This window comes from Nocardiopsis sp. iso_186, assembly GCF_056173365.1.
Window position 1 is genome coordinate 1263098 of sequence record NZ_CM149670.1, and the last position, 229837, is coordinate 1492934.

Below are 229837 nucleotides of genomic sequence, written 5' to 3' on the forward strand. Positions count from 1 at the left end.
CACCCGGCCGGAGCCGGAGGGCCGCATTGCGCAGGCAACGCACCTGTTCCTCCTGGCTCTGTAACTCGAACAGGGTTCCGCCGACGAGATAGACGAGGGCGTGGCCGCCTTCGTCGGGACCGTTGACGAAGTCGCCGAAGGAAACCGGCACGACGTCGTCGCCGGCCTTCTCCCGCAGTCGCTCCACCATCGCTTTGGACGCCTCCACCCCCCGGACGTCCACGCCCGACCGGGCCAGGGGCAGGGCCACCCGACCGGTGCCGATCCCCAGTTCGACCACGCTTCCGCCATCGGCCACCAGCGAGGCGAGCAGTCGGACACAGTCGTCGGTGGGCGCCGCCGCGCCGAACCAGCGGTCGTAGTTCATGGACAGGAGGTCCTCGTAGGAACGGCCGCTCACCCGGATCGCGTCATCAGACATGGTCACCTTCCGAACGTGGGAACAGACAGGTTCTCGGTGGAGCGGCCCCGCAGTTCAGCCCAGCGGATGCGGGGGGATTCCCGGTCCGCGAGTCCCAGTGCTGAGCCGTTCCGTCACCGGGAGACGACGAGCGCCGGGAGCGACGGTGCGCACCACCACCGCACCGGTGGAGGCCAGGTTCGCGACGGTGGTGTCCACCCCGATGACGTCGCGCTCGGTATGGTCGGCCAGCGTCTGGGCCTGAACCGGCCGGGGAACCATACGGCGATCGGGGTCGGGCCAGTGCATCCGTCCCGCGCAACTCATCAACCGTCCCAGACCGTTCTGCCGGTGGAACGCGTGCAGGGCATGGGCGACCGGTCCGCTGATCCAGGGATTGCGTTCGGTGGCCAGCCAGTCGGCGACCGCGCCCGCTGCCGGAGTCTCCATGCTCCAGCGCACCATCAACGCCTCGTGCGCCGCTGCCCGGGCAGCGGCGGCCACAGCGGGGCCGTCCGTGACGTCCCCGACCGCCCGCGCGCCGAAACTCTGCCGGCGCTGCTCGGGGGAGTGCAGGCAGCACAGGATACAGGCGCTGCCCCTGGGGCCGGGCAACAACAGGAACGTACTCGCGAGCGTCAGCGCGTCCAGGGCCTCGCGCAGCGGTTGCGACAACGGCGGGCGCCCGGTCAATTCGAACCGGGGTGCGTAGTCGTACCAGGTGCGGGCGATCAGGTCCCTTTCAAGGACCTCCAGTAAGCCGTGCACCCCCGCTGCGGCATGAGTGGCATGTGCCGCCAGTCCGGTCGAACCCGGCGACGGCAGCGCCACCGAACCCAGGGATGACCGGTGGGCCAAGTACACGGCCCAGGCCGGGACCAGGACCTGCCCGCCGCCGGTCAGGGACTCTCCCGGGACCCATAGCATCTCGGCCTCGCGCAGCCCCGGGTAGCCGGCAAGCTCCGGCCAGGCGAGAGGGTCCAGTGCCGGACGGCCGGTGCGGCGCAACCGGTCGAACCGGCCCATGAGCGCGCCGGGGACCCGCCCCCGCTCGGCCTCGCGACCGGCGACGACGTTGTGGACGCGTTCCAGGAGTTCTCCGCGGGCGCGCACCGTCACCGACTGGGCGGTCTCGCCTGCGGCAGAGCCGATCAGGACCCGTTGGCCGCCGGCAGCGTCGTTGGGCGCGAAGTCGGGTGAGCGGGCCGCGACCCGCCCCATCAGCAGTCCGCTGACCTGGGGGACGGGGGTGAACAACCGCACCGGCCAGCCGGGGGTCACCAGATTGTGTGGCCGTCCCACGGTCTCGGGGACGGGAGGAACCGTGTCAGCGGTGCTCGTCATGCGGACCGCTCCAGGAGTGCAGCTGCTTCCTCGACCATCGAGTGGCCGTGCACGGTGATGCTGTCGGCATGCGCGCGCATCGTCACTACGCCTTTCCTGCCTTGTTCGGCGAGAACCGCCCGGCGCTCGCGCACCGCGTCCCCGTTTGCTCCGGCCCGCAGCGCCCTGTCGTAGAACTCCATGCTGCGTGCCAAGACGATGACCTGTTGGAACAGTCCGGACAGCGGGCGCGGGTCGGCCCTGAGCGGAGTCTGTACCAGGGGGGAGGCCCCACTGTCGGGGAGCAGGAACGGCTCGGCGACAGCAGCGGCATTGCAACGGTTGTGGGTTCCTTCGTGGACCAGTGCCTCGGCGAAGCGCACCGAGCCGGGGAGGCCGTCCTGAGCGTCCTCCAGTCGTTCGCTGTTCACGAACACCACTCCGTGGACGGTGAAATCGGTGAACCCCTCCAGGCCGTGGCCGTCCAGGAGCGCGATCTGGCGCAGGACCACCGCCAACTCCGCGAGCATTTCCGGCCACGCCGCGCCCAGGAGCCGACACGACGCGCGCAGGGCCGCGCGCCGGTCGTCATTCCACGCACCGATGACGACCTCGTCAGCGGTGGTGGTGCGGCCGGGGACCGCGGCGACCTGCGCTGCGGCTCGGCGCACACTCGCGGTGAGGTGCCGTTCCGGGCCGGGGAGGCCCACCTGCCAGAGGTCGTGCACCTTCTCGGTGAACGCGGTTGCCACGACCCGGGTGGCAGCCGCTGCCGTTTCCGCGGTGAACCGACCGCGGACCCCGGCGTTGACGTCGCCACGTCGAGCGGCGCGCTGTGCCGCATGGGCCAGTGAATGGAAGGCGGGGTGCCGCAGCGCCGAGGCCGGGGGCACGCTGTCGGGGCCGATGAGTTCGGTGAGCCGGCCGCGCACCAGTCGGGCGAGATGCTGTTCGTCGCGTTCGGCGGATTGTGCCTCCGGTGCCACCCGCATCCGAATTCCCTTCGCAGAGATTCACCGTGTGAGTGGGGCGGGCCGGCTGACAACCCCACCCCACTGTCTGTCCTGACAGTCGGTCGGTTATCCGGGGACGTTGACCATAAGAGCGAACTCGGGCAGTTCTTCGCCGTTGACCATTTCGATGTTGACGTCGTGCGTGTCTTCCACTATTCCTCCTGGAATCGGGAATTGGGTGTCGCTCCTTCTCGATCGCCGGGCGACAGGAAAATGGTTGCACGGTCAACGGTTCGGGTCTAGATGCCAATTCGTGGGGGCGGCGATGTCCACGCCTTTTGGCAATCCGGGATTCGCGTATTCGCGCACCTCACGAAGATGCGTGAACTAAGGGTTGTGTTGGTTCGGTGACATTCGTGTCACCAGAAAACACGGTGGGAACGCCACGTGAGGAATTCTGGACTTCGAGGCAGGGGAGTCCGAGAGGAATTGTCCGCAGCGGAGTGCGTATTCCGCCGAATCGTTCAGTGGCGAGTGGATCGGGGGCGGTCTCGCTCGCGTGAGCCGGTGGCGGGCGCGCCACTGCGGTGCGGTCTGCGGCCGCTCCGGGAGTGAACCCGGTCACACGGTGCCGGCCCGCGATACGGCCCCGGCGCCCTGTTGTGCCACGTCGCGCCGCGCGACGGGAAGCCGCCGGCCACGGCACGGGCACGAAAGCCGGTCCATGGTGTTGTCGGGGCCGGTCGCCGTGCCCGTGCGGCCGTGCGCAGTCGATGCGGGGTGGTCGCCCCTCGCGGTGAAGAGGGGAAGCGTCAGGCCAGCGCCTCGCTGATACGCGGAACGAGGCGGTCGATCGCGTAGGGAATGGACAGGACCGAGTTGTAGGTGATCGCCCCGCGCTGGTCGAGCGCGGTGGACACGATCGCGTCGGCGCCCACCACGTCCAGCGTGTCGAAGACCGGGGAGTCCTCGGTCACGTCGAAGTCCTCGTCGTCGCCGAGGACGAGGAGGACGTCTCCGTCGAGCATGTCCACTTCTTCGGGGGAGATCTCGACGAAGAAGCTTTCCCCCGTGTCCTGGGCTGTGATCGCTTCGGGGATCTCGAAGCCGAGGGAGACGAGGAACTGTCCACGGGCGTCCCCGGCGAGGAAGGCACCGTACTTGCCCTCGTAGGGCAGTACGGCTGCCCCGGTCCGCCCCGCGAACTCCGGGTGGGCCGCGCGCGTCTCGGCCAGGAGTTCGTCGGTGGCCTCGTTGAGCGCGGCGCCTTCGTCGGGTTTGCCGAGCGCGGTGGCGATGAGCTCCGTCGCGTCCTCCCGGGGGACGGTGTAGGCGGCGACTCCGGCAGGCCGCGCGACCACCGGGGCGATCTGGGACAGGCTCTCGTACACGGAGGCGTCGAACCCTGCGGAGACCCCGATGATGAGGTCCGGGGCCAGAGTCGCGATCTGTTCGATGTTCGGCTCGGAGTCGGACCCGATATGCGTCAGTTCGGCCCCCTCGACGAGGTCGTCGGTCCACGGACCGAGGCCCGTCTCGAAGAACGCGAAACCCGTGTTGCCGACGGGGACCACGCCCAGCGCGAGTACCACGTCGGCGTCGGTGACCCCCAGAGTGACGATCCGCTCCGGTCGCTCCTCGATCGTGGTGGTGCCGAATTCGTGGTCGATCGCCACCAGGAACGGGTCCGCGGAGTTCGTCGGTGCTTCACTGGCGGTGCCGCACGCCGAGAGAAGAACGAGGGAGGCTAGTGCGCAGGTGAGCGTGCGTCCGGGGGACATGGAACTCCGTTCGACTAAGGTTAGGCGTACCTACATTAGCGATTCCTTTCGGAGGCGCCCCGGCGGGGTTGCGGGTCGGGGGCGGCCGCCCCCGGTGTTCTCGACACCGCAGACGTTCGTTGACGAAGGGCCCGGGGCGTGGTGGGCGCGGATGCTGCGGTCGGGGTCCGTCTCGTGGGCCCGGCCAGGGAGGTTTTCGCGTGGCCCGCGGTCCGGTCCCGTTGGGGAGTCGGTGCGGCGAGTCCCGAGGCCGTGTGCCCGTGCTGTCGGGGAAGGGTCTCCGTGTCGGGCGGCAGATGCGTTCCGCGTCTGCTTTCGGTGATTTCCCCTCCTCCGGAGAAGGCATTCCGCGTCCGGGCCTCCGGGGCGGCGGTTCTGTCGCGAGAAAAATTCCTCCAGGTCAGAAGTTGTCTACGTTTCTTCAATCGCGGGGAACGGCGGGTAGTTGCATGACCCCTTCGGCAAGGGGTGGTTATTTTTTTCACCCACTTGGCTTTGTCTGGTGGTTTCCTACAAGGAGTCCCCGCCTCCTTCCCGGCTCCGGCAGTCGTGCCGGTGGGCCGCCGGGAGATTCGTCTCGGATGACGTGGGCGGAGGGACTGCCGGTCGCGCTCCGGCTCCCTCTCTCCCCCGGCTATGGGGCGCGGGGGATCGGCGGACGGTCGGGATCAATTGCCCGGATCGGTGGACCGGCCAAGCGTTGAGCTGTGCTTATCCGGCTCGTATTGTTTGAAGATTTTGGGTTGCGTTTCTGGTCGCGTGCAATATGGTATTGCCTTTCGTGGCGATCGGAGGTGCGTGGTTTAGAGGTTCTCCCGGTTTCCGGAGGTGGTTTTTCTTATTTCTGTCGTAGTGTTCATTTCGTTCCTTGCGGCGCGATCCGCAACGGTTGTTCCCTGGCGAAGGATGCCGTTTTCGGAGACGTTTTCTCGTCTTCATTCGATTCGGTTTGGTGTGGCGTGCCGATCACCCGAATTCGATTGTTGCTTCCGGGGGCGAAACTTTTTTGGTTCACCGGGTGCCTCTGGAGGAGTAAATTTTTGTGGCGGTGTTCGGGGACTTGTCCCGCTGTGTACCAAGGAATGGGGTCGGGGACCTGCTTCCGGTGCTCAGGGGCCAGTTCCTGACACGTTCGCCGGAGCCCCTCTTTGGTCCTTCTCGGGGCGTCCGTGCGCACACCACGTCTCGGCCGTCGCCGGCCCCATGTGTGCCGGGCGGAGGAGAGGAGGAGTGCTGCGGGAACCGGCGCTTTCCGGCCCCGGAAGTTGCTCGTCGGCTGCTCGTCCTGGTGCCGGACGTTCGGGAGAACCGTGCGGTTCAGGAGGTCAACACCCGGTCGATCGCGCCCGCCGTCCGCCCGGGGTGAGCAGGTCCCGCGCCTCCGGGGGGCGTCATCGGTCGGCCCCGCCGCCGTCGGGCGCCTGGGCGGGACGGGCGTTGACCGCGGGTTTGGGCGGTGGCTCCGTAGACCCGTCGGTCGATGACGAGCCCTTCCGCCGCACAGGACTGATCGGCGTCGGAGGGCAGCGGTGGTCATGTCGGCCCGGCCACCCTGGTCCCCGGTGTTCCCGGCCGGTTCACCGCTTTCGTTCCGCTCCCGGCCCGGACCTGTGCGGTAGCGCCCGGAGCCGTCCAAGGGGGTCGTGCCGGAACCTGACCCCTTCTGGAGTGGCGACTCCACACATTCGATCCCGACAGCACCGAACACGGACCTCGAATGGAGAAGGCGGCGGGCTCGGACAGGATCGAGGCCCACGGGTTGTGTCGGGTGCGTGGTCCGGTTGCGGGCGCGGGGCCCGGGGAGTGAGTGCTGCGACCTTCGGCGTCGGTCCGCCGATGCGGGCCGACGCCGAAGACGGTCGGGTCCGGATTTGGTGCGTTCGTCTAGCCGCGGTTGACCAGGAGCTGTCCGTCGGTGGACTGCCGGCCGGCCAGGCCGCTGCCGTAGTTGGCCTGGACCCGTGAGCGCTCGGAGGCGTTGGGGGTGGAGTTGGTGCAGCTCACGCCGCCGGTGGAGCCCGACATCAGCGACGAGCACGGGCCGGGCTTGGCGTCGGGCAGGCCCAGGCTGTGGCCCAGTTCATGTGCGGCGATGCGCACCGCGTTGTAACCCTCGGCGGTTCCCTGGCGGCCCATCCAGACGGTGACCTGCCCGCCCGGGCGCACCGGCCCCAGGTTGGCGCGGGGCCAACCGTTGTCGGCGATGATGCGGATCTCGGCGCGTCGTCCGGCGGGGGCCGGCTCCAGGCGAACATTGCTGACGCTGGAGTTCCACACGCGTACGGCCGAGGACACGGCGGAGGCGTACTCCGCGGCCTGGCCGGCGTCGTAGTACAGGATGGTCTGGGCCAGCGGCCGGGGCTGCTCCGCGGGTTCCGCGGTGGCCGGTGAGACGCCTACGAGCGTCAGCGTCAGCGCGCTCAGCGCGACGAGGAGGGGAGTGAGGATCCGTCTCAGCATGGGGGCTCCCTGGGGTGAGGGTGCTGATTCTTTTGGTGACCCGGTGGGGTCGGCCTGATGCTATGTGTAGTGGCGTATTGCTACAAGATGTATAGAACGCCCAATTTCGGCGCTGTATATCGGCCTGAAGATCCTGAGGTGGGGAGAGCTGCGGCAAGCTCCCCCAGGGGCCCGCTCGCCCGTTCGGACGCGGTGTCCGAAGCTGTGCGTCTTCCACCGCGGCTGCCGGGATCGCCGACTCGAACTTCCCCGCACCAGCGGATGCAGCCCCGTCGGGTTCGACGCATCCGCCCGAACGCTCGGGGAGGGGCGCGGGAAGCACTCGGTCGTCTCGAAGCGTCGCTCGACCTTCCCGAGCGCCGTTGGCATCGATGCGGGTCTGGTCGAAGGACTCCATCGGTCGGCAAAACCGGTCGAGGCCTCGACTGGTCTTGACAGGTCTAGACCGCCCTGTTTAGGTGACGGCACCCCCCGGCGGCGCGCGACCGGACGTCGCGCCGCATTCAAGGAGTGTGATCACGTGATCCGACGTCTCCTGAGTCAACTGTTCGCGCTCGGTGTGTTCGCCGCTGCGCTCGTCGTCCTCCCGGCGGCCGCCGCGCAGGCTGCCACCTGCGCCCCGGCCTGGAACCCCTCCGCCGTCTACACCGGAGGCGGTGAGGTCTCCTACCAAGGCCGCAACTACACCGCCAAGTGGTGGACGCAGAACGAGCGTCCCGGCGCCTCGGACGTCTGGGCCGACAAGGGCGCCTGTGGCACCGGCGGAGGAGGTGAGCAGCCCAATCCCAGTGGATTCGTCGTCAGCGAGGCCCAGTTCAACCAGATGTTCCCGAACCGGAACTCCTTCTACACCTACAGCGGCCTCACCGCCGCCCTCGGCTCCTACCCGGCGTTCGCCAAGACCGGCAGCATCGAGGTGCAAAGGCGCGAGGCGGCCGCTTTCCTCGCCAACGTCAGCCATGAGACCGGCGGGCTGGTCCACATCAAGGAAACCAACCAGGCCAACTACCCGCACTACTGCGACTGGGGCATGCCCTACGGCTGCCCTGCGGGTCAGGCCGCCTACTACGGCCGCGGCCCGATCCAGCTCAGCTGGAACTTCAACTACAAGGCCGCTGGTGACGCCCTCGGCATCAACCTGTTGAACAACCCCTACCTGGTGGAGCAGAACGCCTCGGTCGCCTGGCGGACCGGCCTCTGGTACTGGAACACCCAGACCGGCCCCGGCACGATCACCCCCCACAACGCCATCGTCAACGGCCGCGGTTTCGGCGAGACGATCCGTTCGATCAACGGTTCCATCGAGTGCAACGGCGGCAACCCGGCGCAGGTCCAGAGCCGCATCAACAAGTTCACGCAGTTCACCCAGATCCTCGGCACCACCACCGGCTCCAACCTGAGCTGCTGACCTCCGGACCCGTCGAGGTCCGCGTACAGCGCACCGGGGCGGGGGCGGGTCCGGCCGTCATGGCCGGGGACGCCCCCGCCCCGGTATTTCGGGAGCGGCCTCAGGCCGGGAAGCCGGAGAAACTGCCGGGGTCCCGCTGAGGTGCTCCCTCTCCCACCGGATCACCCCACGGTCCGGACGCCTCGGTTCCGGGGGCGCGCCGACGGGGCACGTCGCCGACCGTTTGCGTGCCCATCCGTTCAGGGGCGCAGCGGGGTGAAGTCGCGCGAGGCGACGAAGCCGGGGCGGCGCTCCCGAGCGGAGAAGGGTTCCACCAGGGCGTTGTCCACGCTGTTGAAGACGACGAAGAGGTTCGAACGCGGGTAGGGCGTGATGTTGTTGCCGGATCCGTGCATGCTGTTGCAGTCGAACCACAGGGCGGACCCGCTGGGACCGGTGAACTGCTCGATACCGTGCCGACGGGCCAGTTCGGCGATGTCCTCCTCCTGGGGGACGCCGACCTTCTGGGCCTTCAGGGAGGACTGGTAGTTCTCGTCCGGTGTACGGCCCAGGCACGGAACGAAGGTGCGGTGCGCACCCGGCATGAGCATGAGTCCGCCGTTGTAGGCGTAGTTGTCGGTCAGCCCGATGGAGAGGCTGACCGCCCCCATCCGGGGCATACCGTCCTCCGCGTGCCAGGTCTCGAAGTCCGAGTGCCAGTAGAAACCGTTTCCGCTGAAGCCCGGCATGAAGTTGACCCGGCTCTGGTGGACGTAGACGTCGGAGCCCAGGAGCTGCCTCGCCCGATCCAGGATGCGCGGTTCCCTGATGAGGCGGGCGATCCGTTCGCTGATCAGGTGCGCGTCGAAGACGGAGCGGATCTCGTCGGAGGCAGGCTCGGTGACGGTTCGCTCATCGGCGCGGAGAGCGGGGTCCCCGACCATCGAACGGAGCTCGTCCAGGCAGGCGGTCACCTCCTGTTCGGAGAGCAGGTCCCGTTGCACGTGGAACCCGTCGCGGGCGTGGTTGCCGAGTTCCGTGCCGGACGCGGGCCCCTCGGGGACACCGGGCCGCACGGTCGGTTCGTCGCTCGTGATCCACGCCAGTTCGGACTCGGAGTCCACGCGTGTCGGGTACTGATCCTGGACGTGGGCTTCTAGGAGCGTCACTGTTGACCCCTTTCTCTAAACGGGTTCCGACAGGGTTTCCCGTGTCCCGGTGCGATCCTCGGGGCCTCGCGGCCGGACTCCGCCGTGTTCGGCCGTGGCCGGGGTGTGCCGGCCGATGGGCGCGTGAGGCGCGACCTACACGGGTGGGGCGGTCGAGAACGTGGAACGCCGATCACCCCTCGAAACTCACGCTGCCCTCCCGATGGAGCGGATAATCACCGGAGCGGACGCCGTTCTCCCGATGGACTCGGTCCGAGGCGGGTCCGGCGCTCCTCGCCGGGGCACCGGTCCGGACTCCATAGCGCACGCGAGGAACACGTGGAGTGCCAGTAGGGTCGGCCGTCGCAGAGGGTCAGACCACGGTCTCGCGGCAGACGTCGATGAAGGCCTGCACCCGCCGCACCGGCCTGCGTCCGGCGAGCCGCATGATCTCGATACCGAGTCCCTCGGACCGGATGTCGAGTTCCCTGGCCGCATAGGGCAGATCCTCGTAGCTGCGTTCGAGCACGGTGCGCTGTGTGAGCAGGGCGTTGCCCAGGCCGCGGGCCACCAGGGCACGCACCATCTCGAAGCTCGTGGTTCGAAAGCGCACGTTCGGGGTCAGGCCGGCCTTGTCGAACAGGCCGATGAAGTAGTCACCGCCGGGCGGCAGGTCGAAGAGGATCAGGGGCTCGGGGGCCAGGTCGGCGAGGGTCAGCTCGTTCTTCGTGCTCAGGACGCCGTCCACCGGGGTCAGCGCGTAAGGGGGGTCGGATCGCAGCCACTGGGTGGTCACCCCGGTCGCGGGGCGCACGGAAGCGAGTTCGTAGTGGTAGGTGATCGCCAGGTCGATGCGGGAGTTGAGCAGGTCGTCCAGGAGGGCACCGTGGGCCGCTTCGACGAACGAGAGCTGTACCTGCGGGTGCCGATGAGAGAACTCCGCGATGACCTTCGGCAGGAGGATCGGCGCGATGGTCGCGTAGCAGCCGATGGTGAGGTCACCCTCCACCTCCTCCCGCTCCCGGTTGGCCGACTCCCGGAGCTGTTCGAGGTTGGCCCGGACGTTGTCGGCCACAACCAGGGCACGCTGCCCCGGGGCCGTCAGACGCATCCCCCTGGGGGAGCGGACGAAGAGGGTGACCCCCAGGGCCGATTCCAGGTCGGTCAACGCCGTTGACACCGCTGACTGCGAGACGAACAGCTCCCGTGCCGCCGCCGTCACCGATCCGAGTCTGGCGACGGCTCTGAGGTACTCCAACTGCCGCAGGCTCACGTCGCTCATCGGACCGGCCCACCCTCCGACCCATCGATTTTTCCGAAGGAGATCTTCGGATCTATGTGTTTTACAGATCTTACTCTCCGCCTGGATAGTGGTGACCCATGACACAGGCAGGTCGGATGCCGACAGCACCGGTGGCTCTACCGAGTCCCCCGTAGGCGCTCGACTCCACACACCCGCGTACGAGCGACCTCCTGATCATTCACAGCAACGCCCTGCGGCGACGCAGGCCACCGCGGCCTCCGGGGTTTCCGAGGCGTATGAGAACCAGGCTCCAGGAGGAGAAATGTCGAGCGAGATCTCGGAAAAGGTGGACAGGAAGGACTTGCGGCGGAGTGTGTTCGCCGGGGCGGTGGGCGTCTTCGTCCACTGGTTCGACTGGGCCGTCTACGCGTACCTGGCCACCACCATGGCGAAGGTGTTCTTCCCCGAGCAGGACGGCACGACCGGTCTGCTCTCGGTCTTCGCGGTCTTCGCCGTCGCGTTCTTCGTACGCCCGATCGGCTCGGTGCTCTTCGGCCACCTCGGCGACCGCTTCGGACGCAAGACGACACTGTCGATCGTCATCATCGCGATGGCCGCGGGCACGCTCATGCTCGGGCTGCTGCCCAGCTACGCGTCCGTCGGCATCATCGCGCCGATCCTGCTCGTGGTCGCCCGCATCATCCAGGGGCTCGCCGCGGGCGGGGAGTTCGGCTCGGCAGCCGCCTTCCTCGCGGAGTTCTCGCCGCCCAAGCGCCGCGGATTCGGCTGCTCGTGGATCGAGTTCGGCTCGGTCGGCGGGTTCCTGTGCGCGTCGTTCGTCGTGTGGGCCCTGCACGCGGTCTTCCCGCCGGAGGTCGTCCTCGATTGGGCGTGGCGGATCCCCTTCCTGCTGACGGTGCCCATGGCCGCGGTCGGTCTCTACATCCGCCTGCGTATCGAGGACACGCCCGAGTACCGCGCCCTCGAGGACATGAACAACGTTCCGAGCCAGCCGGTCGTCGAGGTGTTTCGCTCCAACGGCAAGCAGTTCCTCCAGACGGTCGGTATCGAGACCTTCATGAACTCGACCTTCTACATCGTCCTCGTCTATCTGATCACCTACCAGGAGGAGATCGTCGGGATCCCCGCCGACCGGGCGGCCCTGCTCTCCGCGGCGGCCTCCGTCGTGGCCATGGGGATCATCCCGCTCTCGGGCATGGCGTCCGACCGCGTGGGCCGCAAGCCGGTGCTCTACACTGCCGCCGCCCTGCTGATCGTCGCCGCCGTTCCGTTGTTCCTGCTGATGCAGGCGAACGCGTCGTGGGCGGCTTTCGCCGCGACCTTCGGCCTTGCCGCCATCCTGGCGATCATCCTGGGCACGCACGCCTCCGCGGTGTCGGAGCTCTTCCCGACACGGACCCGGCAGAGCGGCCTGTCGATGGCCTACAGCGTCGCCGGCGCGTTCTTCGCGGGGACGCTGCCGTACCTCATGACCTGGCTCATCTCGGTCACCGGAAGCAGCATGGTCCCGGGATTCACCATGGTCGTGATCGGTGTCATCGGTGTGATCACACTGCGCACGATGCCCGAGACGAGCGGTTCCGACCTGCTGCACGAGAGCGACCGAGCCCTGCGCTGAACAGCGGACGGGCCGCAGACCGTTCGCGGCCGCGCCGCGCACCCACGGTTCTGCGGTCCGCCCGAGAGCAGACCCACCCGCTCGGCGGCCACGGCCGGGAGCGGCCCGGCGGACCCCGCGGACACCACCCGCACGCGGTGACGGAACCCGCCGGCAAAGCACGCAGGGCGTGAGCACCGCCGCTGCGCAACCACACGCGCTCATCGACCCCTGGAGGTTCCGGATGTCAGTTCAAGAGATCGAGGTCGTCGTCGTCGGAGGAGGGCAGGCCGGGATCGCGATGAGCGAGCACCTCGGCGACCGCAAAGTGCCGCACGTCGTCCTGGAGAGGAACCGGATCGCCGAACGCTGGCGCTCGGAACGATGGGATTCGCTGGTCACGAACGGGCCGGTCTGGCACGACCGGTTCCCCGGACTCGAATTCACGGGCCTGGACCCCGAGGACTTCGCCTCGAAGGAACAGGTGGCCGAGTACCTGGCCACCTACGCCGAGAAGATCGGCGCACCGGTTCGCTGCGGTGTCGAGGTGACCTCCGTGCGCAAGCACGCCGGCCGGAGGGGGTTTCGGGTGCGGACCTCGGAGGGGGACTTCGACGCCCGCTACGTGGTGGCCGCCACCGGCCCGTTCCAGCGGCCGGTCGTCCCCCCGATCGTCCCTGAGGACGCGGGGCTGGTCCAGCTCCACTCCAGCGCCTACCGCAACCCCGCGCAACTGCCCGAGGGGGCCGTCCTCGTGGTCGGATCGGGCTCGTCGGGGGTCCAGATCGCCGACGAACTCCGTGCCTCCGGCCGACAGGTATACCTCTCCGTGGGGCCGCACGACCGCCCGCCGCGCAGCTACCGGGGGCACGACTTCGTCTGGTGGCTGGGCGTCCTCGGCAAATGGGAGGCGTCGGCGCCTCCGCAGGGCGCCGAGCACGTCACGATCGCGGTCAGCGGTGCGCACGGCGGCCACACCGTGGACTTCCGTGCCCTGGCCGAACGCGGCATCACCCTGGTCGGCCGGACGGAGTCCTTCGACGCCGGGACCATGCGCTTCGCCTCCGACCTGCGGGACAACATCGCCTTGGGCGACGCCAACTACCTGTCGTTGCTGGACGAGGCCGACGCCTACGTCGAGCGCAACGGCCTCGACCTCCCGGAAGAGCCGCAGGCCCGGGTGCTGGGCGCGTACCCGGAGTCGGTGACCGACCCCGTCCTCGAACTCGACCTCGCCGCCGCCGGGATCACGTCCGTCCTCTGGGCGACCGGTTTCACCGCCGACTACGACTGGCTGGAGGTGGACGCCTTCGGTGATGACGGCAGACCCAGGCACCAGCGCGGGGTCTCCTCCGAGCCCGGCGTCTACTTCATGGGGCTGCCGTGGCAGTCCCGACGCGGTTCCAGCTTCATCTGGGGGGCCTGGCACGACGCCAAATACGTGGCCGACCAGATCTCGATCCAGCGCGGCTACATGGAACACAACGACTCGAACCCACGTCCGTCCCACGTCCAGGGGTAATCATGACCACGCACACGCGTATCCGCACGTTCAACACCAAGGACACCTACCCGGAGCAGAACCTCGACAACGACCTGTGCCAGGCGGTGGTGGCGGGAGGAGTCGTGTACCTGCGCGGCCAGATCGGCCAGGACCTGGACACCCGGGAGTCCGTGGGCGTCGGCGACGTCCGCGCGCAGACCGAGAAGGCCATGGCCAACATCGACCTCCTGCTCAAGGAGGCGGGGAGTGACTTGCGGGACATCGTCAAGGTGACGATCTACCTCGTCAACCCGCGCTACCGCGAGGATGTCTACCGCGAGGTGGGGCGCTGGCTGAAGGGGGTCTACCCGGTCTCCACGGGTATTGTCGTCCAGGCCCTGGCCCGGCCCGAGTGGCTCGTGGAGATCGACGCGACGGCCGTGATCTCAGGAGGCGGAAAGTGACCTTCTCCATCGCAGCCCACCACGGGGGCAGATTCGGCATCGCCGCCGCCTCGTCCTCGCCCGCCGTCGCCGCGCGGGTCGTCCACCTGCGCGACTCCGTCGGCGCGGTCGCCTCACAGAACATCACCGACCCGCGTCTGGGGGCGGTGCTGCTGGACCGGCTCGCCGCGGGCCAGAGCCCGCGGGAGGCGCTCGACTCCGTGGTCGGCAGCGAGCCGAGCGCGGAGTACCGGCAGCTCACCGTGGTGGACGCCTCCGGTGCCGCGGCCACGTTCAGCGGAGGCCGCACCCTCGGCGTCCACGCAGAGGCCAGCGGGCCGCACTGCGCTGCGGCCGGGAACATGCTCTCGGACCCCGGCGTTCCCGCCGCCATGTGCGACGCCTTCGACTCGGCCGCGGGAGAGCTGGAGGAACGCCTCCTCGCAGCTCTCGCCGCCGGCCTCGCGGCCGGGGGCGAGGCCGGGCCGGTGTACTCCGCCGGGCTGGCCACCGTGTCCGCGAACGGCTGGCGCGACACCGACCTGCGCGTCAACTGGCAGGAGAACCCGATCGAGGCGCTGGGAGGACTGCTCGAAATCTGGCTCCCGCAGCGGGACGACTACGTTCGGCGCGGCCTGGAACCGGCCGCCGCACCGGGATACGGGGTGCCGGGCGATGACCGTTGACCCCAGCGGGCTGCCGGGCGTCTCGGACCACCTGGAACGCCTGATCGCCTACTCCGAGACGCTGCACGCCCATCCGGAGACCGCCTGGGAGGAGCACCGCGCCGCGCGGTGGACGGCGGACCTGCTGGAGGAGTTCGGGTTCGCCGTCGAGACCGCCTACCTCGGCTTCCCCACCGCACTGCACGCCTCCTTCGGTTCGGGACGGCGCCGGGTCGGCCTCGTCGTCGAGTACGACGCGCTGCCCGGCCTGGGCCACGCCTGCGGGCACAACCTGATCGCCGCGATGTCGGCGGGCGCGGCGATCGCGCTCCGCCCGTGGGCGGACCAACTCGACCTGCGCGTCAACGTGATCGCCACCCCGGCCGAGGAGGGCGGCGGGGGCAAGATCGAGCTGCTCGACGCGGGGGCCTTCCGGGATCTGGACCTGGCACTGATGGCCCACCCCGGCCCCGTCAACGCCCCACGGGCCGAGCCCTACGCCGTCGCCCACGACCACGTCCGCTTCACCGGTCGGTCGGCACACGCCGCCGCCTATCCGCACGAGGGCCGCAACGCCAACGACGCCTTCGTCGTCGCCCAGGTGGCCCTCGGCCTGCTGCGCCAGCAGCTCCCGCCGGGGACCCGCGTCCACGGGATCCAGACGGTGGGGGGCCAGGCGCCCAACGCCATCCCCGGCTTCACCGAGGGCCGCTGGTACACCCGGGCCGAGAGCCTGGCCCAGTTGGAACCGTTGCGCCGACGGGTGGAGCAGTGCTTCGAGGCGGGGGCACTCGCGACGGACACCGCGATGGAGTTCACACCGGAGTCGCAGCCCTACTCCGAGTTCCGTACGGACGAGCGGGCCCTGGAGATCTACACGCGGCACGCCCTCGACCTGGGGCGGCGCTTCGACGCGCCCGTGGAGCAGCAGACGATGAACCGCGCCTCGACCGACATGGGCAACGTCTCCCAGCACGTGCCGGCCATCCACCCCTACATCGGTCTGGACTGCTTCCCCGTCAGCAACCACCAGCCCGAGTTCGCCGCGGTCTGCGTGGGGGACGCCGCCAACCGGGTCATCGCCGACGGCGCCACACTGCTCGCGCGCACGGCGCACGAGTACTTCGCCCGCGAGTCCGAAGCCGGTGCCGCCGGCCCGTGGCCGCGTTCGACGAAGGGACCGGCATGAGCGCGGACACCACCGAGGGGAGGACGAGGACGGAGACCGACTCGCTCGGTGAGGTGACCCTCCCCGCGGACGCGCTCTGGGGGATCAACACCGCGCGGGCCATGGCGAACTTCCCCGTCACCGGCCGGCCCTGCGGCGATCTGCGCGATCTCGTGTGGGCCTACGGTGCGGTCAAGCTCGCCGCGTGCCGGGCCAACGCCGCGCAGGGGCTGCTGGACCCGGCCCAGGGACAGGCGATCGCCGAGGCCTGCCGCGAGCTCATGCGGGGCGACCTCGACCAGGAGATCCTCGTCAACCGGGTCCAGGGCGGTGCCGGGACCAGCACCAACATGAACGTGAACGAGGTTCTGGCCAACCGGGCCCTGCGGCTGCTCGGCATCGCGCCGGGAACGCACGCGGTGATCGACCCGCTGGACCACGTCAACCGCAGCCAGAGCACCAACGACACCTATCCCACCGCGGTCAGGCTGGCGCTCCACCGCGGCGTCGAGCGCCTCCTGCCGGCGCTCGGCAGGCTCGCCGCCGAGTTCGACGCCCGCTCGGCGGACTTCCGCGACATCGTGAAGATCGGCCGCACGCAGTTGCAGGACGCGGTGCCGATGACCCTGGGGCAGGAGTTCGCGGCCTTCGCGGAGACGGTGCGGGAGGACGCCGCCCGGCTGGAGGAGTTCCTGCCCCACCTGCGCGAGGTCAACCTCGGCGCCACGGCCATCGGTACCGGCATCACCGCTCCCGCCGGATACCGGCGAAGCGTGGTGGCCGAGCTCAGCGAGGTCACGGGGTACCCGCTGACCCCGGCGAACGATCTGATCGAGGCGACCTCCGACACCGGTGTGTTCGTACTGGCCTCCGGGCTTCTCAAACGCTGCGCGGTCAAACTGTCGAAGATCAGCAGCGACCTCAGGCTCCTGGCCTCCGGTCCGCAGGCGGGGCTGCGGGAGATCGTGCTCCCGGCGGTGCAGGCGGGCTCGTCGATCATGCCGGGGAAGGTCAACCCCGTCATCCCGGAGACCGTGAACCAGGTGGCGTTCCTGGTCGTCGGCGCCGACGCGACCGTGACCATGGCGGCCGAGGCCGGACAGTTGCAGCTCAACGCCTTCGGACCGGTCATCGCCTCGTCCCTCCTGGACTCGGTCGCCCTGCTGACGAGCGCCGCCGACCTGCTCACCGAGCGCTGCGTGAGCGGCATCCACGCCGACGGCGCGTCCATCACCGCGCGGACCAGGGACAGCCTCGCCGTCGCGACCGGCCTCGTCCCCCTCCTCGGGTACGCGTCCACGGCAGCCCTCGTGAAGGAGGCGCTGAACGGCCACCGGACACTGGCCGAGCTGGTCCTGGAACGGGGGCTGCTCGACGAGGGGCAGCTCGACGCCGCGCTGGCGCCGGAGAAGCTGACCGGTGAGGGCGCCGCCGTTCGCTAGCGCCGCGTCGGGCGGCGTTCGCCTCGGATAGGCGGGGCGGGCGCATCCCATTGAGGCGGGGCGGCCGTCCGGTTATGTCGGTGCCGGAGCGTATCGTCCGAGCCATGAACACCCTTCGCCTCGAATCCTGGTCCGAGACAGGCCTGCAGATCCTGCGACGCCAGAACACCCCCGAGATGACCGAGCAGCTCGGGGGACCCGAGACCGAGCAGACGGTCCTCGACCGCCATCAGCGCTACCTGCGTCTTGACAGCGGCGAGATGCTGGTCGTCCGCCTCGGTGAAGTGGCGATCGGTTCGGTCGGGTACTGGGAACGGGAGTGGGACGGTGCGGACGTGTACGAGACCGGATACGCGATCTTCCCGGAGTTCGGCGGGCACGGATACGCAGCCGAGGCCCTGCGGCTGGCCGCGGGCCGGGCGGCGGCGCACGGCGCACGGCGTTACCTGCACGCATTCCCCCACGTGAGCCACGCGGCGTCGAACGCGGTGTGCCGCAAGGCCGGGTTCGAGCTGTTGGGCGAGGTCTCTTTCGAATACCCCAAGGGCACCTGGGAGCAGTCCAACGACTGGCGGCTCGACTTGAGTGTCCTGGGCGTCTGACGGCACCGGTCGGACAGGTGCACGAAGCCGCTTCGGCGGTCGGGCGACAGGCCGGCTGTCGTGTCGGGCGCCGTCGGCCCTGGTGACGACTTCGCGCAGGTGCCCGACGGCGGCGTGCTCGTCGCGCCGGACAATGCAGCGGCCGATCATGTGGCCCTGCTCCTTGTGACCGGCATGGTCAGTGGAGGGCGGGGCGATTGCCCCGCTGTTAAGCGGTGTGGCGGCTCCGGCTGAGGTGAGCAACTTGGCCCCGGTGCGGTAGCCGGTTCAGGGGAGCACGCCAGGAGCACCACAGGGCCGCCGACCTCAGGTGAGGACGAAGGTTAACCGTTCCTGGCCTGGGGTTTCCTCGCGTCCGGGGCCTGTGGGCCATCGGATCAAAGGGCCGATGGAACTGGGTCCCAGAGCAACCCGCACGAGGGGAGACTCCCTCTTGGGATACGGGTTCGGTCTGCTGAATCACGGTGTGAGGCAGGCGATACTTCCGGATTCCAGCGCGACCCAGACCATTTTATCGTCTGTGACCGTGATCCCGTGGGGTTCGCTTGCGGACGCGGGTAGGTCGAACAATTCGATGCCGCCCCCTGCCGTGATGTGTCCAACCCTGTTCGCGCCCCACTCGGTGAACCAGCACCCGTCTTCCGGATCAGGGGTGATCGCGTGGGGCCGTGAGTCGCGCTCTGGAAGGGGAAACTCTCGGATGTGGCCATCTTGGGTGAGGCGGCCGATCTGGCCCGCGTTGATTTCCACGAACCATATAGCTCCGTCCGTTCCACCGGTGATGCCGACGGGACCTGCCGCGGAGGACGGGAGAGGATGGAGCGTGGCTTTTCCATCGGTGGTCATACGACCAATGGCATTGGCCTGGTTGAGGGTGAGGTACAGGGCTCCGTCCGGACCTGATGTGATGAATGAGGGGAACCCTCCGCGTGTTGGTAGAGGAAACTCAGTGATCTCTCCATCTGTGGTGACGCGTGCGACACGGTCGGTGTTCATCTCGGTGCACCACAAAGCCCCGTCGTTCCCGAGTGTGATGCCGAAAGGCCTGCCATCAGGGGTCGGTAGCGTGAAGGAATCCGCTCTTCCGTCGGTGGTGATACGGCCAATGCTGTTGTCGTGGAGACGTGTGAACCAGAGGGCTCGGTCGGGGCCCACCGTGATGATGGAGGGACCGCACTCGGCAGAGTCCAACGAGTACAGGGTTGCTGAACCATCGCGTGTCAGGCGGGCGATCTGGCCTTGGTGGACGAAGGTGGCCCACAAGGAGCCGTCGGTCGCGGCAGTGAGGCTGTAGGGGCCGACCCCTTGAACAGCCAACGGGTACTCATGCACGGAACGTGGCTGGGCACGGTGTGTCAACGCTACTCTCCGGTCGCGAGGCGGTTCGGGGGAATGAGGTCGAGGATGACACGGGCGAGCTCGGCTGGTCGGGCCATCGGGACGTTGTGGTGGGTGTCTATTTCCACGAGTTCCCTTTTGTGGTGAGCCTCGACGACGGCTCTCACCTCGTTCCGGCGTGCGGCATAGAAGCCCTGGTCGGGGAGCACGATAGTGAGAGGACAGGTGAGGTGTTCGTAGACGTCCACGCTGGGGTAGACCACGGCATCCGGTGAGGGCGCACTGATCACGGCGATCTGTTCGGCTGTGGGACGCCGTAGCCAGGTGTGTTCCTGGCGGGAGAAGGACCTTTCGAGCACGCTTCGGAGCAGCCCTGGCCGTGAACCCTGGTTGAGCCAGTCGTCGGGTGCTTCACGCACGCCTTGTTCGATGAATTGGCGGACCTGCTGCGGGCCAGCGGACCAGCCGTAGCGGAACTGGGCGCGGACCTGCTCTATTGCTTCGGGGGTGGTCCACTTCTTCTGCTCCGCTACAGCCGCCTCCCTGTTGTTCAGGACCAGTCCGTCAACGACACACACTGCGCTGGGGTGGATTCGGCCGCTGGCGGTCACAGCGGTGACTGCGTAGCCGCCCAGGGAGTGGCCGACCAAGACGGGATTTTTCCAGCCGAGGGATTGCGCGGCGCCGGCGAGGTCGTGCCAGTACTGTTCGGCGTTGCTGGAGTCGATCCGTGTTTGGCCGTGTCCGCGCAGGTCAATAGCTACCACCCGACAGGATTCGGTCAGGTGGGCAGCCGCGTCCGCCCACGCAGCCGCGTTGTGTCCACTGCCGTGCACGAGAAGAACGGGGTGGCCCGTACCCCCGAAGTCCAGGGCGGCCAGGGACCCGTCGTTGACGCGCAAGCTGATTTCCTTCGCTTCCACACCGGCCATGGTGGTTTCAGTGAAAGGAGTCCGCAACTGTATTTACTGTGTCGTTGGGGGCGGTGCGTTGGGGGGTCAGTGCGTGCAGGGTGCCGGCGTCGCGGGCGGCCTTCCAGTCCTTGATGGGGAGTGGTAGAGGCCTTCCTTGCGTAGGAGGGCGCCGCGTTGGCCGGTGCCGGTGGCCTGGTCGTAGGCGTTGAGGATGCGGAGTTTGTAGGCGGCGGAGAAGGTGCGGCGTCGGGGCTGGTCGGCGCGAGGGCTGGGCTGGTCGTTGGTCATGGTTTCAGCATCGCTGCTGGATGGGAGGTCGGTCAGGCTCATGGTCACGGGTCGGGGCGTCCTTGCCTCGCCCTAAATGTGCTAGTGAAAACTAGTTCATCCTGTTTGTCTCACTTGAGTCTGACAGGCAGGGCCTGGGCGAGAAGGTGGGAGTGTGACCGATGACGACGACTCTGACCGGACTTGAAGCATCCGAGCGGGTCACTGACCTGATCGACCGGCTCCAGCCGACCACCCCGGTAGGGCTGTTCGACAACCGTGACACCTGGGACAACGTCGGCGGCAGTCCCTGGGACAACCGTTCGACGTGGGACAACTGGAAGAAGTAGGGAAAGCCTGTGCAGACCGTCGAGATCCGGGGCGCGAAAGTGCTCCTGCCCAGCGAGGACGAGCCTGTGGTTCGCGCCTGGCCCTACCCCAACCCACTGGAAGAGGAGAAGGTCACCAACACCCACTTCACTTCCCTCGACCTGACCTCACACCGCATGGTGGACACTACTCTGAGCCGGTGCCGGTTCACGGGCTCACGGCTGATGGGGGTGTCCCTGGCGCGCGTTTCGATGTCTGACGTGCTCTTCGAGGGCTGCCAGTTCGACTACGCCAGCTGGGAGCAGGTCAAGGTCACCGGTGACGTGGCGTTCGTCGGCTGCTCCTTCAAGGAAGCCGAGCTCATCGGAAGCGACCTGCGCGACGCGGTCTTCGACGACTGCGCCTTCGCTGTGGACATCAAGAACACCAAGATGTCCGGCGCCGACCTGCGCGGCAGCGACCTGTCGAACCTCTCCGGTCTGGCCTCGCTCCACGGCGCGAAGGTGACCGAGGTACAGCTCCGACAGCTGAGCGAGGTCATGATCCGCGACCTCGACCTCACGATCGCGGAGATCCCGCTGTAGCTGCGAACGCACCAATCAGAAAAGAGAGGCATTGCCCAAGGGCACCGGGTGAGGCCCCTCTGCATTCAAGCCCAGCGAACATTCCTCCACTGGCATTATGGGGTTTTGCCTACTTCTGTGACTTTTTCGCGGGAAGGACTAGGAGAACCTCGCTCGCCCAAGCGGACATCGACTAGCCCTATGGGAACAGCGCATTCTTTGCAACGTGCGTTGTTGTTGGGCGCGGGGCAACTCTTCGCCCGGGAGTCGGTCTGTCAGCCGTATTGTTCTGGTGCGTGCCTCACATCTGATTCCTCCCTGTTGGACCACCGGTGGCGTCGAAGCCTGAGGCTGGGAGTAAGTGGCGGTAAGCGGACTGTACGGCCAGACAGCGCAACACCCGGGTTCCGGATGTTGAGGGCGGCCGTAGTGGGGATGTCGTGACGACCCGGTGGTGCACGGCAGTGGCAGTCCTTGACCGGAGGGCCGACGCAGGGCCACGCCAGTAGTGGGGCCGTTGGGTCACGGAGTCAAAGTGATTCGAGAGGTCCTCGTCTCCTGCACCTACCTTGTGCTGGAGAGCATACGAGGACCACGCCTCGCTCCGAAGCGCCGCGAGGATCTCTTCCGACCGTCCTGGCCCTGACCGCCGAGGGTTCTGAAGCCGATGCCCCGGACGCGGTGTATGAGTACAGCCCCTATGGGGAGCAATCGTCTGACACCCTGGACGGCACCCGGGCGGGGGAGCTGAACCCGTTCGGTTACACCGGTGCTTACCAGTTCCAGGACGGGACCGTGCACCTGTCCCACCGCTTCTACGACACGTTCACGTTGGGGTTCACCCAGCCGGACCCCTCCCGGCAGGAGCTGAACAACCACACCTACGCCGAGTGCGACCCCATCAACAACACCGACCCCACAGGGCTGATGGCACAGTGTGTGGCCACGCATGCCGGTCAAACGGCTGTCACCGGGGGTGTGACGGCTGGCATTGCGGGAGCCATTGGCGGTGCTTTCCTTGGCCCTGGTGCTGGGATCTCAGGCACAGTTGGATTTATCGGCGGTTTCTATGCAGGGCTGGCCGGCGGGACTCTGCATGGCCTAATGAATTGCTAGTAAATTGATCAGAAGTTAATATTATAGTGGAAATCGAGTGCCCCGGGCGCAATGTGTGCCCGGGTATTCGGTCCTTGAAATTTTTCGGAGAAATTCATGAAATCTCGTGTGGTAAAATACTTTCTTGTTCCTGTGTTTGCGGCTCTTGTTGGAGTCCTGTTCGGGTATTTCGTGCTATGGGCGATGGGTGCGGCTGTAGAGACTCGCGCAATCGTCCTATCGTTGTTTTTTGTGGTTTGCTTTTTGTTCGTTTTCATGTTGAATTTTTCAAACCATAAAAAAGATGATTAATTTATGATCTTATAATCAGTGGCATGTTTGGCAAGAAAGTCGAGGGTCGTGCTTTTCCGTGCAAGTTCAACTTTCGGGCAGGGGTCAGCCCGGCGATCGCATCTTGCATCGGCTGTTGTGTAGCGTCTGGTGAGTGACGGGATCGCTTCCCGTCACTCAATGTGCTGGCTCATCGCGCCCATGGTGACCTGGGCGGCATGGGCCAGCAGCCTGGTGCTCTCGGCCGTCTCACGTTGTTCGGGGGTGGCGGTCGCGCTGGGGGGCGCCGAGGTCATCGAGGAATCGGCGAAGTTTGACGACGTCCTTGAGGCCGCGTTTTCCCGATTCGAGCTGGGAGACCATCGACTGGGAAAGGCCGGTCAGACGCCCGATGGCCTCCTGGGAGAGTTCGGTGTGCGAACCCAAAAGCCGCACAAGAGCCCCTGCGTCCAGCTTTCCCGCCGCTTCCTGTGCTCCAGCGCTGTCCCAGAACCCCTTTGGTGCACACCGGCACCGATTCTTCGCGCCAGCAACAGAAGTCCTTTCGATGTCGCAATTAGTGCACATCGACATTTTTGCCCCTTCTGCCTGTGGCCGTCCGAGCCCATAGAAAAACGCGAGAGCGGAGGCCGTCAGCCCTGGAGTGGAATCCATCACCACCCTAATAACGATCATCACGGCTATTCATGGGATTCACCGCCGCCCCGGCTCAACACTGAGAACTCGACAACGACCTGGAACTGGTACACGAGGCACGAAAGACCAGGCGCGATAGGACGGTGAGGGGAATGAGGGGCGCATAACTGCGTGGAGGTCGCCCAGGGCGAGCGGACACTGGTGCGCGATACCCAGAACGAAGAGCAGGGGCACCTGGGTTTCCCTGGCGCGGAATGGGCCGCCATGCTGAAGGCAGCGGCCAAGTAGTTAACCGAACAGGCCCCATCAGGTGTTGCGACGACTCCTGGAAACCCTCTAGGGGCGAGGGTTCGCTCCGTGTTCTACCTTCCCAGACTCCTCCCACTCATCCCGTAGGGCCATGAGCAAGAGTCTGGTCAGGCTGGCCGCTTAGGTCAGGGTGAGGGCTCACGGTCCGCTGTAGGCCGGTTTCGGCCCGGGTGTTGGTCGCGCACCATAGGTCTGAGGCAACGCTGGTTTGCGCCCCGAAGCTCTTGGACACCAGGCAGTTCGGTTCCGTGGTCTCCGCCAGCAGGCGTGTGCTCGGAGAGGGCCTGGTGCTCGTTGAGTAGTCGTGGGATCTTTTCGATCCGGGGGGAACACGTGGCTTGTCGTCTTCGTCCTGGGGCAACGCTGCGTCGGATTGATGGTCCGATGGATTTCGTGTGTACTCCGGACTTGCTCCGTCCCGGCACTGGCGTGAACGGCGCTCAACCGGTGGACCGGCGTTGGTGGAGGGCGCCAGGCTTCTCTTGGGTACCGCAAAGCATCTCAGAGCGTTCGATATCGAGCTGCGGTGAGCTGGAGCGGGGCTGCTTTTGGAGGTTTGGGCGGTGCGAAGGGGCCAAGGTGGGCGGGGTTGAGGCCGCCCGGAGGTGGCTCAGTCCGGTGGTGTTCGTGCGACTGAGGTTGTACTGGGGAGCACACCAGGAGCACGCCTCGCTCCGGAGCGCCGCGAGGACCTCTTCTTCCGAAATCCTCGTATACCCCGTCTGACCTGGGGTTTTGTGGCGCACCCGGCAGGATTCGAACCTGCGACCATCGGATTAGAAGTCCGGTGCTCTATCCACTGAGCTACGGGTGCTCGGATTCAATTGTCCCGTGAGCCGGGAGCCCTTGGTTACCCTTTGACCTGGGGGTTCATGGATCGGTGTACGAACCGTGGTCGCTGTGGGGCGGGGGTGGCCCCATGGGGCGCACGGGGGTGGAGGGGCCATGGGTGCTGCGGGGCCCTTGGGGCGACATTATAGAGGATTCTGTCCATGTCGCTCAGGCCCGGGCGAAATCGTATCAACTACTGCCATTCGTAGTTGCGTCTCGTTAGCACGCGCTCCCCATCAAACCGGCTGCTATGGCGTCGCCGAACACGTTACCCGTCATCAACGCCGGTAGTGGTGCGCGGAGATGGTGTTTCGCGAACTCGATCCCCCGCCCCACGGCTGTTTCCGCTGTTCCCTCACCAGGTCCAGTACTGTCCCAACCCGATGAGGATCTCGACGATCCAGGTCGTGCGCACGGTGCTCCCTCCTCTCCGGCCCGGTCGGGCGAACGGGGACGGCACGGAGGGGCCCGGTTGCCCTTGAGCATGGGCGGCAGTAAAACGCGAGGTCAATACGGTTGCCCGATTCTTGACCCCGTCCCGTCCACCGGTTGCCCCGTACGTATCGCGCACCCGGTCCGGCACGCCCCCCGCGCGTGCGGTCGAACTAGGGTTGAGGGGTGAGGACACAGCACAGACGCGCCTCGGGCCGGTCGTGGGCATTGGGACTCGTGGCCGGAGCGGTACTCGACCGGCGGATACCCGATCCCGCACACCGTCATCCGGTGGCGATGTACGGCGACGCCGCCTCAGCCCTGGAACGCCGCCTCTACGCGCCCAGCCGTGTGCGCGGTGCGGTCTTCACCGTGCTGGCGGTGGCGCCGGTCGTGGCCGCCGGCGCGCTCGTGCAGAGCCGTGCAGGCACGGCTCGTACCGTCGCCGCCACCGCGGCCGCCGCCTGGATCACCCTCGGCGGGGCGATGTTGGGCCGCGAGGCGACCCGCATGGCCGAGGCGTTGGAGGACGACGACATCGAGGCCGCGCGCCAACGGCTGCCGAACCTGTGCGGACGGGACCCGGGCGGCATGGATGCGGGGGCGCTGGCCCGTGCGACCATCGAGTCGGTCGCGGAGAACACCTCCGACGCGGTGGTCGCCCCCTTGTTGTGGGGAGCGCTCCTGGGGCCGGCAGGTCTGCTGGGCTATCGCGCGGTCAACACCCTGGACGCGATGGTGGGTCACCGCTCCGCCCATTACGAGCGGTTCGGCTGGGCCTCGGCACGCCTGGACGACGTCGTCAACTGGGCGCCGGCCCGGCTCACCGCGCTGCTGGCGGTGGTGGCCGCCCCGGTGGCGCAAGGCGATCGCCGGGCCGCCTGGCAGACCCGTGCCCGCTACGGCGACCACCATCCCAGCCCCAACTCGGGTCAGTGCGAGGCGGCCTTCGCCGGGGCGCTGGGGATTCGACTGGGCGGGCGCAACGTCTACGGCGGCCGGGTCGAGCACCGCCCCGAACTGGGGCACGGCCGTGAACCGGCGGTCGCCGACATCCGTCGCGCGGTTCGGCTGGCCGGTGCGGTCAACACGGGGGCCGCGCTCGTGGCGGCGGCCCTCGCCTGGTCGCTGGACCGTTGACCTTTCCCCGGTTCAGTTCGGCGCGAACGACGCCAACGACTCCTCGCGGATGCCCTCCTGCTCGTCCCACGCCTCGGCGGGAGTGCCCCACGCCAGCGTGACGTACTGGCCCTCGGCCACGGTGATGTTGCGCGTCATGACGCGTCGGGAGCGTTCGCCGGAGTCGTAGGTGAACTCCCATTCGGCGACCGAGACGTAGCCCACCTGCTCGGTGACGTCCTCCAGGCGGATCTGCTCGTAGCCGGGGAAGCTCCCCGCGGTGAGGGCGTGGTGTTCGTTCTCCACCAGGTTCTGATACTGGTCGTCGGACTGGTTCGGCCGCTGGTCGATCTGCAGGTAACTGCCTCCTGGAGAGTCGAAGTAGACGCTGTCGCCCTGCACCCGCCGCTCCCACCCCTCCGGCACCACGATGGTGAACCCGGCGGGGTCCTGGACCATGCCGTCGGGGAGTTCGGCCCCGCTTTCGGCAAAATCCTCGGCGCCTGTGGGCCTGGCCGGTGCTTCCCCGCCCGCGTTGACCCCTTCGGAGCTGGTGTCCCCCAAGGCGCCGTCCTCCCCGGTGCCGTCCTCCCCGGAAATGAGGAAGAGCCCGCTCGCCAGTACCGCCACGAGCGCGGCCGCGCCCAGGACCGCGCCCAGGGCTCCCAGCAGCAGCGGCAAGGAGAACCGCGACGCCTTGGGGCCTGGCTGGTGGGGCTGGGGCCCGGTGTGCCGCCCGGGGGCCGTCGTCTCGGGCGGTCGGTGGTACTGCGGCCCGGTGGGGGAGCCACCGGTGGTCCCGGTTCCGCCCTGGGGTCGGACGTCCCGCTGGGCCGTCCACGGTTCCATGGTCCCGGGCAGGGGAGTGGTGCCCCAGGCCGGTGTCCCCGGGCCGGTCGGGGAGTGCGGCGTCCACGCGTGCTGGTGCGGTGCCATCGCGGCACCGAGAAGTCCCCGTGCCTCTTCCGCCCCCATGCGCCGGTTCGGGTCCTTGTCCAGGAGCCCTCGGACCGCCGCTGCGAGGGGAGGGGGGACATCGGCCCCCAACGGAGGCGGGTCCTCCCGACGCACCGCCAGCACCGTCCCTTCCAGGGATTGGCGGTGGAACGGTGAGATGCCCGTCAACGCCCCGTGCAGGGTCGCGCCCAGCGCCCACAGGTCCGAGGCCGTCGAGGCGGGTGCGAACGACAGCCGCTCCGGAGAGAGGTAGGCGGGCGAGCCGACCAACCCGTTGGTCTGGGTCAGGCTGCTGTCGCCCTCGATCACCGCGATGCCGAAGTCGGTCAGCACCGCCCGCCCGCTGTCGGTGACCATGATGTTGGCGGGTTTGACGTCACGGTGCAGGATGCCCAGTCCGTGCGCGGTGTGCAGGGCGTCCAGCACGCTGCTTCCCCAGGCCGCGACCTGGAGCGGTTGCTGCGGCCCGTCCTGGGTCATCGCCTGTTTCAGGGACCGGCCGGTCAGGAACTCCATCACGATCCACGGGCGGTCGTCGTCGTGGATCACGTCGTGGACGGTGACGATCGAGGGGTGCGCGCCCATCGCGGCGGCCTGCGCCTCGCGGCCCATGCGCAGGGACAGGCGTTCGCGCTCGGCGCCGTCCAAGCTCTCGGGAAGCAGGAGCTCCTTGAGCGCGACGGTCCGGTTGAGGCGACGGTCGTGGGCCCGCCACACCCGCCCCATCCCGCCACGGCCGAGTTCGGCACCCAGTAGGTAGCGGTCACAGACGAGCCGTTCCTCGTCGGGGGCTGTGGTCATGGGGTCCGCCAGTCCTGTGGAGGGGGTGGGGGGCACACGTGCGGAGCGTTCGGCACCGGGGCCGGGACCCCGCACCGCACTGCGGGTGACGCCTCGGACGGTGATCCGGTTGTCCGGTTATATCGTGATGCATGTCGGGAGTGCCCTTCACGCGCCGGGGTCGCCGGTGGCCGTCGCATTCCCCCGGTGCGTTGAGGATGTGCGCAGATGACCGACCCGGAGCAGGCGGCTCCCGCGCTGCTGGTGGCCGGAACCACGTCCGACGCCGGCAAGAGCGTGCTCACCGCCGGGCTCTGCCGCTGGCTGGCCCGACAAGGGGTTCGGGTCGCGCCTTTCAAGGCCCAGAACATGTCGCTGAACTCCGTGGTGGCCCCTGACGGCGCCGAGATCGGTCGGGCCCAGGCCATGCAGGCGGCGGCCTGCGGGATCGAGCCCGGTTCCGCCATGAACCCGATCCTGCTCAAGCCGGGCAGCGACCGCAGCAGCCAGGTCATCGTGCGCGGTCGCGCGATCGGAGAGGCAGACGCCCTCACCTACCGCAGTTACACCGACCATCTGCGGAGGGTGTCGCTGGAGGCGCTCGCCGAACTGCGCGCCGACTACGACGTCGTCGTCTGCGAGGGCGCGGGCAGTCCTGCGGAGATCAACCTGCGTGCCGGCGATCTTGCGAACATGGGCCTGGCCCGGGCCGCCCGCCTTCCGGTGCTCGTCGTCGGCGACATCGACCGGGGCGGCGTGTTCGCCGCGCTGCACGGCACGCTGGCACTGCTGGAGCCCCGCGACCAGGCCCTCGTGGCGGGTTTCGTGATCAACAAGTTCCGTGGGGCCCGCGAGATCCTCGACCCGGGCCTGGACATGATCCGTGCGCTCACGGGGCGGCCCGTGTACGGGGTGCTGCCGTGGTTGGACGGGTTGTGGCTGGACGTCGAGGACTCCCTTGCGCTGGGCGCCGACCGCGGTCCGGTCCGCGCGCCGGTGGGCGCGCGCTCGTTGCGGGTGGCGGTGGTGCGTCTGCCGCGGATCAGCAACTTCACCGACATCGACGCCCTGACGGTGGAGCCGGGGGTGGATGTGCGGTTCGTAACCTCCCCGCACGAGATCGCCGACGCCGATCTCGCCATCGTGCCGGGCAGTCGCGCCACGGTCGCCGATCTGGCATGGCTGCGCGAGCGCGGGCTGGCCGCGGCCGTCATCGACCGGGCGCGCCGTGGCGCCCCGGTGCTCGGGGTGTGCGGGGGATACCAGATGCTGGCCCGCAGTATCGACGACCGGGTGGAGTCGGGTGCCGGAACCGTCGCGGGTCTGGGCCTGTTGCCCACCCGGGTGGTCTTCGCCCAGGAGAAGACCCTGGGGCGTCCGTCGGGGATCGGGTACGGCCATCCGGTGCACGCCTACGCGATCCATCACGGTGCGGTCCACGCCGACCCCGACGCCCGCACCGAACCGTTCCTGGACGGTCACCTCTTCGGTGCGGTGTACGGCACCACCTGGCACGGGGCCTTGGAGAACGACGCCTTCCGGCGGGCCTTCCTCGCCGACGTCGCGGCGCGCGCGGGCCGCGACTTCACCTGTGCCCCCGACACCGACTTCGCCGCCGAGCGGACCCGTCGCCTGGACGCCCTGGGGGACCTGGTCGAACAGCATCTGGACACCGACGCACTCTGGCGCCTCCTGGAGCAGGGGCCGCCCCACGGTCTGCCGATCGTCCCCCCGGGAGGACCGGGCGGGGCGGCCTGAGCCCTGTGCACGCCGCGGGGCCCGACCGAAACGGTCGGGCCCCGCGGCGAGCCGGTCGGTCACAGCAGGCTGTCGGCCTCCTTGATGAAGCCTTCCGCGACCAGCCAGTCCATGGCCACATAGACGGGGTCCTCGCCCTCTTCGTCGGCCTTGGCGTTGAGCTGGGTGATCGTGTCGTTGTCGAGCTTTTCCGCGATGGGGGCGAAGATCTCCTCCAACTGCGGGTACTGCTCGGCGAAGTCCTGCTTGATGGTGATCGCCGGGTTGTAGATGGGGAACGCCTGGCGGTCGTCCTCCAGCAGGGTCAGCCCCAGCGCGTCGATCCGCCCGTCGGTGCTGTACGCCGAACCCAGGGTGCAGTCGCCGTTCTTGACGGCGGGATACACCACACCCGAGGACATCGTGGTGCTCTCGGAGGGGAACTCGTCCTCGGAGAGGTCGTAGTCCTTGTACAACGACACCAGGCCGTCGTCGCGGTTGGCGAACTCCACGTCCATGCACAGCGACCGCTCGGGCTCGGGGACGTTGCCGAGGTCGGAGATACCCTCCAGGTCGTACTCTTCGGCGGTCTCCGGCGTCACCACGATCGCGTAGGTGTTGTCCATCGGTGCCGGTGGGTCCAACCACACCATCTCGTTCTCTTCGAGGTCGAGATCGCGGATGGCCTCGTACTGCTCCCGGGGGTCCTTGATGACCTCGTTCTGGCCCTCGTAGATCAGCCACGCCGTGCCGGTGTACTCCCACATCAGGTCGTTCTCACCGATCAGCATCGACCGGCGCGCGTTGTCGCTGCCCTGGATGTTGGTCTGGTCAACGACCTCGAACCCGGCCGCGTCCAGTGCCAGCACGGCGATCTTGCCGAGGATGACCTGTTCGGTGAGCTCCTTGGAGGTCACCCGGACCTGCGCGCCCTCCAGTTCCGGGTAGGGCTGGATGGAGCCCGGTTCGATCGCGGGGATGAACCCGGAGGCCGCCTGGAGACCGCAGCCGGCGGTCAGTACGGTCAGGCCCGCGCCGGCGGCGATCAGCCGCGTGTGGCGACGCATCTTCACAGTCCCTTCGGTTGCAGCGCCTTGGTGACCAGGCCCGCGATCCAGTTGACGAGCAGGGCCAGCAGGGCGATCAGGATCGAGCCGACCAGGAGGGTGACCGGCCGGCTCGTGTTGACACCGGCGACCACGATCTCGCCGAGTCCGCCGGCGCCGATGAATCCGGCCAACGCCGCTACACCGACGTTCAGTACCAGGGTCGTGCGGATGCCGGCGAGGATCACCGGCACTGCCAGAGGCAGTTCGATCTTGGCAAGTACCCGCCAGGCCGGCATGCCGATGCCCCGGGCTGCGTCGATGAGGGCGGCGTCCACCTGTTGCAGGCCGACCATCGTGTTGCGCAGCGCGGGCAGCACGCTGTAGACGACCAGCGCGATGATGGCCGGCCAGAAGCCGATACCGACGGTGGCCGCCAGCAGCACGATCGCGCCCACCGGAGGAGTGGCCTGGCCGACGTTGGCGATGCCCAGCACCGCGGGTGTGGACCACCGCATCCAGCGCCGGCTGACCAGGACCCCCAACGGCAGCGCGATGGCCAGCACCAGCACCGTGGAGATCGTGGTGAGCCCGATGTGTTCCCACAGCTTGTCCGCGAGGAAGCCGAGAGAGAGGGAGCGGGCCTCGGTGGAGTCGAGCTCGGCGAACCGGGTGTAGCCGATGGTGGCCGCACCGACCAGTAGGACGGCGAGAGGGGTCAGCAGCACGCGCCAGCGGGAGCCGATCGGGGCTTCCTGCTGTTGTTTCTCCTGTCCCCGGGGGGCCGTGACCGTCGTGCTCACACCGCCACCCCCGGCTGTGCCTCGGCGGCGCGCTGCTTGCGCTGCCGGCGCTCGCGCTCCTTGATCTCGGCGATCGCCTGCTGCACCGTGGACAGCGTCACGGCGCCGACGTAACGGCGCCGCCTGCCGACCACCGGTACGACCTCGGCCTCGGCGTTGAGCAGCGCCTCGACGGCTTCCTGGAGCGTGGCGCGGCCACTGATCACGGTGTCGAACAGGTCGTCCTCCCCCGCGGTCAGGTCGCCGATGGTGCCGGTCGCGCCCTCCAGGTCGGCCAGGCTCTCCCAGCGCAGCGGCCGGTCCTGGGCGTCCAGCACGATGACCCAGTCGCTCTCGGCCTCCTCCAGTTTGCGGCGCACGTCCGCGGCGGAGTCGGCCTCGGTGGCCCGCACCGCCTGCTCCAACGCGACGTCGGAGACGCGGGTGAGCTTCAGCAGTTTCATCGCCGACTCGCCGCCGATGAACTGTTCGACGTAGGAGTCGGCGGGGTTGGTGAGGATCTCCTCGGCGGTGGCGTACTGCACGATCTTGGAGCCGGTCCCCAGAATGGCGATGCGGTCGCCCAACTTGAGCGCCTCGTCAACGTCGTGGGTGACGAACACGATGGTCTTGGACAGCTCGTCCTGGAGGCGCAGGAGCTCGTCCTGGAGGTTTTCCCGGGTGATGGGGTCGAGCGCACCGAACGGCTCGTCCATGAGCATCACCGGCGGGTCGGCCGCCAGCGCCCTGGCCACGCCCACGCGCTGCTGCTGGCCGCCGGAGAGCTGACGCGGGTAGCGGTCGCGAAACTCGTCGGGGGCCAGTCCCACCAGCTCCAGCAGTTCGTCCACCCGGGCGCTGATGCGGTCCTTCTCCCAGCCCAGCATCTGTGGGACCTGCGCGATGTTGCTGCCCACGGTCAGGTGCGGGAACAGCCCGGCCTGCTGGATGACGTAGCCGATGTGGCGGCGCAATTCGTCGGGCTTCTGGGCGCGTGCGTCCAGTCCGCCGATCAGGATGCGTCCCGACGTCGGTTCGATCAGTCGGTTGATCATCCGCATGGTGGTGGTCTTGCCGCAGCCCGAGGGGCCGAGCAGGACGACGATCTCCCCCGCCGGGATGGTCATGGTCAGGTCGTCAACCGCGGCGCCCTTGGTGCCGCTGAAGCGTTTGACCACGTCGATGAGCTCGATCGGCACGCCGCCGGTCCGCTCGCCATCCGCGGCGAGCTCGGCCAGGGACTGCGGGGTTTCGGTGCTCTCAGGCATGGATACGGATCCCTCGTGAAGTGGTGAGTTTGCCGACCAGGACCAGCACGGCGTCGAAGATCAGCGCCAGGACGACGATGCCGATCACGCCGACGAGCGTGGCGTTGAGCGCGTTGGCGGCGCCCACCCGGGCAAGGCCGGAGAAGATCTGGTCGCCCAGGCCGGGGCCGGACACGAACGCGGCGATTGCGCCGATGCCCATGGCCAGTTGGGTGGCGGTTCGCACGCCCGACAGGATGACCGGCCAGGCCAATGGCAGCTGGACACGGGTAAGGACCCGTGTTCTGCTCATGCCGATGCCACGAGCCGCGTCCACGAGGCTGGAATCCACGCCGGTCAGCCCCACGATGGTGTTGCGCAGGATCGGCAGCAGCGCGTACAGCGTGATCGCCGTGACGCTGGGCCATACCCCCAGACCGAGCGGGACGACGAGCAGGCCCAGAAGGGCGAGCGACGGAATGGTGAAGATGAGGCTCGTCGTGCCGGTGGCCAGGGCTGTCGCGCGCTCGTTGCGGTAGACGGCGATGCCCAGGGCCACCCCGATCAGGGTGGCGATGAGTACGCACTGCGCGATCATGCTGGCGTGCTGCAGGGTCTGGAACGCGAGCATGTCCGAGCGGCTCGCGATGTACTCCCATAGGGTCACGGCGAACCCGCCCGCCGGAGTCGGGTGAGGGGGCTAGCTGCGATTTCGGTCATGAGCCCCGTTTTGACCAGCTGAAACCGAAGTACTCCCCCAAGCAGGGCAAAGTGATGGTTCTGTTATGCGTTTGCCAAGGCCAGGCCAATGGGTCGTGGTACCGCCGGCCCAACGCAAACCCTGCGGCCAGGCGGTATCACGGCCGAGGAAAGACCTCAGAACGCCAGGGTGCGCGCGTACTGGAATTGGTCGTGGATCTGGCGTGCCTGCCCGACCGAGTGCACCGGGATCTGGGTGGTGTGGAAGTTGTCGCCCTGGCGGACGCTGACCTGGATGCTGCCGCTCACGGTGGTCTCCTTCACCATCAGGAAGAAGAGACTGAAGACGCAGACGAAGAAGAAGCCGACGAGTGCGACGGCGATCGCCCAGCCGGGCATGTCGCGGCGGACGAACGTCATGTCGTTGAGCGTCCACATGCTGCCCTTGATCGGGAACACTCCGGCCGGCGTCATGACCGTGGACTGCGTCACGGTGATGTCGCCCAGTACCGCGAGCGGCTGCTCGGGGTAGGCCGGCTGCATCTGGGGCGAGTACCCCGGGGGCGCCTGGTAGCCGCCTGTCTGCGCGGAGTAGGGGGACAGGTGCGCGTTGGGGTTGGCGTCCATCGGCGGCGGGACCTGAGGGTTGGGGTGGCCGCCGGTGTTCCAGACGTTGGGGTCGCCCGCACCGTGGTGCGGGTCGGGGTAGTGGGTCATGGTGGCGATTCTCGCAAATCCGGCTGGCCGCGGTAGGCGATCCCGGGTCGGCGGCCGACCCGTTCCCGCCCTACGGGCGCCGCGGACGGGACAACCGTGATCTGCGTGGGCGCTTCTGGTGCACAGAGGGCACCTCTGCCGTCGTTCTTGTGGTCCACATCACTGGCAGTGGCCGGAAGTGGCCAGTGTCGTTGCTTTTCCCCCGATTGCGCGATTGCGGAGGGTTCTTGTCGTGTCACTCCTGGTCGTGCGGCCGAGGGGTGCGAGGTGCACGCCTCGCTCGGAAGGTGCCGTGTCGGAGGAGGCGGGGGCGGCGGCGAAGAAAAACATGAAACTCTTTCGCAAATCGTCCATGGCTACGTAACCTGCCGCCAACCCCGCGTGAACGGAGAGTGCGGATATGATCCAGCACGCTCGTGGACGTGCGGCCGCCGCGGCAAGTGTGGCGCTCGCGTGTCTGGTGACCGGCTTGGCGACGGCGCCCCCCGCCGCGGCCCAGCCCCGGCAGCCCAGCCCCTCCGAACTGATGGCGGCCGTCGAGGACTACTGCGGCGACGGGTGCCGCGACATCCTCGCCCCCGGCCAGAACGGCAACGCCACCCTCGTCGAGATCCTCGGCAACCAGGTGTTCGGCACCCGACCGGCGTTCTCCGACACCCAGCTGGAGGCGTACGACGACCTCCTGCACGACTACGACGGTCTCACCGACGGCGCGCTCGGCGACTACTACCTCGACGCCTCCTTCGGAGTGGACCCCGCCGACGTGGGGCGCACCTACCGGCCCCGCTCCGACGTCACCATCGTCCGCGACAAGCACCACGGAATCCCGCACATCTACGGCACCACCAGGGGCGGCACCATGTTCGGTGCCGGCTACGCCGCAGCCGAGAACCGGCTGTTCCTCATGGACCTGCTCCGCAACCTCGGCAAGGGCAAGCTGACCGCGTTCGCCGGCGGAGCGCAGAGCAACCGCGAGCTGGAACAGAGCCTGTGGGCCGGCGCCCCCTACACCGAGGCCGACAAACAGGCGCAGATCGACCGGGTGGCCGCATCCGGGCCGCGGGGACAGCAGGCGCTCGCGGACGTGGACGCCTATCTCGCCGGCATCAACTCCTACATCACCCGCTCCCAGCAGCCCCTGGTCTGGAACTATCCCGGCGAGTACGTGCTCGCCGGACACAAGGACTCCATCACGCAGGCCGGGACCATCCACCACTTCACCCGTACCGACGTCGTCGGGATCGCCGCGATGGTCGGCCTGCTCTTCGGCGGCGGAGGCGGCGGCGAGGTCCAGTCCGCGCTGCTCAAGTCCGCCTTCCAGGACCAGTATGGTCCGGAGGAAGGCGAACGGGTCTGGCGGACCTGGCGGACGGAGAACGACCCCGAGGCGGTCACCACCGTCTCGGGCACCTTCGACTACGCCCAGACCCCCGACGACGCAGTCGGCCAGGTCCTTCCCGACCCCGGGTCGGTCGTGGACTACGACCTCGTCCACGACGCCACCGGATCGGCTGCCGCCGGCGCCACCGCCGCCCCACTCGCCGCTGCCGCACCGGAGGAGGGGCAGAACGGTTCCGCAACCCTTGCCGACCTCCCCGAGCAGTCCAGGAAGAAGCTCGACCAACTGATCGAGGACGGGGACCTGAGCTCGGCCGAGGGCATCTTCAACAATGGGGTGCTGCCCGCCGACCTGTTCGAGGGCGAACCCAGCATGTCCAACGCCGTCGTCGTCGGCGGGGAGCACACCCGGGACAACAACCCCGTCTCGGTCTCGGGCCCCCAGACCGGCTACTACTCGCCCCAACTGCTCATGGTCCAGGAGTTGCAGGGCCCCGGGATCAGTGCCCGCGGCGCGTCCTTCCCCGGAGTCAGCTTCTACGTACAGATCGGCCGTGGCGCCGACTACGCCTGGAGCCCCACCTCCGCCAACCAGGACATCACCGACACCTTCGCCCTCGAACTGTGCGAGCCGGGCGGCGGGCAGGCCGACCTGGACACGCGCCACTACCGCGACGGCGCCGACTGCGTGGCCTTCGAAGAGCTCAGTGTCACCAACAGCTGGTCGCCCACCGTTGCCGACCAGACCCCCGCCGGCTCCTACCGCCTGACGTCACTGCGCTCCGCGTACGGGCTCGTCAACTCCTTCGGGACCGTCGGGGGAGTCCCGCACGCGTTCGTCCTGCGCCGGTCCACCTACCAACACGAGGTGGGATCCATCATCGGGTTCCAGAAGTTCAACGATCCCGAACTCATCACCTCGGCGACCGCCTTCCAGGAAGCCTCGACCGACATCGGCTACGCCTTCAACTGGCACTACAACGACGCCGACGACATCGCTTTCGTCAATTCCGGGCTCAACCCGGTGCGTCTGCCCGGAACCGATCCCAATCTGCCCATCGCCGTCAACTCGGCGGCAGGCTGGGCGGGCTGGAACCCCGCCGACAACTCCGCCGACTACACACCGCTGTCCCAGCATCCCAACGCACTCAACGACGACTACTACGTCAACTGGAACAACAAGCCCGCCCCCGGGTACACCTCCGGGTACGCCACCGGTTCGGTGCACCGCGCCGACCTGCTGGACGACCGCATCGGTGCGCTCGTGGGCTCCGGGAACCCCGTCACGGCCGCGCAGGTCGTCCAGGCCATGGAGGACGCGGCGAACGTCGATCTGCGCGGTGAACAGGTACTCCCCGAACTCCTGGCGGTCCTCGAGAGTGAACCCGTCACCGACCCCGCTCTCGCCGCCACCATCGCCGAACTCCGGGTGTGGATGGAGTCGGGGGCCAACCGGCGCGAACCCACCAAGGGAGCGGGGACCTACGCGCACTCCCGGGCGATCCGCGTCATGGACGCTTGGTGGCCGCGACTGGTGGAGGCCCAGTTCCGGCCGGGGATGGGCGACGACCTCTACACCCGGATGACCTCGGTCGCCCAGATCGACGAGTCCCCGTCCGGATTCACCGGGGGCGGGGGGACAGGCGGGATCAACCAGGGCCAGGCCCACAAGGGATCCAGTTTCCAGTACGGCTTCTGGTCCTACGTGGACAAGGACCTGCGGGCCGTCCTCGGTCAGGACGTCCAGGGGCCGTTGGGAGACGCCTACTGCGGTGGCGGCGAACTCGCCGCGTGCCGCACGGTTCTGGTGGACTCCCTGACCGCTGCCGCTGCCGTACCCGCCAATCAGGTCTATCCCGGTGACGCCGAGTGCGCTGCCGGCGACCAGGTCTGCGCGGACTCGATCGTGCACTCCAGGCTCGGTGGCATCAACCTGAACAGGGTGGCCTGGCAGAACCGTCCCACCTATCAGCTCGTCCACCAGTTCGGGGCGAGACGGAACTGAACCGCCTGTGCAGCCGTTGTAATGGGTGCCGGAACATTCCGGCACCCAGCACCCGATCCGGGTACAGACAGATTCCTCGCAGGTGTGATCCCGGGCTCATCGGGGGTAGTTCTACGGCATACCCGCCACATGACGGGAGGGCGATTCCATGCCGGTGTGGGTTCTCTGGCTGATCGCGGGCGCGGCGCTGGGCGTCGCGGAAGTATTCACCCTCACTCTGTCCCTCGGCCTACTGGCCGCAGCAGCCATCGTCGCCGGAGTCGTCGGGGCACTCGGTCTGGGAGTGGCGTTCCAAGTCGTCGCTTTCGTCGCCACCGCCTCGGCCGGCCTCCTCGTCGTCCGCCCCATCGCCCGTCGGCAACTGGGACAGCCGCCCCTGCTCCGCTCGGGGACCGACGCCCTGGTCGGTCGCTCCGCTGTCGTCATCCAGGAGATCGCCGCCGACCGGGGCCGGATCAAACTCTCCGGAGAGGAGTGGTCGGCCCGCGCGCTGGACGACACGCTGACGATTCCCGCGGGCGCCCAGGTAGATGTCATGGAGATCGAAGGCGCCACCGCGGTCGTCTATCCGCGGGAGATGCTGCCCTGACCCCTGGCATCGCGATCTAGGGCTCGCCAGAGCCACCGATCTGGAAAGGAGCGGCGTACGCAATGGAGATCCTGTTCATCGCATTGGCGTTCATCGCGGTCATCGTGGTGGTCTCCACGGTGCGAATCGTGCCGCAGGCCCGTGCCTACAACATCGAGCGTTTCGGTCGCTACATGCGAACCCTGCAGCCCGGACTCAACTTCATCATCCCGGGCGTGGACCGGGTCAACACCAAGTTCGACCTGCGCGAGCAGGTGTTCACCTCGCGGCCCCAGCCGGTCATCACCGAGGACAACCTGGTCGTCAACATCGACACCGTCCTCTACTACCAGATCACCGTGCCCAAGTCCGCGGCTTATGAAGTGGCCAACTACCTTCAGGCCATCGATCAGCTCACCGTGACCACCCTGCGCAACGTCATCGGCGGGATGGACCTGGAACGCACGCTGACCTCGCGCGAAGAGATCAACTCCCGGCTGCGCGGGGTCCTGGACGAGGCCACCGGCAAATGGGGGATCCGGGTGAACCGGGTCGAGATAAAGGCCATCGATCCTCCGCCCTCCATCAAGGAGGCCATGGAGAAGCAGATGCGTGCCGAGCGCGACAAGCGCGCCACGATCCTGCACGCCGAGGGTGAGCGCCAGTCGCGCATCCTGACCGCCGAAGGCGCGCGTCAACAGGCCATCCTGGAGGCACAGGGAGCGCAGCAGTCCGCCATTCTGCGCGCCGACGGTGAGGCCAAGGCCATCGAGCGGGTCTTCCAGGCGGTGCACGCCAACAACGCCGACTCCAAGCTGCTGGCCTACAAGTACCTGGAGACGTTGCCCAGCCTGGCCCAGGGAGAGGGCAACACCTTCTGGGTCATTCCGGGCGAGCTCACCCAGGCCATCCAAAACGTCAGCAAGGCGTTCGGGCCCGACGCCGGTGATGCCTCGGCGCAGACGCGGCACACGCCGGGCGACGACGAGGACACCCGGGAGGCGGAAGGGCCGCAACAGCTCACCTCGGGCGACCCGGCCGATTCCACGGCCCTGCAAGCGGCCACCGAGGCGGCCGAGAACGCGGAGGCCGCAGTGGCCGAGGCCAAGGCGGAGGCAGACGCGGCGTCCAACCCCACCACCCTGTCGGGCAAGCGCATCACCTAGATCCGCCGGGACGGCCCCGGTGCCGCGTTCCTCGATTCGAAAACGCGGCACCGGGGCCGTCCGCCGACACGGCTGCGATGCCGTGGGGCCCTCGACCGGGCGGGTGCTCGTGCCGTCGGCAGCCGAGCCGGATCGGGATCAGACCAGGAGAAGTTTGCCGGTGGTCGCGCGCGCGGCAAGGTCGGTGTGCGCCTTGGCCGCCTCATCCAACGGATAGCGGCCGCCCACGTGCACGTTGAGACTGCCGATCCCCACCAGGCCGAGCACATCGGTTGCACGTTCGAGCAGTTCTGCGCGTTCGGCCGTGTAGTGCACCAGGGTGGGCCTGGTCAGGTAGACCGATCCGGCGCTGTTGAGGCGCTGCGGGTCCACCGGGGGCACCGGTCCGCTGGCCTGCCCGAACAGGACGAGCACACCGCGCGGGCGCAGACTGGCCAGGCTCGCGTCGAAGGTGTCGGCCCCCACACCGTCGTAGACCGCTGCCACACCGGCGCCGTCGGTCAACCGCGCGACCTCCTCGGCGATGTCGGACTCGGAGTAGCGGATGATCTCGTCTGCCCCGGCGTCCCGGGCCTGCTTCTCCTTGGCCTCGGTGGAGACCGTGCCGATCACCCTGGCGCCGCGCAACTTGGCCAACTGGGTGATGAGGAGTCCGGTTCCGCCCGCGGCGGCGTGGACCAGTACGGTGTCGCCCGGTTGGATCGAATACGTGGAGTGGGTCAGGTAGTGGGCCGTCAACCCCTGGAGCAGTACGGCGGCCGCCTGCTCGGTGCTGACGCTGTCGGGCAGCGGCACGAGGGCGTTGACCGGGACCACCGCGCGTTCCGCGTAGGAGCCCGCCACCGCCACCGAGCCGACCCGGTCGCCCACCGCGAACTCGGTGACGCCCTCGCCGACCGCGCTCACCCGGCCCGCGCCCTCACTGCCGGGGGTGAAGGGGACGGACATCGGGTAGGCGCCGGAGCGCTGGTAGATCTCGATGAAGTTGACCCCGCGGGCCTCGATGTCCACCACGACCTGTCCCGGTCCTGCGACGGGGTCGGGCGCCTCGGCCGGGCGCAGTACCTCAGGACCGCCGGTCTCCCCAATGACAATCGCGCGCATACCCGTCAACTCCCTGCTGTTCGTCTGGACACCCATCGTGGGGTGGCCCCGGGCCCGGTCGCGGCCGTGCCGGGGCCCACCCCATGATGGGTGCAATGGTGTGGTGGCGGCTAGTTCGACGAAGGTGTCGCGATCGGGTTGTTCCCGTTGACGGCGCCCAACTGGTAGAGCGCGAAGTCGTCGAAGGCGACCTGGGTGAGTCGGCCGCCCTGCCCACCGGCCACGGCGAGTCCGGGGGAGGGGCCTTCACCGGTCGAGGGCAGTGGCTGTTCGTCCACCGCCTCCAGCACGTGCTCGCCGTTGACCCACAGGTTGAGGGTCATCGTCGCGGCGGTCTCGTCCAGCTCGCAGGAGAAGTCCAGTTTGTTACGGGGGGAGTCCGCGCCCCGATCCCCGGAACCGTTCTCCGCGGGAGCGAAACCGGGGACAGGGTCTCCGCCGACCCTGTTCAGGCTCCGTGATCCGCCTTCGCCGGCCTCGCGCCGGATCTCCGCCTCTGCTCCGTCCACCCGTACGTAGGCCCGGTAGTAGGTGGAGTCGTCGTCGTTCTCGTACTTGAAGCAGGACAGGCCGAAGGCGCCGTAGGCCGGGCCGCTCTGGACGACCGCCGTGGCGCTGACCAGGACCCGGGAGGGGACGCCCAGGATCTCGGGGTAGGCGCCGCTGGAGACCTGGCGGTCACCGTCCGCGGACACGACGAACGTGTCGTCCTGGTAGCCCACCCAGCTGCTGTTGCTCCCCGGGTCGAACTCGCGGTCGGGCCAGGCGTTGTCCTGGACGGCGAAGTCGTGACTGTAGAACTCGGTCCCGGTGGGAACCGGGGGGCCGCCCCGCAGCCAGATCCCACCGGCCACCGCCGCACCCGCCACCACGAGGGCCAGTGCTGCGGCGCCGACCCACTTCGTCGGGAAGGGGGTGCGGCCTGAGACGACGCCACCTCCGGGCGGGGTGGGGCCGCCGAAGTCCCCGTTGCGGGTGTCCCCCGGGTACCCGTAGGGCGGCTGCCCGTTGTAACCGTGACCGCCCTGCCGGCCGGGCGGTGGATAACCGCTCCCGGGGTACCCGAAGCCGGGCTGGTTCGGTCCTGAAGGCCCACTGTAAGGGGGCTGCGGGGGACGGGCCGCCGGGGCCGGAAGCGCGTTGGTGCGCTGCTGGGCGAAATCGGTGGTGGGCTCTGCGGGAGGCGAGCCGTCGGGCCGGAGACCGCCGGGCGCCGGTGGAGTCGCGCCGGTGGGCTCCGCCGGGCGCGGACCGGTGTCGGGGATCACGGATCGGTTGGTCGAGGGCGGGGTCCAGGAACGCACCACGGTTTCGTCGATCACCGCGGGGCTGGGGGACTCCTGGCCGATCAGGATGTTCAGCAACTGCTGCGCGGTGGGGCGGTTCGCCGGCGTTTTGTCCAGCGCCTGTCGGACGAGCCCCAGCAGGTGGGGGTCGAGACCGGTGAGGTCCGGCTCCATCGAGATGATCTGGTGCAGGACCGCGGGCACGGTGGGCCCGTCGAAGGGCGTCCTGCCGGTTCCGGCGAAAGCGACGAGACAGCCCCAGGAGAAGATGTCGGCGGGCGGGGCCACCGAATCCCCGGAAATGAGCTCGGGGGCCAGGTAAGCGGGGGTCCCCATCAGTTGACTCGACCGGGTGACCGAGCCGTCGGCGTCCATCGCCCGTGCGATTCCGAAGTCGATGACCTTGGGCCCGACCGAGGACAACAGCACGTTGGCGGGTTTCAGGTCGCGGTGGACCACACCCGCACCGTGGATCGCGCTGAGTGCGGCGGCCACCCCCATGGCCAGACCCTCCAGGGTGCCTCCTGCCATCGGGCCCTCGCTCTTGACGGCCTCGGCGAGGGTGGGGCCGGCCACGTACTCGGAGACGATGAAGAGGGGGTCGCCTTCGAGGCGGGCGTCGATCACCGAGGCGGTGGAGAAACGGGCGACGCTGCGCGCTGACCGGACCTCGCGGGAGAAACGGCGCCGGAACGCCTCGTCGTCGCTGAGGTCGGGGCGGATCAGTTTCACCGCCACGTTGCGGTCCGCGGAGTCCTTGGCGAGGTAGACCGTTCCCATGCCGCCCTGGCCCAGGCGTCCGACGATGCGGTACCCGCCCAACTCGGTCGGATCACTCGTGCGGAGGGGTTGGGTGCGCTCGTGCCCGTTTGGCGTCACAGTGATGGGTTCCTTTGGGGATCGCGTCATTCGCGCCTCACAGCGTATCGACCTCTGAGGGGCATCCCCGGGGCCGCTCGGGAAAGGGGCGCAGGTCTACGGGGGTGCGTCCCCAGAAGCTAACCATGGCCGGGTGTTTTGCCGCGAGCCGGGAGGAGGCGCCTGCCGGTTGTCCGGTGCAGTGGTTCTCGGGACGGGGGCGCGGGCGGATCGCTTCTCGCTGTCAGTGGCCTTCGCTATGATTAGTACATACGTTCGATAATGTTCGAGTGTGTCGCCGACCAGCCGGACGGCACGCAAACTCCTTGGGTCGGGTGAGGACGGTGGTGGTGGCTCGTGTCTACGGAGTGCCGGTGCGGGTGTGGGAACACGGCGGGCGACCTGCACGTTTCGTCTGGGAGGGGCGCGTATACGTGGTGCAGCGCATCATCGACCACTGGGTGACGCCGCGTTCGGGTGCTGCTTCCGCCAAAGGACAGGGCCCGACCGCTCGTTCGTCCTGGCGCGTGCAGGCGGGGGCGGGGGCCGCGTCGGGGCACTACGAACTCAGCCACGACTCCGTGAGCGGCGCCTGGCTGCTCGCCAGGGTCGCGGAGTAAGGAATCACCTGCGGCCGGGGCGTGTTGAGGCCACTGTCACGACCCCGGCCACGAGGAGCCAACCCCATCATGCTCAAGGCGTCTGTCCTCGACTACGTGCTGAGCCCGCCAGGCGTCAGCGCCCACGAAGCGTTGACCGAGGCGGTGCGCTCCGCAGTTCTCGTCGAGCAACTCGGTTACGAGCGGCTGTGGTTCTCCGAGCACCACAACTCGGCCGGCCTGGCGTGCAGTGCGCCCGAGTTGATCATCGCGCGGGTCGCCGCCGAGACCTCGCGTCTTCGCGTGGGGGCGGGCGGCATCATGCTGCCCAACCACGCGCCCCTGAAGGTCGCCGAACTGTTCCACACCCTCGAAGCCCTCTATCCGGGGCGCATCGACCTCGGCCTCGGGCGTGCCCCGGGGACGGACGGCGCCACCGCTATGGCTCTGCGCGGATCGCGTCGAGCCGTCGTCCAGGTCGATTTCGACTCACTCGCCGAGGAACTGTTCGGCTTCCTGGACAACAGCTTCCCGCTGGGCCACCCGCTCGCCGACATCGTGGCCTCTCCGGCGGTCCCGGCACCGCCGCAGGTCTGGATGCTGGGCTCCAGCGACTACGGCGCCACTTATGCGGCGGCGCACGGTCTGCCCTTCTCCTTCGCCCAGCAGATCAACCCCGACGCGGCAGTCGCCATGCTGCGCCGTTACCGCGACACCTTCCGCCCCTCCGAACGCGCGGCCACGCCCTACAGCAGTTTCTCGGTCGTCGCCTTCGCCTCCGATGACGACGAGGAGTCGGAGGACTTCGCAGCCTACTGGGCACTGACCATGACCAAGCTGCGCTCCAACGTACGCACCCCCACCAGTCTGGACGAGGCGCGCGCGTTCCGTACGGGGGAACGCTATGCGTCCATTCGCGCGGCCATGGCCGATCGCCTGTTCACCGGAACCCCCGACGAAGTGGGTGCGCGGGTGCGGGCGGTCGCGGAACAGGCCCGGGCCGACGAGGTCGTCCTGGCGGTCCCCATGCCCGACCCCCTGCTGCGGCACAAGGCGCTGCGCCTGCTCGCCACGGAGTTCGCCCTTCCCGCGGGTGGTTGATCTCGCTCGACCCGGGCGGTGTGGACCTTCTTGACGAAGGTCCACACCGGCTTCCGCCACCGCTTCAGGACAACGGCGGCCGTCGCTCGCCGAAGCGTGTGGCTGCCTCGAAGGCCCGGCCCACTTCCAGTACCCGGCGCTCGGCCAGGTGCGGGCCGACGATCTGCACCCCCACCGGAAGCCCCGATTCCGTGAACCCCGCCGGCACCGACAGGGCCGGGCAGCCGGTGACGGAGATCCAGTACGCCGAGCGCATCCAGTCCAGGTAGGTCTGCTGCACCTGGCCGTCGATATCGGTGGGGTACTCCTGGGCGGCATCGAAAGGGGCCACCTGGCTGACCGGCAACAGCAGCACGTCGTAGCGCTCGAAGAACACGCGCACGCGGTGGAAGAGTTCGGTGTGCAACCGTTCGGCACGGGCGAGGTCGGGGCCGGTGAGCCTGCGGCCCGCTTCGATGTTCCACACCACCGACGGCTTGAGCTTGGACCGGTCCGCGTCCAGCAGCGCACCGAAGTTGCTCTCGAACACCCAGGCGCGCAAGGTTCGAAACACCTCGTCGGCGCCGCTGAGGTCAGGCGCGTCCAGCTCTACCGTGCAGCCGAGGTCGGAGAATGTGCCCAGCTGCGCGGTCAGGGTCTCCACTACGGCCCGCTCGCAGGTCAGCGCCCCGTTCAGATCCGGTGACCACGCCACGCGCAGTCCGCTCAGCTCGCGGTCCAACGGACCGGCGGAGGGATCGAAGACGCTTCCGGGCTCGGCGACCGCGATCGGACTGCGCGAGTCGGGGCCGGCCAGTACCGACAACAGCAGGGCGGTGTCGCCGACGTCACGGGCCATGGGGCCCTGGACCGAGAGGGTTGACCAGCCCAGCGGTTCCGGGTGGGCCGGCACCCGGCCGGGGGAGGGCCGTAGTCCCACCACATTGTTGAACGAGGCCGGATTGCGGAGCGAGCCGCCCATGTCGGAGCCGTCGGCCAAGGCGTGCATGCCGCACGCCAGAGCAGCGGCCGCGCCCCCGCTGCTGCCGCCGGCCGACCGGCTCGTGTCGTAGGGGTTCACCGTGGTGCCGAACAGGGTGTTGAACGTGTGCGATCCGGCCGCGAACTCGGGCACGTTGGTCTTGCCGATGGTGATCGCGCCCGCTGCGCGCATCCGTTCCACGATCAGCTCGTCGTGGTCGGGAACGTGGTCGGCGAAGAAGGGCGAGCCGAAGGTGGTGCGGACACCGGCGGTCGCATGGGTGTCCTTGTGCGCGATCGGCAGGCCGTGCAGCGGACCCGGGGTCCCCCCGGACGCCATGAAGTCGTCCGCCGCCGCCGCCTCCTCCATCGCGCGTTCGCCGCACACGGTGACCACCGCGTTGATCCGGGGGTTCACCTCCTCGATCCGTGCGAGGTGGGCCGCGACGACCTCGCGCGCGGAGATCTCCCGCTTCCGCAGCATCCGGGCCAGTTCCCGGGCGGGACGGTAGACGATCTCCTCGTGCATCGCGCGCTCCTTCTCGGGGGTGCAGGCCACCATCCCAGCCTGCGTTTCCACCGTGAACTACGGTAGCGATTGCCGGAAAAACAAGGTTTGTTGGGCGATATTTGCGGTCGGTTCCGGCCGATGGGAGCTGTTTCGCCGTCATCGCGCGCAGCTCCGGCTGCGCGATCGACCGCCGTGCGTTCTCCCCGGGGCCGTGCCACGGTACGAGGCGGCTCAGTCCCCTCCGCCGCCACCGCTGTCGCCACCGCTGTCGCCTCCGCTGCCGCCCGAGTCCCACGACCCCCAGGCCCCGCCGCCGTCTCCGCCCCCGCCCCCGCCGCCCCCTCCCGATGGGCGTCGCCGCGCGGGTCCGGCGCTGTCGCGTGTCCGGCCTGCGCGGGAGACGAGTACGACCACGACCAGGGCCACCAGGGCGATCGCGGTCACGAGGACGGCGACGATGACCAGGGGGGTGAAAAGAAGGGTTGAGACGGGGGTCTCCACGGACGATGCTCCAATGTGCGAGTCCTGTACGGTCGCGGACAAAAGGATCTAACCAGGTGGTGCCGTGGTGTTCCACCCGTTCGGCGCAGTGATGCGGCCGGAGTCGGCCGATTCCCTGACCGTGCGGATCCGTGCCGCTACGGTGAACGCCATGACTGACCTGCTGGCCGGAGCCGTTGACGAGGCCGTTGAGGCGTTCTGGGCGCTCGGTGGAGAGACGCGCGCCCTCAACGGCGCGCACCTCGTGCGCAACCGGTCGGCCGGCCACGTGGGTTTCGCCAACTTCGTGACCCGTCTGGTGGGTGACGACCCCGTTCAGGTCGCCGACGTCCTCGGCCGGGCCTGGGAGTGGATCGGTGCACCGTCGGCCCGGGTCCAAGTGGGAGCCAGTACCCCACCCGCCACCGAGGCGGCGCTCGTGTTGAAGGGGTGGCGCCACAACGCCACCCGGATCGCGCTCGTGGGAACCGCCCCACCGCCCGCCCGGCACGCCGACACCGAGGTCCGTTCGGTGGACAGCCCCGAGGACTGGGCCCGTCTGGCCGAGCTGTTTCGCGCCGACCACGAGGAAGAGGACCGGTCCAGGGGCAGGCTGCCGCGCCCGATCGAACACACCGAGCAGGCGGTGCTCGTGCGCAGGGCCAAGACACCCGACGTCCATTACTGGCTGGCCTGCAAGGACGGGGTCGCCTGTGGTTTCTTCTCCTCCTGGCAGGGGGCAGGCGTGCTGTCGGTAGTCGAGGACCTCTTCGTCCATCCCGACCACCGCGGAGGCGGAATCGCCGACCAGCTGCTGCGCCACGCCACAGTGGATGCGGGGCTCAACGGCGCACGCCCGGTCCTCGTTCTCCCCGATGCAGGGGACCGGCCCAAGAACTTCTACCATCGCCGCGGTTTTCGCCCGGTGTCCACCATCCGTTACTACGCGCCTCCGGATCGACGGGTCTGAGGGGCGTTGTCGCCTGTTCGACCTGGCACACTATGGGCGCTGTGCCCGACCACGGGGAAGCGGCCCGTGTCGTGCCCACAGCCAACCGTTTCGACCGGAGAGAACATCCGTTGAATCCTGACCCCATCTGGCCCAGCGTCATCCTGGAGACCGACCGATTGGTCCTGCGGGCCTTCACCGCCGATGACGTGGATGACGTCTACCGAGCCGCCAACGACCCCGTCACGCAGCGCTGGGTTCCGCTGCCCGAACCAGGCCGGCGTCCCTACACCCGCTCGGACGCGGAAGAGTGGTGCACGGTCATCGCCCCGCATATGCGCGCCAGCGGTGACGGTCAGCAGTGGGCCGTGGTGATCCGCGACACGGGCGAGTTCGCCGGCGCGTTCGGTCTGGTGCGCACCCTCTGGCGCGCGCGCACCACCGAGATCGGCTATTGGACGGCTCCGTGGGTCCGCGGCAAGGGCGTTGCCACCGAAGCCGTCGCGGTGATCGCCCGCTGGGCATTGCTGGAGCAGTCCTTCGAGCGGGTGGAGATCAAAGCGGCCACCGCCAACACCGCCTCCCGCAGGGTCGCCGAGAAGACGGGCTTTCTCTACGAGGGCACCGAACGCAGTGCGATGCCCCTGCACGAAGGGCGCGTCAACCTCGCCGTCTACGGCCTCGTCCGCGCAGATCTGACCCACTCGGATTCATGACCCGCCCGCGTGTCCCGGCTCGTCTTTTGACATCCTGTGACACGTGAACGAATTGAACATCCGCCGTGCCGCGCCCCGGGACCTGCCCGCCATCGTCGCCCTTCTGGCCGACGACGAACTGGGCGCGGCCCGGGAGAACCCCGGGGAGCTGGGGCCCTACCGAGAGGCGTTCGCCGCCATTGACGCCGACTCCCACCAGATCCTCGCTGTTGCCGAGCAGGACGGTGATGTGGTGGGCACCCTCCAGCTGACCTTCCTGCCGGGGCTGTCGCACCGGGGAGCGACCCGCGCCCAGATCGAGGCGGTGCGGGTGCTCAGCGCACTACGGGGCAAAGGGCTCGGTTCCCAGCTCGTCACCTGGGCGGTGGGCGAGGCGCGGAAGCGCGGCTGCCTGATGGTCCAGCTCACCTCGAACGCCTCCCGGGCCGACGCCCACACCTTCTACGAGCGACTGGGGTTCACCCCCTCCCACATCGGGTTCAAGATGGCGTTGGGGCAGGATTGACCTTTCGGTCAACGGTCGGTGCGGGGTGAGCGCGAACAGGGCGGAGCCGTCGGGCCGCAGGGATGCGACGGGCAGCGAGGCGGCCACCGCCGTCGTCACGGAGGGACCTCCACCATGGTCGATCTGCGTCACCACGGTGATCGCGAGGTCGCCCCGGGCATGGTGGACTTCGCGGTCAATGTACGGGTTGCGACTCCGCCGCGCTGGCTGGCCGAACGCCTTGCCGCCTCCGTCACCGACCTCGCCGCCTACCCCGACCCCGGTCCCGCCCGCGCAGCTGTGGCCCGCCGTCATCGGCGCGACCCCGCAGAGGTTCTTCTGACCGCCGGTGCCGCCGAGGCGTTCGTCCTGTTGGCCAGGGCCCTGAACCCACGCCGCGCCGTCGTGGTGCACCCGCAGTTCACCGAACCCGAGGCCGCGCTGCGCGCAGCCGGACACCGGGTGGACCACGTCGTTCTCACCGGTGGCTTCACCCTCGATCCGGCCCTGGTCCCCACGGACGCCGACCTCGTCGTGATCGGCAATCCCACCAACCCCACCTCGGTCCTGCACCCCGCAAAGACCCTGGCCGGGCTGGCCCGCCCCGGGCGCGTCCTCGTCGTCAACGAGGCGTTCGCCGACTGCGTGCCGGGGGAGGCGGAGTCCCTCGCCGCGCGGACCGACCTCCCCGGTCTCGTCGTCGTGCGCAGCCTCACCAAGACGTGGGGACTTGCGGGATTGCGCGTCGGCTATCTGCTCGCCGCACCCGAAACGGTCGGGGCCCTGGCCGCAGCCCAACCGCTGTGGTCGGTCTCCACCCCGGCACTGGTGGCCGCGGACGCGTGCAGTTCTCCACGAGCCCTCGCCGAGGCCGACGCCTGGGCCGGTGCCCTCGGTCCTCTGCGCGACGACCTCGCCGTCCGCCTCCGAGAGCTGGGTCTGACGGTGACACCGAACCCCCGAGCCTCGTTCGTACTGGTGAACGCGTCGGGAGCCGATGGGCTGCGTCGGAGGCTCAGAGACGAAGGTGTCGCCGTTCGCAGGGGCGACACTTTTCCCGGACTGGGACCCGACTACGTGCGGATCGCGGTGCGAGACTTCGAGACCAACGCACGGATGACCCGAATTCTGGCAAAGTTGCTCTAGCCCGGGTGCGCCCGGCCGCCGGCGCCATCGCCCGTTTCCAGGGCCCTATCAGCGAGTGCTGTCGGAGAAGACCGCGGTGCGACGACCGCGCAGTCCATTGGGGGACGACATGCCGACGACGAGACCGCAAACCGTGACCGCGGAGGATCTCCATGACTGGTGACGACCGCGACAGCGGCGTGGCAGAACCCGAGGACGGGCGGGGGCGCCCCCAGGGGCGCTGGGACGTGGTTCCCCCGTCCGGCGACGCCCTTGCCGGCGGCCTCCTGGACGACCTGCCCGAGCAGGGGAGAGGCGCCGGCGCGTTGCGCTACCCCGCTTTGCGCACCCCGCAGGCCGCGCCCCGCCGCCCCGGCCTCAACCCCGACCGCCCGCCTGTCGATCCTCTGCCGCGGGTCGCCCAGTGGTCCCCGTTCTCCCAGCAGGGCCGCCCTTCCGTCCCGGCCCCGGAGGAGCCATCGGAGCCGCCTCCTGAGCCGGTTCGCCAACCCAACGTGATTCCGTTCCGCAGTGCGACCGTCGAGCGCACGCTGCCCCCGCGCCAGCCGGTGCAGCCGTCCCCGCCAAGCGACTCCGTGCCACCGCCCCCTGCGCCGCCCCAGGACGCCCCCGCGCCCTCCGTGCCAGCCGAACCCGAGACCGATGGTGAAACAGTGAACGCAGCAGCCGCCGCGGTCCCCTTTCCGGACCCCGTTGAGACCGAGCCCGCGACAGAGGAGCCGGTCCCCGCGCTGCTGGAGCCGGCTCCCGCCGCCGAGGCCGCCCCCGAGGCCGCCCCCGAGCCGCCGGAGCCGCCCGTGCCGCCTGTGCAGCCCGCGTCAACCCCGCGTCCCGCGCCGCTCCAGCCCGGGCCCCAGTATTTGGAGCAGAGCGCCGCGCCGGCGGCACACGCCTATTCCGAGGCCGAGCGCGCGACCGTCTACCGGGCCATTCGCGAGCGTCGCGACGTCAGGGCCGGTTTCCGTCCCGACCCTGTCCCCGACGCGGTCCTGACCCGGGTCCTCCAGGCCGCCCACCAGGCGCCGTCGGTCGGCTTCTCCCAACCCTGGGATTTCGTCGTGATCAGCGACTCCGAGGTTCGCACCCGGGTGCGCGACCTCGTCCAGCGCCAGAGCGAGGACTACGCCCGGGCTCTGCCCGGGGCCCGGGCCCGCGCGTTCTCCGGTCTCAAGGTCGAGGCCATCTTGGACACCCCGGTCAACGTCGTCGTCACCGTCAACCCCACCCGCGGTGGGCGTCCGTCGCTCGGTCGCCACGCCCAGCCGCACGCGGCCGGCTACTCCGCGGCCCTGGCGGTCGAGAACCTCTGGTTGGCGGCCCGTGCAGAAGGACTCGGCGTCGGCTGGGTCAGTTTCTCCGCTGAACGCGAGCTCGCCCGCGCGCTCGACCTTCCCCCCCATCTCCAGGTGGTCGCCTACCTCTGCGTGGGGTACGTGGAGGACTTCCCGACCGAGCCCGAACTGTCCCTGGGCGGTTGGGCGCAGCGTCGCCCCCTCTCCTGGGCGGTGCACCACGACCACTACGGCCAGCGCGGCCTGCCCGGCGAGCAGCCCACCAGCCTGCTGGAGGAGACCGTGGCCGCCATCGCGCCGCTCAACCAGCGTGCGGTGGGCGAGGCCCGCGACCGCCAGGCCCGCATGACCAAGCCGGCCGGATCGTTGGGTGTTCTGGAGGACCTGTCCGCGCAGCTGGCCGGACTGACGGGGGAGTGCCCGGCGCCGTTGCCGGAACCGGCGACCGTCGCGGTCTTCGCCGCGGACCACGGGGTCGAGGCCCAGGGGGTCACCATTTGGCCCCGGGAGGTCACCGCGCAGATGGTGCGCAACTTCCTGGCCGGGGGTGCAGTGGTCAACGCCTTCGCCGCGCAGGTGGGGGCGGAGGTCACGGTCGTCAACGTCGGTGTGGTCGAAGACCTGCCCGAGGGGCCGGGGCTGCTGCCGCGCAAGATCGCGCGCGGTACCGCCGACATGACGCTGGGGCCGGCCATGACCCGGACCCAGGCAGGGTATGCGCTCGAAGCCGGGATCGAGGTCGCCCGCGACCTCGTGGCGGCCGGCAACCGCTGCTTGGTCACCGGTGACATGGGGATCGCCAACACCACGGCTTCGGCCGCGCTCGTCGCGGCGTTCACCGGACAGGACCCGGCCGTCGTCACCGGCCGTGGAACCGGGGTGGACGACGCCATGCACGAGCACAAGATCGAGATCGTGCGTGCGGCACTGCGGGTCAACTCCATCGATCCCCACGACCCGGTCGGAGTGCTCGCAGCAGTCGGGGGTCTGGAGCATGCCGCGCTCACCGGGTTCATCCTCGGTGCGGCAGCTCTTCGGGTCCCCGTGGTGATCGACGGCGTGATCGCGGCCTCGGCCGCACTGGCGGCCGTGGCGCTGGCCCCCGACGCCGTGCACGCCTGCATCGCCGGCCACCGCTCGACCGAGCCCGGCCACACCGTCGCCCTCGACCACTTGGCCCTGCGGCCTTTGGTGGACCTGGAGATGCGGCTCGGCGAGGGGTCGGGCGCGCTACTCGCGGTTCCCCTCGTCCAGGCCGCTGCACGGGCATTGCGTGACGTCGCCACCTTCGACGACGCAGGGATCGCCCAGCGCGGCTAGTACCGGGAGCGTCCCGCCGCAGAAGCGGGGAAGGGGCGCTCCCGACGCGCGGGTGTGACCCGGGAGGGAAGCAGTAGCGGGGCGCGGCACGGTATTTTGGGCGTGTCCGGCAATAAAGGCTGCATGGCCCGGGTCGGGGCGGATCCGCCGGGACACGCGCCCCGTTCGCCCGGTCGGCGCAGGCCCGGGCGGCCCGCTGCGGTTCGCAGGCGAGGCATCGACATCTGGAGGCTGTCTCGATGACGTATCTTCTCGGCCTGCGCCTGGAGGGACGCGACGTGCTGGTGGTCGGCGGCGGTCACGTCGCCCAGCGGCGCGTTCCCGTCCTGCTTCGGGCCGGGGCCCGCGTCACGGTGGTCTCCCCGGAGCTCACCGCGACCTTGGAGGACCTGGTCACGGCCGGGCGGCTGGTCTGGCACCGGAGGCGTTACCGGACCGGAGACCTCACCGATCCGCGGTTGGGCGCTTTCTGGCTGGTCCACGTTGCCACCGACGTCCGAGACGTCAACGAAACCGTCAGCGCCGAGGCCGAGGCCGCGCGCATCTGGTGCGTACGCGCCGACGACCGTCATGCGGCCACCGCCTGGACCCCGGCCAGTGGGAGCACCTCGGGCATCACCGTCGGCGTCATCGCGGGGGGAGACCCCAGGCGGGCAGCCGGACTGCGCGATGCCGTTGTTGACGGGCTCGCCGACGGGACACTGGACGCCCGCAGAGGGCGTGAACGGATGCGCGGTGTCGCGTTGGTCGGGGGTGGGCCGGGCGACCCCGGTCTGATCACGGTGCGCGGCCGTCAGCTCCTGGCGCAGGCCGATGTCGTCGTGGTTGACCGCCTGGCCCCGATGAGCCTGCTGGACCAGTTGCCAGGGGAGGTCGAGATCATCGACGCCGCCAAGATCCCCTACGGTCGCTCGATGGCTCAGGAGGCCATCAACGACGTTCTCGTGAACCGCGCCGAACAGGGCAAGTTCGTGGTGCGGCTCAAGGGTGGCGATTCCTTCCTCTTCGGCCGCGGGGGGGAGGAAGCCGCAGCCTGCATCGCACGCAATATCCCCGTCACCGTGGTGCCGGGGGTGACCAGTGCGCTGGCAGCCCCCGCCAGCGCGGGGATCCCCGCCACCCATCGGGGTGTCGCCCAGCACATCCACATCGTCTCGGCCCACGTCGCCCCCGGGGACGAGCGTTCCACCGTCAACTGGGCCGGCCTAGCGCGTTCCGGTGGCACGATCGTCGTCCTCATGGGTGTTGAGCGCATCGGCCGTATCGCCGACGCCCTCATCGGGTACGGTCGCGATCCTGAGACTTCCGTCGCCGTTGTTCAGGACGCCACTCTGCCGACCCAGGCGACTCTCCTCGCCTCGCTGGCCACGGTGGAGACGGCCGCGCGCGAAGCGGGGGTGAGGGCGCCGGCGGTCGTCGTCATCGGAGAAGTGGTGAAGGCGGCTCAGGAGCTTGACATACTGCACGGGGGTCAATACACCACGGACCTGTCAACCTCGACGGGGCGGCCGGCCGACCAGGAGTGATATGTGGCCTAGGGGAATCGGGTGCTGTGACCACGAACACCGATGAGAAGGGCGGAGCCGACATGACCCGGCCGCCTGCTGTGCCGGAACCGACAGGGACGGGTGGTTCGACACCGCTCGCCTTCGAACAGGCCGAATCGAGTACGGTCGGCACGTCACGAAGCCGGACCGCGCCCGAACCAGGTTCGTCGGGCGGGCGGCACGGTTCCTCCCGCTCCGCAGGAGCCCACCGTGGCCCCGCCGCCGGCGCCGCGCAGCTCGAACAGAACTTGGAAGCGCTGCGCGCCAGGATCCGCGGTATCGAGTTCACCGACGGCCTCCCCGGGGCTCAGGAGGGGCGTACCGCTCGCGCCGACGTGCTCGACCAGCTCAGCGATTACGTACTCCCTCGTGTGCGAAAGACCGACACCCCGCTGCTCATCGCAGTTGCGGGTTCGACCGGTGCGGGCAAGTCAACGCTGGTCAACAGCCTGGTGGGCGAACAGGTGACCACCACCGGGGTGCGCCGTCCCACGACCAACAGTCCCGTCCTGGCCTGCAACCCCGCCGACGTCAACTTCTTCAGCGAGGCGGCCTTCCTCCCCTCCCTGCCCCGTGTGCGCCAACAGGGCCTTGCGATGCCCGGCAAGGACGGCATGCTGGTCCTCGCCGCCAGTGAGTGCATGCCCGAGGGCGTCGCCCTGTTGGACACCCCCGACGTCAACTCGGCCGTCGCAGCCCACCACGAGTTCGCCGCCAAGTTCCTCGACGCCGCCGACCTCTGGGTGTTCGTCACCACCAGCCGCCGTTACGCCGACGCCCGTGTGTGGGAGTTCCTCCAGGTGGCCCGCGACCGCGACACCTCGCTCGCCGTGGTCCTGTCCCGCGTTCCGCGTCGGGGGCGAAAACAGCTCGTGGACCACTTCGGCGCAATGCTCGAAGCCAACGGGCTGGCCAGGGCCACTCGCTTCACCATTCCCGAGACCGACCAGATCGCGGGCGGTCGCTTCACCGCCAACACCGCCGACCAGATCCGCGACTACCTCGTCAACGTGGCCGCCGATCCGGTCGAACGCGAGCGTGTCTCGCGCCGCACACTCCTGGGAGTACTGGAGAGTTTTCGTACCAGGATCCCCGAACTCGCCAAACAGGTCGAGGTCCAGGCACAGGTGGGGCGCACCCTCGCCTCGTCGGCGGGGACGGCGTTCGCGGCGGCCCTGGCAGAGGTCGAGCGCGGTACGTCCGACGGTTCGCTGTTGCGCGGCAACGTACTGGCCCGTTGGCAGGACATCGCCGCCAGCGGGGAACTGGTCCGCTCGTTGCGGCTGCGTACCAAGCGCAAGGCCCGGGTCGATCCGGACGAGCCGTCGCGGGTGCACGCCCTTGAGCAAGCGATCCGGGACGCTGTCGAAGCACTCGTCGTCTCCAGCGCGGAGCGCGCGATCGAGGAGACGATGGAGCGGTGGTCCGCGGTGCCCGGCAGCCAGGACATCGCCCAGCAGCACCGGCTGGCCGAGTTGCCCGAGGACTTCGCTCGAAGGGCCCGCGCAGCCATCGCCGAATGGCAGCGCAGGGTCATGGAGCTGATCGCCTCCGACGGCGTTGCCAAACGTTCGGTGGCGCGCTTCGTCACCTACGACGAGGAAGCGTTCGCGCTCGTCCTCATCGTCGGTCTGCTGGGTTTCGGGATCTTTGAGAGCGAGCGGGGCTCCGCATCGTCCAAGGCCGCGCCGCATCGGCTGCTCAAGGGTCTTTTCGGAGCCGAGTCGCTTCGCAATATCGGCACCCGGGCGCGCGACGATCTGCGCGCCCGCACCAGCGCTGTCTTCGAAGAGGAGAAGCACCGATTCGCCGAGGCACTGTCCGCGGTGAACCTGCCGGACGAGTCCGACGCCGTCCAGCTCTACCAGGCCACGTACAACCTTGAGATTGCGTGATGACGACTCATCGGAATTCCGCGCACCCCGAGCAGGATCCTGATCTGCTGCGATCCGCTGCACCCGACGCGGACCCTGCTGATGCCGACCGTGTCGAGGCACCGTCGGGCCGTCCCGAAGCGGGCGGCGACGCAGCACGGCCCGACTGGGGCCATGGCTGGGCGCGCCCGTCCGGCTCCTGGCCGGCCGCTGAGGAGTCCGAGGAGGACTCCTACCCCGATCTGCGCCGTGCGGTCAACGACCACTCGGGCCCTCAGGAGCCTCAGCCCGAGCGGCCTGCCGCTTTCAGCTACAAGGTGCCCATCGCGCCGGCCGAGCCGGAGCCGGGGCCGGCCGCGGCGGTCGCCGAACTGGCCGACGAGATGGCGGCCGAAGCAGAGCGATCCGCGGAGCGTCCCCAGCAGGGCCGGCACACCTCGAAGGCCCAAGAAGCCGTGCCTGCCGACAGCGGAGGCTCCGACGACCCCGATGATCCCGATGATCCCGACCAGCTCGCCGAATGGGTGGGCAGCCTGGCCGGCGCGGTCGGTGAGCAGGACCAGATCGCCGGACGGCGTACCGGTCCCATTTCCGCGCTTCCCCGAGACGCGGTGGACACCGCAGCTGCTCCCCAACCGCAGGAAAGCGCTCCGTTCACCTCCGGTCGGACCGTCCCCGAGCCCCCGGAGAACCCGCGCGGTGGCTGGGTGCAGGACGTCGAGGAGGACGAGGGGCCGTCATGGGAGACGTCGCCTTCGGCCGAGGACGACGACCACGATGACGGCGGCGAGTATCGTCCCTCAAGCGGTGACGACTGGCAGCCCATGCCGGCCACCACCCGCGCCGAGCTGATCAATCGCCTCGATGCGCTGGCCACGCTCGTCGAGATCGGCCGTGACCATTTCGCCCCCAAGCTCATCGACCGGGCGCGGGGCCTGCTCACGCATGCCGGAGCCCGCCTCCGGCTCTCGGCCGATCATACGGTGATCGCCCTGGCCGGTGGGACCGGAAGCGGTAAGTCCTCGCTGTTCAACGCCTTGAGCGGACTGGAGCTGTCCAGAGTCGGCATCACCCGCCCCACGACCTCGTCGGCGCACGCCTGCGTGTGGGGACTCGAAGGAGCGGACGGGTTGCTCGACTGGCTCGGCGTTCCGCCGCGCCATCGGCACTCCCGCGCCAGCGAACTGGACAAGGGCGATTCCGAGCTCACCGGTCTGATCCTGCTCGACCTGCCCGACCACGACTCCGTGCGCGCCGCGCACACCGCCGAGGCCGACCACCTGATCGGTGCGGCCGATCTGCTGGTGTGGGTGCTCGACCCGCAGAAGTACGCCGACGCAGCCGTACATCACCGCTATCTCGCCGAGATGGCCGGGCACGGCGCGGTGATGGTGGCCGTGCTCAACCAGGTGGACCGGGTCGAACCGGAAGAGGCCGAAGAGCTGCTCACCGATCTGCGCCGCCTGCTGGAGACCGAGTCCGGTGTCCATCCCCGGGTCCTCACCTCCTCCACGATCACGGGGGAGGGCCTGCGCGACCTCCGGGCGCTGCTCACCGAGACGGTCGCGGAGCGCAGGGCCGCCATCGACCGGCTCGTGGCCGACCTCGAACAGGTCATCGTCGATTTCGAGGAGTACGGCGTCGCCGACGCCGAAGCGGGGTTGTCCCAGCCCGTGCGTCGTGAGCTGCTGGACCGCCTGGCCGGGGCCAGCGGTGTCGCGGCTATCGCAGACGCCACCGAGACCTCCTACGAGCGCAAGGGCGCCAGGCGAGTGGGGTGGCCCCTGGTCCGCTGGGCCAAGCGGCTGCGCCGCGATCCTCTGCGCGCGGTTCAGCTGGACTTCCTCAACGAGGACGACTCGGGTGAGGCCGTGGGTCCGGTCGGCGCGCAACGGGTCGAACTCGACACCGCGATCGTGGCGGCCTCCGACGCCTCTGCCGCCGGGCTGCCCGGACCGTGGCCCAAGCGGGTGCGCGCGGCCGGGCGTTCGCACCTGGAGACGCTGCCCGACGAGTTGGGGACGGCTGTGGCCGCGGCGGTGCCCGACGACACGGACACCCCGTTGTGGTGGGGAGTGGTCCGTGTGCTCCAGTACTTCCTCGTGGGAGTCGCCGGTTTCGGGATCGTGTGGCTGGTGACCCTCGCCGTCAGCTGGTTCCTGGGCGGGGTCACCGGTCTCGCGGTGCTGGACGACGCGATCTTCATGGCCTTCGCCGCGGTGCTCGCGGCATCGGGCCTGCTGCTCGGCTGGCTGACCGGGATCGGGTGCCGCAGCCTCGTCTCCGTCGAGGCCGGCCGTCGGCGCGAGCGGGTCGAGGAGCAGGGGACCGAGCGGGTGTTCGCCATCATCACCGAACGTGTCGTCACCCCCATGGAGCGCGAGCTCGCCGACTACGTTCGCTACGGCCAGGCTCTGGGCACGGCGCGAGCCAAGGAGTACGAATCCGTGGAGTGAGCCCGGCCGCACGCGGTCGGACGCGTGCACGAGCTTGGGCGACGCCTGCGTCACCAGGATGATGGCGCAGGTGAAAGCGGTACAAGGCTGAGTCGAGAGGCGCCGACCGGGGGAACCCGGTCGGCGCCTTCGTATTGACACCGTGGCCATCCAATGGATCTGTTTTCGCATCGGTGTGCACTGTTAGCGATTAGGGTATTACTGAATGTGATCTCCGATCGTGTCCCGACCACCGCCCTCGTGTGCGCGAAACGGTGAAAAGCAGCGATGGAAACGGTGAAGTGGCCGTGTCGGATCGGCTGGCGGTAAGGAGACCAGAATGACGGCAGCGCGGTTCACCGTCACTGATCGTGACGGAACGGCGGTTTTTCGTCCCCGCGCGTGGCCCCTCTTCGCGCAGCCCAGTGCAGTGGTGGCCTTTGTCGTGACCGTCGTCGTCGTCAACGTCGTCCTCTTTCTGGCGGGCGTTCTCACCACCACCCTGCGCATGGAGGAGATGCTCACCGGTGCGGCGTTGATCGCTTCAGGAGCGGTCTGCGTCGAGGCGATGCGTCAACTGGGAATGCCCCAAGGGCTGGTGCGCGACCTGCTCGGCGCGTGGTGGATTCCCACGCTCCTGCTGCTCCCGCCCGTGTATTCCATGATCATTCCGGTGCCGCTCTACTTGATGCTGCAATACCGCATCAAGCGCACGGTGGTCTTTCGGCGGGTGTTCAGCGCCGCCGCCGTCGCGCTCGCCGGGTTCGCCGCCTCCTCGGTCTTCCATGCCTCCGTTGCCGGGCGGATCGTCCTGCTCGACGGAATCTCCGGCGCGGCCGCGCGCAGTGTGCTCCTCACCGGCGACGCGGTGTTGGCCGCGGTGCTGTGCGCGGCGTTGTTCACGGTCCTGAACACGCTCCTGGTGGCGGGTGCGATCCGGCTGAGCAGCCGGGGCGGGCCGCGTCGCAAGATGATCTGGGACTTCGAGTCGCTCATGCTCGACGGGGTCGAGGTCTGCGTCGGCCTGGTCGTCACCATCCTGTGCGGACTCTCCCTGTTCCTGTTGTTCATCGTCTTGCCCCCGGTCCTGCTCCTGCAGCGCAGCCTCCTCTTCCAGCAGTTGCAGACCGCCGCGCGCACCGACCCCAAGACCGGGTTGCTCAACGCCGCCACCTGGGAACAGGAGGCCGAGGCGGAACTCGCACGGTCGATCGCCTCCGGGCGCCCCATGGCTGTGCTGATCGTGGACATCGACCACTTCAAACGGGTCAACGACACGCACGGGCACCTCTTCGGCGACCAGGTGTTGGTGGGGGTCGCCACCACCCTCACCCACCAACTGCGTCAGTACGATGTCGTGGGCCGATTCGGCGGTGAGGAGTTCGTGATCCTGCTGCCCGGTGCGGACATGGCCGAGGCATGCCGTATCGCCGAGCGCCTGCGCACAAGGGTGGGGAGGATGGCGCTGCCGGTCGGCGAGATCGCCGTTGCCGTCACCGTCTCCATCGGTGTGGCGCTGCTGCGGGTGCACGGCAGGGACCTGCTGGAACTCATGACCGCAGCCGACCTCGCGCTCTACCGCGCAAAGGACTCCGGACGCAACCGCATCTGTCTGCCGGTCGCCCCGATCGCCGGGGTCCCCGCTCAGGCACGCCAGAGCGAGGTCGCCGAGGAGCAGCACAGCGGCGAACCGGGATAGCGCCGGTCGATCCAGGGTTGTCCACAGATCGCCCATCCACCCCGTCCCGGTGCTGCGTGCCCGCCGCATCGTGGAGGCATGGCTGTTCACGAAACCCCGCCGTCACCGTCTCCACTACGACTGCGCACCCCCGTCGATCTTCTCGCCGCCGTGCCCTATCTGATCGGGTTCCAGCCCGAGCACGGGCTCGTCGTCCTCGGCATCACCGAGCCGAACGAATCCGTGGCCTTCATCGCCGGGGACGCCCTGCCCCCAGACCCCGCAGCCGGGTCCACCGATCCCGCCGACCGGCTGGCCGCCCTGTTCGTCCAGGAGAACTGCCGTTACGCGCTCATCGTCGGCTACGGCCCCCCCGAGCACGTCACACCGTGCGCGGCTGCTTTGCGAGGGCGGTTGGCGGCCCTGGACGTCCTGGTGCTGGACGCGCTACGCCTTCACCAGGGCCGGTACTGGTCCTACACCTGCACTTCCGCCGCGTGTTGTCCACCAGAGGGGCGGCCCTACGCCCCCGAGGACTCACCGGTCCCGTCCGCCGCGCTTGCCGCCGGTTTCCGGGCCGGACGCACCCGGGCCGAGAGCGCGCGGCTGCTGGAACCCGTCACGGGTGAGTCACGCCGGTCCATGAGCGAGGCCATCCGCTCCGCGGAGGCACGCGGCGCCCGGTACCGCAGCATCTCCGACACCGCTTTCCCCACCGAGGGCAGCCGTGCCGTCCGGCGCGCGATCGCGGCGCTGCTCGCGGGACAGGGCCCGCCGCGATCCCACGACGAGACCGGCTGGTTGGGAGTCGCGCTGACCGACCTACGGGTCAGGGACGAGGCATGGGCCGCGATCGACGCTCCGTGTGCGGCCCGGCACGTCCGCCTGTGGTCGCATGTGCTGCGCCGGGTCAACGCCGGTTACGCCGCTGCCCCGGCATCACTGGTGGCTTTCGCTGCCTGGCAGGACGGCGACCCGATCCTGGCCCATCTCGCGCTCGACGTCGCCCTGGCGGCACACCCCGGTTATCCCATGGCCACGCTGGTCCGCCAAGCGTTGTGGGCCAATGTCTCCCCCGCATGCTGGAGGCCGCTCCGATCCCGTGGGCCGGTCGGGTCGGCTGACGGCCGCGGAGTGTCCGGGGCACCGGAGCGGACGCTCTAGGCTGGTGGACATGCCGGAGTACATCTACACCATGCAGAGCGTGCGCAAAGCGCACGGCGACAAGGTTGTCCTCGACGACGTCTCGGGATCGTTCCTCCCCGGAGCGAAGATCGGCGTCGTGGGACCCAACGGCGCTGGTAAGTCCACGCTCCTGAAACTGATGGCCGGTATCGAGCAGCCGTCCAACGGCGAGGCCCGGTTGATGCCCGGTTTCACCAGCGGACTGCTCGCCCAGGAACCCCAGCTCAACCCGGACAAGACGGTTCTCGAGAACGTCCAGGAGGGCGTCGCCGAGACCAAGGGCATGCTCGACCGGTTCAACGAGATCGCCGAACTCATGGCGACCGACTACTCCGACGCGTTGCTGGAGGAGATGGGCAAGCTCCAGGACAAACTCGACCACCGCAACGCCTGGGATCTCGACAGCCAGCTCGCCCAGGCCATGGACGCCCTGCGCTGTCCGCCCGCCGACGCCGACGTCTCGGTCCTCTCCGGTGGCGAGAAGCGCCGCGTAGCACTGTGCAAGCTCCTGCTGGAGCAGCCCGACCTGCTGTTGCTGGACGAGCCCACCAACCACCTGGACGCGGAGAGCGTGCAGTGGCTGGAGCAGCACCTGGAGAACTACCCCGGCACGATCATCGCGATCACACACGACCGGTACTTCCTCGACAACGTCGCCACCTGGATCCTTGAGATCGACCGCGGCCGGCTCTACCCCTACGAGGGCAACTACACGACCTACCTCGACACCAAGGCCACCCGACTGAAGGTCGAGGGAGCCAAGGACGTCAAGAAGCAGAAGCGTCTGCAGGACGAGTTGGAGTGGGTCCGCTCCAACGCCAAGGCCCGCCAGACCAAGAGCAAGGCGCGGCTGCAACGCTACGAGGAGATGGCGGCCGAGGCCGACAAGACCCGCAAGCTCGACTTCGAGGAGATCCAGATCCCGCCGGGCCCGCGTCTGGGCACGACGGTGGTCGAGGTCAAGAAGCTCACCAAGGGCTTCGACGAGCGCATTCTCATCGAGGACCTCAGCTTCTCGCTTCCGCCCAACGGCATCGTGGGCGTCATCGGCCCCAACGGTGTGGGTAAGACCACCCTGTTCAAGATGATCGTCGGTGAGGAGCAGCCGGACACCGGTTCGATCCGGGTCGGCGACACCGTCAAGATCTCCTACGTCAACCAGTACCGCGGGCGCATCGCCGACGACAAGAACGTCTGGGAGGTCATCTCCGACGGCGAGAGCTTCATCCGGGTCGGAAACGTCGAGATCCCCAGTCGCGCCTACGTCGCCGCGTTCGGCTTCAAGGGCTCGGACCAGCAGAAGTCGGCCGGTGTCCTCTCCGGTGGTGAGCGCAACCGGGTCAACCTGGCGCTGACCCTCAAGCAGGGGGGAAACCTGCTCCTGCTGGACGAGCCCACGAACGACCTGGACGTCAACACCCTCGGTTCGCTGGAGAACGCCCTCCTGGAGTTCCCGGGCTGCGCCGTGATCACCAGCCACGACCGCTGGTTCCTGGACCGCGTCGCCACCCACATCCTTGCGTGGGAGGGCGACTCCGACTGGTACTGGTTCGAGGGCAACTTCGAGTCCTACGAGAAGAACAAGATCGAGCGCTTGGGCCCCGAGGCAGCCCGCCCGCACGCGGTCACCCACCGCAAGCTCACCCGCGGCTGACCGCACGATCCGTTTGCGGCGCGGGTCGGGCGTCACTGGACGCCCGGCCCGCGCCGCGTCGTATTCCCTCGGCGCAAGCCCGCTCGCGGTACTGCCGTCCAGCACGTAGTCTGGTTGCGATCATGACTTCCCCGCGCGATGACCAAGTGACCTTCTTTGAGGCGGCCGGCGGCGAGGAGACGTTCACCCGTCTCGTGCGCCGCTTCTACCAGGGTGTAGCCGCCGATCCCGTGTTGCGTCCGATGTACCCCGAAGAGGATCTCGGCCCAGCCGAAGAGCGGTTCCGGCTGTTCCTCATCCAGTACTGGGGCGGCCCCCGCACCTACAACGAGCAGCGGGGCCATCCGCGATTGCGGATGCGCCACTTCCCGTTTCGCATCGGCGCACTGGAACGCGACCACTGGTTGGCCCACATGCGCGCGGCCGTCAACGAGATCGCCCTGCCGCCCGCGCTGGAGCAGCCGCTGTGGGAGTACATGGTGCACGCCGCGCACAGCATGGTGAACGTACCCGAAGAGACCGGTGCCCCCACGGTCACCCAGGTCGCAGACCCCACTTCGATCACTGTTCGCAATGACGCCCGCGGTCGTGACGACGGTGACGAGGGCGAGACGGTCCGGATCTCCCTCAAGTAGTCCGCAGCGCGGCCCGACCGGCAGCCGGGACCACGGCGATCGCCGCGATGCTGAACAGTGCCGCCGCAGCGAAGGCCGCCGGGAATCCCTGCCAGCCGATGATCGCCCCCATCAGGATCGGGGTCAGTGCGGAGCTCACCGCCTGTAGTGAGTTCTGTGCTGCCATCGCCCGACCAGCCCACGCCATTCCCGCGGTCTCGGCCACCGCGGTGAAGGTCAGTCCGTTGTGGCTCATCGTCAGGACCGTGCTCAGCACCAGCAGCGCCACCGCGGTGGCAGGCAGCAGCAGTGAGGTGCCCGCCAGCAGGAGCAGGGAGACAGCCCCGCCCGCGGCGATCACACGTACCGGAGCCATGCGGCTGCCCACCCGATCCGACCACACGCCCGTGCCCAGACGGGCGAGGGCCGCAGGGACCTGGACGAGTGCGATCAGCACCCCCGCGCCGGGAGCGGACCACCCGTGGTCCTCGACGAGGTAGACCAGGGTGTAGGTCATCACGGTCACCTGGGCGACGCCCAGCAGCATGCTCACGCCGTGCACCCGCCAGATGGTGGCGTGTCGATAGGGAGAAAAGGGGCGGGTCTCTCGTGGTGGGGCAGCTGCCCTCGCGTCGGCCCTTCGGGGTGGTACCGCAAAGATCAGTATCAGCGGTAGTACCAGTATCGAGAGCACCGCGGGCAGCAGCATCGCGGCAGCGAACCCGTACAGTTGCGCCACCAGCGGCATCGCCGCGGCAGCCATCCCCATTCCCAAGGGCTGGGCGGTCTGGCGGATGCCCATCGCCAGGCCGCGCTCGCGCGCCGAGAACCAGCCCAGCACCAGACGTCCGCCCGCCGCGTTCACCGGACCGCCCGCGGCGCCCACCAGAACCAGCACCGTACCCGCGGCCAGAGGGGTGTGTGCGACGCCGAGCAGGACGAGGAACAAGGCCGTCAGGGTGAGACTCGCGGCCATCGTGACGCGTTCGCCGTAGCGGTCGATGATGACGCCCCACCCGAGCAGGGTCAGCAGCAGACCAAGGCTGGGCAGCCCGGCAAGGGTCCCCGCCTGGGCGATACTCAACCCGTACTCCTGGCGCAGTGCCGGCAGGACGAGCGGAACCCCGAACAGTGACGTCAGACTCGCGATCTGGGCGGCCATGGTCAGCGACAGGATCAACCAGCGTTTCCCCACCGGAACAAGGTAGTCAACAGCGTTTACCGATTGGGTGCGGGGTCGGGGCAAGGGACGGCATCCGAGGGCCCAACCCTCAGGAAAACGAGATGACGTGGGGCTTTGTCCTTGCTAGTTTCGGACACCATGGATTCCGCCGCAGATGACGCCATCCGCGCGTCCTTCGTCAACTGCTCGAAAGGCGAGGCACGCCGCCTCAACCTGCCCACGGCCTTTCCCGAGACGCCCTGGCCCGACCTGGACTTCCTGGGGTGGCGCGATCCGGGTGCGCCTGATCGCGGCTACCTCGTGGTCGAACGTGACGGACGGCTGACGGGGTTCACGCTCCGGGTACCGCCGAGAGTGAACCGCAGCCTCACCAACACGGCCCTCTGCTCGATCTGTCTGACCGGCCACTCCGGATCGGGGGTCTCCCTGCTCACCGCGCCCAAGGTCGGCGCCGCGGGACGCCAGGGCAACACGGTCGGGGTCTACATGTGCGACGACCTCGCCTGCTCCCTCTACGTTCGAGGCAAAAAGAAATCCGCGCGGGTCAAGAAGTACGAGGAGTCCCTCACCGAGGGGGAGCGGATCATCCGGCTCCGCACCAACCTGGACCTCTTCCTGGACCGGGTCATGGATCTGCCCGCCCCCTCCACGGCCGCACGCTGACAACCGGGGGTGCGTCGGCGCTGGATCAGCGCTCCGGCGGAGCGAGCGGTGGCCCGGGGCGGCCCCGCCTGACCGGCATCATGGGAGCCGAAACCGAGCCGTCCACGAAGTCCAGTGCCAGGGACGCGCACAGCTCCGGCCGTTCGAACACGAGCGTGTGGGAGGTCCCGGGCACCACGGCCAACTCGGATCGGGGGATCGCCCGGTACATCGCCACGGCGTGTTCCAGAGCGACGATGTCGTCGTCGGCGACCATCACCTGCACCGCCACGGCAACGTGTGCCAGGTCGTCAACCGTGAGGGTGGGCCCCTCGACGGCCATCCGCATGACTTTGGCGGCCACCACCGGAAGGTGCTCCACACCGTCCGGGGACACCTCCCCGTAGGCGTTCACGATCAGGTCGGGCAGTCCGGCGGGTTCTCCCGACGTGTCGTCGAGTATTCCCGGCACGGTCCCCTCGTGGTGGAAGACCCCGCTGATGGCGACCGCACGACGCACCAAGTCGGGACGCAGCAACGCGACCTGCAACGCAACGGTCGCCCCGTCGCTGTAACCGACGAGATGGGCCGGGCCGTTCACCACGCTCTCCAGGAAAGCGATCGTGTCGTGCGCCATCAGCGCGTAACTCATCGGTCCCTCGACATCTGGAGTGCGGCCGTGGCCGCGCCGATCCGGGCGAAACACCCGGTATCGCGTGGCGAACTCCCCGACCACGCCGTCGAAGTCGCGAGAATCGCCCAGCCCGCCGTGCAGCATCACCAGAGGTTCACCCGCACCGTGTTCCGCGTACCAGGTGTGCACGTCCCCCAGTCGCACCTGCGCCGCCATACCGCCCCTTTCCTCGACCGACTGTCGTCCGGACCCCATCCAACCCCTCGGATGTGACGGTTTCCTGTCGGCAGAAGCAGGGCCTAGCGTTGCGCACCGCGCTGGCGGGCCGCTTCGTAGAGGATGACGGTGGCGGCGTTCGCCGCGTTGAGCGAACTCGCCGAGCCGGTCATGGGAATACGGACCATGGTGTCGCACGCCTCACGCCATGCAGCGCTGAGCCCGGAGGTCTCGTTGCCGATCAGCAGCAGACTCGGACCGGTGAGGTCGTGATCGGAGATGTCGGCGTCGCCGTCCTCGTCCGTACCGACCAGGGACAGCGCGACCCCCCGGGCCCGGATCTCCTCGACCCAGGCGAGTACCTCTTTGGCGGACGGCGCGCGTACCACCGGCGTGGCGAACAGCGATCCTGTGCTGGCCCGCACCGCCTTGGGGTCGTAAGGGTCGGCGGCATGTCCGCTCACGATGACCCCGGACCCGCCGAAGGCATCCACCGAGCGCATGATCGTGCCGATGTTGCCCGGACTGGTCGGGCGGTCGAACACCGCGCCCAGGAAGTCCGGCCCCACCGTGATCCGGGACAGTTCGTCGGAGGGCATGGCGACCACGGCCAGCAGCTCCGGAGTCTGATCGGCGCCGTCCTTCTCCCCGAGCTCGCGCAGCAGCTCGGGCGACATCGCCACGTGCTGGGCACCCGAGACCTCGTACAGGATGTCCTCGGCCCACCGTGACAGCGACCGGTCCATGTCGTAGAGGACGGCGCGCACCGGCCACCGGTACTCCACCGCCAACGAGATCGGCCGCACCCCCTGCACCAGGAACTCGCCCGCGCGCTGGCGCTTGGTCCGGTTGGACAAGAGCGCCTGCCACTGCTGGAAGGCGGCGTTGCGCGCCGTCACCCGCAGATCCCTGCCCACGGTTCACCATCACTCTCGACCCGCTGCCCCGGCCCGTTCACCGGACCCTTTCGCGCCAGCATCCCATCTCCGGCGCGGTGCCCGGGTCATTCGGTCGGGGACCCCAGCAGGTGGGCGCGCTCCTCCTCGCCCAACCGGCGAATCGCCTGGGTCTCCAGGTCGAAGCCGACCAGCACCGAACGGGCCCGCAGATAGACGTGGTCGTCGTCGAGGATCTCGTACTCCAGGGTGAAACTGGCGTTCTTGACCTCGGTCACCCAGGTCTCCACCCGCACCGGTTCGCGGCGCAGTTGCAGGGGACGCACGTAGTCGACCTCGTGCCGGGCCACCACCAGGCTGCCGAAGGGCGGACCGCCGTCCACGTCCCAGCGCAGGAAGGAGACGCGGGCGTCCTCCAGGTAGGTGAGCATCCGCACGTTGTTGACGTGGTTGAGCGGGTCGAGATCGGCGAAGCGGATGTGCGCGAGGTGCACGTGTCGCCTGCTCCGTGCCGTTTTAGCCTCGGGCCCGCTCCCGTTCCTGCCCGCTGTTGCCGTTGCCACCTGCATCCGCTCCTATCCGTCCTCGGTCGGCGTCAACCCGATTGTGCCAACCGCGCACCTCGCAGCCGTGGCCGGGTGCGGTGGGCCGCGCGTCGTCCACGCTACGCGCGGCCCATGAGCGGTCAGACCGTCGGCTCGGCACTCCCGGCAATCACCAGACCGGTGTGATGGGCCAGGAAGGACAGCTGGTCGGCACTCAGCCGGACACTGCGGCTGACCGACCTGGAGCTGTGCCCGACCTCCGCCTCCCGGCGCAGCAGCACCGGAGCACGGTCCCTGGGTGCGCTCGTGGCGTGCTGTAGTGCCGCGCACATCTTGCGAGCGTGCAACGGGTCCACGCGGGTGTCGTTGTCGAACACGGTGAACAGGGTCGCCGGGTAGGCAGTGCCTTCGAGAACGTTGTGGTAAGGGGAGTAGGCGAGCAGCCAGGCGAGGGCGGCGGGGTCCTCGGCGCTTCCGTACTCCACGTTCCACAGTTGGCCCAGTCCGAACCGCTCGTAACGCACCATGTCCAGCAGCGGGGCAGAGCAGACCGCGGCCGTGTAGAGGTCGGGGCGCTGGGTGACGGCGGCACCGACCAGCAGCCCGCCGTTGCTGCCACCCATCACCGCGAGCCGGTCGGCAGTGGTGACGCCGGTGGCGATCAGATGCTCGGCCGCGGCATGGCAGTCGTCGAAGACGTTCTGCTTGTTGGCCAGCATGCCGCCCCGGTGCCACTCCTCGCCCTCTTCGAGACCGCCGCGCAGGTTGGCGATGGCATACACGCCGCCCGCCCGTACCCAGGACAGCACCGATGCGGAGTAGCCGGGGGTCAGCGAGATCGAGAAGCCGCCGTAGCCGTACAGCACGGTCGGCAGCGGACCCTCGGCACCGGGCGGTGACATCACCAGCATCCGTACCTGCGTGCCGTCGGCAGAGGTGTAGGTGACCTGCTCGGTGCGGACCTCGGGGAGGTCGAGGCCGGTCCGGGGGCCCCGCCAGGCCACGACCTGGTCGGTGCGCAGGTCATAGCGGTACACCTGGGAGGGGGTGGTGTTGTCGGTGTACCCGAACCACGCCTCGCTCCCGCCCTCCGGGCGTGTGACGAGGCCGCCCACCGATCCCAGGCCGGGCAGTGCGATCGCGCCCAGCCTGCTGCCGGAGACAAGGTCGTGCCGGCTCACCTCGCTGATCGCGTGGCGCTGCCAGCTGACCAGCAACGCCGATTCCTCTTGGTCGGGGCCGTTGACGACGGCGTAGTCGCTGAGCACCGCGTCGGGGTCGGTCGCCACGAGGGTGCGCCAGTCCTGATATCCGGGGGCGGTCGGATCGGCCACGCACAGCCGTCCCCGCGGTGCGTCGCGATCGGTGAACAGGTACAGCCGGCCGTCGTGTCCGACGCGCGGAGAGACCTCGGCGTCCACTCCCTCCTGGATGGTCTGCCATCGGGGGGACGCCACCGGAGCCGCGGTCAGGTCGGCGATCCAGGCGTCGTTGCGCGGGGCGGTGCCGGGGGAGGCGGTCAACACCAGCCAGCGTCCGTCCCAGCTCACCGACAGCCCGTAGTACTCGGTTTTGTCCCGGCCCTCTCCGAAGACGAGTACGTCCTCGGAGACGGGGGTGCCCACCCGGTGCAGGTAGACCCGTCGGTGGTACTGCTCCTCGCCTTCCGGAACCGAACCGGGGGCGAGCCTGCGAACGTAGTAGAAGGCGTCCTCGCCGGCCAGCCAGGCGATGGGGGAGTAGGAGCAGCGGTCGATCGGACCGTTGACGACCGTGCCGCTGGCGACGTCCATCACCCGCAGCATCGACTGTTCGTTGCCACCCTCGGAGAGTTGGTAGGCCAGTAGCCGCCCGTCGCGATCGGGACGCCAGGAGTCCAGCGTGGTGGTCCCGTCGGGCGCGAGTTCCGTGGGGTCGATCAACACACGCTCGGTTCCCCCGGCGTCAACGTGGTACAGCACTCCGTGCTCCTGTTCGGCGCTGCGCCGGGTGAACAGGTGCTGTTCGCCACGCCAGACCGGGGTGCCGACGTAGCCCGCGCGCAGCAGTGACTGGACCTGGTCGCCGAACCACCGCGTCGCGGGCCAACCGCGTGCGGTTTCGGCGAAAAGGGCGTCTTGTGCCCGCGCCCATTCCTTCGTGGCGGTCGAGTCGGCGTCCTCCAGCCAACGGTAGGGATCACGGACGTGATGGCCGTGCGATTCCTCGATGAGGTTCTCTCGGATCGCGTCGGGATAACGGGCTTCAGACATGAGGTGAACTCTAGCGATCACGTACAGACACAGAACATCGCAAAAGTACGACCCGACGGGAGTTGATCGATTTCACGCGGTTTTTCGCGACCCGAAGGAAAATAGGGTGGCGGTGACCAGGTCCGACCAAGCAAACTGATTGCGGGACGTTACTCGGCGGGAACCACCCACGGGAGGTCCGTGTGGCAACGCGAAGAGCACCGGTCGTCTGGCCGGTCCATAGGGAGGTCTCCTGGCTTGCCGACAGGCACGCCGGGGATGAGACACGGGTCGTCGGCTCGCCGGCGACCCGGAGACTGACGTGAGCGCCAGGCGCGGTACGGAGGGCGGCACAGCCAGCCGTCACGTGCTGCTGCTCAATGCCAGCTACGAACCACTGACGACCGTCCCGCTGCGCCGGGCGATTCTGCTGGTGCTGAGGGAAAAGGCCGAGGTCGTCCACGGCGATACCGCGGGGGCCATGCTGCATTCGGCCACCACGGCGTTGTCGGTGCCCTCGGTGATTCGACTGCATCGCTATATCCGGGTGCCCTACCGGCGCAGAGTACCGCTCACCCGGGTGGCACTGATGCGGCGCGACGGCCACCACTGCGCTTACTGCGAGAAGCGGGCCGAGACGATCGACCACGTCATTCCGCGTAGCAGGGGAGGCGCACATGTCTGGGAGAACGTCGTCGCCTCCTGCCGTGCGTGCAACCACAGAAAAGCCGACCGCCTCCTGGACGAACTCGGCTGGGAGCTGAACGTGACCCCCACGGTTCCCCGGGGAATGCACTGGAGGCTCATCAACGGCGAGCACCACGGCGACCCCCAATGGGCCCCTTACATGGCCAGAGCAGCGGCCTGACCGCCAGCGCCCGGGTTCGGGTCAGGGTCCCACCCCGACCCCGGGACGCGTAGCGCCCCCCCCCGAACGACCGATGGTCGTCCACGCCGTCCCCGTATCCTTGCTCCATGCCTCGTTATGACTACCGCTGCCGCGCATGCGGCGAGACTTTTGAACTGTCCCGCCCCATGGCGCAGTCCGGCGATCCCGCCACCTGCCCGCAGGGGCATCCCGACACCGTCAAACTGCTGTCCACCGTTGGGGTGGGCGGGGTCGCCCAGGCTCCGTCGGCCTCCGGCGGCGGATGCTGCGGGGGTGGCTGCTGCGGGTGAGCGCGTCCCGACCCGGGCCGGGGAACACGCACCGGTTCCGACCGCGGGGCCGGGGCGTGTGCCCCGGCCGCACCTCGTCGGGTGTCAGGGGCGGGGCGCTTCGACCTGGCTGACGTCGCGGGCGGCCCCGGTCGAGGCGGAGGTCGCCATCGCGGCGTAGGCGCGCAGAGCAGCGGTCACGGTGCGCTGACGATCGCGGGGACGAAAGCCTCCCAGTTCCTTGCCCAGGCGCTCACGGCGCTCGTTGAGCTCCTCCTCGGAGACCTCCAGCACGATCCCGCGGTTGGGGATGTCGATGGTGATCACGTCGCCGTCCTCGACCAGGGCGATGTCGCCGCCCGCCGCCGCCTCGGGGGAGACGTGTCCGATGGAGAGCCCCGAGGTGCCCCCGGAGAAGCGCCCGTCGGTGATCAGTGCGCAGGCCTTGCCCAGCCCACGGCCCTTGAGGAAGCTCGTGGGGTAGAGCATCTCCTGCATACCGGGGCCGCCCTTGGGGCCCTCGTAGCGGATGACGACGACGTCACCGGCTCCGACCCGCTTGTTGAGGATGCCGTCCACGGCGTCGTCCTGGCTCTCGAACACCCTGGCCGGGCCGCTGAAGGTCCACAGCTCCTCCTCCACGCCCGCGGTCTTGACGATCGCGCCGGCGGGGGCGAGGTTGCCGGTGAGTACCGCGAGGCCGCCGTCCTTGGTGTAGGCGTGCTCGACCGAGCGGATGCATCCTTCCTCGCGGTCGTAGTCCAGCGTGTCCCAGAGCACCGACTGGGAGTATGCCTTGGTGGTCCGTTTGCCGCCCGGCGCCGCGTGGAACAGCTCCACGGCCTCGGGGAGCACCGTCGGGGAAGCGATGTCCCACTTGGCGATGAACTCGCCGATGCTCGTACCGTGCACGGTGGGCCGGCTGGTGTCCAGCAGCCCGCCGCGGGCCAGTTCGCCCAGGATGGACGGGATTCCGCCGGCTCGGTGCACGTCCTCGATGTGGTACTTCTCGGTGTTGGGAGCCACCTTGCACAGGCACGGGACCTTGCGCGACAGTGCGTCGATCTCCTCCAGGCCGAAGCCCACCTTCGCCTCGGTGGCCGCGGCGAGCAGGTGCAGGATGGTGTTGGTCAACCCGCCCATGGCCACGTCCAGGGCCATCGCGTTGCCGAATGCCTCGGGGGTGGCGATGGACAGCGGCAGGACCGAGGAGTCGTCCTCCTCGTAGTAGCGCTTGGCCGCCTCCACCACCAGACGTCCGGCGTCCTCGTAGAGACGCTTGCGGGCGACGTGGGTGGCCAGGACCGTACCGTTTCCGGGCAGCGCCAGGCCGATCGCCTCGGTGAGGCAGTTCATCGAGTTGGCGGTGAACATGCCGGAGCAGGAGCCGCAGGTGGGGCAGGCGGCCTCTTCCATCTCGTCCAGTTCTGCCTGGGAGACGTTCTCGTCGGCCGCCGCGATCATCGGGTTGATCAGGTCGAGCTTGCGCACGGTGGTGGCAGAGCCGTTGACGACGGTGACCTTGCCGGCCTCCATCGGGCCGCCGGAGACGAACACGGTGGGGATGTTGAGGCGCAGTGCTGCCAGCAGCATGCCCGGGGTGATCTTGTCGCAGTTGGAGACGCACACCAGTGCGTCGGCGCAGTGCGCACTGACCATGTACTCCACGGCGTCTGCGATCAGTTCGCGACTGGGCAGGGAGTACAGCATTCCGCTGTGGCCCATCGCGATACCGTCGTCCACGGCGATCGTGTTGAATTCGCGGGGCACGCCGCCGGCTTCCTTGACCGCACGCGCGACCACGTCGGCGACCTCGCGCAGGTGCACGTGGCCGGGCACGAACTCGGTGAAGCTGTTGGCGATGGCCACGATGGGCTTGCCGAAGTCCTCACGTTCGACGCCGGTGGCGCGCATGAGTGCGCGGGCACCGACCATGTTCCTGCCGTGGGTGACCGTGCGTGAGCGAAGCGCGGGCATGTGATGTGCTCCCGTCGAGAAGAACCGGGACCAGCGGCGAGATCACCAGTGACGCCCGGCAGAGATCTGCGCGGACGGAGCCTCTTCGACTGGTCTCCCGCCGTGGGATCGGGGCTTACGTTGTGGTTCTCCTGATGGTAGCCCCCATGGTCGAGTGCTCGTGTCTCGATCTGGAAGATCAAAAGTCCGAATAATGAGACGGGGCGGCGCGTGCGCCGCCCCGGGATTTTTTTCGGAAGGTGGGTCGGTCGGAGTGGATGGGGACGAACGTCAGTAACGGGGCGGAAGTACGCGTTGGGCCGCCGTGTAGATCTCGTCGATCTCCCGTTCGCTGAGTCGGTCCTTTCCGCTGCGCAGCCACTTGCGCACCTTGGTACCGGTGATGATGTCCACGCCGCGAAGCCGGTGGCTGTCCCACGGCATGGTGGGCCCGTAGATCGCCAATGACGCGCGAACCTTGATCTCGCGGCCCAACTCCTTGCTGATGAGCCGTTCCGCGTTGCGCGCCTCGGCGAGTGCCTCGTCGATGCGCTCGTTCTTGGAGAACCGCCCGTGATAGAGCTTCTCCAGCTTGTTGCGCAACGGAAGACGCTTGTCCCAGGACTCGGAGTCGATTGCGAACGCGCCGCGCCGGCCCACGATGAAGTGGTCGATCTGGCCGTTGCCGTCCTGGATGCCACGGGCGTGCAGGGTGCGGTAGCCGAACCGCTGCATCATCTTGAGCTGTGCCTCGGTGCGGCGCTGCGCTGCTGAGGGCTTGCGCCATTGCGGCACTTCCGACTGCCGTCGGGAGGAGTGCACAGCCATGGCGACCAGCACCGCGACCGCTGCCGTGGCACCGATCCGCCAGTCCGAGACGACGAGGCCGATGAGTGTGCCGGCCGCGGCGCAGGAAAACCCGCGAATCAGCCAGCGTCGAGCGACTCCGGGCCGGAGCAGGGCTCGGTAGGTCGAGCGGGCGGCGTCCTTGGGGTCCTTCGACCGACCGTTTCCGGAGTGGGCGATGAAGGGCGACGTTGACGACCGGGAGGACCGACTGCCCTTGTCGGCGCTCTGGTCCGTGCTCTGCTGGGTGCTTGTTGCCGATTCCACAAATCTGAGCGTAGTTCGTTTTCCTGCGCCCTCCTAGTCCATCGAAACTCACACTTTTATTCCCTGTGCGAGAGCCACCAGGGGGTGTCCGGAGGCGGCCACGTGGGAACGAACGCTCTTATCGCCTTCTCCGGAAAACCCTGAGCCATCGCCGAGTCGCGGTCGGCCGCCGTTTTCCCTAGTCTCGGCGGTCGTGAGCGAAATTCATGACTTCACCGCAGTCGAGCAGGCCGAGCTGATCAGCCGCCGGGAACTCTCCCCGGTGGAGATCACCGACCACTACCTCGACCGCATCGACCGACTGAACCACGAGGTCGGAGCCTTTATTACGGTTGCTCCGGAACTCGCTCGGGAGCAGGCGCTAACCGCCGAAAAACGGGTGCTCTCCGACACGCCGGAACTCCTGCCTCCCCTGCTCGGGGTGTCCGTTCCGCTCAAGGACCTCGACATGGTCGCCGGGATGACGTGCACCTGGGGGTCGGCGCTGTTCACCGAGCACGTCCCCGAGCTCGACGAGGCGTTCGTCGCCGAGCTCAGGTTGGCCGGAGCCGTCTTCACCGGCAAGACGAACACCCCCGAGTTCGGTGCGTCCTGCTATACCGAGAACGACATCGCCCCACCCGCTCGCACTCCGTGGGATCTCACCCGCTCGGCGGGCGGCTCCAGCGGGGGCGCGGCAGCGGCGGTCGCCGCAGGTCTGGCCCCCCTCGCCCAGGGCAGCGACGGAGGCGGCTCCATCCGCATTCCCGCCAGCGCCTGCGGTCTCTTCGGGATCAAACCCAGTCGCGGTCGGGTCAGTGCCGCTCCTGCCCGTCCGGACCTGATCGGCCTGTCGGCCACCGGTCCGCTGGCCCGCACCGTTGCCGACGCGGCCCTGCTACTGGACGTCATCGCGATCAGCCGGCCGGGCGACTACTACTCCGCGCCTCCACTGCCCGAAGGGGACAGCTTCCTGGCCCACACGGGACGGGCGCCGGGCCGGCTGCGTATCGCCCGCTTCGCGGCACCGAACGTCGAAGGAGCGACGGTCCACCCCGATGTCCTCGTCGCCTACGAGAACGCCGCGCTGCTGCTCGCCGACCTGGGCCACGACCTGGAGGAGATCGACCATCCCTTCGACGCCGGCCTTCTCGACCACTTCGAGGTCGTGTGGACGGTACTGGCGGCCCGAACGCCTGTCGCCCCCTCCGACGAGTCCGGGCTGCGCCCGCTCACCCGCTGGTTGCGGGAGAAGGGGCGATCGGTGTCCGCCACGGAGTACCTCGACGCCACCACCCGATTGCAATCGGCCAACCGTGCGGCACTGTCGGCGATGGCTCCCTACGACGCGGTCCTCACCCCCACGCTGGGGCTTCCCCCGGTCCCCATCGGGCATTTCGACGCCGATGGCGACCCCCGCGCCGAGTTCGCCCGCATGACGGAATTCACCCCGTTCACCAGCATGTTCAACATTTCCGGACAGCCCGCTGTCAGCGTTCCCCTGCACACGGGTCCCGAGGGCCTGCCCATCGGGATCCAGCTCGCCGGACGCATCGGCGGGGAAGGGACCCTGATCTCCCTGTCGGCCCAGTTGGAGTCGGCCCGCCCCTGGAGCGACCGCAAGCCCGAGATCTGGTTCCGCTGACCCCCGGAGGGAAACCGGCCGCCGCGGATCACCCGACAGGCGTGGGAACGGTGGTCGGCTGCGGTCTGGCGCCGGGAACCCACAGGGTGAGTACCGCCGCCGACAGTGACAGGGCCGCGCCGCCGGCAACCCCGGCCGCGATACCGCCCAGATCGATCAGCCAGCCGGTCATCGGAGCGGCGATCGCGACGCCGGTGGTCACTCCGGTGTTCATCCAGCCGAAGGCTTCGGCCCGGCGGTTGTCGGGCGCGACGTCGCCGAGGCGCTCGGTGACCGCGGCAAGGGTCGGAGCGACCGCAAGTCCCGCCACGAACAGCATCGGGGCGATCAGCCACGGAGTGGGAAGTTCCAGAATCGGCGGCAGCAGCGGGATCAGCAGCGCGACGCCCGCTGCCGCCGCGAACGCCCTTCGCGACACCCGAGGTGCGCCGGGCAGGCCCCCGGCGACCAGGCCGCCCACCAGCGAGCCCAGCGCCCAGATCGCAGCCAGGGCGCCCGCGTAGCCGGGGGTGCCCAACTCCCGGGCCCACGCGACGATCACCAGATCGACGGCCGCGAGACCACCGACCAGCATCATGCACACGACCACCAGTAGGGCGAGCGGTCCGATGGTCAACAGGGACCGGCGCGCCCCCTCGTTCGCCCCCGTTTCGACGGCGGGGGTGCGGGTCAGCCCCGCCACGCGCAGCATCATCGCGAACCCGAGCGCCCCGATCAGGGAAATGACGGCCAGCATGACCAGCGCCGCCCGTCCTCCTGACAGGCCCACCACGGCCGCGGTCAGCACGGGGCCCACCACGAACAGCACTTCCTGGAAGGTCGCCTCCATCGAGTACATCGCCTTCCGGTTCCGGCCGCTGGTCAGCCGGGGCCACAACGCTCGTCCGATCTGGCCGGCAGGTGGAAGGAACAGACCTGTCACCAGGGACAGCGGCAGCGAGATCCACCACAGCGCCGCGGGCAACAGCGTGATCAGCAGCAGTCCACCGCTGTAGACGACCCCGCACACCACCATGATCCGATCGGCGCGTCCCCGGTCCGCCATTCGGCCGCGGATCGGCCCGGCAAGGGCGGTCCCCACGGTCAACGCGCCGCTGACCAGGCCGGCCAAGGCATAGGAACCGGTCCAGTCGGCAACCAGGAAGGTGATGGCGATCGGCAGCCCTGCGACCTGGAGCCGGGCGATCAGTGACCAGATGAAGAGTCCGGGGAGGTGGGGGATGGAAAACAGCGGACGATAGGACTTCAGCATTCGCTCAGTATGGCTGGCCGAAGCGACCATTTATTGACATTTTGACCAGTGGGAATGCGCCCACGGCCGGTTTCGCCCGGGTTCGGTCCTGCCCGCTCGAACCGGATCGTCGGCCTACCGGCGCACGCCTCCCGATTAAGGCATCATCGGGTGCTGTGAGCGATGCTGAGTTGATCCGCCTGGCAGAGGAACACGGGGTCTCGACGAGTTACGTGGATTGGAAGGGCGCACACGTCAAGGTCCCCCCGTCCACGCTCCGCCACGTCCTGGGAGCTCTTGGTCTGGACGTGCGCGACCCCCGAGCGGCACTGGAGGCGCACTGGGAGCACCAGTCCAAGCGGCTGCTCCCCGCCGCCGTCGTGGGTCGGCAGGGTCGGGCACCCGACCTGCGACTCCCCGACGGCGCGCGGACCTGGGTCGAACTCGCGGGCGGTGACTGGGCGGAGCCCGGCACGAGCCTGCCCCTGGGGGTGCATCTACTGCACGTCGAGCACGGCGACCGCCGTGAGCGTGCCCCCATCCTGGTCGCCCCCAACCGGCTGGCCGGTGCGCAGGCCGGCGCCCCCGTCCGCCAACTGGGGCTCATGGCACAGCTCTACTCGGTCCGTTCGCGTGCCTCCTGGGGCATCGGCGACCTCCGCGACCTCGCGGAGCTCTCCGACTGGGCCGCCCGCGACCTCGGAGCGTCCTTCACCCTCATCAACCCGATCCACGCCACCGAGCCGGTGGCGCCCCTGGAGCCCTCTCCCTACCTTCCGGTCGGCCGTCGTTACGCCAGCGCCCTCTACATCCGCATCGAGGACGTTCCCGAGTACGCCGGCCTCACCCCGGCCCAGCGCGAACAGGTCCAGGCCCTCGCAGCGGGACCGCGTGACCGGTCCCGGGGCTCGGAACTGCTCGACCGCGACTCCGTCTGGACCGCGAAACGGGCCGCGCTGGAAATCCTCCATCGGGTCCGCCGCACTCCCGAGCGGGAAACCGCGCTGCGCGCCTACCTGGATCGGGAGGGATCGGACCTGGTGGAGTACGCGACCTGGTGCGCCTTGGCCGAGGAACACGGTTTCGACTACCGGAGCTGGCCCGAACCCTTGCGCGACGTGCGCGGATCGGTGGTGGGCGCGGAGGCTCTGCACCGGTGGGGCACCGTGGACTTCCATCGCTGGGTGCAGTGGGTCCTCGACGAGCAGCTCGCCGCGGCCCAGGCCAGCGCCCGCGCCGCGGGGATGGGCACCGGTATCGTGCACGACCTCGCAGTGGGAGTACAGGGCGGCGGTTCCGACGCCTGGATGTACGGCGACGTCCTCACCCCCGGAATCCAGGTGGGCGCGCCCCCGGACGCGTTCAATCAGCAGGGGCAGGGGTGGGGCCAGCCCCCGTGGCACCCCATCCGCCTCGCCGAAGAGGGGTATCTGCCCTTCGTCTCCCAGATGCGTCAGGTGATGCGGCACGCCGGTGGAGTCCGGGTTGACCACGTGATGGGACTGTTCCGGTTGTGGTGGGTTCCCGAGGGGGCCTCGCCGGCCGAAGGGGCCTATGTTCGCTACGACCACGAGGGCATGGTCGGTGCACTCCTCCTCGCGGCCCACGAGTCCGGTGCGCTGGTCGTCGGGGAGGACCTGGGGACCGTCGAGCCCTGGGTGCGCGACCACCTGAGCGAGCGCGGGGTGCTGGGAACGTCGGTGCTGTGGTTCGAGCGCGACTCCTCCGGAGAGCCGCGTCGTCCCGAGACCTGGCGAACCGACTGCCTGGCCACCGTAGCCACACATGACCTGCCCCCGGTGGCCTCCTACATCGCCGCCGAGCATGTCAACCTGCGCAACCGGCTCGGCCTGCTCACCCGGCCGGCCGAAGAGGAGCGCGCCGACGCCGAGTCCCAGGTCGCCGAGTGGTGCGCACTGCTGGTCGGACTCGGCCTGTTGGACGCATCCGTCGATCCGGTCGCCGACCCCGCCGCCGTGGTCAAGGCCCTGCACGCCTACCTCGGCCGTACCCCCTCGTCCATGGTCGGCGTCGCGCTCACCGACCTGGTCGGCGACCGCCGTATGCAGAACCAGCCCGGGACCAGCACGGAGTACCCCAACTGGCGGATCCCCCTCACCGACGCAGAGGGGAGGCCCGTTCTGCTCGACGAACTCATCGCAGATCCGGTCCTCACCCAGGAGATCCGCGGACTCCTGGGGCCGCTGGCCAGCCCGGAACCGCCTTCGCGGTGAACGGGCGGCGGCCGCCGCCTCCACCAGCAGGGAGACGGCGGCCGCCGAGGGGTGCCTAGGCGCCTGCTTCGGCGTCCTTGGACCGGGCGTGCAGCGCACGCTCCACACCGGCCCTTCCCTCCAGCAGGAGGCGACGCAGTGCCGGAGCCGGGTTCTCCGTCTCGAGGTAGACGTCGGTACGGTCCAACGTCTCCTTCTCGACCAAATAGCTCGGGTAGGCGACCTCGGCGAAGGTCTGCGCGAACTCGCCGGTCCATTTCTCCCACGCCTCTTTGAGCAGGGCGAAGTACTTCTCGGTGTACTCGCGGAGCAGTTCGGCGTGCGCGGGCTCGATGAACCCGCCCAGGGTGGAACGGAACTCGGCGTTGGCCAGGTCCCCACCGGTCATGCGCTCCCAGGCAAGGGCTTTGGCCTCGGGGGTGGGAATCGCCGCCCGGCACCCCGCGGCCGCACGGGCACCGGTGGCGGTCGCGTCCCGTTCCAGCTCCGCGGCGATCTCGGTCTCGTCCGCTGCGCCGGCCGCCACCAGACGGCGCAGCAGGGTCCAGCGCAGGTCCGTGTCGATCTCCAGGCCGTCCACGGCGATCGCGCCGTCGAACAGGCCCTGTAGCAGGGACAGGTGCTCCGGGGAGCGCGCGGAGTCGGCGAAGCCGTGCGCGTAGGCCAACTGGAGGTCGCTGCCGGCCTCCGCGGTGCTGAGCAGGTCGCGCAGTCGTGCTGCCAACAGGTCGAAGCCTTCCGCGCGCCACGCGGGGTCGGCGTAGTTGATCAGGGCGCCCAGCGCCTGACGCTGGAGGGTCTGGACAACGGCGACGTCGCCGACCCCGCCCAAACCGGAGACGACCAGTCGCACGTAGTCGCGCGCGGCCATCTCCCCGTCCCGGGTCATGTCCCAGGCGGCGGAGAAGGCCAGGGCCCGGGGCAGGGACTCGGAGATCTCCCCGGCGCCGTTGACGACCGTCTGCAGACTGCGCTCGTCCAGGCGCAGTTTGATGAAGGTGAGGTCGTCGTCGTTGATCAGCACCAGGTCCGGCTGGGCTTTGCCGACCAGCTCCGCCACCGCGGTGCGCTCGCCGGTGACGTCCAGTTCCACCCGTTCCCGGCGCACGATGCCGTTGTCGGTGCGGTCGTACAGGCCGATGGCCAGGCGGTGCGAGCGCAGCGTCGGGTAGTCGGCCGCGGCCTCCTGGAAGACGGCGAAGGACGTGAAGTTGCCCTCCCCGTCCACCTCGAACTCCGGGCGCATGGTGTTCACGCCCGCGGTCTCCAACCATTCGCGTGACCACAGGGAGAGGTCGCGTCCTGATGCGTGCTCCAACTGGCGCAGCAAGTCGGAGAGTTCGGTGTTGCCCCAGGCGTGCTCGGCGAAGTAGGCCCGCACGCCGGCGAAGAAGGCGTTGACCCCGACGTAGGCGACCAGCTGCTTGAGCACCGAGGCGCCCTTGGCGTAGGTGATGCCGTCGAAGTTGACCTCGACCGCCTGCATGTCGGGGATGTCGGCGGCGATGGGGTGGGTGGAGGGCAGCTGGTCCTGGCGCAGCGCCCACGCCTTCTCCACGTTGGCGAACGTGGTCCAGGCGTCCTTCCACTTGGTGGCCTCGGCCTGGCAGTAGACGCTCGCGTAGGTCGCGAACGACTCGTTCAACCACAGGTCGTCCCACCAGCGCATCGTGACCAGGTCGCCGAACCACATGTGCGCCATCTCGTGCAGGATCGTCTCGGCGCGGCGCTCGTAGCGCGCGTCGGTGACCCGCGACCGGAAGACGTAGTCCTCCAGGAAGGTGACGGCACCGGCGTTCTCCATGGCCCCGGCGTTGAACTCGGGCACGAACAGCTGGTCGTACTTCCCGAAGGGGTAGCGCACGCCGAACAGGCCGTGGAAGAAGTCGAAGCCCTGGCGCGTGACGTCCAGGATGGCATCGGCGTCCAGGTACTCGGCCAACGAGGCGCGGCAGTAGAGCCCCAGAGGGATGCCGTCGTGCTCGTCCCGCACCACGTGATAGGGGCCCGCGATCAGCGCGGTGATGTAGGTGGACATGCGCGGGGTCGCCGGGAAGTGCCAGCGGACGGCCTCCGAACCCTCGACGGGTTCGCGGGAGGCGTCGGGCGCGCTGTTGGAGACGACCTCGTACTCGGCGGGAGCCAGCACCGTCAGCTCGAAGGACGCCTTCAGGTCGGGCTGGTCGAAGCAGGCGTACATCCGGTGCGCGTCGGCCGTCTCGAACTGGCTGTACAGGTAGGTGCTGCCGTCCACCGGGTTGACGAACCGGTGCAGTCCTTCGCCGGTACGCATGTAGGCGGCGTCGGCCACGACACGGAGTTCGTTGTCGGCCTGCAGGGACGGAAGGGCGATCCGCTCTCCGTCGAACACGTCGGCCGGGGCCAGCGCGGTCCCGTTCAGTTCGATCTCGCGCACCGTGGGAGCGGTCAGGTCCACGAAAGTCGCGGCCCCCGTCTCGGTGCTGCTGAAGCGGATCACGGTCGTGGAACTGAAGGTCTGGTCGCCCGAGGTCAGATCGAGCTGTACGTCATAGGAGTCAACGCTAAGAATCCGAGCCCGTTCCCGAGCCTCGTCACGTGTCAGGTTGCCTGCCACGGCCCACTCCCTTCGCGGCCGCCGTTCCCGCCGGCCGTTTTGATGACCGCCGTCACGCCCCGCAGGTCTGTGTGGGGGTGACGACCTGGCTGATTGCTGTTGACGATCCTGCCATTAGTGGCGCTGGAATGCGGAACCCTTCGCCGTGGTTGCCGAACGTAGGGGTGGTACGGGTTCCTCTGGGCGTCCCGGACCGCTGGAGCAAGGCGAATTTGAGGAGAACGACCATGGCCGAGGAACACGTACCCGCTGACCTTTGGTTCGATCCGCTGTGCCCTTGGGCGTGGATGACCTCCCGTTGGCTGCTCGAAGTGGAGAAGGTCCGTCCGGTGCAGCCTCGCTGGCACGTCATGAGCCTGGCGGTGCTCAACGAGGACAAGGACGTCCCCGAGGACTACCGGAAGCTGCTCAAGGAGGAGGCGTGGTGGGGGGTCCGAGTGGCCATCGCCGCTGAACAGCGCCTCGGCAACGAGGTGCTCGGCCCGTTCTACACGGCACTCGGCACCCGTTTCCACACCCGTGGCGAGTCGCGCGGCCTGGAGACGATCGCGGCGGCGTTGGCCGATTCCGGCCTGCCCGCCGACCTGATCGAGGCGGCCGAGAGCACTGACTACGATGAGGCTCTGCGCGAGTCGCACCATGACGGGATGGACCGGGTGGGCCAAGAGGTCGGAACCCCGGTCATCTCGGTCGAGGGCGTCTCGTTCTTCGGCCCGGTCGTGTCACCGGCCCCCAAGGGCGAGGCCGCGGGCAAGCTCTGGGACGGCGTGCTCCTGGTTGCGGCGACCGACGGGTTCTTCGAGCTGAAGCGCAGCCGCACCCGCGACCCCATCTTCGACTAGAGCCGTACACGGCCCGGAGGTTCCTGCACCCATGAGTGGACCCGACGACGAGCGCTGGGTGGTCTTCGACGACCACGACCTGCTCCCCGACACCACCGCTGACGAGCGCGGTGAGTCGTGGGGCGAGGCCGGTGACGAGCGATCGCGTCTTGAGGAGATGCTGCGCGACGTTCCACCGCACTGGGGATAGGCGTCCCCGGCCGACCCGCCCCCGATCAGGGGCGGAGCCGGATCCATGTGAAAATAGGGCCAGAGTTGTGCCCGTTCCCTCCAAGGTGGTTTGAGTTGAGCCAGGTGTCTGAGTCCAAGGCCGGTCCGCTGAGCAAGGACGTCATGGCCATCGTGTTGTACAACGTGATCGCCATCGTCTCCCTGGTCCTCTTCGCAGCGATGGGGCTCGGTATCTTCCAGGCGGCGGTCGGTTTCTAGCCGTTCGCCACGACGCCCGGCAACCCGTTCGACGGGCTGCCGGGCGTCGGCGTATCCGCCCCCGGGCCGTGGGCGCGGTCATGACCTGCAAGACTGGCACCGTGCGTGTTTACATTGGATCTGACCATGCCGGCTACGAACTGAAGGAGCACCTCGTCTCCTGGCTCAAGGACCAGGGACACGAGGTGATCGACGCCGGGCCTCTCGCCTATGACGCCCTGGACGACTATCCGCCGTTCGTGTTGCGTGCCGCGGAGGGGGTCGCGACCGATCCCGGTTCGCTGGGCGTCGTCATCGGCGGTTCCGGCAACGGTGAGCAGATCGCAGCCAACAAGGTGAAGGGCGTGCGTTCGGCCCTGGCCTGGAGCGTCGAGACCGCCGCACTGGCCCGCGAGCACAACGACGCCAACGTGATCAGCATCGGTGCGCGGATGCACTCCCAGGCCGAGGCCACGGGGTTCGTCGAGGTGTTCCTGACGACGCCCTACAGCGGGGAGGGGCGGCACACCCGCCGGATCGACATGCTGTCGAACTACGAGCAGACCGGCGAGTTGCCCCCGCTGCCGTAACTCTTCCTGTTTTCTGTCGGCCGCCCGCCGTTGGGGGCCTGCGTCGTCGGTGCGACGACAGCAGAGGCCCGCTCCGGCGGGTTTCTGCTCAGAAGATGACCGAGCAGTTCGGTACCGATGCGGTGGTCAGGGCGGTCAACAGCTCCGCTACCGATCCTGGGCGGTGCTCGGTCACCAGTCCGGCCGCCGAGTAGGAACTGAGGCGCTCCCCTCCGGCGTAGGCCGAGCTCAGCGTACTCACCGAGAGCGTGAGGTCCGCCGGCTCGGTGGTGCCCTCGCACAGTGCGGCCCCCGGTCCGCCCGACAGCCGCCACCGTCCCGCGTTCCACGGACACACGGGATCGGTGACCTCGATGACGGTCTCCACCGCAGCCGCGTAGGAGCGCTCGGAGAGCGCTCGGGGGACGTCCACCAGCCGCATCCACAAGCCGGTGTCCAACGTCATGCGGGCCCGGTTGCGGTCGGCCAGCATATACAGGAGGGAGTCGTCGCTGGGGCGCAGTTCTGCGCGCACCGAACGAACCAGGTCACGGTTGAGGAGGAACTCCCACAGCATGGCGTAGGCCGCGGGTGCGGTTGCCTGCAGCTCCACGATGCCCAGCAGCGAGTCGGCGACGCCGAAGTCGTCCCACTGCTGTTTGACCCGGTACAGGGCGTAGCCCAAGGGGCCCGCGCCATCCTCGACCAGCACGCATTTGTGGCCGCTGTAGCCGCCCCGGTCCTCTTCCGGATCGCGTAGCACCCGGTCCCACCAGCGCTCGTCACGGGAGAATTCCCCGATCCGGTTGGCAGCGGACGCCTGGTGGGCCACCGCCAGTTCTTTGCGGATCTCGCGGGGTTCGACCATGCGCAGGCGCAGGGCGGGGTCGCGCGGGACGTCCGGGCGCAAGGCGCCCTCGCCCCCACGGACGGTGATCGTGCCGCTGAGCGCGGCCAGACCGTATCCGAACCGTCCGTAGATGCCACCCTCTGAGGCGAAGAGGGCCGCCACGGCCTCGACCCCGCGTTCGTGAATGTCGTGCAACTGACGGCGCATCAGGGCGCTGAGCACTCCGCGACGGCGGTGGGTGGGCAGTACCCCGACACAGGTGACGCCGGCGACCGGGCGGATCCCGCCGGGCAGTGTCATCTGGAAGGAGTAGGCGCCAGTCGTGCCGATGAGCTGTGCTCCGTCGAACGCGGCCAGCGTGCGGTCGATCTCGGTGTTGGTGCGGTGCCGGGCGATCCGCTCCTCGTCGATGGAGGAGCTGAGCAGCGCCTCGCTGCAGACCTTGGAGAAATCGGTGAACTCGGATTCGGTGACAGGGCGGATCGGCCATGCCTCCGCGGCTCCTGAGCGGGCCGCCTCTCGCGAAATGGGCATGCCTCTGTCACTACCAGTGCTGCGGTTGCGTACGCCACTGATTTTCGGTCGCCCGCCCAGCCGGATGCTGTCGTGTCCCGCCCGTGGCGCACGGGGCGACCGTACTCCGATGAGCATCGAGTTCGGTTACATTTCTGGTTCGGGAACGGTCAGGTCCAGTGATCTGTGGCCAAAACACGGGTAGGCACCGTTGCCGGCCTGACGCTGGGGTGATTCTGGGCCCATACTGGACCATGAGTAGTTCTGCGGATTTTTCGGGCTGTCCGCTCGGCAATTATCGGTTGCCCCGTTATTCGGTCGATGAGGAAGTGCATCCGTGGTGCGAGGTGCTCGGCCTGGTTTCGCACGCTACAGTTCGGCAGCGATGAGCACTCCTCCGACTGCCCGACTCCTCCGCCATGCCCGTTCGCTGGCCCAGCGCGTTGTCGCCGTGCTCAGACGCAAAGTGCTGTTTCGTTATCGCCTGGTGCTGATCACGCTCGTGATGCTCGCGGTCGGCGTCGGCGTCGGAGCGGTCTGGGGTCCCACCGGCTGGTTCCCGCCCAGTGCGGTGATCCTCACGGTGCTGGCGGGAGGTTTGCTGCTCAAGCGCAAGAGCCTCGCCTTCCTGCTCGTGGTGGTCGCCGCGGTCCTGCTCTTCACGGCCTTCGCGCTCGACTTCGGCCAGGTCGGCCCCGGTCTGCTGGTCACGATCGGTGTTACCGCGGTACTCGCCTACCTCCTCGCCGGTGTGCGCGAACGCCTGGGCGTGCAGGGGCTCAGCGGGGAGAAGATGCTACTGGAACTGCGCGACCGGCTGGTCGCGCAGGGACGGTTGCCCGCAATGCCCCCGGGCTGGGGGTCAACCGCGATCCTCCAGCAGGCCGGCGGATCCTCCTTCGGGGGCGACTTCGTGGTCTCCATGCGCAAGGGCGACCGCCTCGACGTCGCCGTCGTCAACGTGTCCGGCAAAGGCGTGGACGCGGGAACCCGCGCACTCCTGCTCTCCGGAGCATTCGGCAGTCTCGTCGGCGCGGTTCCTCCAGGACAGTTCCTGTCCCACTGCAACGACTACCTCATGCGTACCGCTATGGGCGAAGGCTTCGTCACCTCGGTGCACGTGTCCATCGACCTCGGCACCGGTGACTATTCCATCGCTTCGGCCGGCCATCCGCCGGCCGCCCAGTTCGACAGTTCCACCGGCGGTTGGACGACCACCGATGCCAAGGGCGTCGTGCTCGGGGTGATCCCCGAGATGAGCTACACACCCGTCCACGGCAGGTTGCGGCCGGGTGACGCCATCATGCTCTACACCGACGGTCTGATCGAGACCCCCGGTGAAGACCTCGACGCCGGGGTTGACCGGCTCCTGGGCGCGGCGCAATCCTTGGTCGCCGACGGCTTCGGCCCGGGGGCCAAGGGCATCGTGGACACTCTGAGCAAGGACAAGAACGACGACTGCGCCCTCGTGGTGATCTGGCGGTCCTGAGCAGCCGGCCCTGCTCCCAGGCTCCGGAAAGCGCCGCGGTCCTGTCGCACCGGTAGGGTCGGGATGTTCTCCGGTCGGGTGGGCCGGGCCTTTCCTGCTGCGGCCGCACGCCACGCCCAACGCCGGCCCGGACCCCTGCCGAAACAACCGCGGGGGAGTCTTCCGGCCGCGCCCGCCCCGTACCCACAGAACACCCGAACGGCATCCGCCGGTCCCCCCATGGTCCGGCGGCGCGCGATGACGAGGGGGTGCTCGCCCATGAACGACGACGAGACGGTCGAACTGGCCGACCTGGTCCGGGACAACGACCTGATGGGGATCCGGCTGTGGCTGGCCGAGCATCCGCCCTACGCGATCGCCGACGAGCTGGTCCGTATGGACCACAACCAAGCGATCGTGCCGTTTCGCCTGCTGGACAAGGACCGCGAACTGGAGGTCTTCGAGGAACTGGACCTCCCCCAGCAGCAGGCCATCCTCATGGGACTGCGTGACGGAGCCTTCCGCGAGCTGCTGGAGGAAATGGACCCCGACGACCGTGCCCGGCTGATCGGGGAGGTCCCCGCCAAGATCGCCACGCGCGCACTGGCCGGACTCAGCCCGTCCGAGCGCAGGATGACCGCCGCTCTGCTTGGCTACCCCGAAGGATCCGTCGGGCGTTACATGACCCCCGAGACGGTCCTTCTGCACCGCGACCTCACGGTCGGCCGGGCGCTGGAGGTGGTCCGGGCCAAAGGCGCCGACGCCGAGACCGTCTACACCCTCCCGGTGGTGGACGGTGGCCGGCGGCTCGCCGGTATGGTCCAGCTCAGCGACTTGGTCACCAGTGATCAGGACACACTCCTCAAGGACCTGGTGGACGTCTTCGCCCCCAGAGTCAGGGCGACCGAGCCCGCCGAGGGCGCGGCCCGTCTCATGCAGGAGGCCAACCTGGTCGCGCTGCCCGTAGTTGACTCCGAGGAGCGTTTCGTCGGCCTGCTGACCTTCGACGACGCCCTCGAACTGATCGAGGCTGCCGACTCCGAGGACATCGCGCGCCAGTCCGGTGCCAGTCCGGTCAACACCCATTACGTGGCGGTCGGGGTGCTGCGCCTGGCCCGTGCCCGTTCGGTCTGGCTGTTGCTGCTCATCGTGGCCTCGACCCTGACCGTCAACGTCATGCAGGGGTTCGAGGCGACCCTTGAGCAAGTAACCGCCCTGGCGCTCTTCGTGCCCATGCTCACCGGTACCGGAGGCAACGTCGGCTCGCAGTCGGCCACCGCCATCGTGCGAGCCCTGGCAGTGGGGGAGGTCCGCCTCCGCGACCTCCCCAAGGTCGCCTGGAAGGAATCCAGGGTCGGTTTCCTGCTGGGGCTCATGCTGGCCGCGGTGGCACTGGTCATCGGCTCCTTCCTCGTGGGGCCGGAAATCGCCGTGGCGGTGGCAGCCTCGGTCGTGGTCATCTGCACCTGGGCGGCCGTCATCGGCAGCACCATGCCGCTGCTGGCGCGCCGGGTCGGCGTGGACCCGGCCGTGGTCTCCGCCCCGCTCGTGTTGACCCTGGTGGATGCGACCGGCCTGCTCATCTACTTCACGATCGCCCGAGCGGTCCTGGGGATCTGACCCACACAGGGCAGAGGCGTTAACGGTGCTCAGGCGGGGTATGCCGTGCCAGGACACGGAAATTGTTTCGCGCCAGACACGGGGGTAGTGACGATGGCCGGTTTCGGAGACGCCTTCGACAAGATCAAGAAGGCCGCCAGCGAGCACGGGGACAAGGTGAGCGGCGGTCTCGACAAGGCCGCCGACTTCGCCAAGCAGAAGACCGGCGGCAAGTACGACGACCAGATCACCAAGGCGACGGACAGCGCGACCGATTACCTCAAGAGGCAGAACAAGAACAATGCCGGACGGCCGGACGCCCCTGCCCGCGGTGACGACCCCAGCCGGGAGGACGGCCCGCACCGGGGAGACGGTCCGGCCCGCGGTGACGGACCCGTCCGCTGATTTCACGCCGGTGGCTTCGGCCGGTAGCGGCCGAAGCCACCATCGGCTGACCACAGACGCTTCGGACGACTTCGCAGATCCATGGATATGCGGGAAAAATCCTGCCGCTGATCTGCGGGGTTCTTCTTCGGGCGAGGGCGGTGCATCGGCTCCTCCGCATAGTGGAGGGCCGCACGGGCAGCGAAGAAGGTGACTGCGAACGCCACTGAGGGAGTGACTGCGATGTCTACTGTTGACCGCCTTCTTGCCCGAGCCCGGCGCGCCATCAACGGCTCTGGTCGTACGACCCGACCCGCACGCCCGGGCCCCGCGTCCCGCACCACCCGCGGCCCCCGCCGTACGACCGGCGGCGGTGAACTGGGTCGCCTCACGCGCAAGCTGCGCGGCATGACCCGCTCCAGGAAGGGCGGCCCCCGACTCTAGCCGCTGGTATTCCACCGGCCGGTGTGCCCGGACCCCGTACGGGGTCCGGGCACACCGCGTCTGCGGTGCCGACAAGCGGGATGATGGGGCCATGCCCCGCGATCCTCTTCCCCCGCCCGCACGCCTGCCCGTACTGCTCGCCCGGTTGCGCCTTCCCCTCATGTGGTCGGGGACGCTTCTGCTCGCTTTCGGCGGGTTCGCCGGAGTGTCCTGGTGGGTACGCGGTCCCGTCTTCCTCGTCGGTCTGGCCGTCTACCTGCGGTTGGGGCTTGTACGCGGCACGCCCCGGGTGGTCGAGCCGCCGGTTCGCGGGAGATGGACGGCACTGGCCAGTCCTGCCGACCGGGTCCCCAGCCAGGGAATGCATGCCTACGGGCAGAGCTACGCGCTGGCACTGCTGGCCGATCCGGCCGACAGCACCAGGCCCGACATCGGCTGGCGTCCGCTCAGTCGCGCGCCCGAGGAGTTTCCCGGGTTCGGTGCTCCGGTGTACGCCCCGGTCGAGGGGGTCGTGGTTCGTGCCGTTGACCACATGCGCGACCATCGCAGCCGGACGTCCTGGCCGTGGCTGTTCGCAATGGTCGTGGAGACGGCAGTGCGCGAACTGGGCGGGACGAGCGGGCTCTTGGGCAACCATGTGGTGATCGACCTGGGCGACGGCGCTTTTGCGATGCTCGCCCACCTGCGCCGTGGCTCCCTCCGCGTGCGGGAAGGGGACCGGGTGAGTGTGGGGCAGGAGGTCGCGGCATGTGGGAACTCGGGTAGTTCGCCCGAGCCGCAGGTGCACTTCCAACTGATGGACCACCCGCGCGCCTGGCTGGCAGCCGGGCTGCCGTTTCGCTGGCCTTCGGCAGCAGCGACCCCGCTGAGCGGCGGGGACCTCCCCGAGACCTGGGTGCCCTTCGACGTTGGTGACCCCGAGTCGCGCGGCTACGGTGTGGGGGAGACGGGCAGAGCGAACGCAGCAGGGGGAGGTTGATCGAATTGACTTCGGGGGGACAACCGTGCCGGCTCGTGGTGTGTCGCGGATGCTGCTGCGGTCGGAAGAAGAAGCGTCCCGGTGTTGACCACAAAGGACAGCTGGCCAGGCTCAGTGAACTGCGCGACCATGAGGGGCGCGACGTGCCGGTCCGGGTCAGCAAGTGCCTGGGCATCTGTTTCAAGGCCAACGTGGTGGTCGTGCAACCCTCCTCGACCGGACGTGCTGCGGGCGGGCGGCCGGTCTGGCTCGGCGATTTCACCGAGGAGAAACTGATCGGTGAGCTCGACGATTGGGTGTTCGAGGGAGGGCCGGGCATCGCTCCCCTGCCGGAACTACTCGAACCCCACATCACCAGCAAGGATGCCAAGAAGCCCAAGAAAGCGAAGAAAGAGAAGAAGATCAAGGCCGCGAAGAAGGCCAAACAGGAGAAGGCGGAGCCGGGCGTGGCATCGGGCAAGGACAAGGACGAGAAGCCCAAGAAGGGCAAGGTGGCGGCGAAGGCCGCCAAGAAAGCGGGACAGAAGTCCAAGAAGGCCAAGGCCGCTGCCAAGGCCGCCAAGAAACTGGCGGCCAAGAAGTAGTCGTACGGCGTGAGCGGCTGTTCCTCCGTGATCGGTGTCGAACAGGCGGGACACCAGGCGGGTGGCAACCCCGCGGTAGAGGCCGCCCGGAGCGCCCGGACGAAGAGAACGAGGGGGTTCTCCCGTCGTCGGGCTGCGACGGCACCACCACGGCCGGGGAGCGGAACCGAGCGTTGCGGACGGAAGTCCGCGTGCTGCGGTCGCGCTTCCCCCGGACGCCGAAAGACGCCCGGCCGGGACCTTTGAGCCGAGCGTCCTTTCTAGTCCTTCTCGTCACCACATGTCGATGACCGTATGCCGCGACAGCCCCATGGGTTCGCCGGCGGCCGGTGCGGGGCCTTGCCGGCCCTGGACAACATGCGGGGCAGACAACCTCGCTAGCGGTTCGAGCCCTTGAGGGTGCCGGTGGTGTCACCGGCGGGGTCAACGACGAAGCACAGGATCTCGCGGTCGTCCAACTGGTCCCAGGACTGCTCGACCGGGTACAGGTAGGTCAGGTCGAGCTCGGACTCGTCGTAGTTCGTCCCCACGAAGGTCTCGAACTCCTCGCGGCAGTCGGTGTCGGCCTGCTCAAGGATGGCGTCCTCGCCGGGGTAGTCACCGTCGGGAACCATGAAGCTGGCGTACACCTCGGAACTGTGCGGCTCGGAGCACTCCACGGTCTCCACGCTGGAGACCTCGCCCTCACCGGTCTCCTCGGGGATGCAGTCGCCCACCGAGAGCTCGAAGACGTCGCCGCCGATGAGCCCGTTCAACACGCCGCAACCCGACAGCGCCAGGGCGCCCGCGGCCAGTGCGGCGGTCCCCGTGATGCGGCGCACGCGAGTCCGGAATGTTCCGTTAGTCATTAAATCTCCATTTTTCGGGGGAATGCGAAGCTTAAAGATAGCGGCAGCCGGGGACAGTGGCACGCTCATTTCGGCGAAGCTCCCGTTGTGGCCGCCTCGGCGTTCCTCCAGTTCGGGGGCCAGTTGCCGTTTTTCTATGAGTCTGGCCGGATCTATGAAGTTCCCAACTTCCGATCTCTTTTCGGTCACGAAGCGAGTTTTTTGCCCAAAGGTACAGTGATTGCCGCCTGCGCTAAATCTTTGCATCTTGCGCAAGTTTGCATCGTATGTAATGATCGGCCGGTGGCTGATTCGACCCAAATGGGGTTGCGCGAGCGTAAGAAGCGCCAGACGCGCAGGGAACTTCAGCGCCAGGCCCTGCGGCTCGTCGTCGAACAGGGGATCGAGCGCGTCACCGTTGAAGAGATCGCTGCGGCGGCCAACGTGTCGCCGCGGACATTCTTCAACTACTTCCCCTCCAAGGAGGAAGCGGTCCTCGGGGAAGGGCCGCCCATTCCCGAGGGGGAGACCCGAGCCGTCTTCGTGTCCGGCGGCCCAACCGGTGAACTGTTCGAAGACCTCAAGATCTGCCTGGTGACACCGCTCGACGAGTACTCGCCCTCCCTGGAGGAGGTCCACCTGCGCAAGCAGCTGCTGAGCGGCGAGCCCCAGTTGCTCCCCAAGTTCATGGCCGGCTTCGCGGCAATGGAGCGGGCGCTCGCGGAGGCCATAGCCGAACGAATCGGCGACGATCCCGTCAACCTCCGGCCACAACTACTGGCCGCCATCGGCGCCGCGGCGATGCGTTTCTCGATGCGTCGTTGGGTATCAGGCGAGCACGAGCGCTCTGACCTGCAGACAGTTCTCGCCGAAACCTTCAGTGAACTGAAGAAGGAGTTCACCGGGACCTGAGGATCCCCGTGTCTGCCGCCGAGCCGGTCCCGCGTTCAACGCGGACGGTTCCACCACCGTTTTGCGACCGTGCCCAGAGGCAGGCCGCCCGATCCGAAGCAGGAGCATCTGCGCCATGGCACTACGTCCGGACGGCGAAGCAGCCGCCGACCCCGAACCCAGATCGGCCCAGGACGCTCCTGTCCTCAGCAAGCGCCAGGTCGGATGGGTCTTCGTCGGCCTCATGCTGACGATGCTCCTGGCCGCGTTGGACCAGACCATCGTGGGCACCGCACTACCGACCATCGTGGGCGAGTTGAACGGGCTGGAGCACCTGTCCTGGGTGATCACCGCCTATATCCTCGCCACCACGATCGGGATGCCGATCTACGGCAAGGCAGGTGACCTCTTCGGCCGCAAGAGCGTTTTCATCTTCGCGATCGTCGTATTCCTGATCGGCTCGATCCTCTCGGGCATCGCCCAGAACATGACCCAGCTCATCGGGTTCCGCGCACTCCAGGGAATCGGCGGCGGCGGTCTCATGATCGGCGCCCAGGCCATCATCGCCGACATCGTCTCCCCCCGTGAACGCGGAAAGTACATGGGACTCATCGGCGGTGTCTTCGGCCTCGCCTCGGTCGCAGGCCCACTGCTCGGCGGTTTCTTCACCGATAACCTGAGCTGGCGCTGGATCTTCTACATCAACATCCCGCTCGGCCTGCTGGCGCTGGGCGTCACCATCGCCGTACTCAAACTTCCCAAGCCCCGGTCCGCCGAAAAGCCGAGTCTGGACTACCTGGGCACCGCCCTGCTCGCCATCGCCAGTACCGCGCTGGTCCTCCTGACCAGTTGGGGCGGCGGCACCTACGCCTGGAGCAGTCCCGTCATTCTCGGGCTGATCGCGCTAACCGTCGTCGCCGCCGTGCTCTTCGTCGTCGCCGAGAAGTACGCGGTCGAGCCCATCATCCCGCTGGAGCTGTTCAAGGACCGCAACTTCTCCCTCGCGGCCGTGATCGGAATGACCGTGGGCGTCGCCATGTTCTCCACCGTCTCCTACCTGCCGACCTTCCTGCAAATGGTGAACGGGGCCACCGCCACCGAATCGGGACTCATGATGATCCCCATGGTGGTGGGAATGCTCACCGCCACCATCAGCACCGGCCGTCTCGTCTCGGCAACCGGCCGGTACAAGATCTATCCGATCGCCGGTTCCCTGATCCTGGCCGTGGGCCTGTTCCTGCTGTCGCGGATCTCGGTGGACAGTTCCTACCTGTTCACCGCCACCGGCATGTTCGTGCTGGGCCTCGGGGTGGGGTCCTACATGCAGAACCTCGTGCTGATCGTGCAGAACAGCGTGCCCAGGCGTCATCTGGGCGCAGCGACCTCCGCGCACAGCTATTTCCGCCAGATCGGTGCGTCCTTCGGTATCGCGGTGTTCGGCACCATCTTCGTCAACCGGCTCACCGAGCAGGTCGCCCAGGCGCCGCCGCAGGTCGCCGCGAAGATGGGGCAGATCGGTGGGGGAGAAGGCGGCATCGGCTCGCTCACTCCGGACATCCTGCGCTCGTTGCCGGCCCCGGTCAGGGAGACGGTCGCCAACGCCTTCGCCCACGCCCTACCGCCGATCTTCCTCTACGCGGTCCCCATCGTCCTCCTCGGCTTCGTGCTCGCCTTCTTCATCAAGGAGGCGCCTCTGGCGTTGACCCCAGGGGGCGGAGCAGCCGACAAGGAGCCGGTCGAGGCACAGCCCTGATCCAGGACGCGCGTCTCGTCGGGGAGCGGAGCGCGCCGGTCCCGGAAACGGATTCCTTGAAGCATCGGACGATCTGATCGCCTGGTGCCGGTGAGGTGCCCCTGCCCCTGCCCCTGCCCCTGCCCCTGCCCCTGCCGCAGCCGCGGCAGGGGCACTCTGTTGTCGGAAACGATCCGGTGTTGTCGGGAGCAGGAGGCAGTCCGCGCCGCGAGACCGCCCGACAGGCCCTGCCCATCGACCCCGTAGGAGTTTCGCGGTGCGTCCCGGCTAGAGGTCGGTGTCGGCCGCGCCGTACCAGCGCCAGGCGGTGCGACGCGGGAGACCGGGCAGTGCGATCCGCCCTGTCGCCCACAACAGGGTTGGCCAGGGGGCCGCATCCTTCGTCGGGACGTCCGGAAAGAGCCGCGCGAGTACCCGCGAGCACAGCTCGGCGGGAGGGTCCCACGCCAGGTCGAGCCCTTCGGCCAGGTCATGAGTGTGCACCAGGGTTTCCACGATCCCCATCGCGGCAAAGCCCTCGGGGTCGGAGACGCCGTGGCTGTGGTAGGCGCGAACCCGCGACGGCGTGGTGCGCACCATGGCGACCAGAAGCGCTCCGCTGGCCTCCAGCACCTGGAGGAGCCCCGAGGGTCCCGCAGTGCGGTCGGCGTGCACGGAATTCGCCGGGCCACCAGGCCGACGACTCTCACACGTGAACGGAACGCTGCCGGTCAGAGGCGGTGTCCGGGGGCCCAGTTGCACGGCATAGGCGAAGAGATCGTCACTGAGGTGTTCGACGGTCTCCCAGCAGTCCCAGTCCAACGCCCCGGCCCTGGCGTCCCAGGACCCCGCGGGCGCCTCCCGAAGAGCGGCGACAGCGAGGTTTACAGCATGGTCGAGGTCGTCCGCGGTGACAGGCGACCGGGGGGTTTCGGCTGATGGGCGCATGACAGGAACCGTAGCGCGGTCGGTGGCAGCGTCCCCTTCTGGGAGGCCGCGCCGTGCCTCCCAGGAGGGGATCGGAGAGGAAGAGCCCCTCTAGTGCCTGGCCTGCGGGGCGAACTGCGTCCGGTACAACGCGGTGTAGAGGCCACCCTGCTCCAAGAGGTCCTCGTGGGTGCCGCGCTCCAGGATGCGGCCGTCCTCCAGCACCAGGATCAGGTCGGCTTCGCGGACAGTGGCCAACCGGTGGGCGATGACCAGAGACGTGCGTCCGGCCAACGCGGTCGCCAGCGCCTCCTGGACCGCGGCCTCGGATTCGGAGTCCAGATGCGCGGTCGCCTCGTCCAGCACCACGACGGACGGCGCCTTGAGCAGTAGCCGCGCGATCGCCAGACGCTGCTTCTCGCCCCCGGAGAGGCGGTAGCCGCGATCGCCCACCATCGTGTTCATACCGTCGGGAAGCAGGTCCAAAAGCGTGCCCAACTGGGCGGACCGCATCGCCTCGGCCAAGTCCTCATCGGATGCCTCGGGCCGGGCGTAGCGCAAGTTGGCGCCGATGGTGTCGTGGAAGAGCTGGGTGTCCTGGGTGACCACGCCCACCCCCTCGCGAAGTGAGTCCATGCTGGCTTCGCGCAGGTCAACCCCACCGATTCGCACCGTGCCCTCGGTGGGGTCGTAGAGGCGGGTCACCAGGTGGGTCAGGGTCGTCTTTCCGGCTCCGGAGGGGCCCACCAGCGCGACCAGCGAGCCCGCGGGGGCGGTGAAGGACACCCCGCTCAGCACCTGGGCGTCATCGGTGTTCTCGGGCTGCGGAAGCAGTTCGAGCGACTGCAACGAGGATTCCTCGGACCCCGGGTAGCGGAAGGACACCTGGTCGAACTCCACCGACCGCGGGCCCTCAGGCAACCGCATCGCGGCCGGGTGTTCGTCGATCATCGGCTTCAGATCCAGGATCTCGAAGACCCGGTCGAAGCTCACCAGTGCGGTCATCACGTCCACCTGCACGTTGGACAGAGAGGTGAGCGGCCCGTAGAGCCTGGTCAGCAGAGTGGCGAGTGCCACCAGGGTGCCCAGGTCGAAGGCATTCGAGACCACCAGGTTGCCGCCGATGCCGTAGACCATCGCGGTGGCCAGCGCCGTGATCAGGCCGATCATCGAGAACAGCAGGCCGCCGTAGACCGCCTGGGTCACTCCCACCTCGCGGACCCTGCCCGCCTGATGCGCGAAGGACGCGCTTTCCTCTTCGGGACGTCCGTACAGTTTGACCAGCATCGCGCCACCGACGTTGAACCGCTCGGTCATCAGCGAGCTCATCTCGGCGTTGAGGTTCATGCCCTCGCGCGACACCGTCGCCAGCTTGCGTCCGATCCACCGGGCAGGCAGGACGAACAGCGGAACGGCGACCAGTGCGGCCAGGGTGATCTGCCACGAGAGCACCAGCATGGTGCTCAGTACCGCCAGGGCGCTGATCACGTTGGACAGCACCGACTGCAGTACCGACGTGATGGCTTTCTGCGCCCCCACCACGTCGGTGTTGAGCCTGCTGATCAGGGAACCGGTCTGGGTCCGGGTGAAGAACGCCAGCGGCATCCGCTGCACCTGGGTGAACACCTGGGTACGCAGCAGGTAGATGACGCCTTCGCCGATCCGCGCGGACAGCCATCGTCCGACCAGCCCCAGTGCCGTCTCCAGCAAGGCGAGGGCCGCTACGGCCAGTGCCAACCAGGTCACCAGGGTGGGGTCGTCGTTGCCGATCCCACGGTCGATGATCGCTTTGAGGAGCAGCGGATTGGCCACGATGATGCTGGAACTCACCGACGCCACCAGCAGGTACAGCAGAATCCGTTTCCAGTGCGGACGCGCGTAGGCGACGATGCGCCGCGCAGTCCCGGGACGCACCGACGCGCTTTTGGCGGTCCCGTCGTTGACCAACCCCCTGACCGAGGTCGGGCCACCACCCATCATGCTCGCCACCTGGCCCTTCGCCCAAAAGAATAGAGACGCGGCTCCGCTCGGGCAGGGAACGGCCGTACAAAAGGCAGCCGAGAACGGGAGCCGGATGCGGGTCCGGCCCCAGAGCGGTGCTCCGCGTCGAAACAGTTCAACACGCGACCAGGCCGGCCTCTTCCCGGGACCGACCCGCGCCCGAGCAGGACACGCGAGGTGAAGGGTGCTACGCCCGGACGGTTCGGTTCCGGAACGCGCAACCTGCGCCGTCGCGCGCGGCCCGCATCGTGGCGGGGGAGAGCGAGTTGTCAACCGGTGTCACAGCGAGCGCGCCAACTGGCCCAGGGTCGCGCTGGTGGAGCGCCCGAGGGTCAGGGGCAGTTCCCAGGCGGCGGCGTTCAGGGCGTGCGCGCCACGCCGTTTCGCCTCGGAGTAGGGATCTCCCTCGGTGAAGGCGAGCGCGGCGGGATGCAGGGGGCCCAGCAGGTTCGCGTAGTGTTCCCAGCTAGTCGCGGAGGGAGGGCCGGAGACGACGAACACTCCGTCCACGCACGTCAGGGCCGCGAGCATCTCGGCTCGCTCCTCGGCCGGATTCAGCGGCCGGGCCGGCCCCTTCCACGCGCGTACCCGCTCGTCGGATTCCACGCCCACCAACAGCGGTGCACCGCGTTCGCGCACGCTCCTGAGGTAGCGCACGTGCCCCACGTGCAGGATGTCGAAGGCGCCGGTCACGATCGCCGGCGGTTCGACCGGTGTGGGGCGTGCGAACCAGTCCAGCGCCAGCGAGTGCGCGGTCCCCTGCTCCGGCTCGGTTCCCGTCATTTCCCACCTATCGCAAGTATCGGCTCGTTGTCGAAGATACCTTCAGGCGGAAGCGCAGGGGGGACGCGCCGCCACTCTTCCCGCCGGTGTCACCGCGTACTTCTACCGTTGTCCGGACACCGACGCACGGGTCGGGCGGCGGAAGGGACAACCGGTGGGTAGGAAGACGGCGTTCGCGGTGCGTACTCCGGCAGCCGAACGAGAAATGTTCACCGCCGGACTACGAGCCGGGCCGGAAACCGCGCGTGCCGTCGCGGAAGAGGTGTTCGGTGCCAGCGCCGTCGGTGCGGTGCGCGGCGAGCACACGTTCGATGAACCGGATGGGCCACTCCAGCACGCGCGCGGCGCTGATCTACCTGCACGCGCGCGATGACCGGGCCCGTGCACTGGCCGACAAGCTGAGGGAGCGGGCCGCACGCGAACTCGACCGTGCGCGTGCCGACCGGATCGGAGACGACGAGGACGGCCAGGAGCCGCCTCCGGCCGGAACACGTCGCTGAAAAACTCGAAATCACGACCTCTGTGGCACGTATGTGGCACACGTCGGGACATGGGTGGTGAATGAGAGAAGGGCCAGGGCGGGGGAGCGTATCCCCTGGCCTGGCCCTTCTACGCGTGGAGCGGGTGACGGGAATCGAACCCGCACGACCAGCTTGGAAGGCTGGAGTTCTACCATTGAACTACACCCGCGTGTCATCAGGCCCTTCGAGTTTCCTCTAGACTCGTGGAGCCGACGGAGAACACATTACCGTCTCTTCGGTGTGAGTGACGCATTGACGCTCGGTCAGTGCTGTCACCGCGAAAGTTTGCGGGGAGTAGCGCAGCTTGGTTAGCGCGCATGCTTTGGGAGCATGAGGCCGCGGGTTCGAATCCCGCCTCCCCGACGAGATGGTTCGACGGTGCCGTCTGGGCGCGTACGCGCCCAGGCCCGGTGCTGCCGTCAACCCCTTCGTACCTGCCCTAGACTGAGCGTGATCAGTAAGAGAATCACGCAGGAGACTCTAGACAGTCCCCAAGTGACGCCCCCGCCGGTCGGCGCCGCGCCGGACACCGCTTCGTCGCGTTGTGTCGATTCAGCCGTGCCACCCGCCGGGTCGTACCGGAAAACAGCCGGAAACCTAGGAGTACCGCCCCGTGAAGACCGATGTCGAGGAGCTGAGCCCGACCCGGGTCAAGCTGACCATCGAAGTTCCTTTCGAGGAGCTCGAGCACGCCTTCGACGTGACATACAAGTCGCTCGCCAAGCAGGTCCGGATCAAGGGCTTCCGCCCCGGTAAGGCGCCGGCCCGGCTCATCGACCGCTACGTCGGCCGCGGCGCGGTGATCAGCGAAGCGGTCAACCACGCGGTTCCCGAGCTCTACAACGAAGCCGTCCAGAAGGAAGACGTCTTCGCACTGGGCCAGCCCGACGTGGAGATCACCAAGCTGGAGGACGGCGACCAGCTGTCCTTTACCGCAGAGGTTGACGTCCGTCCCAAGTTCGAGGTCTCCGACTACGAGGGCCTCGAGGTCACCGTCAACGACGCCGAGGTCACCGACGAGCAGGTCAACGAGCAGCTGGACAGCCTGCGCCAGCGCTTCGCCACCCTGACCGGGGCCGAGCGTCCCGCGCAGGACGGCGACCACGTCTCCATCGACCTCTCCGCCGCCATCGACGGTGAGAAGCTCGACGACGTCCAGGCCAGCGGGATCTCTTACGAGATCGGCACCAACACCATGCTTGAGGGTCTCGACGAGGCGCTCATCGGCCTGGAGGCCGGTGGCACCACCACCTTCTCCACCAAGCTGGTCGGCGGTGACTACGAGGGCAAGGACGCCGACGTCACCGTCACCCTGCACAGTGTGAAGGTCAAGGAGCTCCCGGAGCTCGACGACGAGTTCGCTCAGCTCGCCAGCGAGTTCGACACCATCGAGGAGCTGCGCGCCGACGCCGTCACGCGCCTCGGGGAGTCCCGCCGCTACCAGCAGCTCGCCCAGGCCCGCGACCGCGCCCTGGACAAGCTCGTCGAATCCGTGGACATCCCGCTCCCCGAGAGCGTGATCACCGAGGAGATCGACCGCCGCCGCCAGAGTCTGGAGCAGCAGCTTTCCCAGAGCGGGCTGACCAAGGACGCCTACTTCGAGGCCCAGGGCCAGACGGAGGAGGAGTTCGAGGCCGAGCTCACCAAGGGCGCCAACAGTGCTGTCAAGGCCGGATTCGTCCTGGACCAGCTGGCCCTCCAGGAGGAGCTGGCCGCTGACAACGACGAGCTGAGCCAGTACGTCGTCAACCAGGCCCAGCGCATGGGGGTCTCGCCCGACCAGCTCGCCCAGCACCTCGTGCAGTCGAACCAGATCCGGGTCGCCTACACCGAGGTCGTGCGCGCCAAGGCCATGAACCTGGTCGTGGCCAAGGCCAAGGTCACCGACGAGTCCGGCAACGTTGTTGCCCAGGACACCGTCGAGACCGCCGACGAGGAGACCGAGACGATCACCGTCGAGGCCACTGAGGTCGAGGCCACCGAGGCCACCGAGGCCACCGAGGCCACTGCCGCGGAGGCGGACGACACGGAGAAGGCGGACAAGGCATAGCCGCTGTCCCACTCGGGATCCAATAGCACACGGGCTCCGCGCCCCGGTCTGACATCGACCGGGGCGCGGGGCCCGCGCGCGTTTCGCCGGGCGCTTAACACCCAGGTCGCCGCGGGGCTCACCTGCGCTCAAAGCGAACAGGGCCGTGAACGGTGCGAGCTGGACGGTCAGGCGCGTTAGTGTCGCAAGCGTCGCAACCGTTTCGATTCCGGAGCAGGTGACGAGAGTGCCGCCGACCGAAAATGAGTCCATGCGAATCGATGCCCGTACGGCAGAGTCGCCCGTTCCCTCGATGTTCGATCAAACGTCGCAGCGTCTGCTGCGTCAGCGCATCGTCGTCCTCGGCCAACAGGTCGATGACGACATCGCAAATCGCATCGTGGGCGAGCTACTGCTGCTGTCTGCCGAGGACCGCCAGCGAGACATCACGCTTTACATCAACTCGCCCGGCGGTTCAGTGACCGCAGGCATGGCGATCTACGACGTCATGCAGTACATCCCCAACGACGTTCGTACCGTCGGCATGGGCCTGGCCGCTTCCATGGGTCAGATGCTGTTGTGCTCCGGTGCGCCGGGCAAGCGCTATGCGCTGCCGCACACCCGGGTCATGATGCACCAGCCCTCGGGCGGGATCGGTGGTACTGCCTCCGACATCCGCATCCTGGCCGACCAGCTGATCTACGTGAAGAAGATGTTCCTGGAGCGCATCTCGATGCACACCGGTCAGACGGTGGAGCAGATCGAGAAGGACGCAGACCGGGACCGCTGGTTCACCGCCGAGGAAGCCCGTCAGTACGGCTTCATCGACGAGGTGCTGTCGGACACCCTCGACGTCACGGGCAGCGGGGCATAACACGCCCCACCCATCAGCCCCTTTGTGGACAGGCGCAGTGTGGAAGGCCAGGTAATGACCGAGTACGACATCAGCCCTTACGGCGCTGGGATGGCCCCGGCGGCTCCGCAGAGTCGCTACGTCCTCCCCTCATACGTCGAGCGCACGACGTATGGCGTCAAGGAGATGAACCCCTACAACAAGCTGTTCGAAGAGCGGATCATCTTCGTCGGCGTCCAGATCGACGACACCTCGGCGAATGACATCATCGCGCAGCTGATGACGCTGGAGCACATCGACGGCGATCGTGACATCCAGATGTACATCAACTCGCCCGGGGGGTCGTTCACCTCGCTGATGGCGATCTACGACACCATGCAGTTCGTGCGCCCCGACATCCAGACGGTGTGCGTGGGGCAGGCCGCCTCCGCCGCAGCCGTTCTGCTCGCCGGCGGAACAAAGGGCAAGCGCACCGCGCTGCCCAACGCGCGGATCATGATCCACCAGCCGGCCACCGAGGGGTCGCACGGCCAGGCCAGCGACATCGAGATCATGGCCAACGAGATCATGCGCATTCGGACCCAGCTGGAGACCACGCTGGCGCGCCACACCGGGCGCAGCGTCGAGCAGGTCTCCCGCGACATCGAGCGCGACAAAATCCTCACCGCGGAGGAAGCAAAGGAGTACGGCATCATCGACGACGTACTCCCTTACCGCAAGGGCTCGTTGAAGTAGGCTCTGGCCTACGACCAGGTGTGATGAGAAGATGGGCCGGTCGAGCCCGTGCGGTGCGACCGTGCGAGGTGAAGCCGGCCCGCTTCTTCGCTTAGGCTCGTGTGAACGACGCACAGACCACACCGTTAATCGCCGGGTGCCGAGCGCTTATCCTGAAAATCGGTAGCCTGCTCGTAACACGGGCTCGCCGGCCGTCTCGTCAGAATCACGCCGGAAGCCCGCTGGGATGTTCCAGCCCCGTTTGGGTGGGGATGGACCGCGAGACGGGGTGGCCTACGTTTTAAGGAGTAGCTGGGTGGCACGCATCGGCGACGGTGGAGACCTGCTGAAGTGCTCGTTCTGCGGCAAGAGCCAGAAGCAGGTGAAGAAGCTCATCGCGGGCCCCGGTGTGTACATCTGCGATGAATGCATTGACCTGTGCAACGAGATCATCGAGGAAGAGCTCGCGGATGCTACCGAGCTCAAGTGGGACAGCCTGCCGAAGCCGCGCGAGATCTACGAGTTTCTCGACTCCTACGTGATCGGTCAGGAGCAGGCCAAGAAGGCCCTGTCGGTCGCGGTCTACAACCACTACAAGCGGGTGCAGTCCGAGGGCGATCGCCCTCGTGACGAGGACATCGAGATCGCCAAGTCCAACATTCTGCTCCTGGGACCCACCGGTTCCGGCAAGACCCTGCTGGCCCAGACTCTGGCCAAGATTCTCAACGTCCCCTTCGCCATCGCCGACGCCACCGCCTTGACCGAGGCCGGCTACGTGGGCGAGGACGTCGAGAACATTCTGCTCAAGCTGATCCAGGCCGCCGACTACGACGTCAAGAAGGCCGAGACCGGCATCATCTACATCGATGAGGTCAACAAGGTCGCGCGCAAGAGCGAGAACCCCTCGATCACCCGGGACGTCTCGGGCGAGGGTGTGCAGCAGGCGCTGCTGAAGATACTGGAGGGAACCACGGCGAGCGTGCCCCCGCAGGGCGGCCGCAAGCACCCGCACCAGGAGTTCATCCAGATCGACACCACGAACGTGCTGTTCATCTGTGGAGGGGCGTTCGCGGGTCTGGAGAACCTTATCGAGGCACGCGTGGGCAAGCAGGGCATGGGCTTCAACGCCATCCTGCGCTCCAAGCAGGAGATGGAGTCCAGCGACCGCTTCGGCGAGATCATGCCCGAGGACCTGCTCAAGTTCGGGATGATCCCGGAGTTCGTCGGTCGTCTCCCGGTCATCACCAGCGTGCACAACCTCGATCGCGCCGCGCTGATCCAGATCCTCACCGAGCCGCGCAACGCGTTGGTCAAGCAGTACCAGCGGTTGTTCGAGCTCGACAACGTGGAGCTGGAGTTCAGCCCGGACGCCCTCGACGCCATTGCCGAGCAGGCCATCATCCGCGCCACCGGTGCGCGTGGCCTGCGCGCCATCATCGAGGAGGTCCTGCTCTCGGTGATGTACGAGGTGCCCAGCAGGGAGGACGTCGCGCAGGTGATCATCACCCGTGAGGCCGTCATGGAGCACGTCTACCCGACGATTGTGCCGCGTGCGCAGATCGCCGACGAGCGGGAGGAGAAGAGCGCCTAGCGCCTCTTCGCCCCGTGGGGAGTCCGCCGGACGAACCGGCGGCGCTCCCCACGTGTTTTCCCGTCTCCGGTGTCGCGGTGGTCGCGGGACATGACCGCGGCGGTCCGTTCTGCACCGGAGGAACAAAAAGCGGCCACCGGACCGGTCGCCGCTGACGGCTTGTGTGCGGGGGCGCCGCTCCTCAGTTCTGGAGGGCCGACTCCAGACGTTCGATCTCCAGGCTCTGGTCGGTGATGAGATCGTTGGCCATCTGAAGAACCTGGGAGTGCCGGCCGTCGATCATCGCGTCTTCGGCCATGGTGATTCCGCCCTCGTGGTGAGTCACCATCAGTTTCACGAACAGTTCGTCGAACGCTGCGCCCGACGCGGACTCCAGCTCCGCCATCTGCTCGGGAGTGGCCATGCCGGGCATGTCCGAATGATCGGTGTCCAGTTCCACGCAGCCGGCCTCGTCGCCGTGGTGGTCGCCGCCGAGCCCGCAGTAGTTCTGGTGCGCCGGGTTCCGACGGGCCGGCTGGTAGACGTTGACGTCCAGCCATTCCTCCATGATGGTCAACTCACCCTGCTGGGCGACGTCGATCCGGTCCGACAGCGCACGGATCTTCGCGTTCTCCACCCGGTCGGGCACCAGGTCGGCCATCTCCACCGCCTGCTCGTGGTGCATGATCATCTTGACCATGTAGGTGACGTCGGCCTCGTTGTGCCCGTTGCCGTCCTGGGCCGCGGCCAACTGCTCCTCGGTGGCGGGGGAGGCGGACTCGCCCGGCGCGCCCGGGGCCAGGACCGGCGGTGCGTCAGCGGCTGTTCCACCGTTTGTGCAGGCAACACAGGACAGCCCTAGTACCGCCGCGCCTATCGCGGCCGTCAGCCCTCGTCGCACCGGTTGCTCCTCGTCGCCAGTTCAACTGCCTTGTTGCGGACTGTCTACGCAAGACCCTGCTTCTTGTCCAGTGTGTGATTGGGATAAAGAAAATTTTACGGCGTGTGGTCATCCCATGACCTGCGGCAACTACGTTCTGTCATTTTTGTGCGATTTCAGTCATCTATTCACGGCAGGTGCCCGTTGGCTATCTTTGCGCTAATTTCGGCGTGCGTTGAACAGGAGTCATCATGCCGGTGTCCCCCAAACCGTCCACGAGACGGCCCGCGCGATTTCGGGTCGGAGCGCTGGCCGGGGTCGCTGCTCTCGCCCTTGCCGGGGCCCTCGTTCCGGCAACGGCCTCAGCAAGCCCCGAACCCCCGATCGCTGAGATCGTGACCAGCGACAATGTTGAGCACATCGCCAACATCCCCAAGACCCAGGCGCTGACCAACAACAACAGCGACCTCGCGTTCACCGGTGACTACGCCATCGGCGGCAACTACGACGGCTTCACCATCTACGACATCAGCGAGCCCGAAAGCCCGGTCATCGTGACCCAGGTTCTGTGCCAGGGCGGCCAGGGCGACGTGTCGGTCAGTGGCGACCTGCTCTACTTCTCCGTCGACTATCCCCGCGCCGACGAGAACTGTGGCAGCCCTGCCGTGGGAGTGGACGACCCCAACGGGTTCGAGGGAATCCGTATCTTCGACATCGCCGACAAGGCCAACCCCGAGTACGTGGCCGCCGTGCGCACCGACTGCGGCTCGCACACCAACACGCTGGTCCCGAGCAAGGACGGCACGACCGACTACGTCTACGTCTCCTCCTACTCGCCCTCCGCGCGCTTCCCCAACTGCCAGCCGCCGCACGACAAGATCTCCGTCATCGAGGTCCCGGTGGACAACCCGAGTGCGGCGGCCGTCGTCAACGAGCCCGTCCTGTTCCCCGACGGCGGCAACCCCGGTGGCACCGCCCCCAACGGCAACCGGGTCTCGGCCACGACCGGCTGCCACGACATCACCGCCTTCGTCGAGCTGAACATCGCTGCCGGGGCCTGCATGGGCGACGGCATCATCCTCAACATCGCCGACCCCGCGAACCCCACGGTCGTCGAGCGGATCCGCGACGACGAGAACTTCGCCTTCTGGCACTCCGCGACCTTCAGCAACGACGGCAAGAAGGTCCTCTTCACCGACGAACTCGGTGGAGGCGGCGCGGCCACCTGCCTGGAAAGCGTCGGCGACACCCACGGGGCCAACGGTTTCTACCGCCTCAACGGTCACATCAACGACCACGGCAAGGGCGACATCCGCCTCAAGTTCGACGGGTACTTCAAGATCCCGCGTCACCAGGAGCCCAACCAGAACTGCGTCGCCCACAACGGCTCGCTGATCCCGGTCAAGGGCAAGGACTTCTTCGTGCAGTCCTGGTACCAGGGCGGCGTGTCGATCATCGACTTCAACAACCCCCGCAAGGCCACCGAGATCGGGTTCTTCGAGCGCAACCCGCTCACCAACCAGTCACTGGGCAGCGGAACCTGGTCGGCCTACTACTACAACGGCTACATCTACTCCAACGACATGGGGCAGGGTTTCGACGTGCTCAAGGTTGACGACCCGCGTCTCAACGGGGCGGAGGCCGTCACCCACGACGAGTTCAACCCCCAGAACCAGACGAAGTACTAAATCGGCGCCCGGTCCGGCCCTCGCTGTCGGGGCGACCACCGCTGACCAGGCCCCGTCCCAGGCGCAATGCGCCAGGGGCGGGGCCTGCCCGCGTGGCGCGGGGCAGAGCACCTAGACTCGGGGCTGCATCCGCACCCACCGTGACCTTGAAGAAGCCAGTGATCTCAAGCCCTGAATACCGCGCCGCCGAAGCCGCGATCCTGGACCGCGCCGGCGAGTCGATCATCCATCCGACCCTGGAACGCATCACCGCGCTCATGGACCTGCTGGGCCAGCCGCAGCGCAACTACCGTGCCGTGCACGTGACCGGTACCAACGGCAAGACCTCAACCGCGAGGATGATCGACGGGCTGTTGCGTGAGCGCCGGCTGCGCGTCGGACGCTTCACCAGCCCGCACCTGACCAGCATGCGCGAACGCATCGTCATCGACGGCGAACCCATCTCCGAGGAAGGGTTCGTGGCCGTCTTCGACGACGTCATGCCCTATGTCGAGATGGTCAACGCTGCCCATGACGTGCGAATGTCCTTCTTCGAGGTGCTGGTGGGCATGGCCTACGCGGCTTTCGCGGACGCCCCGGTGGACGTCGCTGTCGTCGAGGTCGGCATGGGGGGAGCATGGGACGCCACCAACGTCATCCAGGCCGACGTCGCCGTGATCACGCCCATCTCCATCGACCACGCCTCCTACCTCGGTGACACCGTCGCCGACATCGCCGTCGAGAAGGCGGGGATCATCAAGGCCGACTCGGTCGCGGTCCTGGCCCAGCAGCCGGTCGAGGCAGCGGAAGTGCTGCTGCGCCACGCCGCTGAGGTCGGTGCCCAGGTCGCCCGCGAAGGACTGGAGTTCGGGGTCGCCCACCGCGACATCGCGGTGGGCGGTCAGCAGCTTTCCCTGAAGGGCCTGCGTGCCGGATACGAAGGGATCTTCCTTCCTCTGTTCGGTGCCTATCAGGCAGGCAACGCCGCCGTCGCGGTAGCCGCGGTGGAGGCGTTCGCGGCCCCCGCCGAGGGCGACGACAGTCTCGACCCCGACCTGGTCCGCACCGCCCTGGCGTCCGCGTCCTCACCGGGGCGGATGGAGGTTGTGCGACGCAGTCCCACGATCCTGGTGGATGCGGCGCACAATCCTGCCGGGATGGCCGCCACCGCCGAAACGCTCACCGAGGCGTTCTCCTTCAGCCGGCTCGTGGGCGTGCTGGCCATCGTGGCCGACAAGGACGCCGAGGGCATTCTGGAACCCCTGGAGCCGCTGCTGGCCGAGGTCGTGATCACCCGGAACTCCTCCGAGCGCAGTATGGAGCCTGCTCGGCTCCTCGCCTTGGCCGAGGAGGTCTTCGGGCCCGACCGGGTCCACCTGGCCGAGCGGCTGGACGACGCGATCGACCAGGCCGTCGCCCTTGCGGAAGAGACCGGTGAGCTCAGCGGCGCGGGTGTGCTCGTCACCGGTTCGGTCATCACGGCGGGCGACGCCACCCACCTGTTGAAGAGGGACTGACCGTGCGAACGATCTGTGCTGTTCTCCTTGTTTTCGAGGCAATCGTCCTGGGTCTGGCCATCCCGGTCGCCATTCAGCTGGGCGGCCTCTCCCCGGGTTTCGCCGGAGGGGTGTGGGGCGGCCTCGCGCTGGCGGCTCTGGTGCTGGCCGCTCTGCAACGGATGCGCTGGGCGTTCTATCTGGCGTGCGTGCTCCAGGTCGCGATGGTGGTCAGTAGTTTCGCGGTTCCGGGGTTGCCCTTCGCAGGGCTGGTCTTCGCGGCCCTGTGGATCGCCGGAGTCGTTCTCGGACGCAGGACCGATGCGATGAAGGCCGAGTACGAGAGGGCCCGTGCCGAGTACGAGGCATCCCAGGACGTCTGACCCGGAAGGGCTGCCACCTGGTCGATGTCCCGATTCGGCCGGGCAGGGGGAGGCGAACCGGTAGGGTTGCGCACGGCCAAAGGTAAAAACCTCCCCATCCCGGTGGGGTGCAAACCGGCGGCGAATTTTCGAACAGTGCAATATGCCGAGGAGAGAATCACCGTGGAGCGCACCCTTGTCCTGATCAAGCCCGATGGAGTGCGACGCAACATCATCGGCGACGTCATCTCCCGCATCGAGCGCAAGGGACTCAAGATCGTCGCGCTGGAGCTGCGCACCCTGGACGCCGACACCGCGAAGACGCACTACGAGGAGCACGCGGCCCGTCCCTTCTTCCCCTCCCTGGTCGAGTTCATCACCGGTGGCCCGCTCGTGGCGATGGTCGTCGAGGGCGAGCGCTCCGTCGAGGCGTTCCGCGCGCTGGCGGGGGCGACCGACCCGGTCGCGGCCAGTCCCGGCACCATCCGCGGCGACTTCGCCCTGGAGGTTCAGGCCAACATCGTGCACGGCTCGGACTCCACCTACTCCGCGGAGCGCGAGATCAAGCTTTTCTTCCCCGACCTGGGGTAGTACCACTCTTCAGCAGGGTCAGGCGAGATTCGGACGGTTAGCCGGCTGGGTCACGCCTGGCCCTTTTCGCGTTCTCTGTGCTGTAAAGATCGGCGCGTTTGTGTAATCATGCGACTCCCTAGCGTTACGATACGAGTATTCCGATCCCCATTCGCGACGGATCAGAGCTGTATCAACCGTCTCGGGTGAGCCGCATCCCTTTTGGCGCCGCTGAGGACGTTTCATGACCAATAACCTTGCTTTTCTCGGCCGGGACATGGCGGTTGATCTCGGTACCGCCAACACCCTGGTGTACGTCCGCGGCCGGGGCATCGTCCTCAACGAACCCTCGGTGGTGGCACTCAACACCTCCACCGGCAGGATCGTCGCTGTCGGCACCGACGCCAAGCAGATGATCGGACGCACACCGGGCAACATCACCGCGGTGCGTCCCCTCAAGGACGGTGTGATCGCGGATTTCGAGATCACCGAGCGTATGCTGCGCTACTTCATCCAGAAGATCCATCGCCGCCGCCACTTCGCCAAGCCGCGCATCATCGTCGCAGTACCCAGCGGCATCACCTCGGTGGAACACCGAGCGGTGAAGGAGGCGGGATACCAGGCCGGCGCGCGCCGCGTCTTCATCATCGAAGAACCGATGGCCGCAGCCATCGGGGCCGGCCTCCCGGTCCACGAGCCCACCGGCAACATGATCGTCAACATCGGGGGCGGCACCACCGAGGTCGCGGTGATCTCCATGGGGGGCATCGTCATCTCCCAGTCCATCCGGGTGGGCGGTGACGAGCTCGACGAAGCCATCATGACCTTCATCAAGAAGGAGCACTCCCTGATGGTGGGGGAGCGCACCGCCGAGGAGCTCAAGGTCGCCATCGGTTCGGCTTACCCCGACGGCGGCGAGGAGCTGTACGCAGAGGTCCGTGGCCGCGACCTGATCAGCGGCCTGCCCAAGACCATCGTCATCAGCGCCACCGACGTCAGAGAGGCCATCGAGGAGCCCGTCACCGCCATCATCGACGCGGTGCGCACCACACTCGACAAGTGTCCGCCCGAACTCTCCGGCGACATCATGGACCGCGGCATCGCCGTGGCCGGCGGCGGCGCACTGTTGAGGGGCCTCGACGAGCGGCTGCGCCACGAGACGGGAATGCCCATCCACGTAGCGGAGAACGCACTGGACTCCGTGGCCCTGGGCTCGGGTACCTGCGTGGAGAACTACGAACGCCTGAACCAGGTACTGGTCCCGGAACGGCGGCGTTGACGGTGCGCCACGACAGTCCGCGGGCGCGGACACTCCTGGCGATCCTGCTCGCGGTCTGTCTGGCCCTCCTCGTCCTGGACTCCCGTGCCGGGGACAATCCGGTGGGAGTCGGTGCGCGCGCAGCCGGTGCGATCGCCTTCGGTCCGCTGTCGAGCGCGGTGGCGACCGTCGCGGAGCCCCTGAGTAGCTTCTACACCACGCTGACGAGGGCTCCGGGCGCGGCCAGGCACATCGAGGACCTGGAGCGGCGCAATGCCGACCTCGCCGCCGAGGTGGAGGCCCTACAGGCCGACGGGGTCCGATCCGCGGAACTGGCCGACCTGTTCACCCTGTCCGGACTGGGGGGCTACGAGATCGTGCCCGCCCAGGCCGTGACCCGGGCCACCGGTCAGGGGTACTCCCAGACCATCACGCTGGACGTGGGGGAGCGCGACGGCGTGGCCGCCGACATGACGGTGATCAACGGAGAGGGCCTCGTGGGGCGGGTCATGGACGTCACCTCCCGTACGAGCACGGTCCTGCTCCTGACCGACAGTTCTGCCTCGGTGGGCGCTCGAATGGCCGGTTCCAAGGAGATCGGAGTGGTCAGCGGCTCCTCGCACGCCATTACCGAGGACGCACCGCTGAACTTCGAGCTCCTGGACGCCACCGCCACCGTCAAAACCGGCGATCGCGTTGTCACGCTGGGCTCCCACGACGGCGCACCCTTCGTTCCGGGGGTGCCCGTGGGCAAGGTCCGAAGCGTCGAGGATACGCCCGGTGCGCTCAGTCGTACCGCGCTGGTCACCCCGTTCGTTGACGTCAGCCGGCTCGACGTCGTCGGCGTGGTGGTGGCCGCACCCGAGACCGATCCGCGTGACTCCGTGCTCCCCGACGATCCCAGCAAAGGCGACAAATGAACAGAGGACTCCTGGCCGGGCTTCTGGTCGCGGCCGCAGTGATCGTGCAGATCACCGTCGTCAACCGGCTCCCGATGCCCTGGGGTGTCGCTCCCGACCTGGTGGTGCTGACCGTCGTCGCGGTCGCGTTGCGCACCTCCGCCGTCGCCGGCGCCCTCTCCGGTTTCGTCGCGGGCCTCGCCGTTGACGTCGCCCCGCCGGCCGATCACGAGCTCGGTCGCTACGCCCTGGTCCTCTGTCTCGCCGGCTACCTGGTCGGCCTGCTGCGCGAACCGCTGTCGAGTTCCTGGCGGTGGCCCTACGGAGTCGCCGCCGCGGCGATCACCGGAGTCTCGTTGGGATACGCCCTCGTGGGGGTGGTGCTGGGCGACCCGCGCATCAGCCTCGCCGCGGTCGCCTCGATCCTTCCCGTCTCCGTGATCATGACCATGATCGTCTCGCCGCTGGTGATCGCCCCGGTCTCGTGGGTGATGCGAAGCCTCGTCCCCGATGATCTCATCACGGTGGGAGACGTCTCCTGGGCGAGCGGGAGGAACCGGTTGTGAACCTGCCACCTGTCACCGGACCCGGCCGGGGGCACCGGCCCGGCCGGATCGGACTGTTCATCGCCCAGGCGCTCTCCCTGGCGCTGCTGTTGGTCCTCGCGGGGCGGCTCTGGTACCTCCAGGTCCCCAGGGGCGAGCACTACCAGAGCCTTGCCGCGGCCAACCGGACCCAGGACCTCGTCATTCCGGCCACCCGCGGTCAGATCCTGGACTCCAACGGGCGCCCGCTGGTGCGCAATCACACCGAGCTCATCGTCTCGGCCGACTTCCATGCCCTGGCCGAGGAGAAGGACGGCGGTGACGCCGTACTCGCCCGTCTCGCCGATGTCTTGGACACGCCTTTCGAGGAGTTGCGCCAGCGGATGCGGTTGTGCGGCCCTGAGGTCAGCCGCCCCTGCTGGCCGGGGTCGCCCTATCAGCCGATCACACTGGCCGAGGGTATCGAACCCCGGATGGCGTTGCAGATCATGGAGCGCAAGGAAGAGTTCCCCGGGATCTCCGCGCAACAGCACGCCGTGCGCGAGTACCCGCAGAAGGAGAGCGCCGCCCAGGTGCTCGGCTACCTCCAGCCGGTCACTCAGGAGGAGCTGGAGGCGCGCGAGACGCTGCGTACCCAGTTCAGCGGGGTCAACCAGGTCGGACGCGACGGCCTGGAGTTCGTCTACGACGATCAGTTGCGCGGTACCGCGGGAGTACGGAAGCTGGCCGTGGACAGCCGGGGCAACGTCACCGGGGTCGTCGAGGAGGTCGTACCGAAGCCGGGTATGCACCTGGTCACCGGTATCGACGCCACCGTGCAGCAGGCCGTCGAACAGGCACTGAGCAAGGGCATCGAGCGTTCCAAGGGCGCAGGGTACCCGGCGGACGCAGCGGCGGGGGTCGTCCTGGACGTGCGTACCGGCCGGTTGATCGCCATGGCGAGCGTTCCCACCTACGACCCCAGTGTGTGGGACGGCGGCATCGATCAGAGCACCTACGAGAAGCTGCTGTCGGAGAAGGCCGGCCAGCCGCTCATCTCCCGGGCGCTTCAGGGGCAGTTTCCGCCTGCCTCCGCTTTCAAGGTCTCCTCGCTGTCGGCGGCCGTGGAGAACGGCGCCAAGCTCACGGACAACTACGACTGCCCGGGGTCCATGAACGTGGGGAACCGGGAGTTCCGCAACTACGAGAGCGGTGCGTACGGTTCGCTCAGCCTGCACCGCGCCATCGTGGTCTCCTGCAACACCGTCTTCTACAAGTTCGCCTACGACCAGTGGCTCGCCGACGGCGGTACCAATCCGGTGGGCGACCCCAAGGACCCCATGGTCAACATGGCCCGGGGGTTCGGCTTCGGCCGCGCCACGGGAATCGACCTGCCCAACGAGGTCACCGGGCGTATCCCCGACCGGCAGTGGAAGAAGGACTACTGGAAGGCGACCAGGAACGATTCCTGCAAGCGGGCGAAGTCGGGCTACCCCGAGCAGGACGATCCGCAGCATGCCGCCTACCTCAAGGCGGTGGCCACGGAGAACTGCACCGAGGGCTACACATGGCGCGCCGGCGACGCGGCGAACTTCGCGATCGGCCAGGGCGACGTCCTGGCCACCCCGCTGCAGATGGCCGTCGCCTACGCGGCGATCGCCAACGGGGGCACCCTGTACGAGCCGCGGGTCGCGAAAGCGCTCATCTCGGCGGACGGCAAACAGGTCCAGGAAGTTCCTCCGGTGGAGGCGGGCGAACTGCCCGTCTCCGACACGACCCTCGCCTATCTGCGCAACGCGTTGGCCGATGTGCCCAAGGAGGGGACGGCCGCGGGTGCGTTCGGCGGGTTCCCCCAGGACAAGGTGGCCATCGCGGGAAAGACCGGGTCGGCGACCGTCGTCGGCCAACGGGAATCGGCCTGGTTCGCCTCCTACGCGCCTGCCGACGATCCGCGCTTCGCGGTCGTGGTGTTCATCTCCCAGGGCGGGACCGGGGGCAGCGCGGCGGCTCCGGTCGCACGTGAGATCTACGAGGCGATCTACGGGTTCGGCCCGGAGCCGGTGGACCCGGCCAAGACCGAGGTGGACATCAAGTCCGACGAGCAGGACGAACGCGACGGGGCGGAGCAGAAGCAGCCCAAGCCCGCGCTCCCCGGCGGCGAGCCGCCGTCCGGCCTGCCCACCGTCCGGCCGGACGGCACCGTCCAGGCGCCCTGACCCCGATCACGATGCTAGCGAGGCGGACCATGTCGCTCTACCCGAGTAAGCACGCTCGGCCCACGCTCGGCACACGCGCCGGGCGCCTGGTGGCCTACGGGATGCCGCGCCGTCTCGACTGGGTGCTGCTGTCCGCGGTGCTTGCCCTGGGAGTCATCGGCACGCTTCTGGTGTGGGCCTCGACCATGGTCAGCGGTCAGGCCGGCGGGCTCACCGACTTCGCCCAGCGCCACGTCGCGCACTTTGCCGTGGGTCTCCTGATCTGCCTGGTCGTGGCCTCGGTCAACTATCGTGCCCCGCATGCCTACGCTCCCGTGATCTTCGTGGTGGCCGCCATCGGCCTCGCCCTGGTGCTCACACCCCTGGGGCAGGTCATCAACGGGTCCCGCTCCTGGATCGTCATCGGCGGTTTTCAGGCCCAGCCCGGCGAGATCGCCAAGATCGCGTTGATCCTGGGCACGGCCATGCTGTTGGGGGAGCCCCGCGACGGCGAGCACGCTCCCACCGGCCGCGACGTCGTGTTCAGCCTGGTGGCCCTGGCGGTGCCGATGGGCTTGATCCTCGCCCAGCCCGACCTGGGAACAGCCATGGTGCTCGGCGCGATCTACCTGGGCATCCTCATGCTGTCGGGAGCACCGCTGCGCTGGGTCCTGGTGATGCTGCTCTCCGGACTGTTGGCGATCTTCGCCGTCTGGTGGTTCGGGCTGCTCAAGGATTACCAGTTGGCCCGCTTCGCCACCTTCATCGACCCCACCGCCGACCCGCAAGGAGCCGGCTACAACGCCAACCAGGCCATCATCGCCATCGGTTCTGGCGGATTCAACGGCACGGGCCTGTTCAACGGGGACCAGACCAGCGGAAAGTTCGTCCCCGAGCAGCACACGGACTTCATCTTCACCGTTGCGGGGGAGGAGTTGGGATTTGTCGGCGGACTGACGATCATCCTGCTGCTGGGCGTGGTGGTCTGGCGGGTCCTGCGAATCGCCGCGGGCTGCGAGCAGCCCTATGCCCGCCTCGTCTGCGTGGGGGTGGCCGCATGGGTGGCCTTCCAATGCTTCACCAACATCGGGATGAACCTCGGGATCATGCCGATCACCGGTCTGCCCCTGCCGTTCGTCTCCTACGGGGGAACCGCTGCGATCGCCGGCCTCGCCGCGATCGGTCTGGTCCTCGCCATCCATGCCCGGGACCGCGGATTCGAGTGAGGACAGGGCATCGACCGGGCGGTGCAGCAGGTGAGGGCTCCGGGCCGAGTCCAGAGCCGCGGCGAAGGACCACGGGCAGGGGAGCCGGTCGGGGGAGGAGTCCGCGTGGACGGGAGGGAACACCGCCGAGGAAAATACGCGAGGACTCTGCGTACGAAGAGATGTACGGCCCGGCGCCCCGCTCGCGCCGGGCCGTACACGTACTTAGACGACCCGGTGCCGCGGACGGTTGTCAGGAAATCAGGATTTTTTGAAGAAAAATTCTGAATCCTCGGTCGTTCCTCGACCAGTCGCCGTGCCGATAGGGGGCCGAGGCGACCAAACCGGAATGACCTTATCGGTCCGTTCGCTTTTCAACTCGTTCGCGACAGGGAAGAGCAGGAATGTGCAGACCGACCGGCACGCAATATGCGGGCCTGTTCTGTCAGGTTGGGTCAGTGGTGCGAGAGTCCCGGTGCGCACCGTACGCTGAAGTGGACAGAAACCTCCCGCGCCGGGCACGGAAGTCAACACGTGACCCCGGCTGCGAGAGCGCTGGAGGAAAGGAGCCGAACTGCCCCCCGCACCAGAGGGCGTCACTTCGCTCTCCAACGGATACCAGGGCTTCCGGCAGCGCGTGCAGTACGACAGGCGCCACCGGAGGTGGCTCGCGAGCGATCGCGACGCCGTCCGTATGTGCGGTCCCCAGGTTCCCACTGCCTTCTCGACGGGGTTCTCGCCTCACCCCACGATTCCCCTTGCGGGCGCCGTTCCCACCGGGGCGGCACGTGAGGCGAAGAACATCGAACCCGAGTCGACCAAGCCGCGCGACCCCGAACAGGTGCGTGTTCACCTTGACGCGTCCATGCCCGAGGGCGTGGACGTCATCGAGGCGGTCCAGGCTGTGGCGGACGGTCATCCTGACCGTCCGGAAGCATCGGAGAGGCAGTCCCGACTGCCTGGCGTTCCCGTCAAGGGTGCCGTGACCGCGACGACCGCGTCCACGGCAGTCGAGCGGGTCGAGACGCAGCGGCCCGCAGGTAAGGGCCACAGTCGCCTCGAAGCGCGATCACCCTTTCGATACCCTTGTGGTGACGGGCGCGCCACAGAAGAGCGACAAGACACATATGCGATACTTCGCTTGATCGTCGGGCACACGACACCTGCCCTACGAACAGACGACGTGGTGACCGGCCTTTGTCAGGTTGCCGGCCTCGCGCCGCCGTCATCGCTGGTGATGACCAGGCTGGCGCAGGGGCCGCTCGACGAAGTCACCGGTGCGACAGCCGCCCCGTCCGCCGCGGATCACGCGGCCTCGGAACCAGCCACCACCGTCGTCAGCGCACACGTTGGGGCCGCCTTCGCGCGGGCCCGAGCGGGGAACGTGCGCGCGCCACAAGGACTTTGAGCCGATGCCGCTAGTAGCGACACCGGTACAGACATTAGTGACGACAGTTCTCGTGAGCCGCGGCCCAGGCGTACAGCGCCGGGACCGCGCCTGAGGACTCTGACGGGAGACCGCCCGGATGCTCGAAAACGAGCCCAGCAGCGGTGCCAATGGCACTGCGGGCACAACTGAACTGAACGAGGCCGAGAAGGCGCCACGCGAATCGGCGAGCGTCGGCGCGTCCGAGGGGGCGGTGACCAAGCCGGTGCGCCGACGGCGTACCGCCAGCCGCCCGGCCGGCCCGCCGCCGGAACCAGAGCCTGCACCCGAGCGCGCGCCTGTCGTCGCCGCTCCCGTGGAGTCGGTTCCCGCTGAGGCCGGGGCAGGCGCGCCCGAGCCGGCTGCCGATTCCGGTCAGGCCGCGGAGGAACCCCCTGCCGCCGCGCCCAAGAAGCGTGTCCGCAAGGCCGCCGCACCCAAGACCACCACCAAGAGCACCAGGACCCGCACTCGGAAGAAGGCCGCGGAACCCGACCCCGCGGCCGAGACCACCGAGCCGGTCGAGCCCCAGCAGGCCGTGGAACCCCAGCCTGCGCCGGAACCGGCCCAGGCCGAGGAACGCCCCGGCCAGTCGTCGGCCGCAACCGTCACGTTCCAGCCGCCGATGGTGCTGTTCCAGCCGCCGGTCGCGTTCACCCCCCCCGTTGAGAAGGCGGTCGTGCGCACCGAGGCCGCTGTCGCGCCTGCCGTGTCCGAGCCAGAGGAGTCCGAGGACCCCGAGGCCGATGACACCGACGACGAGGACCGTCCCTCGCGGCGCCGGCGCCGGCGCGGTGGTCGCGGCCGCGGAAAGTCGCGTCCGGGGGAGGAGAACACCGACGACGACACCGAGCCGGCCGAAACGCGCACGGACGCGTTGACCCCTCAGCCCGAGCAGGAACAGGGCGACGACACGGACGAGAGCGCCTCGGCCGAGGACTCCGACCGCGACGACGAGTCCGCCTCCTCGGGCAGCCGCCGTCGCCGCCGCCGCAGGCGTCGTTCCGGTGGTGACGCCGAGGGGGAGGCACCCGACGAGTCCGACGACCCGCCCAACACCGTCGTGCGTGTGCGTTCGCCGCGTCCGGCCCGCGCCGAGCGCCCCATCGAGGACGAGGTTCAGGCGGTCCGCGGCTCCACCCGACTGGAGGCCAAGCGCCAGCGTCGGCGCGAAGGGCGCGAGCAGGGACGCCGTCGCCCGCCGATCATCACCGAGTCCGAGTTCCTCGCCCGCCGAGAGGCGGTCAAGCGTGACCTGGTCGTGCGCCGCACCGGCGAGCGCACCCAGATCGCAGTGCTCGAGGACGACGTCCTGGTCGAGCACTATGTCGACCGCGCCGACCACAAGTCCTACGTCGGCAACGTCTACCTGGGCCGGGTGCAGAACGTCCTGCCCTCGATGGAAGCGGCCTTCGTCAACATCGGCAAGGGGCGCAACGCAGTCCTCTACGCCGGCGAGGTGAACTGGGACGCCTCCGGTCTGGAGGGGCAGCCGCGCCGCATCGAGGCCGCGCTCAAGTCGGGCCAGTCGGTCCTCGTCCAGGTCACCAAGGACCCGCTCGGCCACAAGGGAGCCCGGCTCACGAGCCAGATCAGCCTTCCCGGCCGCTACCTGGTCTACGTGCCCGACGGCTCCATGACCGGCATCAGCCGCAAGCTCCCCGACAAGGAGCGCGCCCGGCTCAAGCAGATCCTGAAGAAGGTCATGCCCGCCGGAGCCGGCGTGATCGTGCGCACCGCGGCAGAGGGCGCCAGCGAGGAGGAGCTGGAGCGCGACATCTCCCGCCTCGCCAAGCAGTGGGAGTCGATCAAGCGCAAGTCCAAGTCGGCGACGGCCCCGGCCCTGCTCAACAGCGAGCCCGACCTCACCGTCCGCGTGGTCCGCGACGTCTTCAACGAGGACTTCTCCAGCCTCGCCGTCTCCGGTGACGATGCCTGGGAGACCGTGCACGATTACGTGGACCACGTCGCTCCGCATCTGGCGGAGCGACTGTCGCACTGGACCGGCGAGCGCGACGTCTTCGAGGCGTACCGGATCGACGAGCAGATCGCCAAGGCCCTGGACCGCAAGGTCTGGCTGCCCAGCGGCGGTTCATTGGTGATCGACCGCACCGAGGCCATGACGGTGGTCAACGTCAACACCGGCAAGTTCACCGGTCAGGGCGGCAACCTCGAAGAGACCGTCACCAAGAACAACCTTGAGGCCGCCGAAGAGATCGTGCGGCAGCTGCGGTTGCGCGACATCGGCGGCATCATCGTCATCGACTTCATCGACATGGTGCTGGAGAGCAACCGCGACCTGGTGCTGCGGCGCATGCTGGAGTGCCTGTCCCGGGACCGGACCAAGCACCAGGTGGCCGAAGTCACGTCCCTCGGCCTGGTCCAGATGACCCGGAAGAGGGTCGGTCAAGGGCTGCTGGAGGCGTTCTCGCACTCCTGCGACCACTGCAACGGCCGCGGGTTGATTCTGCACACCGAGCCCATCGAGACCAAGCCCGCCAACGGTAACGGCGCCGGCAACGGAAACGGTGGTGGCAGCAGCAACGGCAACGGTGGCCGCAAGAAGAAGAACAAGGGCGGCGCCGACAAGCCCGACCCCGCCAAACAGGACAAGCCCGAAAAGGCGGAGAAGCAGGACAAGCCGGATAAGTCGGAGAAGGCGGAGAAGGCAAAGGCCCCTGACCCGGTCGTCGAACCGGCCCCGGCCGCCGAGTCCGAGCCCGCCCAGGCTCAGCCCGAGCCCAAGGTGACCCGTCGTGCGCCGCGGCGGGCCAAGCGTGCCGCAGGGCCGCCGCCCGAGCCCGACGAGGCGGTCCAGGAGGCGCAGTCGGTCCCGGAGCCTCAGGCCGAGCCGGCCGAGGCCGACGCGAGCGCAACCGATGGGACTCCGAGCGACGGTGACGCCGAGCGTCCGCGCCGTCGTCGCTCCCGTCGCAAGGCCACCGCTGCACCAGAGGCCGCGAGCGTCGAGGCAGGATAGATCCGCGACCGACCGGGTCCTCCGGGCCCGGTCGGTCGCGTTGTGCAACGTGCTCACCCTCAACGGGCGGATGGTAATCTAAGGTCCGGTGCGTCGGCGCGCCCCACATGTTCGCGCGCCCGAGACCTACTTTCGATTCCCTCACCGCCCTCGTGACCGAGGGGGAGCGGGTTGATGACTGCGGTCGATTTTGAGCGCATTTTTTCTGAAGCGAGCAGGAAGTGAGTTTCCCGGTGTACGCGATCGTGCGAGCGGGCGGCCGACAGGAGAAGGTTTCCGTCGATGACGTCTTGAACATCGACTTGGTAGCCGACGAGGTCGGCGCCACCCTCAAGTGGGAGCCGCTGCTTGTCGTCAACGACGGCAATGTCATCAGCGAGGCCGCCGAGCTGGGTGGTTACCTGGTCACCGCCGAGGTGATCGGCGAGGCCAAGGGCCCCAAGATCAACATCCTGAAGTACAAGAACAAGACCGGTTACAAGAAGCGCCTGGGTCACCGCCAGAAGTACACCCGGGTCCGCGTCACCGGTATCGCCGCGAAGTAGCAGGAGGAGCTCGAAATGGCACACAAGAAGGGCGCATCGTCCAGCCGTAACGGGCGCGACTCCAACGCCCAGCGACTCGGCGTCAAGCGCTTCGGCGGCCAGGCCGTCAACGCCGGCGAGATTCTCGTCCGCCAGCGCGGTACCCACTTCCACCCGGGCGACAACGTCGGCCGTGGTGGCGACGACACCCTGTTCGCCCTGGTCGCGGGCAAGGTCGAGTTCGGTAACCGTCGCGGCCGCAAGGCCGTCAGCATCGTCCCCGTCCCGGCCGCCGCCGAATAAGGCCCGGCAGGACAGACGACGCAAGTACCAACGCGCGAGGCGGGCCAGTGTCCTTACTGGCCCGCCTCGCGTGCGTTCTGCAAGCAGTATCGAGCAGTACCCAGGGGAGAGACACATGCCCGATTTCGTCAACGAAGCGGTCTTGCAGATCAAGGCCGGGGACGGCGGGCACGGCTGTGCCTCCATCCACAGAGAGAAGTTCAAGCCGCTCGGCGGCCCGGACGGCGGCAACGGCGGTCGTGGCGGTGACGTGATCCTCCAGGTCAACCGCAACACCGCGACGCTCCTGGACTACCAGCGCCGCCCGCACCGCAAGGCCCGCAACGGTACGCCCGGGCAGGGCGGCCACCGTTCCGGCGCCCAGGGGGAGGACCTGATTCTCACCGTCCCCGACGGCACCGTGGTGACCGGTTCGGACGGCGAGGTCATCGCCGACCTCGTGGGCGAGGGCACCCAGTTGGTGATCGCGACCGGCGGCCACGGCGGCCTCGGCAACGCCGCGTTGGCGTCCACCAAGCGCAAGGCGCCCGGTTTCGCACTGAAGGGCGAGGCCGGCGACGAGCTGGAGATCCGCCTGGAGATCAAGACCATCGCCGACGTCGGTCTGGTGGGTTTCCCCAGCGCTGGAAAGTCGTCGCTGATCGCGGCGCTGTCTGCTGCCCGCCCCAAGATCGCCGACTACCCCTTCACCACGTTGATCCCCAACCTCGGCGTGGTCGAGGCGGGTGAGACCCAGTACGTGGTCGCGGACGTGCCCGGTCTGATCCCCGGCGCAAGCGAGGGCAAGGGCCTGGGGCTGGCGTTCCTGCGCCACATCGAGCGCTGCTCCACCCTTCTGCACGTGCTCGACTGCGCGACCTTCGAGCCGGGCCGCGACCCGGTGAGCGACCTCGAGGTCCTGGAGGCGGAACTCGCCGCTTACGCCGCGCAGACCGAGGTCAACCTCTCCGACCGTCCGCGCATCGTCGCCCTGAACAAGGTGGATGTTCCCGACGGACGCGAGCTCGCCGACATGGTCACTCCCATGCTCCAGGAGCGCGGCTACCAGGTGATCCATGTCTCGGCTGCCTCTCGTGAGGGCTTGCGCGAGCTGTCCTTCGCGCTTGCCGCCCAGGTGGCCACGGCGCGAGAAGCCAAGCCTGTGGAGGAGCCCACCCGACTGGTGCTGCGACCCCGTGAGATCGGCGAGGTCGGGTTCCAGGTCGTCAAAGCCGGGGAGAACACCTTCCGTGTCATCGGTGACAAACCGACCCGCTGGGTGCGCCAGACCGACTTCACCAACGAGGAAGCCGTGGGCTACCTCGCCGACCGCCTCAACCGCCTCGGCATCGAGGCAGCGCTGGCCAAGGCCGGTGCGACCGAGGGGGCCGAGGTGCAGATCGGTGACACCGACGACGCCGTGGTCTTCGACTGGGACCCGACCATCGACGCCGACGAGATCGTTCCCGGTCCGCGCGGTACCGACGCCCGATTGGCCTGACCCCGCGACGACGATCCCCCGAAAGGACACGTGACATGAGCGCCGAGGACCTTGGCCAGGCGTGTTCGGCCATGACCCGGGCCCGACGGGTCGTGGTCAAGGTGGGGTCGTCGTCGTTGACCACGGCTGAGGGCACCATCGACCACGACCGTGTTGCGCAGTTGGCCGATGTGCTGGCACAGCGCCGTTCGGCCGGGGTCGAGATCGTCCTGGTGTCCTCGGGCGCGGTCGCGGCCGGGATGACTCCCCTGGGGCTGACGCGCCGCCCCAGAGACCTCGCCACCCAGCAGGCCGCGGCCAGTGTGGGCCAGGGGCTGCTCCTGGCCCGCTATGCCGCCGAGTTCGCCCGGCACGGCCTCACTGCCGCCCAGGTCCTGCTGACGGTGGAGGACATGATGCGGCGCGTGCAGTACCGCAACGCTCAACGCACCCTGATCCGGTTGCTGGAAATCGGTGCCGTCCCCATCGTCAACGAGAACGACACCGTGGCCACCCACGAGATTCGGTTCGGAGACAACGACCGCCTCGCCGCACTCGTGGCGCATCTGCTGCGCGCAGACGCCCTCGTGCTGCTCTCGGACGTGGACGCCCTTTACGACGGGAACCCCGGTCTGCCCGGTACGAAACGCATCGCCCGGGTTGACGGCCCCGCTGACCTTGAGGGGGTGGACGTAGGCAGCGCGGGCAAGCGCGGTGTGGGGACCGGCGGGATGGTGACCAAGGTTGACTCCGCCCGTATCGCCACCGCTGCCGGGGTCTGCACCGTTCTCACGTCAGCTGCCAACGCGCACGCGGCGCTGACCGGTAGTCCGGTCGGCACGTTCTTCGCTCCGGCTCGGCACCGGCGCCCCTCCACCCGCCAACTCTGGCTGGCGCACGCCACCGCCGGGCGCGGCAGCGTCGTCCTGGACCCGGGGGCGGTGCGCGCCGTGGTGGGGCGCAACGCCTCGTTGCTTCCGGCCGGAGTGGTGCGGGTGGAGGGCGACTTCGTGGCCGGCGACCCGGTGGACCTGCTCGACGAGACCGGCAGCGCGGTGGCGCGCGGCCTGGTCAACTACGATGCCGCCGAAATCCCCGAACTCATGGGCCGCTCCACCCGCTGGCTCGCCCGTGAGCTCGGATCGGAGTACAAACGCGAGATCGTGCACCGCGACGACCTGGTAGTGCTCTAGCGAACGGTCCGGCGAGGCCGCGAAGAATTCCGGCGCGGATCGGTGCGCGGCGACTCACCCGGGCTTAGGCTCATGGCGCCCGACCCACTTCGCTGAGGAGTCGTTCGCCGTGTCTGCCGAAGGAAGCACCAAAGCCGTCATCACTGCGCTCGGCGCGAACCTGGGGATTGCCGCGACGAAGTTCGTCGCCTGGGCGTTGACCGGATCCTCGTCGATGCTCGCGGAGTCCATCCACTCCGTCGCGGACTCCGGGAACCAGGTCCTGCTGCTGGTGGGCGGCAAGCGCGCGAAGCGGGAGGCCACACCGGAGCACCCGTTCGGGTTCGGCCGTGAGCGCTATGTCTACGCCTTCGTCGTCTCCATCGTCTTGTTCAGCCTCGGCGGTCTCTTCGCGTTGTACGAGGCGTGGCACAAACTCAGCGACCCCCACCCGATCGACAGTTGGCGGTGGGTGCCGATCGTGGTGCTCCTGGCGGCCATGGCGATGGAGGCCACGGCGCTGCGCACCGCGGTCAAGGAGTCCAACCGGGTGCGGGGTAAGGCCAATTGGGTGCAGTTCGTGCGCCGGTCCAAGTCCCCCGAACTGCCGGTGATCCTCCTGGAGGACACCGGGGCGCTGCTGGGATTGGTCTTCGCGCTGATCGGCGTGGGCCTCACCCTGATCACCGGCAACGGCGTCTGGGACGGTCTGGGGACTGCGGCGATCGGTCTGCTGCTGGTGACCATCGCCGTCGTTTTGGCGATGGAGATGAAGAGTCTGCTGATCGGGGAGTCGGCGACGGCCGAGCACGTACGGCTGATCCGTGCGGCCATCGAGGCCGGGGACGACGGCGAGACCGTCATCCACATGCGGACCCTGCACCTGGGGCCGGAAGAAATTCTTGTTGCGGCAAAAATCGCGATCGACCCGACCGAAAATACTGTTGACCTGGTGCGGGCGATCAACCGTGTCGAGGGACGAATCCGGGCTGCGGTACCGATTGTGCAACTTATCTATCTGGAGCCCGATATTCTACGCATTGCCCCACCCCCTACGGGATAATTCCGCCGGGGTTCCCTCAACGTTGGAGTTTCATGTACCCCGCTGTCTCCAGCATCCCCGTGTCGTCCCCGCGCTCCGCGGCCGGTCTCCTCGGCGCCGCAGCGCTGGGCGCCGTCCTCGTTCTCTCCGGGTGCTCCTCCGCCGAGGACATCGCGCCCGTCAGCGCCACGGACGACACCGCCTCCACCGGTGCCCAGGCCGCCGCCGTTGAGCTTCCTCCGGCCGGTGCCCAGTTCGACTACCAGCTCGGCGGTGCGTACACCCCGCCGGAAGGCACCGAGATCGTTGTCCGCGACAGCACGGCTCAGCCGGCCGCCGGCCTGTACTCGGTCTGCTACGTCAATGGCTTCCAGACCCAGCCGGGCGACCGCGACCTCTGGCTGGGGGAGCGGGCCGACCTCATCCTGCGCGAGGGCGGCCAGCCGGTCATCGACCCCAGCTGGCCCAGCGAGTTCATCCTGGACACCTCTACGGCCGACAAGCGCGAACGCATCGCCGCGATCATGCAGGACTCCATCACGGCCTGCGCGGACAAGGGCTTCGACGCGGTGGAGATCGACAACCTCGACACCTTCTACCGGTTCGACGAACTGCTGACCATGGACCACAACATCGCCATGTCCACGTTCTACGCCGACATGGCCCACAGTGCCGGCATGGCCATCGCGCAGAAGAACACCGTGGAGCTGGAGGAGCGCGGCCGCGACGAGGTCGGCTTCGACTTCGCAATCGCGGAGACGTGCGCGCAGTGGAACGAATGCGGAGACTACGTCAACGTCTACGGAGAGCACGTGCTGGCCGTCGAGTACACCGACGCCCAGGACCGGGTCCCCTTCGCGCAGGTCTGCGCCGCCTCGGACAGCCCTGAGAGCCTGATTCTGCGCGACCGGAACCTGGTTCCCGCCGGCCGCTCGGGCTACCACTACGAGACCTGCTGAGTGAGCTGATCGAGAAGGGCCGCCCGTCCGAACAGAGGCGGGCGGCCCCAGCACCCGGGAACGCCGAACGGGCGGGAAGCGATCGTTGACCGCCCCGTCGCCCCGCCGCGGTTGGGACCGTCGCGCAGTACCTCCCCCGAATGCTCATGCCCTCATCGAGGGGCGGCGATGACGGCGTTGAGCGCACCGGCGCATGCGCTCGGGTCCGCCCGAGCGAGCTCGCCGTCTCCGGGAAAGGCCGTTCGGTTGACGTCCAGGCCGATCACCTTCGGATATCCGGTTGCGGAGGTCCGGACGTGCCCGCTGAACTCCACCGAGGCGAGCGGGGGGTCGGCGTCGAAGAGGTCGCGGACGCACAACAGGGCCACCTGGCTGACGACGCTGCGGTAGAGGGTGTCGATCTCCTGTTCCTCGCGGGCAACAGGGTGGTCCTCGTCCTTCGTCGGGTAGTAGCGGTGGTAGAAGACGTCCGGGACCACCGTGCGCGGCGGGATCGTGAAGCGAACCGTTGCCCTTGCCGTACCGGGGGTGAACACGACCTCGGCCTCCCTGGGGAAATCGCCGGGAAGCGGGATGTTCTCCAGCACCTTTTTCAGATAGAACTCGACGCTCGCCTTTTCCCGTAGCTCGTATCCGGCGATGTGGCGTTTGACGGCCGCGCTGTGTTCGCGGCTCCTGGCCTCCGCGTCCTCGCGGGCCCGCGCATGGTGCCGGTTCGCCGCCGCGACCTTTCGCAGGCGTGCGGACTCCTGTTCGCTTGCTTCGCGGGCGGCTTTCTCGTAAGCCGTTTTCGCCTCGGCGAGGCGTTGGGCCTGACGTCCTCCTCCGCCGAAGATGCGGGACAGTGCGCCGGGCGCATCGGGGGCGAAGTCCTCCCATTGCGGAGTGGGGACGGGTGTGGTGAGGTCGTCGTCCAAAGCGGGTGGAGCGGACTCCTGTTGTTGCGGCGGCGTACTGAGGTTGACCCGTGCGGAACGCTCCACCCCCGAGCTCAGGATCTTCTCAAGGCCCTCGACGGCCATGCGGATCTTGTGGTTCTTCAGCTCGACCTCGGCCTGGCGGTATTCGAGGTAGCGGCGGCGCTTCTCCTTTTTGTCAACGGCTTTTTTGCGGTCGGTTTCCTTGCGCTGCTTCTGCCGGGCCTGCGCGGCAGCCTGCCGCTGGCGTGCCTGTGCTGCTGCCTGCTGTTGTCGCTGCCAGTCGGAGTTTCCGCCTCTGCCTTTCGCCATAGCCGCTCCCAAGTGCGCTCCGTTTTATTCTCTTTTCCGTAACGAGAGCGTATTACATTGCGTGGGGCCGGTTGGTGGAGGATTTCTGTCGCGCTTTTTCGGTCACAAGAAAAGGACGAATTATCTCCCTGCTTGATCGGTGGATTGGGGATTCGGATGCGGAAGCGGACAGAGTCCGTTCAATGGTGTGCGGAAGGGGTCGGGACATCGCGGTGGGAGGCGGACCACTCGCGGTCCGCGACCGTGGCCGTCGGAGAAGACGGACCGATACGGTGGTTTGATTCGCGCGCGGCGAGGTGGCGGACGCACCTGCCCTCGTCCCGCGTGCGGAAGCCGGGGCGCGGCAGGTCGTCAGCGACTCGAGACACGCGCACCTCCGGCAAAGGGCAGTACGGGCACGCCGTGGAAGATCTCGACGTGGTCGTCGGCGGTAGTTGGCCTGTTGACAGGACCGGCTCAGTTCTTCAGCCTGTCGGCAACGGAGTCGAACCATGAGTTCGCATGTGGGCACCTGCCCCTGATCTGGTCAAGGCCGGTCAGGGAGATCGAATCTGGACCGTCAGAGGTTTTTTTGTAGCGGGGGTAGAGTTTCGCCAGGCGTTTCGAGGGAGCTGTCGCCGCTCCGTCGTTGACGAGTTCGGGGCTGTCCACATTCTCCAGCAGGTTTTTGACCGATCCGGATAATTGTGGATTATCGGTGACGATTTCCAGTGCCTCGTGGCAGGCCAGTACCCAGGTCTCGATCTCGTGCAGAACGAGGTGCGGGATGAAACGGGGGTCGCCTACGGCTTCGGCCATTGCCCGTTCCACATGGGAGACCCGTTCGTAGGGCGTCCCGTCGGGCCGATCTTCCATGCCGGGAACATCGCCGGGAAGGCCGTAGTAGTCGAAGAGAGTCGTCAGCACAGTGGTCGAGGAATCCCTTAGCAGCAGGCGAATCTCGTGCTGGACCTTGCTCCATTTGGACATGCCTCCCCGGAAGGTGCTTCCGCTCGCAGGCCGTTTGGTGTTGAGGATGGAGAACGCCGTATGGCACTGGCCGGGGGAATCGAAATACGGTGCGATCGTCTCACGGACGATCGTCTCCTCGGTCTGGCCCTCGCACAGGATGTGGAGTTTGCGCACGGGTCACCCGCCCTCGGGGATCGGGCGTCCGCCGAGGAGGTTCTTCTGCCACAGTTCGCCGAGTGAGTACTCGTCCAACCAGTCCTGGAGGCGCTCCGGGTTCGGGCGGCCGAAGGTCGAGGCCCCGTCCTGGCGTTCCACCACGATGAGGTCGTCCAACGCGAACTGGTCCATCAAGGTCACCGACTGGGTGGCGACGACCACCTGGCTGTCCTGGCTGGCCGCACGCAGCATGTCGGCGAGTTGGACGATGGCGTAGGGGTGCAGGCCGAGTTCCGGCTCGTCCAGGACGACGAGTCCGGGAAGGTCCGGCAGGTTGAGCAGTGTGGCGAGACAAACGAAACGCAGTGTGCCGTCGGACAGGGCGTTCGCGGGGAAGACGGTGTCGGACCCTTCCTGTTTCCAGCGCAGTTGCAGTCGCTCGTGCTGTTCGACGAGCACGAAGTCCCGGAAAAAAGGAGCCACCTTCTGCACGTCGCGCACGATCCGCTGGTAGACGGGGGAGGAGGAGTTCCGGAGCCGGAGAAGGACGGCTGCGAGGTTGCGGGCGTCGGGGTGGAGCGTGAGGTTGTCCGCCGCGTAACCGCTCTGTTTCACAGGTGCGTTGGCGCTCGTGTTATGGAAGTGGAAAACACGGCAGCCGTGCAGCACCCGTGTCACATGACCGGCGATCGCGCGTTGCTGTTTGACCTCTTCGGTGAGTCGTGTCTCCCGGTGGCCCGCCCCCAAGGAGAGAACGAACGGTTGCTCGTACCCTTCGCCCTGAAACAGGACGGTTTCTCGTCCGAAGATGAGTTCGTCGCCGACGGAGGGGACGAGATCGGCTTCGTAGCCGTTCGGTGCGAAATCCAAGCGGAGGCTGATCCGCGTCAACCCCTTCGCGCCGTTGTGGAGGAGAACTCCCGCACCGCCCGCTGTCCCGACGAACAGGTTCAATTCACCGTCCACGATCCTGCCGAGCATGGCCAGGGCCGAGACGAAATTGCTCTTGCCCGCGCCGTTGGCGCCCACGAGGACGTTGAGGTCCCGGAGTTCCACGGTTGACGAGCGAAGCGAGGTGAACCCCTCGATCGTGATTGCTTCGAGTCTGCGGCGCGTCATAGGGCAACTCTAAGTGGGTACATCGTCAAATTCCTTGCCCTGTCCGCCTCGGTCGGGGAGCGGCTTCCACGCGGTTGGGCGGCCCTGCCGGGAGCCAGGACCGGTGGGGCCGCCCGAGCGTGTGGCGGAGTCAGGACACGGAGCAGGACACCGTCCGGGATTGGAGGATGACCGCGCCCTCCGGCAGGGGGGAGGTGTCACCGGGCAGGATCGTGCGGATCCACAGGTCGGTGTCGCGGGAGTAGAGGTCGTGCCGGTCCAGCGTCTCCCAGAGGTCGTAGGGCATGGGGACGCAGCAGCACGCGCACTGTCTGAGGCCCAGTGTCGGGGTGAGCGGCGAGACCATCCCGGCGAGGGAGACGCCGGCGTCGTCGGGCTCGCCGCCCTTGATGAGCTGGACGATCGTGGTCAACACGTCGGTGGATTTGATGGAGGGCACGGAGGCGACTCCTTGTCGTGAGGAGAGGGCACCACGGTGGGTGCTCGACTGGCTCCAATATTAACTTAAGCATGTCAAGATTCAAGAAATTTTCTTTGATATGTCAAAGTTATTTTGTTGGATGTCGCGGACTACGATCGAGGCACCCATCAAGGAGGAACATCGTGACTACCGGCCAGGCCCCAGGAGTGCGACGGCGCCGACTGTCGGCGGCTCTGAGGCGACTTCGGCTGGACCTCAAGCTCTCCTCGCCGGATGTGGCCGACCAGCTCGGCTGGTCCACCGGCAAGGTCACGCGGATCGAACGCAACGAGTGGAAACGGCCTGGGGCAAAGGACGTCACAGCGTTACTGGATCTCTATGGCGTCCTCGGTGAGGAGCGCGCGCATCTGCTCAGTCTGACCGAAGAGGCCCGTGGGCGCAGCGATTGGCATCAGTACCAGGATCTTTTCCCTGGTTCATTGCCGGAACTCGAAGCGGAGGCGGTCCGGATTCGCACCTACGAGTCGGTACTGGTGCCCGGTTTGCTTCAGACACCGGGTTACGCCTGTGCTGTCTCCAAAGCGAGCCAGATTGTGCCCGCTGACAAGATCGCGCGCAAGGTCGAGTCCCGGATGCTGCGCCGTAGCGTGCTGGACGCGCCCAGTGGTCCGCACCTGACGGCGGTCATCGACGAGGCGGCTCTGCGCAAGGTGGTGGGATCGCACGCGGTGATGGCCGAGCAGCTGCGCTTCCTGACCGGGATGGCCGCGCACTACAAGGTGACGGTGTTGGTGGTGCCGGACGAGGCGGGTGCGCACACCGCCATGGACGGCGCGTTCACCCTGTTCGACTTCCCGCGTCCTGAGCCCGGAATTGTCTCCATTCCCACTGGGCTGGAGGCACTCTACGTAGAAGACTCCGTCTATTTCGACCGGCATACGCTGATCTTCGACGGCGTACAGAACCTGGCGTTGGAGCCGGAGCGGTCCCTGGCGCTCATCGACTCCATCGCCGCCGAACACGAGAGGCGTGCCCGCCCATGATGCTTGAGTTCCGTAAATCTTCTTATTCCACGGGGCAGGAGAACTGTGTGGAGGTCGCTCCGATCACCCCGGTCTTTCGCAAATCGTCCTACTCGTCAGGGGGCGAAAACTGCGTCGAGGTCGCCGACCTCCCCGCCGGGGCGGCGGTCCGTGACTCCAAACACCCCGGGCTGGGGCACCTGGCCTTCGGCGCGGCAGAATGGACCGCGTTCACCCGGGGCCTGCACCTCGGTGCGTTCGACGGCTGAGCACCGTCGCCGCCGACCACAAAAGTCCTTCCCGGTCGGCGGCGACCCCGATAACGTCGGGACCACCACCCGGACAGCGGAAAGCGGAGACACACCATGACTGACATCGAGCGGGACGTCCGCGAGGTCGCCGAGCGCGCCCGGGATGCCGCTGCCGACCTCGCCCCGCTCAGCCGGGCCGCCAAGGACGCCGCACTCCTCGCCGTCGCCGACGCGCTCGTGGCACGCGCCGAGGAGATCGTCGCGGCCAACGCCGAGGACGTCGCCAAGGCCCGCGAGAACGGCACCGGCGAGGCCATGATCGACCGGCTGACCCTGACCGCCGAGCGCATCGGCGCCATCGCCGGCGCCGTGCGCGAGGTCGTGGAGCTGCCCGACCCGGTCGGGGAGGTCGTGCGCGGCCAGACGCTGCCCAACGGTCTGGAGATGCGCCAGGTGCGGGTCCCGCTCGGGGTCATCGGCATCATCTACGAGGGCCGGCCCAACGTCACGGTGGACGCCGCCGCACTGTGCCTGAAGAGCGGAAACGCCGCCCTGCTGCGCGGTTCCTCCTCGGCCTACTCCTCCAACACGGTCATCATCGACGTCATCCGGGGCGCGCTGGCCGGCACCGAGGTCCCCGTGGACGCCGTCCAGCTGGTCCCCGGCCTCAGCCGCGACTCGGTCAAGCACCTCATGCGGGCGCGCGGCCTGGTGGACGTGCTGATCCCGCGCGGCGGGGCCGCGCTGATCCAGACGGTCGTCAACGAGTCCACCGTGCCCGTCATCGAGACCGGCAGCGGCAACTGCCACGTCTACATCGACGAGGCCGCCGACGTCGAGCGCGCGCTGGCCATCACGCTGAACAGCAAGACGCACCGGGTCTCGGTGTGCAACTCCGCCGAAACGCTTCTCGTGCACGCGGGGATCGCCGAGGCCTTCCTGCCCAAGGCCCTGGCCGCGCTGCGCGACGCCGGAGTGACCGTGCACGGTGACGACCGGGTGCGCTCCTACGACGACTCCGTCGTGGCGGCAACCGAGGACGACTGGGGCACCGAGTACCTGTCCCACGACATCGCCGCCCGGGTCGTGGACTCCCTGGACGAGGCCGTGGTGCACATCCGCACCTACTCCTCCGCGCACACCGAGGCCATCGTCACCGACTCCCAGACCGCGGCGCGCCGCTTCGTGGCCCGGGTGGACTCCGCCGCGGTCATGGTCAACGCCTCCACCCGCTTCACCGACGGCGGCGAGTTCGGTTTCGGCGCCGAGATCGGCATCTCCACCCAGAAGCTGCACGCCCGTGGCCCGATGGGCCTGCCGGAGATGACCTCCACCAAGTACGTGGTGACCGGCGAGGGCCACGTCCGTTAGTGCCGTCCCCGGTTCGGTCCTCCCCCGGGAGAACCGAACCGGGGACCGGGTCAGCGCAGGAACCTGATGACGGTGGTCCACTCGCCCACCGCCAGCAGCACGGCCCCGCCGAGCAGCACCAGGGCGCAGACCGCGTAGAGCCACCGGGGGTGCACGGTCCTGGTGATCACCGCGAACAGCACTCCGCAGCCGATCGGCACGCACAGCAGCAGCGACCAGATGGCGAGTGCGGCGGGCAGCAGGGGGCCGCTGGGCAGCGGGCCGCCCGTCACCAGCACTGTCCGGGCCATCCACAGCAGCGGCGGCGCGAGCAGTGCGGCGGGCAGCGCGATCAGGACGGCGAGAAAGGCCCGCAGTCGCCAGCCTCCGGTCGGCGCAAAACGCGCACGGGGCGCGGACGGGCGCGCGGGGTCATCGGTGGGGGCGTCGCTCGCCCGGTCGCTCATGGCTGGAAAGTACTGCTTGCGCATCAATTGGACAAGATGCCGGAACGCTTTATCCCCAAGGGTTCTCGGTCGCGGTGACCGATCGGGGCCGGGGGTGCCGGGCGTCCCCGAGGAGCGCCGGCCCGCCGCAGCAGGCACCGGGTACGGGGTGCTCGCGGGTGGGCGCCCGGGGGAGCCCACAGGCCCGGGGCGGTCGGCCCGCAGTGGTACAGGTCAGGGGGGTTGCGCGGCCGTCGAGCGGCTTCACCACCGACCGCCGGGGCGTTGACGGTCGGGAAAGCCGCGCCCCGTGTTGCCTGGCAGGACGAACGGACCGCGCCCCGCCAGGCGGCCCGCCCCTGAGCGGCTCCGTCGCCGTCGGTCGTGCCCGACCCCCGCGCCCACAGCCGGTCGAGGGCACGGGGCGCGGTGCCGATCAGGTACGGGCCGCGGCGGGAATCCCGGCGAGGTCGAGCATCAGGTCGCGGACCTCGGTGGCCGCGATCCGGTCCCGGGCGGAGCCGGGATCGCTGCACAGCAGTACCGGACCGTGCGCGGGGTCGCCGCCGGTGCGCCCGTGCGTACCGCGCACCCAGTGCGCCTCCATCGGAACCACGTTCATCGCGTAGCGCAGCCCCAGCTTCTTGCGGACCAGCCCCAACCCCGCGCGCAGCTTCGCGGTGGGATCGGCCGGGTCGAGGAACAGCTCGGCCGGGTCGTAGCCGGGTTTGCGGTGGATCTCCACGCCGCGCGCGAAGTCCGGTGCGCGGGTGTCGTCGTTCCAGTAGTAATAGGTGAACCACGCCTCGGGCTCGGCGACCAGCACCAGTTCACCCGACCGCTCGTGGTCCAGCCCGTGCTCGGCCTGGCCCTCGCGGTCCAGGACCAGCTCCACCCCCGTCAGCCCCGCGCACAGTTCGGCCACCGCCGCGCGGTCCGCAGGGTCCGCCACGTAGACGTGCGCAACCTGGTGATCGGCCACGGCGAAGGCGCGCGAGGTCCACGGGTCGAGATACTCCATACCCTCCTGGACGTACACCTCCAGCAGTCCGGCCTCGCGCAGTGCCCGGTTCACGTGCACCGGCCGGGAGGCCGGACCGATCCCGTACTCGCTCAGCGCGATCACCGACGCGCCCAGTTCCCGTGCGTCGTCCAGCAACGGCGCGAGAGCCGTGTCCACGGCGCGTACCGCGGCCACGGCCTCGGGGGAGTCGGGGCCGAACCGTTGGAGGTCGTAGTCCAGGTGCGGCACGTAACACAGGGTGAGGTCGGCGCGCGGCAGCAGCCGCCGGCTCGCCGCCACGATCCATTCGGTCGAGCGCAGGGAGGCGGTCGGGCCCCAGTACTGAAACAGTGGGAACGGCCCGAACGCCTCGGTCAGTTCGTCGTGCAGCTCGGGCGGGCGTGTGTAGCAGTCGGGGGACTTGCGCCCGTCCGCGTGGTAGACCGGCCGCGGTGTCACCGTCCAGTCGGTGGTCGCACCCATCGCATACCACCAGCACACGTTCGCGGTGCGAAAGTCCGGTCGGTGCTTCCGGGCGGTCTCCCACACCTTCTCGCCGCCCACGAGCCGGTTGTGCTGGCGCCACAGGTGGACCTCGCCCAGATCACGGAAATACCATCCGTTGCCCACGATGCCGTGGCCGCGGGGCATCTCCCCGGTCAGGAAGGTCAACTGCACGGAGCAGGTCACCGCGGGCAGCACGGTCTCCAGCGGGGCCTGCCACCCCTGCTCCGCCAGCGCGCGCAGTCGCGGTGCGTGTTGCAGCAGGGCGGGGGTGAGCCCCACGACGTCGATGACGAGCAGGCGGCTCATGCGTCCTCCAGTCCGATGCGGGTGAGCCGTCGGTGCACCCATGCCAGCTCCGCGGCCAGGCCCTCGACCAGGCCCTTGTCTCCCTCGGGGCGGCTGCCCTCGGGCAGCACCGACCAGGTGTAGGTCTCGACCTCCAGGTGGTCGGTGACGGGAGCGCCACCGCCGAACAGCGCGGCGAGGGTGTGCGACAGGTGATCCTGGGTGCCCTCGAGCGGGGCGAGCGGACCCTGGTGCAACGGGACGTGGAAGTGCACCCGCCACGGTCCGGCGCCGGGCAGCCGGGCGGCCCCGTCGAGCGCGGCCGGCAGGTCGTCGCGGGCGCGCACCCCTTCGGGGGCGGCCTCGCGCACCTGGTGCAGGAACCGGTCCTCGGCGAAAGAGCCCAGCGCGGCGCGCACCTCGCCCTCGCCCGGGTGCGATGCCTGGACCGCCGCCGACGCCTGGACCTTGACCACGGCCAGTCCGGCCCCGGCCAACCGGGCCAGCGCCTTCTCCGGATCCTCGAAGGCGACCGCGAGGTGGCAGGTGTCCAGGCAGACCCCGATGTGCTCGCGATCGGCCCCCGCCAAAACGCGCGCGGCCTGTTCGGTGGTCTCCACCACGCATCCCGGTTCGGGTTCCAGGCCCACGCGCACGGGGCGGCCGGTTTCCGCGGTCAGGGCGCGCAGACCGGCGGAGAGCCGGTCCAGGTTGTTCAGGGCGAGACGTTCCCGTCCGGTGTCCCAGGGGGTGCGCCAGGCCAGCGGCAGCGTCGAGATGCTGCCGCGCCGGGCGTCGTCGGGCAGCAGCCGGGCCAGGACCCGTGCGCAGTCCAGCGTGTAGTCCAGCCGTTCGTCTTGGGTCCAGTCGGGGTGGTAGACCTGCCCTTTCACCACGGGGGCGTGGAAGCCCGCGTAGGGGAAGGCGTTGAGCGTCACCACCTCCAGCCCGTGCCGGGCCAGGCCGGTGCGCAGCCGGTCGGTCTCTTCGGGGGACCCGGCCAGGCGGCGGGCCAACCGCGCGGGCAGCCACAGGCCCAGACCCACCCGTCGGGTTCCCAGAGCGGCGCGTACCGGGCCGCCGTAGCGTCGTAGTTGGTCGAGCACGCCGTCGAGGTCTTCGGCCGGGTGCACGTTGGTGCAGTAGGCGACGTGCACCGGGGTGCCGTCGGGGTGGCGCATCCGCACCGTCTCAGCCCTCCCGTCCGCCGCGCAGCACCGAGTTGTCGGCGAAGGTGGCCGAGGAGTCGCCGGTGATATCGTCCACCAGCAGCCGCCCGCTCTGGGCGTAGAACTCCACAGGATTGCGCCACAGCACCCGGTCCACGTCGTCCTCGGAGAAGCCGTGGGCGAGCATGGCCCTCCCCGTGGCGGCGGTCTTCAACGGGTCGCTGCGCCCCCAGTCGGCAGCCGAGTTGACCATGATCCGGTCCAGGCCGCGCTCCGCGAGGATGCGCACCATCCGGTGCTCGTCCATCTTGGTGTCGGGGTAGATCGAGAACCCCATCCAGCATCCGCTGGCCGCCACCAGGTCCAGCGTGGTCTCGTTGAGATGGTCCACCACCACGCGTTCCGGGGGCAGACCCGAGGCCGCGACGAGGTCCAGGGTGCGGCGGGTCCCGGCGGCCTTGTCCCGGTGCGGGGTGTGCACCATGACGGGGAGTTCGTGCTCCACCGCCATCTCCAACTGGCGGGCGAACGCCTTCTCCTCGGCGGCCGTCATCGAGTCGAACCCGACTTCGCCCACGGCCACTACCCCGTCCTTGGCGAGATAGCGAGGCAGCACGTCCAGGACCTCCGCGCAGCGGGGGTCGTTGGCCTCCTTGGGGTTCAGTGCGATGGTGCAGTGGTGGCGGATGCCGAACTGGGCGGCCCGGAACCGCTCCCAGCCGATCAGTCCGTCGAAGTAGTCGGTGAAGGACCCCACGTTGGTGCGCGGTTGCCCCAACCAGAACGCCGGTTCGACGAGGGCCCGGACTCCGGCGGCGTACATCGCCTCGTAGTCGTCGGTGGTCCGCGAGGTCATGTGGATGTGCGGGTCGAAGATGCGCATTCCGTCTCCTCGGGGTGGTGCTGGAGGGCCCGGTGCTGGGCGAGGGCGAGTCCGGCGGCGGCGCGGCGGTCGGGGTGCGGGGAGCGGGCCTCGGTCGCCAGCGCCTCCAAAGTGGGCGGATGGTCGCCCACCAGCAGCCAGGTGGCGTCGGGGACGGTGCGTCCGGCGGCGACCCGCTCGGCGACGAAGCCGCCGGCCATCCTGGTCAGCTCGGCGTCGCACCGCGTCCGCAGCCCGTGCACCGCAGCCAGCGGGACCCCGATGAACAGGCACTTGAGCACGCCGTGGCGCCAGTCGGCGTCATTGAGGTGGTGGTATCCGCAGGGGCCCATGGCCGCCGCCACCAGGCGCGGGTCGTTGGTGCGCAGCGCATCGGCCACCAGTTCCGCGGTGGCCGGACCGATCCGCACCCCGTCGGGGCCCTCCAGCCCGCGCAGGACGGCACGCTTCTCGTCGGAGTCGCCGAACCGGTAGAGGTCGGCCACCTCCGCGGCTACGCGCTCGGGTCGCCCCGCAAGGGTCGGGGCATCGCGCAGGGCCCGCAGCAGTGCGCCGCGCGCACGGTCGGCGGGCGTGGGGCCCAGAAGCCCGGCCGGGTCGGCGGGATCGGTCCGGGCGCCGGCCACCAGCCGCGCCGCGGCCGGGAAGCGTACGGCGACGGCCGCCGGCCGCTCGGTGATCTCGGCGACCAGGCCGTGCAGCCGGGCCCGCGATGCGTCGTCGAATCCGGCCAGCGGATCGTCTCCGCTCCGGGCGTTCACGCGTTCGTCCCGACGCCGACCTCGGCGAGCGCGTGACGCAGCGCCGCCATGGACCGGGCGGCCACGGCAGGAGCCCCGTGACCGTGCCGGGGGAGTTCCACCGACGCCAGACCGGTGTACCCGGCTTCGACCAGGGCGCCGAGGACGGCGGGGAGGTCGAGGTCGCCCGTTCCGAACTCCAAGTGCTCGTGCACCTCGGGACGCATGTCGTCGAGTTGGACATTGGTGAGCAGGGGCGCTGCCGCGTGCACCGTCTCGACGGGGCCCCGGGACTCGTTGCACACGCAGTGCCCCACATCCAGGGTGACGCCGAGGACGTCGGGGTCGTCCAGGCGCGCGCGCAGTTCCAGGACACCGTCGAGGGTGTCCACGAACATGCCCGGTTCGGGTTCGAAGGCCAGGCGCACCCCGCGCCGTTCGGCCTCGGCCAGGACCGGGGCGATCCCGGTCACCAGCCGCTCCCACCCGGTGTGGTCGTCGGTCCCCGGGGGGAGGACGCCCGACCAGAAGGAGACGGCCTCGGCGTCCAGGTCCGCGGCCACCCGGACGGCTCGGCACAGCAGATCCACCCGACGCTCCCTGCCCTGCTCGGAGACCAGGGTCGGCTCGTGCTTGCGCCATGGATCCAAGAGGTAACGGGCTCCCGTCTCCACCATGACCGCCAGTCCCAGTGACTCCACACGCCGGGCCACCGCTGCGGTTCGTGCCGCGAGGTCGGGGGCGAAGGGGTCGAGATGGGGATGATCCAGGGTCAGGGCGACCCCGTCGTAGCCCAGCCCGGCGATCACGGCGAGGGCGTCGTCGAGCCGGTGGTCGCCGAAACCGTTGGTTCCGTATCCCAGACGCAGGCTCATGTCGGCGACACCACCTTCGAGGCGGCCCGGGCGATCGGCCCGGCACACAGCAGCGCGGCCGCCGCGCCGACATGGCCCGACCGGGCCAGCAGTGCGGCCTGCAACGGGATCATCCCCCGGATGCCCGCGCCGGTGGCGCTGCGTACCGTCGCCGCATCGGGACTGCGCAGCGCCTCGGTCTGGGCGGCGCCCACGGTCGAGGCGAACAGTGCGGCGAATGCCGGAGCGGTTGCGGATCTCCCGCCGGGAGCGGGCACACAGGCCAGGGCGGCCCCGGTGAGCGTGGCCGACAGGGCGAGCCCGGCGTCGGCGGGTGCAGCACCGTTGACCTCTCCGCGGCTCAGTGCCGTCACCCCGGCCGTGTGCACGGCCATCGCCAGTGCAGGGACCGCGGCCGTCGAGCGTCCCCCGGCGCCCATCAGTACGTCCAGTCCACGTGCACCCGCCATCAGGGCCGGGCCCACGGGGCCGCGGCGTCCCGCCAGGTCGTAGCACCAGATGGTGGCGGCCAGTGGCAGCGCCACCGTGAGCGCGCGCCGCCCACCGCCCCAGGTTGCGGCGCCGACACCGGCCGCGGTGAGGCCGGTGGCCAGCGCGAGCGCACCTCCGGGACTGACCCGGCCGGAAGGGATCGGACGCTCAGGGCGCTCCACGGCGTCGATCGTGCGGTCCGCGTAGTCGTTGAGGGCCATGCCGGCCCAGTACAGCAGGGTGGAGGCCACCGGTAGGGCCCACGTGCGGCGGCCGTTGGGCCACCCGCTGGCCGCGGCTCCCGCGAGCGTGTCGCCGGGCACGGTCAGCGCCGCGGGCAGCCGGACCAGTTCGGCGGCGTCGCGCAGCCTCACGCCTGTCCCTCCGGAGCCGGGCGGGCGCACCAGTCGGCGAGCGCCTGCCACTGCGCCGAGAGGCGGTGCTCGTCGCTGCCGGCGGGGTCCTTGAAGAAGAACCCCATGGCGCCCACCGGGCCGGTCTCGCCCATGGCATGGGCGCGTGCCATCAGGCGCACCAGGTCCAGCACCAGGGGTGCGGCGAGCGCGGAGTCGCAACCGGCCCAGGTGAACTGCAAGGACATTCGCACCCCGAGGAACCCCTCGAAGGAGATGTGGTCCCAGGCGGTCTTCCAGTCACCGAGGTCAGGGGTGTAGTCGATGTGCAGGGGGCCGTCCACGGGGTGGCCGAGGATCGACTCCAGCCCGCGTGCCTTCGTGGTGATCTTGCTGGCGGCGTTCTCCGGGGAGGCCAGGGTCGCGCCGTCGCCGCCGCCCAGCAGGTTGTACGAGGCCCAGGAGCGGACCTGGAGCGCCCGAGTGGCGAACATCGGCGCAAGGGCGGTCTTGACCAGGGTTTCTCCGGTCTTGGCGTCGCTCCCGGCCCAGGGCAGGCCCTCGCGCGCGGCGAGTTCGACCAGGGCAGCGGGGCGTACGGAGGGGCTGGGGGTGAAAGCCACCAGGGGGCAGCCGGCGCGCAGCGCGGCATAGGCATAGAGGGAGCTGAGAGGCAGGGGTGTCTCGCCGGAGTCCAGCGCTCGTTCGAGGGACTCCAGGTCCGCAAGGGCCGGTTCAGCTCCCACAGGCGGCTCGGTACTGGTCAGATCGACGACGATCACACGGTCCAGGGCGTTGTCGTCGCGGAAGGCGCGGATGTCGGCACTGAGCCGGTCGGTGGCCGCGCGCTGGGACTCGCCCGGGCCGGTGCCGGGTCGCAGCCGTGCTTCGATCTCGGCCAGTCCGTCGCCCAGCGCCGAGGGCAGGTGGGGCGGCAGGACGCCCGACGCGGCCAGGGCCTCGGCCTTCTTCGCCAGCGGTGTGGCGCTGACGTCGTGGCCGCCGATGACGATCGGGCCCGTGGGCAGCAGGGCGGCGTCGGCGATCCCGGGGAGTTCGGTGACGCATCCGGTCCGCTCACCGAGCCCGGCGGCCAGGGCCAGGGCCCCGACCGCCGCAGTGGTGGCGACGGAGCCGCGAGCGCCGAGGAACCAGGCGCCGACTCTCTCCTGCGGGTGGTGACGACCTGGGGGTCTGGTGCTGACGTCCTCCGTCGAGGAGGGCTGCTGCTCGTGCTCGGGGGTGGGGGCGGACAAGGCGTCCTCCTCGCGACACGCAGGCCGAATGGCGTGTGTTCTCAGTCACGGATGTGCGTCGGATGTCTCGAAAGTTAAACCTGGTAACTACCGACGGTCAAGAGTTAGGAAACACAATGTTTTCCTGCTTTGTCATCCGATATGGCTAAGTCACCTGGTTGTCGCGTCCTGGAAACCTGTCTGTGCAGGCTGGGGCGTCCTCCAGCTCGCGCGTCACGGCGGCGGTCTCCATGTATTTCTGCTGGTAGGGGCGCCATGCTTTGCGTTTCTCGGTTCGCGGCACCATCAGCTTTTGTTGCTGATTGTCGGATTTAACTGTCCGTGACTTTGTTAGCCGACTGGACAAAGATTGAAACTTCTTGGCCGAAGATATGGCTCTTGGGCGGTTATGTGTGTAACTTCACGTCTGTACCGGCCCGGTTCGCTCCAAGGATGCGCTAGGGCGCTTCCCTAGGGTGCGGGTCGCCCTTCACCGGACCGTGCGTTCTCGCACGGTCCCCCTGGTGGCGCGCCGGCGCGCGCCGCCTCTGCGGAGCGCCCCCGACTGCATGAAGGAGAAGGCATGGCCAGAATCGACAGGAGCGAATTCGGAAGACGCGGATTCCTCCGGACCCTCGCCGCCGGCACCGTGGCGGTGAGCGCGGGGGCCCTCACCGGAGCTGCCGCCGGCCCCGCCCACGCCGCCGCAGGACGGCTGATCCCGCCCGGCAAGATCGGCATCCAGCTTTACAGCATCCGGGACAAGGTGAGCAGCCTCGGCTTCCGGGTCGTACTGGAAGAACTCGCCCGCATCGGCTACAAGGAAATCGAGTTCGCCGGTTACACCCAGGGTTCGGTCGGCGCCATCACGGTGCAGGAGATCCGCCAACTGCTCGACGACAATGGGCTCAAGGCAGTGGGCAGCCACGTCGGCCTGGGCGCCTGGCGCGCCAACACCGAGCAGGAACTCGACAACGCCGAGATCCTCGGCCTCAAGCACGTCGGCACCGCCAACGCCCCTACCAACGTCAACACCGTTGCGGGATACAAGGCCGCCGCTGACGAGTTCAACGTCTTCGGCGCGGCTGCCGCCTCGCGCGGCATCAAGTTCTACCAGCACAACCACGCCGGGGAGTTCGGCTTCGCCACCGACCAGCCCAGCGTCCGCCTCTACGACGTCTTCCTGGAGAACACCGACCCCAACACGGTCTTCCTGGAGATGGACATCTACTGGGCCTTCGCCGGCAAACACCTCTACCCGGGGTTCGAACCGGTGGACTACGTCAACGCCAACCCCCGGCGCTACCCGCTGTTCCACGTCAAGGACGGCAAGACCAACAACGCCAACAGCAACGGCTACGACATCATCGAGTTCGGCGCCGGTGACCTGCCCTTCCAGAAGTTCTTCAGCTCGCTGCGCACCCGCGGTGCCCACCACGGCATCTGGGAGCAGGACAACGCGGGATCCACCGCGGTCCCGCCCCACCCCGTGGACTCCATCGGCAACGCCGAGCGCAGCTACGACGCGATCTACCGGCTGCGCGGCTAGCCCCCCGGCCAACCACCCCGCACCCCCACCCGGCGCCGTTTCCCAGGCGTCCGGGCGTGGCACCCGTGTGCCCGACACCCCCAGGGATCCGTCTCCCGCCAAGGAGCACCCAGCGTGAAATCTGCATCACGACGTCTGCTCAGCCTGTTCTCCGGGCTGATACTCCTGACCGGTTTCATGGTCGCCGGCCCCACCGCCGCCTTCGCCCATCCCGACGACCCCCACGACGACGAGCCGGCCCTCGACTGGAACAACTACGAGCGGGTCACCCTCACCAAGAGCGTCGGAGAGCCGATCGACCTGGCCCTCATGCCGGACGGGTCCATCCTGCACACCGCCCGCAACGGCGAGGTACGCCGAACCGACCCCGCGACCGGGCTCACCAAGATCATCAACACCATCCCGGTCTACGCCAACTCCGAGGACGGCCTCCAGACGATCCACCTGGACCCCGACTTCGACGAGAACAACTGGGTCTACGTCTTCTACGCACCCCCGTTGGACACCCCGGCCGGTTCCGCTCCCCAGCGGCTGCCCGCCGGTGCCGACGACTCCTACTGGGACGCGTGGAAGGGCCACAACCAGCTCTCCCGGTTCAAGTGGGACGACAGTGCAGGGGCGCTGGACCTGGCCAGCGAACAGGTCATCATCGAGGTCGAGGTCCAGCGCGGCCAGTGCTGCCACGTCGCCGGCGACATCGCCTTCGACTCCGCGGGCGACCTCTACCTCGCCACCGGTGACAACACGCCGGCCTCGGCCCCCGGCGCCAACGGGTACGCGCCCAACAACGACGCCCCCGGCTTCAACCCCGGCTACGACGCGCGTCGTTCGGCCGGCAACACCAACGACCTGCGCGGCAAGATCCTGCGCATCAGCGTCGAGGACGACGGCTCCTACACGGTCCCCGAAGGCAACCTCTTCGCCCCGGGCACCGAGGGAACCCGCCCCGAGATCTACGTGATGGGCCTGCGCAACCCGTTCCGCATGGAGATCGACCCCGCCAACGACGCCCTCCTGTGGGGCGAATACGGTCCCGACGCCGGGACCGCGAGCGACACCCGCGGCCCCATGGGCTACGTCGAGTGGCAGTCCACCAGCAAGCCGATCAACGGCGGCTGGCCCTACTGCCACGGCCCCAACGCCGTCTACAACGAGTGGGACTTCGCCACCTCGACCCCCGGCGAGTGGTTCGACTGCGACGCCCCCGTCAACAACTCCCGTTGGAACACCGGCCTCACCGACATCGGCGTCCCCGCCACCGAACCGCAGCTCTGGTACGGCGACTCCGACGACGACCAGCCCTGGCCCGAGCTGACCGCCTTCGGCGGCAGCGGCCAAGGTCCCATGGGCGGCCCGGTCTACCACTACGACCCCGACAACCCCGCCCCGGGCAAGTTCCCCGAGTACTGGGACGGCAAGGCGTTCTTCGGGGAGTTCTCGCAGAACTACATGGCCGCCTTCGCGATCGACGACCCCGACGGTCCGGTCACCCATATCGAGAACTTCCTGCCCAACGAGCACCTCGACTCGATCGTCGCCCCGCCCTGGCGCGGTGTCATGGACTTCGAGTTCGGCCCCGACGGCTCGCTCTACGTGCTGGAGTACGGCACCGGCTTCTTCCGGGAGAACCCCGACGCCGGCCTCTACCGGATCGACTACGCAGAGGGCGTCAAGGCGCCCACCGGACGCTTCACGGCCACCCCGCGTTCCGGACAGGCGCCGTTGACCGTCGAGTTCGACGCCTCCACCTCAACCGACCCCGCCGGAAGCGAACTCACCTATGAGTGGGACTTCACCGGCGAGGGCGAGTTCACCGAGACCGGCGTCACCGCCACCCACACCTACACCGAGAAGGGCGAGTACTTCCCCCGCCTGCGCGTCACCAACGCCGAGGGCAAGTTCAGCCTGGTCTCCCAGACCGTCGTGGTCGGCAACACCGCCCCCGAGGTCGAGATGATCCTGCCCGTCGACGGCGGTTTCTTCGAGTGGGGCGACGAGGTGCCCTTCGAGTCGGTGATCACCGACCCCGAGGACGGCGACGACATCAACTGTGACCGCGCCCTGTGGCAGTTCGGCATCGGCCACGACGGTCACGCCCACCCCGGCGGCACCGGCTCCGGCTGCTCGGGCACCATCCCCACCCCCTCCGACTCCGACCACGGCGAGACGGAGAACACCTACGGCGTCTTCCTGCTCACCTACACCGACTCCGGTGCCGAAGGCGTCGGGCCGGCCACCGGTGAGGGTTCCGCCTACATCAACCCCAAGCTGCGCGAGGCCGAATGGGCCGGTGAGATCAACGGCGGCGAGATCGTCAACGACAGCAGCGCCAGCGGACAGCGCAAGGTCACCGGTCTCGGCGAGGGGGATTGGATCTCCTTCGACCGGTTCAACTTCACCGGCATCAGCGGCGTGACGTTGCGTGCGGCCGCGGCCCAGAGCGGCACCGTCCAACTCCGGTGGAACGCCGCGGACGGACCGGTGATCGGCGAGGTCGAGTTCGACGAGAACAGCGGCTTCACCAGCGCCTCCACCTTCCTGGAGAACGCGCCGGACGAGACCGGGACGCTCTACATCAGCGCCAGCGGCGGGATCGACCTGGACTCGCTGATCTTCCGTGGTCACGGAGTCGCGGTTCCGGTTCCCGCCGGTGACGCCCTGACCGGCCTGGAGGCCCTCGTAGCCGACTCCGGACTCGACCGGAAGGCTGAGAAACTCCTGGGAACCACGCTCGACGTGGTCTCCCGCCACCACGCCAACGGTCGCACCACCCAGGCCGTCGCGGAACTCCAGAAGTTCCAGAACCAGGCCACGGACGGTACCAACGTCACCGACACGGCCCTTGCCGAGGACCTTTTCTGGGCAGCCCAGGGGGTCATCGAGAGCCTCGGCGACTGACCTTCCACCCCCTACCGCAGCCGCCCGGACTACCGGTACAGTCCGGGCGGCACCTCCGGCCTCAAGGGCTACTCGGGACCGGGATCCCCCACATGTGTTCTGTCCAGAAAGGGACACCCCCATGAAGCTTCGAAGCATCGTCGCCGCCACCTCGTTGTTCACCATCGGAGGCATGGGCCTCTTCGCAGCCCCCGCTAGCGCCGACCTCGTCACCACCTGCAACGGCGTCGGCGGCGCGGTCACCGTCCCGGGTGACCTCATCGTCCAGGCCGGCAAGTCCTGCTCCCTCACCGGCACCACCGTCGAGGGCAACGTCACGGTGCGCGCCGGTGCCGACCTCGTCGTCAACGGCGGAACCTTCAAGGGCAACGTCACCGTCCAGGAGGACGGCTACTTCGACGCGGTGGACACCACCATCTCCAACGCCGTCACCGCTCGTAGCGCGTTCGGCACCTACCTGGAGGACAGCTCGCTGGGGGCCAACCTGCGCGCCGTCCCCATCGCCGGATCCGACGTGAGCGGTTTCGTCTTCGGCGTCGGCTCCAGCGTCGGCGGCGCCGTCAACGCCACCACCGGCGACCTCTTCCTCGACGGGGCCACGGTCAGCGGTGCGGTCACCGCCGACGGCACCGGCTACGCCGACATCTACGACACCGTCGTCAACGGCAACCTGCGCATCGCCAACAACGCCGACGGCAGCGTGTTCTGCGGCGGCGAGGTGTACGGGGGCGCCACCTACATCAACAACTCCAGCATCGTGCAGGTCGGGTCGGACGGTCCCGCGTCCGCCTGCTCCGACGTCAGCTACTGGGACAAGAACGTCACTATTCGCGACAACACCGCCACCATCCACGTTGACAACAACATCGTCCGCGGCAACCTGACCGCGCAGGGCAACTCCCCGGCCGCGCTCGCGGGCGAGAACAACCGCGTGCGTGGGACGATTACCGGGGACCTTGGCACCATCGGTTCCGGCTTCGCGGCCCGCATGGCCCAGGTTGACCACTCCGCTGAGCTCGAGGCCAAGGCCGAGGAGCGCCGCGGCGAGGCCAAGGCCGACGCCAAGCAGGCCGGTAAGGCCTTCTAGCACTCGGGCCGGGGCCTGTTCGCCCGGAGGGCTCCCGCTTCGGCGGGAGCCCGATCGCGGTCCGGGAAGCCCCGGACCGCGCACACACTAGGGGTGGATATTGCTCGGGGGACAGGACACCGATCGGGCCTGGGCCGCACCGGAACAGGTGTGGCAGGATGCACATGTGGCTGCAACGCTCGCCAGTAGGGCGGAGACCCGCACCCAGGCCCGTATCCTGCGGTTGCTCCGTGACGAGGGGCCGCTCTCGCGCGCCGAACTCGCCGACCGGCTCCAGGTGTCGCGCACCACGGTCGCCGCCGAAGTCGGGCGCCTCACCGAACTCGAACTCGCCGAGGACGCCGGACCGGCCTCCTCCCGGGGCGGACGCCGTTCCACGATCGTGGACTTTCGCGCAGACCTCTGCTTCGCAGGCATCGACATCGGCGCCACTTCACTCAACATCGCCGTCACCGACGGGCGACTGGCCATCCTGGCCCGCGCCACCGAGACCATCGACGTCCGGCAAGGGCCCGAGGTGGTCCTGCCCAAAGCGCTGCGCGCCATCCGTGACCTGCTCGCCGGCCTCAACCGGCCGCACCGCCTGGTGGGCGCCGGGGTCGGGGTTCCGGGGCCGGTTGACTTCCACCGCGGTGTCCCGGTGTCACCACCGATAATGCCCGGCTGGGACGGCTACCCCGTCCGGGACGCCCTGGCCCGGGAACTCGGCTGCCCCGTCCAGTTGGACAACGACGTCAACGTGATGGCGCTGGGGGAGCACCACTCCGGTGTCGCCCGCTCGGCGCACGACTTCCTGTTCGTCAAGATCGGCACCGGCATCGGCTGCGGGATCATGGTCAACGGCCATATCTACCGTGGTGTCCACGGTTGCGCCGGCGACATCGGCCACATGACCGTCGAGGAAACCGGTCCGGTGTGTGCCTGCGGGGAGAAAGGCTGCCTGGAGGCCATGTTCGGCGGGGCCGCACTGGCCCGCGACGCCACCATCGCCGCCCGCGCGGGCCGTTCCCCCGCCCTGTTGGCCCGCCTGCAGGAAAACGGGGTGCTCACGGCCGCGGACGTGGGCGAGGCCGCCGGGCGCGGCGATCCCTGCGCGGTGCGCATGGTGCGCGACGGCGGACAGAGGGTGGGCCTCACCCTGGCCGGACTGGTGTCCTTCATCAACCCCGGCATGATCGTGATCGGTGGCAGGGTCGCCGACCTCGGACACCTGCTGCTCTCCGAGATCCGCGGGGTCGTCTACCGCCGTTCCCTGCCCCTCGCCACCCAGAACATGCCCATCGTCCTCAGCGAACTGGGTCCGGACGCGGGAGTCGTGGGTGCCGCGCGCATGGTCAGCGAAGCGGTGTACGCGGCGGAGTGAGTACCGCCCGCCGGTTCTTCAGCCGACGGGCCGGTACCCAGAACGGGGCACGCTCAGCCGGCCGAGCCGTCACGGCTGCCACTGTTCTTCCAACGCTCGGCGACGCTGTCGAAGATCTTGCCGCCGGTGCTGGCCGCGCTGCCGGCCACGTCGCGCAGCGTTCCCACCAACGGGTCGGTCGTGCGCGACCAGGACTCACGGTAGGAGTCCGCGGCGTTGCGCACCTCGTCGCCGATCTTGGCGTCCTTGTCGCTGTCCCGCCGCGGGTACTCGCCGTTGATGATGCGGTTGTAGGAGCCGTCCTTGATCCAGCGGTCCAGTTCGGCCAGGCGAACGACCGCGAACGGGTGGGTCTGGCCCTGGGTGATGAGCAGTTTGAGGAACCCGTCGCGCACGTCGCCGGCGGCGTCGTACTCCTTGGCCTGCTCCAGGAACGCGTCGGCGTTCATCTGGGCCAGCCGGGAGCCGCCCGCCATCTTCATCAGGGCGCGCTTCGCGGCGTCGGGGTCCTGGGCTGCCAGCAGGCCTGCGCGGTCGCACGACAGTTCGGACTTGCGGTACCACTCCTCCAGCGCTGCCACGATCGCGCGCAGGCCGATGTAGCCCAGCGGGATCCAGGCCACCCGTGCGGCGAGGCGGATCAGGGCGAGCAGCATCGTGCGGTACACGGCGTGCCCGGACAGGATGTGGCCGACCTCGTGGCCGACCACGAAGCGCTGCTCGGAGGCGTCCAGGAGGTCGAACAGTCCGCTGGTCATGACGATGAAGGGCTTGCTGCTGCCGATCGCCATGGCGTTGGGCTGCGGGTTCATCTGGATATAGAGCTCGGGGACCTCGTCCAGGTCGAGGACGTAGGCGGCGTCGCGGACGTAGTCGTAGACGTCGGGGAACTGCTGTTCGCTCACCCGTACCGCGCTGCCCAGGAACATCAGGCGCAGGGCACGTTCGTTGAACAGTCCGGACATTCGTTTGAAGACCTCGTCGAATCCACGCAGCGACCGCAGCGCGACGAGTGCGCCGCGGTCCGCCGGGTGCTCGTAGGCCCGTGAGGAGATTGCTGGGAGACGAACGCGAGTGCGGTCAGGAGTAGTTGACATGCCCGCATGGTATGTGCCGTCCACGCGCAAATCCATGATTTTCGCGAACGAGATATGACGCGATTCGCGGAGCGGTTTTGCGTACCTCCGGTGGGGGCGCGCGACAGTTCGACGGACATGCGGGCTAATCTCTGCGGTGAGCAGCCCATCCCGACCAATCGGGGACGAACCGAAAGTGATGGCCGTGCCCAAGCAGAAGACGAACGTGAAGCCGAGCGAGACCCGGCCCACCGGAGCCCCGCGCCGGGTCGGCATCATGGGCGGCACCTTCGACCCGATCCACCACGGACACCTGGTGGCCGGGAGTGAGGTGGCCCACTTCTTCAACCTGGACGAGGTCCTCTTCGTCCCGGCCGGTCAGCCCTGGCAGAAGGAAGAAGACAAGGTCACCCCGGCCGAGCATCGCTACCTGATGACAGTCATCGCCACCGCGGAGAACCCCCAGTTCCGGGTCAGCCGCATGGAGATCGAGCGCGCGGGGCCCACCTACACCATCGACACACTGCGTCAGATGCGCCAGTACTACGGCGCTGACGTGGAGCTTTTCTTCATCACCGGCGCGGACGCCCTGGGCGCTATTCTGAGCTGGCACAACGTGGATGAACTCTTTGAACTCGCGCATTTCGTAGGCTGTAACCGTCCTGGACACCGGCTCGCCGATCCCGGACTGCCGGAAGGCAAGGTCAGCCTGGTGGAGATCCCCGCGTTGGCCATCTCCTCGACCGAGTGCCGTGAGCGCGTCCGCAAGGGCGAGCCCATCTGGTACCTGGTGCCCGATGGCATCGTCCGATACATCAACAAGACAGGGCTCTACCTCGGCGACGAGTAAGGGGCGGCGCCAGCCGCTCCCGTGCGACCGCTCGCCGACAGAGCCCACTGGAGGCAGCAACCCCTCGTGACCGCCACTGACCGGGCCGTCGAGCTCGTGAACATCGCCGCGTCGGCCGCGGCTGAGAAACTCGCCCAGGAGATCATCGCCTACGACGTCAGCGAACAGCTGGCGATCACCGATGCCTTCGTCCTGTGCTCCGCACCCAACGACCGGCAGGTCCGCTCCATCGTTGACGAGATCGAGGACCGCCTGCGCGAGTCCGGCGCCAAGCCGGTCCGCCGCGAGGGCGAGCGCGACGGCCGCTGGGTGCTGCTGGACTACGTGGAGATCGTCGTCCACGTCCAGCACGAAGAAGAACGCGGCTTCTACGGCCTTGAGCGCCTGTGGAAGGACTGCCCCGAGATCACGCTGCCCAAGGGGTCGCGCGGCGCCGCCCGCGAGGCCCAGGACAGCGACGTCAGCTGATCCACGCCCCCGACCCCCCAGGAGCGCACCTGTGACCCAAACCCGTCGCATCATCTGCTGGCGTCACGGACAGACCGACTGGAACGTCGAATCCCGTTTCCAGGGCCAGACCGACATCCCGCTCAACGAGCAGGGCGTCGCCCAGGCCGAGCGCGCCGCCAGCCTACTGGCGACGCTGCAACCCGACGCGATCATCGCCTCCGACCTCCAGCGCGCCGCCGACACCGGCGCCGCACTGGCACGGCTCACCGGGCTCACCGTCGAGCACGACCCGGGCCTGCGCGAACGGTTCGGCGGGCCCTGGGAGGGGCTCACCCGGGACGAGATCTCGGCCAACTGGCCCGAGCAGCACCGCAGGATGGACATCCCCGGCGGCGAGTCGATGCCCGACGTCGGCGCCCGGGTGGCCGAGGTGATCGTGCGCGGGCTGGAGAAGGTGCCCGACAACGGGCTGCTCGTGGTCGCCAGCCACGGAGCCGCCCTACGAGCCGGCATCCACACCATGTTGGGGCTTCCCGAGGACCAGCTGGAGGCGCTCGGTTCGCTGAGCAACTGCGCCTGGTCGGTGCTCGGGCCGCGCAGCCTGGGCGGATGGAGGCTGCTGGAGCACAACGCCGGCACGCTGCCGGAGGGGACGGTCCTCGGCGACGACGGGTGACCCGTTTCGACGAACAGGCGGATCTCCGCTATTGTTCAGGGAGTCGGCAGGGGCGAGAGCCTCCGCCCGGCTCCCGCAAGGGGCTATGGCGCAGTTGGTAGCGCGCTTCCATGGCATGGAAGAGGTCTGGGGTTCGAATCCCCATAGCTCCACTCGACTCCGAGACGGCCTTGCTCGGGGGACTTCGTCCTCCGAGCCGGGTCGTTTCGTCGTTTCTGCTGGGGGCGACCCCGTACTTCCGGTGCGGGACTTCGTTCCGCAGGGCGGGGTGCGGTGACGTTGACCGAGCGGCACGGTGCGAGAAAACCGAGGGGTGCCCCGATCCTCGAAAAGCGTCACAGCCAGGGGCTGGAGTCGGGTAGAGTTGTTCTCGCAGCAAGGGGCTATGGCGCAGTTGGTAGCGCGCTTCCATGGCATGGAAGAGGTCTGGGGTTCGAATCCCCATAGCTCCACCAGAGTACGTACGTTCGAACCCCGGTCCCGGTTGGGTCCGGGGTTCGTCGTTTCGGCGGGAAGTGGGCCGCGCGGGCGCTGTATGGCGTCCGTGGGCCGCACCAATTCCAGGGTGGGTTTTCTGCGCCCTTGGTGCACGTTTGCGTGCCGTACGGCCGCGCTGGTTGTCACCGTTCGCGGCGTCTTCGCCGTCCTGATCTCCGGCCAGCCGGTCGGCAGGATCGGGCGGGAGCAGGTGGGCGAAGGTGTCAGTCAGGCCCACACCGTGCACCTGGCCGTCGATGCTCCAGAAGCGGGTGAAGACGGCGTGGTTGAACTGGCGGCGGACGGCAGGCGGGGCGTTGAGGTAGAGCCGGTGGGCGTTGACGCACAGCAGTAATGCCTCCTCGACCACTCGCACAACGGCCTCGATGTGAGGTGAGGCGCGGTCGGCCGCGTACAAGCAGGCGAGGGCGTGACCGGTGGTCGTCTCGGTCGGCTCCCGGCACAGTGCCCCGATGGGGCCGGTGCTCGGTTCGGCGGTGACGTGGACCTCTTCGCCAGCAGCCACCAGGAGTTGCGCGAGATGCTGGACGATTGCGGACTTCCCATCACCGCTCGGCCCGTTGACGCTGACGAACAATCTGCGGTGGTGATCAGAGAAGGGACTAAGGCTCATCTTCGCCCCCTCCCGGCTTCTGGCCGATGGCCGCCAGCTTGATAACGGTCATGGCTTCGGGGGTGAGACTGATCTGTTGGGCTGTCAGGTTCTCGCGGAGACGCTCGCTAGAACTGGTTCCGGGAATCGGCACCATCACGGGCGATCGGTGCAACAGCCAGGCAAGCGCGAGTTGAGCAGATGTTGCGCCGTAGTCCTGAGCGGTCTGGCCCAGCACATCCGGAGTGGTCAGCGCTCCGGCCGCGAGAGGCGCGTACGGCACGAAGGAGATGTCGGCCATCTCGCAGTGTCGGAGCACGTCTTCTGATGCCTGGTCGGCGACGTTGTACCTGTTCTGCACGGCCGCGACGTCAACCAGCTCGCTGGCCGTGCGCAGCTGCTCCAAGGTGATCTTGGACAGCCCGATATTGCCGATCTTCCCTTCGGCCTGTACGTCTCGCAGTACGGCGAGCTGGTCTTCCAAGGCAACGGCGGGGTCAATGCGGTGCAGGTAGTACAGCTCGATCCGTTCGACCTGGAGCCGCCGGAGACTCATCTCGACGCACTGCCGCAGGTATTCCGGCCGCCCACACGGTGCCCACTGGTTCGGGCCTTGGCGAGTGAGACCGCCCTTGGTGGCGATGACCAAGCCCTCGGGGTAGGGATGCAACGCCTTGCGGATGTACTTCTCGGCGGTGAACGGGCCGTAGGCGTCAGCGGTGTCGATGTGCGTCACGCCCGCGTCAACCGCATGGCGGAGCACCTGTATGGCCTGTTCCGGGTTGTCCGGCGCGGCCCAGTGGCCAGGGCCGGTGAGCTGCATGGAGCCGAAGCCGATGCGATTCGGATTAGAAAAGAGCATCTTCATCAACCTCCTTGGGAGGTTGGCCGCGCAGGTCTTCCAGGCTCGCGGCCTCGGTGGCGAGCAGCACGAACAGCCGCGCGGCGACCAGTGCGTCGTACGTCGCCCGGTGCGGGCCGAGGTCTTCCGGCAGTCCCTCGGCCAGGCTGAACGTCTCGATCAAGTTGCCGAGCCGGTAGCTGTCGAGCCCCGGCACCAACCGCCGCGCCAGCTTGAGCGTGTCGAACACTTCCGGCGACTCCCAGTCGGGGAGCTTGCGGCTCAGCACGCCGAGGTCAACGTGGGCGTTGTGCGCCACGAGGGCGTCAGCGTCCAGGGCGGCGAGCACGTTGCCGGCAATAGCCTCGAACGGCGGGCAGGCGGCCACGTCCTTGTTGGTCAGGCCGTGGATACGGGTGGCGAAGTGCTTGATCGGGGTGCCCGGCTTCACCAGCCAGCTCAACGGCTTCCCGATGACCCCGCCGACCACCGGCACGGCGGCCAGCTCCACCAGGTCAGGTGGCTGCCAGCCGTTGCCCTCGACGTCCACGACCACGAAGTTCAGGCTCGTCCAGTCAGTCATCTTGCGTCTCGCCCTTCCAGCCGATGTCGGCACGACCGTGCCGACGTTCACGGTGCGGGTGGCGCACGTCGTGAACCTGGAAGCCGAGGGCGTGTTGCAGGTAGTAGCGGGGCTGCTCGGTCTCCAGGCCGGACACCACGGCCGCCCGCTTGGTGATGTCCACGACCACAAGACCACGTGCCTCGGGCAGGCGCTCCGCGACCTCCCGCAACCGGTCGGGTGACGGTTGCGTGTGCGCGTTCCGGCAGAGTTCGAGCTGACTCAGCGGGCAGATGTCGCACAGCTCCGGGATGCCGATGTGCCCGTTGTAGTCCGGCAGACCATGCACGTAGGCAACCGCGCAGCTGGTCTTGCGGAACAACGGCGTCGCGGCGTCGAAGGTGGCCAACACCCGCTGTTCCAGCGTCTCGGGCACGATCTTGCGCCGGGCGGTGTCCTCGTACGGTTCGGCCAGGCAGTTGGCCTGGTAGTACTCCGCGATCTCGTCGCGGTAGAACAGGCCGGTGAATACCGTGGCGTCGGCGTGCTGGGCGAGGCGGTAGGCCGCGGCCAGGTGCTCGGGTGAGTCGTTGAGACCGGGGACCAACGGACGCCAGTACAGGACTGTGCGGTACCGGCGCCGCGCCGGCCTGCTCATGAGCTTGAGTGAGTCAGCTGCCACAGAGGACGGGTACGGTTCCACGTCCTTGTTGTCGATGCCGCTGTAAGTGAACAGCAGCGTGAGCTTGATGTGCTGGAGCTGGTTCAGGCGCTCGATGTCCTCGGGCTTCATCTGGTGGCGAGTGATGACGAGTATGTGGTTGGTCAGCTCGCGCTCGTCCAGGTCCTCCAGCACGGCGAGGGTGTGCGGCCGGACAATCGGGAGAAACGGGTCGGTGGCCCGGTTGAACACCTGCACCGGGGTCGCGTGCGGCTGGAAGTACCGGTGAGTCACCAGCTCCTCAACGGCTTGGGCGTCGGACATGAGCGCCCGCGGTACGCGCTGGTCCCATAGGCCGTAGGTGTGCCGGATGCAGTACGCACAGTCCAGAGGGCACCCCTGGATGTGATTCAGGCTGAGCCCGCTCTTGCGGTACTCCACGATCTCGCGGGCACGGTCGGGAAGCTTGTCGATCTGATCCCTGCTCAGCAGGGCAACACGGGTCGCCACTGGCTACTCCTAAGTCCCTTGCGGATGGACACCGTTCGGTGTCCCTACCGGGAGAGTAAGAAGGAAGAGTCGCAGTGAATAGAAAGTTTCTTGGTATTTCTCGAAATATTTCAGATGAGTGAATGCCTAGGGAATCACTCGCCATCTTCCGAAGGCTCCGGGGCAAGATCGTCAATGACTCGGTTGATGATCGCCCGCGCACTGCGGCCGTAACCGGCGACTCCGGCCAGGCTCTCGAAGATGCCGCCGTACAGCCCGATCTCCTGCGGCTGGGCAAGGTTCAGCTCCGCCGAGAAGGTCTCGACCATCACGCGGTCGTTGTCCAGCAGCCAGAAGCCGTGAGCGGGTGCGACCATATAGGCCGTCTCGAACCCGATGACGCCGAGCTTCACGTTGGGCAGGGCTGACAGCGACACCAGCCGGTCAAGCTGACCGAGCATGATCTCCGGCGGGCACAGCCGGTACCGAAGTGCGGCTTCGGTCAGCACGAAGTGGAAGCGCTTATCAGCTCGGTACAGGATGTCTTGGCGCTGCACCCGCGCGGCCACCGCTTCGTCAATGTCGTTGCGGATCTTGAATACGGTGATGCTCTGCGCGAAGCGGTAGCGGGCGTACTCGGCGGTCTGGAGCAGGCCGGGGATGAAGGTGGACTCGAACGCCCGGAACAACCGCGTCTTGGCGTTGATGTCCGCGACCTCTTGCTGGTGTGGCTTGAGTCCGACGCGCAGCTGGCGCTGCCACTCGGCGTGCTGGACTTCGAGGGTGTGGAGCGAAGCGAGCAGTGCTTCCGTCTCAGCCTCGCTGGTGGTTGCTCGCGCCCAGTCCCGGATGTCGTCGTCGGTCGGCGTCTGCTTGCCGTTCTCCAGTTTGCTGACCTTGGAGGGTGGCCACGACAACGACTCCGCGAGTGCCCGCCCGCTCAGTCCAGCGGCGGTGCGGAGCTCGCGGAGTCGCTTGCCGAGTGCATCACGAGCTTCGTGAACGCTGGTGATGCCGGTCGTTCGCTTCGGTGGCAAAGTCGTCCCGTCGTACGGCGCGGTGCCAGGCCGCATCCCGCCAGTAGTTGTGGTGCACGATCTCGGCGGGGTCTTCGATGAGTTCGCCGCCCAGGAAGTTCTCATCGCTGTCGAAGTGCATCCGCACCAGCTTGCGCGAGTCGAACAACCAGTAGTCGTAGTCCGGCAAGCCGGAGGCGTCATCGCGCCTCAAGTACCTGATGTCCTCGCCGGCCTCATTGGTGTGTTCCGAGCAGAAGATGCCGAAGCGGCTGTAGTCGGTGAGAGGTGTACTCACGACTCGGACACGTGAGAAATGTCGGCCCGCCGCGGTCGCCTCCCGGATCATGCTCAACCAGTTCTGGAACCAACCCATGTCCACCGGCTCACCCGCCGTGAACTGGTCGAGCGCCTCGGCCTCGTTCGCGGACTTGTAGACGTCGCGCGTCTCCAGCCGGAAGGCGGTGTGCTCGAAGCTACGGAAGAGCCGGCCGAACTCGGGGCCGGGTTCGATCATGCGGCTCAGCGCTGGCCCTCCTGCTCCAGGTAGCGAAGGGCGTACATCTTGAGCACGTCCTCCGGGATCTCGATCAGGGTCTCATGGTCGGGAACCTCGCCCACGTCGGCGAGCACCTGCGGATCGGTGACCTCCCAGCCCTGGGCGATGTACGTCACCCGGTCGGTGCGGTCAGTGGCGAACAGGGTCGGGGACTGTCCCTCCTGGGACTCCGGGTCTTTGCCGAGAAACCTAGCGCGCATCGCTGCCTCCGTTGCGAGAAATTTGGCGAACCGTTCTCGGACATGGTGGCGGAGGGGTGGCGGGGCGTCAACGGCCGGTGGGCTCACGTCCGCTTGGTGATCTGCCTAGGTGCCGCTCATTGCGAAGGTTGAGCCAGCGGGCCGGAGGACACGGGCCAGGTCACCGGCGATGCCACGGAGCCCAGCCTCAGCCTTCTATGTCAGGCTCGGCCCCAAGCTGTTCATCGTCACCGTGACTGCTGCCTGCCCTCGCCCTATTTGTGTCAATTAAAGAAATTTATTTCTTTGTGTCCCAATTGAGCCTGGCGTGGAGGGGATTGTGCTGGGACGGCCCGTCATCGAGCGCCCGGTTCACAGGGCGCCGGGACCGGGCCTTACGCGAGCACGTCAGTGATCGGTCCGCCTGCCACGCCGGGTTCAAGGACGATGACCGGCTTGTAGTGTGAGCCGCCTTTCGTATCACATTCGTAGACTACGGTTCGCAGGGTGTTCAGGTAGCGTCCTACGAGCACGGCCATGTTTCCGACTCCCGGCCGACTCGACGGGTGTGCCACGAACCCGCCCCCACCGTCCTGGAGCACCGGTTTTCGGCGTCTCCCCATTCCCCCGAGGGAACGTGTGGCAGCCCACGAGCGTAGCGCCCGGCCGTGTAGGCGACGTTGGGCTTCTCGCGGCCGCCATACGACGGTGGATGCCGAACCGCTCACCCGACTCCACCAGCGTCGTGCCTCCCCGGTACCGTGCCCCCAACCGGTCCACCCGCGCCGGGCTCGGAAAGGTTTGAGCCACCCCAACCGCACGCGCCGTCCGGACCCGCGAGTTCGCAACCGACGGCTCCAACGGTCTCCGACCCTGCTTGTAGACCCCCGTGAGCCGCGAGGAGCCACGGTTTTCATGGTCGGCAAAGATTCTCGAACTCTTGACGGAGACCCACGAGACCCAGGACGGCCCTGTTCGCGCGTGACCGCGCTCGCCGGGGCGCCTTCGTCGTCGCCCCGGTCGGTTGTCCCGGTCGGCCAAGGCGTCGTGCCGCCACTGCGCGCTGTCCCCGTCGGCCGCCCGCGGTATGGGACAACCGGCCCCGCCCCTCGGCCGTCGCCCGGTGGAATCCCCGTGACCAGCGACGATCATGGGGATTCCCGACCGCTGTGCGTGGATTCGCGTGGCGTTCCCGACGTGCCGAAAAGCCGGGAACGGGGTAGTGGAGGAGAGCACCAGCCACACGATCCACAACGGGGAGCCCACCATGTCGTTGACCTTCGGAGCCGGACCGCTGGCGGCCCATCCGCCGAAGACGGTGAACTACCGGCTCGAATCCCCTGCGCACGCGCTGTTCATGCACCCCTTCGCCCGCAGGGTACGCGCGCTGCGGGAAGGCAAGGTCGTCCTTGACACCGACCGCGGGTTCCTGCTGCACGAGACCGGACTGCAGCCGGTCCTCTACGCGCCCGTCGAGGACTTCGCAGAGGAGCTGCTCACCCCCACCGACCACACCACGCACTGCCCTTTCAAGGGCGACGCGTCCTACCATTCGCTGACCGTGGGGGAGACGACCGTCAACAACGCGGTGTGGTCCTATCCCGACCCCACCCCCGAGGCTCTCTGGCTGCGCGGTCTGGCCTCGCTCTACTGGGACGCCGCCGACACCTGGCTCGACGAGGACGAGCGGGTCCGAGGGCACCTGCGCGACCCCTACCACCGGGTCAACGTCCGATCCTCCACCCGGTTGGTCCGTGTGGCCCTGGGCGACACCACCCTCGCCCTGACCAGCAGTCCCAAGGTGCTCTCCGAGACGGGCCTGCCCAACCGGCTCTACATTCCCCTCGCGGACGTCCACCAGGAGTACCTGGCGCCCAGCCGCACCCGCACCCACTGCCCCTACAAGGGCGACGCGGTCTACCACGACGTCCGCGTCGGGGGCACGGTCGCCTCCGACGCGGCCTGGTCCTACCGGCGCACCCTCAAGGACGGCTACGACGTCCGCGACCACGTGTGCTTCCTGCACGACGATCTCACCGTCACCGAGGAGCTCCAGCCCTGAGCCCGTCCCCGTGATCGCTGCCGTACCGGCGGCGCACGGCTTCGAGGACGCCCGTGCAACGGGGGCGGTCCGGCCACGACAACGGGGGCCGTGCCGGGCCGCCGGCAGCCGGACGGGGCAGCCGCGGAGAAAGGGCCGGCCTCCTCCGGCCGGGCACGCTGTGGACAACCGGCCCGGAGCGTCACCGCGGGCCGGTACTGTCACATGCGTGCCTGATCTTGCCGACGTCGAAACACTGCTGGACACCGCGGTGCGCGCGCTCGGGGGAGCGCGGCGCGAGGGACAGGTGGCCATGGCCACCGCGGTCGCCGAGGCCATCGAGACCGAGGAGCACCTCGTCGTCCAGGCCGGCACCGGGACCGGTAAGTCGCTGGGCTACCTCGTCCCCGCGCTGCGCCACGCCCTCACCGCCGACACCACCGTCGTGGTCTCCACCGCCACCATCGCGTTGCAGAACCAGTTGATCGCCCGCGACCTCCCCCGCCTCGCCGAGGCCCTGCGCCCCTTGCTCAAGCGCGAGCCCAGGTTCGCCATCCTCAAGGGGCGGCGCAACTACCTCTGCCGCAACCGGTTGGACACCGCGGGCCAGGACGCCGAGGAGGAGGCCGAGCTCTTCGACCCCAGGGCGCTGTCCTCACTGGGCCGCCAGGTCCAGCGTCTGCATTCCTGGGCGGAGGAAACCCTTACGGGGGACCGCGACGAGATCGTTCCCGGAGTCAGCGATCTCGCCTGGCGCCAGGTCTCGGTCGCGGCCAACGAGTGCATGGGGGCGGCCGTGTGCCCCTTCGGCACCGAGTGCTTCGCCGAGCAGGCCCGTGCCGAGGCCGCCGAGGTCGATGTCGTGGTCACCAACCACGCGCTGCTGGCCATCGACGCGATGCAGAACTACCACATCCTTCCCGAGCACGACCTGCTCATGGTCAACGAGGCCCACGAACTCGTCAACAGGGTCACAGCGGTGGCCACCGGCGCGCTCAACGAGAAGGCCATCACCCTGGCCGTCAAGCGCGCGACCCGGCTGTGCGACATCGAGCTCACCGAGCGCCTCTCCGAGACCGCGGACGGCCTCGCGATGCTCTTCACCGACGCCGACCCCGGCCGACTCGACCACATTCCCGACGCCCTGGCCACGGCGGTGGCCGCGGTGCGCGACGCAGCGCACGGCTGCGTCACCGCGATCGGCCCCGACAACAAGAACGACCCCGAGGCATCCAACGCCCGCCGCCTCGCACTGGCCGCGCTGGGCGAGGTGCACGACACAGCGGTACGTCTCCTGGAGTCCTTCGAGCCGCCGCTGCGCGAACGTCAGGACGTCGTCTGGCTGACCAAGGGCGATCGGCAGGCTCCGGCTCTGCACGTTGCACCACTGGGCGTGGGAGGTCTGTTGCGCGAGAAGCTGTTCGGTGACCGCACTACCGTCCTGACCTCGGCGACACTGGCGCTGGGCGGGTCGTTTCGTGCCCTGGCCGCGCAGTGGGGGCTGGGCCGTGAGCGCAGCGACGAGCCGCCCACACCGGAGCCGCGGCCCGAGGGAGCCCCCGAGCCCGAAGCAGGACAGCCCGGATCGGCCACCGAAGGGGAACCCCGTTGGCGCGGGATGGACGTCGGATCTCCCTTCGACCATGCCCGCAGCGGAATCCTCTACGTGGCCAAGCACCTGCCCACCCCCGGGCGCGACGGGCTCGATCCCCGCTACCTCGACGAGATCGCCGAGCTGATCGAGGCGGCCGGCGGGCGCACGCTGGGCCTGTTCTCCTCCATGCGGGCGGCGACCCAGGCCACCGAGGAGCTCCGTGAGCGCCTGGACTTCCCGATCCTGTGCCAGGGGGACGACTCCACCGGGCAGCTCGTCAAGGAGTTCGCCGCCGACGAGGGAACCTGTCTGTTCGGCACGCTCTCCCTCTGGCAGGGGGTGGACGTTCCAGGGCCGTCACTGCAACTCGTCGTGGTCAACCGGATCCCCTTCCCCCGTCCTGACGACCCGCTGGCATCGGCCCGGCAGCGCGCGGTCGGGGCGCGAGGAGGCAACGGGTTCATGTCGGTGGCGGCCACACATGCGGCCCTGCTCCTGGCCCAGGGGACGGGACGGCTGTTGCGGTCGATGACCGACAAGGGGGTCGTCGCGGTCCTCGACCCACGACTGGCGACGGCTCGCTACGGCGGGTTTCTGCGCTCCTCGCTGCCGCCTTATTGGGGGACCACCGACCCCGACGTCGCCCGCGCGGCCCTGAAGCGGCTCAACGGCGCGGTTCCCGTCTGACGGCGCGCTCCGGGGTGCGTCTTGGGCACGACGTATCCCGGACCTCAGCGCCTGGCCCGGAAACCGAACAGCCGGACGGCATAGCCGGGGTTCTCGCTGTCGGCGGGCTGGATGTACCAGCGGTCGTCGTGATCGCCGATGGACAGTTCGTTCCACATCAGGTCGATGAGTTTGAGCCGCGCCACCACGGAGGCGTTGGGGTCCAGCACGATCGAGTAGGCGCGGTCGGTGAGGCGTTGGGTGACCATGCCCACCGGCTGGCCGTTCCAGATCGCGGGCACGGGCGCGTGGCCGATCTCGACGCCGCACAACCGTAGCTGTTCGACCTCTTCCTCCAGTGCCTCGGCCGCGAGCGCGTCGTCCAGGCGCAGCGCGTCCTCGAGTTCGTCGCGGTCCTCGTCAGGACGCATGTAGGCGTGGTAGGTCCGGTATCCGCAGGCCCGGCAGACCCGCCACACCACGCACCTGGCCAGCCCGTAGGCGGATTGTGCCTCACCGATACCGCGATAGTCGCTGACCTTGCGGATCGCCCCGCAGTCGCAGCACAGAGCCGTCAACTCCTGTTTCATCCTCACAGTCCTCCTCCCACGTGTGAGTATGCGATGCCTGCCCTGTCTTAGGGAACCGATTCCGTGAAGCAGTTCCCACAAACTGTTGCCATCAACGCCCCAAAACTCCCGAGGCGTCGGTATTGCCCAGTCATTTCGCTTGAATTGCGACTTTCGGGTGCGGTAGGTTCCGCTTTTTCATGCATATCGCCGCTGACTAGCCCTGGCCGGCGTCTTTTCCGAGAGATTTTGCCGGTTCCGGCGGACTCACGCCAGGGGATTCGGATACTGGCTTGTCTGGTTCCACGCGGTCCGCTTCCGGGCCCGGTGGAGCCTCCGCATCCAGCAGCGGGTGTCCTTCGACCTTGTACCGCTTGATGTAGATGCTGAGAAAGGTCTGCAGGCTGGCGCCGACGGGCAGGGCCAGCAGCGCCCCGGGTGCGTTCAGCACCGCCGCGCCCGCGAGCACCGAGCCGAATGCCACCGCGGGGTGCATGTCCAGCGTCTTGGCAGTGATACGCGGTTGCAGCACGTAGTTCTCGAACTGCTGGTAGACGGTGATGAACACCAACATCCATAGTGCCTGCCACGGTCCGGCCATCAGTGCGACCATCACCGGGACCGCACCGCCAATGTAGGTACCGACGGTGGGGATGAACTGCGAGAGCACCCCCACCCATAGTGCGAGAGCGAAGGCGAACTGGACGTCCAGGACGATCAGTGCGAGGTAGTGCGCGCCCGCGCAGATCAGGGCGAGCAGGGCTCGGGAGTAGATGTAACCGCCCGTCTTGTCGATGGCGATCTCCCAGGCGCGCAGCACCTCACGCTGGGTCCGCGGTGGCAGCACCGAACAGATGGTGCGCCGGAAGCGCGGCCCGTCGGCGCACAGGTAGAAGGTGAACAGCGCGATGGCCAGGCCGTTGAATATCAGGACCAGCAGAGTGGTCCCCGCCCCCAGGACGTTGCCCGCGACGCTGGAGGCGTACTGCTCGACCAGTCCGCTCACCCCGGAGATCTCGCTCAACAGCGTCGTCGGTGAGAACGAAGTGTTGAAGGTCGAGTTGATCCAGTCCATCGCCGAGCGGGTCATCGTCGGCAATGCCTCGACGAATGCCACCACCTGGCTGAGCAGCATCGACCCCAGAACGGTCAGGAACAGTGCCAGCACGCCGAAGGCCACCGACATCACCGCGCCGGTGGCCGGTCCGCGCGGCCACCGGCGGCGGTGCAGCCAGTTGACAGCCGGTTCCAGCGCCAGCGCGAGGAACAGGGCGATCAGCAGAAGCACCAGCAGGTTCTGCAACCGGACGAACAACCACCAGGCGATGCCGAACGCCGCAACCGTCCACACCGCCATGATCATGGCGCGGGGCAGCCACGAGGGCATCGGACTCTTGGCGTCCGGACGCAGCGGCGCCCGGTGTGGGGATTGAGCGCTCATCGACCGACGCGACTTCCTAGCTCACTACGTTTCGGGGTGTCCTGTGCGCCGCGGACAGACGGGAGGACGGGGCGTGCGGACTCAAGGGGGTGTGCCTAGTCGTCCAGTGACAATCCGCGCTTGTTGCGGGTGGTCCATTCGCGCATCCGCTTGGGGTAGCCGACGATGTTGACGTCGTAGGCGGGGGCGGCCAGGTCATGGGCCACTTTGCGCAGCACCTCGGGGGAGCCGACCCTGCGTCGGATCCACTCTCCGTCGTGGGCCACCGCCACCGCGGTCGTTCCGGTCGCGAAGGTCTCCGGTTCGACGTAGAACTCTACGCCGGTCCGGTTCTTGGTGAATTCGATCAGGGCCTTGACATCGGAATCGTCGGCCGCGCGGTCATAGCGGACTTTTCCACCCTTGCGCTGTGCCCTACGGAGTCCGAAACGGTCCCGCCATCCCATACCGCAGTGCTCCCATCGGTTGCGCGAAACGGCCCAGATCACCGGCCGTTGACGACCCTTGCGAGTCTATAGCCCTGTTCCAACAGCACTTTTCGCATTTGCTCACGCGAGAGTGACCGCGCTGCTACTTTCAGTGTCGCCGTGCGTGAGGGGGAGGGTTCATGACATTGTGGACATGGGGCGACGAAACAGCCCAGAAGATGCGAGCGGACGGGCAAACCGTCCTGGCCGACGCGTTGGTACGGATGCCTGCGCTGGCCGCAGAGGGAGACCTCGACCGAATCGTCGCCGAACTACCGGACGCCCTGATCGGCGCCGAACGCGAGGGAGCGCCCTCCTGGGCGTCCCACTATCTGCACTACTGGGCAGTTGCCGTACGCGTCGGAGATCGGGCCGAGGGCGCCGTGGCACTGGCCGATGCCGAGCGGCTCGCCCATACGGTCCACGCGCAGGGGGCCGGGCACTGCCCGCCGGGGGCCTGCCCGACCATCGCGGTCCTGGCCTGTCACGCCAACGCTGACGGTCCCGGGCACATCGCCGCCCGGGCGATGCTGTTGGCCGAGTCCCTTCCGCACACCCAACCGGGAACACCGGCCTTCGAGGCCCTGACGCTGGCGTTCGCCGACATGCTCATCGACGACGACCGCGCCGACGAAGCCATCGGATACCTGGACGCCCAGGCCGAGGTGGTGCGCGCCACCGGAGTCAACGTCGGCCTTTACTACGGATTCGGTTACGTACGCGCACTGCGCCACTTGGACCGCTACGACCAGGCCCTGGCCGTGCTGGACCATTTGGAGGGCAACGGGGTCCTCACCTGGCCCGCCGGGCCGGCCCGCTCCGACGCCCAGCGTCGGGTCTCCTTTGAACGTGCCCGGCTGCTGGCCTGGTTGGCCCGCGCCGGCAAGCGTCCCGTCGCCGATGCCCTGGCCGCTCTGCCTCCGGTCGAAGAAGCGCAGGCGCACCCCTACCTGCGCACGGCCTGGGCCGACGCGGTCGAGCACCTGGTCGCCCTCGACGCGTTGCGCAACGATTGGCAGCTCGGTCACACCCTGACCGTCTGGGCCTGCTACCAGGAAGAGGTCGGAGCTCACCGGCGGTGCCTGGAACTGTCCACCGCCGCAGCCCGGCTGGCCGTCCGTCGAGGTGCTCGATGGGCGGCCGAGGGGGCCCTGCACCGCGCCCAACGCGCCCTGTTCCGGGTGCGACGCGACGACGACCTGATCGGTGACCTGGCCGAGGCGCGTACCGATACCGAGGAGCTCCCTGCGGCCGCGTCGGCTGTTCCGGCAGACCGGCTGGCCGCGTGGCTGCGCGAGGAAGGCGCGGAAACCGACCCCGAGACACGGGCCGACCTGCTGGTGGCGGCGTTGGCCGAGCGGCCTGCCGACACCGATCTGCTCAACGCCCTGGGGACGACCGGCCGTGTCCTGGGCCTGGCCGAGGCCGCGGCCCAACCCCAGTGGAGCAGTGTCCGAGCGGACCCCGGGAACACCGTCGCGGCGCTGGGGCTCCTGGAGTCCCTGCTGCACGACGATGACACCGACGGCGTTCGCGACCTGGTCCGCACACTCGCCGAGGCAGCCGCTCACCGGATGGCCGGGCGAGTCGCCACCGTCTGAGCACGGGTACGGCGACGAGTCGTCCTTGCGACATCTCTTCCTGTTGAGGGGACTCAGCCGGAAGAGGCGCCGGCCTGCCGGCCGGTGGCGTTGGGTGATCGGGCCAGCAGGGCGCCGGCCGGGTAGACCAGCGCGGCCGGCGGCAGCGTCGCGAGGCGTCCGCTTGCGTAGACCGTCAGGGTTCCGGTGTGTGGCGCCTGCGGACGCGCCGAGGAGTTCAGGCGACGCAGCGTCTGGGCGGCGACCGCCCCCGCCGCTGTCAGCAGTGCCGGCCGGTGCCCGAGTGCTGCCCCGATGTGCTCGGAGACGAGATCGTAATGGGTGCACCCGAGTACCACCGCTGACGTTTCCACGGGAGTGCGCTCGGTGGCCCGCGCGATCGCGTCGTGCACGGCTCCCGGATCGGCTGTGTCCACGGCCTCGGCGAGTCCGTGACAGGCGACCGGCGCGACCGGGACACCGTGGGCGAACCGTTCGACGAGTTCACGCTGGTAGGGGCTGCCGGTGGTGGCCGGGGTCGCCCAGATCGCGATCGGCCCACCGCGGTCGGCCGCGGGTTTGACCGCGGGCACGGTTCCGATGACGGGGATCCCCGGTTCCAGTTCAGCGCGCAGGATCGTCAGCGCGTGCACGGAAGCGGTGTTGCAGGCGACCACGACGGCGTCGGGGGAGTCGCGCATGGCCGTCTGCGCGCCGGCGAGCGCCCGCTGGCCGATTTCGGCCGCGCTGCGCGGTCCCCAGGGCATGTGGTCGGGGTCCATGGACAGGATCAGGTCCGCGTCCGGCCGCGCCTCCCGCAGGGCGGCGGCGGTGGAGAGCAGACCGATTCCGGAATCGACTAAGGCGATGCGCACGTCAGCCGATGATATGCGTGCCGGACGCCTTGGACGGTCGTCCGCCTCACCCGGACGAGGTCATCGTCCACCTAAACCGGCAGGTATTCCCGCCTTGGGCGATCCGTAACGAAGAAGTCGGGAAAACGCCGGAAAGCCCTCGTGCGGTGCCGGAAACGGAGGACTAATCTGTCTCCAGGCCACGCCGAGAAGTGGCCCTGACCGGCTTGAAGACCGTACGAGAACCCCTTGTGACTAGCGGGTGAGTGTGATTCGTCAGCCTTTTACGTCAGACTTCGCCGACCATGTGGCCGCCGTGCGGGAGACGCGCCGTGCCTACTCCGAACTTCCCCCGGACGCGCCCGTCCGATTGGCCAAACCGACCTCCAACCTGTTCCGGTTTCGCGCGGAGACAGGCGGCCCTCGACTCGACGTCAGTGCGTTCTCCTCGGTGATCAGCGTCAACCCGGTCGGGCGCACCGCCGAGGTCGGCGGAACGACCACCTACGAGGATCTGGTGGCGGCCACGCTGGTGCACGGCCTCATGCCCTTGGTGGTGCCCCAGTTGCGGACCATCACCGTCGGGGGCGCGGTCACCGGGTTGGGAATCGAATCCAGTTCGTTTCGCAACGGCCTGCCGCATGAGTCGGTGGAGGAGATGGAGATCCTCACCGGTGCGGGCGACGTCGTGGTCGCCCGACGCGACAACGACCACCGCGACCTCTTCCACGGTTTCCCCAACTCCTACGGGACCCTCGGCTACAGTCTGCGGCTGCGTATCGAACTGGAGCCGGTCAAGTCCTACGTCCATCTGCGGCACCTCCGTTTCACCGACGCCGACGAGACGATGGCCGCGTTGGCGCGGATCTGCGCGGACCGTGAGCACGACGGAGAGCCGGTCAACTTCGTGGACGGGGTGGCTTTCGGCCGCGACGAGCTCTACCTGAGCCTGGCGACGTTCACGGACGAGGCGCCATGGACCAGTGACTACACCGGCTCCGATATCTACTACACCTCGGTGCGGCGCTACAGCGGACCGGGAGCCGGCGACTACCTCACCACACAGGACTACCTGTGGCGTTGGGACACCGACTGGTTCTGGTGCTCGCGGGCGTTCGGCGTCCAGCATCCGATGGTGCGCAGGCTGTGGCCGCGCGCGCTCAAGCGTTCCGATGTCTACCGCAAGCTCGTGGCGCTTGACCGCCGTACCGATCTCAGCCGTTTGCTCGCCTACTACCGTGGGCAGCCGCCCGCCGAGCCGGTCATCCAGGATGTCGAGGTGGGGGTCGATCGGGGAGCGGAGTTCCTGGACTTCTTCCACCGCGAAGTCCCGATGGCGCCGGTGTGGATGTGTCCGTTGCGCCTGCGGGAGGGCCACGAGACGGGGACCGTGGAAAGCGGTCACGCCTGGCCGCTCTATCCGCTCGAACCGGGCCGGTTGTACGTGAACTTCGGCTTCTGGGGCATGGTGCCGATGCGTCGTGGCGGAGGACGGAGCTACCACAACCGGGCCGTCGAAGGCGAGGTGAGCCGATTGGGCGGACACAAGTCGCTCTACTCGGACGCTTTCTACACCGAAGACGATTTCTGGGAGCTCTACAACGGCACGGCCTACCGGAGTCTCAAGAAGGCCTACGATCCCGGCGGCCGCCTGCTCGATCTGTACGCCAAGTGTGTGGGGAACAGGTGACACGCCGATCCACGCGGCGGGTCAGAGCGATCGGCCGGCAGGCCGGAAGGGGAGTCCAATGCGACTGGCAGACATGTTCGAACGCGTTGTCGGTCCGGGCAGTCCGATCCGGCTGCGCGCCTACGACGGCAGCACGGCGGGCGATCCCGACAGCGATGTCACGCTCGTGGTCCGATCACCGGTGGCCCTCAACTACCTCGCGCAGTCACCCGGCGGTCTCGGCCTGACCAGAGCCTACGTCTCCGGGCACATCGACATCGAGGGGGACTTCTCCACCGCGCTTCGTGCCATGGCCGACCTGGTCGTGAAATCCGGTGTCTCGGTCGGCACGGGCGACCTCGTCCGGATCGCCGCGAACCTCGGCTGGGTCAAGTTCGTCAACCGGGTCCCGCCGCCTCCTCAGGAAGTCCGCCGATCGAAGCTGTCCTACTTGGGCCTGCGCCACTCCCGCCGTCGCGACGCCCAGGCCATCCACCACCACTACGACGTCTCCAACGCCTTCTACGAAATGGTCCTGGGCTCCTCCATGACCTACACCTGCGGTGTCTACCCGTATCAGGGGGCCACCCTGGAGCAGGCCCAGTTCCACAAGTACGGCCTCGTCTCGCGCAAGCTGGGGCTGGCGGAGGGGATGCGGCTGCTGGATGTGGGCTGCGGGTGGGGCGGGATGGTCATGCACGCTGCCCGCGAGCACCGGGTCAAGGCGCTCGGGGTCACCTTGTCCAAGGAGCAGGCGGAGTGGGCGCAGAAGCGGATCGCCCAGGAAGGGCTCGGCGATCTCGCCGAGGTCCGGCACATGGACTATCGGGAACTTCCCGACGCCGGATACGACTGCATCAGTTCGATCGGTCTGACCGAGCACATCGGTCGCAGACAGGTCCCCGGGTACTTCGCGGCGCTGCACGCCAAGCTCCGGCCCGGTGGCCGGCTGCTCAACCACTGCATCACCCGCCCGCGCAACGACCTGCCCCCGATCCAGCCCAACGGCGTCATCAACCGCTATGTCTTCCCCGATGGGGAACTACTGGGGCCCGGTTGGTTGCAGACCCGGATGAACGATGCCGGCTTCGAGATCCGCCATCAGGAGAATCTGCGCGAACACTACGCCCTGACCCTGCGCGACTGGGCCGCCAACCTGGAGCGCAACTGGGACGCTGCCGTGCGGGAGGTCGGCGAGGGGACCGCCCGGGTGTGGCGCCTCTACATCGTCGGCTGCGTGCTCGGTTTCGAGTTGAACGCGGTCCAGTTGCACCAAATGCTCGGGGTCAAGCCGGACGGGGCCGACGCGAGGATGCCCCTGCGTCCTTCCTTCGAGCCCCCTGCCGGTTGACCCGGGCCGTGCGCCCCGTATCGGCCGACCCCCGGGCGGTGGCCGGCATTGGGCATTATGGGGACATGCCTGGGACAGACGACGCCACCATCAAGCGGATGGCCATCGGCCTCATCGAGACCTATGTCCAATCCGACCCCAAGCGGGTCCGCGCGATCGCCGAGGGCCTCAACGCCGAGGACCTGGCCGCGGTCACCTCCGAACTGAAGGTCTTCGCGGCATTTCTCACCCGGCGGGTCCAGGAGACCGGGGTGGTCTACAAACCCGCCGACTCCAGGGAGGCGGTCGCCCGTGCGGTCGCCGACCTGTTGGAGCCGGAGGTCGAGTTCGCGGTGATCTCGGCCTGGGAGGCGTACTCGATCGGGGAGTACGAGGCCGCCGAAGACCTGACCCGCGGTGACCCGCTCATCTTTCCCCACATGTTGGCCGCCTTCTCCGCGGCCGTGGGCCAGGCCGTCTACGAGCCGGCCGAACTGTTGTCCACGCTGCGGATCGCAGCCGGAATCGACGAGTGAGACGGGGGTGTGCCGCCGCCCGCCGCGGGCGGCGGCACACCCCCGGCACATGACTGCTTGACGGCACCGGGTCCCGTGTCGAGAGTGGAGGTGATGGGCGTCACACGAGCCGGGAGGAAGTCGTTATATGCCCCATGTGCCCCAGATGTCACGACCCGCGGACGTCTCCGACATCGACCTCTCCGACCTCGCTTTCTGGGAGCGTCCGCTCAAGGAACGACACGAGGCATTCGCCCGCCTCCGCCGGTACGACCCCCTCTTCTTCGCAGAGGCGGACATGGGGCCGGTTCCCATCGGCCCCGGATACCACGCCCTGGTCCGCCACGCGGACGTGGTCGAGGCGAGCCGTACGCCGTTGGTCTTCACCTCCGAACCGAGTGCGATCTCCATCCCGGACATGCCACGGGAGTTCAGCGAGTTCTTCGGCTCGATGATCAATCTCGACGACCCCAGGCACGCGCGCATGCGGCGCATCGTCAGCCGAGGCTTCACCCCGCGCATGCTCGCCAAGCTCGACGCCGACATCCAGCGGGTCGCCGCGCGCATCATCGACGACCTGCTCGACACGGGGCCGTGCGACTTCGTCCCCGCTGTATCGGTGCGCCTGCCGCTCACCATCATCTGCGAGATGATGGGAATTCCCGAAGAACAGCACCGACGGGTCTTCGACAACTCCAGCATCGTGCTTGCCGGCTCCGACCCCGATTACCTGGGCAATGATCCCGAGACCGCCGTCCATCGGCTGCTGGCCGCCGGGGGCGAGCTCGCCGCGCTGCTCACCGAGCTTGCCGCCGAGCGTCGGCGCGCCCCGCGCCAGGACCTCACCTCGGCCCTGGTCAGCGCCGACATCGACGGTGACGCACTGACCGACCAGGAAATCGGCTCCTTCTTCATCCTGCTGGCGGTCGCCGGCAACGAGACCACCCGCAACGCCATCTCGCACGCGTTGGCACTGCTCACCCGTTTCCCCGACCAGCGCGACACCTGGTGGTCGGATTTCGAGGCGCACGCGGCCACGGCCGTCGAGGAAATCGTGCGCTACGCCTCCCCGATCACCTGGATGCGGCGCACCCTCAGTCGCGACCACGAAATGAACGGCACCCACTACCGGGCCGGAGACAAGGTGCTGTTGATGTACGCCTCGGCGAACCGGGACTCGGCGGTGTTCACCGACCCCGACCGCTTCGACGTGACCAGGTCGCCCAATCCACACGTCGGTTTCGGGGGGCCGGGGCCGCATTTCTGCCTCGGCGCGCACCTGGCCCGCCGGGAGATCACCGTCATGCTCCGGGAGATGCACCGCAGGGTGCCCACCATCCGCGCCACCTCGGAACCACAGCGGCTGCTGTCCAACTTCGTGAATGGGATCAAGAGCCTGCCATGTGACTTCTAGTCGCGGGCGTGGTCAATCAGCAAAATCGTCACTCTCGGTAGTCATAATGTGACTCATGCGACTCATGTCGCATCACACCACGAGTGACGGAGGCCGTATGGGCCGTACCAGGGCAGCCGTGTCCGTCTTCGCGGCGGGCACGGCACTCGTACTCGCAGCCGCCACGGGATGCACGGCCGGGCACCAGAAACCGACCCTCACCGTCTGGATCATGGCGGGTACCCACCCGGACGCATCCGCCTACTTCGCCGACGCCAACGCCGCCTTCACAGAGTTCGACCGGGGCCGACGTCACGGTCGAGTTCATCCCGTGGGGCGACGCCCACGACAAGTTCATCACCGCCATCGCCGGGAACACCGCTCCCGACGTCGCCGAAGTCGGGACCACATGGACCCCTGAATTCGCCGCGGTCGGCGCGCTGGCCGACCTCGGCGACATGGGTTGGCACCCCGGTGCCCACGTGCCCGGACTCGTCGAGGCAGGAACCGTGGACGGTCGGCTCTACGGGGTGCCCTGGCACGTCGCCGTCCGCGCGGTGCTCTACCGTACCGATGTCTTCGAGGACCTCGGCCTGGAACCGCCACGGACCTGGGCCCAGCTGCGCAAGGTCGCACGGACGATCGCCGATCGGCGTCCTGAGCTGACCGCCTTCCCGGTTGCAGGGGGAGCGGAGTACCCCCTGTTGTCCTTCATCTGGGGGGCCGGGGGCGAGATCGCCCTCCAGAACCCCGACGGCACCTGGACGTCGGGCCTGGACAGCCCGGAAGCCCGCGAAGGCATCGCTTTCCTCACCGGCCTGGCCCGGCACGACGGCGTTTCCTCAACGGGCGCGGTCACCTGGCAGGAGACCGACGTCCAGGACAACTTCACCGATGAGCGCGTGGCCATGGCCGTGCTCGGCAGCTGGGCGCCCAAGGCCATCCTGGCCGCCAACCCCGACCTGCGCGGTCGCTTGGCGGCGTTTCCCATACCGGGCAGGGACGGCGGCTACAGTCCTTCCTTCCTGGGCGGCTCCCACCTCTCGATCTTCGAGGGCAGCCGCGAACCCGACCTCGCCCGGCGCTACGTCCAACTCCTGACCGGGGACGAGTATGGGCCGCGTTGGGCACAAGAGACCGACTACTTCCCCGGGCGTACCGATCAGCTGGCGGCCTTCACCGGCTCCACGGATCCGCTGGTGGGACCCTTCGCGGTTCAGCTGAGCGAAGCCGGCAAGGGCTTGCCGGTCACCCCTGCCTACGGTCGTGTGCAGGGACGCAAGATCCTGACCGCCATGGCCCAGGCGATCCTGTCAGGGGAGGATGACGTCGAAGGTGCTTCGACGACCGCGGCGGACCGAGTCACCCAGACCCTCAACGAGGACTCCTAGTGGCGCGCACCGCCGTTCCCGTGCGGGGCGGCCCGGCCGTTTCGGTCAGGCCCACGCCGACGCGCACCTCCCGGCGTCGCCACCGTGCCCCGCTGCGCCCGTTGCTGCTGCTGGCACCGGCACTGGCGGTCATGGGGATCCTGCTGCTCTACCCGTTGGTCCGGGTGGTGCTGTTGTCCTTCCAGGACTACACCCTCGCCAACGTGGTATCAGGTGCGTCCGACTACACCGGTCTGCGCAATTACACCCTCCTGCTGCGCGACCCCTACCTTTGGACGGTCGTTCTTCCCAACACCGTCGTCTTCGCGATACTGGCGGTCGGCGGCACAGTGGTGCTGGGCACCCTCGTCGCACTCCTGCTGCAGTCCCTGCGTCCGCTGTCGCGCACCATCGTGATCGGTTGCGTCCTGGTCGCCTGGGCCATGCCCGCGGTCACCGGCACCTATGTCTGGATCTGGATCTTCGACGTTGACCGAGGAATCGTCTTTCAACTGCTCCACGGAATCGGTCTCCTCGGGGCGGAAGGCCACAACTGGTTCACCGACCGGGTGTCCTTCTACGCCATCGTCGTCCTCAACGTCGTCCACCACGGTTTCCCATTCGTCGCGGTCACCGTTCTGGCAGGACTGCTCACCGTCCCCGGTGAACTCCACGAGGCCGCCCGCCTGGACGGCGCGACGGCCTGGCAGCGGTTTCGCCACATCACCTTTCCCGCAATCCGCCCGGTGTTCGCCGTGGTCACCATCCTCTCCACCATCTGGGACTTCAAGGTGTTCGCGCAGGTCTACCTGATGCCCGGGGGAGCGGGGTCCAACGCCCAGGTCCTCAACCTGGGGGTATGGTCCTACATTCGCTCCTTCGCCCAGCAGAGCTACGGGACCGGAGCGGCGATCGCGGTCCTTCTCACCGCCCTGCTCCTGGCCATCACCCTCGTCTACCTGCGGGTGCTGTTCGGCAGTGAGGAGTTGCGATGACCACCATCGTTCGTTCCGCGACCGGCGCGGCCAGGGCCGGCGCCGTCGCCGTCCTGCTGTCCTTCACGCTCTTTCCCGCCTACTTCATGGTCATCAGCGGCCTCTCCGCCGGCGCAACCTCGGGAACCGAGGTGCTGGTGCCGGTCAGGCTCACCCTCGCCCACTTCGAGCAGGTCCTGCTGCACGGCGACTTCCTGCGCTATCTGCGCAACTCGGCGGTGGTCGCGATCATCACTGTCGTCGGTTCCGGACTGCTCGCCCTGTTCGCAGCCGTCGCGGTCGCCCGGTTCCGCTTCCGGATGCGCACCACTGTCCTGGTGATGGTCCTGGTCGTCCAGATGGTTCCGCTCGAAGCCCTGGTCATCCCGCTGTTCCTCATGGCCAGGGACCTGCGCATGCTCAATTCGCTGATCGGGCTGGCCGTCGTCTACATCGCCTTGTCGCTGCCGTTCGCCGTGTGGATGCTCCGCGGCTTCGTGGCCGCGGTTCCGGTCGAGGTCGAGGAAGCCGCTGCCATCGACGGCGCCTCCTGGGGCCGCACACTATGGTCGGTGCTGCTCCCACTGGCGGCCCCGGGCCTGGTGGCCTGCTCGATCTTCTCCTTCATCACTGCCTGGAACGAGTTCATCCTTGCCTTGACCTTTATGAACGACAGCGACAAGTTCACCGCGGCCGTCGGCCTGCGCCAGTTCTTCGGGCTCAACACCACCGCGTGGGGGCCGGTCATGGCGGCCTCGACGCTCATCACCCTGCCGGTCATGGTGTTCTTCCTCTTCGTCCAACGAGGACTGGTCTCGGGCCTGGCGGCCGGGGCGGTCAAAGGATGACCGACCCCGAACTCCACCGCATGGCGTCCACCGTCCTCATGCCCGGTTTCTCCGGAACCCGGGTGCCCGACTGGCTGGCCAGAGCCATCGACGACGGCCTCGGTGCCGTCCTTTACTTCGCCCACAACCTCACCGAGGACCCGGCCGGGCTGTCCGCCCGACTGCACGCGCTCCGCCCCGACCTCTTGGTGGCATCCGACGAGGAGGGCGGCAGGGTCACCCGGCTGCACGCGGCCACCGGTTCGCCCTACCCCGGCCACTCCGAGCTGGGACGAGCGGGTGACGTCCGCCTGACCCAGGCCACGGCCGCGGAGCTCGGACAGGACCTGCGGGCGGCCGGGATCGACCTTGCCCTCTCGCCGGTGGTTGATGCCAACACCGATCCCGCCAATCCGGTGATCGGCGATCGTGCCTTCGGCTCCGACCCCCGGACGGTCGCCCTGCACGGGGCGGCCTTCGTCACGGGAATGCAGTCCACCGGGGTCGCGGCCTGCGCCAAGCACTTTCCCGGTCATGGGGACACCCGCACCGACTCCCACCTCGACCTGCCAGTGGTCAACATCGATGCCGCAACCCTGCGCGGCCGGGAACTCGGACCTTTCGCCGAGGCGATCCGGGCCGGGGTACGTACCGTCATGGTGGGCCACATCCGCGTTCCTGTCCTGGACGAGGCCCCGGCCAGCGTCGCCCCCCGCGCCTACGCACTGCTGCGCAAAGAGCTGGGTTTCACCGGGGCAGCCGTCACCGACGCACTCGATATGCGTGGGCTCAGCCGGTACACGGGGGCGACGACGGTGGAGGAGGCGGTCGGAGCCGGCGCGGTAGCAGCGTTGGCCGCGGGAGCGGACCTGCTGTGCCTGGGCAATCCGGTCCGCGACCCCACCGGTGGTGAAGCGGTTTTCAGCGCCGCCAGGGATCGCCTCCTGGCCGGGATCGCCGATGGCTCGGTCCATCCAGACCGACTCGCCGAGGCAGCCGCTCGAATGCGTGAACTGGCCCGCTCGTCGATACGCGCGCCCGGGGTGCTTGACCAGCGCGGTGGTGGTCGTGGATCGTTTCCTCGACGGTGACGCCCGCCAGGCGGTGCCGTTCCGGGGGACGGTGCCGGGGAGGGCGCCGTCCGGTTGGGCCCGGACCACGCGACAGCATGGGGAGACCGCCGTGAACACCCAGCTCGACAACCATCCGATCGAGCCTGCCGACCCCTGGCCGCAGAGCCCGACCGACGTCCCCATCCGCTGTAACGTCTGCATGGATACGCGGTTTTTCGCCGACCGCCATGCCGGTCACCACGAGGACTACCGTCCGGGGCCCCACTGCAGGACGTGTGGGAAACCGATTGAGTTTCGGTGTACCGCATGTGACTCTCAGTGGAGGCCGCTGTCCTGAGGGGAAGCTGATGTCAACCTGCAGAACCTGCAACGGAACCGGGGAGATCGACATCATCACCACGGACGAGAACGGAGATCGGGTCAAGCGGCACCAGCCCTGCCACGCGTGCGGGGGAGCCGGTGAGCGCCACGACTGGCCACCGCCCGGACGGCGCTAGCGTCGTCCGGATCGAAATCCCGTGGAGGTGGCTTCCGGAGGCGCTGTCGGCGGACGTCCGCCGACAGCGCCCGACGGGACCGAAGGGCCGCGGGGCAGGAATGCCGCGACGGCGACTCGTCAGTTGAGCTGCCAGATCGCGAAGTTGAGCGCACCCGCGTACGTCACCCAGGCGATGTAGGGCACCAACAGGGCCGTGGCGACGGTGCTGTGGCGACGAAACAACACGATGGTCGCCACGACCGTCAGCCACAGCAGGCCGATCTCGGCCAGTGCAAGGCCGTAGAGCCCGGCACCGAAGAACAACGGGGTCCACAGGGCATTGAGCACCAATTGAACGGCGTAGACCGTGAGTGCGGTGGCAGCGCCCCGCCACCCCGACGCCCGCCACACCAACCAGCCGGCGATCGCGATGAGGATGTATAGGACCGTCCAAGCGGGTCCGAACAGCCACTGAGGAGGAGCCCAGGAAGGCAGCGTCAGCGCGTTGTAAACCTGGCCGGCGTTGGCGGAAGCGAGACCACCGATCAGCGCGGTGGCCAGCACCGCAGCCCCGAACGCCACCCCTGCCGTCAGCCCCGGTCCCCAGGTTGACCGTGACGGTGTATGAGTCGTCATAAGAACCTCTCCGCACTAGGTCGTGACCGTCGGTAACGAACTGCCCGGGAAGGGTGACAGCAAACACGGGACAGCTGTTCGGCCCCTGCGCCCGCTTCCCTAGCGGAGCTCGCGTTTGAGGATCTTGCCGGTCGCGGTCATCGGGAGCGCATCCAGGAATTCCACGATCCGCGGGTACTTGTAGGCGGCCAGTTCCTCCTTGGACCAGTCGATCAGTTCCTGCTCGGTGGTCTGAGAACCATCCGCCCGGATCACGTAGGCCTTGATCTCCTCGCCGTGGGTCTCGTGGGCCACGCCCACGACCGCGCACAGGCTCACCCCGGGGTGCGTCATCAGCACCTCTTCCAGCTCACGCGGGTAGACGTTGTAGCCGCCGCGGATGATCATGTCTTTGGAACGGTCGATGATGAAGTAGAAACCGTCCTCGTCGCGACGTGCGATGTCACCGGTACGGAACCAGCCGTTGCGGATGACCTGCTCGTTGATATCGGGGCGTTCGTGGTAGCCCTTCATGACGCAGTGGCCGCGCACCGCGATCTCGCCCGTCCCGACCCCCTCGACGGCGGCGAAGTCCTCGTCGACGAGCATCATCTCCACTCCCCAGATCGGCACACCGATGGACCCGGTCCTGGACAGCTTCCGTGGATTGTTGAAGGAGACCACGGGGGAGGTCTCGGAAAGGCCGTAGCCCTCCAGGATGTCCACCCCGAACTTCTCCTTGATCTGTTTGGTGACCTCCGCGGGCAACGGGGAACCGCCCGAGACGGCGGTGGTGAGGGCGGAGGTGATCGCGTCGAGATCGTGCTCGCCCTTGGCGTTCAGCAGCCCCCAGTACATCGTCGGGACACCGGCGAAGATCGTCACGCCTTCGCGCTCCATCAGCGTCAGTGTCTCGTCGCCCTCGAAACGCGCCTGGAGCACGATCGTGCCGTGCCGGTAGAACCCCAGGTTCATCATCGTGGTCTGTCCGAAGATGTGGAACAGGGGAAGGACCGCCAGGAAGACGTCGTGGTCGGTGGGGGACCGCCCGAACAGGCCGTCACAGGCGACCGCGTTGAACAGCAGGTTGTTGTGCGACAACTGCGCGCCCTTGGGCTGACCGGTCGTTCCGCTGGTGTAGATGATCACCGCGGTGTCGTCCGCCTCGGTGCGAACCGTGTCGAAGGTGCCGGGCTGTCCTTCCAGCGCGGCCCAGAAGGTCTGCGCACCCTCGATCGCGGACTCCGTCGCCCCGGCCACCGGGGGCAGGTCGATGTAGACCGCGCACTCCTCGACCGCGGTGAACGCCTTCCACGCCCGCTCGCCCAGAGGGAGCTCGGCTGTTCCGGTGAAGGCGAACAGCGCCTTCGCGCCGGAGTCGCGCAGGTGGTATTCGATCTCACGAGGGGTCAACAGGACGTTCAGCGGGACCACGACCGCGCCTGCCTTCAGCGCGCCGAAGTAGACGAACGGGAAATAGGGCAGGTTCGGACACGCGATCGCCACCCGGTCCCCACGCCCGATCCCCTTGGCGACCAGGAGATTGGCCACCTGGTTGGCGAGCATGTCCACCAGCGTGTAGTTCAACCGGAGGTCACCGAAGACCACGGCGTCGCGCTCAGGCTGGTTCCGGGCCCCGTCCTCCAGCAGTACCGAAAGGTTGAGCATCGAGTCCCCTCCTAAGAGTGTTGTCGATCACTGTTCTACCGCACGGTAACTTCTGGGAGAAGGGCGGGGCGCCGAGGCGACTCAGTTCTTCCTGGTGAGCGTTGTGGAACCGGGCATCGAGTCGCTGAAACCCAGTTCGGAGACGCGCCAGGTCTCGCCGCCCAGTTCCAGTTCGTCACCGTGGCCCAGCGTGTGCTCGGCGCTCTCGCCGCCTTCGGGCGCCACCGTGATGTCCACATTGCTCTCCGGGCCGTCGCTGTGCCCGGTGATCTCCAGTGCGATGGTCTCCGAACCCGACGTCCGCAGCGTGTAGGGGATGCCTTCGGTCAGCTGGATGCGGTCGTCGTTCTCGCCGAGGACCGGGGCAGGGCTTCGATCGGCTGCCACGTCGGCCTGGGGCTCCTCGCCGGAGCAGGCGGTGAGCCCGGCGCCGAGGGTCAGACCGATGGCGGTGACGGCTGCGAGGCGGGCGAGCCCGCTGAAACGTTCGGGGACGGTCATGAGCTGTGTGTCTCCAAAGGCTGTGGGACGCCGGAACGCCGGCGCGTCCGGCGGCGTGCTGTCAAGTCTGATCCCGACCTGCGGTAACGGTGTGCTGGACACGCGGGTGTCGGGGAGACCGGGGGGCGGCCACGCGTTGTGCATTCTTGCACCGGTGGGCGGCGGGGCGGTTGCCGTGCAGTTGGCCCACCCGCGTACCGAAACACCGGGTGGTCGCCTCCGCCGTATGGCGGTCGGCATGTTCGTCGCGCACGTCCGGGGAGAACGCCCAGATCGGGTAGGGCTGCTCGGTTGATGTCGAATGGCGCGCAACTGTTCGCGAGTTCCGCGCGGGCCGCTGGGCGTTCAGGCGGCGGCGCAGCGATTCTTCGGAAAAATCTTACTCTTTTGCGCAATATCACCGCGCTTTCGGCGAGTAAAAACTCGCACAGTATGGTGAAGGTCGCAAAAAAGTGCAAAGTTTGCAGGCTCTCTCTTCTTGGTCAAGCGGGTTGCCCGCGAGGAGGGGGCGAAACGCGCTGACCGGTCCCGCGTCAACGGGGGCCGACCGTGTTGCCCGCTCCGCACTTTTTGGTCGAAGGGTGCTGAGCCCCGTGTGCCACCAGCTGCCCGTCCCCGAGGGGCCGACAGCCACTGAAGGCCGACGGTCCGTCCGTGACCTGCGTTCTGCGCGTGCGCATGGCCTGCCTGAGGGGTCGGTGCAGGTCATCTTGGTTTCGGGGGTACCTGTTCGCCGCACTGTCGGCGCTCTCGCCGCTCCGTCAACGGCTCCGGTGGTGGCGCGCTAACCTTGAGGTTCAGACACCCGGCCGGCGGTACGTTTCCGGTGCGCCCGATCCACGGTGGCGCGCACATGGTCCGCCCGGTGCGCAAGCCCGTCTGCCCCCAGGATGAACCCGGTAGAGGACACTTCCAACAATGACAGCGGTTAGCGGCGAGCAAGCGGTGAGCGACTCCTACGACGCCCGCGTGCTCCAGGACAAGTGGCAGGCCCGCTGGGCCAAGGAGAACCCCTTCGCGGCCAGCGAGGACCCGGCCGACGACCGTCCGCGCAGCTTCATCGTGGACATGTTCCCCTATCCCTCGGGCGACCTCCACATGGGGCACGCCGAGGCGTTCGCGATCGGTGACGTGATCGCGCGCTACCGTTTCCAGCTCGGGGAGAACGTCCTTCACCCGATCGGCTGGGACTCCTTCGGTCTGCCCGCCGAGAACGCCGCGATCAAACACGACACCCACCCCGCCGAGTGGACCTACGCCAACATCGAGACCCAGGCGGAGTCGTTCAAGCGCTACGGCATCGCGCTGGACTGGTCGCGTCGGTTGCACACCAGCGATCCGGAGTACTACCGCTGGAACCAGTGGATGTTCGTCCGTTTCTTCCGCAAGGGCCTTGCCTACCGCAAGGACGGCTTGGTCAACTGGTGCCCCAAGGACCAGACCGTACTGGCCAACGAGCAGGTCGTCCAGGGGCGGTGCGAGCGCTGCCACACCGAGGTCGAGCGTCGCGCACTGAACCAGTGGTACTACAAGATCACCGACTACGCCCAGCGTCTGCTGGACGACATGGAGCAGTTGCGCGGCGGCTGGGCCGATGACGTGCTGACCATGCAGCGCAACTGGATCGGCCGCTCCCAGGGCGCTGACGTCAACTTCGCGATCGAGGGGCGCGAAGAGCCGGTCACCGTCTTCACCACTCGTCCCGACACTCTTTACGGTGCGACCTTCTTCGTGGTGGCCGCAGACGCTCCGCTGGCCGACGAACTGTGCGCGGCCGAGCAGCGCACCGTGTTCGAGGAGTACCGCGCCAAGGTCGGCAAGCTGTCCGACATCGAGCGCCAGTCCACCGACCGTGAGAAGACCGGCGTCTTCCTGGGCCGGTACGCCATCAACCCGGTCAACGGCGAGCGCATCCCGGTATGGGCCGCGGACTACGTGCTGGCCGACTACGGGCACGGCGCGATCATGGCGGTACCCGCGCACGATCAGCGCGACCTCGACTTCGCACGCACCTTCGACCTGCCCGTGCGCGTCGTCGTCGAGACGGGTGAGGCCGACCCCGCCGAGACGGGGACCGCCACCGCCGGCGAGGGCACCCTGGTCAACTCCGGCCCGCTGGACGGCATGACCAAGACCGACGCCATCCCGCAGATCATCGAGGTCCTGGCCCAGCGCGGCACCGGTTCGGGCACCATCAACTACCGATTGCGCGACTGGCTGTTGTCGCGCCAGCGGTTCTGGGGCACCCCGATCCCGATCATCCACTGCCCCGCGTGCGGTGAGGTCCCCGTCCCCGATGACCAGCTGCCGGTGCGGTTGCCCGACAACCTCCGCGGCGCCGACCTCGCCCCCAAGGGGGTCTCCCCGCTGGCCGCGGCCAGCGACTGGGTCAACGTCAACTGCCCGGAGTGCGGTGGCGCAGCCAAGCGCGACACCGACACCATGGACACCTTCGTCAACTCCTCGTGGTACTTCCTGCGCTACTGCTCCCCGGACTTCGACACCGCGCCCTTCGATCCCGAGAAGGTCGCCGAGTGGGGGCCGGTGGACCAGTACATCGGCGGAAAGGAGCACGCGATCCTGCACCTGCTGTACGCGCGCTTCTTCACCAAGGTGCTGTACGACATGGGCATGATCTCCTTCACCGAGCCCTTCACCCGGCTGCTCAACCAGGGCCAGGTGATCAACGAGGGCCGGGCCATGTCCAAGTCTCTGGGCAACGGGGTCGATCTCGGCAAGGAGATCGACCGTTTCGGGGTGGACGCGGTACGCCTCACCGTCATCTTCGCCGGGCCGCCCGAGGAGGACATCGACTGGGCCGATGTCTCCCCGGCCGCGTCCCTGAAGTTCCTCAACCGTGCCTACCGCGTCATGGCTCAGGCCGGTGCGGCTTCCGCTCCAGGTCTGGACCCCGTTACGGGAGACCTGGAGCTGCGCAAGGCCACGCACCAGGCGTTGGCCAAGATCACGGAGGCGGTCGAGGCCCAGCGCTTCAACGTCGCCATCGCACGCACCATGGAACTGGTCACCGCTGCGCGCAAGGCCATCGAGGCCGGCCTCGCGGCCGACCCTGCGGTGCGCGAGGCCGCCGAGACCATCGCCATCACCCTGGCGCTGTTCGCCCCCTACGTGGCCGAAGAAGGCTGGGAACTGCTCGGCCACGTCGGCTCGGTGACCGTGGGCAACTGGCGTAGTCCTGATCCCGCCCTGCTGGTCCAGGAATCCGTCACCTGTGTCGTCCAGGTCGCCAGCAAGCTCCGCGACAAGATCGAGGTCGCCCCCGACATCTCCGCCGAAGAGTTGGAGCGGTTGGCGCTGGCCTCGGAAAAGGTCAAAAACTCCATCGGCGACCGTCAGATCCGCAAGGTCGTCGTCCGTCAGCCCAAACTGGTGAACATCGTGGTCGCCTAGACCGGGCACGGTATCTTCGGCGCGGGCGGGCCCGGTGGGCCCGCCCGCGCGTTCATCCACCAGAAGGAACGGCAGCTGCGCAACGAACGGGGCGGGCAGATGACCCAAGCGAGTCGGCGCAATGTCCTGCTGCGCTTGGCGGGAGCCGTTGTCGGCCTCGTGGTGGTGGTCGCGCTGGCCATCACCGGTGGCCTGATGGTGGGGGAGCGAACCCCGGCCGGACCGGCCGGGGCCGACGACCATGCAACGGCGCCCGCCTGTAACGCCGCACTTCCCCAGGACGTCATCGAGGCCGCCGTGCCCTCGGCAGTCCTCGACGCTGCGGACGAGGGGCCGCTGTCCGACGGAACCATCACCACGTGTGCCTGGTCAGCGACCGAGGGCCCTGCGCGAGCCCTCACCCTTGCCTTCTCCGTGTACTTCACCGATAGTGCAGCGGAGACCACCGGTGAGGAGCTGGCCACAACCAGGCTCGAACGACTGACCGATGCCAGTGGTGCGGACGGGACCGAATCTGTCAACTCGCTCGGCGACGGAGTTCTCGTGTGGCCGGATTCGGCCATCCCGGGGTCGGCGCAGACCGTCTTCCGGGACAAGAACCTGGTGGTCCGGGTCTGGTACAGCGGAACCAGGTCGGACAACGACGCACCCCTTCCCTACACAGACGCCCGGGACACCGTTGTCAACCTGGCCGAACAACTGGCGTCCTCCCTTTAGGGAACCGAAGAGCGGCAGCGTTGTTCTCATCCACCGAGCGGCCTGTGTCGATCCGGTAACCGGTGCCCTTTTTGTGGGGAGTCGGAAGGCGCTGATAGTAGCGTTGACCTGTGCACGGGCCGTTCGGACAACCACGGCCGTGACGAGGAAGGAACCGATCCACATGGTCCAGCCGCCCCACGGGGGGTCCCCTGCCCCCGTGCAGGGGAGCTCTCCGACGCAACCCGGTCAGCCGGATGCGTCATCCGATGTTCCCGCTTCGGTCGAGGCGGCCCCGAAGAGCCGCCGCGGTTGCGCGGCCATCGTCCTGATCAGTGCGGTCACTGTCATCCTGCTCCTCGGGGGAACGGGCATCGGCGTCTACGTTTGGCTGAGCGGGCCGGGAGGTCGGTACGAGGCGGCTCCTGGCTGCGTGCAAGCGGAGGGAGACTCCCTGGCGCAGCTCGTCAACGACCCCGACCTCGACCTCGACGGCCCTATCGACACCCGGGGACAGGCCTGGTGGGACGGCAACCAGTGCCGATGGACCACCACCGAGACCTCGGCGGGGATGCCTGCCAGCGCCAGCGTCTCGTTCATCCGCAGCGGGAACCGCATGGGTATCGGCGGGGAGACCGCGGCGAAGGACGACCTGGAGCGCGCCCCCGGAGGCATCGTCTACACCGATCTCGACGACCTCGGCGATGAGGCGATCCGGTGGTACGACGACCGCAGCCGGCACGGTTGCGCTGCCAGTCGGATCTCCAACCTCGTGGTCACTGCTTGTTACGAAGCCAGCAAGGATTTCGCGGCGAGCAAGGACATCGGCCAGGACGAGGCGATCAAAGGGGCGGTGAACCTGGCGAGGGAGATCGTCACTTCCGTGCAGTAAGACTGATCCCCACCCGTCGGCCGCATTCTTCCCCGGACAGCCGCGCGCAGCGCGCCCATCCCCTGTCACCCAATCCATCTGCCAGTGAGGACGTCTCATGGCTCAGCCTCCCAGTGGTCCCCAGCAACCGTATGAACAGCAGCCCCACGGGGAGGGAGGAGGCCCCCCTGAAGGCCCCGGCGGGGCCTACGGTCATCCCCAGCAGCCCTACGGGGAACAGTCGTACGGGTCCGGTGGTTATCCGCCGCCCGGCTCCCCCGGTCCCGGCGGGGCCTACGGTCATCCCCAGCAGCCCTACGGAGAGCAGTCGTACGGGTCCGGTGGTTATCCGCCGCCCGGCTCCCCCGGTCCCGGTGGAGCATACGGTCATCCCCAGCAGCCCTACGGCCAGATGCCGTACGGCGGTCAGCCCGGTTATGGCGGAGGGTTCCAGCCGCCGCCTCCCGCCAAGAGCAACGGCTGTCTGATCGGAGGGATCATCGGGGCGGTCGTTGTCCTGCTGCTGGTGATCGGACTCGTCGTGGTGGTCGTGGTCGGACTGTCCGCCAGCGACTCCTCCTCGGGGCCGTCCGATTCCGGCACAGGCACCCCTGAAGCGACCTATTTCAGTCAGCTTCCCGGGTGCGAGGTCTTCGAGGGGCCGCAACTGGAGGAGATCGTCCCCGACCTCCAGAACCAGACGGACGAGGCCAGCGACACAGAGGGAGAGGACTGGTGGGAGGGGCGCACCTGCGTGTGGCAGACCAGCCCCAGCAGCTTCGAGCGTTCCGGCTACGTGTGGGCGATGGTCATGCGCAACGACGACGAGGGCTTGACCAGTGCAGACCAGTGGGCAGCGGACGACTTGGCCCTTTACGCCGAGGACTATCCCACCACTGACGTCCCGGGGCTGGGCGATGGGGCTGTCAGCTGGTACGACACCGATAAAAAGCTGGGATGCGTGGCGGCCTACGTCAGCAATGTCTCGCTGGCCACCTGCTATGACTCCTTCACCAGCGCCGAGGACTCCATTCCCGAGGCCGACGCCGTCGCTTCAGCCGACGAACTCGCCCGTGCCGCGATGACGGCCATCGAGGAGGGCGACTACCGCTGAGCCGACGGCTCCGGCGGTGAGGGACGAATCGTGCCCCGGTGCTCCGACCTTGTCGATGCGCCGGGGCACCGCCTTGTCCGGGGCCGCTGCCTGGTCGGCAGGAGGACGCGCTAAGGGCGGGAATGACGGGCGAGAAAGCCCTCGATCGCCTCGCCGACCTCGGGGGCGAAGGTCCGGTGGGAGTCCAGGACAGGGTCGCCCGGTTCGGTGCCGTACTCGCGGAAGATGTGGTCGGTGGCGGGAATGTTGACCCGCTCGACGTTGGTGAGAGCCTCCGTCAGACGGTCCACCTCCGAGCCTTCGACCTGGCTGTCGGCGGTCCCCCACAGCACCAGCGTCGGGGTCGAGGAGGGGAGGGCGGCGGCCAGTTCTGTCGGGTCCAACCGGTCGATCTCCTGGAGGAACGGCTCGACACCGGGGTAGAAGATCGAGTCCAGCGCCGTGCCCCGGTCGAGGTTGACCTCCTCGCCTGCACGGACGCGCGCGATGGCGTACCGGGTATCGCTCAGCATCTGGTCCACGTCGGTGCCCGCCATGCCCTGGCTCTCGGCCAGTCGAAGCTGTTCGGTCAGTTGCCGGTCCATGACGTCGAGATAGCGCGCTCCTACCGGAGCGGCCAGGATCAGCGCGGCGGGGGCGGGCTCGGTCAGTTCCGGGGCCCGCAGGGCGAACAGGCTGCCCTCGCTGTGACCGAGCACGATCAGTCGCTCCGGGTTGACCTCGGGTTGCGCAGTCAGCTCGGCGTAGGCGTCCGTGACCTCTTGGTCGAAGACGCCCAGGTTGACCTGGGCGCCTTCGGTACGGCTGGCCATGCCGGTCGTACCGGAACCCAGCTTGTCGTAGCGAAGCGAGGCCACTCCGGCATCGGCCAGCGCCGCCGCGAAGTTGCGATTGGTATCGGCGTCCGGCCGTCCCGGGTTGTTGCCGTCGCGGTCGGTGGGGCCGCTGCCGGAGATGATGAGAGCCGCAGGGACGGGGCCGGTGGTGTCATCAGGAACAGCGAACGTCCCGAACAGCGTGTCCGGGCCGCTGCTGAACTCGACCTCGCGTTCGGTCGCTGCGATCTCGTGCTCGTCCGATCCAACGGTGTCCGGGGGCGATGTGCATGCCGCGGTCAGGACGAGAGAGCCGCACACGGCAAAGGAACCGAGTGCGCGAGCGAACGGCGGGCGGGGGGCAGAGGGCATGTTCCTACCGTATTGGGAGCTATGGCGGGGACTGGCACCCGGTCGCGCAGCGAAGCAGAAACGGGCCCGCGATCGGATTGATCACGGGCCCGTGCTAAACCGAGGCGAAGTCGTTACACCTTGCGCAAGACCGCGACGACCTTGCCGAGGATGGTGGCCTCGTCGCCGTTGATCGGCTCGTAGTCGTCGTTGCGGGGAAGGAGCCAGATGTGGTCGTCGTCGCGTTTGAACGTCTTCACCGTGGCCTCGTCGCCAAGTAGAGCGGCAACGATGTCGCCGTTGCTCGCTTCCGGTTGTTGGCGGACAACGACCAGGTCACCATCGGTAATGGCGGCGTCGATCATCGAATCGCCGACCACGGTCAGCATGAAGAGCTTGCCCTCGCCGACGAGTTGCCGGGGCAGGGTCAGGATGTCCTCGACCGCTTCCTCGGCCAGGATCGGCCCGCCCGCGGCGATACGTCCGACGACCGGGACATTGGTCGCCCGGGTCTCAGTTGTGTCCCGTTCGTGGTCGAGTTCGTCCCACGAACGGACTGGCGGCTGGCCGGGAATGCGAATTTCGACCGCCCGTGGGCGATTTTGATCGCGATGAAGGTAGCCCTTGCGTTGCAACACCTTCAGTTGGTGCGCGACACTGGAGGGGCTGGACAGTCCCACTGCATCACCGATCTCTCGGATGGACGGCGGGTAACCGCGTTGTCGCACGTAGCGGTGAATGACGTTCAGAACACTCTGCTGGCGAGCGGTAAGTTTCGGTGCCTCGGCCGGTTCCTTCACGGGGGCCCGCATGGTGTCGCTTCCCGTTTGGGCGGACCGGAGTGCGGAAACGGCCTTCCCTCTCACGTGAGGTTCCTGCGTTCCGTTGTTCTCCTCCGGCACGTCCGGCCTCCTCGGCGGTCGGTGTTCTCGGTGTGGGGCTTTCGGTGCTTGCGTCGGTGCTGTTTCACAAGGTGTATCGCGATGGTGTGACAAGCGCTCATCATCGGTATACAGCGGCGAAACATGTCCAACGTTAGTCTCTGCTCAAGGCAATATCAAACAAACGTTCGAGATGGTGCTGAAAAAATCCCTCGGATGCGGTAGTACTCGAATATCGGTTCCAGCGAACAGATGTTCGAAGGGAAAGGTCATGTCCGGACCCGTCCTACCGTCCGTCCCCCGCCCTGGTCATGCCGTGCTCGTCGGCAGGTCAGGGGCACCCGCCCGCTCCCCCCGGTGCGTGCACGGTGCACATGCGGTACAGGATCAGCCCGGCCCGGACGCATGTGACTGGTCCCGGGTGATTCCGGAATGGCGAGGAGAGTTTGTGAACGGTGAGAGCGGCGCTACCGCGATCGCGGCCCCCCCGGTTTTCTCTAATCTTCCCGACCTCGGGTCGTTTACACCACCTCCGCGAAGAAAAGCGGCTCGCTCCGCACCGCGTCCTTCCGGCTCCCCGCGGCTGACCCGCCGAGGCCGTCTGGTGCTGGTCTCCGCGGCCGGTTCGGTGGCGGCCACCGCTTTCGCCTTCACCGTTCTCGCAGCTGTCGCCCTGGGGGCCTCCAGTGCCGGAGCCTCCACCGAAAGCCTCTTCGGCCTCGCCGAGTCCTCGACGGTCGTCGTCGGCGAAGGCGACACTCTTTGGGACATCGCCCAACGGGTACGTCCTTTCGAGGACCCGCGCCGCACCGTCCAGGACATCGTTGACCTCAACGGTCTTTCCGGCTCCGCGCTGGAGCCCGGCCAGGAGCTCGTGCTCCCCTCCGTTTCCTGACCGCGTCCGCCCCAGGGTGCACACGGTCCAGGCGGGCCCCGCGAAGCTGCGTGCTTTGGGGGTCCGCTTCTCCATGTCGGGGCCTCGGTCGTGGTGCCTGATTGTGGGCGGTGTGTCGATCGCGTTCCCCGCGGGTTGTGGCGACTTGCGTCGATCTGGCACCAGTCGTAAGTTTTGACCACAACATCTAGTACTTGCTTTGCACAAGTTGCCCAATAGCTTGTGCTTTAGTGGGTATCTAATGAGTCCGGGGGGCACGGTCTCCGGCAGTCGTGCACGGCACACAGTCGCCGCATCGCCCGAAAGGGGGGCGGCGTGCGGTCGTGCGACGACCACAAGACGAATAAGCCGAAGGGAGGCGAGCGGGCATGCACTGTCCGTTCTGCCGGCACCCTGACACCAGGGTGATCGACAGCCGTTCGGCCGAGGACGGGGCGGCTATCCGCCGTCGCCGATCCTGTCCGATCTGTGAGCGCCGCTTCACCACCCAGGAGACGGTTCTCCTGATGGTCGCCAAGCGCTCCGGGGTCACCGAGGCGTTCTCGCGCACCAAGATCATCGCCGGTGTGCGCAGGGCCTGCCAGGGGCGTCCCGTCACCGAGGACGCTCTCGCGATCCTCGGTCAACGCGTGGAAGAGGCCGTTCGCGGGCGAGGCGCGGCCGAAGTGCCCGCCCACGAGGTCGGGCTGTCCATCCTGGGGCCGCTGCGCGAGCTCGACGAGGTCGCCTACCTGAGGTTCGCCTCGGTCTACCGCAGCTTCGAGTCCCTTGAAGATTTCGAGAACGAGATCGCCGGCCTGCGAGCGGACCGGGTCGCGTCAGTGGAATGACCGCTCCTGCACCCAGTGGCAGACCGGAGAGCCGTTGGTGCCGCAACGAGTCGCGTCCCACCGGGTACGCGGCCTGTCGAGCGGCGGCGACCGGATGCGGCCGAGCTGAGGGGGGCGTGCCATGACCGGGACGGTGAACACGGAGGACAAGAACAACAGGGGCGAAAACCGTTCCGGTGCGGGGCTGCGGATACGGAGGGTCTTCACCTCGCCCGACGTCCATCCCTACGCAGAGCTCGAATGGGAGCGCCGCGACGTCGTCATGACCAACTGGCGCGACGGCACGGTCAACTTCGAGCAGCGCGGCGTGGAGTTCCCGGCCGCCTGGTCGATGAACGCCGCCCAGATCGTCACCACCAAGTACTTCCGCGGGACCGTCGGTGCTCCCGAGCGCGAGTGGAGCCTCAAGCACCTCGTGGACCGGGTGGTCGGTGTCTATACCGCGACCGGGCGCAGCCACGGCTACTTCGCCACCGACGAGGACGCCGAGATCTTCGACCACGAGCTCAAGTACGCCCTGGTCCACCAGCTGTTCAGTTTCAACTCCCCGGTCTGGTTCAACGTCGGGACCGGCTCCGCCCAGCAGGTCTCGGCGTGCTTCATTCTGGCCGTTGACGACACCATGGAGTCGATCCTCGACTGGTACAAGGAAGAGGGGGTCATCTTCAAGGGCGGGTCCGGCGCCGGGGTCAACCTCTCCCGTATCCGTTCCAGTCGAGAACTGCTCTCCTCCGGCGGAACCGCTTCCGGCCCCGTCTCCTTCATGCGCGGGGCCGACGCCTCGGCAGGAACGATCAAGTCCGGTGGGGCCACACGTCGCGCGGCCAAGATGGTCGTGCTGGACGTGGACCATCCCGATATCGAGGAGTTCGTGCGGGCGAAGGCGCACGAGGAGCACAAGATCCGCGCTCTGCGCGACGCGGGGTTCGACGTCAACCTCGGCGGTGCCGACCTCATCAGCGTCCAGTACCAGAACGCCAACAACTCGGTACGCGTCTCCGACGCCTTCATGCGTGCGGTCGGGACCGGTTCGGACTTCGGGCTCACCTCCCGACTGACCGGAGAGGTCGTCGCGACCGTGGACGCCGGGGGATTGTTCCGCACGATGGCTCGGGCCGCCTGGGAGTGCGCCGACCCGGGGATCCAGTACGACGGCACCATCAACGACTGGCACACTTCGCCCGCGGCCGGGCGGATCAGCGCGAGCAACCCGTGCTCGGAGTACGTCCACCTGGACAACTCCTCGTGCAATCTGGCCTCGGTCAACCTGATGAAGCTGCTGAAGGGCGACGGCGCCTTCGACGTCGAGCGGTTCGAGCGACTCGTCGAGCTGGTCGTCACCGCGATGGACATCTCCATCGCCTTCGCCGATTTCCCCACTGAGAAGATCGGCGCCACCACCCGGGCCTTTCGCCAGTTGGGGGTCGGTTACGCCAACCTCGGCGCCCTGCTAATGGCGACCGGCCACGCCTACGACTCCGACGGCGGCCGGTCCGTCGCAGCCTCGATCACCTCGCTCATGACCGCGACCGCCTACCGTCGCAGCGCCGAGCTCGCCGAGTCGGTCGGCCCCTACGACGGTTACAGCTCCAACGCCGTCGCCCACAAGCGCGTCATGCGCAAGCACGTCGCGGCCAACAAGGCCCTGCGCACCGTCGGTGCGCTGGAGAGGCCCATCCATCGGGCGGCGACCCGTGCCTGGCGGGAGTGCCTGGCAGCGGGAGAGCGCAGTGGCTGGCGCAATGCCCAGGCCAGTCTGCTCGCGCCCACCGGGACCATCGGTTTCATGATGGACTGCGACACCACCGGCATCGAACCGGACTTCTCGCTGGTGAAGTTCAAGAAGCTCGTGGGCGGCGGCTCCATGCAGATCGTCAACCAGGGGGTGCCGCGCGCGCTGCGCAACCTGGGCTACCGGGACGACCAGGTCGAGGCCATCGTCAACCACATCGCCGAACAAGGGCATGTCGTGGGCGCCCCCGGGCTCAAAGCGGAGCACTACCCGGTCTTCGACTGCGCGATGGGCAGGCGTTCCATCGCACCCATGGGGCACGTGACCATGATGGCCGCTGTCCAGCCGTTCCTCTCCGGCGCGGTGTCCAAGACCGTCAACGTCCCCGAGGACGCCACTGTCGAGGATTTCGAGCACCTCTACTTCCAGGGCTGGAAGCTCGGGCTGAAGGCCCTGGCCGTCTACCGGGACAACTGCAAGGTCGGCCAACCGCTCTCCGTCGGCAGAGCCGAGGGGAAGACGGAGCAGGGGCCGTCCTCCAGGGCGGAGGAGGACCGTGCCCGGGGCCCGGTCCGTCGCAGGCTGCCCAAGAGGCGTCCGAGCCAGACGGTGTCGTTCAGTCTCGGTGGTGCCGAGGGTTACATCACGGCCGGGTCCTACCCCGACGACGGTCTCGGCGAGGTCTTCCTGAAGTTGGGCAAGCAGGGATCGACCCTGGCCGGGGTCATGGACGCCTTCTCCATCGCGATCTCCATCGCCTTGCAGTACGGGGTGCCCCTGGAGACCTACGTTCAGAAGTTCACCAATATGCGCTTCGAACCGGCCGGCATGACCGACGACCCCGAGATCCGTATGGCGCAGTCCGTGGTCGACTACGTCTTCCGTCGTTTGGCGCTGGACCACCTCTCCTATGAGCAACGTGCTGCCCTGGGCGTCCTCTCCACGGATGAACGGGCAGCCCAGGTGGCGGGGGAGGATGCGTCCCAGGTCGCCACCCAGGTGGAGTCCTATGCCCAGTCGGCTCCGCCGGCCGGCTCCGGGGCTAAAGACGTACCCGCGCGTACGGTGCACGACTCCACCGAGTTGATGGAGCTCAAGCAGGGGTTCGTCGCCGACGCGCCGCTGTGCGTCAACTGCGGCACCAAGATGCTGCCGGCGGGGAGCTGCTACGCCTGCGAGGGCTGCGGCTCCACCAGCGGGTGCAGCTGACCCCTCGTCCGCCGGCCGTCCGCGGTGCGACTCGACCCGTGCACCCGAGAAGCCGGGGATCGAGACCGACGCGCTTTTCGCGGCCGGGGAGGATCCGACGCCTTTCACGCAGAACAAGAAGAGGGGCGGCGTCCTTCGATGCTGATCGGGCGCGCCGTCCGGTTCCGCGGGGCGCCGGATGCCGACCGTACAGGGGAGGACGCGCTGAGTGCACGCCCAGCCAATCGTCACTCTTGGTTACGAAGTACAACTTTTTTATGACATCGATGTCGAATGATGCAACGGTTCCATGACATCTGTCCTGATTGGCGGGGTCAACGCGCATATAGCCGCTTTGGCGGGTGAGACTCTGCGGGTCGTTCCAACGGTTTTCGTAACCGTCCCGCCACGGAGGAGCAGATCCGCCTATGCAACAGCTGACCGATGCCATCGGTGCCTTCAACGACGGCCTCTTCTGGCCCCTGCTCATCGTCATCCTGGCCGTTTCGAGTATCTACTTCTCGGCTCGGCTGGGCCTGGTGCAGTTCCGGTTGATCCCCGATATGTTCCGCGCGCTGAAAAGTGGCCCTGACTCCTCACACGAGGGTGGCAAGAAGCAGTCCATCTCCTCGTTCCAGGCGTTCGCGATCTCGGCCGCCGGGCGAGTGGGCACCGGTAACGTCGCCGGCGTGGCCACAGCGATCTCGGTCGGCGGCCCCGGCGCGGTGATGTGGATGTGGATCATGGCGATGGTGCTGGGGGCGGCGAGTTTCGTCGAGTCCACGCTCGCCCAGCTCTACAAGGTCCCGCACAGCACCGGGTTCCGCGGTGGTCCCGCCTACTACATGCAGTACGGCCTGGGGCGACGCTGGATGGGGGTGCTTTTCGCGATCACCATCACGGTGACCTTCGGGTTCGTGTTCAACGCGGTGCAGTCCAACACCATCTCCACCACGTTGGTCGGCTCGGTCGGTGAATTCGGTGCCGACACCGACGCCCTGCCCTGGCTGCCCGCGGCCATCGGTGTCGGGCTGGTGCTGCTCACCGCAGCCGTCATCTTCGGCGGGGTCAAGCGCATCGCCAACGTCGCCCAGACCCTGGTGCCGCTGATGGCCGGCCTCTACCTGCTCCTCGGTATCGCCGTTGTGGCCATGAACGTGGAGAAGATCCCCGGGGTCATCGCACTGATCGTCACCCACGCGTTCGGTATCCGCGAGGTCGCGGCGGCCGGACTGGGGACCGCCATCATCCAGGGAGTGCGGCGCGGCATGTTCTCCAACGAAGCCGGTCTGGGCTCCGCTCCCAACGCCGGTGCCACCGCCTCGGTCAGCCACCCTGTGAAGCAGGGGCTCGTGCAGACGCTCGGCGTCTACTTCGACACCCTCGTCGTCTGCTCCATCACCGCTTTCATCATCCTGGTCGCGAACCCCACCTACGGCGAGGACCTGGGGGCCACCATGACCCAGGACGCGCTGGGCGCGAACCTGGGCAGCTGGGCGGTGCACGTGCTCACCGTCATCATCTTCCTGCTGGCCTTCACCTCGGTGCTGGGCAACTACTACTACGGCGAGTCCAACATCGGCTTCCTCAACTCCAGCGAGAAGGTGATGACCGCCTACAAGTGGGTGTTCCTCCTGGCCACCTTCCTGGGGTCGATCGGTTCCATCCAGCTGGTCTGGACGCTGGCCGACACCACCATGGGCTTTATGGCCCTGGTCAACCTGGCCGCGATCATCCCGCTCGGCGCGGTCGCCTACAAGCTCCTCAAGGACTACCTCGACCAGCGCAAGCAGGGACTGGACCCGGTCTTCACCCGGGACCGTCTCCCCGAACTGCGCAACGTGCAGTGCTGGGAAGCGCGGACTGCGGAGCGCGACAGCGCCCTGAGCTGAGCGTGAAAGGGCGACGGACGTCTTGAGCGGGTGCGAATTTCCGTTTCCGGTCGGCCGTTGCTCCCAGCTCCTCCAGGCTCTCCGCCCCGTACCAGTGACCCCGCTGCCATCCGACGAATGGCAGCGGGGTTACTGCTGAAGGAGAGGGGGTAGCCCGTCGGACACCGACAGAAAGGTGTCCGCCATGCGTATCGCGGAAATTCTGCGGAAAAAGGGGGCCGCAGTCGTCACGGTGGCCCCCGAGACGACCGTTGCAACGCTCATCACCGATCTGGCCAGGCACAACATCGGAGCGATGGTGGTGGAGCGCAGCGGTGAGATCGCCGGCATCGTCTCTGAGCGCGATGTCGTACGCCGCCTCGCCGAACGCGGCCCGGAGGTGCTGTCCGCGCCGGTGGCCCAGATCATGACCGCTGTGGTGGTCATCTGCACCCCGCACGACACCGTGGACACCCTCACCGTGCTCATGACCGAGCGCCGTGTCCGCCACGTCCCCGTCATCGCCGACGGCGGCCTGGCCGGGATCGTCAGCATCGGCGATGTGCTCAAGAACCACATCAAGCAGTTGGAGGAACACCGCGAACAGCTAGAGGCCTACATCAGTCAGGGCTGAGGCGCGGTCACTCCGACGAGTGCCGGGTGTGCGCCCCGGTCGCCCGTTCACCGTGAGGACGAGAAGAAGGACCACGACCAGCCGCGGCCCGGAACCGTGCCCCGCTCCAGAGCGGCCACCGTCGTCCCCGGGCAGCCGGGCGGGCCGGTTCCGATGCCGTACGCGTCCTTCACCGGCAACCCTCCGTGGTCGGTCCTGTACGTGTTCTGGCCCATGAGTAAAGAGGCTAGAGCGGTATCGACTGTCGTGTAGTGCTTTCTCCGCTATCGGTGGAAGAGGGGCACCAGGTATCCAGATAGCGGATGGTTACTTTCTCTCCACCTGCATGTCCGGATTCCTGTGGGAAGATTCCAGGACTCTGACCAGGGGCTGTGGAACCGTGCCGATGTCAGGCACGTCGGAATGGCAGTCACCCCAAGTGCCGGATACCTAAGGAGTCTTCGCCTATGTCCTTTGCGCAGACCGTGCGCGGGGCCGCGGGAGCGGTCGCCCAGGGGGGCGATCCGCGCCAAGCGGTCACCGACGCCCTCAAGCAGTCCTCGGACGGATTCGGACTCGACCCCGGAGACTTCCTGGCTGCGCGGGACCAGGGAGCCTCGGTGGGCACCCGCATCGAGCAGCAGACCTCCTCGCTCAGCAACGCCGGAGAGGTCCTCAACCGCAGCAAATTCGAGCAGGACCGGGGCGGTTCCGTCCACGTCATCTGCCCCATGGTGATCCCGCGCGGCCGTACGCTCGGTGCGGTCGTCCCGGTCGCCCTGCTGACCGTCCTGGGTGTGCTGGGAACCGCCTTCACCTGGTTCATCCCCAACGCCACCCTGTTGTTCTTCGGCCCGCACTACTGGCTGGTCGTGGTCCTGGTCGGCGTCTTGATGTGGTGGCGCCAGGGAATGGTGATGATCCCCGAGGGCTGTGAAGCCCTGATCACCAAGTTCGGCAAGTTGGAGGACGTCCACGGCCCCGGCCGGGTCACTCTCTTCAACCCCTGGAAGCGTGTCTCCTACATCGTCAACACGACGCGGGAATACCCCTTCAACGCCCCCATCCGTGAAGCACCGACCAAGAGCGGCGTGAATGCCTCGGTCAACCTCTTTCTGCAGTTCCGTATCCGCGACCCCAAGGAGTTCATCTTCACCCTGGGCGCGGTGCAGGGGTTCCAGGACAAGCTGAACAACGCCATCAGCGAGACCACGCGCAGCCTCATCTACGACCAGCAGGCATCGGACATCTACGACCTGGTCGGCGAGAACACCGCCCGGTTGTTGGACCAGCTCAACCAGCAGTTCTCGCCCGCGGTCGAGCTCACCAACGCCAACATCACGCACGCCGAGCCCTCCAGCCAGGACTACCGGATGGACCTCGCGGCACCGGAGATGGTGCGGGTGGCCAAAGAGGCCTACACCTACGAGTACGAGCTTCAGCTGCGCAAAGAGCAGAACGAGGGTGACCTCAACAAGGAACTCGCCTCCCTGAACGAGACCCTCTCCGCCATCCAGGCCGACATCGCCCAGTACCAGGCGCAGATGGACACCGCTCTCGAACGCGAGACCAACCGCGCCCGCGCGCTCGCCCGTCAGCGCTTCGTCGAGGCCGAGAGCAGCGCGCACGCCAATGCCGCGCTCCTCGAGGCGCAGGCTCTGGATATTCGTGCCGTCAGCGCCGCAGAGGCTCCCGAGATCCTCAACTACCGCTTCCAGCAGGATCTTCTCGACAAGTTGGAATCGGTTGCCGAGAGCCTGCCCCAGGTGGTTCAGATCGGTGCGGCCGACGCGGCGAGCATCAACTTCCTGGAGGTGGCCCGCCAGATCATCGGCAGCACCGACGAGCTGCTGTTCTCCGATGCCGACATGGCCGAGGTCCGCGGCCGACTCGCCGACATCTCCGAGCGCATCTCCTCCCGGGAGGACGAGATCGCGGAACTGTTGGAGGTCGGCGCCACCACCGTCGAGCGCCCCGACCCGGCCGACGCCGCCGACGTCCCTGGGGCCGACCGGGTCGAAGAGATCCGCCAGTCGGTCGCCGACGACGCCATCGACCAGCGCCTCAACGGGGAGCAGGACGCCCCCCAGGACTCCGGCCCCCAGGCTCCGGCCGCTCCCTACGGCCAGCCGCTCACCGGCGAGCCGTCCTATCCCGACGCCTTCCCGCCGCCCTCGGGACCGCCCCAGCCATGGCCCAATCCGGGGCAGACCGGACCCAACACGGGAGGAGAGTAGATGAGCCAGCAGACACCGCACGGCCGGGGATCCTCGCACATCAAGGAGTCACTGGCTTCTTGGGGCGACATCGCCCGGTTGCTGCGCGGCGGTGACCAAGGGTCCCTCGTGCCCGTCGTCATCCCGCGGGACGGGCGCGGCCTCAAATGGCTCTCCCTGGTATGGATCGGTTTCTATCTGATCCTCACCGCACTCTTCGCCGCGGTGTTCGCCGAGACCATCATGGCGCCCGTCGTAGCGATCCCCTCGCTGTTGTTGGGGCTCGCCTCGATCCTGCTCGGGCTGCTGTGGTGGTGGCGCTCCTCCATCGTGGAGATTGAGCAGGGCACCACGGGCGTCCTCACCAAGTTCGGCAAGGTCGTGGGAGAGCTGGCCCCCGGACGCCACTACCTGTGGCACCCGTGGGCACGGGTGGACTTCGTGGTGGACACCTCCACCGAGATCCCCTACAACGCGCCGGTCCTGGCATGCCCCACGCATGAGAACGTGCCACTGAAGTCGATCGAGTTCTTCCTCAAGTTCAAGATCACCAATGCCACCGCCTTCATCCGCACCATCGGCGCCAGCAACTTCGACCTGGTGCTGTCCAACGCGGTGCAGGACGCCATCCGCCAGCGCAGCCGGCAGGTGCAGACCGAGAACGCCTTCGATCTGCGCGGTTCCGACGTGGCCGACATGCAGGGACTGCTGAACCGCCAGCTCAGCCGGTACGGCGTGGAGATCAGGGGGTGCAACATCCCCGACGTCCAGCTGCCCAACCAGTACCAGCAGCACCTGGCGACCCGGGAACGGGTCTCCAAGGAGCTGGTGGCCTACGAGCAGGAATGGGAGCTCACCCGCAAGCGGCGCATCGACACCCTCCTCATGGACATCGAGCGTTCCAAGAAGACCCGTGACGCCAAGATCGTCGAGGTCAACGCCGCGCTGAACAAGGCGCGCAAGGACGTCGCCCAGATGCTCGAGGAGCAGGAGACCGAGGCGCAGCGGGTGCGCTACGAGATCGAGACGCAGGGGCGGGCCGACCTGGTCGCCGCCAGCAACGAGGCCAAGGCGCAGGGCCGCCTCGCCACCTCCTACCGCGACAACCGCGCCGTGCTGCAGTACGAGCTCGCGCGGCGTCGGCTGGACGTCGGAGCCAAGCTCGCCGAGAGTGCACCCACTCCGGTCGTGGTGCGGACCGACGCCGGTTCGGGTGACACCTCGGCGCTGTCCACGCTCCTGTTGGCCCAGTTGCTCCCCACCCTGGGGGAGGGGAAGAAGCGGTCGGGCGCCAAGAACGCGGCCAAGCTGGTCGCCTCGGCGGAGTCCTCCGACGTCTTCCAGCAGGTCCAGGGGGCGGTGGGTTCGGCGGCTCAGCGTCAGCAGCAGCTTCAGGAGCAGTACACCAAGGAGCAGCAGCAGGCGATGCAGCAGCAGTTCCAGCAGGGCGAGGGCTACGGCCGCAAGAACAACCGCCGCTGACCTTCGCAAGCCGCAGTTCGACCGTTGCACAAGGAGGGGGACCCCACTGGGGTCCCCCTCCTTCCTTCTTGCCCGGGGGATCAGGTGGCGCGTGTCAGTTCCTGATAGCCGCCGTCGATGTCCACTCCGTGCCTGGCGGCGATCTCCACCAGGTCCTCGATCTCCCCGGCCTGGCCGATCACCAGTTCTTCGTCGCCGCTGCGGTGGGCCCGGCGAAGGGACTCCACCGCGTCGTGGATGCGTAGGTGGAGCGTGCGCATGAATTCAGCCATCGTCTTCCCCGTCCGTCCCGACCCGATGTCCTCTATGTACCCTTCGCCGGTTAAGGGAAGGTGAGGAGGCGGCGGACGTCGCTCACCCCGCTGCGAGGAAATCCCCGGTCACCTCGGCCAGTCGTTCGTGCGCCAGCGCGGTGGAGATGTCGGCGGTGTTGTCCCTCGCCTGGGGGCCGTAGGCCCCGAACTGGGCGTGGTTCATCCCCGCAATGGTGGCCGTCTCGGCACCCGGGGGAAGGTTCGCGCGGTTGGCGGTCACCTTCTCCGGGGTTGACAGTCCGTCCCGTCCCCCGCCCACCGACAGCACGCGCAGATCCGTTCGGCCGGCAAGGTGCGCACCTTCGGTCGCGTAGGAGCCCCAGAGCACCAACCCCGCGGCATCGATACCGGGAGAACCACCACCGAGGTAGGAGGCCGCCATCGCCCCGCCCAGGGAATGGCCACCGACGTACCAGGTGGCGACCTCCGGTGCGGCTGTCACCGCGCTGTCGGCCCGGTTCACGTCCAGCACCGCCAGGTTGAGACGGAGCTCGGGCAGGACCACGGTCACCCCGGTCGCGGCGGTGATCGGCGCCCACGCGGCCACGTAGGCGTCCGGTTCCACGCGTGCTCCCGGATAGAAGACGACACCGGTGTCCGAGTTCCCTGCGGTCGGCGTGATCACGACGGCGTCCGCGAGCCGCTCCACCGCGACCCCGGAGAGCTCCTCGGCCGCTCGCAGCGGTGCGGGCTCGGCGCGATAGGGGGAGCAGGCCCACCAGGTGAACGCGAGGGCCGCAACGAGAAGGAGGGCGACCGCGGCCGCCGCCGTACGCCAGAGCAGCGTCCGGACCCGCGGGCGGGGCCTCCCCGCACCCCGCTCGGCGTCCATCAGTAGCTGGTCCAGGAGTACCAGGGGCCGAAGACGTGCTCGTAGACCAGGCCGCGGTGGCCCGGGACGAAGACGTCGGTCGGCAGCGGGTCCGGACTGTAGGCCAGACCGGACTCGCGGAACAGGCCCGCGTCCTCGACGGTGAACAGCGTGACGCCCTCATTGAACGAGGCCGACTCCAATGGGTAGAACCCGAACCACTCACCGTTCAACGGTGTGGAGTCGGTGTCGTCCACCAGGGTCCGCGCCTGCATCAGGTCCTCGCTGGAAGCCTCGACCCGCGCCTGCAAAGGGGCGTCGGTCAGGGACAGCGCGATCGCGGCCGCCGCGATCAGCGGAGGGGTGGTCCAGCGCAGCCAGTGCCGTCGGATGATCGGTCGGGCGATGGACAGTGCCATGCCCAATCGCAGCGCACCCATCGCGGCCAGCAGGCCACCGCCCCCCATGCCGATCACGAAACTGGGCAGGTGGCCGCCGGGCACACTGTCCTCGTACAGCAGAACCAGTGCAACGATCACGCAGCAGGACAGGTAGAGACGGCCCGGCGGGCGCGAGGCCCAGGAGATGAGCCGCTGACCGACAGTCGGTTTCCGGGCGATCTCGATGAGTTTGGCGACCGAGTCCTCGTCCGCTGTCGAGGTTTCTCCGGTCTGCGGAGTACCAACGGGTCCGGGACTGGCGGCGGACATGAGGAAGCCCCCAACAAAGAGATTACGACGACGACAGTGACCAGGTCGGCTGCTAAGTGGGTCGGGGCGCGGTTGACGCGCGCGACGGCCGCCTCGTAGTGACCTGCTCCTCAGAATAAGGGAGTGGCGGGGCTTGGTCGGGCCGCTTGGCCGATCCGCCGGTGCCTTCCCGGTCCTCGGAGCGGGCCGGGCCGCCTCGTCGGCCGAACAACCAGCGATCCATGGTGACCCGTCCGGGATTCACCGCGACAAGCACACTGAGCAGTGCCGTTGTCATTACATAAGGATGTTCTGCGGCGATGGGGAGCAGGTCCTTGGCGGGAGGGAGCGCGTCGTCGGATGCTCCGAGTAAAAGGGCTCCGCCCATGGCAATCGCCACGCTGATTCCGGCGATCGGTGTCAGCAATCCGACAGTGATCGCGACCCCGCCGGAGAGCTCCAGGTAGGGCAACGCCTGTGCGACCACCTCGGGCAGCGGCATCCCCGCGTCCGGCCCCACGGCCGCCGTGGTCGGATCCGCCGGCAGTCTCAGCAGCGCGTGCGCGGCGAGAACCGCTCCCAGGCCCATCCGCGCGGCCAGCGCGGCGGCGTCGTACAGCGCCATACGGGTCACGCCCATCTCGGCCTCATATCGGTTCGCTCAGGTCAAGGTGAGACCGAAGTTACCCAAAGTAATGGACGGTTCCTCTGTGTCACACGCGGTACTTGTCGGAAAACCGCAACGGGAGCGCGCAAGCGGCGAACCGTCCGGGATGCGCGACGCGTTGGTCATGAGGACGAGCGAAAAAGCAGCAGACGCAGAGCTTCGTTGCTTGGTGCACGCCCCACGCGAACGGGCACCGACTACGACGACGTCCTCGCGGAGGGAGCTGGTGGAGCGGATCAGCGACGAAGTCGATCAGCTCATCGACCTCCGGTCGAAGCGGTACCACGCGTCCTTTGCCGGCAGGGCGGAGCCGGCCGAGTGGTGGGGGCGCATCCGCGTAGACGATCGCGGTGGCCGCGCTCAGTACCTGGTTCGGCGGTTTCGTCTCCGTTGCGGCCCTTGCCGGGGCCTTCGTCCGCGAAACGGTTTCCTTCCTTGCGGTAGTGGCCCTGACCTGGTTCATGGGCGCGGAGGTGGACGTCGCCTACGCCCTCTACCGGGACCTGGCGGTGCGCGGGCAGTGATCGGCACTACTCTTGGCCGGATGGCAGACCTTTCCCGCCCGGCTCGCAGCCGGGTCGCCCCGCCGACCTACGAGCTCGAGCGAGAGCTGACCGAGCACGGCGCCACGTTGATCGCTGGAGTGGACGAGGTCGGACGGGGAGCCTGGGCCGGCCCGGTCCTTGTCTGTGCCGCCGTCACCGATGGTTCGCCCGCACCCGCGGGGCTCACCGACTCCAAGCGGCTCAGCCCCAAGCGCCGGGTGGCGATGGCCGACCTCGTACGCCCCTGGGTCCGCGACCACGCCTTCGGCCGGGCCGAACCCGCTGAGATCGACGAGTTCGGTATGACCGAGTCGTTGCGCCTGGCCGCCACCCGGGCACTCAACGGTCTCGCCGAGCGGCCCGACAGCGTCATCCTGGACGGCAAGCACGACTTTCTCGGCCGCCCGTGGCAGGTGCGCACCCAGATCAAGGCCGACCTCACCTGTGTGACCGTCGCGGCTGCCTCGGTCCTGGCGAAAGTGGAGCGCGACACGATGATGGCGGCCCTGGACGAGGAGTACCCGGGGTATGGTTTCGCGAGCGCGGCCGGTTATCCCTCCCCCCTCCACCGCGCCACCCTCGCCGATCTCGGCCCGACCCCGTACCACCGGATGTCGTGGGCCTATCTCGATGACCTGCCCAAATGGCAACACCTGCGCACCTTCCGGTCTGCGCCGGGCGGCCAGCTGAGCCTGCTCTAGACCGCGGTCCGCCACGCGACACGCGGGGCACTCCTTACGAAACCCGCTTCGCAGGCGGCAGTATGGGATCAACACGAACTGCCGTATCCGTGCGGCACCTCGGGGGCCGACAAGCGAAAGACACGAGGGGGCAGCCAATTGGGGCGCGAGCACGAACCCCGGGCCGCACAGCGGCCTAAGGCGTCCTCGCTGCAGCGGATACGCGCGGCCTACGATCGTCTTCCGCTCCAGACCCGTTTGCTCGCCGGCCTGGGAGTGCTGGTCGCCGCGGCGCTGGTGGCCTTCGTCGCCGGATTCCCGGTCCTTTCCGGACTGGCCGTGGCACTCATGCTTCTCGGCTTGTTCGCGGCACTGATGCGCTCCTCGGCCGCCATCGCCACCGCCGGCGTGTGCGTGCTGTGGGTGCTCATCGCCTACCCACTGTTCCTGATGTCGCTCGGGCCGGCGCCCATCCTGCTCCTGTTGCCGGTCCTGCCGTTGGCGGTCTCGTTGATCGCCACCAGGATCACCGCTTTCCCGGTCTGGCACACGACGCTGCTCTCGTTGCTGCTCGGCCTGATCCTGGGCTTCGCCGTGGCGCTGACCAGTATGATCACCGACGCCGTTCCACCGGCCGCGGGTGTCCTCACCACTGTCGGGGCGGCCCTCGCCGCGCTGCTGTGGCGGGCGGTCGCCGGACGGCGGTTGACCGCCGAGATGCGCAAGTACCAGCCTTCCGGCGGCCACACCGGTTCCTCCGACCACCGCGGCGCCCCACAGGACCGGCTTCGCTCGCACAGCGGGCCCGGGACACAGACCGGTACCGACACCGATCCCCAAGAGCCGGTCCCGGTCCACGAGGCGCTCGCCCAGTTGGAGGCGATGATTGGTCTGGACCCGGTCAAGCAGCAGGTCAGGGCCATCGCTGCATCGATCGAAGCCGCCCGGCTGCGCGCCGATGCCGGATACGTCGTGGACAAGCCCCTGCGCCACCTCGTCTTCTCCGGTCCCCCCGGCACCGGCAAGACCAGCGTGGCCCGCACCCTGGCCACCATCTTCCATTCCTTCGGCCTGCTGCCCTCACCCCGCGTGGTCGAAGCCCAGCGCGCCGACCTCGTGGGCGAGTACCTCGGAGCAACCGCCATCAAGACCAACGAGCTGGTGGATCGGGCATTGGGCGGTGTGCTGTTCATCGATGAGGCGTACTCCCTGGTCAACGATGGTGATGGCCAGCCGGACCGGTTCGGCAACGAAGCGGTGCAGACACTCCTCAAGCGGGCCGAGGACGATCGCGACAACCTCGTGGTCATCCTCGCCGGGTACCACGAGGAGATGGACCGCTTCCTCGCCTCCAACCCCGGTCTTGCCTCACGGTTCGCCACCCGCGTCACTTTCCCCAGCTACTCCCCGGACGAGTTGCAGCGCATTGCCGAGGCCCTTTTCGATCAGCGCGGCGACGTCCTGGACGGTCCCGCCCGCCCCGAACTGCGGCTGCGACTCGACCAGGTCGAACGCCAGGGTGCGGTCAACGTGTTGGGGAACGGTCGGTTCGCCCGCTCCCTGGTGGAGAAGGCCGCCGAGGCCAGGGACGTGCGGGTGGTGACCACGAATGGGACCGAAGGGCGGCCCGAGGCCCACGACCTCGTGACGGTGCGCGCAGCAGACGTCGCCGCCGCCTATGACGAGCTGACCGCGCGCCTCCCCGGCTTCGCCAAGACGCCCGATGTCGCCGAGGCCCTTGCCGAACTGGACGCCCTGATCGGCCTGGAACCGGTCAAGCAGCAGGTCAAAGCGATCGCGGCGCAGTTGCAGGTTGCCAAGCTGCGACAGGGGCAGGGGCTGCGTACGCATCCCCCCATGCGTCACTTCGTCTTCTCCGGCCCGCCGGGCACCGGTAAGACGTCGGTGGCGCGCATCCTGGGCCGCGTGTTCGCGTCCCTGGGGCTGCTCAACCGCCCCGACGTCGTCGAGGTCGGTCGAGCCGACCTGGTGGGCGAGCACCTGGGCGCCACGGCGGTCAAGACCAACAAGGTGGTGGATCGGGCACTGGGCGGTGTGCTCTTCGTCAACGAGGCGTACTCCCTGGTCAACCCGGGGTACAGCGGAGGCGACGCGTTTGGCGCAGAGGCCATCCAGACGCTGCTCAAGCGGGCCGAGGACGATCGCTCCCGACTGGTCATCGTGCTCGCCGGTTATCCGGCGGACATGGACCGCTTCCTCACCAGCAACGCCGGCCTCTCCTCGCGTTTCAACGTCAGGGTGGCCTTCCCCAGCTACTCGCCCACGGAACTGACCGAGATCGCCGAACTGGTGGCCGACCAGACCGGGGACCTCTTCGACGGCGAGGCCCGCGAGGACCTGCTCCAGATCTTCGGCTACGTGTGCGACGGCGGTTGGATCGACGAGTTCGGCAACGGCCGATTCGCCCGTTCCCTGTTCGAGAAGGCGTGCTCCTACCGGGACCTGCGCGTGTCCGAAGGGATCGGCGCTGACTTGAGCGCAGCCGAGTTGACCACGGTGACCAGCGTCAACCTGCGCGAAGCCTATTCGGAGATCACTCAGCGCTAGCCTGCCCACACCGGCGGGATGCGCCCGGTACGGCCGAGCGTACTGCGGGGGCGGGCCGGTGCGGCCGGCGCCTTTCGGAGTTCGGCGGAGAAAGAGCCGCCCACTGCTAGGGTCCGCTCATGAGTCGTTCCAGCGAGCCCATTCGCCAGGCCGTCATCCTGGCCGGAGGCCAGGCCACCCGCCTGCGTCCCTACACCGACACCCGTCCCAAGGCCATGGTCGAGGTCGCCGGCCGGCCGATCGTTGACTACCAATTGGAATGGCTTGCCCGGCACGGTGTCGAACACGTGGTGGTGTCCTGTGGGTACAAGGCCGAGGTGCTGCGCGAGCACCTGACGGCCCGTGACCATGGGCCCGAGGTCACGCTCCTGGTCGAAGACGAGCCGCTGGGCCGCGGCGGCGCGCTGCGCTTCGCCGCCTCCGGCCTCGAAGACGACACAGCCCCCTACTTCGCCCTCAACGGCGATGTCCTGACCTGGTTCCCGTTGGACGAGTTCACCACCTACCACCGGGAGCAGGGCGGCTTGGTCACCCTGGCGCTGGCCCAGTACCGCACCACCTGGGGCATCGTGGACGTCACCGACAGCGGGCTGGTCGAGGGGTTCACCCAGAGCCCGCTGCTGCCGTTCTGGATCAACGCGGGCGTCTACATCTTCGAGTCCGGTACCACTCCGTTGCTGCCGGTCAAGGGCGACCACGAGTCCAGTACCTTCCCCGAACTCGCGCAACAGGGCCGCCTCTTCGGCTACCGCATCGACGGCTTCTGGCGCGGTGTGGACACCGTCAAGGACGTGAAGGAGGCCAGCGAACAGGTCCCCGGCGTCCTTCGGGGTCTCGCCACCGACTGACCCGTCGCCCCGCCGGTGCGGGCCCCGCCGTGTGCAGCAGCGGCCCGGCGGCCGTGCCCCGCGCCGGTGGAGTCGTGACCGCTCAGGTCAGAGCTCGTCCAACCCCTTGCTCAGCGACTCCTCATCCTCGGCTTCGGCGATGGCGTCCAAGAGCGACTCCAGTACCGCCGGCCGGGTGTGCCCACGGTCCAGCAGGCGCTGCGCCGCGCTCCACAGGTTGGCCGGATCGCCTCGCCACAGTCGGTCGGCCAGTCGTTCGTGCGCGGCCACAGCCTCCTCGTCCACCTCCTGACGATCGTGCCTCGCCTCCTCGCCGGCGGAGTGCCGGCCCCGTGCCGGGCGCGGATCGTCATAGGCACCGAAATGGTCCAGGAGCAGCAGGGCGCGACGCCCCGCCGCAGTGGTGGGGTCGAAATCCCCGTCGTTTTCGCTCAGCAGATCCCCCGCCAGCAGCGGGAAGGCGAACATACGACGGGGAAGGGCTGCGAGGTCGCCGTCGGGCAACAGCCGTCTCATCACCTCGCGGCGCAGACCGAAGGCGGACGAGGGGTCCCAGTAGGAGCGGGAGAAGACCGCGGTCGCCTCCCACACCGCGTCCACTGTGGCGTGCAGTGCGATCTCGGGGAGCCCCTGGAACGGTCCGGCCCAGCGGATCCAGGCAGCAAGCACGTGCGGCATCGCCTCCTGTTCCTCCGGCAGCAGCACCACGCGACGGGGTAGCCAGTTCAGCATGAAGGCGTCCACCTTGCGCGGACTCATCCGCAGCGGCCGGCCGAAGTCGGCGTCGCAACCGTAGTCGATGATGTGATCGGCGCACCTGCTGGCGGCGTAGCTGTCGGAGAGGTCCGACGCAGCGCTGGAGGCAAGAAACCGCGCTGCGAGGGTTGCACGACGATCGCGTCGCCACGCACCCGAACGGCCCGGTTGTTCGCGGGGGAGCGTACGCGCCCTGGCCCGGATGAGGGGGAGCAGCGCCAGAAGGGGGCCTGCGGGTTCGTACCCCGGTCCTTCGTCGGGTGTCGCCGCGACGAGGCGGTCGGTGCGCTCCAGGGCGGAGGTGAGCAGGGTGTGCGCCCGCTCGTGGCTGATCTGGGTGAAGTTGCGCATCGGGTCGCTGCTCGCCTCTTCGGTACAGTGCTCGAGCAGCTGGTTGACCTTCGTGCTCACCCAGGCGTCGCGCAGGATGCCGCCGGCGTTGTGGTCGATGATGGTGATCAGCGCGTGTTCGGTTGCGTCGGGACCGTGTCCGTGATCCCGGCGAAAGGTGCACACGAGTTCATCGGCGTCGCCGAACTTGGACCTGGACAGGTGCGCTTCGACGGGGTGCGCAAGGGCGGGGGAGCCACCCCACGTGGGGCGGGCGATCCCTTGCTCGACCAATGAACGCGCTCCGCGCATCGCCACCGAACGGTGCCGGTGGGAGGATCCCAGGGCCGCGACGCCGGCGAGTAGTGCCAGTGCTGCGGGGGTGGCGGCCTGTCGGGCGTAGTCCAGCAGGCCCTCGCCGAGGACCTGTTCGATGTTGACTCCGGGAATGCGGCTTGCCCGCCAGGCGCCCAAGAGTTCGCTGACGACCAGTTCGGCGTCGAGCGGATGCCGTATCGCCAGTAGCGCGCGTGCTGCACGCAGCATTTCGGCGAAGACCTCGTCGGGCGGGGACGCCGACCCCGACGCGTGGCCGTGGGGAGGTAGGGGCACCCATTGAGAGTATGGCAAGGCCCGCTGTGTGTCTGGAAAGTCGTGCCGTGCCCGGGTGTCCGGTTTGGCGGTCGGGGCGCGCTCCCTGGGAATCGGTGGTGAGGCGCGCGCGTCCCGTTCGCTAGCTCAACTCGCCGTTGCGCGGCTGGGGCGTTGACGGGGGTTCGGACTTGATGAGGGCCCGCAGGTGCTCCCGGGCGATTCGTTCGACGAGTGCCGGGGTTGCCTCGAAGCCGAGATGTTCGGCACACCGCCAGGTGTCAGCCACACAACGTTCGACCGAACGTTGCGGCAGCACCTGGAACTCGGTATGCAACCTGGCAGTGACCCGTTGCACGTCAACGGGTTGGTACGTCTTGAGCATCCGCGCTCACGCCCCCTCTGGCGTTGGCCTGGACGGTGACCACCATCCATTTCACAACGTCGGATCAGGGTGTCAAGACCTGGAAACGGAGCTCTTGCCCAACTTTGGTGTTGCCATGGACACACTGGACCAGGATCATTGCCTTGGACTGGGCAACCGGTGGTCTCGCCCCTGTCCGACGCGCGGTACGTCCGGCGGTGCCGGAGGCTGCCGTTGCCCCGGCGATGCCGGGGCAACGAGGCCGCGCTCCGAACTTAGCGACGAGGTCGCCGCTGGTGGGGAAGCCACACGCGAACAACTTTCGGTCATCGTGGAATCTGTGGCGATCACCAGTCCTACCGGGTATTTTGTCCGGATAGTTCGCGCTTGGTGGCCGAAAAGGTTGACCGAAATGGTCGAACCTTCCGCATGTAAGACTGTTAACGCATATTCTTTACTTTCCGCGATCGCATCGGGCTTTCAACCTGGAGTGACCCGGCGGCGTTAAGCCGAGGTGGCCTATGCTTGGCCGGTGCGGTTGCAGGTGGTGCCGTTAACTCGGGAGGGTCTACGGACACCCGACGCGCCTTGGCGCCTGGGCCTTCAGGCGGGGAATCAGGAGTGGTCACCGCAATCACAGGCCGGTCCCCCGTGACGCTGGGGGCGGACCGCACCTCTGGTAGATGAGGCGATGTTCGTTATGCTGCCGGCGTTCGATAGCCCGAAGCCCCCCTCCAACGACGGGGAAAGGACCCCGGAGGTGTCACGAATGAGCACCGAGACGTCCGTTCCGCCTCCCCGGTTCTCCCAGCTGAATCCGGTCAACGCCGCGCTGCTGGAAACCCTCCTGAAAGAGGCGCCCATCGGGTTTGCCTTCTTCACCCCGGACTCGCGTTTCCAGCGGGTCAATCGCACCCTCGCCGCGATCTACGGCCTGGCCTCCGAGGACTGCCACGGCTGCACCCCCACCGAGATCCTGGGCTCCTCCGACGCCGCGGCCCACGAGAGCGCGCTGGCTGCGGTGCTGGCGGGAGAGGCAGTGGTCACCAGCGACCACCACCTCATCGGGGGCACCCCCAATCAACCGGACGACGACCGTCACTGGGCGATGTCGTGGTTCCCCGCCTACGGAATCGAGGGCGAGATCACCGGAGCCGCGCTCATCGCTGTGGACATCAGCGAGCGACACAAGGCCGAGGTCACGCTGCGCCGCAGCGAGGAGCGTTACCGTGCTCTGCTCCAAGCGGGAAACCAGATCGTATGGGCAGCCGCGCCCGACGGTCGTGCCCACGAGGACTGCCCGGAGTGGCGTGCTGTCACCGGCCAGTCCGAGGAGGAGTACCTCTCCCGCGGCTGGTTGTCCGCACTGCACCCCGACGATCTGGAACGCGCCGAGCTGGCCTGGGGCGACGCCATCGAGGACCGCACCATCTACGACGCCACCTTCCGGGTTCGCGTCCGTTCCGGCGAGTACCGCCACTACCACTCCCGTGCGGTGCCGTTGGTCCGTGGCGAGCAGATCCTGGAGTGGGTCGGTACGCACGCGGACGTCACCACCCAGCGCGACGCCGAAGAGGTTCGCCAGCGCCTCACCCAGCAGTTGGAGAAGGCCGCAATGCGTACGGTGCGCTTGCAAAAGGCCACCTCGGACCTTGCCGAGGCGCTGACCGTCAACCAGGTGGTGCGGGTCATGACCGAGATCGGCGACACCGCGGTGGGGGTGTTTCGCACCGCTGTGGCCATGCTCGACCGGGAGCGGTTGCGCTTGCAGTTGCTCAACCCCGACGGCATTCCCGACGTCCCCGGTGCGCCGCCCAGCGAGGTCGGGCTGGAATTCCTCAGCACCATGACCCTTGCGGTCCGTGAGGGGCGCCCGATCATCGCGGAGTCGCCCGAGGCGTTCCTGGAACTGATGGAGGAGCACGAGAACGCCTCGGCATACATCGCGCACACCGATGAGCGGGCCTGGGTGGCGCTGCCGCTCATGAGCGCAGGCCGACCACTGGGAGCGCTGCGTTTCGCCTTCCGTGAGGAGCGCGAGATCTCCGACGAGGAGAAAGTCTTCCTCGAAGCGCTCGCCGGCCAGTGTGCACTGGCGCTGGAGCGCGCAACGCTCTACGAGCGGGAGCACAGCACGGCGGAGGCGTTGCAGAACAGTCTGCTGCCCGAGGCGCTCCCTGATGTTCGGGGCATCAAGTTCGCCCAGCTCTACAATCCCGGGACCAAGTACGTCCAGGTCGGCGGCGACTGGTACGACGCTTTCAGGCTCGCCGACGGCCGGGTGGCCGGAGTGCTCGGCGACGTCATGGGCAAGGGCATCAAGGCGGCAACCGGCATGAGCCGGGTACGCAACGCCCTGCGTGCGCTGGCCTTCAGCATGCCCGAGCCGGCCGATGTGCTGACCGGCCTGGACCGGATGTTCGATGCGACGGAGAGTGAAGACCAGATCACGACGCTGATCTATTTCGTCCTGGACCCGGAGACCGGCCGAGGGCATCTCGGCAACGCCGGCCACCTGCCCGCCCTGCTCATCGCCCCGGACGCGACCCCGCAACTGCTGGAGATGGACAAATCCACTCCGCTCGGCGTGCCGCTTCCCCGAGAGCACCATAATTTTTTCGTGCCACCCGGTAACACTGCCGTCCTCTATTCCGATGGACTAGTAGAGAACCGCAAGCGTTCCGCGGGAGCGGGTCTCGACGAACTTGTTACCGTAGCGTCGCAAGCACCGGCGGAGGTGGTGGGCGATCCACAGAAAATCCTCAAGTACCTTGTGGAGAGGATGCTCACGGGGTACGAGCAGGATGACGATGTAACCTTGCTCGCTGTCCACGTGCCTGCAGAGCGGGACTAGGTCGCGTGAGCAGCCGGTAGATAGGTCAGTGAAGAACACGTCCACCTTGTCCAAGGTGGGATTCAAAGATCCAGAGTGGTCCCCGCCAAGCGCGGGGATGATCCGAAACCCGACCACAGGGGCGTTTCATCCGCGGAACGGCATGACCCGCGGTGAAAACCTTACTGGGCAGATGTGCCGAAGCGCTAGAGAAGGCGCATACGCTCAACGAGGAAAACTCAGTGGTTCCCCGCACGCGCGGGGTGTTCTCGGGCTTGAGCCAGGAATGCGAAGCACCTTCCTTCCCGACTCCTCGGGTCGTCGAGTCCAGCAATCTCGCCACACGTCCGTTCGAGAGGTGTTTGTGTCACCTGCCAGTTCGACCCGCTCTAAGCAGCCGGAGTCGCTGCAAGAGCCCGTCATCCAGCAGCTGATCGAGCGTGGGCGGTCCCAGGGGTACCTTGAGCCCGAGGACGTGCGCCGTGCGTTTGAAGAGGCCGACATTCCGATGTCGCAGGCGCAAGCTGTGCTCCGCAGCTTGACCAAGGAAGGCGTGACCCTCGTCGTCGGAGCGGCAGAGTCCGCGCCGACCCGGCGCAAGTCCACGCGACGCAAGGCCGCTGCCCCGCGTACCGCTGCTGCCACCTCCACCACACGCGCCAAGCGTGCGGCAGCGGCTCAGGAGCAGCCCGAAACGGTGACCGCCGTCGTCAACGCGGGGGAAACCCCCGCCAAGGCAGCCGCGCCCAAGAAGCGTGCAGCCAAGACGGCCACCACCAAGGCCGCTCCCGCGAAGCGGGCGGCAGCCGGCAAGAAGACCGCGGCCAAGGGCCCGGCCAAGAAGACCAAGGACGACGACGTCGTTCTCGCCGCCGAGGACGAGGACATCGACCTCGAGGCGACCGAGGCGACCGAGGACTTCGAGGAGGGTACCGCCGACCTCGAACTGGTCGAGGACACCGAAGAGGTTCCGGAGAAGATCGTTGCCGGCCCCGTCGGCAAGACCGGCAAGGGCGGTACGCCCGAGAAGACCTCCACCAGTTCCGAGGACGAGTCCTTCGTCCTCTACGACGACGACGATGACGCCCCCGCCGCGCAGGTCGTCGCAGCCGGGGCGACCGCCGACCCCGTCAAGGACTACCTCAAGCAGATCGGCAAGGTCCCGCTGCTCAACGCCGAGCAGGAGGTGGAGCTGGCCAAGCGCATCGAGGCCGGTCTGTTCGCCGAGGAGAAGCTGGCCGACGAGGCCGAGACCCTCGACTTCGACGGTCGCGACGAGCTGGAGTGGATCGCCGAGGACGGTGGTCGCGCCAAGAAGCACCTCCTCGAGGCGAACCTGCGGCTGGTCGTTTCGCTGGCCAAGCGCTACACCGGCCGGGGCATGCTCTTCCTGGACCTCATCCAGGAGGGCAACCTCGGGCTGATCCGCGCAGTGGAGAAGTTCGACTACACCAAGGGCTACAAGTTCTCCACCTACGCCACGTGGTGGATCCGCCAGGCGATCACCCGCGCCATGGCCGACCAGGCCCGCACCATCCGCATCCCGGTGCACATGGTGGAGGTCATCAACAAGCTGGCCCGGGTGCAGCGTCAGATGTTGCAGGACCTGGGCCGGGAGCCCACTCCGGAGGAGCTCGCCAAGGAGCTCGACATGACTCCGGAAAAGGTCGTGGAGGTGCAGAAGTACGGCCGCGAGCCGATCTCGCTGCACACCCCGCTGGGCGAGGACGGCGACTCCGAGTTCGGTGACCTGATCGAGGACTCCGAGGCGATCCAGCCTGGTGAAGCGGTCAGTTTCACCCTGTTGCAGGAGCAACTGCATTCGGTTCTCGACACGCTCTCCGAGCGCGAGGCCGGTGTGGTGTCCATGCGGTTCGGGTTGACCGACGGCCAGCCCAAGACGCTCGACGAGATCGGCAAGGTCTACGGCGTGACCCGCGAGCGGATCCGCCAGATAGAAAGCAAGACCATGTCGAAACTGCGGCACCCGTCGCGTTCCCAGGTGCTGCGCGACTACCTGGACTAGTCCAGGCGCTACGTACTCGATCGTGGTCTCGGTGCGGGCTGGTGGTTCTTCCTCAAGGGAGACCCCGGCCCGCACGTTTGTGCCGGTGTTCCCCGGTGGTGGACCCGGGACGGTTCACGATCGGTCCATGGTTCCCGTATCCGGGGCGCAAGCACCACCGCCGTACTGTGGGCGGACAGCCCCGTCCGCAGCCATAATGATGCAGCGTGCGGTGTATGGCCCAGATAAAGCACCGATGCAGCATTGTGACCTGGTTTCCGCGGTGGTGCGGGTGGCGTGTTCTCGCTGCCCCTGATTGCTGTGCGGCTGCCCGGGGTGGTTCCCTTCGGCTGTGCGGACACAGTTGAATCATCCCTGAGGTATGTCGGCAAATGTTATTGAAAGTCGCTTTTCCTGGTTGCCGTGATCGGTAGTCTTCTGTATCCATGGGGCTATTCGGGCGCAAAGCCGCCGATAAGACGCAAGACGCGCTCGTTCGTACCCTCGTCAACGGACGCTGTTGGAACGACCCTGCTCTGGATGCCGGGGTCAACGCGGTCGAGGAAGGCCATCTGACCGCCGGCCTGACCCTGCTCAAAGAGTCACGGACCGACCCCGAGCTGCGGTCGCTCTATGTGGAGGCCCTCGGCAACGCCGCCATCGGACGCAGTGGTCAGGTACACGGCCTCCTGACGGAGGACACCGCTCGTGAGGACGCCGCCGACATCCTGTTGTGGCTGGGACGCACGCTGATCGACGAGGCATGGGAGATCCGTGGTGCGGGGAGCGCGGACACGGTCGGAGCTGAGCGGTTCAAACTCTTCTTCGCGACCCTGGGCAACGCCCGGGAGCCGTTGCTGGCTGCCGCCGAGATCGCTGCCGACGATCCTGTCCCGTGGGAGTGCCTCCAGTGGTTCGCCCTGGGAATGCAACTGGAGCGCGACGAGAAGGACTACATCTGGCAGCGTGTGGTCGAGCGCTGTCCCACGCTGTATCCGGCGCACTGGGGGCGGGTTCAGACGCTGGCCGCCAAGTGGGGCGGCTCGCACGAGGAGATGCTCGAGTTCGCCCGGGGGTCGGTGGACATCGCGCCGCCCGGACATCCCCTGACCTCCATGGTCGCGCTGGCGCACGTCGAGCGGCTCATGGGACTCTTCGACGATCTCGCCCAGCGCAGGAAGTTCGTCGCCGCGGTCAAACTCAACGTGCGCTACTACGACGAGCAGGTGCGTGACGAGCTGACCCGGGCCGCGCAGAAGTGGTGCGCCGCCCCGGTCGCCCATCCGCGGGATCTGCAGGCGCATCACCAGTTCGGATGGGTCTTCAAGGAGGCCCAGGAGAAAGAGCGCGCCCGCTGGCACCTCTACCAGGTGGGGGACAGGGTGCACCACTGGCCGTGGGCGAGCACGGGAAAACCGGTCGAGGCATTTGCCAAGGCGCTGAGCAGCCTGGGCCTGGCCTAGGTGCGGGCGGGGCCTGCCGGCGCCCTCGGTCGTTCGTTCGGCGGGAGGTACCGTCCTGCACCACCCTCGGGGCGGGGAGGCGCGGATCAGCCGGTGACGACGACATCGAGTGAGAACGGCTTCCCCCGACGTTCGGGGGAGCGTAGTTCGACAGTATGCCCGAGACCACCGAGCGTCTCGGCGAGTTCGTGTGGGGTCTGTGGGGACAGCCCCTCGGCCAGGAGGGTGTGGGCGATCTCACCGCGGGTGGCCTTGGCCATGTGACTCACCACCGACCGTTTGGCCACTCCCTCCGTCACCGCCTCGCGGAGAACCCGGACGGTGAGCGTCCGTTCGGCGGTGTCGGCATCGGGTCGAAAGGCTGCGGCGTAGGCCGCGGAGCGGCAGTCCACGACGAGTTGCCCCGCCGCCCGTTTGCCCAGGGCTTCGCTCAGATGGCCGCGCCAGAAGGCCCCGAGGGCTCCCAGGGGCGGCAGTTTCACCCCCATGGACAGCCGGTAGGGGGGAAGCGCGTCCCGTGGCCCCACGACGCCCCACAGGCCCGAGAAGATCAGTGTCAACTCCTCGGTCAGGGCGGAGGTGGAGCCGGCCAGCAGTTCGGGAAGCCCGAGTGCGTCGTAGAGCACCCCGGTGTAGAGGTCAGCGGCCCGCAGTGTTGCGGAGGTACGCAATTCCCGGTTGCGGTGGAGCGCGTCGGTCTGTCCGGGAGTGAGCCCCAGCACCTTCCTCGCCTCGGCTTCAGGACGTGCGCACACTGCTTCGAGCGCCGTCATGACCTGCTCGCGAGCCGGAGTGACCTCGCTGAGGCCGAGTTCGGTGAGCTCCAGCGCGGATCCGTTGCCGGTGGTCGCCTTTCCCTCTGAAGGGGGCAGGAGGATGAGCATGGGCGGCCTTCGTCGTCTCGGGCCCTACGGAGTGCGTGTGCCCCGCAGGCGAAAATGCTCAGGGCAAAGACATCGGCGGCGGCCCCGGGAGAGGGGCCGCCGCCGGACGTCTTCCTTATCGAGTTCTAACGGTCGTCCTCAGCCACATCGGCCTTGGTCGAGTGGAGTCGGTCGGTCTCGTCCTGGATTTCCGACGCAATCTTGCGGATCGAGTCATCGTGCTTGCGCATGTGGTGGGCGCAGAACAGAAGTTCACCACCGGAGCTGAGCACCACGCGGACGTACGCCTGTGCGCCGCACCGGTCGCAACGGTCAGCAGCCGTCAGCGGCTGGGTGGGGGCAAGAGTTCCAGTCACTTCGCCTTCCTCCATACTCGGCGTTAGTCACTCAGGACAACATCTAACCGGACGAAGAGCTTCCCGACCAGCTCTTCTGTACGCCGACAGCAGAATCGGCCCGGTTTGTGACCTACCTCTCCGCTTTGTCTAGTTGTCTGATCGGGGTTCTACCCTGCGACACGCGTGCTTACGCCGAAGCGCGGAAATGCGGCTTGCCACAACTGCGGCTACCCTGCAATCCGAACTACTGTGCTATCGCACCCTTTGTTTGAGCGCGCGGAGATGGCCGCAGGGCCCGCGCGCTCGACTTTCACCGCCCCTGTCCGCCCGCGGCCAGACACCGGAGCGGCATCAGAGCTTGCTCCAGTCCTCAAGACATCGCAGGAGAGTCCACGTGACCGCCCTCACCCAAGCCGTCCACGACCCCGAGGACTACTCGGCTCGGCACCTTTCGGTCCTGGAAGGTCTGGAGGCGGTTCGCAAGCGGCCCGGTATGTACATCGGCTCCACCGACAGCCGGGGCCTCACCCACTGCATGTGGGAGATCATCGACAACGCCGTCAACGAGGCGCTGGGGGGCTACTGCACCCGCATCGACGTCGCCCTGTACCCCGACGGCTCGGTCGAAGTCCGTGACAACGGGCGCGGCATCCCGGTGGACATCGAACCCAAATCCGGGCTCAGCGGCATCGAACTGGTCATGACCAAGCTGCACGCCGGCGGTAAGTTCGGCAGCGGCTCCTACACCGCGTCGGGTGGTCTGCACGGTGTGGGCGCCTCCGTGGTGAACGCCCTCTCGGCCCGTCTGGACGTCGAGGTGGACCGTCAGGGGCACACCCACTCGATCAGTTTCCGTCGTGGCATCCCGGGTTCCTTCGCCGCCGCCGGCCCCGACACCGAGTTCACCCCCGGATCCGGTCTGTCCGAGGGCCGCCGCATCGCCAAGAAGGTCACCGGTACCCGGGTGCGGTTCTGGGCGGATCGCCAGATCTTCCTCAAAGAAGCCGACATCACCCGTTCCGCGCTGCTGGACCGCGCCCGCCAGACCGCCTTCCTCATCCCCGGTCTGACCATCGCCGTGCGCGACGAGCGGATCACCGAGGAGCCCCCCTACGAGGAGGAGTTCCGCTTCGACGGCGGAATCGGCGAGTTCTGCGGCTACCTCGCACCCGACCAGGGCCTCAACGACGTGCTGCGCATCGAGGGCACCGGCCAGTTCACCGAGACCGTCCCGGTCCTCGACGACCAGGGGCACATGACCGCCACGGACGTCAACCGTCGCCTCGAAGTCAACGTCGCGTTGCGCTGGGGGACCGGTTACGACACCACCGTGCGTTCCTTCGTCAACGTGATCGCCACCCCCAAGGGCGGCACCCACATGGCCGGGTTCGAACGGGCGCTGGTGCGGGTGATCAACGACCAGTTGCGCACCACCAAGCTCCTCAAGGCCAGCGACGACCCGGTGAACAAGGAGGACGTCCTCGAAGGTCTTACCGCCGTGATCACCGTCCGGTTGCCGGAGCCCCAGTTCGAGGGCCAGACCAAGGAGATCCTCGGGACCTCTGCGGCCAGCCGGATCGTCTCCCAGGTCGTGGGCAAGGAGATCCGGGCCTTCCTCACTTCGACCAAGCGTGCGGAGAAGCAGCAGGCCCGCACGGTCCTGGAGAAGGTCGCCAACGCGGCCAAGGCCCGTCTGGCGGCCCGCCAGCAGCGTGAGACCCAGCGCCGTAAGAACGCCCTGGAGTCCTCTGCGCTGCCGGCCAAGCTGGTGGACTGCCGCAGTGAGGGGCTGGACCGCAGCGAGTTGTTCATCGTCGAGGGCGACTCCGCCCTGGGCACGGCCAAACTCGCCCGCGACTCCGAGTTCCAGGCGCTGCTGCCAATTCGCGGCAAGATCCTCAACGTGCAGAAGTCCTCGGTCGCGGACATGCTCAAAAACGCCGAATGCGCGGCGATCCTCCAGGTCATCGGGGCGGGGTCCGGGCGTACCTTCGACCTTGAGGCGGCCCGCTACGGCCGGGTCATCCTGATGGCCGACGCGGATGTCAACGGCGCGCACATCCGGTGCCTGCTCCTGACGCTCTTCTACCGTTACATGCGCCCGATGCTTGAGGCCGGCCGGGTCTTCGCCGCTGTGCCACCGCTGCACCGCATCGAGCTCACCAACGTCCGCAAGAAGCGCGGCGCCAAGCCCGAGGACCGCTACATCTACACCTACTCCGATGCCGAGCTGCACCGAAAGACGCTCGAACTGGACAAGAAGGGCATCTCCTGGAAGGAGCCCGTCCAGCGTTACAAGGGTCTGGGCGAGATGGACGCCGACCAGTTGGCGGAGACCACCATGGACCCGCGTTTTCGCACTCTGCGGCGTATCCGTGTCGAACACGCGGAAGAGGCGGCCTCGGTGTTCGACCTTCTCATGGGCAACGAGGTCGCCCCCCGCCGTGAGTTCATCAGCAAGGGCGCCCAGGAGCTCGACCTGGCGCGGATCGACGCTTAGTCAGGGCCGGGCGGTGCGGGGAACGACTCCCTGTACCGCCCGCTCCCCGTACGGCACGACCTTTCTCGGCGCACACCCTGCCCCGACGGCCGTCAGGCCGGTGGGGCCCATTCACCGTCGGTCAGGAAGCGCTCCAGCGCCGCGGTGTAGGGCGCGAGGTCCATGCCCTGGGCCGCCACCCAGTCGTCGTCGTAGTAGCTGTGCCGGTAGCGTTCGCCGCCGTCGCAGATCAGGGTCACCACACTGCCCCGGGTGCCGTTCCGGCGCATCCGGGCCACCAGCTGCCATACCCCCCACAGGTTGGTCCCGGTGGAGCCACCCGCGCACAGTCCCATGACGGTGTCCAGATGTCGGGCCGCCGCGATACTCGCGGCGTCGGGCACCGGAATCATCAGGTCGATCACCGAGGGCACGAAACTGGGCTCCATCCGGGGCCGCCCGATCCCTTCGATGCGCGAGGGCATCCCGGTGGCATAGTCGGCAGTGTCGGTCACCCAACCGGGGAAGAACGCGGAGTTCTCCGGGTTGACCACGGCCAGACCGGTGCGATGGCGGCGATAGCGCAGGTAGCGGCCGATCGTCGCCGATGTGCCCCCGGTCCCCGCCCCCATCACGATCCACTCCGGGACCGGATAGCGTTCCAGTTCCAGCTGCTGGAAGATCGATTCGGCGATGTTGTTGTTGCCCCGCCAGTCCGTGGCGCGTTCGGCGTAGGTGAACTGGTCCATGTAGTGGTGGTTGGGCTTCGCCGACAGCCGTTCGGCCTCGGTGTACATCTCGTCGGGCACGTCCACGAAGTGACATCGCCCGCCATAGCGTTCGATGAGCGCGATCTTCTCGGGGCTGGTACTGCGCGGCACCACGGTCACGAAATCCACTCCGACGAGCCGGGCGAAGTACGCCTCCGATACCGCCGTCGATCCCGAGCTGGCCTCCACCACCGTGGTGTGCTCGGTGATCCACCCGTTGGCCAGCGCGTAGAGGAAGAGCGATCGGGCCAGTCGGTGTTTGAGGCTGCCGGTCGGGTGCACCGACTCGTCTTTGAGGTAGAGGTCGATTCCCCATTCCGCGGGCAGCGGGAAAACGTGCAGGTGGGTGTCGGCGCTGCGGTTGGCGTCGGCCTGCACTCTGCGGATCGCCTCGTCCACCCAGGCGCGGGCGCTGGTGCTGGTGCGATCGACCCAGGCTGGCTCGTCTGGCTGCGCTCTCATGCCCAGCAGCTTAGATCAGGCGGTGTTTCGTCTTCTCGAACACGCAAAGGGCCGCCCTCCCGGACCCGGGAGGGCGGCCCTTTGCGAATCGGGCTGTTGCGGGGTCAGTCCAGTGACCCGCCCGACATCACCGCGTGCATCCTGCGGTAGGGAGCGGCCTCTGCGCCGCGGTTCTGTCGTTCCAGGGAGCGCGCCAACGCGATGTGCGCCCAGGCGTCGCACGGGTCGAGCTCGATGATCCTGCGGAAGGTCTCCTCGGCTCGGGAGAGCTGGGCGGAGTGGAAGTAGGCCCTGCCCAAAAGCTCCAGGACGGTGCGGTTGTCGGGGGACTCCTCGGCGAGCGGCGCCAGTAGTCGCGCGGCTCCGATCGGGTCGCCGAGGTCGAAGGACCGCCGGCCGCGGGCGTAGGTGTCGTAGGTCGTCTCCGCCATGCGAACTCCCTTCATCAGGGATCACAACAGTGGTGCGGAGTAGGACATTCCCCACCTTCGCGTGTCCGACACCGATCGGTGCAGCGCGCCTCCTCACTCCGTGACGGGGGTAACCGTGCCGGTGTCCACGTCGTACACCGCACCGGCCACGGCCAGGTTCTTCGGCAACAGCGGGTGGTGGCGGATGCGCTCCAAGTCGTGGCGCAACGCTCCCAGCTGGTCCTTGTCGGTGTGGAACTCCAGACTGCGGGTGTCCACCCCGTGCCGTGCGGCGATGATGTCGTGCACCTCCGCGTCCCCCGACACCGACGCCATCTTGCAGCGGGTGTGCGGGAGCACCATGACCCGGTCCACCCCGAGCAGGTAGACCGCCAGCACCAGGGTGCGCAGAGTGTCATCGGTGACGCGGGCGCCGGCGTTGCGCAAGATCTTGGCGTCGCCGGGTTTGAGCCCGAGCATCTCCAGCGGTTCGATTCGAGAGTCCATGCACGTCACGAGGGCCAGGCCACGCGCGGCCACGGGTTGCAGGCCACCGAGGTGGAACCGGCGGACATAGTCCGCGTTCGCGGTGAGGACGTCGTCGAAGGCATCGGTCACAGTTTCCTCCAGGAACGGTTGTGCAGGATGAGGACAGCATGGCAAAGCCGTGCCGACCGATGTGGGTCAACACGGCTTTTCGCCGGATGCCGGGCGTCAGCTCGTCGAGAGCGCCGCCGCGACCTCACCAGTATCGGACCGTCCCGTTCCGACCACGGCGATGGGGCGGGGCAACGCCTCGCCGGAGCCGTCGCGGCGGGGGTCGGCGTCGGGCAGACGGACGGGGCCGCCATCGGCACGGAAGGCGCGTGCGGGTGCGCGGCCGATCCAGGCGAACAGCAGTACGTCCTCGCCCTTGAGGAAGCGTTGGCAGCGCACGCCGCCGGTGGCCCGTCCCTTGACCGGGTAGGCCGCCAGCGGGGTGGTCTTTCCGCTGCCGGCCTGGGTCCCGGCAAGGGCCTGGCTGCTGCCGGCGATCGTCACCACCACGCAGTCGTCGGGGTGGGTGGGCGCGCCGAACCACAGCGCATGGGCGTCCTCGGACAGCTTCACCCCGGCCACGCCGCCGGCAGGCCGGCCCTGGGTACGTACCGACGAGGCGGGGAAGCGCAGCAGCTGCCCCTCGGAGGTGATGAAGACGAGGTCCTCGTCCCCGGTGACGAGCTGGGTCGCGCCGACCAGCCGGTCGCCTTCCCTGAGGTTGATGACCTCGAAATCGTCCTTGTTCTGCGGGAAGTCGCCGCCGACCCGCTTCACGATTCCCTGGCGGGTGCCCAGGACGAGACCCGGACCGTCGGCGGCCAGCGAGGCGAGCGCGATCACCTGCTCGTCGCCGTCCAGTTCGACGAACTCGGTGACCGGTGAGCCGGCGGCCAGCGCGGGGGAGTCTCCCGCCTGGGTCGGCAGCTCGGGGAGCTCGAGTACCGGGACCTTGATCAGTCGGCCCAGGTCGGTGACCAGAGCGAACTCGCCGCGCACGGTGGTGCGCAGGTTGGCGGCCAGGGCGTCGTGCTTGGCGCGCGGCCCCTCGAACATCGGGGGCAGGGCGGCCCCGGCGCTACGGCCGAGCATCCCGCTGCTGCTGAGCAGTACGTGACAGGGATCGTCGCCGACCTCCAGCGGGACAGCGGAGCTTCGGGTGGCGCCGTTGCTCTCCTTGAGAACCGTGCGGCGCGGGGTGGCGAACTCCTTGGCGACCTCGGCCATCTCCTTGGAGACGACCTTGCGCAGCAAGGTGTCGGACTCCAGGATCGCGGTCAGTTCGGCGATCTCCCGGTTGAGCTGGTCGCGTTCGGTCTCCAGTTCGAGCTTGTCGTACTTGGTCAGGCGCCGCAGCGGCGTGTCCAGGATGTAGCGGGCCTGGGTGTCGGACAGCTCGAACGTCGTCATCAGGCGCTGGCGCGCCTGGCCGGAGTCCTCGGAGTCGCGGATGAGCGCGATGACCTCGTCGATGTTGATCAACGCGATCAACAGACCGGCGACCAGGTGCAGTCGTTCCTGGCGTTTGCCCCGACGGTGTTCGCACCGCCGGCGTACTACGTCGAGGCGGTGCTGCACGTAGACCGACAGCAGTTGGCGCAACCCCAGGGTCTGGGGCTGGCCGTCCACCAGCGCCACGTTGTTGATGCCGAAGGACTCCTCCATCGGCGTCAACCGGTACAGCTCCTCAAGGACGGCTTCGGGATTGAAGCCGTTCTTGAGCTCGATGACCAACCGCAGCCCCTGGTTACGGTCGGTGAGGTCCTTGAGGTCGGAGACGCCCTGCAGTTTCTTGGCCTGGACCAGGTCCTTGATCCGGCTGACGACCTTCTCCGGGCCGACGTTGTAGGGCAGTTCGGTCACGACCAGGCCGGTGCGGCGCGGGGTGATCTTCTCGACGGCCACGGTGGCGCGGGTGCGAAACACCCCGCGACCCTTGGTGTAGGCGTCGCGGATGCCGTCGAGTCCGTTGATGGTTCCGCCGGTGGGCAGGTCGGGCCCCGGAACGAACTCCATCAGGTCTTCGAGAGTGGCCTCGGGGTTGGCGATGAGGTGCCGCGCCGCGGCGACGACCTCCCCCAGGTTGTGCGGGGCCATGTTGGTGGCCATGCCCACCGCGATCCCGGACGCGCCGTTGACCAGGAGGTTGGGGAACGCCGCCGGCAGGACCTCCGGTTCGTTCTCCTGGCCGTCGTAGTTGGGCCGGAAGTCCACGACGTCCTCGTCGATGGACGCCACCATCATCCTGGCGGCCGGATTGAGCCGGGCTTCGGTGTAGCGCATGGCCGCGGGAGCGTCGTCGCCGCCCAGCGAACCGAAGTTTCCGTGCCCGTCCACCAGGGGGACCCGCATGGCGAAGGACTGGCTCAACCGCACGAGCGCGTCGTAGATCGAGCCGTCACCGTGCGGGTGCAGCTTGCCCATGACCTCGCCCACCACGCGGGCGCACTTGACGTGCGCGCGCTCGGGCCGCAGTCCCATCTCGTTCATCTGGTAGAGGATGCGCCGCTGGACGGGCTTCATCCCGTCCCGGGCGTCTGGGAGCGCACGCTGGTAGATGACCGAGTACGCGTACTCCAGGAAACTGCCACGCATTTCCTCGGAGACGTCGATATCGATGATCTTCTCGGCGAGTTCCTCTGGGGGCGGGGACGTAGTACGGGCCATGCCCGTCATTGTGGCCTGAGCCAGGGACACGCGCGAACCGGGAAGCACCCGGCGGAGTCGGCGTGTCGGACCGTGGCGAGCGCCGCAACGGTGCGGAGTGAGGCGTTTCATGCGCGCCCAGGGAGGAAAAGTCTTGGGGATGGCCCTGGGCTGTCAACGCTGTGTGACCGCCCTCCGGGAGAACAAGGTGTGGACGCCGGCCCCCATAAGTGGGACGCTGAGTTTCAGCTAACGCATTCGGTGAGATCAAACACCTTGATTTCTGGAATGGGCTGCGTGTCGAGAACGCCCTTCCGGTCACATTCTCTCCCTTACCAGTGAAAACACGGAGAGTAATCATGGCTGGGGGGGGAACGTGGGGCAGCGAATGGTACACCTGCTTTCCCCTACGTCAAGGTAGATGTTTGTAGTGCCGGTAACCTTTGCGTGTCCCATTCGTCCACTCATGCTTCACCCCGCCCCGTACGCCGCCCGGTGGTGAGAAAGGTTGCGCCCCCGGTCCCAACCGCCCTAGACACTCATGCTGCTGCCCTTTATTTTTGCGCTCCATGCCATCGTGGCCGTGGTCGTACCGTCGCTCGTACGCGTCATGGGCTCTCGTGCGTTCCTCGTGGCGAGTGTCCCTCTGGCCTTCTCGGCGATCTGGGTGCTCACCCAGGCGCCCGGGATCGTCGGCGGTCGCCCCGTGGTCGCCTCCGTGCCCTGGGTACCGGCTCTCGGCATCACCTTCGACTTCCGGATCGACGCGCTCTCGCTTGCGATGGTGCTGCTCGTCTCCGGTGTCGGCGCTGTCATCTTCTGTTACAGCGCCGCCTACTTCCATGCCGGAGAGCGTGCACTGGCCCGGCTGGCCGGCATCCTCGTGCTGTTCGCCGGAGCAATGCTCGGTGTGGTCACCACCGACAACCTCTTCGCGCTGTACGTCTTCTGGGAGCTCACGTCGGTCTCCTCCTTCCTGCTGGTCGCACACTCCGACCACAAGGAGAACGCCCGCCGCGCCGCCACCCAGGCGCTGGTCACCACGGCCGGCTTCGGTCTGCTCATGCTGATCGGGTTCATCCTGCTCGGCCAGATCGGCGGCACCTACCGCATTTCCGAACTGGTCGCCAACCCCCCGGTCAACAGTCCGTGGCTGCCGCTCGCGCTGATCCTGATCCTGGGCGGCGCGTTCGCCAAGTCCGCGCAGGCGCCGCTGCACTACTGGCTTCCGGGTGCGATGGTCGCGCCCACCCCGGTCAGCGGATACCTGCACGCTGCGGCGATGGTCAAGGGCGGCGTCTACCTCATCGCCCGCCTCGCCCCGGGCTTCGCCGACGTCAACCCCTGGCGGGCCATGGTGCTCGCCTTCGGGCTCGCCACCATGATCATCGGTGCCTGGCGGGCGCTGCGCCAGGACGACCTGAAGCTGCTGTTGGCCTACGGAACCGTCAGCCAACTGGGGTTTCTCACCCTGCTCGCCGGGGTGGGCACCCACACGGCCGCCGTGGCGGCGATCGCCATGCTGTTGGCCCACGGTTTCTTCAAGTTGACGCTGTTCCTCACGGTCGGGGTCGTTGACCACCAGGCAGGGACCAGAAGTATCAGCCGTCTCACCGGACTGGGCCGGCGCATGCCGGTGCTGGCCGTGGCCGCGGGGCTGGCGGCCGCATCGATGGCCGGGTTGCCCCCTCTGCTGGGGTTCGTCGGAAAGGAGGCAGCGCTCGAAGCGTTCGTGCCAGGGCATGAGGCCGCCCTGTCCACGCCGGTCGCCGTTGTCATGCTCACCGGGATCGTGCTCGCCTCGGTGCTCACCTTCGCCTACAGCGCCCGGTTCGTCTGGGGGGCTTTCGCGGACAAGCAGACCGTCTCGGGATTCCCCTTCCCCAAGCCGAGCCGTCCTTTCATCGCGGCTCCGGTGCTGTTGTCGGCCACCGGACTGCTCCTGGGCGTCCTGCCCTTCGCGGTTGACCCCATCGCCCAGTCCTATGCCTCGCCCTACAGCGGATCCGGCTACGACTACCACCTCGAACTGTGGCACGGGTTCACTCCGGCGCTGGGCCTGTCGGTGCTGCTGACCGCGGCCGGCGTGGCGCTGTTCTGGCAGCGCAGAACGGTGACCAAGGTCCAGAACTCGATGCCGAGCTGGCCCGAGGCCGAGGTCGGATACCACCTGTTCATCCACGGCATCTACTCCACGGCCCTCCAGGTCACCCGTCGGACCCAGAGCGGTTCCCTGCCGGTCTACCTCGGCATCATCTTGGCCACCATGCTCGCGCTGCCCGGCGTGCGATTGCTCTCCGCGCTGGTCAGCGGGGACGTCGCCCTGCCGGACAACGACACAGGGCTGCGACTGTGGGACAACCCGCTGGAGATCGTGGTCGCGCTCGTCATCCTGGTCACCGCGGTGGCCACGGTGCGCGAGCACCGACGGTTCCCCGCGCTGATCATCATCAGCGCCCTCGGCTTCGGAATCGCCGGCCTGTTCGTTCTGCACGGCGCACCCGACCTGGCCCTCACCCTGGTCCTGGTCGAGACACTGACCACGATCATCCTGGTGTTCGTGCTGCGAAGGCTGCCGGCGAACTTCGGCACCCGGCCCAACGGCTGGGCCAAGCGGCTCACCGTGCTGCTGTGTGCTGCGGCCGGAAGCTTCATCGCGGTCTCGCTGTGGGTGATGTCCGCTGCCCGCACCAGCGCACCCATCTCGGAAGAGTTCGCTCTCTACGCGGACGAGGCCGGCGGGCACAACCTGGTCAACATCATCCTCGCCGACTTCCGTGCACTGGACACCTTCGGCGAGACCATCGTCCTGGCCACCGCCGCGGTGGCGGTCGCCTCACTGGTGCTGCTCAACCGGCGCGACCGGGTGGTCAACGAGACCGACGACAACGACGACATCGCGGTCAACGAGACCGAGGCCGACGCAGCGGTCCTGGACGGGGCGGCCCCGAACAGTGTCGCTTTCGCGGACAGCCCCGCCGACCACCCCCGTAAGGAGGGCTGACCATGCCGACGGAGTCCTTCGAGACCGGTCGCCCGTTCATAGCGGGCCCCGGTGTACCCGACGAATCGGGGGGGTTGCCCGAGGGCTGGGAGGCACCGAGGGAACGCTGGCTCAGTACCGTGGTCCGCCCCGCCTTCGGCCCCCGCTCGGTACTGCTCGAGGTCGTGGCCCGGCTGCTGATCCCGGCGATCCTCGTGCTGTCGGTGTTCCTGCTGGTCTCCGGACACGATCGGCCGGGCGGGGGATTCGCGGGCGGTCTCGTGGCCAGCATGGCCTACGTGCTGCGCTACATCGCCGGCGGACGCCAGGAACTCATCGCCGGGCTTCCACTACGTCCCAACGCCCTGCTGTCGCTGGGCATGTTGATCGGTTGTACTGCGGCCGGGCTGCCACTGCTGTTCGGCAGCCCCGTCCTCGACACCGCCAAATGGGAGCTGGTCCTCCCGGTCTTCGGCGACGTCAAGGTTCTCAGCGCGCTCTTCTTCGAGGTCGGTGTCTACCTGATCGTCGTGGGTCTGGTGCTGTCGGTGGTCGCCGCACTCGGTGCGCGGATGGAGGCCGAGGAAGAGGAGGCCCGTACCGAGCAGGAGCAGCGCATCGCCAGGCAGGCCCGACGTACCGCGCAACGGTCGGACGCCGTGCGCGCGGCCGAATCCCAGGACACCCCACAACCGCCCCCCATGAACCCAGGAGGCGAGACGCGATGACCACTCCCAGCCTCTTGCTCATCATCACGGTGGCCGTGCTCTACTCCAGCGGCTTCTACCTGCTGTTGCAGCGCTCTCTTATGCGCGTGGTCTTCGGCATCCTGGTGCTGGGCCACGCCGCGAACCTGTCGTTGCTGCTCACCGACGTCGCAATCACGCTTCCGCCGCTGTTGGGCGGACCCGAGGGCGAGCTGTCGGACCCGCTTCCGCACGCCATGGCGCTGACCGCCATCGTCATCACCTTCGGTGTGACGACCTTCCTCCTGGCCCTGGCCTACCGGGTCTGGCTGGGAGACGAGAACGACGAAGTACCCGACGACCTCGAGGACCGACGCATCAGCAGCCTGACCGAGCCGGAGGACTCCTCGTGAACGTCCTCTTGGCCATCCCTCTCATCGTTCCTCTGCTCGGTGCGGCGGTGACGCTGCTGCTGCGCCGAACGCCCCGTTCCCAGCAGATCGCCAGCGTGCTGACGCTGAGCGTCGTCGTGGTCAACGCCGCGGTCCTGCTGTGGCAGACCCGCGACGGCGCCATCATGGTCAGCCAGGCCGGAAACTGGCCGGCGCCGCTGGGCATCACACTGGTGGCCGACCCGATGGCCGCGCTGCTGGTGCTGACGTCCTCGGTGGTCCTGCTGGTCGTGCTCCTGTACGCCATCGGACAGGACATCGGCGGTCTCAGCCGGGCCACCCCGCAGATCTTCCATCCGATCTATCTGGTGTTGACCGCCGGGGTCTGCCTCAGCTTCATCGCCGGGGACCTGTTCAACCTGTTCGTCGGCTTCGAGATCATGCTGACCGCCAGCTATGCGCTCATCACCCAGGCCCCCACCCGGGCCAGGGTCCGAGCCAGCATGATCTACACGGTCGTCAGCCTGACCTCCTCGATCCTGTTCCTGACCGGGATCGCGCTGGTCTACGCCCTGACCGGCACCGTGAACATGGCCGACATCTCCGAGAAGCTGGGGACCGCGCCACCCGAACTGCGCATGGTGCTCGCGCTCCTCTTCTTCGTGTTCTTCGGGATCAAGGCAGCCATCGTGCCCATGCACTTCTGGTTGCCCGACAGTTACCCGGTGGCACTCACCAGGATCTCGGCGATCTTCGCGGCCCTGCTCACCAAGGTCGCGGTCTACGCCATCATCCGCACCCAGACCCTGCTGTTCCTGCGCGACGACATCTCCACGGTCATCATGGTGGTGGCGATCGCGACCATGATCGTGGGAATTCTCGGTGCGCTGGTCCAGGACGACATCAACCGAGTGATGTCCTTCGCGCTGGTCAGCCATATCGGCTTCATGATCTTCGGGTTGGCCCTGGGGACCGCTGCTGCTCTGGCCGGTGTCGTCTTCTACCTGGTGCACCATATCGTCGTGCAGGCCACACTCTTCATGGTCAACGGCCTCATCAGGCAATACGTCGGCCATACCTCGCTGCGGGCGATCCGTGGCCTCACGACCGTCTCCCCGGTACTGGCGCTGTTCTTCTTCCTGCCGGCACTGAGCCTCGCCGGACTGCCGCCGATGTCGGGCTTCATCGCCAAGGTCGCGTTGTTCGAGGCCGGTGTGGCGAGTGGCGGAACGCTGGCCTGGACCGGTGTCGCGGCAGGGGTGCTCACCAGCCTGCTCACCCTGATTGCAATCTTCAGGATCTGGACCAGGGCGTTCTGGGGGACTCCGCGCCCGGACATGGTCGAGGCCAAGAAACAGTTGCGCTCCGGTTCCAACCTGGGCGGGCTGCACGTCATGACGGCGATGACCGGGGTGATGGTGGGAGTCGGACTGCTGGTTGCGGTGGCCGCGGGCCCGCTGATCGACGTCAGCATGACCGCGGCCGAAGACCTGGTGGACGGCCGCGCCTACATCACCGCGGTGCTCGGCGAGGAGGGGCGATGACAGAAGGCGTGATCCCCACAACCTATGAGCAGAGCGAAAGCACCAGCGCGATCGACGGCAACCGCCCTTGGTACCGCAGGCTCGTCGCACGGGTACCCACGGTGCTGCTCCTGGCCGCCATGTGGGTCACCCTGTGGGGTGACCCGAGCCCGGGCACCATCCTGGCCGGCATCATGGTGGGCACGCTGTGCTACTCCGTGGCCAAACTGCCGCACTTCCCGGTGCGGCTCGGCTTCAGTCCGTTCTACGCGACGAAACTGGCCGGAAAGATCGGCCTGGACCTGTTGTTGTCCAGCACGCGGGTGGCCTTCCACGTCCTGTGGCGTCCTGCCAGGGTGCGCGGCGCGATCGTGGCGGTGCCCATGCGCACCAACTCCGATTTCCTGCTGGCCATGGTCAGCGGTTCGATGTCGCTCATCACCGGAAGCCTCGTCATCGAGCTGAACCGGGAACAGGGCGTCATCTACGTGCACGGCTTTCCGGCCGCCTCCGAGGCCGAGGCGGACCGGTTGCGCAACCAGATCGCCCACACCGAGGAGCTGTTGGTCCGTGCCTTCGGGACCCGCAGCGACATCGCCGAGCTGGAGGCCCGCACCCCGGCTGCGGCCGAACGGACCGAGGAGGGGACCGCATGAGCCTGATGTACTACGTCTACGTCGCGACCTTCACCATGCTGGGTCTCGGCGTGCTGTTCACGCTGTACCGGTTGGTGCGCGGCCCGTCCGTGCTGGACCGGGTCGTGTGCCTCAATACGCTCTCGGTGCTCCTGGTCAGCGCCATCGCGGTTGAGGCGTCGGTACGCGGCGACACCGCCTATTTCGGGTTGATGGTGACAATCGCACTCCTGGGTTTCGTCGGCACGATCACGGCGGCCCGGTTCGCGGAAAGGCGGGCCCATGACCGCGGCTGACTGGACCACCGCGGTGCTGCTGCCGCTGGGGGCGTTGTTCGCGCTGATCGGAACGATCGGCCTGGTGCGCTTCCCGACCCTGCTGGGTCGCATGCACGCCGCCACCAAACCCGACACCGTCGGCCTGGTGCTGCTTCTCCTGGGTGCGGCATTCCAACTGCCCGGTGTCGGCGCAGCCGCACCATTGGTACTCGTCGTGCTGTTCCAGTTCGTGACCGTCCCGGTCCTGGCCCAGACCTTGGGGAGGGTGGCCTACAGCAGGGGCGAGACCAGCAACGACCACCTTGTCCTGGACGAGTTGAACGAGGCCATCGAGTTGGCGAAGAAGGATGCGGGCAACTCCGGCGGAGAACAGGACCGGTGATCGGCGCACACGGCGCCGATCACCGGCCGGGCCGACCGGACCGGGAGCGGTCCCGGTCCGGCGGCGCTGGTCGTGCGGGCGTCAGTCGCGGAACGGGATCCGCAGAGTCGCCTGAGCACCGTCGGGAGCATTGATCCGAACCTCGGAGGAATGGGCGCCCAGCGCGCTCCACAGTTCGAGCCGGACGGTTCCGCCATTCAGGTCGCCCAGCGTCCCGGTGCTGGACGCGATTCCCTGCGACTGGGCGTAGGTCTCCCAGCCGGGCAGATCGTTGGTCGCGAAATAACGGTAGGTCTCGACCCTGTCGAAGGTCCCGTCCCCGGTCAGGTCGTAGGAGACGCGGGCTTGGACGGCATTGCCGACCGAAGCGCCCGAGTCCACCGGTAGGGAGAACTGGGTCGTGCCTGAGGCACGGGTTCCGGTAAGGTCCTCGATTTCGAACACCACCGGGTTGGCCGGGGCGCCGTCGTGGTTGGCCCCGCCGGCCGACGGGATGGTCAGACCGGCTGCCGCCGAACCCGGGGTGGTCGAGAGTTTTCCCTCGCCGAGGTGAAGGGTTCCGTCCCCCACGTTTCCGGGGTCACCGGGGTCACCGGGGTCCGGAGACGGTTCGGGGGAGGGCTCGGGATCGGGGCCGGGGCCACTGCTGCCCTCGCCGGTGGCAAGGTGCCCCGGCTGCACGGTGAGCGTCTGACCGTCGGAGAAGGCGACGGTGATCGGCTCGGTTCCGGCGTTGAAGGCCGCGTGGGTCCGGGTGCCGTCCTTGCTGAAGACCGCGTAGTGCGGGGTGTCGGCCGTGACTGAGGTGTCCACGGTTCCCACGTCCGCCAGAGTGGATACCCACTGGTAGGTGTGGGCCTTGGACGACCCGGATTCGGGCTCGTAGCTCTGCCACTGTGCCTCGAACTTGCTCAGTGCCGCCTCGGGGTCCGACATTGCGAGTTGGGCCCAGTGGATCTCGCGCCAAACCTCGGGGTCGCGGCCGAGTTTGGCCACCAGCGAGTCGTACATGGCGCCGGCGTGCTCGGTGTCGTATCCCAGGTAGAGCGATCCTGCGGTGATGGGCAGGTAGTTGATCCCGTAGTGCTCCTCGTCCTGGCCGTCCCACCAGATTCGGTAGTCGCCGCCGTCGCCCCAGACCATGCCGACCACGTCGTGGTCGAAGTCGGCGGGGAAGGAGTCGCCGTCGGAGTCCTGCCAGTACCGGCTCATCGCCGACGCCTGGGTGGTGTGCATGTAGACGCCGAGGTCGCGCAGTTCGTCGTCGCCGGTCAGCGATCCCAGGAGAGCGGTACTCGCCGCGAAGTGCATGGCCTCGGAAGAGGATTCCTGGTTGTTGCCGGCTGCGAAGCCGGCGTGACCGGAGGCCCAGCCGTGCCCGGCGTAGGGGGAGAAGGCGCGCATCCAGGGGAAGCGCTCGTCGTCGCGGTCGGGGTTGTTCGCATCCTTGAGGATGGTCTTGACCATCGATCCCCACTGGTCGTCGGAGATCCAGGCACGGTCATAGCGGGCGATCGTGGCTGCGGCGGTGACGAAGTAGCCGTAGTGGAAGTCGTGGTCGTTGAGCTCCCTGTCCGCACCGAAGCTGGACGGGTAACCGATCAGGGTGCTCCACTCGGAGCTGTAGTAGAACTGGGCGTTGTCGCCGTTGCCGTCGGCGGTCAGCCAGTCCTCCATCTTGTTCTCCAGCAGGTCCAGCAGGCCGTCGCGGCCGGCGGAGTAGCCGATGGAGTCGGCGATCGGGACGAGTTGGGCCAGTCGGCCGAGGGCCTTGCCGGTCCAGTAGGTGTCGGTCGCCTCCTTCCAGGGGTCGTCGGCGTTCAACTCCTCGTCGATCAGCGTGCGCAGTCGCTGGTGGTCGGCGGAGTCAACTGTGGGCAGGCTGGGCAGGATGCCCTGGGTCGGCAGTTCGGTGGTGAAGTGGTCGCCCGCCACGACGCGCATCGTGCCGCGGGGGGAGGCGTACTCCAGGTCGAGCAGGGAGTCGGAGGTCTCCTTCCACTGGTGCGGGTAGAGGGCGATCAGGGTGCCCTCGGTGGAACCCTCGCGCGCTTCGGTCGTGACTTCGTAGCGGCTGGTGAGGCTGGCGGCCTCGGGGTCGTAGTCGTAGCTGAGCGTGCTGCCGGTGACGAACGAGTACGCGTACTCGGCGTAGTCGTCGAGGTCGGTGGTCTCGGGCAGGGCGGCGACGGAGACGTACCCCTGCTGGCCCAGGTCCGCGGTGAACACCGATCCCGAGCCGGACCAGGTCACGCCCGAGGGGGCGAACAGTGCGTAGTGCTTGCCGTTGACGGTTGCGCCGATGGTGGAGCCGCTCTCGTGCCACACGGTGGGCGCGGCGGAGAATTCCACTCTGGCGGGGCCGCCGGTGATGTCGGCGTAGGTGAAGGGCAGTCCCTGGCCGATGGTCGCGCGCAGGCTCCGGGAGGCGTCGGAGAGGTCGGCGGTCACGGTCCAGTCGCTGTAGTCGGCGACCTTCGCGCTGGGGGCGTTGAGGCCGCTGATCCCGAGGGTGAGGTCGGGGGAGTGCGAGTACTCGTACTTGAGCCCGTTGCCGACCAGTTGGTGATTGGGGGTGTAGCCGATTTCCAGACCGTCGGATCCGGCCTTGAAGGACAGCGGGTGGGCGTAGAGGTTCTCGCCGTAGGGGTTGTCGGGATAGCGCTGGAAGATCAGGGAGGACCACCAGTCGTTGGTGGCGGCCGGCTTGTCGAAGTCCTCGGTGACCTTGGGTGAGACCGGTTGGTCGTTGAGGTTGCTGGGACCGAGTGTGCCGGCGGGCTGTGTGGTCGTATAGCTGCCTGCACCGACCTGTACCTGGTCTGCGGAGGCGGGAAGGGCCTGGGACACGAGCAGGGTCCCGGCCAGGAGGGTGACCGCTGCGGCCGGAGCCGCTACGCGTCGTAGTCGGCGACGGGGAGGATGGGACATGGGCAGCCTTCTTCACGGAGATAGCGGGGAGCTGCAGGTAAGCCCGGGGTAAAACTGGGAGCGCTCCCAGTCATGAGACCCGCATCACAGCGTTGCCGTCAATACGAAGAAATGCCGCTGTTACCCAGGTGTTACTTACTTGAGGGGGGAATGTCATATCAAAGTCGATTTATGGCTTTTGTTCGAGGGAGTCTCTCGCCGTGTCCGACAAGAACCGACCGCTTCCCCCAACGGTGGCCGACCGCCTGGAGCATCCACCCTCGGTAGAGCTGCTCCTCGACGCCGATCATCACGATCCGCCGCAACGGGGAGAGAACGCCGAAGAGAATGACAAACGCGACCTCGACCGGTCCACCGGGGTGGAACCCGGCGAAGTGAACCGTTCCGGAAGCCAGACCGATCGACACCCAGGCGGCCACGAACACCACCGCGACGCCGACCCCGGACCCTGGGCCGCGCAGCGCACCACGGTCAACGGGAAGGCCGGTAGAGGCGAACAGGGCACGCCCCTCGTAGAAGCGCAGCACAGCAGCAGGGGGATGTAGGGGAGCAGGTTCTGCACGATCTGGATCAGGAAGCCCACGGCGCCTCCTGCCCAGGGGCCGGCCGTCTGCGCGACGGCTCCCGCCACGGACGACAGCGGGATGCCGATCATGATCGCCAGGTAGAACACCTGGCACAACATGACCACCAGCAGCGGATGCGTCACCCGTCGTCCTCGCGCACCCAACCGGACGAAGTCCTCAACTGAGGAAATGTTTCTCATGAGGGGAACCGTAGGAGCGGGGGCCGCCCGCAGACATCGGGCGCCGGGCACGTGCCGGTCACGACCGGGGCCGACACCGCGATGCTGGCTTCGCGGTATGACCCCATCGGGCCTCGCGAACCCGATCGGTCGCCCTCTTCCGGGGCCGCCGCGCTCTCCGACCGCGAACGCGAGGTCGCCGCCCTGGTCGGCACGGGAGCGACCAACCGGGACATCGCCAGTGGACTGTTCATCACCCAGGGAACGGTCAAGAACCACATCTCCAGCGTCCTGCGCAAGCTGGGGCTGCGCGACCGCACGCAGCTGGCCGTCTGGGTGAGCAGTCAGCGGGCGCGCTGACCCGGCCCCGGCCGGCACGCGGCAAGCACGCACGATGGTCGCGGGGGTCTGATAGCAAGGGGGCATGGCCACTCCAGCGTCCCCAGAAACCGATCTCGACATGCGCGAAGCGGCAGAGACCCACCTGCGCGCCCTGGCAGGTGAAGCCGCTCGGCTGCGCGAGGACCAGTGGCGGGCCATCCACGCCCTGGTCGCCGAGCGGCGTCGCGCCCTGGTCGTACAGCGCACCGGCTGGGGCAAGTCGGCCGTCTACTTCGTGGCCACTGCGCTGCGCCGGGCAGAGGGCGCCGGTCCCACCGTCATCATCTCTCCGCTACTGGCCCTGATGCGCAACCAGATCGCCGCAGCCGAACGCGCCGGAATCCGGGCGCGCACGATCAACAGCGCCAACATCGACGCCTGGGAGCAGACCTACGCCGACATCGCCGCAGGTGAAGTCGATGTTCTCCTGGTCAGTCCAGAACGCCTCAACAACCCCGACTTCCGCGATCGTGTCCTGCCCGAGCTCGCTGCCGGAGCCGGACTCGTCGTCATCGACGAGGCGCACTGCGTCTCCGACTGGGGCCACGACTTCCGTCCCGACTACCGGCGCATCCGCACCCTGCTCGGTGAGCTTCCCGCGGGCATTCCCGTCTTGGCCACCACTGCCACCGCCAACGAGCGGGTCACCCGCGACGTCGCCGAACAGTTGGAGACCGGGGACGGTGCCGCCACCCTCGTGCTGCGCGGCGGTCTCGACCGCGAGAGCCTCCACCTGGCCGTGGTGAACCTGCCCGACAGCACCG

General features: G+C 68.1%; 199 protein-coding genes, 5 tRNA genes and 2 pseudogenes (2 of these 206 cut by a window edge). 125 read left to right on the forward strand and 81 right to left on the reverse strand.

The window, feature by feature from the left end; genetic code table 11:
• From AC0VYP_RS05715 to AC0VYP_RS05735, 5 genes are all read right to left on the reverse strand, one after another.
• Positions 1-421, reverse strand: the 5' portion of a protein-coding gene (locus tag AC0VYP_RS05715) for a class I SAM-dependent methyltransferase (protein WP_475472880.1). The gene continues 332 nt to the left of window position 1, outside the view; the window shows 421 of its 753 coding nt (coding positions 1-421); it begins with the start codon at positions 419-421; its stop codon lies off the left edge, out of view.
• Positions 422-475: 54 nt separating this feature from the next.
• On the reverse strand, positions 476-1744 hold the full coding sequence (locus AC0VYP_RS05720) for a YcaO-like family protein (protein WP_285759169.1): 1269 nt from the start codon (positions 1742-1744) through the stop codon (positions 476-478).
• Positions 1741-2715 carry an aKG-HExxH-type peptide beta-hydroxylase gene (locus AC0VYP_RS05725; protein ID WP_285759171.1) on the reverse strand — a complete coding sequence of 325 codons (975 nt, stop codon included), beginning with the start codon at positions 2713-2715 and terminating at the stop codon, positions 1741-1743. The genes AC0VYP_RS05720 and AC0VYP_RS05725 overlap by 4 nt, the downstream gene beginning before the upstream one ends.
• A gap of 773 nt (positions 2716-3488) precedes the next feature.
• Complete coding sequence (locus tag AC0VYP_RS05730; protein ID WP_475472881.1) at positions 3489-4457, reverse strand: iron-siderophore ABC transporter substrate-binding protein; 969 nt, start codon at positions 4455-4457, stop codon at positions 3489-3491.
• A 1884-nt stretch (positions 4458-6341) separates the two neighbouring features.
• A complete protein-coding gene (locus tag AC0VYP_RS05735; protein ID WP_475472883.1) occupies positions 6342-6917 on the reverse strand; it encodes a snapalysin family zinc-dependent metalloprotease in 576 nt (191 codons plus the stop codon).
• Between the two features lie 520 nt (positions 6918-7437).
• Between AC0VYP_RS05735 and AC0VYP_RS05740 the strand changes: the two genes are divergently transcribed.
• Entirely contained in the window at positions 7438-8325 is an 888-nt protein-coding gene (locus AC0VYP_RS05740; RefSeq protein WP_475472884.1) for a glycoside hydrolase family 19 protein, read from the forward strand.
• 239 nt (positions 8326-8564) lie between these two features.
• On the opposite strand, the gene thpD is transcribed toward AC0VYP_RS05740, so the two are convergent.
• Positions 8565-9473, reverse strand: a complete 909-nt coding sequence (gene thpD / locus AC0VYP_RS05745; protein ID WP_475472886.1) for an ectoine hydroxylase — start codon at positions 9471-9473, stop codon at positions 8565-8567.
• A 352-nt stretch (positions 9474-9825) separates the two neighbouring features.
• The gene (locus AC0VYP_RS05750; protein WP_285759179.1) at positions 9826-10734 is read right to left on the reverse strand and encodes a LysR family transcriptional regulator; all 909 of its coding nucleotides are present in this window, start codon (positions 10732-10734) and stop codon (positions 9826-9828) included.
• Between the two features lie 283 nt (positions 10735-11017).
• On the opposite strand from AC0VYP_RS05750, the gene AC0VYP_RS05755 reads away from it, so the two are divergent.
• The 7 genes from AC0VYP_RS05755 to AC0VYP_RS05785 all read left to right on the forward strand — a co-directional run bounded on the left by AC0VYP_RS05755 (position 11018) and on the right by AC0VYP_RS05785 (position 18116).
• Positions 11018-12334: an MFS transporter gene (locus AC0VYP_RS05755; protein ID WP_285759180.1), complete on the forward strand. Its 1317-nt coding sequence runs from the start codon at positions 11018-11020 to the stop codon at positions 12332-12334.
• A 223-nt stretch (positions 12335-12557) separates the two neighbouring features.
• A complete protein-coding gene (locus AC0VYP_RS05760) occupies positions 12558-13835 on the forward strand; it encodes a flavin-containing monooxygenase (RefSeq protein WP_475472888.1) in 1278 nt (425 codons plus the stop codon).
• Positions 13836-13837: 2 nt separating this feature from the next.
• The gene (locus AC0VYP_RS05765) at positions 13838-14260 is read left to right on the forward strand and encodes a RidA family protein (protein WP_475472889.1); all 423 of its coding nucleotides are present in this window, start codon (positions 13838-13840) and stop codon (positions 14258-14260) included.
• The gene (locus AC0VYP_RS05770; RefSeq protein WP_475472890.1) at positions 14257-14925 is read left to right on the forward strand and encodes a DUF1028 domain-containing protein; all 669 of its coding nucleotides are present in this window, start codon (positions 14257-14259) and stop codon (positions 14923-14925) included. The genes AC0VYP_RS05765 and AC0VYP_RS05770 overlap by 4 nt, the downstream gene beginning before the upstream one ends.
• Positions 14915-16093 (forward strand): M20 family metallopeptidase, encoded by a 1179-nt coding sequence (locus AC0VYP_RS05775; RefSeq protein ID WP_475472891.1) that lies wholly within the window; start codon positions 14915-14917, stop codon positions 16091-16093. The genes AC0VYP_RS05770 and AC0VYP_RS05775 overlap by 11 nt, the downstream gene beginning before the upstream one ends.
• On the forward strand, positions 16090-17514 hold the full coding sequence (locus AC0VYP_RS05780) for an aspartate ammonia-lyase (RefSeq protein WP_475472893.1): 1425 nt from the start codon (positions 16090-16092) through the stop codon (positions 17512-17514). Before AC0VYP_RS05775 ends, AC0VYP_RS05780 begins: the two co-directional genes overlap by 4 nt.
• Positions 17515-17618: 104 nt before the next feature.
• Complete coding sequence (locus AC0VYP_RS05785) at positions 17619-18116, forward strand: GNAT family N-acetyltransferase (protein ID WP_475472894.1); 498 nt, start codon at positions 17619-17621, stop codon at positions 18114-18116.
• Between the two features lie 459 nt (positions 18117-18575).
• Here the strand turns inward: AC0VYP_RS05785 and AC0VYP_RS05790 are convergent, their stop codons facing one another.
• From AC0VYP_RS05790 to AC0VYP_RS05800, 3 genes are all read right to left on the reverse strand, one after another.
• A complete protein-coding gene (locus AC0VYP_RS05790) occupies positions 18576-19448 on the reverse strand; it encodes a Vgb family protein (RefSeq protein ID WP_475472895.1) in 873 nt (290 codons plus the stop codon).
• A 29-nt stretch (positions 19449-19477) separates the two neighbouring features.
• A complete protein-coding gene (locus AC0VYP_RS05795; RefSeq protein ID WP_475472896.1) occupies positions 19478-20356 on the reverse strand; it encodes an alpha/beta fold hydrolase in 879 nt (292 codons plus the stop codon).
• 96 nt (positions 20357-20452) lie between these two features.
• Complete coding sequence (locus AC0VYP_RS05800) at positions 20453-20704, reverse strand: hypothetical protein (RefSeq protein ID WP_475472897.1); 252 nt, start codon at positions 20702-20704, stop codon at positions 20453-20455.
• Between the two features lie 113 nt (positions 20705-20817).
• Between AC0VYP_RS05800 and amcA the strand changes: the two genes are divergently transcribed.
• The 3 genes from amcA to AC0VYP_RS05815 all read left to right on the forward strand — a co-directional run bounded on the left by amcA (position 20818) and on the right by AC0VYP_RS05815 (position 22644).
• A complete protein-coding gene (gene amcA, locus AC0VYP_RS05805; protein WP_475472898.1) occupies positions 20818-20985 on the forward strand; it encodes a multiple cyclophane-containing RiPP AmcA in 168 nt (55 codons plus the stop codon).
• Positions 20986-20994: 9 nt separating this feature from the next.
• A complete protein-coding gene (locus tag AC0VYP_RS05810; RefSeq protein WP_475472899.1) occupies positions 20995-21549 on the forward strand; it encodes a pentapeptide repeat-containing protein in 555 nt (184 codons plus the stop codon).
• Positions 21550-22209: 660 nt separating this feature from the next.
• On the forward strand, positions 22210-22644 hold the full coding sequence (locus AC0VYP_RS05815) for an RHS repeat-associated core domain-containing protein (RefSeq protein ID WP_475472900.1): 435 nt from the start codon (positions 22210-22212) through the stop codon (positions 22642-22644).
• Positions 22645-23087: 443 nt separating this feature from the next.
• Here the strand turns inward: AC0VYP_RS05815 and AC0VYP_RS05820 are convergent, their stop codons facing one another.
• Both AC0VYP_RS05820 and AC0VYP_RS05825 read right to left on the reverse strand, forming a co-directional pair.
• Positions 23088-23210, reverse strand: a complete 123-nt coding sequence (locus AC0VYP_RS05820; RefSeq protein WP_475474374.1) for a hypothetical protein — start codon at positions 23208-23210, stop codon at positions 23088-23090.
• Positions 23164-23589 (reverse strand): helix-turn-helix domain-containing protein, encoded by a 426-nt coding sequence (locus AC0VYP_RS05825; protein ID WP_475474170.1) that lies wholly within the window; start codon positions 23587-23589, stop codon positions 23164-23166. The genes AC0VYP_RS05820 and AC0VYP_RS05825 overlap by 47 nt, the downstream gene beginning before the upstream one ends.
• Before the next feature lie 132 nt (positions 23590-23721).
• On the opposite strand from AC0VYP_RS05825, the gene AC0VYP_RS05830 reads away from it, so the two are divergent.
• Positions 23722-23838, forward strand: a complete 117-nt coding sequence (locus AC0VYP_RS05830; protein ID WP_475472903.1) for a DUF397 domain-containing protein — start codon at positions 23722-23724, stop codon at positions 23836-23838.
• 759 nt (positions 23839-24597) lie between these two features.
• Here the strand turns inward: AC0VYP_RS05830 and AC0VYP_RS05835 are convergent.
• Positions 24598-24673, reverse strand: a tRNA-Arg gene (locus AC0VYP_RS05835).
• A 635-nt stretch (positions 24674-25308) separates the two neighbouring features.
• On the opposite strand from AC0VYP_RS05835, the gene AC0VYP_RS05840 reads away from it, so the two are divergent.
• The gene (locus AC0VYP_RS05840) at positions 25309-26262 is read left to right on the forward strand and encodes a cobalamin biosynthesis protein (RefSeq protein WP_285759192.1); all 954 of its coding nucleotides are present in this window, start codon (positions 25309-25311) and stop codon (positions 26260-26262) included.
• 12 nt (positions 26263-26274) lie between these two features.
• Here AC0VYP_RS05840 and AC0VYP_RS05845 read toward each other — a convergent pair whose 3' ends face one another.
• Positions 26275-27999: a serine/threonine-protein kinase gene (locus AC0VYP_RS05845; RefSeq protein WP_285759194.1), complete on the reverse strand. Its 1725-nt coding sequence runs from the start codon at positions 27997-27999 to the stop codon at positions 26275-26277.
• A 207-nt stretch (positions 28000-28206) separates the two neighbouring features.
• Here AC0VYP_RS05845 and AC0VYP_RS05850 point away from each other — a divergent pair, with 207 nt between their 5' ends.
• Positions 28207-29736, forward strand: coding sequence for a cobyric acid synthase (locus AC0VYP_RS05850; protein ID WP_475472905.1), 1530 nt, complete (start codon positions 28207-28209; stop codon positions 29734-29736).
• A 59-nt stretch (positions 29737-29795) separates the two neighbouring features.
• On the opposite strand, the gene AC0VYP_RS05855 is transcribed toward AC0VYP_RS05850, so the two are convergent.
• From AC0VYP_RS05855 to AC0VYP_RS05875, 5 genes are all read right to left on the reverse strand, one after another.
• The gene (locus tag AC0VYP_RS05855) at positions 29796-30782 is read right to left on the reverse strand and encodes a glycine betaine ABC transporter substrate-binding protein (RefSeq protein WP_285759198.1); all 987 of its coding nucleotides are present in this window, start codon (positions 30780-30782) and stop codon (positions 29796-29798) included.
• A gap of 2 nt (positions 30783-30784) precedes the next feature.
• The gene (locus AC0VYP_RS05860) at positions 30785-31564 is read right to left on the reverse strand and encodes an ABC transporter permease (RefSeq protein WP_475472906.1); all 780 of its coding nucleotides are present in this window, start codon (positions 31562-31564) and stop codon (positions 30785-30787) included.
• Positions 31561-32811: an ABC transporter ATP-binding protein gene (locus AC0VYP_RS05865; RefSeq protein ID WP_285759201.1), complete on the reverse strand. Its 1251-nt coding sequence runs from the start codon at positions 32809-32811 to the stop codon at positions 31561-31563. Before AC0VYP_RS05865 ends, AC0VYP_RS05860 begins: the two co-directional genes overlap by 4 nt.
• On the reverse strand, positions 32804-33421 hold the full coding sequence (locus tag AC0VYP_RS05870; protein WP_285759202.1) for an ABC transporter permease: 618 nt from the start codon (positions 33419-33421) through the stop codon (positions 32804-32806). Before AC0VYP_RS05870 ends, AC0VYP_RS05865 begins: the two co-directional genes overlap by 8 nt.
• A 245-nt stretch (positions 33422-33666) precedes the next feature.
• A complete protein-coding gene (locus tag AC0VYP_RS05875; protein ID WP_285759204.1) occupies positions 33667-34206 on the reverse strand; it encodes a hypothetical protein in 540 nt (179 codons plus the stop codon).
• A 400-nt stretch (positions 34207-34606) separates the two neighbouring features.
• Between AC0VYP_RS05875 and AC0VYP_RS05880 the strand changes: the two genes are divergently transcribed.
• From AC0VYP_RS05880 to AC0VYP_RS05890, 3 genes are all read left to right on the forward strand, one after another.
• The gene (locus AC0VYP_RS05880; RefSeq protein WP_475472908.1) at positions 34607-37549 is read left to right on the forward strand and encodes a penicillin acylase family protein; all 2943 of its coding nucleotides are present in this window, start codon (positions 34607-34609) and stop codon (positions 37547-37549) included.
• A 148-nt stretch (positions 37550-37697) separates the two neighbouring features.
• Positions 37698-38138, forward strand: a complete 441-nt coding sequence (locus AC0VYP_RS05885) for an NfeD family protein (protein WP_285759206.1) — start codon at positions 37698-37700, stop codon at positions 38136-38138.
• A 62-nt stretch (positions 38139-38200) separates the two neighbouring features.
• Positions 38201-39283, forward strand: coding sequence for an SPFH domain-containing protein (locus AC0VYP_RS05890; protein WP_285759207.1), 1083 nt, complete (start codon positions 38201-38203; stop codon positions 39281-39283).
• A gap of 138 nt (positions 39284-39421) precedes the next feature.
• Here AC0VYP_RS05890 and AC0VYP_RS05895 read toward each other — a convergent pair whose 3' ends face one another.
• Complete coding sequence (locus AC0VYP_RS05895) at positions 39422-40387, reverse strand: quinone oxidoreductase family protein (RefSeq protein ID WP_475472910.1); 966 nt, start codon at positions 40385-40387, stop codon at positions 39422-39424.
• Positions 40388-40497: 110 nt separating this feature from the next.
• Positions 40498-42552 (reverse strand): serine/threonine-protein kinase, encoded by a 2055-nt coding sequence (locus AC0VYP_RS05900; RefSeq protein ID WP_475472911.1) that lies wholly within the window; start codon positions 42550-42552, stop codon positions 40498-40500.
• Between the two features lie 329 nt (positions 42553-42881).
• Here AC0VYP_RS05900 and AC0VYP_RS05905 point away from each other — a divergent pair, with 329 nt between their 5' ends.
• On the forward strand, positions 42882-43151 hold the full coding sequence (locus AC0VYP_RS05905; RefSeq protein WP_349497201.1) for a DUF6504 family protein: 270 nt from the start codon (positions 42882-42884) through the stop codon (positions 43149-43151).
• A gap of 69 nt (positions 43152-43220) precedes the next feature.
• Complete coding sequence (locus AC0VYP_RS05910) at positions 43221-44231, forward strand: LLM class flavin-dependent oxidoreductase (protein WP_285759211.1); 1011 nt, start codon at positions 43221-43223, stop codon at positions 44229-44231.
• Positions 44232-44295: 64 nt separating this feature from the next.
• On the opposite strand, the gene AC0VYP_RS05915 is transcribed toward AC0VYP_RS05910, so the two are convergent.
• Positions 44296-45771: an amidase gene (locus AC0VYP_RS05915; protein WP_432707466.1), complete on the reverse strand. Its 1476-nt coding sequence runs from the start codon at positions 45769-45771 to the stop codon at positions 44296-44298.
• A gap of 162 nt (positions 45772-45933) precedes the next feature.
• Positions 45934-46203 carry a hypothetical protein gene (locus tag AC0VYP_RS05920; RefSeq protein ID WP_475472912.1) on the reverse strand — a complete coding sequence of 90 codons (270 nt, stop codon included), beginning with the start codon at positions 46201-46203 and terminating at the stop codon, positions 45934-45936.
• A 151-nt stretch (positions 46204-46354) separates the two neighbouring features.
• On the opposite strand from AC0VYP_RS05920, the gene AC0VYP_RS05925 reads away from it, so the two are divergent.
• The 12 genes from AC0VYP_RS05925 (at position 46355) to AC0VYP_RS05980 (ending at position 63097) form a co-directional block, all read left to right on the forward strand.
• Complete coding sequence (locus AC0VYP_RS05925) at positions 46355-47152, forward strand: GNAT family N-acetyltransferase (protein WP_285759214.1); 798 nt, start codon at positions 46355-46357, stop codon at positions 47150-47152.
• Between the two features lie 110 nt (positions 47153-47262).
• Complete coding sequence (locus AC0VYP_RS05930) at positions 47263-47847, forward strand: GNAT family N-acetyltransferase (protein ID WP_475472913.1); 585 nt, start codon at positions 47263-47265, stop codon at positions 47845-47847.
• Between the two features lie 43 nt (positions 47848-47890).
• A complete protein-coding gene (locus tag AC0VYP_RS05935) occupies positions 47891-48352 on the forward strand; it encodes a GNAT family N-acetyltransferase (RefSeq protein WP_285759217.1) in 462 nt (153 codons plus the stop codon).
• Positions 48353-48466: 114 nt separating this feature from the next.
• On the forward strand, positions 48467-49477 hold the full coding sequence (gene cobC / locus AC0VYP_RS05940; protein ID WP_475472914.1) for an Rv2231c family pyridoxal phosphate-dependent protein CobC: 1011 nt from the start codon (positions 48467-48469) through the stop codon (positions 49475-49477).
• A gap of 152 nt (positions 49478-49629) precedes the next feature.
• Positions 49630-52089: a nicotinate-nucleotide--dimethylbenzimidazole phosphoribosyltransferase gene (cobT, locus tag AC0VYP_RS05945; RefSeq protein WP_475472916.1), complete on the forward strand. Its 2460-nt coding sequence runs from the start codon at positions 49630-49632 to the stop codon at positions 52087-52089.
• A 239-nt stretch (positions 52090-52328) separates the two neighbouring features.
• On the forward strand, positions 52329-53615 hold the full coding sequence (gene cobA, locus AC0VYP_RS05950) for a uroporphyrinogen-III C-methyltransferase (RefSeq protein ID WP_475472917.1): 1287 nt from the start codon (positions 52329-52331) through the stop codon (positions 53613-53615).
• Between the two features lie 62 nt (positions 53616-53677).
• Positions 53678-55531, forward strand: a complete 1854-nt coding sequence (locus AC0VYP_RS05955; RefSeq protein ID WP_475474172.1) for a GTPase — start codon at positions 53678-53680, stop codon at positions 55529-55531.
• Positions 55531-57966: a GTPase gene (locus tag AC0VYP_RS05960; protein WP_475472919.1), complete on the forward strand. Its 2436-nt coding sequence runs from the start codon at positions 55531-55533 to the stop codon at positions 57964-57966. The genes AC0VYP_RS05955 and AC0VYP_RS05960 overlap by 1 nt, the downstream gene beginning before the upstream one ends.
• A 319-nt stretch (positions 57967-58285) precedes the next feature.
• On the forward strand, positions 58286-59644 hold the full coding sequence (locus AC0VYP_RS05965; protein WP_475472920.1) for a GGDEF domain-containing protein: 1359 nt from the start codon (positions 58286-58288) through the stop codon (positions 59642-59644).
• Positions 59645-59722: 78 nt separating this feature from the next.
• A complete protein-coding gene (locus AC0VYP_RS05970) occupies positions 59723-60787 on the forward strand; it encodes a DUF4192 domain-containing protein (RefSeq protein ID WP_475472922.1) in 1065 nt (354 codons plus the stop codon).
• Between the two features lie 10 nt (positions 60788-60797).
• Entirely contained in the window at positions 60798-62462 is a 1665-nt protein-coding gene (ettA, locus tag AC0VYP_RS05975; RefSeq protein ID WP_475472923.1) for an energy-dependent translational throttle protein EttA, read from the forward strand.
• Positions 62463-62584: 122 nt separating this feature from the next.
• Entirely contained in the window at positions 62585-63097 is a 513-nt protein-coding gene (locus AC0VYP_RS05980) for a globin (protein WP_475472924.1), read from the forward strand.
• On the opposite strand, the gene AC0VYP_RS05985 is transcribed toward AC0VYP_RS05980, so the two are convergent.
• The gene (locus AC0VYP_RS05985; RefSeq protein ID WP_475472926.1) at positions 63090-64256 is read right to left on the reverse strand and encodes an MFS transporter; all 1167 of its coding nucleotides are present in this window, start codon (positions 64254-64256) and stop codon (positions 63090-63092) included. The two genes, AC0VYP_RS05980 and AC0VYP_RS05985, sit on opposite strands and share 8 nt — an antisense overlap.
• Before the next feature lie 141 nt (positions 64257-64397).
• Between AC0VYP_RS05985 and AC0VYP_RS05990 the strand changes: the two genes are divergently transcribed.
• Positions 64398-64922: an FBP domain-containing protein gene (locus tag AC0VYP_RS05990; protein ID WP_285759229.1), complete on the forward strand. Its 525-nt coding sequence runs from the start codon at positions 64398-64400 to the stop codon at positions 64920-64922.
• A gap of 25 nt (positions 64923-64947) precedes the next feature.
• On the opposite strand, the gene AC0VYP_RS05995 is transcribed toward AC0VYP_RS05990, so the two are convergent.
• The 4 genes from AC0VYP_RS05995 to AC0VYP_RS06010 form a co-directional block, all read right to left on the reverse strand.
• Entirely contained in the window at positions 64948-65751 is an 804-nt protein-coding gene (locus tag AC0VYP_RS05995; RefSeq protein WP_285759230.1) for an alpha/beta fold hydrolase, read from the reverse strand.
• Positions 65752-65834: 83 nt separating this feature from the next.
• Complete coding sequence (locus tag AC0VYP_RS06000) at positions 65835-66650, reverse strand: TrmH family RNA methyltransferase (protein WP_475472927.1); 816 nt, start codon at positions 66648-66650, stop codon at positions 65835-65837.
• A 104-nt stretch (positions 66651-66754) separates the two neighbouring features.
• On the reverse strand, positions 66755-67216 hold the full coding sequence (locus AC0VYP_RS06005) for an acyl-CoA thioesterase (protein WP_285759234.1): 462 nt from the start codon (positions 67214-67216) through the stop codon (positions 66755-66757).
• Positions 67217-67332: 116 nt separating this feature from the next.
• On the reverse strand, positions 67333-69444 hold the full coding sequence (locus tag AC0VYP_RS06010) for a prolyl oligopeptidase family serine peptidase (RefSeq protein WP_475472929.1): 2112 nt from the start codon (positions 69442-69444) through the stop codon (positions 67333-67335).
• A 346-nt stretch (positions 69445-69790) separates the two neighbouring features.
• On the opposite strand from AC0VYP_RS06010, the gene AC0VYP_RS06015 reads away from it, so the two are divergent.
• Both AC0VYP_RS06015 and AC0VYP_RS06020 read left to right on the forward strand, forming a co-directional pair.
• The gene (locus tag AC0VYP_RS06015) at positions 69791-70291 is read left to right on the forward strand and encodes an HNH endonuclease (protein WP_285759561.1); all 501 of its coding nucleotides are present in this window, start codon (positions 69791-69793) and stop codon (positions 70289-70291) included.
• A gap of 107 nt (positions 70292-70398) precedes the next feature.
• Positions 70399-70602, forward strand: a complete 204-nt coding sequence (locus tag AC0VYP_RS06020) for an FmdB family zinc ribbon protein (RefSeq protein WP_285759237.1) — start codon at positions 70399-70401, stop codon at positions 70600-70602.
• 84 nt (positions 70603-70686) lie between these two features.
• Here the strand turns inward: AC0VYP_RS06020 and ilvD are convergent, their stop codons facing one another.
• Together ilvD and AC0VYP_RS06030 are read right to left on the reverse strand one after the other, a co-directional pair.
• Positions 70687-72558, reverse strand: coding sequence for a dihydroxy-acid dehydratase (ilvD, locus tag AC0VYP_RS06025; RefSeq protein ID WP_475472931.1), 1872 nt, complete (start codon positions 72556-72558; stop codon positions 70687-70689).
• A gap of 270 nt (positions 72559-72828) precedes the next feature.
• On the reverse strand, positions 72829-73563 hold the full coding sequence (locus AC0VYP_RS06030; protein ID WP_432707472.1) for a nuclease-related domain-containing protein: 735 nt from the start codon (positions 73561-73563) through the stop codon (positions 72829-72831).
• Between the two features lie 280 nt (positions 73564-73843).
• Here AC0VYP_RS06030 and AC0VYP_RS06035 point away from each other — a divergent pair, with 280 nt between their 5' ends.
• The gene (locus AC0VYP_RS06035; protein ID WP_475472933.1) at positions 73844-75274 is read left to right on the forward strand and encodes an amidase; all 1431 of its coding nucleotides are present in this window, start codon (positions 73844-73846) and stop codon (positions 75272-75274) included.
• Between the two features lie 28 nt (positions 75275-75302).
• Here AC0VYP_RS06035 and AC0VYP_RS06040 read toward each other — a convergent pair whose 3' ends face one another.
• Complete coding sequence (locus AC0VYP_RS06040) at positions 75303-76526, reverse strand: MFS transporter (RefSeq protein WP_475472934.1); 1224 nt, start codon at positions 76524-76526, stop codon at positions 75303-75305.
• Positions 76527-76681: 155 nt separating this feature from the next.
• Between AC0VYP_RS06040 and malQ the strand changes: the two genes are divergently transcribed.
• The gene (malQ, locus tag AC0VYP_RS06045) at positions 76682-78739 is read left to right on the forward strand and encodes a 4-alpha-glucanotransferase (protein WP_475472936.1); all 2058 of its coding nucleotides are present in this window, start codon (positions 76682-76684) and stop codon (positions 78737-78739) included.
• Positions 78740-78794: 55 nt separating this feature from the next.
• Here malQ and pepN read toward each other — a convergent pair whose 3' ends face one another.
• Positions 78795-81335 carry an aminopeptidase N gene (gene pepN, locus AC0VYP_RS06050; RefSeq protein ID WP_475472938.1) on the reverse strand — a complete coding sequence of 847 codons (2541 nt, stop codon included), beginning with the start codon at positions 81333-81335 and terminating at the stop codon, positions 78795-78797.
• Between the two features lie 227 nt (positions 81336-81562).
• Here pepN and AC0VYP_RS06055 point away from each other — a divergent pair, with 227 nt between their 5' ends.
• The 4 genes from AC0VYP_RS06055 to AC0VYP_RS06070 all read left to right on the forward strand — a co-directional run bounded on the left by AC0VYP_RS06055 (position 81563) and on the right by AC0VYP_RS06070 (position 83175).
• Positions 81563-82177, forward strand: coding sequence for a mycothiol-dependent nitroreductase Rv2466c family protein (locus AC0VYP_RS06055; protein WP_285759245.1), 615 nt, complete (start codon positions 81563-81565; stop codon positions 82175-82177).
• A 31-nt stretch (positions 82178-82208) separates the two neighbouring features.
• A complete protein-coding gene (locus tag AC0VYP_RS06060; protein ID WP_285759246.1) occupies positions 82209-82367 on the forward strand; it encodes a hypothetical protein in 159 nt (52 codons plus the stop codon).
• Between the two features lie 95 nt (positions 82368-82462).
• The gene (locus AC0VYP_RS06065; protein WP_285759247.1) at positions 82463-82606 is read left to right on the forward strand and encodes a hypothetical protein; all 144 of its coding nucleotides are present in this window, start codon (positions 82463-82465) and stop codon (positions 82604-82606) included.
• Between the two features lie 101 nt (positions 82607-82707).
• Positions 82708-83175, forward strand: coding sequence for a ribose-5-phosphate isomerase (locus tag AC0VYP_RS06070; protein WP_285759248.1), 468 nt, complete (start codon positions 82708-82710; stop codon positions 83173-83175).
• 88 nt (positions 83176-83263) lie between these two features.
• Here the strand turns inward: AC0VYP_RS06070 and AC0VYP_RS06075 are convergent, their stop codons facing one another.
• Positions 83264-84538: a GNAT family N-acetyltransferase gene (locus tag AC0VYP_RS06075; RefSeq protein WP_475472941.1), complete on the reverse strand. Its 1275-nt coding sequence runs from the start codon at positions 84536-84538 to the stop codon at positions 83264-83266.
• A gap of 364 nt (positions 84539-84902) precedes the next feature.
• On the opposite strand from AC0VYP_RS06075, the gene AC0VYP_RS06080 reads away from it, so the two are divergent.
• The 6 genes from AC0VYP_RS06080 to AC0VYP_RS06105 all read left to right on the forward strand — a co-directional run bounded on the left by AC0VYP_RS06080 (position 84903) and on the right by AC0VYP_RS06105 (position 89975).
• Complete coding sequence (locus AC0VYP_RS06080; protein WP_475472943.1) at positions 84903-86006, forward strand: PP2C family protein-serine/threonine phosphatase; 1104 nt, start codon at positions 84903-84905, stop codon at positions 86004-86006.
• Between the two features lie 258 nt (positions 86007-86264).
• Positions 86265-87605, forward strand: coding sequence for a magnesium transporter (mgtE, locus tag AC0VYP_RS06085; protein ID WP_475472945.1), 1341 nt, complete (start codon positions 86265-86267; stop codon positions 87603-87605).
• A gap of 93 nt (positions 87606-87698) precedes the next feature.
• Positions 87699-87989, forward strand: a complete 291-nt coding sequence (locus tag AC0VYP_RS06090; RefSeq protein ID WP_285759254.1) for an antitoxin — start codon at positions 87699-87701, stop codon at positions 87987-87989.
• Between the two features lie 222 nt (positions 87990-88211).
• Positions 88212-88412, forward strand: coding sequence for a hypothetical protein (locus tag AC0VYP_RS06095; protein WP_285759256.1), 201 nt, complete (start codon positions 88212-88214; stop codon positions 88410-88412).
• A 91-nt stretch (positions 88413-88503) separates the two neighbouring features.
• Positions 88504-89391 carry a M23 family metallopeptidase gene (locus AC0VYP_RS06100; RefSeq protein ID WP_285759258.1) on the forward strand — a complete coding sequence of 296 codons (888 nt, stop codon included), beginning with the start codon at positions 88504-88506 and terminating at the stop codon, positions 89389-89391.
• A 5-nt stretch (positions 89392-89396) separates the two neighbouring features.
• The gene (locus AC0VYP_RS06105; protein ID WP_475472948.1) at positions 89397-89975 is read left to right on the forward strand and encodes a (2Fe-2S) ferredoxin domain-containing protein; all 579 of its coding nucleotides are present in this window, start codon (positions 89397-89399) and stop codon (positions 89973-89975) included.
• Between the two features lie 377 nt (positions 89976-90352).
• Here the strand turns inward: AC0VYP_RS06105 and AC0VYP_RS06110 are convergent, their stop codons facing one another.
• Positions 90353-90823: a septum formation family protein gene (locus AC0VYP_RS06110; protein ID WP_285759261.1), complete on the reverse strand. Its 471-nt coding sequence runs from the start codon at positions 90821-90823 to the stop codon at positions 90353-90355.
• A gap of 282 nt (positions 90824-91105) precedes the next feature.
• Here AC0VYP_RS06110 and AC0VYP_RS06115 point away from each other — a divergent pair, with 282 nt between their 5' ends.
• Positions 91106-91714 carry an acyl-CoA-like ligand-binding transcription factor gene (locus AC0VYP_RS06115; protein WP_285759262.1) on the forward strand — a complete coding sequence of 203 codons (609 nt, stop codon included), beginning with the start codon at positions 91106-91108 and terminating at the stop codon, positions 91712-91714.
• 115 nt (positions 91715-91829) lie between these two features.
• Positions 91830-93446, forward strand: coding sequence for an MDR family MFS transporter (locus AC0VYP_RS06120; protein WP_285759263.1), 1617 nt, complete (start codon positions 91830-91832; stop codon positions 93444-93446).
• Positions 93447-93713: 267 nt separating this feature from the next.
• Here AC0VYP_RS06120 and AC0VYP_RS06125 read toward each other — a convergent pair whose 3' ends face one another.
• From AC0VYP_RS06125 to AC0VYP_RS06135, 3 genes are all read right to left on the reverse strand, one after another.
• Positions 93714-94373: a hypothetical protein gene (locus tag AC0VYP_RS06125; protein ID WP_285759264.1), complete on the reverse strand. Its 660-nt coding sequence runs from the start codon at positions 94371-94373 to the stop codon at positions 93714-93716.
• A 90-nt stretch (positions 94374-94463) separates the two neighbouring features.
• Positions 94464-96332, reverse strand: a complete 1869-nt coding sequence (locus AC0VYP_RS06130) for an ABC transporter ATP-binding protein (protein ID WP_475474174.1) — start codon at positions 96330-96332, stop codon at positions 94464-94466.
• Positions 96333-96632: 300 nt separating this feature from the next.
• Positions 96633-97136: an adenylyltransferase/cytidyltransferase family protein gene (locus AC0VYP_RS06135; protein ID WP_475472951.1), complete on the reverse strand. Its 504-nt coding sequence runs from the start codon at positions 97134-97136 to the stop codon at positions 96633-96635.
• A gap of 269 nt (positions 97137-97405) precedes the next feature.
• Here AC0VYP_RS06135 and AC0VYP_RS06140 point away from each other — a divergent pair, with 269 nt between their 5' ends.
• Positions 97406-97636 (forward strand): hypothetical protein, encoded by a 231-nt coding sequence (locus AC0VYP_RS06140; protein WP_475472953.1) that lies wholly within the window; start codon positions 97406-97408, stop codon positions 97634-97636.
• Positions 97637-97752: 116 nt separating this feature from the next.
• Here the strand turns inward: AC0VYP_RS06140 and AC0VYP_RS06145 are convergent.
• Positions 97753-97826 (reverse strand) — tRNA-Gly (locus AC0VYP_RS06145).
• 119 nt (positions 97827-97945) lie between these two features.
• Here AC0VYP_RS06145 and AC0VYP_RS06150 point away from each other — a divergent pair.
• The 5 genes from AC0VYP_RS06150 to clpX all read left to right on the forward strand — a co-directional run bounded on the left by AC0VYP_RS06150 (position 97946) and on the right by clpX (position 102844).
• Positions 97946-98020: transfer RNA gene (locus AC0VYP_RS06150), tRNA-Pro, on the forward strand.
• A 250-nt stretch (positions 98021-98270) separates the two neighbouring features.
• Entirely contained in the window at positions 98271-99707 is a 1437-nt protein-coding gene (gene tig / locus AC0VYP_RS06155) for a trigger factor (protein WP_475472955.1), read from the forward strand.
• Positions 99708-99957: 250 nt separating this feature from the next.
• Complete coding sequence (locus tag AC0VYP_RS06160; RefSeq protein WP_285759271.1) at positions 99958-100560, forward strand: ClpP family protease; 603 nt, start codon at positions 99958-99960, stop codon at positions 100558-100560.
• Between the two features lie 54 nt (positions 100561-100614).
• On the forward strand, positions 100615-101274 hold the full coding sequence (locus tag AC0VYP_RS06165; protein WP_285759272.1) for an ATP-dependent Clp protease proteolytic subunit: 660 nt from the start codon (positions 100615-100617) through the stop codon (positions 101272-101274).
• 295 nt (positions 101275-101569) lie between these two features.
• Positions 101570-102844, forward strand: coding sequence for an ATP-dependent Clp protease ATP-binding subunit ClpX (clpX, locus tag AC0VYP_RS06170; RefSeq protein ID WP_475472958.1), 1275 nt, complete (start codon positions 101570-101572; stop codon positions 102842-102844).
• A gap of 181 nt (positions 102845-103025) precedes the next feature.
• On the opposite strand, the gene AC0VYP_RS06175 is transcribed toward clpX, so the two are convergent.
• Positions 103026-103724 carry a DUF305 domain-containing protein gene (locus AC0VYP_RS06175; RefSeq protein ID WP_285759274.1) on the reverse strand — a complete coding sequence of 233 codons (699 nt, stop codon included), beginning with the start codon at positions 103722-103724 and terminating at the stop codon, positions 103026-103028.
• A 230-nt stretch (positions 103725-103954) separates the two neighbouring features.
• On the opposite strand from AC0VYP_RS06175, the gene AC0VYP_RS06180 reads away from it, so the two are divergent.
• The 17 genes from AC0VYP_RS06180 (at position 103955) to AC0VYP_RS06260 (ending at position 123744) form a co-directional block, all read left to right on the forward strand.
• Complete coding sequence (locus AC0VYP_RS06180) at positions 103955-105391, forward strand: LVIVD repeat-containing protein (RefSeq protein ID WP_285759275.1); 1437 nt, start codon at positions 103955-103957, stop codon at positions 105389-105391.
• Positions 105392-105552: 161 nt separating this feature from the next.
• Positions 105553-106887, forward strand: coding sequence for a bifunctional folylpolyglutamate synthase/dihydrofolate synthase (locus tag AC0VYP_RS06185; protein ID WP_475474176.1), 1335 nt, complete (start codon positions 105553-105555; stop codon positions 106885-106887).
• Positions 106888-106889: 2 nt separating this feature from the next.
• On the forward strand, positions 106890-107249 hold the full coding sequence (locus AC0VYP_RS06190; protein ID WP_285759278.1) for a DUF4233 domain-containing protein: 360 nt from the start codon (positions 106890-106892) through the stop codon (positions 107247-107249).
• A gap of 162 nt (positions 107250-107411) precedes the next feature.
• Complete coding sequence (gene ndk, locus AC0VYP_RS06195; protein WP_285759279.1) at positions 107412-107819, forward strand: nucleoside-diphosphate kinase; 408 nt, start codon at positions 107412-107414, stop codon at positions 107817-107819.
• A 223-nt stretch (positions 107820-108042) separates the two neighbouring features.
• Positions 108043-109077, forward strand: coding sequence for a rod shape-determining protein (locus AC0VYP_RS06200; RefSeq protein WP_475472961.1), 1035 nt, complete (start codon positions 108043-108045; stop codon positions 109075-109077).
• Between the two features lie 2 nt (positions 109078-109079).
• Entirely contained in the window at positions 109080-109976 is an 897-nt protein-coding gene (gene mreC / locus AC0VYP_RS06205) for a rod shape-determining protein MreC (RefSeq protein WP_285759282.1), read from the forward strand.
• The gene (gene mreD, locus AC0VYP_RS06210; protein WP_285759283.1) at positions 109973-110521 is read left to right on the forward strand and encodes a rod shape-determining protein MreD; all 549 of its coding nucleotides are present in this window, start codon (positions 109973-109975) and stop codon (positions 110519-110521) included. The genes mreC and mreD overlap by 4 nt, the downstream gene beginning before the upstream one ends.
• Entirely contained in the window at positions 110518-112695 is a 2178-nt protein-coding gene (gene mrdA, locus AC0VYP_RS06215; protein WP_475472963.1) for a penicillin-binding protein 2, read from the forward strand. Before mreD ends, mrdA begins: the two co-directional genes overlap by 4 nt.
• A gap of 29 nt (positions 112696-112724) precedes the next feature.
• On the forward strand, positions 112725-113900 hold the full coding sequence (gene rodA, locus AC0VYP_RS06220) for a rod shape-determining protein RodA (protein ID WP_475472965.1): 1176 nt from the start codon (positions 112725-112727) through the stop codon (positions 113898-113900).
• Positions 113901-114516: 616 nt separating this feature from the next.
• Positions 114517-115287, forward strand: a complete 771-nt coding sequence (locus AC0VYP_RS06225; protein ID WP_475472967.1) for a DUF2344 domain-containing protein — start codon at positions 114517-114519, stop codon at positions 115285-115287.
• A 118-nt stretch (positions 115288-115405) separates the two neighbouring features.
• Positions 115406-118285: an Rne/Rng family ribonuclease gene (locus tag AC0VYP_RS06230; RefSeq protein ID WP_475472969.1), complete on the forward strand. Its 2880-nt coding sequence runs from the start codon at positions 115406-115408 to the stop codon at positions 118283-118285.
• A 233-nt stretch (positions 118286-118518) separates the two neighbouring features.
• Positions 118519-118830: a 50S ribosomal protein L21 gene (rplU, locus tag AC0VYP_RS06235; protein WP_285759564.1), complete on the forward strand. Its 312-nt coding sequence runs from the start codon at positions 118519-118521 to the stop codon at positions 118828-118830.
• Positions 118831-118845: 15 nt separating this feature from the next.
• On the forward strand, positions 118846-119112 hold the full coding sequence (gene rpmA, locus AC0VYP_RS06240) for a 50S ribosomal protein L27 (protein WP_285759288.1): 267 nt from the start codon (positions 118846-118848) through the stop codon (positions 119110-119112).
• Between the two features lie 115 nt (positions 119113-119227).
• Complete coding sequence (gene obgE / locus AC0VYP_RS06245; protein ID WP_475472970.1) at positions 119228-120592, forward strand: GTPase ObgE; 1365 nt, start codon at positions 119228-119230, stop codon at positions 120590-120592.
• A 35-nt stretch (positions 120593-120627) separates the two neighbouring features.
• A complete protein-coding gene (gene proB / locus AC0VYP_RS06250) occupies positions 120628-121764 on the forward strand; it encodes a glutamate 5-kinase (protein ID WP_285759291.1) in 1137 nt (378 codons plus the stop codon).
• Positions 121765-121873: 109 nt separating this feature from the next.
• Complete coding sequence (locus AC0VYP_RS06255; protein ID WP_285759292.1) at positions 121874-122806, forward strand: cation diffusion facilitator family transporter; 933 nt, start codon at positions 121874-121876, stop codon at positions 122804-122806.
• A 32-nt stretch (positions 122807-122838) separates the two neighbouring features.
• On the forward strand, positions 122839-123744 hold the full coding sequence (locus AC0VYP_RS06260) for an endo alpha-1,4 polygalactosaminidase (RefSeq protein ID WP_475472971.1): 906 nt from the start codon (positions 122839-122841) through the stop codon (positions 123742-123744).
• Between the two features lie 152 nt (positions 123745-123896).
• Here the strand turns inward: AC0VYP_RS06260 and AC0VYP_RS06265 are convergent, their stop codons facing one another.
• The 4 genes from AC0VYP_RS06265 to AC0VYP_RS06280 form a co-directional block, all read right to left on the reverse strand.
• Positions 123897-124973, reverse strand: a complete 1077-nt coding sequence (locus tag AC0VYP_RS06265; RefSeq protein WP_475472972.1) for a hypothetical protein — start codon at positions 124971-124973, stop codon at positions 123897-123899.
• Positions 124974-125429: 456 nt separating this feature from the next.
• A complete protein-coding gene (locus AC0VYP_RS06270; protein ID WP_285759297.1) occupies positions 125430-126098 on the reverse strand; it encodes a DUF4276 family protein in 669 nt (222 codons plus the stop codon).
• Between the two features lie 3 nt (positions 126099-126101).
• Positions 126102-127199, reverse strand: coding sequence for an AAA family ATPase (locus AC0VYP_RS06275; protein WP_475472973.1), 1098 nt, complete (start codon positions 127197-127199; stop codon positions 126102-126104).
• A gap of 130 nt (positions 127200-127329) precedes the next feature.
• Positions 127330-127638: a hypothetical protein gene (locus tag AC0VYP_RS06280; RefSeq protein ID WP_475472974.1), complete on the reverse strand. Its 309-nt coding sequence runs from the start codon at positions 127636-127638 to the stop codon at positions 127330-127332.
• 164 nt (positions 127639-127802) lie between these two features.
• Between AC0VYP_RS06280 and AC0VYP_RS06285 the strand changes: the two genes are divergently transcribed.
• From AC0VYP_RS06285 to AC0VYP_RS06295, 3 genes are all read left to right on the forward strand, one after another.
• Positions 127803-128663, forward strand: coding sequence for a helix-turn-helix domain-containing protein (locus AC0VYP_RS06285; RefSeq protein ID WP_285759301.1), 861 nt, complete (start codon positions 127803-127805; stop codon positions 128661-128663).
• Positions 128660-128911 carry a DUF397 domain-containing protein gene (locus tag AC0VYP_RS06290; RefSeq protein ID WP_475472976.1) on the forward strand — a complete coding sequence of 84 codons (252 nt, stop codon included), beginning with the start codon at positions 128660-128662 and terminating at the stop codon, positions 128909-128911. The genes AC0VYP_RS06285 and AC0VYP_RS06290 overlap by 4 nt, the downstream gene beginning before the upstream one ends.
• Positions 128912-129007: 96 nt before the next feature.
• Complete coding sequence (locus AC0VYP_RS06295; protein WP_475472978.1) at positions 129008-130264, forward strand: glutamate-5-semialdehyde dehydrogenase; 1257 nt, start codon at positions 129008-129010, stop codon at positions 130262-130264.
• Positions 130265-130314: 50 nt separating this feature from the next.
• Here the strand turns inward: AC0VYP_RS06295 and AC0VYP_RS06300 are convergent, their stop codons facing one another.
• The 8 genes from AC0VYP_RS06300 to AC0VYP_RS06335 all read right to left on the reverse strand — a co-directional run bounded on the left by AC0VYP_RS06300 (position 130315) and on the right by AC0VYP_RS06335 (position 138231).
• Positions 130315-130710, reverse strand: coding sequence for a hypothetical protein (locus tag AC0VYP_RS06300; protein WP_285759305.1), 396 nt, complete (start codon positions 130708-130710; stop codon positions 130315-130317).
• A 415-nt stretch (positions 130711-131125) separates the two neighbouring features.
• Positions 131126-132505, reverse strand: a complete 1380-nt coding sequence (locus AC0VYP_RS06305; RefSeq protein WP_475472980.1) for an alkaline phosphatase family protein — start codon at positions 132503-132505, stop codon at positions 131126-131128.
• Positions 132502-133671 (reverse strand): metabolite traffic protein EboE, encoded by a 1170-nt coding sequence (eboE, locus tag AC0VYP_RS06310; protein WP_475472982.1) that lies wholly within the window; start codon positions 133669-133671, stop codon positions 132502-132504. Before eboE ends, AC0VYP_RS06305 begins: the two co-directional genes overlap by 4 nt.
• A 4-nt stretch (positions 133672-133675) precedes the next feature.
• On the reverse strand, positions 133676-134536 hold the full coding sequence (locus AC0VYP_RS06315; protein WP_285759310.1) for a TatD family hydrolase: 861 nt from the start codon (positions 134534-134536) through the stop codon (positions 133676-133678).
• Positions 134506-135297, reverse strand: coding sequence for an EboA domain-containing protein (locus AC0VYP_RS06320; RefSeq protein WP_285759312.1), 792 nt, complete (start codon positions 135295-135297; stop codon positions 134506-134508). Before AC0VYP_RS06320 ends, AC0VYP_RS06315 begins: the two co-directional genes overlap by 31 nt.
• Positions 135294-136151 (reverse strand): sugar phosphate isomerase/epimerase family protein, encoded by an 858-nt coding sequence (locus AC0VYP_RS06325; RefSeq protein WP_475472984.1) that lies wholly within the window; start codon positions 136149-136151, stop codon positions 135294-135296. Before AC0VYP_RS06325 ends, AC0VYP_RS06320 begins: the two co-directional genes overlap by 4 nt.
• A complete protein-coding gene (locus AC0VYP_RS06330; RefSeq protein WP_285759315.1) occupies positions 136148-136996 on the reverse strand; it encodes an SCO3242 family prenyltransferase in 849 nt (282 codons plus the stop codon). The genes AC0VYP_RS06325 and AC0VYP_RS06330 overlap by 4 nt, the downstream gene beginning before the upstream one ends.
• Positions 136993-138231: an inositol-3-phosphate synthase gene (locus tag AC0VYP_RS06335; protein WP_285759317.1), complete on the reverse strand. Its 1239-nt coding sequence runs from the start codon at positions 138229-138231 to the stop codon at positions 136993-136995. The genes AC0VYP_RS06330 and AC0VYP_RS06335 overlap by 4 nt, the downstream gene beginning before the upstream one ends.
• Before the next feature lie 562 nt (positions 138232-138793).
• Here AC0VYP_RS06335 and AC0VYP_RS06340 point away from each other — a divergent pair.
• The 4 genes from AC0VYP_RS06340 to AC0VYP_RS06355 all read left to right on the forward strand — a co-directional run bounded on the left by AC0VYP_RS06340 (position 138794) and on the right by AC0VYP_RS06355 (position 145107).
• Complete coding sequence (locus AC0VYP_RS06340) at positions 138794-139759, forward strand: sugar phosphate isomerase/epimerase family protein (protein ID WP_285759319.1); 966 nt, start codon at positions 138794-138796, stop codon at positions 139757-139759.
• 114 nt (positions 139760-139873) lie between these two features.
• A complete protein-coding gene (locus AC0VYP_RS06345) occupies positions 139874-142657 on the forward strand; it encodes a PQQ-dependent sugar dehydrogenase (protein ID WP_285759320.1) in 2784 nt (927 codons plus the stop codon).
• Between the two features lie 121 nt (positions 142658-142778).
• A complete protein-coding gene (locus AC0VYP_RS06350) occupies positions 142779-143744 on the forward strand; it encodes a hypothetical protein (protein ID WP_285759321.1) in 966 nt (321 codons plus the stop codon).
• A gap of 166 nt (positions 143745-143910) precedes the next feature.
• Entirely contained in the window at positions 143911-145107 is a 1197-nt protein-coding gene (locus AC0VYP_RS06355) for an ROK family transcriptional regulator (RefSeq protein WP_475472987.1), read from the forward strand.
• Between the two features lie 53 nt (positions 145108-145160).
• Here the strand turns inward: AC0VYP_RS06355 and AC0VYP_RS06360 are convergent, their stop codons facing one another.
• Positions 145161-146204, reverse strand: a complete 1044-nt coding sequence (locus AC0VYP_RS06360) for a M48 family metallopeptidase (protein WP_285759324.1) — start codon at positions 146202-146204, stop codon at positions 145161-145163.
• A gap of 178 nt (positions 146205-146382) precedes the next feature.
• Between AC0VYP_RS06360 and nadD the strand changes: the two genes are divergently transcribed.
• From nadD to AC0VYP_RS06390, 6 genes are all read left to right on the forward strand, one after another.
• A complete protein-coding gene (gene nadD / locus AC0VYP_RS06365) occupies positions 146383-147033 on the forward strand; it encodes a nicotinate-nucleotide adenylyltransferase (protein ID WP_285759325.1) in 651 nt (216 codons plus the stop codon).
• Positions 147034-147099: 66 nt separating this feature from the next.
• Positions 147100-147501, forward strand: a complete 402-nt coding sequence (rsfS, locus tag AC0VYP_RS06370; RefSeq protein WP_285759327.1) for a ribosome silencing factor — start codon at positions 147100-147102, stop codon at positions 147499-147501.
• Positions 147502-147532: 31 nt separating this feature from the next.
• Complete coding sequence (locus tag AC0VYP_RS06375) at positions 147533-148159, forward strand: histidine phosphatase family protein (RefSeq protein WP_475472989.1); 627 nt, start codon at positions 147533-147535, stop codon at positions 148157-148159.
• A gap of 79 nt (positions 148160-148238) precedes the next feature.
• Positions 148239-148311 (forward strand) — tRNA-Ala (locus AC0VYP_RS06380).
• A gap of 227 nt (positions 148312-148538) precedes the next feature.
• A tRNA-Ala gene (locus tag AC0VYP_RS06385) sits at positions 148539-148614 on the forward strand.
• An 89-nt stretch (positions 148615-148703) separates the two neighbouring features.
• Positions 148704-148991 (forward strand): hypothetical protein, encoded by a 288-nt coding sequence (locus tag AC0VYP_RS06390; RefSeq protein ID WP_475472991.1) that lies wholly within the window; start codon positions 148704-148706, stop codon positions 148989-148991.
• A gap of 15 nt (positions 148992-149006) precedes the next feature.
• Here AC0VYP_RS06390 and AC0VYP_RS06395 read toward each other — a convergent pair.
• The 7 genes and pseudogenes from AC0VYP_RS06395 to AC0VYP_RS06425 form a co-directional block, all read right to left on the reverse strand.
• Positions 149007-149270: pseudogene (locus AC0VYP_RS06395) on the reverse strand (dTMP kinase); the annotation flags it as partial.
• The gene (locus tag AC0VYP_RS06400) at positions 149260-150117 is read right to left on the reverse strand and encodes an aldo/keto reductase (RefSeq protein WP_475472993.1); all 858 of its coding nucleotides are present in this window, start codon (positions 150115-150117) and stop codon (positions 149260-149262) included. The gene AC0VYP_RS06400 and the pseudogene AC0VYP_RS06395, both read right to left, overlap by 11 nt.
• Positions 150098-150673, reverse strand: coding sequence for a 3'-5' exonuclease (locus tag AC0VYP_RS06405; RefSeq protein WP_475472994.1), 576 nt, complete (start codon positions 150671-150673; stop codon positions 150098-150100). The genes AC0VYP_RS06400 and AC0VYP_RS06405 overlap by 20 nt, the downstream gene beginning before the upstream one ends.
• Complete coding sequence (locus tag AC0VYP_RS06410) at positions 150666-151823, reverse strand: radical SAM family protein (RefSeq protein ID WP_475472995.1); 1158 nt, start codon at positions 151821-151823, stop codon at positions 150666-150668. The genes AC0VYP_RS06405 and AC0VYP_RS06410 overlap by 8 nt, the downstream gene beginning before the upstream one ends.
• A 134-nt stretch (positions 151824-151957) precedes the next feature.
• Positions 151958-152875: a helix-turn-helix domain-containing protein gene (locus AC0VYP_RS06415; protein ID WP_475472996.1), complete on the reverse strand. Its 918-nt coding sequence runs from the start codon at positions 152873-152875 to the stop codon at positions 151958-151960.
• Positions 152790-153335 carry a DUF6879 family protein gene (locus AC0VYP_RS06420; protein ID WP_475472998.1) on the reverse strand — a complete coding sequence of 182 codons (546 nt, stop codon included), beginning with the start codon at positions 153333-153335 and terminating at the stop codon, positions 152790-152792. The genes AC0VYP_RS06415 and AC0VYP_RS06420 overlap by 86 nt, the downstream gene beginning before the upstream one ends.
• A 5-nt stretch (positions 153336-153340) precedes the next feature.
• The gene (locus AC0VYP_RS06425; protein WP_475472999.1) at positions 153341-153577 is read right to left on the reverse strand and encodes a hypothetical protein; all 237 of its coding nucleotides are present in this window, start codon (positions 153575-153577) and stop codon (positions 153341-153343) included.
• Between the two features lie 1201 nt (positions 153578-154778).
• Between AC0VYP_RS06425 and AC0VYP_RS06430 the strand changes: the two genes are divergently transcribed.
• Together AC0VYP_RS06430 and AC0VYP_RS06435 are read left to right on the forward strand one after the other, a co-directional pair.
• Positions 154779-155618 carry a DUF427 domain-containing protein gene (locus tag AC0VYP_RS06430; RefSeq protein ID WP_475473001.1) on the forward strand — a complete coding sequence of 280 codons (840 nt, stop codon included), beginning with the start codon at positions 154779-154781 and terminating at the stop codon, positions 155616-155618.
• A gap of 208 nt (positions 155619-155826) precedes the next feature.
• On the forward strand, positions 155827-157878 hold the full coding sequence (locus tag AC0VYP_RS06435) for an ATP-dependent DNA helicase (protein WP_475473003.1): 2052 nt from the start codon (positions 155827-155829) through the stop codon (positions 157876-157878).
• 44 nt (positions 157879-157922) lie between these two features.
• On the opposite strand, the gene AC0VYP_RS06440 is transcribed toward AC0VYP_RS06435, so the two are convergent.
• The 3 genes from AC0VYP_RS06440 to AC0VYP_RS06450 form a co-directional block, all read right to left on the reverse strand.
• Complete coding sequence (locus AC0VYP_RS06440) at positions 157923-158447, reverse strand: DUF6315 family protein (RefSeq protein ID WP_285759333.1); 525 nt, start codon at positions 158445-158447, stop codon at positions 157923-157925.
• 196 nt (positions 158448-158643) lie between these two features.
• Complete coding sequence (locus AC0VYP_RS06445) at positions 158644-159867, reverse strand: AI-2E family transporter (RefSeq protein WP_285759335.1); 1224 nt, start codon at positions 159865-159867, stop codon at positions 158644-158646.
• A 95-nt stretch (positions 159868-159962) separates the two neighbouring features.
• Positions 159963-160313 carry a hypothetical protein gene (locus tag AC0VYP_RS06450; protein ID WP_285759336.1) on the reverse strand — a complete coding sequence of 117 codons (351 nt, stop codon included), beginning with the start codon at positions 160311-160313 and terminating at the stop codon, positions 159963-159965.
• Between the two features lie 161 nt (positions 160314-160474).
• Between AC0VYP_RS06450 and AC0VYP_RS06455 the strand changes: the two genes are divergently transcribed.
• Positions 160475-161935: a hypothetical protein gene (locus tag AC0VYP_RS06455; RefSeq protein ID WP_475473005.1), complete on the forward strand. Its 1461-nt coding sequence runs from the start codon at positions 160475-160477 to the stop codon at positions 161933-161935.
• Positions 161936-161988: 53 nt separating this feature from the next.
• Here AC0VYP_RS06455 and AC0VYP_RS06460 read toward each other — a convergent pair whose 3' ends face one another.
• On the reverse strand, positions 161989-162789 hold the full coding sequence (locus tag AC0VYP_RS06460) for a glutamate racemase (RefSeq protein ID WP_285759339.1): 801 nt from the start codon (positions 162787-162789) through the stop codon (positions 161989-161991).
• Positions 162790-163030: 241 nt separating this feature from the next.
• On the opposite strand from AC0VYP_RS06460, the gene AC0VYP_RS06465 reads away from it, so the two are divergent.
• From AC0VYP_RS06465 to AC0VYP_RS06505, 9 genes are all read left to right on the forward strand, one after another.
• On the forward strand, positions 163031-164458 hold the full coding sequence (locus AC0VYP_RS06465; protein WP_475473006.1) for an FAD-binding oxidoreductase: 1428 nt from the start codon (positions 163031-163033) through the stop codon (positions 164456-164458).
• A 58-nt stretch (positions 164459-164516) separates the two neighbouring features.
• Positions 164517-165788 carry an SAM-dependent methyltransferase gene (locus tag AC0VYP_RS06470; RefSeq protein ID WP_285759343.1) on the forward strand — a complete coding sequence of 424 codons (1272 nt, stop codon included), beginning with the start codon at positions 164517-164519 and terminating at the stop codon, positions 165786-165788.
• A gap of 65 nt (positions 165789-165853) precedes the next feature.
• On the forward strand, positions 165854-166303 hold the full coding sequence (locus AC0VYP_RS06475) for a hypothetical protein (RefSeq protein ID WP_285759345.1): 450 nt from the start codon (positions 165854-165856) through the stop codon (positions 166301-166303).
• A 145-nt stretch (positions 166304-166448) separates the two neighbouring features.
• Positions 166449-167696: a cytochrome P450 gene (locus AC0VYP_RS06480; protein WP_475473007.1), complete on the forward strand. Its 1248-nt coding sequence runs from the start codon at positions 166449-166451 to the stop codon at positions 167694-167696.
• Positions 167697-167779: 83 nt separating this feature from the next.
• Entirely contained in the window at positions 167780-169066 is a 1287-nt protein-coding gene (locus AC0VYP_RS06485) for a sugar ABC transporter substrate-binding protein (RefSeq protein ID WP_475473009.1), read from the forward strand.
• Positions 169066-170040: a carbohydrate ABC transporter permease gene (locus AC0VYP_RS06490; RefSeq protein WP_475473011.1), complete on the forward strand. Its 975-nt coding sequence runs from the start codon at positions 169066-169068 to the stop codon at positions 170038-170040. Before AC0VYP_RS06485 ends, AC0VYP_RS06490 begins: the two co-directional genes overlap by 1 nt.
• Positions 170037-170867 (forward strand): carbohydrate ABC transporter permease, encoded by an 831-nt coding sequence (locus tag AC0VYP_RS06495; RefSeq protein WP_475473012.1) that lies wholly within the window; start codon positions 170037-170039, stop codon positions 170865-170867. The genes AC0VYP_RS06490 and AC0VYP_RS06495 overlap by 4 nt, the downstream gene beginning before the upstream one ends.
• Positions 170864-171937, forward strand: coding sequence for a glycoside hydrolase family 3 N-terminal domain-containing protein (locus AC0VYP_RS06500; protein ID WP_475473013.1), 1074 nt, complete (start codon positions 170864-170866; stop codon positions 171935-171937). Before AC0VYP_RS06495 ends, AC0VYP_RS06500 begins: the two co-directional genes overlap by 4 nt.
• Positions 171938-172266: 329 nt before the next feature.
• Positions 172267-172416 (forward strand): hypothetical protein, encoded by a 150-nt coding sequence (locus tag AC0VYP_RS06505; RefSeq protein ID WP_285759353.1) that lies wholly within the window; start codon positions 172267-172269, stop codon positions 172414-172416.
• Between the two features lie 119 nt (positions 172417-172535).
• On the opposite strand, the gene AC0VYP_RS06510 is transcribed toward AC0VYP_RS06505, so the two are convergent.
• From AC0VYP_RS06510 to AC0VYP_RS06520, 3 genes are all read right to left on the reverse strand, one after another.
• Complete coding sequence (locus tag AC0VYP_RS06510) at positions 172536-173033, reverse strand: TspO/MBR family protein (protein ID WP_285759354.1); 498 nt, start codon at positions 173031-173033, stop codon at positions 172536-172538.
• Between the two features lie 99 nt (positions 173034-173132).
• Positions 173133-174680 (reverse strand): long-chain-fatty-acid--CoA ligase, encoded by a 1548-nt coding sequence (locus AC0VYP_RS06515; RefSeq protein WP_285759355.1) that lies wholly within the window; start codon positions 174678-174680, stop codon positions 173133-173135.
• 81 nt (positions 174681-174761) lie between these two features.
• Entirely contained in the window at positions 174762-175181 is a 420-nt protein-coding gene (locus AC0VYP_RS06520) for a DUF6406 domain-containing protein (RefSeq protein WP_285759356.1), read from the reverse strand.
• Positions 175182-176099: 918 nt separating this feature from the next.
• Between AC0VYP_RS06520 and leuS the strand changes: the two genes are divergently transcribed.
• The 4 genes from leuS to AC0VYP_RS06540 all read left to right on the forward strand — a co-directional run bounded on the left by leuS (position 176100) and on the right by AC0VYP_RS06540 (position 181273).
• Positions 176100-178592: a leucine--tRNA ligase gene (gene leuS, locus AC0VYP_RS06525; RefSeq protein ID WP_475473015.1), complete on the forward strand. Its 2493-nt coding sequence runs from the start codon at positions 176100-176102 to the stop codon at positions 178590-178592.
• Positions 178593-178691: 99 nt separating this feature from the next.
• Complete coding sequence (locus tag AC0VYP_RS06530; RefSeq protein ID WP_475473017.1) at positions 178692-179309, forward strand: hypothetical protein; 618 nt, start codon at positions 178692-178694, stop codon at positions 179307-179309.
• A 163-nt stretch (positions 179310-179472) separates the two neighbouring features.
• Positions 179473-180180, forward strand: coding sequence for a hypothetical protein (locus AC0VYP_RS06535; RefSeq protein WP_285759360.1), 708 nt, complete (start codon positions 179473-179475; stop codon positions 180178-180180).
• A gap of 97 nt (positions 180181-180277) precedes the next feature.
• Positions 180278-181273, forward strand: coding sequence for a hypothetical protein (locus AC0VYP_RS06540; protein ID WP_285759362.1), 996 nt, complete (start codon positions 180278-180280; stop codon positions 181271-181273).
• 110 nt (positions 181274-181383) lie between these two features.
• Here the strand turns inward: AC0VYP_RS06540 and AC0VYP_RS06545 are convergent, their stop codons facing one another.
• Positions 181384-182460 (reverse strand): alpha/beta hydrolase family protein, encoded by a 1077-nt coding sequence (locus AC0VYP_RS06545; RefSeq protein WP_475473019.1) that lies wholly within the window; start codon positions 182458-182460, stop codon positions 181384-181386.
• A 113-nt stretch (positions 182461-182573) separates the two neighbouring features.
• Positions 182574-183341, reverse strand: coding sequence for a transcriptional repressor LexA (lexA, locus tag AC0VYP_RS06550; protein ID WP_285759366.1), 768 nt, complete (start codon positions 183339-183341; stop codon positions 182574-182576).
• Between the two features lie 583 nt (positions 183342-183924).
• On the opposite strand from lexA, the gene AC0VYP_RS06555 reads away from it, so the two are divergent.
• From AC0VYP_RS06555 to AC0VYP_RS06585, 7 genes are all read left to right on the forward strand, one after another.
• On the forward strand, positions 183925-184215 hold the full coding sequence (locus AC0VYP_RS06555) for a LysM peptidoglycan-binding domain-containing protein (RefSeq protein ID WP_285759368.1): 291 nt from the start codon (positions 183925-183927) through the stop codon (positions 184213-184215).
• Positions 184216-184583: 368 nt separating this feature from the next.
• A complete protein-coding gene (nrdR, locus tag AC0VYP_RS06560) occupies positions 184584-185045 on the forward strand; it encodes a transcriptional regulator NrdR (protein ID WP_285759370.1) in 462 nt (153 codons plus the stop codon).
• A gap of 121 nt (positions 185046-185166) precedes the next feature.
• Positions 185167-187986 (forward strand): vitamin B12-dependent ribonucleotide reductase, encoded by a 2820-nt coding sequence (locus AC0VYP_RS06565; RefSeq protein ID WP_475473022.1) that lies wholly within the window; start codon positions 185167-185169, stop codon positions 187984-187986.
• 407 nt (positions 187987-188393) lie between these two features.
• Positions 188394-189857, forward strand: coding sequence for an alanine/glycine:cation symporter family protein (locus AC0VYP_RS06570; RefSeq protein WP_285759372.1), 1464 nt, complete (start codon positions 188394-188396; stop codon positions 189855-189857).
• Between the two features lie 184 nt (positions 189858-190041).
• Positions 190042-190470 carry a CBS domain-containing protein gene (locus AC0VYP_RS06575; RefSeq protein WP_285759374.1) on the forward strand — a complete coding sequence of 143 codons (429 nt, stop codon included), beginning with the start codon at positions 190042-190044 and terminating at the stop codon, positions 190468-190470.
• A 446-nt stretch (positions 190471-190916) separates the two neighbouring features.
• Positions 190917-192686, forward strand: coding sequence for an SPFH domain-containing protein (locus tag AC0VYP_RS06580; protein ID WP_475473024.1), 1770 nt, complete (start codon positions 190917-190919; stop codon positions 192684-192686).
• Complete coding sequence (locus tag AC0VYP_RS06585) at positions 192687-194147, forward strand: SPFH domain-containing protein (RefSeq protein ID WP_285759380.1); 1461 nt, start codon at positions 192687-192689, stop codon at positions 194145-194147. It abuts the gene before it with no gap.
• 80 nt (positions 194148-194227) lie between these two features.
• Here AC0VYP_RS06585 and AC0VYP_RS06590 read toward each other — a convergent pair whose 3' ends face one another.
• The 4 genes from AC0VYP_RS06590 to AC0VYP_RS06605 all read right to left on the reverse strand — a co-directional run bounded on the left by AC0VYP_RS06590 (position 194228) and on the right by AC0VYP_RS06605 (position 196601).
• Positions 194228-194419, reverse strand: a complete 192-nt coding sequence (locus tag AC0VYP_RS06590) for a hypothetical protein (RefSeq protein WP_285759383.1) — start codon at positions 194417-194419, stop codon at positions 194228-194230.
• Between the two features lie 82 nt (positions 194420-194501).
• Positions 194502-195293 (reverse strand): alpha/beta hydrolase, encoded by a 792-nt coding sequence (locus AC0VYP_RS06595; protein ID WP_475473026.1) that lies wholly within the window; start codon positions 195291-195293, stop codon positions 194502-194504.
• Complete coding sequence (locus AC0VYP_RS06600) at positions 195293-195982, reverse strand: hypothetical protein (protein WP_285759386.1); 690 nt, start codon at positions 195980-195982, stop codon at positions 195293-195295. Before AC0VYP_RS06600 ends, AC0VYP_RS06595 begins: the two co-directional genes overlap by 1 nt.
• Before the next feature lie 52 nt (positions 195983-196034).
• The gene (locus tag AC0VYP_RS06605; RefSeq protein ID WP_475473029.1) at positions 196035-196601 is read right to left on the reverse strand and encodes a DoxX family protein; all 567 of its coding nucleotides are present in this window, start codon (positions 196599-196601) and stop codon (positions 196035-196037) included.
• 377 nt (positions 196602-196978) lie between these two features.
• On the opposite strand from AC0VYP_RS06605, the gene AC0VYP_RS06610 reads away from it, so the two are divergent.
• The 4 genes from AC0VYP_RS06610 (at position 196979) to AC0VYP_RS06625 (ending at position 201269) form a co-directional block, all read left to right on the forward strand.
• A complete protein-coding gene (locus AC0VYP_RS06610) occupies positions 196979-197152 on the forward strand; it encodes a hypothetical protein (protein ID WP_285759388.1) in 174 nt (57 codons plus the stop codon).
• Positions 197153-197172: 20 nt separating this feature from the next.
• Complete coding sequence (locus tag AC0VYP_RS06615; RefSeq protein ID WP_285759391.1) at positions 197173-197874, forward strand: ribonuclease HII; 702 nt, start codon at positions 197173-197175, stop codon at positions 197872-197874.
• 138 nt (positions 197875-198012) lie between these two features.
• Positions 198013-200421: an AAA family ATPase gene (locus AC0VYP_RS06620; protein ID WP_475473031.1), complete on the forward strand. Its 2409-nt coding sequence runs from the start codon at positions 198013-198015 to the stop codon at positions 200419-200421.
• Positions 200422-200540: 119 nt separating this feature from the next.
• On the forward strand, positions 200541-201269 hold the full coding sequence (locus AC0VYP_RS06625; RefSeq protein WP_475473032.1) for a nucleotidyltransferase family protein: 729 nt from the start codon (positions 200541-200543) through the stop codon (positions 201267-201269).
• A gap of 87 nt (positions 201270-201356) precedes the next feature.
• On the opposite strand, the gene AC0VYP_RS06630 is transcribed toward AC0VYP_RS06625, so the two are convergent.
• Both AC0VYP_RS06630 and AC0VYP_RS06635 read right to left on the reverse strand, forming a co-directional pair.
• Complete coding sequence (locus AC0VYP_RS06630; RefSeq protein WP_475473034.1) at positions 201357-202901, reverse strand: hypothetical protein; 1545 nt, start codon at positions 202899-202901, stop codon at positions 201357-201359.
• A gap of 187 nt (positions 202902-203088) precedes the next feature.
• Positions 203089-203331, reverse strand: coding sequence for a hypothetical protein (locus tag AC0VYP_RS06635; protein WP_285759394.1), 243 nt, complete (start codon positions 203329-203331; stop codon positions 203089-203091).
• A 748-nt stretch (positions 203332-204079) separates the two neighbouring features.
• Here AC0VYP_RS06635 and AC0VYP_RS06640 point away from each other — a divergent pair.
• From AC0VYP_RS06640 to AC0VYP_RS06650, 3 genes are all read left to right on the forward strand, one after another.
• Positions 204080-206164, forward strand: coding sequence for a SpoIIE family protein phosphatase (locus AC0VYP_RS06640; protein WP_475473036.1), 2085 nt, complete (start codon positions 204080-204082; stop codon positions 206162-206164).
• A gap of 343 nt (positions 206165-206507) precedes the next feature.
• Positions 206508-208169 (forward strand): RNA polymerase sigma factor, encoded by a 1662-nt coding sequence (locus AC0VYP_RS06645; protein ID WP_475473037.1) that lies wholly within the window; start codon positions 206508-206510, stop codon positions 208167-208169.
• A 425-nt stretch (positions 208170-208594) separates the two neighbouring features.
• Positions 208595-209611, forward strand: coding sequence for a hypothetical protein (locus AC0VYP_RS06650; RefSeq protein WP_475473038.1), 1017 nt, complete (start codon positions 208595-208597; stop codon positions 209609-209611).
• Between the two features lie 86 nt (positions 209612-209697).
• Here AC0VYP_RS06650 and yaaA read toward each other — a convergent pair whose 3' ends face one another.
• Positions 209698-210495, reverse strand: a complete 798-nt coding sequence (gene yaaA, locus AC0VYP_RS06655; protein WP_475473039.1) for a peroxide stress protein YaaA — start codon at positions 210493-210495, stop codon at positions 209698-209700.
• Positions 210496-210620: 125 nt separating this feature from the next.
• On the reverse strand, positions 210621-210851 hold the full coding sequence (locus tag AC0VYP_RS06660; RefSeq protein WP_285759403.1) for a DUF7455 domain-containing protein: 231 nt from the start codon (positions 210849-210851) through the stop codon (positions 210621-210623).
• A 376-nt stretch (positions 210852-211227) separates the two neighbouring features.
• Between AC0VYP_RS06660 and AC0VYP_RS06665 the strand changes: the two genes are divergently transcribed.
• Positions 211228-213333, forward strand: coding sequence for a DNA gyrase/topoisomerase IV subunit B (locus AC0VYP_RS06665; protein WP_475473041.1), 2106 nt, complete (start codon positions 211228-211230; stop codon positions 213331-213333).
• Positions 213334-213425: 92 nt separating this feature from the next.
• Here the strand turns inward: AC0VYP_RS06665 and cds1 are convergent, their stop codons facing one another.
• The 4 genes from cds1 to AC0VYP_RS06685 all read right to left on the reverse strand — a co-directional run bounded on the left by cds1 (position 213426) and on the right by AC0VYP_RS06685 (position 218158).
• Positions 213426-214544: an L-cysteine desulfhydrase Cds1 gene (gene cds1 / locus AC0VYP_RS06670; protein ID WP_475473042.1), complete on the reverse strand. Its 1119-nt coding sequence runs from the start codon at positions 214542-214544 to the stop codon at positions 213426-213428.
• Positions 214545-214648: 104 nt separating this feature from the next.
• Complete coding sequence (locus AC0VYP_RS06675; RefSeq protein ID WP_285759407.1) at positions 214649-214975, reverse strand: tetratricopeptide repeat protein; 327 nt, start codon at positions 214973-214975, stop codon at positions 214649-214651.
• 93 nt (positions 214976-215068) lie between these two features.
• Positions 215069-215572: a beta-class carbonic anhydrase gene (locus tag AC0VYP_RS06680; protein WP_285759408.1), complete on the reverse strand. Its 504-nt coding sequence runs from the start codon at positions 215570-215572 to the stop codon at positions 215069-215071.
• Between the two features lie 96 nt (positions 215573-215668).
• Positions 215669-218158 carry a DNA gyrase/topoisomerase IV subunit A gene (locus AC0VYP_RS06685; protein WP_285759410.1) on the reverse strand — a complete coding sequence of 830 codons (2490 nt, stop codon included), beginning with the start codon at positions 218156-218158 and terminating at the stop codon, positions 215669-215671.
• 520 nt (positions 218159-218678) lie between these two features.
• Here AC0VYP_RS06685 and mbhE point away from each other — a divergent pair.
• Genes mbhE through mnhG form a run of 7 tightly spaced genes read left to right on the forward strand, consistent with a single transcriptional unit; the run spans position 218679 to position 225016 of the window.
• Positions 218679-221141: a hydrogen gas-evolving membrane-bound hydrogenase subunit E gene (gene mbhE, locus AC0VYP_RS06690; RefSeq protein WP_475473044.1), complete on the forward strand. Its 2463-nt coding sequence runs from the start codon at positions 218679-218681 to the stop codon at positions 221139-221141.
• Between the two features lie 2 nt (positions 221142-221143).
• On the forward strand, positions 221144-221848 hold the full coding sequence (locus AC0VYP_RS06695; protein WP_285759412.1) for an MnhB domain-containing protein: 705 nt from the start codon (positions 221144-221146) through the stop codon (positions 221846-221848).
• The gene (locus tag AC0VYP_RS06700; RefSeq protein WP_285759413.1) at positions 221845-222219 is read left to right on the forward strand and encodes an NADH-quinone oxidoreductase subunit K; all 375 of its coding nucleotides are present in this window, start codon (positions 221845-221847) and stop codon (positions 222217-222219) included. Before AC0VYP_RS06695 ends, AC0VYP_RS06700 begins: the two co-directional genes overlap by 4 nt.
• Positions 222216-223742, forward strand: coding sequence for a Na+/H+ antiporter subunit D (locus tag AC0VYP_RS06705; protein ID WP_285759415.1), 1527 nt, complete (start codon positions 222216-222218; stop codon positions 223740-223742). The genes AC0VYP_RS06700 and AC0VYP_RS06705 overlap by 4 nt, the downstream gene beginning before the upstream one ends.
• Complete coding sequence (locus tag AC0VYP_RS06710) at positions 223739-224377, forward strand: Na+/H+ antiporter subunit E (RefSeq protein WP_285759417.1); 639 nt, start codon at positions 223739-223741, stop codon at positions 224375-224377. The genes AC0VYP_RS06705 and AC0VYP_RS06710 overlap by 4 nt, the downstream gene beginning before the upstream one ends.
• Entirely contained in the window at positions 224374-224652 is a 279-nt protein-coding gene (locus AC0VYP_RS06715) for an MrpF/PhaF family protein (RefSeq protein WP_285759418.1), read from the forward strand. Before AC0VYP_RS06710 ends, AC0VYP_RS06715 begins: the two co-directional genes overlap by 4 nt.
• Positions 224639-225016, forward strand: coding sequence for a monovalent cation/H(+) antiporter subunit G (gene mnhG, locus AC0VYP_RS06720; protein WP_285759420.1), 378 nt, complete (start codon positions 224639-224641; stop codon positions 225014-225016). The genes AC0VYP_RS06715 and mnhG overlap by 14 nt, the downstream gene beginning before the upstream one ends.
• An 81-nt stretch (positions 225017-225097) precedes the next feature.
• On the opposite strand, the gene AC0VYP_RS06725 is transcribed toward mnhG, so the two are convergent.
• Positions 225098-227947 carry a glycosyl hydrolase gene (locus AC0VYP_RS06725; RefSeq protein WP_285759422.1) on the reverse strand — a complete coding sequence of 950 codons (2850 nt, stop codon included), beginning with the start codon at positions 227945-227947 and terminating at the stop codon, positions 225098-225100.
• A 200-nt stretch (positions 227948-228147) separates the two neighbouring features.
• On the opposite strand from AC0VYP_RS06725, the gene AC0VYP_RS06730 reads away from it, so the two are divergent.
• From AC0VYP_RS06730 to AC0VYP_RS06740, 3 genes and pseudogenes are all read left to right on the forward strand, one after another.
• Positions 228148-228492: a hypothetical protein gene (locus AC0VYP_RS06730; protein ID WP_475473048.1), complete on the forward strand. Its 345-nt coding sequence runs from the start codon at positions 228148-228150 to the stop codon at positions 228490-228492.
• 368 nt (positions 228493-228860) lie between these two features.
• Positions 228861-229052: pseudogene (locus AC0VYP_RS06735) on the forward strand (helix-turn-helix domain-containing protein); the annotation flags it as partial.
• A 64-nt stretch (positions 229053-229116) separates the two neighbouring features.
• Positions 229117-229837, forward strand: the start of a protein-coding gene (locus AC0VYP_RS06740) for a RecQ family ATP-dependent DNA helicase (RefSeq protein ID WP_475473050.1). The gene runs 1415 nt beyond the window's last position; the window shows 721 of its 2136 coding nt (coding positions 1-721); its start codon is at positions 229117-229119; its stop codon lies off the right edge, out of view.

What these genes read in the sequence shown, in the direction of transcription:
- AC0VYP_RS06300 (WP_285759305.1), bottom strand. Translation starts at nt 130,710, where the DNA reads ATGAGCGACCGGGCGAGCGACGCCCCCACCGATGACCCCGCGCGCCCG.
- AC0VYP_RS06295 (WP_475472978.1), top strand. Translation starts at nt 129,008, where the DNA reads ATGACTGACATCGAGCGGGACGTCCGCGAGGTCGCCGAGCGCGCCCGG.
- AC0VYP_RS05965 (WP_475472920.1), top strand. Translation starts at nt 58,286, where the DNA reads ATGACGGCAGCGCGGTTCACCGTCACTGATCGTGACGGAACGGCGGTT.
- AC0VYP_RS06710 (WP_285759417.1), top strand. Translation starts at nt 223,739, where the DNA reads ATGACAGAAGGCGTGATCCCCACAACCTATGAGCAGAGCGAAAGCACC.
- AC0VYP_RS05925 (WP_285759214.1), top strand. Translation starts at nt 46,355, where the DNA reads ATGACTGACCTGCTGGCCGGAGCCGTTGACGAGGCCGTTGAGGCGTTC.
- AC0VYP_RS05845 (WP_285759194.1), bottom strand. Translation starts at nt 27,999, where the DNA reads ATGACCACAGCCCCCGACGAGGAACGGCTCGTCTGTGACCGCTACCTA.
- AC0VYP_RS05890 (WP_285759207.1), top strand. Translation starts at nt 38,201, where the DNA reads ATGGAGATCCTGTTCATCGCATTGGCGTTCATCGCGGTCATCGTGGTG.
- AC0VYP_RS06125 (WP_285759264.1), bottom strand. Translation starts at nt 94,373, where the DNA reads ATGCGCCCATCAGCCGAAACCCCCCGGTCGCCTGTCACCGCGGACGAC.
- AC0VYP_RS06290 (WP_475472976.1), top strand. Translation starts at nt 128,660, where the DNA reads ATGATGCTTGAGTTCCGTAAATCTTCTTATTCCACGGGGCAGGAGAAC.
- AC0VYP_RS06040 (WP_475472934.1), bottom strand. Translation starts at nt 76,526, where the DNA reads ATGCTGAAGTCCTATCGTCCGCTGTTTTCCATCCCCCACCTCCCCGGA.
- AC0VYP_RS05875 (WP_285759204.1), bottom strand. Translation starts at nt 34,206, where the DNA reads ATGACCCACTACCCCGACCCGCACCACGGTGCGGGCGACCCCAACGTC.
- AC0VYP_RS06005 (WP_285759234.1), bottom strand. Translation starts at nt 67,216, where the DNA reads ATGCAGGTGGCAACGGCAACAGCGGGCAGGAACGGGAGCGGGCCCGAG.
- AC0VYP_RS06625 (WP_475473032.1), top strand. Translation starts at nt 200,541, where the DNA reads ATGAGTCGTTCCAGCGAGCCCATTCGCCAGGCCGTCATCCTGGCCGGA.
- AC0VYP_RS06325 (WP_475472984.1), bottom strand. Translation starts at nt 136,151, where the DNA reads ATGAGCCTGCGTCTGGGATACGGAACCAACGGTTTCGGCGACCACCGG.
- AC0VYP_RS06450 (WP_285759336.1), bottom strand. Translation starts at nt 160,313, where the DNA reads ATGGGATGGCGGGACCGTTTCGGACTCCGTAGGGCACAGCGCAAGGGT.
- AC0VYP_RS05725 (WP_285759171.1), bottom strand. Translation starts at nt 2,715, where the DNA reads ATGCGGGTGGCACCGGAGGCACAATCCGCCGAACGCGACGAACAGCAT.
- mbhE (WP_475473044.1), top strand. Translation starts at nt 218,679, where the DNA reads ATGCTGCTGCCCTTTATTTTTGCGCTCCATGCCATCGTGGCCGTGGTC.
- cobA (WP_475472917.1), top strand. Translation starts at nt 52,329, where the DNA reads ATGACGTATCTTCTCGGCCTGCGCCTGGAGGGACGCGACGTGCTGGTG.
- AC0VYP_RS06715 (WP_285759418.1), top strand. Translation starts at nt 224,374, where the DNA reads ATGAGCCTGATGTACTACGTCTACGTCGCGACCTTCACCATGCTGGGT.
- AC0VYP_RS06110 (WP_285759261.1), bottom strand. Translation starts at nt 90,823, where the DNA reads ATGACTAACGGAACATTCCGGACTCGCGTGCGCCGCATCACGGGGACC.
- AC0VYP_RS06400 (WP_475472993.1), bottom strand. Translation starts at nt 150,117, where the DNA reads ATGAAGATGCTCTTTTCTAATCCGAATCGCATCGGCTTCGGCTCCATG.
- AC0VYP_RS06535 (WP_285759360.1), top strand. Translation starts at nt 179,473, where the DNA reads ATGGTCCAGCCGCCCCACGGGGGGTCCCCTGCCCCCGTGCAGGGGAGC.
- AC0VYP_RS06505 (WP_285759353.1), top strand. Translation starts at nt 172,267, where the DNA reads ATGTCAACCTGCAGAACCTGCAACGGAACCGGGGAGATCGACATCATC.
- AC0VYP_RS05910 (WP_285759211.1), top strand. Translation starts at nt 43,221, where the DNA reads ATGCTCAAGGCGTCTGTCCTCGACTACGTGCTGAGCCCGCCAGGCGTC.
- AC0VYP_RS06120 (WP_285759263.1), top strand. Translation starts at nt 91,830, where the DNA reads ATGGCACTACGTCCGGACGGCGAAGCAGCCGCCGACCCCGAACCCAGA.
- AC0VYP_RS06685 (WP_285759410.1), bottom strand. Translation starts at nt 218,158, where the DNA reads ATGGCCCGTACTACGTCCCCGCCCCCAGAGGAACTCGCCGAGAAGATC.
- AC0VYP_RS06180 (WP_285759275.1), top strand. Translation starts at nt 103,955, where the DNA reads ATGCCGGTGTCCCCCAAACCGTCCACGAGACGGCCCGCGCGATTTCGG.
- AC0VYP_RS06545 (WP_475473019.1), bottom strand. Translation starts at nt 182,460, where the DNA reads ATGCCCTCTGCCCCCCGCCCGCCGTTCGCTCGCGCACTCGGTTCCTTT.
- AC0VYP_RS06260 (WP_475472971.1), top strand. Translation starts at nt 122,839, where the DNA reads ATGTACCCCGCTGTCTCCAGCATCCCCGTGTCGTCCCCGCGCTCCGCG.
- AC0VYP_RS05880 (WP_475472908.1), top strand. Translation starts at nt 34,607, where the DNA reads ATGATCCAGCACGCTCGTGGACGTGCGGCCGCCGCGGCAAGTGTGGCG.
- cobC (WP_475472914.1), top strand. Translation starts at nt 48,467, where the DNA reads ATGGTCGATCTGCGTCACCACGGTGATCGCGAGGTCGCCCCGGGCATG.
- AC0VYP_RS06160 (WP_285759271.1), top strand. Translation starts at nt 99,958, where the DNA reads ATGCGAATCGATGCCCGTACGGCAGAGTCGCCCGTTCCCTCGATGTTC.
- AC0VYP_RS05750 (WP_285759179.1), bottom strand. Translation starts at nt 10,734, where the DNA reads ATGAGCGACGTGAGCCTGCGGCAGTTGGAGTACCTCAGAGCCGTCGCC.
- AC0VYP_RS06595 (WP_475473026.1), bottom strand. Translation starts at nt 195,293, where the DNA reads ATGGACGCCGAGCGGGGTGCGGGGAGGCCCCGCCCGCGGGTCCGGACG.
- leuS (WP_475473015.1), top strand. Translation starts at nt 176,100, where the DNA reads ATGACAGCGGTTAGCGGCGAGCAAGCGGTGAGCGACTCCTACGACGCC.
- AC0VYP_RS06010 (WP_475472929.1), bottom strand. Translation starts at nt 69,444, where the DNA reads ATGTCTGAAGCCCGTTATCCCGACGCGATCCGAGAGAACCTCATCGAG.
- AC0VYP_RS05720 (WP_285759169.1), bottom strand. Translation starts at nt 1,744, where the DNA reads ATGACGAGCACCGCTGACACGGTTCCTCCCGTCCCCGAGACCGTGGGA.
- rodA (WP_475472965.1), top strand. Translation starts at nt 112,725, where the DNA reads ATGTCGCTCTACCCGAGTAAGCACGCTCGGCCCACGCTCGGCACACGC.
- AC0VYP_RS05865 (WP_285759201.1), bottom strand. Translation starts at nt 32,811, where the DNA reads ATGCCTGAGAGCACCGAAACCCCGCAGTCCCTGGCCGAGCTCGCCGCG.
- AC0VYP_RS05765 (WP_475472889.1), top strand. Translation starts at nt 13,838, where the DNA reads ATGACCACGCACACGCGTATCCGCACGTTCAACACCAAGGACACCTAC.
- AC0VYP_RS06340 (WP_285759319.1), top strand. Translation starts at nt 138,794, where the DNA reads ATGGCCAGAATCGACAGGAGCGAATTCGGAAGACGCGGATTCCTCCGG.
- AC0VYP_RS06480 (WP_475473007.1), top strand. Translation starts at nt 166,449, where the DNA reads ATGTCACGACCCGCGGACGTCTCCGACATCGACCTCTCCGACCTCGCT.
- rpmA (WP_285759288.1), top strand. Translation starts at nt 118,846, where the DNA reads ATGGCACACAAGAAGGGCGCATCGTCCAGCCGTAACGGGCGCGACTCC.
- AC0VYP_RS06700 (WP_285759413.1), top strand. Translation starts at nt 221,845, where the DNA reads ATGACCACTCCCAGCCTCTTGCTCATCATCACGGTGGCCGTGCTCTAC.
- cobT (WP_475472916.1), top strand. Translation starts at nt 49,630, where the DNA reads ATGACTGGTGACGACCGCGACAGCGGCGTGGCAGAACCCGAGGACGGG.
- mgtE (WP_475472945.1), top strand. Translation starts at nt 86,265, where the DNA reads ATGAACGACGACGAGACGGTCGAACTGGCCGACCTGGTCCGGGACAAC.
- cds1 (WP_475473042.1), bottom strand. Translation starts at nt 214,544, where the DNA reads ATGAGAGCGCAGCCAGACGAGCCAGCCTGGGTCGATCGCACCAGCACC.
- AC0VYP_RS06585 (WP_285759380.1), top strand. Translation starts at nt 192,687, where the DNA reads ATGAGCCAGCAGACACCGCACGGCCGGGGATCCTCGCACATCAAGGAG.
- AC0VYP_RS06200 (WP_475472961.1), top strand. Translation starts at nt 108,043, where the DNA reads ATGACCAATAACCTTGCTTTTCTCGGCCGGGACATGGCGGTTGATCTC.
- AC0VYP_RS05955 (WP_475474172.1), top strand. Translation starts at nt 53,678, where the DNA reads ATGACCCGGCCGCCTGCTGTGCCGGAACCGACAGGGACGGGTGGTTCG.
- AC0VYP_RS06275 (WP_475472973.1), bottom strand. Translation starts at nt 127,199, where the DNA reads ATGACGCGCCGCAGACTCGAAGCAATCACGATCGAGGGGTTCACCTCG.
- AC0VYP_RS06360 (WP_285759324.1), bottom strand. Translation starts at nt 146,204, where the DNA reads ATGTCAACTACTCCTGACCGCACTCGCGTTCGTCTCCCAGCAATCTCC.
- proB (WP_285759291.1), top strand. Translation starts at nt 120,628, where the DNA reads ATGAGCGCCGAGGACCTTGGCCAGGCGTGTTCGGCCATGACCCGGGCC.
- AC0VYP_RS06130 (WP_475474174.1), bottom strand. Translation starts at nt 96,332, where the DNA reads ATGATGGGTGGTGGCCCGACCTCGGTCAGGGGGTTGGTCAACGACGGG.
- AC0VYP_RS05850 (WP_475472905.1), top strand. Translation starts at nt 28,207, where the DNA reads ATGACCGACCCGGAGCAGGCGGCTCCCGCGCTGCTGGTGGCCGGAACC.
- AC0VYP_RS06565 (WP_475473022.1), top strand. Translation starts at nt 185,167, where the DNA reads ATGACCGGGACGGTGAACACGGAGGACAAGAACAACAGGGGCGAAAAC.
- AC0VYP_RS05970 (WP_475472922.1), top strand. Translation starts at nt 59,723, where the DNA reads ATGGCTGTTCACGAAACCCCGCCGTCACCGTCTCCACTACGACTGCGC.
- AC0VYP_RS06495 (WP_475473012.1), top strand. Translation starts at nt 170,037, where the DNA reads ATGACCACCATCGTTCGTTCCGCGACCGGCGCGGCCAGGGCCGGCGCC.
- amcA (WP_475472898.1), top strand. Translation starts at nt 20,818, where the DNA reads ATGACGACGACTCTGACCGGACTTGAAGCATCCGAGCGGGTCACTGAC.
- AC0VYP_RS06615 (WP_285759391.1), top strand. Translation starts at nt 197,173, where the DNA reads ATGGCAGACCTTTCCCGCCCGGCTCGCAGCCGGGTCGCCCCGCCGACC.
- AC0VYP_RS05980 (WP_475472924.1), top strand. Translation starts at nt 62,585, where the DNA reads ATGACTTCCCCGCGCGATGACCAAGTGACCTTCTTTGAGGCGGCCGGC.
- AC0VYP_RS06630 (WP_475473034.1), bottom strand. Translation starts at nt 202,901, where the DNA reads ATGCTGCGTGCAGCACGCGCGCTACTGGCGATACGGCATCCGCTCGAC.
- AC0VYP_RS05730 (WP_475472881.1), bottom strand. Translation starts at nt 4,457, where the DNA reads ATGTCCCCCGGACGCACGCTCACCTGCGCACTAGCCTCCCTCGTTCTT.
- AC0VYP_RS05825 (WP_475474170.1), bottom strand. Translation starts at nt 23,589, where the DNA reads ATGATCGTTATTAGGGTGGTGATGGATTCCACTCCAGGGCTGACGGCC.
- mnhG (WP_285759420.1), top strand. Translation starts at nt 224,639, where the DNA reads ATGACCGCGGCTGACTGGACCACCGCGGTGCTGCTGCCGCTGGGGGCG.
- AC0VYP_RS05870 (WP_285759202.1), bottom strand. Translation starts at nt 33,421, where the DNA reads ATGCTCGCGTTCCAGACCCTGCAGCACGCCAGCATGATCGCGCAGTGC.
- AC0VYP_RS06590 (WP_285759383.1), bottom strand. Translation starts at nt 194,419, where the DNA reads ATGGCTGAATTCATGCGCACGCTCCACCTACGCATCCACGACGCGGTG.
- AC0VYP_RS05820 (WP_475474374.1), bottom strand. Translation starts at nt 23,210, where the DNA reads ATGACCTCGGCGCCCCCCAGCGCGACCGCCACCCCCGAACAACGTGAG.
- AC0VYP_RS06135 (WP_475472951.1), bottom strand. Translation starts at nt 97,136, where the DNA reads ATGACGGGAACCGAGCCGGAGCAGGGGACCGCGCACTCGCTGGCGCTG.
- AC0VYP_RS06080 (WP_475472943.1), top strand. Translation starts at nt 84,903, where the DNA reads ATGAGCACTCCTCCGACTGCCCGACTCCTCCGCCATGCCCGTTCGCTG.
- AC0VYP_RS06420 (WP_475472998.1), bottom strand. Translation starts at nt 153,335, where the DNA reads ATGATCGAACCCGGCCCCGAGTTCGGCCGGCTCTTCCGTAGCTTCGAG.
- AC0VYP_RS06415 (WP_475472996.1), bottom strand. Translation starts at nt 152,875, where the DNA reads ATGCGGCCTGGCACCGCGCCGTACGACGGGACGACTTTGCCACCGAAG.
- AC0VYP_RS05990 (WP_285759229.1), top strand. Translation starts at nt 64,398, where the DNA reads ATGGATTCCGCCGCAGATGACGCCATCCGCGCGTCCTTCGTCAACTGC.
- AC0VYP_RS06475 (WP_285759345.1), top strand. Translation starts at nt 165,854, where the DNA reads ATGCCTGGGACAGACGACGCCACCATCAAGCGGATGGCCATCGGCCTC.
- AC0VYP_RS06640 (WP_475473036.1), top strand. Translation starts at nt 204,080, where the DNA reads ATGAGCACCGAGACGTCCGTTCCGCCTCCCCGGTTCTCCCAGCTGAAT.
- AC0VYP_RS06165 (WP_285759272.1), top strand. Translation starts at nt 100,615, where the DNA reads ATGACCGAGTACGACATCAGCCCTTACGGCGCTGGGATGGCCCCGGCG.
- AC0VYP_RS06350 (WP_285759321.1), top strand. Translation starts at nt 142,779, where the DNA reads ATGAAGCTTCGAAGCATCGTCGCCGCCACCTCGTTGTTCACCATCGGA.
- AC0VYP_RS05960 (WP_475472919.1), top strand. Translation starts at nt 55,531, where the DNA reads ATGACGACTCATCGGAATTCCGCGCACCCCGAGCAGGATCCTGATCTG.
- AC0VYP_RS06605 (WP_475473029.1), bottom strand. Translation starts at nt 196,601, where the DNA reads ATGGGCGTGACCCGTATGGCGCTGTACGACGCCGCCGCGCTGGCCGCG.
- AC0VYP_RS06575 (WP_285759374.1), top strand. Translation starts at nt 190,042, where the DNA reads ATGCGTATCGCGGAAATTCTGCGGAAAAAGGGGGCCGCAGTCGTCACG.
- AC0VYP_RS05760 (WP_475472888.1), top strand. Translation starts at nt 12,558, where the DNA reads ATGTCAGTTCAAGAGATCGAGGTCGTCGTCGTCGGAGGAGGGCAGGCC.
- AC0VYP_RS06405 (WP_475472994.1), bottom strand. Translation starts at nt 150,673, where the DNA reads ATGACTGACTGGACGAGCCTGAACTTCGTGGTCGTGGACGTCGAGGGC.
- yaaA (WP_475473039.1), bottom strand. Translation starts at nt 210,495, where the DNA reads ATGCTCATCCTCCTGCCCCCTTCAGAGGGAAAGGCGACCACCGGCAAC.
- AC0VYP_RS06425 (WP_475472999.1), bottom strand. Translation starts at nt 153,577, where the DNA reads ATGCGCGCTAGGTTTCTCGGCAAAGACCCGGAGTCCCAGGAGGGACAG.
- AC0VYP_RS05775 (WP_475472891.1), top strand. Translation starts at nt 14,915, where the DNA reads ATGACCGTTGACCCCAGCGGGCTGCCGGGCGTCTCGGACCACCTGGAA.
- mreD (WP_285759283.1), top strand. Translation starts at nt 109,973, where the DNA reads ATGAACAGAGGACTCCTGGCCGGGCTTCTGGTCGCGGCCGCAGTGATC.
- AC0VYP_RS06600 (WP_285759386.1), bottom strand. Translation starts at nt 195,982, where the DNA reads ATGTCCGCCGCCAGTCCCGGACCCGTTGGTACTCCGCAGACCGGAGAA.
- AC0VYP_RS06515 (WP_285759355.1), bottom strand. Translation starts at nt 174,680, where the DNA reads ATGCTCAACCTTTCGGTACTGCTGGAGGACGGGGCCCGGAACCAGCCT.
- AC0VYP_RS06470 (WP_285759343.1), top strand. Translation starts at nt 164,517, where the DNA reads ATGCGACTGGCAGACATGTTCGAACGCGTTGTCGGTCCGGGCAGTCCG.
- AC0VYP_RS05755 (WP_285759180.1), top strand. Translation starts at nt 11,018, where the DNA reads ATGTCGAGCGAGATCTCGGAAAAGGTGGACAGGAAGGACTTGCGGCGG.
- AC0VYP_RS06570 (WP_285759372.1), top strand. Translation starts at nt 188,394, where the DNA reads ATGCAACAGCTGACCGATGCCATCGGTGCCTTCAACGACGGCCTCTTC.
- ettA (WP_475472923.1), top strand. Translation starts at nt 60,798, where the DNA reads ATGCCGGAGTACATCTACACCATGCAGAGCGTGCGCAAAGCGCACGGC.
- AC0VYP_RS06055 (WP_285759245.1), top strand. Translation starts at nt 81,563, where the DNA reads ATGGCCGAGGAACACGTACCCGCTGACCTTTGGTTCGATCCGCTGTGC.
- AC0VYP_RS06265 (WP_475472972.1), bottom strand. Translation starts at nt 124,973, where the DNA reads ATGGCGAAAGGCAGAGGCGGAAACTCCGACTGGCAGCGACAACAGCAG.
- obgE (WP_475472970.1), top strand. Translation starts at nt 119,228, where the DNA reads ATGCCCGATTTCGTCAACGAAGCGGTCTTGCAGATCAAGGCCGGGGAC.
- AC0VYP_RS06095 (WP_285759256.1), top strand. Translation starts at nt 88,212, where the DNA reads ATGTCTACTGTTGACCGCCTTCTTGCCCGAGCCCGGCGCGCCATCAAC.
- AC0VYP_RS06635 (WP_285759394.1), bottom strand. Translation starts at nt 203,331, where the DNA reads ATGCTCAAGACGTACCAACCCGTTGACGTGCAACGGGTCACTGCCAGG.
- AC0VYP_RS06695 (WP_285759412.1), top strand. Translation starts at nt 221,144, where the DNA reads ATGCCGACGGAGTCCTTCGAGACCGGTCGCCCGTTCATAGCGGGCCCC.
- AC0VYP_RS06725 (WP_285759422.1), bottom strand. Translation starts at nt 227,947, where the DNA reads ATGTCCCATCCTCCCCGTCGCCGACTACGACGCGTAGCGGCTCCGGCC.
- nrdR (WP_285759370.1), top strand. Translation starts at nt 184,584, where the DNA reads ATGCACTGTCCGTTCTGCCGGCACCCTGACACCAGGGTGATCGACAGC.
- AC0VYP_RS05895 (WP_475472910.1), bottom strand. Translation starts at nt 40,387, where the DNA reads ATGCGCGCGATTGTCATTGGGGAGACCGGCGGTCCTGAGGTACTGCGC.
- AC0VYP_RS06100 (WP_285759258.1), top strand. Translation starts at nt 88,504, where the DNA reads ATGCCCCGCGATCCTCTTCCCCCGCCCGCACGCCTGCCCGTACTGCTC.
- AC0VYP_RS05785 (WP_475472894.1), top strand. Translation starts at nt 17,619, where the DNA reads ATGAACACCCTTCGCCTCGAATCCTGGTCCGAGACAGGCCTGCAGATC.
- AC0VYP_RS06075 (WP_475472941.1), bottom strand. Translation starts at nt 84,538, where the DNA reads ATGCCCATTTCGCGAGAGGCGGCCCGCTCAGGAGCCGCGGAGGCATGG.
- AC0VYP_RS06540 (WP_285759362.1), top strand. Translation starts at nt 180,278, where the DNA reads ATGGCTCAGCCTCCCAGTGGTCCCCAGCAACCGTATGAACAGCAGCCC.
- AC0VYP_RS06060 (WP_285759246.1), top strand. Translation starts at nt 82,209, where the DNA reads ATGAGTGGACCCGACGACGAGCGCTGGGTGGTCTTCGACGACCACGAC.
- AC0VYP_RS05735 (WP_475472883.1), bottom strand. Translation starts at nt 6,917, where the DNA reads ATGCTGAGACGGATCCTCACTCCCCTCCTCGTCGCGCTGAGCGCGCTG.
- AC0VYP_RS06305 (WP_475472980.1), bottom strand. Translation starts at nt 132,505, where the DNA reads ATGAGCCGCCTGCTCGTCATCGACGTCGTGGGGCTCACCCCCGCCCTG.
- AC0VYP_RS05780 (WP_475472893.1), top strand. Translation starts at nt 16,090, where the DNA reads ATGAGCGCGGACACCACCGAGGGGAGGACGAGGACGGAGACCGACTCG.
- ilvD (WP_475472931.1), bottom strand. Translation starts at nt 72,558, where the DNA reads ATGCCCGCGCTTCGCTCACGCACGGTCACCCACGGCAGGAACATGGTC.
- AC0VYP_RS06520 (WP_285759356.1), bottom strand. Translation starts at nt 175,181, where the DNA reads ATGACCGTCCCCGAACGTTTCAGCGGGCTCGCCCGCCTCGCAGCCGTC.
- AC0VYP_RS06090 (WP_285759254.1), top strand. Translation starts at nt 87,699, where the DNA reads ATGGCCGGTTTCGGAGACGCCTTCGACAAGATCAAGAAGGCCGCCAGC.
- AC0VYP_RS06675 (WP_285759407.1), bottom strand. Translation starts at nt 214,975, where the DNA reads ATGGCGGAGACGACCTACGACACCTACGCCCGCGGCCGGCGGTCCTTC.
- AC0VYP_RS06445 (WP_285759335.1), bottom strand. Translation starts at nt 159,867, where the DNA reads ATGAGCGCTCAATCCCCACACCGGGCGCCGCTGCGTCCGGACGCCAAG.
- AC0VYP_RS06315 (WP_285759310.1), bottom strand. Translation starts at nt 134,536, where the DNA reads ATGCGCATCTTCGACCCGCACATCCACATGACCTCGCGGACCACCGAC.
- AC0VYP_RS06580 (WP_475473024.1), top strand. Translation starts at nt 190,917, where the DNA reads ATGTCCTTTGCGCAGACCGTGCGCGGGGCCGCGGGAGCGGTCGCCCAG.
- AC0VYP_RS06230 (WP_475472969.1), top strand. Translation starts at nt 115,406, where the DNA reads ATGCTCGAAAACGAGCCCAGCAGCGGTGCCAATGGCACTGCGGGCACA.
- AC0VYP_RS05885 (WP_285759206.1), top strand. Translation starts at nt 37,698, where the DNA reads ATGCCGGTGTGGGTTCTCTGGCTGATCGCGGGCGCGGCGCTGGGCGTC.
- AC0VYP_RS06455 (WP_475473005.1), top strand. Translation starts at nt 160,475, where the DNA reads ATGACATTGTGGACATGGGGCGACGAAACAGCCCAGAAGATGCGAGCG.
- AC0VYP_RS06440 (WP_285759333.1), bottom strand. Translation starts at nt 158,447, where the DNA reads ATGAAACAGGAGTTGACGGCTCTGTGCTGCGACTGCGGGGCGATCCGC.
- AC0VYP_RS06020 (WP_285759237.1), top strand. Translation starts at nt 70,399, where the DNA reads ATGCCTCGTTATGACTACCGCTGCCGCGCATGCGGCGAGACTTTTGAA.
- AC0VYP_RS05855 (WP_285759198.1), bottom strand. Translation starts at nt 30,782, where the DNA reads ATGCGTCGCCACACGCGGCTGATCGCCGCCGGCGCGGGCCTGACCGTA.
- AC0VYP_RS06650 (WP_475473038.1), top strand. Translation starts at nt 208,595, where the DNA reads ATGGGGCTATTCGGGCGCAAAGCCGCCGATAAGACGCAAGACGCGCTC.
- AC0VYP_RS06500 (WP_475473013.1), top strand. Translation starts at nt 170,864, where the DNA reads ATGACCGACCCCGAACTCCACCGCATGGCGTCCACCGTCCTCATGCCC.
- AC0VYP_RS05995 (WP_285759230.1), bottom strand. Translation starts at nt 65,751, where the DNA reads ATGGCGGCGCAGGTGCGACTGGGGGACGTGCACACCTGGTACGCGGAA.
- AC0VYP_RS06530 (WP_475473017.1), top strand. Translation starts at nt 178,692, where the DNA reads ATGACCCAAGCGAGTCGGCGCAATGTCCTGCTGCGCTTGGCGGGAGCC.
- AC0VYP_RS06510 (WP_285759354.1), bottom strand. Translation starts at nt 173,033, where the DNA reads ATGACGACTCATACACCGTCACGGTCAACCTGGGGACCGGGGCTGACG.
- nadD (WP_285759325.1), top strand. Translation starts at nt 146,383, where the DNA reads ATGGCCGTGCCCAAGCAGAAGACGAACGTGAAGCCGAGCGAGACCCGG.